Source organism: Demequina sp. NBRC 110057 (assembly GCF_002090175.1).
In the GTDB taxonomy this organism is placed as follows: domain Bacteria; phylum Actinomycetota; class Actinomycetes; order Actinomycetales; family Demequinaceae; genus Demequina.
Genome location: NZ_BBRN01000003.1, coordinates 397,696 through 628,381, shown reverse-complemented (window position 1 = coordinate 628,381; position 230,686 = coordinate 397,696). Strand labels below are relative to the sequence as shown.

201 protein-coding genes and 5 tRNA genes (2 of these 206 running past the window's edge) are annotated in these 230,686 nt (G+C 70.8%); 126 read left to right on the top strand and 80 right to left on the bottom strand.

Features of this window, described 5'->3' with window-relative positions:
* The 3 genes from B7K26_RS02850 to B7K26_RS02840 form a co-directional block, all read left to right on the top strand.
* Nucleotides 1-749 carry the 3' portion of a UPF0182 family protein gene (locus tag B7K26_RS02850; RefSeq protein ID WP_234998663.1) on the top strand. 2,278 nt of this gene lie to the left of the window's left edge, so the window shows 749 of its 3,027 coding nt (coding positions 2,279-3,027); the start codon falls outside the window, past its left edge; its stop codon occupies nt 747-749.
* Nucleotides 750-798: 49 nt separating this feature from the next.
* A tRNA-Met gene (locus B7K26_RS02845) sits at nt 799-872 on the top strand.
* Between the two features lie 91 nt (nt 873-963).
* A complete protein-coding gene (locus B7K26_RS02840) occupies nt 964-2,211 on the top strand; it encodes an APC family permease (protein WP_084077153.1) in 1,248 nt (415 codons plus the stop codon).
* Here B7K26_RS02840 and B7K26_RS02835 read toward each other — a convergent pair.
* From B7K26_RS02835 to B7K26_RS02825, 3 genes are read right to left on the bottom strand one after another with little or no spacing between them, the layout of a single operon-like run.
* Nucleotides 2,201-2,554 carry a CrcB family protein gene (locus B7K26_RS02835; protein WP_159449586.1) on the bottom strand — a complete coding sequence of 118 codons (354 nt, stop codon included), beginning with the start codon at nt 2,552-2,554 and terminating at the stop codon, nt 2,201-2,203. The genes B7K26_RS02840 and B7K26_RS02835 overlap by 11 nt on opposite strands.
* Nucleotides 2,551-2,922 carry a CrcB family protein gene (locus B7K26_RS02830; protein WP_084077151.1) on the bottom strand — a complete coding sequence of 124 codons (372 nt, stop codon included), beginning with the start codon at nt 2,920-2,922 and terminating at the stop codon, nt 2,551-2,553. The genes B7K26_RS02835 and B7K26_RS02830 overlap by 4 nt, the downstream gene beginning before the upstream one ends.
* 2 nt (nt 2,923-2,924) lie before the next feature.
* Nucleotides 2,925-3,419, bottom strand: a complete 495-nt coding sequence (locus tag B7K26_RS02825; protein ID WP_084077150.1) for a DUF2505 domain-containing protein — start codon at nt 3,417-3,419, stop codon at nt 2,925-2,927.
* A 61-nt stretch (nt 3,420-3,480) separates the two neighbouring features.
* Here B7K26_RS02825 and B7K26_RS02820 point away from each other — a divergent pair, with 61 nt between their 5' ends.
* Nucleotides 3,481-4,926, top strand: coding sequence for a sensor histidine kinase (locus B7K26_RS02820; protein WP_084077149.1), 1,446 nt, complete (start codon nt 3,481-3,483; stop codon nt 4,924-4,926).
* 84 nt (nt 4,927-5,010) lie between these two features.
* Here the strand turns inward: B7K26_RS02820 and B7K26_RS02815 are convergent, their stop codons facing one another.
* From B7K26_RS02815 to B7K26_RS02805, 3 genes are all read right to left on the bottom strand, one after another.
* On the bottom strand, nt 5,011-5,265 hold the full coding sequence (locus B7K26_RS02815) for a WhiB family transcriptional regulator (protein ID WP_084077148.1): 255 nt from the start codon (nt 5,263-5,265) through the stop codon (nt 5,011-5,013).
* Between the two features lie 402 nt (nt 5,266-5,667).
* Nucleotides 5,668-8,700, bottom strand: a complete 3,033-nt coding sequence (locus B7K26_RS12915; RefSeq protein ID WP_159449585.1) for an FHA domain-containing protein — start codon at nt 8,698-8,700, stop codon at nt 5,668-5,670.
* Nucleotides 8,701-8,765: 65 nt separating this feature from the next.
* Nucleotides 8,766-10,886, bottom strand: coding sequence for a hypothetical protein (locus B7K26_RS02805; protein WP_159449584.1), 2,121 nt, complete (start codon nt 10,884-10,886; stop codon nt 8,766-8,768).
* 106 nt (nt 10,887-10,992) lie between these two features.
* On the opposite strand from B7K26_RS02805, the gene B7K26_RS02800 reads away from it, so the two are divergent.
* From B7K26_RS02800 to B7K26_RS02790, 3 genes are all read left to right on the top strand, one after another.
* Nucleotides 10,993-11,670, top strand: coding sequence for a response regulator transcription factor (locus B7K26_RS02800; protein WP_084077147.1), 678 nt, complete (start codon nt 10,993-10,995; stop codon nt 11,668-11,670).
* Between the two features lie 6 nt (nt 11,671-11,676).
* Nucleotides 11,677-12,981, top strand: a complete 1,305-nt coding sequence (locus tag B7K26_RS02795; RefSeq protein ID WP_084077146.1) for a HAMP domain-containing sensor histidine kinase — start codon at nt 11,677-11,679, stop codon at nt 12,979-12,981.
* Between the two features lie 73 nt (nt 12,982-13,054).
* Nucleotides 13,055-14,575 (top strand): HNH endonuclease signature motif containing protein, encoded by a 1,521-nt coding sequence (locus B7K26_RS02790; RefSeq protein WP_159449583.1) that lies wholly within the window; start codon nt 13,055-13,057, stop codon nt 14,573-14,575.
* Between the two features lie 73 nt (nt 14,576-14,648).
* On the opposite strand, the gene B7K26_RS02785 is transcribed toward B7K26_RS02790, so the two are convergent.
* Nucleotides 14,649-15,209, bottom strand: coding sequence for a GtrA family protein (locus tag B7K26_RS02785; RefSeq protein WP_159449582.1), 561 nt, complete (start codon nt 15,207-15,209; stop codon nt 14,649-14,651).
* On the opposite strand from B7K26_RS02785, the gene B7K26_RS02780 reads away from it, so the two are divergent.
* Both B7K26_RS02780 and purE read left to right on the top strand, forming a co-directional pair.
* Nucleotides 15,208-16,353 carry a 5-(carboxyamino)imidazole ribonucleotide synthase gene (locus B7K26_RS02780; RefSeq protein ID WP_084077143.1) on the top strand — a complete coding sequence of 382 codons (1,146 nt, stop codon included), beginning with the start codon at nt 15,208-15,210 and terminating at the stop codon, nt 16,351-16,353. The two genes, B7K26_RS02785 and B7K26_RS02780, sit on opposite strands and share 2 nt — an antisense overlap.
* Nucleotides 16,350-16,853 carry a 5-(carboxyamino)imidazole ribonucleotide mutase gene (gene purE, locus B7K26_RS02775; protein ID WP_084077142.1) on the top strand — a complete coding sequence of 168 codons (504 nt, stop codon included), beginning with the start codon at nt 16,350-16,352 and terminating at the stop codon, nt 16,851-16,853. The genes B7K26_RS02780 and purE overlap by 4 nt, the downstream gene beginning before the upstream one ends.
* 76 nt (nt 16,854-16,929) lie before the next feature.
* Here the strand turns inward: purE and B7K26_RS02770 are convergent, their stop codons facing one another.
* Nucleotides 16,930-18,216 carry an LCP family protein gene (locus B7K26_RS02770; protein ID WP_143340428.1) on the bottom strand — a complete coding sequence of 429 codons (1,287 nt, stop codon included), beginning with the start codon at nt 18,214-18,216 and terminating at the stop codon, nt 16,930-16,932.
* Between the two features lie 166 nt (nt 18,217-18,382).
* On the bottom strand, nt 18,383-19,633 hold the full coding sequence (locus B7K26_RS02765; protein WP_084077140.1) for an LCP family protein: 1,251 nt from the start codon (nt 19,631-19,633) through the stop codon (nt 18,383-18,385).
* A 101-nt stretch (nt 19,634-19,734) separates the two neighbouring features.
* Here B7K26_RS02765 and B7K26_RS02760 point away from each other — a divergent pair, with 101 nt between their 5' ends.
* From B7K26_RS02760 to B7K26_RS02745, 4 genes are all read left to right on the top strand, one after another.
* The gene (locus B7K26_RS02760; protein WP_234998662.1) at nt 19,735-20,730 is read left to right on the top strand and encodes a glycosyltransferase family 2 protein; all 996 of its coding nucleotides are present in this window, start codon (nt 19,735-19,737) and stop codon (nt 20,728-20,730) included.
* Nucleotides 20,731-20,813: 83 nt separating this feature from the next.
* Nucleotides 20,814-21,134 (top strand): WhiB family transcriptional regulator, encoded by a 321-nt coding sequence (locus B7K26_RS02755; protein WP_084077138.1) that lies wholly within the window; start codon nt 20,814-20,816, stop codon nt 21,132-21,134.
* 26 nt (nt 21,135-21,160) lie between these two features.
* Nucleotides 21,161-24,283, top strand: coding sequence for a glycosyltransferase (locus B7K26_RS02750; RefSeq protein WP_084077137.1), 3,123 nt, complete (start codon nt 21,161-21,163; stop codon nt 24,281-24,283).
* Complete coding sequence (locus B7K26_RS02745; RefSeq protein WP_084077136.1) at nt 24,280-25,605, top strand: DUF5719 family protein; 1,326 nt, start codon at nt 24,280-24,282, stop codon at nt 25,603-25,605. Before B7K26_RS02750 ends, B7K26_RS02745 begins: the two co-directional genes overlap by 4 nt.
* Here the strand turns inward: B7K26_RS02745 and B7K26_RS02740 are convergent.
* The gene (locus B7K26_RS02740) at nt 25,587-25,991 is read right to left on the bottom strand and encodes a metallopeptidase family protein (RefSeq protein ID WP_084077543.1); all 405 of its coding nucleotides are present in this window, start codon (nt 25,989-25,991) and stop codon (nt 25,587-25,589) included. The two genes, B7K26_RS02745 and B7K26_RS02740, sit on opposite strands and share 19 nt — an antisense overlap.
* Nucleotides 25,992-26,062: 71 nt before the next feature.
* On the opposite strand from B7K26_RS02740, the gene B7K26_RS02735 reads away from it, so the two are divergent.
* Genes B7K26_RS02735 through ahcY form a run of 4 tightly spaced genes read left to right on the top strand, consistent with a single transcriptional unit; the run spans nt 26,063 to nt 30,243 of the window.
* Nucleotides 26,063-26,422, top strand: a complete 360-nt coding sequence (locus B7K26_RS02735; protein ID WP_084077135.1) for a DUF3499 domain-containing protein — start codon at nt 26,063-26,065, stop codon at nt 26,420-26,422.
* A gap of 18 nt (nt 26,423-26,440) precedes the next feature.
* Nucleotides 26,441-27,859, top strand: a complete 1,419-nt coding sequence (locus B7K26_RS02730; RefSeq protein ID WP_143340427.1) for a phosphomannomutase/phosphoglucomutase — start codon at nt 26,441-26,443, stop codon at nt 27,857-27,859.
* Nucleotides 27,860-28,798 carry a cation diffusion facilitator family transporter gene (locus tag B7K26_RS02725; protein WP_084077133.1) on the top strand — a complete coding sequence of 313 codons (939 nt, stop codon included), beginning with the start codon at nt 27,860-27,862 and terminating at the stop codon, nt 28,796-28,798.
* 2 nt (nt 28,799-28,800) lie between these two features.
* Nucleotides 28,801-30,243, top strand: a complete 1,443-nt coding sequence (gene ahcY, locus B7K26_RS02720) for an adenosylhomocysteinase (RefSeq protein ID WP_084077132.1) — start codon at nt 28,801-28,803, stop codon at nt 30,241-30,243.
* A 60-nt stretch (nt 30,244-30,303) separates the two neighbouring features.
* Here the strand turns inward: ahcY and B7K26_RS02715 are convergent, their stop codons facing one another.
* Nucleotides 30,304-31,128, bottom strand: coding sequence for an RDD family protein (locus tag B7K26_RS02715; RefSeq protein ID WP_084077131.1), 825 nt, complete (start codon nt 31,126-31,128; stop codon nt 30,304-30,306).
* A 43-nt stretch (nt 31,129-31,171) separates the two neighbouring features.
* On the opposite strand from B7K26_RS02715, the gene B7K26_RS02710 reads away from it, so the two are divergent.
* Entirely contained in the window at nt 31,172-32,167 is a 996-nt protein-coding gene (locus B7K26_RS02710; RefSeq protein WP_084077130.1) for a stage II sporulation protein M, read from the top strand.
* Nucleotides 32,168-32,185: 18 nt separating this feature from the next.
* Here B7K26_RS02710 and B7K26_RS02705 read toward each other — a convergent pair whose 3' ends face one another.
* The 5 genes from B7K26_RS02705 to B7K26_RS02685 are packed head-to-tail and all read right to left on the bottom strand — an operon-like array spanning nt 32,186 to nt 37,587.
* A complete protein-coding gene (locus B7K26_RS02705) occupies nt 32,186-33,478 on the bottom strand; it encodes a DUF58 domain-containing protein (protein ID WP_084077129.1) in 1,293 nt (430 codons plus the stop codon).
* 4 nt (nt 33,479-33,482) lie between these two features.
* Complete coding sequence (locus B7K26_RS02700; RefSeq protein ID WP_084077128.1) at nt 33,483-34,598, bottom strand: MoxR family ATPase; 1,116 nt, start codon at nt 34,596-34,598, stop codon at nt 33,483-33,485.
* A complete protein-coding gene (locus tag B7K26_RS02695; RefSeq protein ID WP_084077127.1) occupies nt 34,595-35,794 on the bottom strand; it encodes a DUF4350 domain-containing protein in 1,200 nt (399 codons plus the stop codon). Before B7K26_RS02695 ends, B7K26_RS02700 begins: the two co-directional genes overlap by 4 nt.
* Nucleotides 35,791-36,438 carry a DUF4129 domain-containing protein gene (locus tag B7K26_RS02690; protein ID WP_084077126.1) on the bottom strand — a complete coding sequence of 216 codons (648 nt, stop codon included), beginning with the start codon at nt 36,436-36,438 and terminating at the stop codon, nt 35,791-35,793. Before B7K26_RS02690 ends, B7K26_RS02695 begins: the two co-directional genes overlap by 4 nt.
* 3 nt (nt 36,439-36,441) lie before the next feature.
* Nucleotides 36,442-37,587, bottom strand: coding sequence for a hypothetical protein (locus tag B7K26_RS02685; protein ID WP_143340426.1), 1,146 nt, complete (start codon nt 37,585-37,587; stop codon nt 36,442-36,444).
* Between the two features lie 95 nt (nt 37,588-37,682).
* Between B7K26_RS02685 and mtrA the strand changes: the two genes are divergently transcribed.
* The 7 genes from mtrA to secA all read left to right on the top strand — a co-directional run bounded on the left by mtrA (nt 37,683) and on the right by secA (nt 47,223).
* Nucleotides 37,683-38,366 carry an MtrAB system response regulator MtrA gene (gene mtrA, locus B7K26_RS02680; RefSeq protein WP_084077124.1) on the top strand — a complete coding sequence of 228 codons (684 nt, stop codon included), beginning with the start codon at nt 37,683-37,685 and terminating at the stop codon, nt 38,364-38,366.
* Nucleotides 38,363-40,048, top strand: coding sequence for an MtrAB system histidine kinase MtrB (mtrB, locus tag B7K26_RS02675; protein WP_143340425.1), 1,686 nt, complete (start codon nt 38,363-38,365; stop codon nt 40,046-40,048). The genes mtrA and mtrB overlap by 4 nt, the downstream gene beginning before the upstream one ends.
* Nucleotides 40,048-41,769 (top strand): LpqB family beta-propeller domain-containing protein, encoded by a 1,722-nt coding sequence (locus tag B7K26_RS02670; protein ID WP_084077122.1) that lies wholly within the window; start codon nt 40,048-40,050, stop codon nt 41,767-41,769. The genes mtrB and B7K26_RS02670 overlap by 1 nt, the downstream gene beginning before the upstream one ends.
* A 92-nt stretch (nt 41,770-41,861) precedes the next feature.
* On the top strand, nt 41,862-42,593 hold the full coding sequence (locus B7K26_RS02665; RefSeq protein ID WP_143340424.1) for a ComF family protein: 732 nt from the start codon (nt 41,862-41,864) through the stop codon (nt 42,591-42,593).
* 128 nt (nt 42,594-42,721) lie between these two features.
* Entirely contained in the window at nt 42,722-43,399 is a 678-nt protein-coding gene (hpf, locus tag B7K26_RS02660; RefSeq protein ID WP_084077120.1) for a ribosome hibernation-promoting factor, HPF/YfiA family, read from the top strand.
* A gap of 39 nt (nt 43,400-43,438) precedes the next feature.
* The gene (locus B7K26_RS02655; protein WP_084077119.1) at nt 43,439-44,371 is read left to right on the top strand and encodes a DMT family transporter; all 933 of its coding nucleotides are present in this window, start codon (nt 43,439-43,441) and stop codon (nt 44,369-44,371) included.
* 32 nt (nt 44,372-44,403) lie between these two features.
* Nucleotides 44,404-47,223: a preprotein translocase subunit SecA gene (gene secA / locus B7K26_RS02650; RefSeq protein ID WP_234998697.1), complete on the top strand. Its 2,820-nt coding sequence runs from the start codon at nt 44,404-44,406 to the stop codon at nt 47,221-47,223.
* 3 nt (nt 47,224-47,226) lie between these two features.
* Here secA and B7K26_RS02645 read toward each other — a convergent pair whose 3' ends face one another.
* Both B7K26_RS02645 and B7K26_RS13000 read right to left on the bottom strand, forming a co-directional pair.
* Entirely contained in the window at nt 47,227-47,691 is a 465-nt protein-coding gene (locus tag B7K26_RS02645; protein ID WP_159449581.1) for an Rv3235 family protein, read from the bottom strand.
* Nucleotides 47,688-48,536 (bottom strand): LysM domain-containing protein, encoded by an 849-nt coding sequence (locus B7K26_RS13000; RefSeq protein WP_200810927.1) that lies wholly within the window; start codon nt 48,534-48,536, stop codon nt 47,688-47,690. The genes B7K26_RS02645 and B7K26_RS13000 overlap by 4 nt, the downstream gene beginning before the upstream one ends.
* A gap of 115 nt (nt 48,537-48,651) precedes the next feature.
* Between B7K26_RS13000 and B7K26_RS02635 the strand changes: the two genes are divergently transcribed.
* Nucleotides 48,652-49,170 (top strand): hypothetical protein, encoded by a 519-nt coding sequence (locus tag B7K26_RS02635; RefSeq protein WP_084077117.1) that lies wholly within the window; start codon nt 48,652-48,654, stop codon nt 49,168-49,170.
* Nucleotide 49,171: 1 nt separating this feature from the next.
* Here B7K26_RS02635 and B7K26_RS02630 read toward each other — a convergent pair whose 3' ends face one another.
* On the bottom strand, nt 49,172-49,378 hold the full coding sequence (locus B7K26_RS02630) for a helix-turn-helix domain-containing protein (RefSeq protein WP_084077116.1): 207 nt from the start codon (nt 49,376-49,378) through the stop codon (nt 49,172-49,174).
* 117 nt (nt 49,379-49,495) lie between these two features.
* Here B7K26_RS02630 and B7K26_RS02625 point away from each other — a divergent pair, with 117 nt between their 5' ends.
* The 3 genes from B7K26_RS02625 to B7K26_RS02615 are packed head-to-tail and all read left to right on the top strand — an operon-like array spanning nt 49,496 to nt 51,814.
* The gene (locus B7K26_RS02625; protein WP_084077115.1) at nt 49,496-50,122 is read left to right on the top strand and encodes an SAF domain-containing protein; all 627 of its coding nucleotides are present in this window, start codon (nt 49,496-49,498) and stop codon (nt 50,120-50,122) included.
* Nucleotides 50,123-50,133: 11 nt separating this feature from the next.
* Nucleotides 50,134-51,360, top strand: coding sequence for a hypothetical protein (locus B7K26_RS02620; RefSeq protein WP_084077114.1), 1,227 nt, complete (start codon nt 50,134-50,136; stop codon nt 51,358-51,360).
* A gap of 4 nt (nt 51,361-51,364) precedes the next feature.
* Nucleotides 51,365-51,814: a DUF6912 family protein gene (locus tag B7K26_RS02615; RefSeq protein WP_084077113.1), complete on the top strand. Its 450-nt coding sequence runs from the start codon at nt 51,365-51,367 to the stop codon at nt 51,812-51,814.
* A 3-nt stretch (nt 51,815-51,817) separates the two neighbouring features.
* Here B7K26_RS02615 and B7K26_RS02610 read toward each other — a convergent pair whose 3' ends face one another.
* Nucleotides 51,818-52,609, bottom strand: coding sequence for an inositol monophosphatase family protein (locus B7K26_RS02610; protein WP_084077112.1), 792 nt, complete (start codon nt 52,607-52,609; stop codon nt 51,818-51,820).
* Between the two features lie 236 nt (nt 52,610-52,845).
* Here B7K26_RS02610 and B7K26_RS02605 point away from each other — a divergent pair, with 236 nt between their 5' ends.
* A complete protein-coding gene (locus B7K26_RS02605; RefSeq protein ID WP_084077111.1) occupies nt 52,846-56,544 on the top strand; it encodes a carbohydrate-binding protein in 3,699 nt (1,232 codons plus the stop codon).
* A gap of 72 nt (nt 56,545-56,616) precedes the next feature.
* Here the strand turns inward: B7K26_RS02605 and rsgA are convergent, their stop codons facing one another.
* From rsgA to B7K26_RS02590, 3 genes are read right to left on the bottom strand one after another with little or no spacing between them, the layout of a single operon-like run.
* On the bottom strand, nt 56,617-57,639 hold the full coding sequence (gene rsgA / locus B7K26_RS02600; protein ID WP_084077110.1) for a ribosome small subunit-dependent GTPase A: 1,023 nt from the start codon (nt 57,637-57,639) through the stop codon (nt 56,617-56,619).
* Complete coding sequence (aroA, locus tag B7K26_RS02595; RefSeq protein WP_084077109.1) at nt 57,636-58,964, bottom strand: 3-phosphoshikimate 1-carboxyvinyltransferase; 1,329 nt, start codon at nt 58,962-58,964, stop codon at nt 57,636-57,638. Before aroA ends, rsgA begins: the two co-directional genes overlap by 4 nt.
* Nucleotides 58,961-59,464: a hypothetical protein gene (locus tag B7K26_RS02590; protein ID WP_084077108.1), complete on the bottom strand. Its 504-nt coding sequence runs from the start codon at nt 59,462-59,464 to the stop codon at nt 58,961-58,963. Before B7K26_RS02590 ends, aroA begins: the two co-directional genes overlap by 4 nt.
* Before the next feature lie 177 nt (nt 59,465-59,641).
* Between B7K26_RS02590 and B7K26_RS02585 the strand changes: the two genes are divergently transcribed.
* Nucleotides 59,642-60,244 carry a sigma-70 family RNA polymerase sigma factor gene (locus B7K26_RS02585; RefSeq protein WP_234998661.1) on the top strand — a complete coding sequence of 201 codons (603 nt, stop codon included), beginning with the start codon at nt 59,642-59,644 and terminating at the stop codon, nt 60,242-60,244.
* Nucleotides 60,244-60,480, top strand: coding sequence for a mycothiol system anti-sigma-R factor (gene rsrA, locus B7K26_RS02580; protein ID WP_084077106.1), 237 nt, complete (start codon nt 60,244-60,246; stop codon nt 60,478-60,480). The genes B7K26_RS02585 and rsrA overlap by 1 nt, the downstream gene beginning before the upstream one ends.
* Nucleotides 60,481-60,585: 105 nt before the next feature.
* Here the strand turns inward: rsrA and B7K26_RS13225 are convergent, their stop codons facing one another.
* Nucleotides 60,586-60,660, bottom strand: coding sequence for a 50S ribosomal protein bL37 (locus tag B7K26_RS13225; RefSeq protein ID WP_371327667.1), 75 nt, complete (start codon nt 60,658-60,660; stop codon nt 60,586-60,588).
* Between the two features lie 125 nt (nt 60,661-60,785).
* Here B7K26_RS13225 and B7K26_RS02575 point away from each other — a divergent pair, with 125 nt between their 5' ends.
* The gene (locus tag B7K26_RS02575; protein WP_234998660.1) at nt 60,786-61,877 is read left to right on the top strand and encodes a type IV pilus twitching motility protein PilT; all 1,092 of its coding nucleotides are present in this window, start codon (nt 60,786-60,788) and stop codon (nt 61,875-61,877) included.
* Here the strand turns inward: B7K26_RS02575 and B7K26_RS02570 are convergent.
* The 4 genes from B7K26_RS02570 to B7K26_RS02555 form a co-directional block, all read right to left on the bottom strand.
* Complete coding sequence (locus B7K26_RS02570) at nt 61,874-62,482, bottom strand: GDSL-type esterase/lipase family protein (RefSeq protein WP_084077104.1); 609 nt, start codon at nt 62,480-62,482, stop codon at nt 61,874-61,876. The two genes, B7K26_RS02575 and B7K26_RS02570, sit on opposite strands and share 4 nt — an antisense overlap.
* Nucleotides 62,479-66,378: a multifunctional oxoglutarate decarboxylase/oxoglutarate dehydrogenase thiamine pyrophosphate-binding subunit/dihydrolipoyllysine-residue succinyltransferase subunit gene (locus B7K26_RS02565; protein ID WP_234998659.1), complete on the bottom strand. Its 3,900-nt coding sequence runs from the start codon at nt 66,376-66,378 to the stop codon at nt 62,479-62,481. Before B7K26_RS02565 ends, B7K26_RS02570 begins: the two co-directional genes overlap by 4 nt.
* Nucleotides 66,379-66,482: 104 nt before the next feature.
* The gene (locus tag B7K26_RS02560; protein ID WP_084077103.1) at nt 66,483-67,289 is read right to left on the bottom strand and encodes a hypothetical protein; all 807 of its coding nucleotides are present in this window, start codon (nt 67,287-67,289) and stop codon (nt 66,483-66,485) included.
* Nucleotides 67,286-68,200 carry an ABC transporter ATP-binding protein gene (locus B7K26_RS02555; RefSeq protein WP_084077102.1) on the bottom strand — a complete coding sequence of 305 codons (915 nt, stop codon included), beginning with the start codon at nt 68,198-68,200 and terminating at the stop codon, nt 67,286-67,288. Before B7K26_RS02555 ends, B7K26_RS02560 begins: the two co-directional genes overlap by 4 nt.
* A gap of 93 nt (nt 68,201-68,293) precedes the next feature.
* Here B7K26_RS02555 and B7K26_RS02550 point away from each other — a divergent pair, with 93 nt between their 5' ends.
* From B7K26_RS02550 to B7K26_RS02540, 3 genes are all read left to right on the top strand, one after another.
* On the top strand, nt 68,294-69,583 hold the full coding sequence (locus tag B7K26_RS02550; protein ID WP_084077101.1) for a hemolysin family protein: 1,290 nt from the start codon (nt 68,294-68,296) through the stop codon (nt 69,581-69,583).
* On the top strand, nt 69,580-70,611 hold the full coding sequence (locus B7K26_RS02545) for a hemolysin family protein (protein WP_084077100.1): 1,032 nt from the start codon (nt 69,580-69,582) through the stop codon (nt 70,609-70,611). The genes B7K26_RS02550 and B7K26_RS02545 overlap by 4 nt, the downstream gene beginning before the upstream one ends.
* 166 nt (nt 70,612-70,777) lie before the next feature.
* Nucleotides 70,778-71,620 carry a M15 family metallopeptidase gene (locus tag B7K26_RS02540; RefSeq protein ID WP_234998658.1) on the top strand — a complete coding sequence of 281 codons (843 nt, stop codon included), beginning with the start codon at nt 70,778-70,780 and terminating at the stop codon, nt 71,618-71,620.
* A 10-nt stretch (nt 71,621-71,630) separates the two neighbouring features.
* Here B7K26_RS02540 and B7K26_RS02535 read toward each other — a convergent pair whose 3' ends face one another.
* Entirely contained in the window at nt 71,631-72,455 is an 825-nt protein-coding gene (locus B7K26_RS02535; RefSeq protein WP_084077099.1) for a class II aldolase/adducin family protein, read from the bottom strand.
* 348 nt (nt 72,456-72,803) lie between these two features.
* Here B7K26_RS02535 and ald point away from each other — a divergent pair, with 348 nt between their 5' ends.
* On the top strand, nt 72,804-73,916 hold the full coding sequence (gene ald, locus B7K26_RS02530) for an alanine dehydrogenase (protein WP_084077098.1): 1,113 nt from the start codon (nt 72,804-72,806) through the stop codon (nt 73,914-73,916).
* Here the strand turns inward: ald and B7K26_RS02525 are convergent.
* The gene (locus tag B7K26_RS02525) at nt 73,819-74,715 is read right to left on the bottom strand and encodes a patatin-like phospholipase family protein (RefSeq protein WP_084077097.1); all 897 of its coding nucleotides are present in this window, start codon (nt 74,713-74,715) and stop codon (nt 73,819-73,821) included. The genes ald and B7K26_RS02525 overlap by 98 nt on opposite strands.
* Nucleotides 74,716-74,775: 60 nt before the next feature.
* Between B7K26_RS02525 and B7K26_RS02520 the strand changes: the two genes are divergently transcribed.
* The 5 genes from B7K26_RS02520 (at nt 74,776) to B7K26_RS02500 (ending at nt 78,743) form a co-directional block, all read left to right on the top strand.
* Nucleotides 74,776-75,138 (top strand): hypothetical protein, encoded by a 363-nt coding sequence (locus B7K26_RS02520; protein WP_084077096.1) that lies wholly within the window; start codon nt 74,776-74,778, stop codon nt 75,136-75,138.
* 78 nt (nt 75,139-75,216) lie between these two features.
* Nucleotides 75,217-76,086, top strand: a complete 870-nt coding sequence (locus B7K26_RS02515) for an aldo/keto reductase (protein WP_084077095.1) — start codon at nt 75,217-75,219, stop codon at nt 76,084-76,086.
* Between the two features lie 4 nt (nt 76,087-76,090).
* A complete protein-coding gene (locus B7K26_RS02510; RefSeq protein WP_084077094.1) occupies nt 76,091-76,339 on the top strand; it encodes a hypothetical protein in 249 nt (82 codons plus the stop codon).
* 85 nt (nt 76,340-76,424) lie between these two features.
* Nucleotides 76,425-77,684, top strand: a complete 1,260-nt coding sequence (locus B7K26_RS02505; protein ID WP_159449580.1) for a Bcr/CflA family efflux MFS transporter — start codon at nt 76,425-76,427, stop codon at nt 77,682-77,684.
* Between the two features lie 9 nt (nt 77,685-77,693).
* Nucleotides 77,694-78,743 (top strand): NAD(P)-dependent alcohol dehydrogenase, encoded by a 1,050-nt coding sequence (locus B7K26_RS02500; protein ID WP_084077092.1) that lies wholly within the window; start codon nt 77,694-77,696, stop codon nt 78,741-78,743.
* Between the two features lie 7 nt (nt 78,744-78,750).
* On the opposite strand, the gene B7K26_RS02495 is transcribed toward B7K26_RS02500, so the two are convergent.
* The 3 genes from B7K26_RS02495 to B7K26_RS02485 all read right to left on the bottom strand — a co-directional run bounded on the left by B7K26_RS02495 (nt 78,751) and on the right by B7K26_RS02485 (nt 80,266).
* Complete coding sequence (locus B7K26_RS02495) at nt 78,751-79,068, bottom strand: DUF4190 domain-containing protein (protein ID WP_159449579.1); 318 nt, start codon at nt 79,066-79,068, stop codon at nt 78,751-78,753.
* Between the two features lie 99 nt (nt 79,069-79,167).
* Nucleotides 79,168-79,240, bottom strand: a tRNA-Arg gene (locus tag B7K26_RS02490).
* Nucleotides 79,241-79,267: 27 nt separating this feature from the next.
* On the bottom strand, nt 79,268-80,266 hold the full coding sequence (locus tag B7K26_RS02485; RefSeq protein ID WP_200810925.1) for a LacI family DNA-binding transcriptional regulator: 999 nt from the start codon (nt 80,264-80,266) through the stop codon (nt 79,268-79,270).
* 103 nt (nt 80,267-80,369) lie between these two features.
* Here B7K26_RS02485 and B7K26_RS13220 point away from each other — a divergent pair, with 103 nt between their 5' ends.
* The 6 genes from B7K26_RS13220 (at nt 80,370) to B7K26_RS02455 (ending at nt 88,948) form a co-directional block, all read left to right on the top strand.
* Entirely contained in the window at nt 80,370-82,001 is a 1,632-nt protein-coding gene (locus B7K26_RS13220; RefSeq protein WP_084077090.1) for an HAD-IA family hydrolase, read from the top strand.
* 41 nt (nt 82,002-82,042) lie between these two features.
* Nucleotides 82,043-82,948, top strand: coding sequence for a cell division protein FtsQ (locus tag B7K26_RS02475; RefSeq protein ID WP_084077089.1), 906 nt, complete (start codon nt 82,043-82,045; stop codon nt 82,946-82,948).
* Nucleotides 82,949-83,007: 59 nt separating this feature from the next.
* Nucleotides 83,008-84,765 (top strand): ABC transporter ATP-binding protein, encoded by a 1,758-nt coding sequence (locus tag B7K26_RS02470; protein ID WP_084077088.1) that lies wholly within the window; start codon nt 83,008-83,010, stop codon nt 84,763-84,765.
* Nucleotides 84,762-85,568: an energy-coupling factor transporter transmembrane protein EcfT gene (locus tag B7K26_RS02465; protein ID WP_084077087.1), complete on the top strand. Its 807-nt coding sequence runs from the start codon at nt 84,762-84,764 to the stop codon at nt 85,566-85,568. The genes B7K26_RS02470 and B7K26_RS02465 overlap by 4 nt, the downstream gene beginning before the upstream one ends.
* 75 nt (nt 85,569-85,643) lie before the next feature.
* On the top strand, nt 85,644-86,144 hold the full coding sequence (locus B7K26_RS02460; RefSeq protein WP_084077086.1) for an asparaginase domain-containing protein: 501 nt from the start codon (nt 85,644-85,646) through the stop codon (nt 86,142-86,144).
* A 236-nt stretch (nt 86,145-86,380) separates the two neighbouring features.
* Nucleotides 86,381-88,948, top strand: a complete 2,568-nt coding sequence (locus tag B7K26_RS02455; RefSeq protein ID WP_084077085.1) for a rhamnogalacturonan lyase — start codon at nt 86,381-86,383, stop codon at nt 88,946-88,948.
* Between the two features lie 75 nt (nt 88,949-89,023).
* Here the strand turns inward: B7K26_RS02455 and B7K26_RS02450 are convergent, their stop codons facing one another.
* The 3 genes from B7K26_RS02450 to B7K26_RS02440 are packed head-to-tail and all read right to left on the bottom strand — an operon-like array spanning nt 89,024 to nt 93,082.
* Nucleotides 89,024-90,580 carry a UxaA family hydrolase gene (locus B7K26_RS02450; protein WP_084077084.1) on the bottom strand — a complete coding sequence of 519 codons (1,557 nt, stop codon included), beginning with the start codon at nt 90,578-90,580 and terminating at the stop codon, nt 89,024-89,026.
* On the bottom strand, nt 90,577-92,100 hold the full coding sequence (locus B7K26_RS02445) for a mannitol dehydrogenase family protein (protein ID WP_084077083.1): 1,524 nt from the start codon (nt 92,098-92,100) through the stop codon (nt 90,577-90,579). The genes B7K26_RS02450 and B7K26_RS02445 overlap by 4 nt, the downstream gene beginning before the upstream one ends.
* A gap of 16 nt (nt 92,101-92,116) precedes the next feature.
* Nucleotides 92,117-93,082, bottom strand: a complete 966-nt coding sequence (locus B7K26_RS02440) for a LacI family DNA-binding transcriptional regulator (RefSeq protein WP_084077082.1) — start codon at nt 93,080-93,082, stop codon at nt 92,117-92,119.
* A 172-nt stretch (nt 93,083-93,254) separates the two neighbouring features.
* Here B7K26_RS02440 and uxaC point away from each other — a divergent pair, with 172 nt between their 5' ends.
* The 4 genes from uxaC (at nt 93,255) to B7K26_RS02420 (ending at nt 97,896) form a co-directional block, all read left to right on the top strand.
* On the top strand, nt 93,255-94,691 hold the full coding sequence (gene uxaC / locus B7K26_RS02435) for a glucuronate isomerase (RefSeq protein WP_084077081.1): 1,437 nt from the start codon (nt 93,255-93,257) through the stop codon (nt 94,689-94,691).
* A 96-nt stretch (nt 94,692-94,787) separates the two neighbouring features.
* A complete protein-coding gene (locus tag B7K26_RS02430; protein WP_084077537.1) occupies nt 94,788-96,161 on the top strand; it encodes a Gfo/Idh/MocA family protein in 1,374 nt (457 codons plus the stop codon).
* Nucleotides 96,158-96,796: a bifunctional 4-hydroxy-2-oxoglutarate aldolase/2-dehydro-3-deoxy-phosphogluconate aldolase gene (gene eda, locus B7K26_RS02425; RefSeq protein ID WP_084077080.1), complete on the top strand. Its 639-nt coding sequence runs from the start codon at nt 96,158-96,160 to the stop codon at nt 96,794-96,796. Before B7K26_RS02430 ends, eda begins: the two co-directional genes overlap by 4 nt.
* Nucleotides 96,793-97,896 (top strand): sugar kinase, encoded by a 1,104-nt coding sequence (locus B7K26_RS02420; protein ID WP_084077079.1) that lies wholly within the window; start codon nt 96,793-96,795, stop codon nt 97,894-97,896. The genes eda and B7K26_RS02420 overlap by 4 nt, the downstream gene beginning before the upstream one ends.
* A gap of 150 nt (nt 97,897-98,046) precedes the next feature.
* Here B7K26_RS02420 and B7K26_RS02415 read toward each other — a convergent pair whose 3' ends face one another.
* From B7K26_RS02415 to B7K26_RS02365, 11 genes are all read right to left on the bottom strand, one after another.
* Entirely contained in the window at nt 98,047-99,327 is a 1,281-nt protein-coding gene (locus B7K26_RS02415; protein WP_084077536.1) for an alpha-hydroxy acid oxidase, read from the bottom strand.
* 2 nt (nt 99,328-99,329) lie between these two features.
* Nucleotides 99,330-100,772, bottom strand: coding sequence for a rhamnulokinase family protein (locus tag B7K26_RS02410; protein WP_084077078.1), 1,443 nt, complete (start codon nt 100,770-100,772; stop codon nt 99,330-99,332).
* Entirely contained in the window at nt 100,769-102,805 is a 2,037-nt protein-coding gene (locus tag B7K26_RS02405; RefSeq protein WP_084077077.1) for a bifunctional rhamnulose-1-phosphate aldolase/short-chain dehydrogenase, read from the bottom strand. The genes B7K26_RS02410 and B7K26_RS02405 overlap by 4 nt, the downstream gene beginning before the upstream one ends.
* 24 nt (nt 102,806-102,829) lie before the next feature.
* Complete coding sequence (locus tag B7K26_RS02400) at nt 102,830-103,642, bottom strand: alpha/beta hydrolase (protein ID WP_084077076.1); 813 nt, start codon at nt 103,640-103,642, stop codon at nt 102,830-102,832.
* The gene (locus tag B7K26_RS02395) at nt 103,639-103,986 is read right to left on the bottom strand and encodes an L-rhamnose mutarotase (protein WP_084077075.1); all 348 of its coding nucleotides are present in this window, start codon (nt 103,984-103,986) and stop codon (nt 103,639-103,641) included. Before B7K26_RS02395 ends, B7K26_RS02400 begins: the two co-directional genes overlap by 4 nt.
* A 3-nt stretch (nt 103,987-103,989) precedes the next feature.
* Entirely contained in the window at nt 103,990-105,156 is a 1,167-nt protein-coding gene (rhaI, locus tag B7K26_RS02390; protein WP_084077074.1) for an L-rhamnose isomerase, read from the bottom strand.
* Between the two features lie 93 nt (nt 105,157-105,249).
* On the bottom strand, nt 105,250-110,127 hold the full coding sequence (locus B7K26_RS02385) for a family 78 glycoside hydrolase catalytic domain (protein WP_143340420.1): 4,878 nt from the start codon (nt 110,125-110,127) through the stop codon (nt 105,250-105,252).
* A gap of 193 nt (nt 110,128-110,320) precedes the next feature.
* Nucleotides 110,321-111,376 (bottom strand): rhamnose ABC transporter substrate-binding protein, encoded by a 1,056-nt coding sequence (rhaS, locus tag B7K26_RS02380; protein WP_084077072.1) that lies wholly within the window; start codon nt 111,374-111,376, stop codon nt 110,321-110,323.
* A gap of 80 nt (nt 111,377-111,456) precedes the next feature.
* On the bottom strand, nt 111,457-112,491 hold the full coding sequence (locus B7K26_RS02375) for an ABC transporter permease (protein ID WP_084077071.1): 1,035 nt from the start codon (nt 112,489-112,491) through the stop codon (nt 111,457-111,459).
* Entirely contained in the window at nt 112,484-113,515 is a 1,032-nt protein-coding gene (locus tag B7K26_RS02370; RefSeq protein WP_084077070.1) for an ABC transporter permease, read from the bottom strand. The genes B7K26_RS02375 and B7K26_RS02370 overlap by 8 nt, the downstream gene beginning before the upstream one ends.
* Nucleotides 113,512-115,038 (bottom strand): sugar ABC transporter ATP-binding protein, encoded by a 1,527-nt coding sequence (locus B7K26_RS02365; RefSeq protein WP_084077069.1) that lies wholly within the window; start codon nt 115,036-115,038, stop codon nt 113,512-113,514. The genes B7K26_RS02370 and B7K26_RS02365 overlap by 4 nt, the downstream gene beginning before the upstream one ends.
* Before the next feature lie 175 nt (nt 115,039-115,213).
* Between B7K26_RS02365 and B7K26_RS02360 the strand changes: the two genes are divergently transcribed.
* The 3 genes from B7K26_RS02360 (at nt 115,214) to B7K26_RS02350 (ending at nt 117,444) form a co-directional block, all read left to right on the top strand.
* Nucleotides 115,214-116,227, top strand: a complete 1,014-nt coding sequence (locus tag B7K26_RS02360) for a LacI family DNA-binding transcriptional regulator (RefSeq protein WP_084077068.1) — start codon at nt 115,214-115,216, stop codon at nt 116,225-116,227.
* A 103-nt stretch (nt 116,228-116,330) separates the two neighbouring features.
* Nucleotides 116,331-116,669, top strand: a complete 339-nt coding sequence (locus tag B7K26_RS02355; protein ID WP_084077067.1) for a DUF3221 domain-containing protein — start codon at nt 116,331-116,333, stop codon at nt 116,667-116,669.
* Nucleotides 116,670-116,673: 4 nt separating this feature from the next.
* Nucleotides 116,674-117,444, top strand: coding sequence for an MBL fold metallo-hydrolase (locus B7K26_RS02350; protein ID WP_084077066.1), 771 nt, complete (start codon nt 116,674-116,676; stop codon nt 117,442-117,444).
* Here B7K26_RS02350 and B7K26_RS02345 read toward each other — a convergent pair.
* Nucleotides 117,441-118,400, bottom strand: a complete 960-nt coding sequence (locus B7K26_RS02345; RefSeq protein WP_084077065.1) for a serine hydrolase — start codon at nt 118,398-118,400, stop codon at nt 117,441-117,443. The two genes, B7K26_RS02350 and B7K26_RS02345, sit on opposite strands and share 4 nt — an antisense overlap.
* Before the next feature lie 103 nt (nt 118,401-118,503).
* Here B7K26_RS02345 and argS point away from each other — a divergent pair, with 103 nt between their 5' ends.
* Together argS and lysA are read left to right on the top strand one after the other, a co-directional pair.
* Entirely contained in the window at nt 118,504-120,180 is a 1,677-nt protein-coding gene (gene argS / locus B7K26_RS02340; protein WP_084077064.1) for an arginine--tRNA ligase, read from the top strand.
* 6 nt (nt 120,181-120,186) lie between these two features.
* On the top strand, nt 120,187-121,521 hold the full coding sequence (lysA, locus tag B7K26_RS02335) for a diaminopimelate decarboxylase (protein WP_084077063.1): 1,335 nt from the start codon (nt 120,187-120,189) through the stop codon (nt 121,519-121,521).
* A 73-nt stretch (nt 121,522-121,594) separates the two neighbouring features.
* On the opposite strand, the gene B7K26_RS02330 is transcribed toward lysA, so the two are convergent.
* The gene (locus B7K26_RS02330) at nt 121,595-122,446 is read right to left on the bottom strand and encodes an SDR family oxidoreductase (RefSeq protein WP_084077062.1); all 852 of its coding nucleotides are present in this window, start codon (nt 122,444-122,446) and stop codon (nt 121,595-121,597) included.
* Between the two features lie 94 nt (nt 122,447-122,540).
* On the opposite strand from B7K26_RS02330, the gene B7K26_RS02325 reads away from it, so the two are divergent.
* The 4 genes from B7K26_RS02325 (at nt 122,541) to B7K26_RS02310 (ending at nt 123,825) form a co-directional block, all read left to right on the top strand.
* Nucleotides 122,541-122,921 (top strand): helix-turn-helix domain-containing protein, encoded by a 381-nt coding sequence (locus B7K26_RS02325; RefSeq protein WP_084077061.1) that lies wholly within the window; start codon nt 122,541-122,543, stop codon nt 122,919-122,921.
* Between the two features lie 86 nt (nt 122,922-123,007).
* Nucleotides 123,008-123,226 carry a hypothetical protein gene (locus B7K26_RS02320; protein WP_084077060.1) on the top strand — a complete coding sequence of 73 codons (219 nt, stop codon included), beginning with the start codon at nt 123,008-123,010 and terminating at the stop codon, nt 123,224-123,226.
* 73 nt (nt 123,227-123,299) lie between these two features.
* Nucleotides 123,300-123,518 (top strand): hypothetical protein, encoded by a 219-nt coding sequence (locus tag B7K26_RS02315; RefSeq protein ID WP_084077059.1) that lies wholly within the window; start codon nt 123,300-123,302, stop codon nt 123,516-123,518.
* Between the two features lie 121 nt (nt 123,519-123,639).
* A complete protein-coding gene (locus tag B7K26_RS02310) occupies nt 123,640-123,825 on the top strand; it encodes a hypothetical protein (protein ID WP_084077058.1) in 186 nt (61 codons plus the stop codon).
* On the opposite strand, the gene B7K26_RS02305 is transcribed toward B7K26_RS02310, so the two are convergent.
* Nucleotides 123,822-124,376, bottom strand: coding sequence for a low molecular weight phosphatase family protein (locus B7K26_RS02305; RefSeq protein WP_084077057.1), 555 nt, complete (start codon nt 124,374-124,376; stop codon nt 123,822-123,824). The two genes, B7K26_RS02310 and B7K26_RS02305, sit on opposite strands and share 4 nt — an antisense overlap.
* 45 nt (nt 124,377-124,421) lie before the next feature.
* Between B7K26_RS02305 and B7K26_RS02300 the strand changes: the two genes are divergently transcribed.
* The 8 genes from B7K26_RS02300 (at nt 124,422) to B7K26_RS02265 (ending at nt 133,594) form a co-directional block, all read left to right on the top strand.
* Nucleotides 124,422-125,708 carry a homoserine dehydrogenase gene (locus tag B7K26_RS02300; protein ID WP_084077535.1) on the top strand — a complete coding sequence of 429 codons (1,287 nt, stop codon included), beginning with the start codon at nt 124,422-124,424 and terminating at the stop codon, nt 125,706-125,708.
* The gene (gene thrC, locus B7K26_RS02295; RefSeq protein ID WP_084077056.1) at nt 125,709-126,767 is read left to right on the top strand and encodes a threonine synthase; all 1,059 of its coding nucleotides are present in this window, start codon (nt 125,709-125,711) and stop codon (nt 126,765-126,767) included.
* A 29-nt stretch (nt 126,768-126,796) separates the two neighbouring features.
* Nucleotides 126,797-127,696, top strand: coding sequence for a homoserine kinase (gene thrB, locus B7K26_RS02290; RefSeq protein WP_307188075.1), 900 nt, complete (start codon nt 126,797-126,799; stop codon nt 127,694-127,696).
* 68 nt (nt 127,697-127,764) lie between these two features.
* Complete coding sequence (locus B7K26_RS02285) at nt 127,765-128,454, top strand: ThuA domain-containing protein (protein WP_084077054.1); 690 nt, start codon at nt 127,765-127,767, stop codon at nt 128,452-128,454.
* Between the two features lie 43 nt (nt 128,455-128,497).
* Entirely contained in the window at nt 128,498-129,088 is a 591-nt protein-coding gene (locus B7K26_RS02280) for a GNAT family N-acetyltransferase (protein WP_084077534.1), read from the top strand.
* Nucleotides 129,089-129,114: 26 nt separating this feature from the next.
* Nucleotides 129,115-129,732, top strand: a complete 618-nt coding sequence (locus tag B7K26_RS02275) for a TetR/AcrR family transcriptional regulator (RefSeq protein ID WP_084077053.1) — start codon at nt 129,115-129,117, stop codon at nt 129,730-129,732.
* Entirely contained in the window at nt 129,729-131,516 is a 1,788-nt protein-coding gene (locus B7K26_RS02270) for an ABC transporter ATP-binding protein (protein WP_084077052.1), read from the top strand. The genes B7K26_RS02275 and B7K26_RS02270 overlap by 4 nt, the downstream gene beginning before the upstream one ends.
* The gene (locus tag B7K26_RS02265; protein WP_084077051.1) at nt 131,516-133,594 is read left to right on the top strand and encodes an ABC transporter ATP-binding protein; all 2,079 of its coding nucleotides are present in this window, start codon (nt 131,516-131,518) and stop codon (nt 133,592-133,594) included. The genes B7K26_RS02270 and B7K26_RS02265 overlap by 1 nt, the downstream gene beginning before the upstream one ends.
* A 66-nt stretch (nt 133,595-133,660) precedes the next feature.
* On the opposite strand, the gene B7K26_RS02260 is transcribed toward B7K26_RS02265, so the two are convergent.
* On the bottom strand, nt 133,661-134,725 hold the full coding sequence (locus tag B7K26_RS02260) for an ABC transporter permease (protein ID WP_084077050.1): 1,065 nt from the start codon (nt 134,723-134,725) through the stop codon (nt 133,661-133,663).
* Nucleotides 134,722-136,242 carry a sugar ABC transporter ATP-binding protein gene (locus tag B7K26_RS02255; RefSeq protein ID WP_234998657.1) on the bottom strand — a complete coding sequence of 507 codons (1,521 nt, stop codon included), beginning with the start codon at nt 136,240-136,242 and terminating at the stop codon, nt 134,722-134,724. Before B7K26_RS02255 ends, B7K26_RS02260 begins: the two co-directional genes overlap by 4 nt.
* A gap of 316 nt (nt 136,243-136,558) precedes the next feature.
* On the opposite strand from B7K26_RS02255, the gene B7K26_RS02250 reads away from it, so the two are divergent.
* The 3 genes from B7K26_RS02250 (at nt 136,559) to B7K26_RS02240 (ending at nt 139,914) form a co-directional block, all read left to right on the top strand.
* Nucleotides 136,559-137,620, top strand: a complete 1,062-nt coding sequence (locus tag B7K26_RS02250; RefSeq protein WP_084077049.1) for a substrate-binding domain-containing protein — start codon at nt 136,559-136,561, stop codon at nt 137,618-137,620.
* Between the two features lie 87 nt (nt 137,621-137,707).
* Nucleotides 137,708-138,877 carry a Gfo/Idh/MocA family protein gene (locus B7K26_RS02245; RefSeq protein ID WP_234998656.1) on the top strand — a complete coding sequence of 390 codons (1,170 nt, stop codon included), beginning with the start codon at nt 137,708-137,710 and terminating at the stop codon, nt 138,875-138,877.
* 35 nt (nt 138,878-138,912) lie between these two features.
* Nucleotides 138,913-139,914: a sugar phosphate isomerase/epimerase gene (locus tag B7K26_RS02240; RefSeq protein WP_084077048.1), complete on the top strand. Its 1,002-nt coding sequence runs from the start codon at nt 138,913-138,915 to the stop codon at nt 139,912-139,914.
* A 64-nt stretch (nt 139,915-139,978) separates the two neighbouring features.
* Here B7K26_RS02240 and B7K26_RS02235 read toward each other — a convergent pair whose 3' ends face one another.
* The 4 genes from B7K26_RS02235 to B7K26_RS02220 form a co-directional block, all read right to left on the bottom strand.
* Nucleotides 139,979-141,172, bottom strand: a complete 1,194-nt coding sequence (locus B7K26_RS02235) for an ROK family transcriptional regulator (RefSeq protein WP_084077047.1) — start codon at nt 141,170-141,172, stop codon at nt 139,979-139,981.
* 100 nt (nt 141,173-141,272) lie between these two features.
* A complete protein-coding gene (locus B7K26_RS02230; RefSeq protein ID WP_084077046.1) occupies nt 141,273-142,313 on the bottom strand; it encodes a DUF389 domain-containing protein in 1,041 nt (346 codons plus the stop codon).
* Entirely contained in the window at nt 142,310-142,675 is a 366-nt protein-coding gene (locus B7K26_RS02225) for an SHOCT domain-containing protein (RefSeq protein ID WP_084077045.1), read from the bottom strand. Before B7K26_RS02225 ends, B7K26_RS02230 begins: the two co-directional genes overlap by 4 nt.
* 1 nt (nt 142,676) lies before the next feature.
* Nucleotides 142,677-143,120 carry a DUF6325 family protein gene (locus tag B7K26_RS02220; protein ID WP_084077044.1) on the bottom strand — a complete coding sequence of 148 codons (444 nt, stop codon included), beginning with the start codon at nt 143,118-143,120 and terminating at the stop codon, nt 142,677-142,679.
* 321 nt (nt 143,121-143,441) lie between these two features.
* Between B7K26_RS02220 and rho the strand changes: the two genes are divergently transcribed.
* Nucleotides 143,442-145,277, top strand: a complete 1,836-nt coding sequence (gene rho, locus B7K26_RS02215) for a transcription termination factor Rho (protein WP_304441432.1) — start codon at nt 143,442-143,444, stop codon at nt 145,275-145,277.
* 119 nt (nt 145,278-145,396) lie between these two features.
* Here rho and B7K26_RS02210 read toward each other — a convergent pair whose 3' ends face one another.
* Nucleotides 145,397-146,338, bottom strand: a complete 942-nt coding sequence (locus tag B7K26_RS02210) for an endonuclease domain-containing protein (RefSeq protein WP_084077043.1) — start codon at nt 146,336-146,338, stop codon at nt 145,397-145,399.
* A 410-nt stretch (nt 146,339-146,748) separates the two neighbouring features.
* Between B7K26_RS02210 and B7K26_RS02205 the strand changes: the two genes are divergently transcribed.
* From B7K26_RS02205 to nucS, 17 genes are all read left to right on the top strand, one after another.
* Nucleotides 146,749-149,034: an immune inhibitor A domain-containing protein gene (locus tag B7K26_RS02205; RefSeq protein WP_234998655.1), complete on the top strand. Its 2,286-nt coding sequence runs from the start codon at nt 146,749-146,751 to the stop codon at nt 149,032-149,034.
* Between the two features lie 59 nt (nt 149,035-149,093).
* The gene (locus tag B7K26_RS12910) at nt 149,094-149,519 is read left to right on the top strand and encodes a hypothetical protein (protein ID WP_084077041.1); all 426 of its coding nucleotides are present in this window, start codon (nt 149,094-149,096) and stop codon (nt 149,517-149,519) included.
* 86 nt (nt 149,520-149,605) lie between these two features.
* Nucleotides 149,606-149,815, top strand: coding sequence for a 50S ribosomal protein L31 (gene rpmE / locus B7K26_RS02195; protein WP_084077040.1), 210 nt, complete (start codon nt 149,606-149,608; stop codon nt 149,813-149,815).
* A 23-nt stretch (nt 149,816-149,838) separates the two neighbouring features.
* Nucleotides 149,839-150,924 carry a peptide chain release factor 1 gene (gene prfA, locus B7K26_RS02190; protein WP_084077039.1) on the top strand — a complete coding sequence of 362 codons (1,086 nt, stop codon included), beginning with the start codon at nt 149,839-149,841 and terminating at the stop codon, nt 150,922-150,924.
* Nucleotides 150,925-151,821, top strand: coding sequence for a peptide chain release factor N(5)-glutamine methyltransferase (prmC, locus tag B7K26_RS02185; protein WP_159449578.1), 897 nt, complete (start codon nt 150,925-150,927; stop codon nt 151,819-151,821).
* A gap of 16 nt (nt 151,822-151,837) precedes the next feature.
* Entirely contained in the window at nt 151,838-152,506 is a 669-nt protein-coding gene (locus B7K26_RS02180) for an L-threonylcarbamoyladenylate synthase (protein WP_084077530.1), read from the top strand.
* A complete protein-coding gene (locus B7K26_RS02175; protein WP_084077038.1) occupies nt 152,503-153,774 on the top strand; it encodes an MraY family glycosyltransferase in 1,272 nt (423 codons plus the stop codon). Before B7K26_RS02180 ends, B7K26_RS02175 begins: the two co-directional genes overlap by 4 nt.
* The gene (locus B7K26_RS02170) at nt 153,771-154,178 is read left to right on the top strand and encodes a hypothetical protein (protein ID WP_084077037.1); all 408 of its coding nucleotides are present in this window, start codon (nt 153,771-153,773) and stop codon (nt 154,176-154,178) included. The genes B7K26_RS02175 and B7K26_RS02170 overlap by 4 nt, the downstream gene beginning before the upstream one ends.
* Nucleotides 154,179-154,301: 123 nt before the next feature.
* Nucleotides 154,302-155,141 carry a F0F1 ATP synthase subunit A gene (gene atpB, locus B7K26_RS02165; protein ID WP_084077528.1) on the top strand — a complete coding sequence of 280 codons (840 nt, stop codon included), beginning with the start codon at nt 154,302-154,304 and terminating at the stop codon, nt 155,139-155,141.
* Between the two features lie 63 nt (nt 155,142-155,204).
* On the top strand, nt 155,205-155,432 hold the full coding sequence (atpE, locus tag B7K26_RS02160) for an ATP synthase F0 subunit C (protein ID WP_084077036.1): 228 nt from the start codon (nt 155,205-155,207) through the stop codon (nt 155,430-155,432).
* Nucleotides 155,432-156,004, top strand: a complete 573-nt coding sequence (locus tag B7K26_RS02155; protein WP_084077035.1) for a F0F1 ATP synthase subunit B — start codon at nt 155,432-155,434, stop codon at nt 156,002-156,004. Before atpE ends, B7K26_RS02155 begins: the two co-directional genes overlap by 1 nt.
* A gap of 5 nt (nt 156,005-156,009) precedes the next feature.
* Nucleotides 156,010-156,822 (top strand): F0F1 ATP synthase subunit delta, encoded by an 813-nt coding sequence (locus tag B7K26_RS02150; RefSeq protein ID WP_084077034.1) that lies wholly within the window; start codon nt 156,010-156,012, stop codon nt 156,820-156,822.
* A gap of 42 nt (nt 156,823-156,864) precedes the next feature.
* Nucleotides 156,865-158,499 (top strand): F0F1 ATP synthase subunit alpha, encoded by a 1,635-nt coding sequence (gene atpA, locus B7K26_RS02145; protein ID WP_084077033.1) that lies wholly within the window; start codon nt 156,865-156,867, stop codon nt 158,497-158,499.
* Between the two features lie 3 nt (nt 158,500-158,502).
* Entirely contained in the window at nt 158,503-159,396 is an 894-nt protein-coding gene (locus tag B7K26_RS02140; protein WP_084077032.1) for a F0F1 ATP synthase subunit gamma, read from the top strand.
* A gap of 15 nt (nt 159,397-159,411) precedes the next feature.
* Nucleotides 159,412-160,899, top strand: a complete 1,488-nt coding sequence (gene atpD, locus B7K26_RS02135; protein WP_084077031.1) for a F0F1 ATP synthase subunit beta — start codon at nt 159,412-159,414, stop codon at nt 160,897-160,899.
* Between the two features lie 2 nt (nt 160,900-160,901).
* Entirely contained in the window at nt 160,902-161,168 is a 267-nt protein-coding gene (locus tag B7K26_RS02130; RefSeq protein ID WP_084077030.1) for a F0F1 ATP synthase subunit epsilon, read from the top strand.
* Nucleotides 161,169-161,171: 3 nt separating this feature from the next.
* Nucleotides 161,172-161,867 carry an endonuclease NucS gene (gene nucS, locus B7K26_RS02125; protein ID WP_084077029.1) on the top strand — a complete coding sequence of 232 codons (696 nt, stop codon included), beginning with the start codon at nt 161,172-161,174 and terminating at the stop codon, nt 161,865-161,867.
* Nucleotides 161,868-161,925: 58 nt separating this feature from the next.
* Here nucS and B7K26_RS02120 read toward each other — a convergent pair whose 3' ends face one another.
* Entirely contained in the window at nt 161,926-162,708 is a 783-nt protein-coding gene (locus B7K26_RS02120) for an alpha/beta hydrolase family protein (protein WP_084077028.1), read from the bottom strand.
* 49 nt (nt 162,709-162,757) lie between these two features.
* Here B7K26_RS02120 and B7K26_RS02115 point away from each other — a divergent pair, with 49 nt between their 5' ends.
* From B7K26_RS02115 to B7K26_RS02095, 5 genes are all read left to right on the top strand, one after another.
* Nucleotides 162,758-163,408, top strand: coding sequence for a CatA-like O-acetyltransferase (locus B7K26_RS02115; RefSeq protein WP_084077027.1), 651 nt, complete (start codon nt 162,758-162,760; stop codon nt 163,406-163,408).
* Nucleotides 163,409-163,481: 73 nt separating this feature from the next.
* On the top strand, nt 163,482-164,948 hold the full coding sequence (locus B7K26_RS02110) for a glycoside hydrolase family 1 protein (protein WP_084077026.1): 1,467 nt from the start codon (nt 163,482-163,484) through the stop codon (nt 164,946-164,948).
* Between the two features lie 147 nt (nt 164,949-165,095).
* On the top strand, nt 165,096-165,407 hold the full coding sequence (locus B7K26_RS02105; RefSeq protein WP_084077025.1) for a hypothetical protein: 312 nt from the start codon (nt 165,096-165,098) through the stop codon (nt 165,405-165,407).
* 22 nt (nt 165,408-165,429) lie between these two features.
* Nucleotides 165,430-166,158 (top strand): alpha/beta hydrolase, encoded by a 729-nt coding sequence (locus tag B7K26_RS02100; RefSeq protein ID WP_084077527.1) that lies wholly within the window; start codon nt 165,430-165,432, stop codon nt 166,156-166,158.
* On the top strand, nt 166,155-166,895 hold the full coding sequence (locus tag B7K26_RS02095) for an alpha/beta fold hydrolase (RefSeq protein WP_084077024.1): 741 nt from the start codon (nt 166,155-166,157) through the stop codon (nt 166,893-166,895). Before B7K26_RS02100 ends, B7K26_RS02095 begins: the two co-directional genes overlap by 4 nt.
* A 7-nt stretch (nt 166,896-166,902) precedes the next feature.
* Here the strand turns inward: B7K26_RS02095 and B7K26_RS02090 are convergent, their stop codons facing one another.
* Entirely contained in the window at nt 166,903-167,322 is a 420-nt protein-coding gene (locus B7K26_RS02090) for a hypothetical protein (protein ID WP_084077023.1), read from the bottom strand.
* 11 nt (nt 167,323-167,333) lie between these two features.
* The gene (locus B7K26_RS02085) at nt 167,334-170,210 is read right to left on the bottom strand and encodes a hypothetical protein (RefSeq protein WP_084077022.1); all 2,877 of its coding nucleotides are present in this window, start codon (nt 170,208-170,210) and stop codon (nt 167,334-167,336) included.
* A 142-nt stretch (nt 170,211-170,352) separates the two neighbouring features.
* On the opposite strand from B7K26_RS02085, the gene B7K26_RS02080 reads away from it, so the two are divergent.
* From B7K26_RS02080 to B7K26_RS02070, 3 genes are read left to right on the top strand one after another with little or no spacing between them, the layout of a single operon-like run.
* Nucleotides 170,353-171,330 carry a hypothetical protein gene (locus tag B7K26_RS02080; protein WP_084077021.1) on the top strand — a complete coding sequence of 326 codons (978 nt, stop codon included), beginning with the start codon at nt 170,353-170,355 and terminating at the stop codon, nt 171,328-171,330.
* On the top strand, nt 171,327-172,304 hold the full coding sequence (locus B7K26_RS02075; RefSeq protein ID WP_084077020.1) for a hypothetical protein: 978 nt from the start codon (nt 171,327-171,329) through the stop codon (nt 172,302-172,304). The genes B7K26_RS02080 and B7K26_RS02075 overlap by 4 nt, the downstream gene beginning before the upstream one ends.
* A gap of 8 nt (nt 172,305-172,312) precedes the next feature.
* Nucleotides 172,313-173,230 (top strand): tetratricopeptide repeat protein, encoded by a 918-nt coding sequence (locus tag B7K26_RS02070; RefSeq protein ID WP_084077019.1) that lies wholly within the window; start codon nt 172,313-172,315, stop codon nt 173,228-173,230.
* A gap of 73 nt (nt 173,231-173,303) precedes the next feature.
* Here B7K26_RS02070 and glgB read toward each other — a convergent pair whose 3' ends face one another.
* From glgB to B7K26_RS02055, 3 genes are all read right to left on the bottom strand, one after another.
* On the bottom strand, nt 173,304-175,475 hold the full coding sequence (glgB, locus tag B7K26_RS02065) for a 1,4-alpha-glucan branching protein GlgB (RefSeq protein WP_084077018.1): 2,172 nt from the start codon (nt 175,473-175,475) through the stop codon (nt 173,304-173,306).
* A 44-nt stretch (nt 175,476-175,519) separates the two neighbouring features.
* Entirely contained in the window at nt 175,520-177,520 is a 2,001-nt protein-coding gene (locus B7K26_RS02060; protein WP_084077017.1) for an alpha-1,4-glucan--maltose-1-phosphate maltosyltransferase, read from the bottom strand.
* Between the two features lie 134 nt (nt 177,521-177,654).
* Nucleotides 177,655-178,710 carry a LacI family DNA-binding transcriptional regulator gene (locus B7K26_RS02055; RefSeq protein ID WP_084077016.1) on the bottom strand — a complete coding sequence of 352 codons (1,056 nt, stop codon included), beginning with the start codon at nt 178,708-178,710 and terminating at the stop codon, nt 177,655-177,657.
* Between the two features lie 273 nt (nt 178,711-178,983).
* Here B7K26_RS02055 and B7K26_RS02050 point away from each other — a divergent pair, with 273 nt between their 5' ends.
* From B7K26_RS02050 to B7K26_RS02030, 5 genes are all read left to right on the top strand, one after another.
* Nucleotides 178,984-181,005 (top strand): beta-galactosidase, encoded by a 2,022-nt coding sequence (locus B7K26_RS02050; RefSeq protein ID WP_084077015.1) that lies wholly within the window; start codon nt 178,984-178,986, stop codon nt 181,003-181,005.
* 150 nt (nt 181,006-181,155) lie between these two features.
* Entirely contained in the window at nt 181,156-182,427 is a 1,272-nt protein-coding gene (locus tag B7K26_RS02045) for an extracellular solute-binding protein (protein WP_084077014.1), read from the top strand.
* A 93-nt stretch (nt 182,428-182,520) separates the two neighbouring features.
* Nucleotides 182,521-184,128: an ABC transporter permease subunit gene (locus tag B7K26_RS02040; RefSeq protein ID WP_084077013.1), complete on the top strand. Its 1,608-nt coding sequence runs from the start codon at nt 182,521-182,523 to the stop codon at nt 184,126-184,128.
* A 2-nt stretch (nt 184,129-184,130) separates the two neighbouring features.
* Nucleotides 184,131-185,021 (top strand): sugar ABC transporter permease, encoded by an 891-nt coding sequence (locus tag B7K26_RS02035; RefSeq protein WP_084077012.1) that lies wholly within the window; start codon nt 184,131-184,133, stop codon nt 185,019-185,021.
* Between the two features lie 269 nt (nt 185,022-185,290).
* Nucleotides 185,291-189,121, top strand: a complete 3,831-nt coding sequence (locus B7K26_RS02030) for a glycosyl hydrolase 53 family protein (protein WP_084077011.1) — start codon at nt 185,291-185,293, stop codon at nt 189,119-189,121.
* Between the two features lie 63 nt (nt 189,122-189,184).
* On the opposite strand, the gene glgX is transcribed toward B7K26_RS02030, so the two are convergent.
* Together glgX and B7K26_RS02020 are read right to left on the bottom strand one after the other, a co-directional pair.
* Nucleotides 189,185-191,323 (bottom strand): glycogen debranching protein GlgX, encoded by a 2,139-nt coding sequence (gene glgX / locus B7K26_RS02025; RefSeq protein WP_143340417.1) that lies wholly within the window; start codon nt 191,321-191,323, stop codon nt 189,185-189,187.
* 65 nt (nt 191,324-191,388) lie between these two features.
* Complete coding sequence (locus B7K26_RS02020) at nt 191,389-192,045, bottom strand: DUF5701 family protein (protein WP_234998654.1); 657 nt, start codon at nt 192,043-192,045, stop codon at nt 191,389-191,391.
* Nucleotides 192,046-192,159: 114 nt separating this feature from the next.
* Between B7K26_RS02020 and B7K26_RS02015 the strand changes: the two genes are divergently transcribed.
* Nucleotides 192,160-192,948, top strand: coding sequence for an electron transfer flavoprotein subunit beta/FixA family protein (locus B7K26_RS02015; RefSeq protein ID WP_084077008.1), 789 nt, complete (start codon nt 192,160-192,162; stop codon nt 192,946-192,948).
* Nucleotides 192,945-193,895 carry an electron transfer flavoprotein subunit alpha/FixB family protein gene (locus B7K26_RS02010; protein WP_084077007.1) on the top strand — a complete coding sequence of 317 codons (951 nt, stop codon included), beginning with the start codon at nt 192,945-192,947 and terminating at the stop codon, nt 193,893-193,895. The genes B7K26_RS02015 and B7K26_RS02010 overlap by 4 nt, the downstream gene beginning before the upstream one ends.
* Nucleotides 193,896-194,169: 274 nt before the next feature.
* Here the strand turns inward: B7K26_RS02010 and B7K26_RS02005 are convergent, their stop codons facing one another.
* The gene (locus B7K26_RS02005) at nt 194,170-194,994 is read right to left on the bottom strand and encodes an oxidoreductase (protein WP_084077006.1); all 825 of its coding nucleotides are present in this window, start codon (nt 194,992-194,994) and stop codon (nt 194,170-194,172) included.
* Nucleotides 194,995-195,142: 148 nt separating this feature from the next.
* Between B7K26_RS02005 and B7K26_RS02000 the strand changes: the two genes are divergently transcribed.
* Nucleotides 195,143-199,807, top strand: coding sequence for an ExeM/NucH family extracellular endonuclease (locus B7K26_RS02000; RefSeq protein WP_084077005.1), 4,665 nt, complete (start codon nt 195,143-195,145; stop codon nt 199,805-199,807).
* Nucleotides 199,808-199,865: 58 nt separating this feature from the next.
* On the opposite strand, the gene B7K26_RS01995 is transcribed toward B7K26_RS02000, so the two are convergent.
* Nucleotides 199,866-200,276, bottom strand: a complete 411-nt coding sequence (locus B7K26_RS01995; RefSeq protein WP_084077004.1) for a hypothetical protein — start codon at nt 200,274-200,276, stop codon at nt 199,866-199,868.
* A 38-nt stretch (nt 200,277-200,314) separates the two neighbouring features.
* Between B7K26_RS01995 and B7K26_RS01990 the strand changes: the two genes are divergently transcribed.
* Both B7K26_RS01990 and B7K26_RS01985 read left to right on the top strand, forming a co-directional pair.
* A complete protein-coding gene (locus B7K26_RS01990) occupies nt 200,315-201,475 on the top strand; it encodes a cysteine desulfurase family protein (protein WP_084077003.1) in 1,161 nt (386 codons plus the stop codon).
* Nucleotides 201,476-201,527: 52 nt separating this feature from the next.
* The gene (locus B7K26_RS01985; RefSeq protein WP_084077002.1) at nt 201,528-202,121 is read left to right on the top strand and encodes an NAD-dependent epimerase/dehydratase family protein; all 594 of its coding nucleotides are present in this window, start codon (nt 201,528-201,530) and stop codon (nt 202,119-202,121) included.
* Here B7K26_RS01985 and B7K26_RS01980 read toward each other — a convergent pair.
* A complete protein-coding gene (locus B7K26_RS01980) occupies nt 202,108-203,088 on the bottom strand; it encodes a S8 family serine peptidase (protein WP_200810922.1) in 981 nt (326 codons plus the stop codon). The two genes, B7K26_RS01985 and B7K26_RS01980, sit on opposite strands and share 14 nt — an antisense overlap.
* Nucleotides 203,089-203,246: 158 nt before the next feature.
* On the opposite strand from B7K26_RS01980, the gene B7K26_RS01975 reads away from it, so the two are divergent.
* Nucleotides 203,247-203,969: a tyrosine-protein phosphatase gene (locus tag B7K26_RS01975; protein WP_159449577.1), complete on the top strand. Its 723-nt coding sequence runs from the start codon at nt 203,247-203,249 to the stop codon at nt 203,967-203,969.
* A gap of 68 nt (nt 203,970-204,037) precedes the next feature.
* Here B7K26_RS01975 and B7K26_RS01970 read toward each other — a convergent pair whose 3' ends face one another.
* On the bottom strand, nt 204,038-204,511 hold the full coding sequence (locus tag B7K26_RS01970; protein WP_084076999.1) for a peroxiredoxin: 474 nt from the start codon (nt 204,509-204,511) through the stop codon (nt 204,038-204,040).
* 99 nt (nt 204,512-204,610) lie between these two features.
* On the opposite strand from B7K26_RS01970, the gene B7K26_RS01965 reads away from it, so the two are divergent.
* A tRNA-Lys gene (locus B7K26_RS01965) sits at nt 204,611-204,686 on the top strand.
* 332 nt (nt 204,687-205,018) lie between these two features.
* Here the strand turns inward: B7K26_RS01965 and B7K26_RS01960 are convergent.
* Nucleotides 205,019-205,804: a phosphotransferase gene (locus B7K26_RS01960; protein WP_084076998.1), complete on the bottom strand. Its 786-nt coding sequence runs from the start codon at nt 205,802-205,804 to the stop codon at nt 205,019-205,021.
* A 70-nt stretch (nt 205,805-205,874) separates the two neighbouring features.
* Nucleotides 205,875-206,738 (bottom strand): alpha/beta hydrolase, encoded by an 864-nt coding sequence (locus tag B7K26_RS01955; RefSeq protein WP_084076997.1) that lies wholly within the window; start codon nt 206,736-206,738, stop codon nt 205,875-205,877.
* A gap of 235 nt (nt 206,739-206,973) precedes the next feature.
* Between B7K26_RS01955 and B7K26_RS01950 the strand changes: the two genes are divergently transcribed.
* On the top strand, nt 206,974-207,552 hold the full coding sequence (locus tag B7K26_RS01950; protein ID WP_143340416.1) for a TetR/AcrR family transcriptional regulator: 579 nt from the start codon (nt 206,974-206,976) through the stop codon (nt 207,550-207,552).
* A 63-nt stretch (nt 207,553-207,615) separates the two neighbouring features.
* Here the strand turns inward: B7K26_RS01950 and B7K26_RS01945 are convergent, their stop codons facing one another.
* The 3 genes from B7K26_RS01945 to B7K26_RS01935 form a co-directional block, all read right to left on the bottom strand.
* Complete coding sequence (locus tag B7K26_RS01945; protein WP_084076995.1) at nt 207,616-208,626, bottom strand: glycine betaine ABC transporter substrate-binding protein; 1,011 nt, start codon at nt 208,624-208,626, stop codon at nt 207,616-207,618.
* Between the two features lie 125 nt (nt 208,627-208,751).
* Nucleotides 208,752-209,483, bottom strand: coding sequence for an ABC transporter permease (locus B7K26_RS01940; protein WP_084076994.1), 732 nt, complete (start codon nt 209,481-209,483; stop codon nt 208,752-208,754).
* Complete coding sequence (locus B7K26_RS01935; RefSeq protein ID WP_084076993.1) at nt 209,480-210,142, bottom strand: ABC transporter permease; 663 nt, start codon at nt 210,140-210,142, stop codon at nt 209,480-209,482. Before B7K26_RS01935 ends, B7K26_RS01940 begins: the two co-directional genes overlap by 4 nt.
* Before the next feature lie 88 nt (nt 210,143-210,230).
* Between B7K26_RS01935 and B7K26_RS01930 the strand changes: the two genes are divergently transcribed.
* Complete coding sequence (locus B7K26_RS01930; RefSeq protein ID WP_084076992.1) at nt 210,231-210,983, top strand: ABC transporter ATP-binding protein; 753 nt, start codon at nt 210,231-210,233, stop codon at nt 210,981-210,983.
* A gap of 6 nt (nt 210,984-210,989) precedes the next feature.
* Here the strand turns inward: B7K26_RS01930 and B7K26_RS01925 are convergent, their stop codons facing one another.
* The 3 genes from B7K26_RS01925 to orn all read right to left on the bottom strand — a co-directional run bounded on the left by B7K26_RS01925 (nt 210,990) and on the right by orn (nt 212,649).
* Nucleotides 210,990-211,775: a DUF4126 domain-containing protein gene (locus tag B7K26_RS01925; protein WP_084076991.1), complete on the bottom strand. Its 786-nt coding sequence runs from the start codon at nt 211,773-211,775 to the stop codon at nt 210,990-210,992.
* 97 nt (nt 211,776-211,872) lie between these two features.
* Nucleotides 211,873-211,948 (bottom strand) — tRNA-His (locus B7K26_RS01920).
* A gap of 77 nt (nt 211,949-212,025) precedes the next feature.
* On the bottom strand, nt 212,026-212,649 hold the full coding sequence (gene orn / locus B7K26_RS01915; protein ID WP_084076990.1) for an oligoribonuclease: 624 nt from the start codon (nt 212,647-212,649) through the stop codon (nt 212,026-212,028).
* Between the two features lie 169 nt (nt 212,650-212,818).
* On the opposite strand from orn, the gene B7K26_RS01910 reads away from it, so the two are divergent.
* From B7K26_RS01910 to B7K26_RS01900, 3 genes are read left to right on the top strand one after another with little or no spacing between them, the layout of a single operon-like run.
* A complete protein-coding gene (locus B7K26_RS01910) occupies nt 212,819-213,175 on the top strand; it encodes a GntR family transcriptional regulator (protein ID WP_084076989.1) in 357 nt (118 codons plus the stop codon).
* On the top strand, nt 213,172-214,059 hold the full coding sequence (locus B7K26_RS01905; RefSeq protein ID WP_084076988.1) for an ABC transporter ATP-binding protein: 888 nt from the start codon (nt 213,172-213,174) through the stop codon (nt 214,057-214,059). Before B7K26_RS01910 ends, B7K26_RS01905 begins: the two co-directional genes overlap by 4 nt.
* Nucleotides 214,056-214,817, top strand: coding sequence for a hypothetical protein (locus B7K26_RS01900; RefSeq protein WP_084076987.1), 762 nt, complete (start codon nt 214,056-214,058; stop codon nt 214,815-214,817). The genes B7K26_RS01905 and B7K26_RS01900 overlap by 4 nt, the downstream gene beginning before the upstream one ends.
* Before the next feature lie 73 nt (nt 214,818-214,890).
* Here the strand turns inward: B7K26_RS01900 and B7K26_RS01895 are convergent, their stop codons facing one another.
* Both B7K26_RS01895 and B7K26_RS01890 read right to left on the bottom strand, forming a co-directional pair.
* The gene (locus tag B7K26_RS01895) at nt 214,891-215,373 is read right to left on the bottom strand and encodes a hypothetical protein (RefSeq protein ID WP_143340415.1); all 483 of its coding nucleotides are present in this window, start codon (nt 215,371-215,373) and stop codon (nt 214,891-214,893) included.
* Nucleotides 215,374-215,469: 96 nt separating this feature from the next.
* Complete coding sequence (locus B7K26_RS01890) at nt 215,470-216,561, bottom strand: NADH:flavin oxidoreductase/NADH oxidase (RefSeq protein ID WP_084076985.1); 1,092 nt, start codon at nt 216,559-216,561, stop codon at nt 215,470-215,472.
* Nucleotides 216,562-216,972: 411 nt separating this feature from the next.
* Here B7K26_RS01890 and B7K26_RS01885 point away from each other — a divergent pair, with 411 nt between their 5' ends.
* The 6 genes from B7K26_RS01885 to B7K26_RS01860 all read left to right on the top strand — a co-directional run bounded on the left by B7K26_RS01885 (nt 216,973) and on the right by B7K26_RS01860 (nt 224,387).
* Nucleotides 216,973-217,995 carry an ABC transporter substrate-binding protein gene (locus B7K26_RS01885; RefSeq protein ID WP_084077526.1) on the top strand — a complete coding sequence of 341 codons (1,023 nt, stop codon included), beginning with the start codon at nt 216,973-216,975 and terminating at the stop codon, nt 217,993-217,995.
* A 123-nt stretch (nt 217,996-218,118) separates the two neighbouring features.
* Nucleotides 218,119-219,663 carry a sugar ABC transporter ATP-binding protein gene (locus B7K26_RS01880; RefSeq protein ID WP_084076984.1) on the top strand — a complete coding sequence of 515 codons (1,545 nt, stop codon included), beginning with the start codon at nt 218,119-218,121 and terminating at the stop codon, nt 219,661-219,663.
* Nucleotides 219,660-220,736 (top strand): ABC transporter permease, encoded by a 1,077-nt coding sequence (locus tag B7K26_RS01875; protein ID WP_143340414.1) that lies wholly within the window; start codon nt 219,660-219,662, stop codon nt 220,734-220,736. The genes B7K26_RS01880 and B7K26_RS01875 overlap by 4 nt, the downstream gene beginning before the upstream one ends.
* Nucleotides 220,733-221,749 carry a sugar ABC transporter permease YjfF gene (locus B7K26_RS01870; RefSeq protein ID WP_084076983.1) on the top strand — a complete coding sequence of 339 codons (1,017 nt, stop codon included), beginning with the start codon at nt 220,733-220,735 and terminating at the stop codon, nt 221,747-221,749. The genes B7K26_RS01875 and B7K26_RS01870 overlap by 4 nt, the downstream gene beginning before the upstream one ends.
* 68 nt (nt 221,750-221,817) lie before the next feature.
* Nucleotides 221,818-223,356 (top strand): sugar ABC transporter ATP-binding protein, encoded by a 1,539-nt coding sequence (locus B7K26_RS01865; protein ID WP_143340413.1) that lies wholly within the window; start codon nt 221,818-221,820, stop codon nt 223,354-223,356.
* Nucleotides 223,357-223,367: 11 nt separating this feature from the next.
* Nucleotides 223,368-224,387 (top strand): LacI family DNA-binding transcriptional regulator, encoded by a 1,020-nt coding sequence (locus B7K26_RS01860; RefSeq protein WP_084077525.1) that lies wholly within the window; start codon nt 223,368-223,370, stop codon nt 224,385-224,387.
* 61 nt (nt 224,388-224,448) lie between these two features.
* Here B7K26_RS01860 and B7K26_RS01855 read toward each other — a convergent pair.
* A tRNA-Arg gene (locus B7K26_RS01855) sits at nt 224,449-224,522 on the bottom strand.
* Nucleotides 224,523-224,705: 183 nt separating this feature from the next.
* On the opposite strand from B7K26_RS01855, the gene B7K26_RS01850 reads away from it, so the two are divergent.
* From B7K26_RS01850 to ettA, 5 genes are all read left to right on the top strand, one after another.
* The gene (locus B7K26_RS01850; protein WP_084076981.1) at nt 224,706-226,295 is read left to right on the top strand and encodes a dynamin family protein; all 1,590 of its coding nucleotides are present in this window, start codon (nt 224,706-224,708) and stop codon (nt 226,293-226,295) included.
* On the top strand, nt 226,292-227,644 hold the full coding sequence (locus B7K26_RS01845; RefSeq protein ID WP_084076980.1) for a GTPase: 1,353 nt from the start codon (nt 226,292-226,294) through the stop codon (nt 227,642-227,644). Before B7K26_RS01850 ends, B7K26_RS01845 begins: the two co-directional genes overlap by 4 nt.
* Nucleotides 227,641-228,453: a pyrroline-5-carboxylate reductase gene (proC, locus tag B7K26_RS01840; RefSeq protein ID WP_084076979.1), complete on the top strand. Its 813-nt coding sequence runs from the start codon at nt 227,641-227,643 to the stop codon at nt 228,451-228,453. The genes B7K26_RS01845 and proC overlap by 4 nt, the downstream gene beginning before the upstream one ends.
* Before the next feature lie 154 nt (nt 228,454-228,607).
* Nucleotides 228,608-229,117, top strand: a complete 510-nt coding sequence (locus B7K26_RS01835; RefSeq protein WP_084076978.1) for a single-stranded DNA-binding protein — start codon at nt 228,608-228,610, stop codon at nt 229,115-229,117.
* Between the two features lie 149 nt (nt 229,118-229,266).
* On the top strand, nt 229,267-230,686 hold the 5' portion of the coding sequence (gene ettA / locus B7K26_RS01830; RefSeq protein WP_084076977.1) for an energy-dependent translational throttle protein EttA. Its footprint extends 263 nt past the window's final position; only the first 1,420 of its 1,683 coding nucleotides appear in the window; its start codon is at nt 229,267-229,269; its stop codon lies off the right edge, out of view.

Here is a 230,686-nt window from a genome sequence, read left to right as displayed (position 1 = left end):
ACCTCGCGGTGGACTCGGAGACGGGCAACACGGACGGCGAGGTCGCGGAGGGGTACGGCACGCTGCGCCTGCTCGAACTTCCTCGCAACACGACCATTCCCGGTCCGGGCCAGGTCCAGAACTTCTTCAACACTGACTCCGAGGCGCAGACGACGCTGAACCTGCTGCGCCAGGGTGACTCCGACGTGGTGAACGGCAACTTGCTGACGCTCCCCGTCGGTGGCGGACTGCTCTACGTGCAGCCGGTCTACGTCCAGTCGTCGGAGGGCACCAGGGTGCCGCTGCTCCAGAAGGTCTTCGTGTCCTTCGGTGAGGAGATCGGGTTCGAGGACACGCTTCAGGAGGCGCTGGACGCCGTGTTCGGTGCCGGAGCGGCGCCGGAGTCGGAGGACACCGAGACCATCACTGACGACGGCGAGGTGACCGACGAGGCGCCCGTCGACGGCGAGGAGGGCGAGGGCTCAAGCACTCCCGAGCCGACCACGTCGGCGACCTCGGAGCCTGCCGAGACCGAGACCTCGGAGCCCAGCGAGTCCTCGACGGCGGGCACCGACGACCGCGACCTCGCCGCCGCGCAGGCCGACCTCGACACCGCGCTCGCGGATGCTCAGCAGGCGCTCGAGGACGGCCAGGCAGCGCTCTCGGACGGCGACTTCGCCGCCTACGGCGAGGCCCAGGACCGCCTGGCCGATGCCCTCGAGGACGCCGTCGCGGCCGACGACCGAGTGAACGAGCTCGGGGGTCAGTAAGAGGCGATTTGGAGGCTCGCCCCGCGTCGGGTACAGTTGTCATCACCGACGCGGGGTGGAGCAGTTCGGTAGCTCGCCGGGCTCATAACCCGGAGGTCGCAGGTTCAAATCCTGTCCCCGCTACGAGAGAACGAAGGCCCGGACCATATGGTGCGGGCCTTCGTCGTTTCCCCGGACCCTGGCGTGGTCCACCGCCAGCGGCTAGCCTCGCCCCGTGACCCGCCGCATCGGCCTCATCGCCGCGACCGGAATCGGTGTCGGTTCGATGATCGGCGCCGGCGTGTTTTCCGACATGTGGGTGGACGTGCTCGCGGCGGGGCAGTGGGCCCTTCCCGCGGTGGCGTGCGCCGCGGTCGTCGCGCTGTTGAACGCCCTGTCGACCGCTCAGCTCGCGGCTCGCTATCCGGTCGCGGGTGGCGCCTACGCCTATGGGCGGGCCGAACTCGGCCCCTTCGCCGGGCACTTTGCGGGCGCGGCGTTCGTGGTCGGCAAGACGGTGTCGGTGGCGGTGGCTGCGCTCGTCCTCGGTACCTACCTGATCCCCGGGCACGCCCCGGGCATCGCCAGCGCTGCCATCGTCGCCGCCTGGGCGCTCAACGCCCGCGGCATCACACGCACCGCGTGGGCCGCGTCGCTCATCGCCGTCATCACCGTGACGGCCCTGGGTGGAATCGTCGTCATGGCGCTCCTCGCCTCGCCGGCGCGGGAGGGCGCCGTCACCGGCCCTGTGGCCGACGACGCGGGCGGCCCCGTCTTCTTGGTGGCCGTCGCCGCCGCGTTCTTCGCTTTCGCGGGATACGCCCGGGTCGCCACGCTGGGCGAGGAGGTGACGCAGCCCGCCCGCACCATCCCGAGGGCGGTGATGGCGGCGCTCGCGATCGTGGTGGTCGTGTACCTGGCGGTCGGCTTTGCCCTCACGCGCACAGAGAGCGCGGCGTTGGCGCAGGCACCGCTCGAGGCGCTCGCCCGTGTGGGCCACGTCCCCGTCTGGACCGTCACGGCGGTCGCCGCGCTGAGCGTGGGCGGCGCGATGCTTGCCGTCATGGCGGGGGCGGGTCGCACCGCCATGGCGATGGCACGGGAGGGCGACTTGCCGCGCGCGCTCGCCACGCAGGGCGAGAGCGGCGCCCCGTGGCGCGCGGAGGCGGTCGTCGCCGCGGGCGCGCTCGCGCTGGTGTGGAGCACTGACGCGAGCCTCGTGCTCGTCTCCGCCGCGAGCATCCTCACGTACTACGCGGTCGCGAACGTCGCTGCCGCGCGCCAGCGCCGTGCGGGCAGGACCGCGGGGCTCCGGGTGCCCGCCGCGGTGCCGTGGGTGGGTCTCGCGGCCTCGGCGCTGCTCGCCGTCGTGGCCCTCACGCAGTCCGCCGACGGGTGGTGGACCACGGCGTGGGTGATGGCGGTCGTGGTCGGCTGGCCCGCGGCGGCCGCCGTCGTGCGGTCCCGGAGGCCTACGACGTGACGAGCCAGCCCGCCCACGCGGCGCCGACGCCGAGCGCAAACGTCACCGCAAGGTAGGCCGCGGCGCGGCGGCGCTCGCCCGCCTCCCACAGGCGCGCGCCGTCCACGGCGAGGGTGGAGAACGTCGACAGCCCGCCTCCCACGCCCGCGCCGAGCACGAGCATCCAGGCGGGGTGGGCATCGGCCACCCCCGCGACCGCGCCCACGAGCGCCGCCGCGAGCGTGTTGGCGACGATGGTCTGCCACGGCATGGCCGCGGCGACGATGCGTTGGGCGAGGAGGTGTCGGCCGACGGCGCCGATGCCGCAGCCCAGGATCGCCGCGGCGTAGGCCCAGGCGGTCACGCGGCGCCCCTCGCGATCGCGAGGCGGCGCGTGGCGACCGCCGTCGTCACGGTGACGACGAGCGTCGCCGCGAGGACGACGAGCGCGAGCCCTGCGCCGGCATCGGCCGTCCAGGTGAGCGCGGCGATGGAGGAGAACGTGGTGAAGCCGCCGAGCATCCCGGTGCCCACGAGCGGCTGCCACCAGACGGTGCCGCGCACCTCGATGCGGCCGTCGAGCCAGCCGAGCGCCGCCGAACCCGCGACGTTGATCGCGAGGAGGTCCCACGGCAGGCCGTGCGTGCCCGCGGGGATCAGCGCGTCGAGCCCGATCCGGGCGGCGCCCCCGATCATGCCGCCCACGAGGACGAGCAGCAGGGGCGAGCGCATCCTCAGCGGGCCGCCAGCCAGGCGTCGGCCTCCGCGAGCTCCGCCTCGAGGCCGCGCAGCACCGCCTTGGACACCGCCTGGGCGATCATGGCGCCGAACAGGGGCACCTTGACGTTCACGGTGCCATCCACGGCGAAGACCGAGCCGTCGCCCTCGGGCGTGACGGACAGGCGACCGGAGGCGTGGCCCGGGGCACCCATGATCTCGACGGCGAAGGTCGCGTGGCGGTGGTCGCCCGCCGGCTCCTGCCACGCCTCGGTGTACTTCACCGTGAGCGAGGAGCCCACGAAGGAGCGGAACTCCTGCGGAATCGTCGTAGACGGAATGGTGCGGCGGATCGCCACGGAGAACGCACCATCGGCCGTGCCGGTGACCGAGACGTCGCCGTCCTCGGCGTCGCCGGTGGCGCCGCGCGCGTGGGCAAACTCCTGGTCGGCGAGCATGGACATGACGTCCTCGACGCTCGCGTCGAAATGATGCGTGTGAGTGATCTGCATGGCTGCCCTCCGACGGTGGCACCAGGCTACCGTGCGCCCCAGAGCCGCCTAGGCTAGTGGCGTGGCCACGCTGAGAGAGACTGCCGAGAAGTACGCCCCGCTCACCGATGCGGAGGCGGAGTGGCTCGCGCTCCTCACCGCCGACTGGCAGATCATCGCCGACCTGTCGTTCGCCGACCTCGTGATGTGGCATGCCGTGGACGACGGGTTTGTCGCCATCGCGCAGTGCCGCCCCTCGACGGGCCCCACCGTGCATCAGGACGATGTGGTGGGCACCATGGCTGCGCCCGGTCGCGTCGCGCACCTGCAGCGCGCGCTCGACGAGGGCGGCATCACCGCGTCGCGTGAGCCTCGGTGGGACGAGACCTACGCCGTGCGCGAGGACGCCCTGCCCATCGTCATGGACGGCCGCAGGATTGCGGTCCTCACGCGCGAGGTGTCGCAGGCCGTGTCCCGCTCGTCGAGCCGCCTCGAACTGAACTACAAGGGCGCCGCTGACGACCTGCTGCACATGATCACGCGCGGCGAGTTCCCCACGCAGATGTCCGTCACGGGCTCGCGCCGCGGTGCTCCCCGCGTGGGCGACGGCGTGGTGCGCCTGGACGCCGCCGGCCACGTGACCTACGCGAGCCCCAACGCGCTGTCGTGCTTCCACCGCCTGGGCGTCACGGGCTCGCTGATGAACCGCTCCCTGCCGCGCGTGACGAGCGAGCTGGTCACGGATAAGGGGCACATCGACGAGACGCTGGCGATGGTCGTGATGGGCCGCGCCCCGTGGCGTGCCGACATCGAGGCCAACGGCGCGACGCTGTCCATGCGGGCCATCCCCGTGACGGAGCACGGCGAGCGCATCGGCGCCGTCCTGCTGTGCCGCGACGTGTCTGAGCTGCGTCGCCGCGAGCGCGAGCTCATCACCAAGGACGCGACCATCCGCGAGATCCATCACAGGGTGAAGAACAACCTGCAGACTGTCGCCGCGCTGCTGCGCCTGCAGTCGCGGCGCGTCGAGGCGCCCGAGGCGAAGGAGGCGCTCGCGGAGGCGATGCGCCGCGTGTCGACCATCGCTCTCGTGCACGAGACGCTGTCCGGCACGCTCGACGAACTGGTCAACTTTGATGACCTCGCCGCGCGATCCATGAGGATGGCGGCCGATGTCGCTTCCTCGGGGGTCCAGGTGAAGCTGCTGCGCGAGGGCGACTTCGGGTTGATCCCTGCCCAGTACGCGTCCTCGCTCGCGCTCGTGATGACCGAGCTCGTGACGAACGCTGTCGAGCACGGCTTCGAGGGAAGGGAGCTGGGCACCATCACGGTCACCGCGCGCCGCGACGACGAGTCGCACCTGCACGTGGTCATCGCGGACGACGGCGTGGGCCTCAGCGCCGAGCCGTCGGGGCTCGGCTCGCAGATTGTCCGCACGCTCGTCGAGAACGAGCTGGGCGGTGCCATCGAGTGGCGCAGGACCGAGACGGGCTCCGAGGTCGACGTGCGCGTGCAGGTGGGCGACTAACAGTTCACGCGGAAACGCGAAGGGGCGGGGCACCGGTGTGGTGCCCCGCCCCTTGGCGGTGGCCGCTTGAGGCGGCCGAAGGTCTTACTTCGCGGCGCGGCGCGCGCGGGCAGCGCGGCGCTTCAGCGAGCGGCGCTCGTCCTCGGACAGGCCGCCCCAGACGCCGGAGTCCTGGTTGTGCTCCATGGCCCACTGCAGGCACGTGTCGCGCACCTCGCAGGTGGTGCAGACGGTCTTGGCCTTCTCGATCTGTACGAGCGCGGGGCCGGTGTTACCGACCGGGAAGAACAGCTCCGGGTCATCGACGTCAAGACAGGCAGCGCGGTCACGCCAGTCCATGTGGACCTCCTAGGGTTTGGAGGCGCGGCGAAGCCCTGAAGGGGTGAGGGGGTTTCATGCCGCTGCCATCGCGAAATGTCACTCCCACTAGGTTCTCATTGTTAACAACAGATGACAAGACCCCTTTTGGTGTGGGATGGATCACGCTGGCGGTCGACTAGCGTGGTCGCCATGGAGTCCACGTCCCCCGTGTCGAATCGATGGGTGAGGCCCGCGGCCTCCCTGCTCGTGTGGGTGGAGGCGGTGGCGCTTGTCGTCGCCGCCGTGGCCTACGCGGTGCATGGGGTGATGGGAAGCGACGATACCCAATTGTCGTGGGCGCTGGCCATCATGATCGGCGTCCTCGCGGTCCCGCTGGTGGCCGCCGCGAGGGCTCTCGGCAAGGGGCGTCGCTGGGGTCGCTCATACGGGCTCATGTGGCAGGTGCTGCAGGTGGCCGCCGGGTGGTACCTCCTGGGCGAGTGGCCGATGCTGGGGGTCGCGGTGATGGCCGTCGCGCTCGCCGCGGCGGTGGCTATCGTCCTCGATACCAGGGCCGATCCACAGATCTGAGCGCAACTGGACGGCCATCGCCGTCCCGTCCGAGATCACCACGACCCGCCCGGGTACGGGCACCGGGTCCACCAGTCCGGCATGGTCGCGCGGCGCCGCCAGCCGCACCGCCCGTGCCGTGGGATGCGTGAGCACCACCACGGCGTCGTCCGGGGCGAGGGCGGGCGTCTCGGCCTGCGAGCAGCCCTCCCCGAGGGAGGCGGCGATGCGCCGTCGCCACTCGCCGGCCTGGCCGGCCACGACGACGCTGCCGCGCGGTGCGGGCACGTGGTGGGCGTCGTCGCCGCCGATGCCCCACGCGGGTCCCGCATAGGCGCGTGGGAGCGGGGCCACCAAAGAGTCGGCGACGTCCGCCGCTGGGGCGGCACACACGAGCTGGGCGGCGCACGCCCCACCGGGGGTCATGAGCCAGGCCCTTCCCTCGGTGCCGTCGAGCAGCGCGTCGCGGCCGGCGCCCCAGGTGGCGGCGGCCTGGGGTGAGACGGGCCCCAGGAGCGCGACCATCGCCGAGTTCCTGGCGAGTCTCGCGGGGGCCGATGCCGTGCAGCCGATCGCCGTGGGCAGGCCCCTGCCGAGGCGGTCGTTCCAGGCGTCGAGCGCGCCGCCGTCGTCGACGCCCGCGAGGGCGGTGAGAGTCGCGTCGGCATCGTCCATGACGAGGAGGGCGTCGCCGCGCGCGGCAAGCGCCAGGGTCCGGGCCGCCTCCCGCGGGTCGGCGGGCAGGACGACGGCCCGCCGGCCCGCGCTTCTTGCCTGGGACACGACCGCGGCGAGGGCCGCCGCGCGGTCGGCGCGGCGTGGCCCGACGACCACGAGGGGACCGTCCTGGGCGTTCCACCTGATGGGATCCTGCCTGCGCTGGCTCGGGAGGTCGGCGAGCGCGACCACCCACGCGGCGTCCTGCGTCCGGTCCGCATCCCCGCCCACGACCGCGGCGAGCGGGAGGGCAGTCGGGAGCGGTGGAAGCCACAGGGGAGAGGGACGAGGGGCGTCGGCCCAGCGCTGCCGCACTCGGTGTGAGAGCAGCCGCGGCCTCGCGGGCGCGGCCCCGACCGGTGACACCGCGGGGCTGGGCGTCGCCATGGGCGTCGCGGTCTGGAACGTCACGCGGCGCTCTCCCGCCACCAGAATCGCTCTGCCCGGGCAGTCGCGGGGGAGGGCGGCGGCATCGGGCACCCCGAGCAGGTCCCGGGACTCGCCCTCCGAGGCCACTCGCAGCGCGATCGTCGCCCCCACGTTCGCGCGCACGGCGGGAGTGACGGCACCGGCCGGACGCTGGGTGGCCATCACCAGGTGCATGCCGAGCGACCGGCCCTGGGCGGCAAGCCGCGACATCTGCGGCACGAAGTCGGGAAGCAGCGCGGTGATCTCCTGGTACTCGTCGATCACGACGAGCAGGCGTGGGGGAGCGTCGCCTGAGGCCTCCCACTCGTGCATCGAGGTCAGGCCGCGCGCCGCGAGCTCCTCCTTGCGTGTGAGCAGCTCCGCCGCGACCCCCTCGAGGGCCCGCGTGGCGAGGGCGCCGTCGAGGTCGGTGAGGATGCCGCATACGTGGGGAAGGTCGCGGCAGCCGGCGAGGCCTGCGCCGCCTTTGAAGTCGATGAGGGCCACCGCGAGATCCTGGGGGCCGGCCCCGTCGGCGAGCGCGACCACGAGCGTCTCCAGAGCGACCGACTTTCCCGCGCCGGTGGTGCCGGCGACCAGGACGTGTGGGCCGTCCTCGTCGAGGTCGAGGGTGACGGCGCCCTCCTGCCCCTGGCCGATGCAGGCGCGCAGCACCCGGCGTCCCCGGCCTCCAGTTCCGGCCGGAGGGGCAGCGGGGGCCGCACCGGGCACGGGCGCGAGATCCGCCCACGCGACGGCGCGTGGCAGGCCAGGTGTGTGCCTGGTGCCGGCCAGGCGCCGCGCTACGGTCTCGGCGGTAGCCGCGGTAATCCGCAGGGGTGGTGAGCTCCGGCTCGCGGCGGCGGTGACGGTGACGCCGGTCGCCGAGGCGTCGACGGTGGTGGAGCACCACGAGGGCACCGCGGCGTCTCGCCCCAGCAGCACCACCGTGTCCTCGGGGCCGGGTCCCTGGAGCCATCTCATCCACGGCTCGCGGGGTGCTCCCTCGAGCCGGCGGCCACGGTCGAGCGCGACCGCCCGCGCGTAGCCGCGCGCCCAGGTGCCGTCGCCCCGAATCGCGAGGGGCCCCGCCGGTGTGCGCGGCGCGGGGTTTCCCGGCGCCCGCACCGCGAGCCGTGAGCGGGCCCACGGGGCGAGCGCCACGGCGCCGGCGACGCCGATGATCACCGCGGCGATCCACCACCGGCCTGTGACCGCGGCGAGGGCGACGGCGCTGACCGCGGACCCCGCGATCATCGCGAGCCGCGGCCGCGCGCGCCCGCCGGCGGGCTCGTCCTCGTCGCCCCGCGTCGCGTCGTGCCAGGCGATTTCCGTGCGCCCAAGGCCGACAGTATGGTCGGCCCTCCAGCCGCGCCGGAACGGTCCGGGCCCGTTGGTCGAGCCGAGGTCCCTCACCCCTCGCCGCCGGCGTGGAAGGAGGCGCGCGTGGCGCGCGGACAGCGCGGGGTCGTCGATGGCGAGGTCGCAGTCGCCCGCCCGCCCGACCACCACCCCGGCGGCGCCGAAGGGAGTGGTGGCGCCAGCATCGGGCCCCCGGACTACCTCGAGGGAGGGCCCGCTCAGGGGAGTGCACCCCACGCCGGGACCCGTACCGAGCCTCGCGCCGTGCACGAGCGGCGCCACCCCCGCGGGATGGGCGCCGTCGAGGAGGACCTGCCCACACCACAGCACCGGCACCCCCAGCGCCTCGGCGATCACGGCTGCGGGCGTGCCCGGCCTGATCTCGAGGTCGGTGCCGGAGGGGTCGGTGACGATCACGCCGCCACCGTGGCACGCGGCGCACCGGGTGCGCTCGGAGCCGGCGATGCCCTGTGGACAGGCGCCTACGGGGCGGTGGCTGTGGGAACCGCGGACAGCGGCGCCACGCTCCCGTCCTCGTTCACCACGCCCGCGTACCAGGTGTAATCCCTGTTGATGAGGGTGCGAGGAAGCCGCCCCAGCGTGTACGACGAGTGCTTGACCTGCGCCGCCAGTACCGGCTCGGGCGTGTCCGTCCACGGCACGTCGTCCACCTGCCGGGTGACGACGAAGGGTTGCTCGCCCCACGCATCGGCCATCTCCACGAGCTGCTCCTCGGTGGGGGCGGACAGGGCGAGCACCACCGGCTCGTCGCACATCACCCGTAGGCCGCCGTACATCTCGGAGGTGCCGACCAGGACGATGGGGCGCCCGTCGTCGAGCGCGCACAGGCCGTCGATCATGTCGCGCGCGCCGTTCATCTCGCGCGTCGTGACGTTGACCGCGCTCGCGATCGGGTACTCGGCGCCGGCGTCTATCGACACCCAGGTGGTCAGCGGGAGGGCCACCATCCCCACTCCCGCCACCCTGCGGGCAACGTGTCGGGCCGACGCCCGCGGAAGGCGCGAGGCGAGCCACCACGCCGCGACGGCGGCCATCAGTAGCATGCCGGGAAGGGTGATGGGCTCGAACCTCCTGATGGCCCAGATCTGGTCGGGCACGATCGCGGGCTTGACCAGGTAGAGCAGCGTCGGGGCGAGCATCGAGCCGAGCAGCACCGCCCACGGCGCGTCGCGCCTCACCATCCGCATGGTGGCCCACCCCAGCCCGATGATCGCGAGAATGACCATCGGCCAGGTGAGGTAGTACGACAGCCACGACACCGTCGACTCGGCGTAGTTGCGGGTGCCGTCGACGGGGAGGCCCTGCGCGCTCTGGAAGCCCTCGACCACGCCGTTGGTGAACTCCTCGCGCGACGTCTCCGTGCCGCGGTGGCCCGTGGTCCACAGGGGTCGCGACGCTAGCCCCACCATGACGACCATGACGGCGCCGCCGATCCACCACGCGCCGCGCGTGCCGAGCCGTGCCGACAGCCCGGGAAGCCAGGCGTCGCCGCGCAGCGTGTCGGTCCACGTGGCCGCCCACCCGAGGATGACGGCGACCAGCACGCCGTAGGCGGCGAGCAGGAGGTAGGCCTCCGACTCCAGGCGCTCGAAGTACTCCGCGCTCCAGCGGTGCAGCGCCACGTAGCCGGCCACGAGGACGACTGCCTCGACGAGCGCGAACTTTGCCAGCGCCGCGCGCCGCCACGCGCGTGGGGCCTCGACGACGGCGAGCGCGACGGCGACGCCCACCAGGCTGCCGATGGCCCCGGACGCCCCGTCGATGCGGACGAACGTCGTCGCGCCCGTCGCGATGGCGCCCGCGACGATCAACGTTGTCGAGCGGCGCTCGATGCCGCGCCACACGTAGAGGATCCCGCCGACGGCGAGCAGCAGGGCGAGCGGCTCCGTGTAGGCGGGTCGGGACAGGCCGATGTGCGACACCGTCAGCGCGAGCGCGCCCGCGGGCGCGAGGGCGGCCAAGGGGGACAGGAACCGGCGCGCGAGGGCGAAGGTCGCGAGGATGCCGGCTGCGCCGATGACGACGTTGGCGGCGAGTACACCTGTGTCCCCGGCGAACCAGCCGCCGACGGCGATCGTGGCGGGAAGCATCTTCGCGCCCTGCGGCTGAATCACGTCGCCCGCGAGGTTCCACGCCTCCGAGGCGTCGGCAAGCATGCTGGCGCCGCTCGCGGCAGCCTCGACGGCGCCGTCGGCGGGGATGTCGGTCGACGGGTGGTCCACGAGCCACAGGCCGGACAGCGTGAGGAAGCCGGGGTCGCGCACCACCAGCAGGTACTCGGCCGCCATCGCGACGTTGACCACGGTCCAGACGGCGGTGCCCGCCACCGCGACGATGCCCGCGATCGCGCCGGCCCGCGCCTGCCCCGGCGTGGGGGCATCGGACGCGAGCGGGCGCCAGGCAAGGGCTACCAGCAGCGCGGCGAGAGGCAGCACCGTCCACCAGTAGTGGAGGCCCACGGACGCCATGGCGCCGCCGGCGAGCGCCACGGCGATCACGACGAGGACGATGCGCTCGGGGGCAGCCGCCGCGGCGGCGCCGAGGCGGCCGTCCAGGCGACGGGAGGCGACGGTCTTACTCACGGTCGCCCAGCGTATCCGCGTGTGCCGCGTGAGCCCTGGCAGGCGCATCGGCCGCCCCCGCGCCGTGCGTCGTTGCAAAGACCCGGCCCACGGGTATCGTTGCCCCATGACGCGAATTGTCTTGGTCGAAGATGACCCGACCATTTCAGAACCCTTGACCCGCGCTTTGGGTCGCGAGGGGTACGACGTGGAATGGCACGGGACGGGCATGGGAGGAGTAGGCGCGGCGGATGACGCCGATCTGGTGATTCTTGACCTCGGCCTGCCCGACATCGACGGCGTCGACGTGGCCCGCCGCATCCGCGACAAGGGCCTGCAGGTGCCCATCCTGATGCTGACCGCGCGCGCGGACGAGGTGGACCTGGTGGTCGGCCTCGACGCCGGCGCCGACGACTACGTCACCAAGCCCTTCCGCCTTGCCGAGCTCCTCGCGCGCGTGCGCGCGCTGCTGCGCCGCCGCCTCGTGGGCGACGCGAACGGCGAGCTGTCCGTCGCCGGCGTGCGCGTGGACGTCTCCGGCCACCGTGCGTTCCTCGACGACCGCGAGCTTCAGCTGTCGGGCAAGGAGTTCGACCTGCTTCACCTGCTGGTGGCGAACGCCGGCTCCGTCGTGTCGCGCGACACCCTCATGCGCGAGGTCTGGGACGCCGACTCGTCGGCCCCGTCCAAGACCCTCGACATGCACGTGTCGTGGCTGCGCCGCAAGCTCGGCGACGACGCCACCTCGCCGCGGTTCATCACCACCGTGCGAGGCATGGGCTTCCGCTTCGAGAACGACGAGTAGCGGCCGATGCGCCGCCGGGTGCTGCGCGCGACCATTTCCGCCCTTGCCGTCGCGGTGATCCTGCTGGGGATCCCGCTGGCCGTGCTGGCCTTCCAGTTCGTCAAGCAGGACGCCCTGCGCGACCTCGACCTCAGGACCACCACGGCGGCGCGTGCCCTCGAGGTGCGCTACCGCGCGGGCGAGACCATCACGGGCGACGTGCTCGGCTCATACGTGTCCGATGCGCAAAGCGCGCCGTCGTACATCTACGTCCAGCTGCCCGACGGCACCGAGCTGACGGAGGGCGTCGAGCCTCGGCCCGCCTTCTCCGACAGCCACGTGACGGACGACGGCCTGGTGGTCGTCATGTACGTCGACTGGTGGGACATCTTCTGGGTGGGCGCGCAGTTCGTGGCGCTCGTGTTGGGACTCGGCATCATCGCCGTCTCCGCGGGGCTCGCGATGGCGCGCTGGCAGGCCAACAGGCTCACCGCGCCCCTGGTCTACCTCGCGGCATCGGCCGAGCAACTGGGCACCGGGCAGGTGCGCCCCCGGCTCGAGAAGACGGGGATCGAGGAGATCGACCTCGTCGCGGACGAGCTGGCACGGTCGGCGGACCGCATGGCCGCCAGGCTCGCGACGGAACGACAGTTCGCGGCCGATGCCTCACACCAGCTCCGTACGCCCCTCACCGCCCTCACGATGCGCCTCGAGGAGATCGCGGCGCTGTCCACGCAGGACGACGTGCGCGAGGAGGCCGAGAAGTCGCTCGAGCAGGTGGAGCGGCTCGTGGGCGTGGTCGACGAGCTGCTGGGGCGCTCGCGGCGCGCGCTCGGGTCCGGCACCGAGCTCGTCATGTTGGCGGAGGTGTTCGAGCAGCAGGCCGAGGAGTGGACGCAGGCCTTCGCCGCCGCCGGCAGGCGCCTCGAGATTCACGACACCGACGCCACTGTCTTTGCCACCCCCGGCGGGCTCGCGCAGGTGCTCGCCACGCTGATCGAAAACTCGCTGCACCACGGCGGCGGCACTACGACGGTGTTGGCGCGTGAGTCGGGCACCAACCACGCCATCGTGATCGAGGTGCGCGACGAGGGTCCAGGCGTGCCCGAAGACCTCGCTCCGCGGATCTTCGAGCGCGAGGTGACCTCCGGGCGGGGGACCGGCCTGGGGCTCGCCCTGGCCCGCGACCTCGTGACGGCCGACGGTGGCCGCCTCGAGCTTGCCCAGCGCATTCCCGCGGCGTTCGCCGTGTTCCTCCAGGGTGTGCCGCGCATGGTGGACCTCGACACCCTCGTCCCCCACGGACGTTCCGGGGGCAAGCGCCGGCGCTGACTTCTCTTATCGATCCCGCGGCCGCGATGTCAGTGGTCGGTGATCTGATGGAGGCATGGTGAGGACGACGGCGATGTTTGAGCGGATTGGCTCCCTGATGGGGGAGTTGATGTCCGTGGATGTTGCCGCGCTGGGTCGGGATGAGTTATGGGATCAGTTGGAGGCTGCCGCGCGGTTGGAGAAGATCGCGGGGACGCTTGCTGCGCGGTATGCGGCCGAGGTGAAGCGGCGTAGTGCTCCGGAGGAGCCTGGTGGTGGTTTCGCCCGGCGTGAGGGGCATGGCAATGCGGGCAATCTGATCTCGTCGTTGACCGGTGGCAGTGTGCAGCGTGCGAAGCGGTCGATGGAGGCAGGTGACGCGTTCACACCGGTGCCGGTCGACGTGACGTCGCAGCCCGGTGGTGAGCCCGGCCCGCTGCCTTCCGGGGCGGTCCCACCGGGCTCCGATCGCCCGCCGGTGATGCGGCCGAAGTATCCGTGTGTGGCGCGGGCGCAGGCCGATGGTGACTTGTCGGTCGATGTGGCGGGCATCATCGTCGAGGGGCTCAACCTGGTGGCCGGTCGCGTCGATGACTCCTACCTGCACGACGTGGAGCGCAAGCTGGTGGACAAGGCTCACGGTCTGAGCGTGCACCGGATGCAGCGCGTGGTGGCCAATGTGATCTCGAAGCTCGACCATGAGCGGCTGGTGGAGCGCGAACGACGCCATCACGACGAGCGGTATGTGTGGTGGAAAGAAAAGCTCGGTGGTGTGGTGGTCTTCCACGGGCAGATGGACGCCGTGACCGCCGCCCCGGTGATCGAGGTCCTCGAACAGCTGGCCACGAGGGACATCCGCAACCAGTCACGACCCAATGACCCCAGCGCGAGCGGTGACGGTGTGACTGATACGCGTTCGGTGGGTCAGATGCGGGCGGATGCGCTTCACGAGTTGGCTCGTCACGCGTTGGGGTGCGGCAAGATGCATCGCTCGGGGATTCGCACCACGATGGTGGTGCGGGTGACCCAGCGCGATATCGAGCGTCGCACCGGTGTGGGCACGATCGACGGGATCGAGACGCCGGTCTCCCTCGAGTCTCTCGGGATGTGCTGTGGGGATGCTGCCTCCATCCACCAGTTCGTCGATGCTCATGGCAACGTGCTTCACCAAAGCCCCGAACATCGCGGGTTTAGCCGCACCCAAAGGATCGCGCTGCTGGACCGGGATGGGGGTTGTGCCAGGTGTGGTGCTCCTGCCTCCCACTGCGAGGCGCACCACATTCGCTGGTGGGAACACGGTGGAGCCACCACGATCGATAACGGCGTGATGCTGTGCACCCGCTGCCACCATGACGTGCACCGCTACGGGTGGGGCATCGATGTGATCGCCGGGCAGGTGTACTTCACACCCCCGGGCAGCGACGAACACCAACGGTTCGTCGGTGGTAGAGCGGCCTTCGAGATTGACCTCGACCCTCCACCCACACCAGACGACGACTGGAGAGGCGACGAGGCACTCATCGCCGCCTGGAACGCGAGCAACCCCCACCGCTTCGACGACCCCTATCCCACACCCGAACAAGACGCAGCCCTGAACCAACTGCTCCACGCCTGACCCACCTCCGGACCCACCGCTGGACCCGCGGCCTGCCCCACCGCCTGCCAGGGAGCGCGCGCCGCGCTGCCCCCTAGTCGTCGTCGAGGCGGTCGAGGGGCGCGGCGGGATCGGAGGCGACCTCGGCGGCGCTCACGTGAGGGGCATCGGCCTCCGACGAGAACACGAATAGCGAGAAGCCCACGTAGCGCGCAATGGTGCCGAGGCCGATGCCGAGCACCGACGCGACGTTGTCGGCCATGAGGGACGTGTACCCGAGCCCGTGGTGGCTCACGGCTACCACCGCCGCTTCGATGGCGAGCGCGACAGCATTGATGAGCCCGAACAGCGCGAGCTCCGCGATCGGGCGGTGACGGCTCGGGCCACGAAAGGTCCACCCGCGGTGGGCGACCCACGCGAACAGGATTGACGTGAGGGTCGCGATGATCTTCGCAGTGACCACCCGGTCGTCGTCGCCGGCCACCTCCGCGTGTGGCGCGAGCGGCCCCAACCGCAGGAGATTGAACACGCCGAGGTTCACGACGATCCCGGCGAGACCTACCGCGCCGAAGCGCAGCAACTCCGCCGCCCTGGCGCGTAGCCGGTCCATGATCGTCACGAGTGACGAGCGTAGTCGCGGGTAGGGTTCAGCCATGACTTCCCCCATCGTCGCCGTGATCGGCGGAGGCCAACTTGCCCGCATGATGGCGCCAGCCGCGACAGCGCTCGGTGTGACCCTGAGGATCCTCGTCGAGTCCGACACCGCCGCCGCGGCCGCTCCCGCCCACGAGGCGGTCGTGGGACTGCCGACGGACCCCGAGGCCATCCAGCGTCTCCTCGCCGCGCCGCGCCCCGCCGCCGTGACCTTTGAGCACGAGCACATCCCCGCCGAGGTCTTCGCGGCATGCGCGGAGGCCGGTGTCCCGGTCCGCCCGGGTCTCGCCGCGCTCACCTTCGCGCAGGACAAGATCGAGATGCGGGCGCGCATGGACGCGCTCGGGCTTCCCAACCCCGCCTGGGCCGAGGCTCGCACGGAGCAGGACGTCAGCGACTTCCTCGACGCCCACGGCGGCGAGGCGATCCTCAAGACCGCCCGCGGCGGGTACGACGGCAAGGGCGTGATGGTGATCCGCGACGCCGCCGATGCCCGCGGGTGGCTGGAGGCCGCCCAGGCGGGCGGCCCGCGCCTCCTGCTCGAGCGCAAGGTGCCGTTCGTGCGCGAGCTCGCCGTGCAGATCGCCCGACGCCCGTCGGGCGAGGCGCGCACCTGGCCCGTGGTGGAGTCGGTCCAGCGCGACGGAGTCTGCTCGGAGGTGACGGCGCCCGCGCCCGGACTGTCGGAGAACCTCGCCGCGCAGGCCGAGAGCATCGCACGCACCATCGCCGAGGAGCTCGACGTCACGGGCGCTCTCGCCGTCGAGCTGTTCGAGACCGAGGACGGCATCCTCATCAACGAGCTCGCGATGCGCCCCCACAACTCGGGCCACTGGAGCATGGACGGCGCGGTGACGGGCCAGTTCGAGCAGCACCTGCGCGCCGTGCTCGACCTCCCTTTGGGAGACACGGCGCCGACCGCGCCGTGGACTGTCATGGCGAACGTCCTCGGCGGTGCCCGGACGGACCTCGAGTCGGCGCTCGGCGACGTCACCGACGCCTCGGCCAAGATTCACCTCTACGGCAAGGACGTGCGCCCCGGGCGCAAGGTCGGCCACGTCAACCTCTCGGGCGCGGACCGCGCCGAGACCTACGCACGTGCGGTGGCCGCGGCCGCCGTCGTGAGGGATGGAGCACCCGCATGAGCGACGCCGTCGTCGGGATCGTCATGGGATCCGACTCTGACTGGCCCACGATGGCCGCCGCCGCCGAGGCGCTCGACGAGTTCGGCATCCCCTACGAGAAGGACGTCGTGTCGGCGCACCGCATGCCCGACGAGATGATCGCGTACGGTCGCGAGGCAGAGGCACGCGGAATCCGCGTCATCATCGCCGGCGCCGGCGGCGCCGCCCACCTGCCCGGGATGCTCGCATCCGTGACCACCCTTCCCGTGATCGGGGTCCCGGTGCCGCTGAAGCACCTCGACGGAATGGATTCGCTCCTGAGCATCGTCCAGATGCCTGCCGGGGTGCCGGTCGCGACGGTGTCAATCGGCGGGGCGCGTAACGCCGGCCTGCTCGCGGCGCGCATCCTCGGCGCATCCGAGGGTCCGAGCGGTGCCGCCGTGCGTGAGCGCATGCGGCACTTCCAGGCTCGCCTACGCGACGTCGCCTACGCCAAGGGTGAGGCGTTGCGCCGGCTCTGACAGTGCCAATCGCACTTCTCGACACCACGCACAAGGGCCGGTCCCCCGAGGGGGACCGGCCCTTGTGCGTCAACGACTATTCGGCGACCACGCAGCCAGCGAGGATCTCGTCCTGCGTCTCTCGCAGTGGCGAGGGGCTCGCGGAAGGCGTGGGCTCGGTGCTCGTCGCCGCGGACGGCTCCTCGCTCGGCTCGGCGGTGACGCTCGTGGACGGCTCGGCGGAGGGTGAGGCCTCGGGGGTCGGGTCGGCGACGTTCTCCGTGGCCGATTCGATCGGCACGTCGTCGATGATTGCCTGCCACATCGCCGTGGCGTCGGGTTCGGTCCACACTACGTCGCCGCTGCCGTCGCCGGCGTAGGCCCACGGCACGGTGTAGAAGTTCAGGTTGTCTGTGTCGAAGTTCCGCAGGCTGTAGGCGAGACCGACGATGTTGTTGAGGGAGCCGAGGTCGGAGTCCATCGTGAGCGACTCGGCACCGGCTCGCACAAAGTGGGTGAGTTCTGGCACATCCGTGAGGTAGTTGAGTCCCAGCACCTTGCGTGCGGTGTTCGTGAGCAGTTCCTGCTGGCGCTCGATGCGCGCAAGGTCGGTGCCGTCGCCGCCCAGGCCCGTTCCCGTACGGGCGCGGGCGAACGCCAACGCCGTCTCGCCGTCGAGCACCTGCGCGCCCGCCTCGAGGTCGAGGTTCGCCTTCTTGGAACGCATGTCCTGAGCGATACACATGGGCACACCATCGATCGCGTCGACCATGTCTTCAAAGCCAGAGAAGTCGACCATCACGAAGTGCCCGCCCAGATCGACACCGGTGAGGTCCTGGATCGTCTGCATGACGCACGCCGCTCCCTCGCCGCGGTCGCCATTCTTGCCGCCGTTCGCGAGGGCGACATTGAACTTGGCGGTCCATCCCTTGACGATCGAGCCGTCGTACATCTTGCAGTCGGACACGCGCACGCGAGAGTCACGGGGAATCGACACCACGTCGATGCGGGAGCGGTCCGCGCTGATGTGCATCACCATCGTGGTGTCGCCGCGCATTCCGGAGGCGACATCGCCGCCGATCTCGGCATTCTCGCCGTTGCGCTCGTCGGTGCCGATGAGCACGATGTTGAGGTCTTCGCCGGCGGCGAAGTCCGTAGGTGAGTTGTCGGTGGTCGCCACCGACGAGTCCGAGTCACCGCTGGCCAGCAGGCTTGAGACGTCGTGAGTCTCGAAGCTGTTCTGGAGGAGTAGCGCGTTGGTGGCGCCGTAGACCACGGCGAATCCCGCGAGGGCCGCGACGCCGCTGGCGATGCTCACCAGGATGCGCCGGTGCGCGGCGCGCGCTCCGTGACGGGCGCGGGGCCGCGTGGGGGCTGGGCTCACGGGTGGGTCCTCCTCCGGTGGGTGGGCGCGGTGGCGCTCGCGAGCCTAACGTGCGGCGTATGGGCCGTGTTCCCCTGGGGACCGCGGCCGCCGTGCGCTCACGATGCGCGTCCGTCCCCATTATCGGCACATTCGCCGCGGCGCTTGACCACCGCCGGATGTACGCCTAGGGGACCTCACACGTGTCAAGAATGTCCTGTTGGGTCTCGCGCTCGGGTGAGGGCGTCGTCGACGGGGTCGCCTCCGACGACGGAGAGATCGTTGGCGCGGCCTCCGGCGTCGCTGTGGCGGTCGCGGAGGGGGCGCTGGTGGAGCCATCCTCGATCGAGCCGACGGGAACGTCATCGACTATCGCTTTCCACATGAGGCTCGCGTCTGGCTCGGTCCACAGCACGTCAGTGCTGTCGTCCCCCGGGTAGTGCCAGGGGACCGTGTAGAAGGTCAGGTTGTCGGTGTCAAAGCTCCGCAGTGAGTAGGCGAGGCCGATGACATTGCGGGGATCGGCGAGCTCGGTGTCGAGCGTGAGCGAGTCAAGTGCTGCGCGCAGGAACGCGTTGAGCTGCGCCGTGTCGGTGAGGAGGTTCATGCCGAGGACCTTCCTGGCCATGTTGGTCAGCAGTTCCTGCTGGCGCTCGATGCGCGCCAGATCGGTACCGTCGCCGCCCAAGCCGGTGCCCTTTCGGGCACGTGCGAACGCGAGCGCGGTCTCGCCATCGAGGACCTGCGCCCCGGCCTCAATGTCAAGGTTTGCGTCCTTCGAGTACATGTCCTCGGTGATGCACATGGGGATGCCGTCGATCGCGTCGACCATGTCCTCAAAGCCCGCGAAGTCGACGAGAGCAAAGTGCCCGTCGAAGTCGACCCCGGTGAGCTCGGTGATCGTCTTCATGACGCACGCGGCGCCCTCGCCGCGGTCTCCGTAGCGGCCGCCACTCCACAGGGCCTCGTTGAACTTCCCTGTCCACCCCGGCTTCGTGGTGCCGTCGAAGTACTCGCATTCCGCGATCTGGACCCGGGAGTCGCGGGGGATCGACACGACATCGATGCGGGAACGGTCGGCGCTGATGTGCATGACCATGGTGGTGTCGCCGCGCATGCCCTCGACGTCGTCGGCGGCGATCTCCGCGTTGTCGCCCTCGCGGGAGTCGATGCCGATGAGAGCGATATTCAGCGGTTCCCCACCGGCGAAATTGGTGGGAGTGTCCGCGTCGTCCCCTCCCGTTCCATCGCCATCGGCGGCGGAGATGTCGCGTACATCCGCGGTGTCGGTGTTGCTCAACGCGAGCGCCGCGTACGAGAGCGGGCCGATCAGGACGAGCGCGATGAGCGCGGACGCCGCGGTCAGCGACCACGTGAGAGCGCCGCGGCGCTGGCCGTGCGTGCTGTGCTGAGGAACGGATGCCGAGCGGGATTCCACGAATGCTCCTTGTCTCGCGGCGACCCTGCCGCGGTCATGTCGCACTGTATCCCGCGGTGCGCCACGCGAGGGTAGATCCGGACACAGTTACTCTGGCACCCGTGATCTCTCTGCCTCCGTTGCCCGCACTGCCCGCGGTGAGCGTGGTGCTGCCGGTACGAGCTGAGGCGGCCCACCTGCACGCGAGTGTGCGGTCGGTACTCATGGCGGGGTATCGCGGGGAAGTGGAAGTGGTCATGGCCGTGGCACCGTCGACCGACGGCACGGAGCGCGTGGCCGCTGCCCTTGCCGATGACCCCCGGGTCACCCTCGTGGCGAATCCGTCGGGACTCACCGCGGAGGCGCTCAATGCCGCGATCTCCACTGCGCGCCATGACGTCATTGTCCGGATGGATGGGCACGCCCTCATGCCGCGTGGATACCTCGATCTGGCTGTCGACGCGCTGCGCACGACCGGCGCGGCGAATGTGGGCGGGCGCATGGTGCCCGAGGGGTCGTCGCCATTCCAGCGCGCTGTCGCCGTGGCGATGTCGTCGGTATGGGGACTCGGCGGCGCCGGTCACCGCCAGGGTGGTGTTGCGGGCAGAACGGAGTCGGTGTACCTCGGTGCGTTCCGCCGCGAGGCGCTTGAAGACGTCGGCATGTACGACCCTCATTTTGTGCGAGCGCAGGATTGGGAACTCAACAAGCGGCTTCGCGATGCCGGATACACGGTGTGGTTCGTCCCGCAGATGCAGGTGCCGTATTTTCCGCGCGCGACGTGGAAGGAGCTGTCGCGACAGTTTTTCAGCACGGGGCAGTGGCGGCGCGAGGTGATCGGGTATCACCCGGGCACGCGATCAGCGCGCTACCTTGCCGCGCCTATCGCGACGATCGCGGTGGCCGTCGGGCTCGTGCTCGGTGTGCTCGGGCTGGCCGTCGGCGCCGCGTGGCTCGCGTCGCTACTGGCGCTGCCCGTGGCCTACCTTCTCGGGGTGCTCGGCGCATCGGCGCTGCTGGCAGAACGCGCGGGGGGAGAGGCGGCCCTCAGGATGCCCCTCGTGCTGGCTACCATGCATTTGGCCTGGGGAGCGGGATTCTTGCGGGGCGTCCGCTGATCTCGACTTGACGCACGCGGATTACACGGGTGTAATTCCTACATCGCAGGTTCTCGTCCTGCGGTGAATCGGAGGGAAGGCCTATGTGGAATATCTACGAAGGCGCAGTGCCCTCGGACGCGGGCAGGCCATCACCCACATTGGCGTCGGTGGTGGACATCTTCGACGGCGTCGAGGATGACGGTCCCCTGGCATGGCAGGAGCGCGCGCTGTGCGCCCAGACCGACCCCGAGGCGTTTTTCCCTGAGAAGGGCGGATCCACGCGCGAGGCGAAGAAGGTGTGCGCCTCCTGCGATGTCCGGTCCGAGTGCCTCGAGTACGCGCTCGCGCACGATGAGCGTTTCGGTATCTGGGGCGGACTGTCGGAGCGTGAGCGGCGCAAGCTGAAGCGTCGCGCCGTCTAAGCCGGTCCGGTCCGCGTGGGAAGGGTATGAGTCCGGCGCGCCTCACGGTGCGTGCGGTGGTGGTCAGCGACGGTGGGTCGCCGCGGCTGGCCGCCGTTCTTGACGCGGTCGTGGGCCAGGACCCGGTCCCCGACAGCCTCGACCTCGTGCTCGTGGGCGGCGCCGAGCCGCCCGAGCCCCCCGACCACCCCGATGCGACGCTCATCCGCAGCGACGCCCCCCACCTTTCCGCGGCGATCGACGCCGCGCTTGCCGCCCACCCGGCGCAACCCGGCGAGCTCCTCTGGATCCTCCACGACGACTCGGCGCCCATGCCTGGAGCGCTCGCGGCGCTCACGGCGACGGCGCGCAAGCGCAGCCGGGCCGAGGTCATCGGCGCCGCCCAGGTGCGCTGGGATGACCCGACGAGGCTGGTCAGCCTCGGCACCACGACTACGCGTGCGGGGGCACGCCGCGTCACGCTCGTCGACGAGGACGACGTCAACCAGGGTCAGTACGACGCGAGAGACGACGTCCTCGCGGTCTCCCTCGCCGGCGCCCTCGTGCGACGCGAGACCTGGGAGCGGCTGCGCGGCCTTGACGCCGCCTACGACGGATGGGGCGACAGCCTCGACTTCTGCCGCCGCGTGTGGCGCTCGGGCGGCGACGTGGTCGCCGTCCCGCAGGCGCGCGTGCGCCATGCCCAGGAAAGCCTCTACGCCCGCCGCGGCGGCGAGGGTCAGGCTGGGTCGCGGCGTGACACCTACGGTGTACGCCGTGCCGCCGAGTGGTACCACGCCCTCGCCTACGCCCCCTGGTGGGCACTCCTTCCCCTGCTGATCGCGCCCGTCGCCTCCGCAGCGTGGCGTGGCGTGATCCGCGTGGTCCAGAACGACGTCAGGCTGTTGGGCGCCGACCTCGCCGTGCCGTTCCGCGTCGCCGCAAGGCTCCCTCGACTGTGGGAGTCGCGGCGCCTCGTCGCGTCCACGGCGGGACGGGGCAGGGCCGCACGCGAGGCCGAGCGCTCGCTGCTCGCGAGCGGGCGCCAGGTGCGCCACGACATCCGCGTGCGCGAGTGGGGCGACTACGAGACCTGGCGGGCAGCCTCCGCCCCGTCCGACGTCGCGCGGGCCGAGCTCGACCACGCGCGCCGCAGGCGCCGCCAGGTCCTTGCCGGCGTCACCGGCGCCATGGTCGCGGTCTCCGCCCTCCTCCACGGGTCGTGGCTGCTCGCGGTGGCCCGCGGCGACATGCTTGTGGGCGACGCGCTGGGCGTCACCGACACCTCCATCGGCGACCTCTGGGACCGCGGCCTCGGCGGATGGTCCGAGCAGGCGCTGGGCGCCCCCACCATCGATGGCGGGCTCGCGCCGCTGCTGCTGCCGCTCGCCCTCGTGCCGGGCGGACTCGCTGTCGGCGTCGGGCTTCTCCTGGCGCTCGCGCCGGTGGGTGCCGCGCTCGCGGCCTGGGGAGCGGCCGGCGCGTTCTCGCGGTCGCTGTGGATCCGGGCGCTCGCGGCCGCGGCCTACGGCCTCATGCCAGCCTTCCTCGTGTCGATCGACGACGGTCGCGTGGCCGCCGTCATCGCCCACCTCCTGCTTCCCGTCGTGGTGGTCGGGGTGGTGCGCGCGGGCGGTTGGCAGCGCGGCGAGCGGCTGGGCGGCGGCGAGGAGTTCCCCTCGCGCAGCGTGCCGTCGTCGTCGGCCGCCATGGTGGCCGCGCTCGCGCTCGGCGCGTGCGTCATCGCCGCGCCCGTCCTCCTGCTTCCCGCGGTCGTCGTCCTCGCCGCGCTCGCGGCGGCGACGCCCGGCTCCCGCTGGCGCCTGCTGTCGATCGCCCTCCCGGCCGTCGTGGTGGGGCTGCCGGGACTGCTCGCCGTGGTCCAGCAGGGGCTCGTGACCGATGCCGCGCTCGGGATCCTGGCGCGAGAGCCCGGCCCGTCGGCGGCGTCCGATGCTTCCGTCTTCGACCTCCTCCTCGACCCCATGAGTGGGGCGAGCGGCGTGCCCGGTGTGCTGGCCGCAGCGTCGAGCGTGGTCGTGCCCGTCGTCCTCGTCGCCGTCGCGGCCGCCGCGATCGGCGGCAGGCGCTGGCGCATCGTCACCACCGGGCTCGCCATTCTCGCGGTCGGCGTAGGGATCGCAGTGGTGTCCTCTAGCACAGTGGTGTCGCCCGATGCCGGCGCCGGCACCGCCGCGGCGAACGGCTGGGCGGGCCCCGGACTTTCCGTCGTGGCCGTGGGTGCTCTCATGGCCGCCGCCGCGGGGCTCGACGGCGTGTGTGCACTCGGCCGCGGCACGGTTCGCGGAGTCTTGCGCGCCCTCGCGGCCGTGGGCACCGCCGCGGTGGCGATGGCCGTGGTCGGCCATGCCGCCGCGGTCGCGTGGCCCCCGCGCGAGGACACGTCCAGGGTCGAGGCCTCCTCGCGCGACGTGATCCCCCTCGTCGCGGCGCTTGAACAGGATCAGTCGACCCGCGGCCGCGTCCTGCTGCTCGATAGCGAGGACGGCGTCGTGACCGCGACCCTGGTCGCCGGTGACGGTACCGAGGTGCTGTCGACGGCGGGCGAACTCGTTCCCGACGGGCGCTCGGCAGCGCGGACCTCGGGTGCCACGGTGCCCGGCATCGCCGTCCTCGGGGACGCGACGGCTCAGCTCCTCGGCGGCGCCGCCGGTGCCGGCGACGCGCTCGCCGCGTGGGGCGTCGCCGTCGTGGTCGCCGAGCCCGGGGCCGACGCCCTCGCCGACTCCCTTGCCCAGTCTCCCGACCTCACGCTCCTGGGGTCGTCCGACCGCGGGACCTCGTGGCGGGTGTCGTCGTCGCCCGTCGCACGGGCATGGGTCGAGTCCGGGGACGGCACCGTCACGGCGCTCGACATGGGTCGCTCCGCGGGAGTCGTCGACCTCACCGGCAACGAGGACGGCACCCTCATCGTCGCCGCGACCGACGACGAGGCGTGGGCGGCCTCGCTCGACGGCACCGCCCTCACCCGCGTCGAGGACGACCTCGGCCGTGTCGCGTTCGAGGTGCCCGGCGACGGCCACCTGGAGGTCGCCTTCGACGACACCTCCCACCGCGTGTGGTGGTGGCTCGCGGCCGCGGCCCTCGTCTGGGCCGCGCTCGGGGCGATTCCCCTGCGCACGAGGACCTTCAAGGAGGTGCGCTCGTGAACACGCGTGCGCTGATCCGGCTGACCCCCGTCGCCGTCGCCGCGGCGCTCGTCGCGGGCGCCTCCCTCATCGACCTGCCCGGCCCCGCCGCCGGCGTGACGCCCGAGACCCAGGAGGTCTCCGTCACGCCGCAGGCGCTCCCTCTCGCGTGCCCCGGCCCGCTCGAGGTGCCCGTCGGATCCATCGACGCGGGCGACTCCGACCTGGACGCGGGCTCGGACGACATCATGTTCACCGTGAGCCCCGAGGGCACACCCATGGGTGACGGAACGGCCGTCTCCGAGGCCGTCGCGAGCCAGGTGGAGCGCGTCGGCGGCGGCGACATCGGCGGCCTCGCCGGCCTCAGCTGCACCTCGCCCAGCCAGGACCAGTGGCTCGTGGCGGGCTCCACCTCGCTCGGGTCGAGCGCGCGCCTCGTGCTGTCGAACCCCTCCGAGGCGTCGGTGCGGGTGCAGGTCTCCCTGCACGGACCCGTGGGACAACTGGCCGACCCCACGTCGATCACCCTGGGCCCCGGCTCGCAGCAGTCGGTCCTGCTCGAGGGAGTTGAGGCCGAGGTGCCCGCCCTCGCCGTGCACGTCGTCTCGGGCGGCGTGGGAGTGAGCGCCGGCCTCCAGGATTCCCGCCTCGACGGCTTCGTCGCCGCCGGAACCGACTGGGCCTCACCCACCGCCACCTCGACCGATCAGGTGGTGCTTGTCCCGTCGGCCGTGACGGAGGACGCCCCCGGCACCTTGCGCGTGTCCGCCCCCGAGGGCGCGGACCTCACCCTGACGCTCCTCGGCGCCGACGGCACCGAGTCCTGGCTCGGCGGCACCGCCGTCAGCGTCGACGAGGGAGCGGTGACGGATATTGCGCTGCCGGCGGGTGACGTTGCAGCGGTGCGGGTCGAGTCCTCCACCCCCGTCGCGGCGGCCGCCATGGTCACTGTCGCCCGCGAGGCGCCGGCCGATGCAGGGGCCGAGCACGCGCTCGACCTCGCCTGGACGGAGGGCCAGTCGGGCACCGATGCTGAGCAAGGCGTGGTGGTCCCCGACGGCGCGCTGAGCGTCGTGGCCGCGAGCGCGACGGCGACGCACCTGACCCTGACCGACGAGTCGGGCGAGGCAGTGGTAGACGCCGACATCCCCGCGGGCCACACGGTCACGCTTCCGGTCGAGGCCCCAGCCGGAACCGTGCTCACCAGCACGGACGACGTCGCGTGGACCCTGCGGGTTACCGACGCCGATGCGGGCTTTGTGACGACCCTGTCGCCCGAGCCGACCACGGTGCCCGACAGGGTCGTGAGCCTCGTCCCCGGGCCCTACGTCGGCAGCCCGTAATCCGGGTCGACGTCCTCCGGGTCGCGGTTGACCAGGTGGGCGACGTGCTCGGCGACGAGGTCACGCACCAGCGCGGCGCGTTCCTGCCCGTCCGCCCTTAGCTCGACCGGGCGCCGGTACAGCACCACGCGCGCCGGCTGGCCGAGGTCGGCGGGGAAGAGCCGCCCGAGCGGCACCCCCTCCTCCCACGGCGTCGGGTCGGACGGCGGCACGTCCTCCGTGCCGAATTCGACGCGCCCCCAGTCCTTGGCCCACCGCTCCTCGAGGCGCTCGACGGCGTCACGCACCAGGTCATCGAACTGCTCCGCGCGGGAGGCCCACGCGGGCACGTCGTAGGGGAGTAGCGGCGCCCTCAGGCCCCGGTCGTGTCGATCGCGCCTGCCCATGGTGCCGAGGCTACTCGGCCCGGCGGCGTGGCAGTGGCGGACGGCGTCGTCGCGCGGGTACCGTCGCATCTGTGAAGTCGACCCGTCAGTGCACCCGCACCTCCTGTGACCGCGCCGCCGCGGCGACGCTCACCTACGTGTACATGGACTCGACCGTGGTCGTCGGGCAGCTCGCGGCGCAGGCGGAGCCCCACAGCTACGACTTGTGCGCTCACCACGCCGAGCGCTTCACCGCCCCGCGCGGGTGGGACGTCGTGCACATTCACCAGGACCTGGTGGATGCCGGCCCGACCCCCGACGACCTCGACGCGCTCGCCCGGGCCGTGCGCGAGGCGGGCCGCCCAGCGCCCGCGCCGCTCGCGCCCGTCGCGGCGCCCGTGGCATCGGAGCCTCGCCGGGGTCACCTCAGGGTCGTGTCCTCCGACGCCTGAGGCACTAGCCTGTGGGGCGTGACAGACGTTCTTGACCTCTCCGGCCTGATCAAGTCCTACGACGTCCGCGGCATCGTGGGGGAGGACCTCACCGAGGAGGTCGCGCGCGCCATCGGCGCCGCCTTCGCCGATGCTGTGGTGCTTCCCGAGGGAGGCTCCCGCGTGGTCATCGGCCACGACATGCGCGACTCGGGTCCCGCCCTTGTCGCCGCCGTCGGCGGCGGCCTGCGCGACCGCGGTGTCGACGTCACCGAGATCGGCCTGTGCTCGACCGACGGCCTCTATCACGCCTCCGGCGTCCTTGAGCTGCCCGGCATCATGGTCACCGCGTCGCACAACCCCGCCGCGTACAACGGCATGAAGATGTGCCGCCCCCTCGCCCGCGCCGTGGGCGAGACCACCGGGCTTGGCGCGGTGCGTGACCTCACGGGGCGCTACCTCGCGGACGGCATCCCGGTCGCGCAGCGGCGGGGTGACGCGGGCGGGCAGGACATGCTCGCCGAGTACGGGGCGTTCCTGCGCTCGCTCGTGGACCTCCGCGGAATCCGCCCGCTCAAGGTGGTGGTGGACGCCGCGAACGCGATGGCCGGCCACACCGTGCCTGCGGTGCTCGGCACCGCCGCCGGCCTCGCCGAGCTGCCCCTCGACATCGTCCCGCTGTACTTCGAGCTCGACGGCACCTTCCCGAACCACGAGGCGAACCCCCTCGACCCCGCCAACCTTGTGGACCTGCAGGCCGCCGTCCTCGAGCACGGCGCCGACCTCGGCCTCGCCTTCGACGGCGACGCCGACCGCTGCTTCGTCGTGGACGAGCGCGGCAAGGTGGTGCCAGCATCGGCCATCACTGCCCTCGTGGGGCTGCGCGAGGCCGCCAGGGAGGCCGCGACCGGCGCCCAGCCCACCGTGATCCACAACCTCATCTCCTCGCGCGCCGTGCCCGAGCAGCTCGCCGCGTCCGGCGCCACTCCCGTGCGCTCCAAGGTAGGCCACTCCAACATCAAGGCGATGATGGCCGACCTCAACGCGGTCTTCGGCGGGGAGCACTCGGCGCACTTCTACTTCCGCGACTTCTTCTACGCGGACACCGGCATGTTGGCCGCCATGCACGTGATGGCGGCGCTCGGCGAGCAGGACGGCCCCCTCAGCGAGATGATCGCGCCGCGCGACCCGTACGTCGCGTCGGGGGAGATCAACTCGACGGTGGCCGATGCCGACGCGGCCCGCGAGCGGGTGCGCGCTGCCTTCTCCGCCGAGGGCGCCGAGGAGGACGGCCTCGACGGCATGACGCTGTCGCACTGGAACGCCGAGCCGCGCTGGTGGCTCAACGTCCGCGCCTCCAACACCGAGCCGCTGCTGCGCCTCAACGTCGAGGCGGCCGACCACGCGGTCATGGAGGACATCCGCGACCGCGCCCTCGCCCTCATCAGGGAGGCCTAGATGTCCGAGGGGGAGGGCACCAAGGCGATCGTCGCTGCGCTGAGCGCCAACCTCGGCATCGGCGTCACGAAGTTCGGCGCGTGGGCGCTCACCGGAGCCTCGTCCATGCTGGCCGAGGCCATCCACTCGGTGGTGGACTCCGGCAACCAGATCCTCCTCCTTGTCGGCAAGCGCAAGGCGCGCCAGGCCGCCGACGACACCCACCCCTTCGGGTACGCGAGGAACCGGTACTACTACGCGTTCCTCGTCGCCATCATGCTGTTCTCCCTGGGAGGCCTGTTCTCTCTGTACGAGGCGTGGGAGAAGTGGCAGGAACCTGAGCCCATCGAGTCCTGGGCGTGGGTACCCCTCGTGGTCCTGCTGATCGCCATGGTGATGGAGGGACTGTCGCTGCGCACCGCGGTGCACGAGGCGAATCAGCATCGCGGCAACCTCGGCTGGTTCGCCTACATCCGCCGCTCGCGCTCGCCCGAGATCCCGGTCATCTTGCTCGAGGACTCGGCCGCTCTCGTGGGCCTCGTGTTCGCGTTCTTCGGCGTATCCATGACGCTCATCACGGGAGACGGCATCTGGGACGCCGTCGGCACCGCCCTGATCGGCGTGCTGCTCGTGACGAACGCCATCATCCTCGCCCGCGAGACGAAGTCCCTGCTCATGGGCGAGTCCGCGACGGCAGAGGACCTCGCCCTCATCCGCGGCGCCTTCGCCGCCTCGCCGATGACGGATATCATCCACCTGCGCACCATGCACCTGGGCCCCGACGACCTCATGATCGCCGCGAAGGTCGGGGTGCGGCCAGGCACCACCATCGAGGTGCTCGCGCGTGACACCGACGACGCCGAGCGGCGCATCCGCGAGGCGGTCCCCGTCGCCCGCCTGATCTTCATCGAACCCGACCTGCGGCACGTGCTCGCCGAGCCCGCGCCCGACAAGGAGTAGCAGTGACCCACGAGCACGTCGTCGCCGACCTGGCCCTCGCCGAGGCCGGTCGCCACCAGATCCGCCTTGCCGAGCAGGAGATGCCGGGCCTCACCAGCCTGCGCGAGCAGTACGGCGACTCGCGCCCCCTCGCCGGCGCCCGCATCGCCGGCTCGCTGCACATGACCACCCAGACCGCTGTGCTCATCGAGACCCTCACGGCGCTCGGCGCCGAGGTCAGGTGGGCCTCGTGCAACATCTACTCGACCCAGGACGACGCCGCCGCGGCCGTCGTGGTGGGGCCGGGCACCTTCTCCGCGCCCGCCGGCCCGCCAGTGTTCGCCGTTAAGGGCGAGACCCTCGACGAGTACTGGGAGTACACCGACCGTATCCTCACCTGGGACGGCGTCGATGGCCCCACGATGATCCTTGACGACGGTGGCGACGCCACCCTGCTGGTGCACGAGGGCGTCCGCTTCGAGGCCGCCGGGGCCGTCCCCGAGCCGCTCGAGGAGGAGGACCCGGCCTACAACGAGGAGATCGAGTCGATGCGCAAGGTGCTGCGCCGCTCGCTCGCCGCCGACCCCACCCGCTTCACGCGTATGGCGAAGGTGCTGCGCGGCACCTCGGAGGAGACCACGACCGGCGTGCACCGCCTCGACCAGATGCACGCGCGCGGCGAGCTGCTGTTCCCCGCGATCAACGTCAACGACTCGGTCACCAAGTCCAAGTTCGACAACCGCTACGGCATCCGCCACTCGCTTCCCGATGGCCTCATGCGCGCCACCGACGTCCTCATCGGCGGCAAGCTGGTCTTCGTCGCCGGCTATGGCGACGTGGGCAAGGGAGCGGCAGAGGCGCTGCGCGGCCAGGGAGCGCGCGTGGTCGTCGCCGAGGTGGACCCCATCTGCGCGCTGCAGGCGGCGATGGACGGCTACGAGGTGGCCCGTATCGAGGACGTCGTCGACCGCGCCGACTTCTTCATCACCACCACCGGCAACAAGGACATCATTCGCGTCGAGCACATGGCCGCGATGAAGGACAAGGCCATCGTCGGCAACGTCGGCCACTTCGACAACGAGATCGACATGGCCGGCCTTGCCCGCTCGGGCGCCAAGCACCAGCCCATCAAGCCGCAGGTCGACGAGTGGACCTTTGCGGACGGGCACTCGGTCATCATCCTGTCCGCCGGCCGCCTGCTGAACCTCGGCAACGCGACCGGTCACCCCAGCTTTGTGATGTCGACGTCGTTCGCCAACCAGGTGCTCGCGCAGCTCGAGCTGTGGGTCAACCTCGAGGCGTATCCCCTCGGCGTCCACCGCCTACCGAAGGTCCTCGACGAGAAGGTCGCGCGCGACCACCTCGACGCCCTCGGCGTGCGCCTGACGGAGCTGAGCGCCGACCAGGCCGACTACCTCGGCGTGCCGCAGCACGGCCCGTTCAAGCCCGACCACTACCGCTACTGACGCGTCAGCGTGCGGTGACCGCCGCATCGGCCGCCCTCACGGGAGGGCCGATGCGGCGTTTCAGTTCTCGGCGTCGGTGATGCCGTAGGGGAGGGCCCCCACGCGGGCCTCGTCCGCTGCCGCGCGCTCCTGGCGGCGCAGCTCGAGGCGGTACTCGCGCCCGGCGCGCTCGGCGAGGACGGCCGCGATCGCGTACTCGGGGTGGGTGCCATCCGGGGGCGGGGGAGACACGTGCTCGAGGACGCGGTTCGCGAGCTCCGTGCCCAGGCGGGCGCGAGAGTCGGGGCGCAGCGCCGCGGCCCGCGCGAGGAACATCCTGCTGGTGAGCGCGAGGCCGTCGGGCAGGCGGCGCATGTCGGCCTGCGCAGCCCACTGCGCCAGGTGCGGGGGCATGGTGAGCGGCGGCAGCGCCTTGGCCCCGCCTCGCACGCGCATCGCGTACGTGCCCGCGAGGATGTCTCCCAGGCGCTTGCCGCGCGCCGAGACCATCGAGGACGTCACGGCGATCATTCCCCACGTCATGTAGATCTCCGCGAGCCCCACGAAGGCGCGGATGAACGAGTGGCGGAAGGAGATGGGCCCGCCGTCGTCGCGCACCACCCTCAGCCCCACGGCGAGCCGGCCCATCGACAGCCCGCGGGTGAGCGTCTCGACGGTGGCGGGCAGCAGCACAAGCGTCGCGACGACCGTGAGGATGGCGACGGCACGCCAGGCCGCGCCGTTCAGCAGCGGTCCCAGGGTGTTCGCGATCGCGAGGAAGGAGAATAGCGCCGTCGCCCCGTAGACGATGAGGTCGATGAGCCCCGACAGCATCCGTAGGGTGACGGGCGCCGCGCCGGTGGACAGCGCCACGCCCTCGCCGATGAGGATCTCGTCGTCCTGCATGGTTCCTCCGCGCGTTGTCGGTGTTGTGTGGCATCGTAGCGGCGTGGATGTCGACGCCCTCACTCGCGCACGTGAGCCCCGCTGGGCGCGCCTGCGCGAGCTCACCCGCCGGCGCCGGCTGACCGGCGCTGAGGCCGACGAGATGACGCGGCTCTATCAGGCCACCGCGGGAGACCTGTCGGCCGTGAGGTCGGCGGCCCCCGAGCCAGCACTCGTCACTCGCCTGTCGATCCTCGTCGCCGGCGCGCGCGTGTGGCTCACTGGCGCCCACGAGACCTCGACGCATCCCGTGCGGCGCTTCCTCGTCTACGGCCTTGCTGCGGCGCTGTACCGCGTCCGCTGGTGGGCGGTCACGGTGTCCCTCGCCGTCGTCGCGCTTGCGGCGCTGTCCGCGTGGTGGACCGTCACGCATCCCGAGTCGCTCGCCCTCGTGGGCGACCCCGAGACGCGAGCGGCCTTCGCCCACCAGGAGTTCGCCAACTACTACGTCGAGTACGACTCGGGCTCGTTCGCCGCGTCGGTGTGGTCCAACAACTGGTTCATCGCCGCGCAATGCATCGCGCTCGGGATCACCGGGATCTACCCGCTGTTCCTGCTGTACAACACCGTCCTGCAGCTGGGTGTCGCCGGCGCCATCATGTCCGAGGCGGGGCTGCTGGACGTGTACTTCCAGCTGCTCGCCCCGCACGGGCTGCTCGAGCTGTCCGCCGTGTTCGTCGCCGCGGCGGCGGGGCTGAGGCTGTGCTGGACGATGCTCGTTCCCGGCCCCCGCACGCGCGGCGAGGCGCTCGCCCAGGAGGGCAGGACGGCGTTCGGTGTCGCGCTCGGCCTGGCGGGAGTCCTGCTCGTCTCGGGCCTCATCGAGGGCTTCATCACCGGCTCCGCCATCCCGTGGGCGATCAAGGACCTCATCGGGGTCGCCGCCTGCGCCGCTTTCTGGGTGTACGTCTTCGGCTTCGGCAGGGTTGCGGCACGTGCCCAGGTGAGCGGTGACGTCGAGGGTGACTTCCGCGTCGACACCGTCGCCGTCAGCGCGTGACCGACGGCGCCTGGGGGCCTACAGCCGCCCGGTGGCCTTGAGCGCGAGGTAGCGATCCGCCACGGCGGGCGCCAAGCCATCGGGTGAGGCCTGGACCACTTCCGCGCCCATCTGGCGCAGCCGCATCGCGATCCCCGAGCGCTCGAGGGAGGCGCGCGCCGCGGCGGCCGCGCCGTACACCTCGTGCACGTCCTCGCGGCCGGCGAGCATCGCCGCCTCGTCGGGGTCCTCGACGGCAGCGACCATGACCACGTGCGAGCGCGACAACGCACGCACCGTGTCGAGCAAACCCGAGTCGACGGCGGCGACATCGATGGCGGTCAGGATGACGACGAGCGCGCGCTGGCTGAGCCGCCCCTGGATGAGGCGCGCGAGCGCGGGCCAGTCGGGCTCGACGAGGGCAGGCTCGACGGTGGCGAGCGCGTCGGCGAGAGCGGGCATCATCGCGGGGCCCGTGGCGCCCGCGGCGCGAGCGCGCTCGACCCGGTCGAAGGCCGTCACCTGCACGCGGTCGCCCGCACGGGAGGCGAGGGCGGACAGCAGCAGCGTCGCCTCGATGGACGCGTCGAGCCGCGGCGCGTCGCCCACGCGCGCCGCTGAGGTGCGCGATGTGTCGACCACCGTCAGCACGCGACGGTCGCGCTCGGGGCGATAGGTGCGCACCTGCACGTCGGCCCGGCGAGCGGAGGCGCGCCAGTCGATGGTGCGCACGTCGTCGCCGATGACGTACTCGCGCAGCGAGTCGAACTCGCTTCCCGCGCCCTTCAGCTGCACCGCGGTCTGGCCGTCGATCTCGCGCAGGCGTGCGAGGCGGGAGGGAAGGTGGCGGCGCGAGGCGAACTCGGGGAGCACGCGCAGGTGGCCGACAGCGTCGATCGAGCGCTGACGTCCGGCGAGCCGCAGCGGTCCCTGCAGGCGCACGGTGACCTTGTCCGCGCGGCGGTCACCGCGCCTGGTCGGCGTGAGCTCCGTGGTGAGGCGCGCCGACTCGCCGGCGGCGAGGCGTATGCGGTGGCGCGACTGGCTCGCGCCCGCCGAGGGCTGCCACGCGTCGCGCACGGTCAGCCGCATGCGCCTCGTGCCCAGGTTGGCCACCTCGACGGTCGCGCTCGTGGACTCGGTGAGGCGGACGGCCCCCACCGGGGTACGCCGGATCCCGACCGCCGTCGCGCGCGGCGCGAGCCACGCGTCGACGGCGGCGAGAATCAGCACTCCGATGATCCACAGCCACGCGAAGGTGCGGCCGGACGACCAGAAGGCCGGCACGGCCCCGAGCGCCGCGAGCAGCGCCGTCCAGCCGGTGATGTACATGCGCTTAGCGGGGCACGGGGACGGACGCGAGCACCGACGCGAGGACGGCGCGGGTGGTCACGGCCTCGAGCTCGGCCTCGGCGCGCAGCTGGATGCGGTGGGACAGCGTCCACTCGACGAGCGTCTTCACGTCGTCGGGCGTCACGAACGTCGAACCGCGCATCCACGCCCACGCCCGCGCCGTCTTCATGAGGGCGGCGGCGCCTCGCGGCGAGACACCAAGCCCCACCGAGGCGGCCTCGCGGGTCGCCCGGCAGACGTCGACGATGTAGCCGGCAACCTCGTCGCTGAGCGTCACCGTGGCGGCCTCGGCGCGCGCCGCCTCGAGGTCGGCGATGGACGCGACGGTCTGGACGCCGGCCGCGTCGAGGTCGCGCGGGTCGAAGCCGGCCGCGTGCCTGCGCACCACCTCGACCTCGGCCTCGCGGGCGGGAAGCGGGACCGTGAGCTTGAGCAGGAAGCGGTCAAGCTGGGCCTCGGGCAGGGGGTAGGTGCCCTCGTACTCCACGGGGTTTTGGGTGGCGATCACCAGGAACGGGTCGGGCAGGGGGCGCGACTCGCCGTCGACGGTGACCTGGCGCTCCTCCATCGCCTCCAGCAGCGAGGCCTGGGTCTTGGGGGGAGTGCGGTTGATCTCGTCAGCGAGCAGGAGGTTGGTGAACACGGGGCCCTCGCGGAACGAGAAAGCGGCGGTGCGGGCGTCGTAGACCAGCGAGCCGGTCACGTCGCCCGGCATGAGGTCGGGGGTGAACTGCACACGCGACGACTCCACGCCGAGCGTGCGAGACAGGGCGCGCACGAGCAGCGTCTTGGCGGTACCCGGCACCCCCTCGAGGAGCACGTGCCCCCGGCACAGCAGCGCGATGACGAGACCGGTGACGACCTGGTCCTGGCCCACGACGGCCTTGCCCACCTCGGTGCGGATCCTACCGAGCGCCGCGCGCGCCTCCGACGTCGCGCCCGGCCCCGACGCGGCGGCCGGCGCCGCTGGGGTCGCCTGCTCGGCGGGGGCGGGCGCGGCGGCCGAGGGCGCCGGCGCGGGAACTGGCTCGGTGGCGACGGCGTCGCCGGCGACCGCGTCGTCCGCGGAGGGGGTGGGCTGCTGGGGGGTGTCGGTCACGGTCGGTGAACCTCGCTTTCCAGGGCGTCGAGCTGAGCGATCAGGGACATCAGGGCGGCGTCGCCGGCGGGCGGTGGGCCGTACAGCACGCGTGCGACGTCGTCGCGTCGGCGGCCCGTGGCACGCGCTACGGCGTCAACGAGCGCGTCGGGACTGGCGCTCCTCGGCACTCCAAGACGGGCGCCGATGCGTGTCGCGGCGTGCGCGCGCAACGCCGCTCCCGCGCGTCCCGCGGCCCCCGCACGGCGGTACAGGCGGGCCCTGCCTCGCGTCGCCTCGGAGGCGCGAACCACCACGGGCAGCGGCTCGCGTACGAGCGGGCCGAAGCGGCGCGCTCGCCACAGAGCGGCCACGAGCACCGCGAGCGCGAGCGCGAAGGCGGCCTGCAGGGTGCCGGGGGGAAGGTAGTCGGGCGCGAGGGTGACGTCGTCGGGAACCTCGACGGGCTGGCCACCCTCCCAGGTCGGGACGGACGCGTCGGCGAGGGAGGCGACGTACCACTCCACGGTCTGGTGCCGGCCGAGGGTGTGCAGCGTGAGCGATGCGTTGCCGGCGACGTCCAGCCTGTCGTTCGTCACGATCTGGGCCGAGGCGAGCATGGTCATCCGCCCCGCGTCGCGCTCCACGTCGAGGTAGCCCGCCGTCCCGTCGCCGGTGAGGAAGCATACGGTGGTGCCGGCCGAGGGTGACCCGGCGACCGCCTCGGGGCCCACCTCGATCTGCCCCGCCGCCAGGGCGTCGGGGTCCTCGCAGGCGGCCGGCACGGTGGTGGTCGAGCCCCACACTCCGGCGGTTGCCATGCCGGTCTGGGCGGCGGTGAGCACCCGGTCATCGGTGCCGAGGAAGACCAGGTCGCCCGGGTAGGCAAGCAGGGCGTCGATCTGGTGGTCCCGCAGGGAGTCGGGCGCGGCCACTACGAGCGTGGTGCTCGCGGGGTCGTCGACGCGGATCGAGCCCAGCGTCGTCGAGTAGCGCACCTCCACGCCCTGGTCGCGGAGGATCTGCGCCGCGGCGCGTGCCCCGTCCGTGCCGGGGTTGTCGGGGGACAGGGCGGTGGAGTCCTCCGGCCGTGCCGACCACACCAGGATCGCCACGAGGCCGACGAAGAGGATCGCTGCCACGATCGCGACCGGCCGCCTGCGTGCCTGCTGGGCGACCGAGGGCCGCTCCTCGGCTCGGGCGTACGTCACGCTCATGCGGTGGCCTCCGCCCGGTCGCTGGCGACCGCCGTGCGCCGCGCGGTCGCGGCGCGATCGTAGACGACGACGGCTCGTTCCCAGGCAGGCGAGGCGAGCCCGCCCGCGCCGTACCGTGCCACGTCGAAGTCGTGTGCCACCGCCGCGATCGCGCCCCCGACCACGGGGACGGCGGCGCCGATCGCGCGTGCCGCCTCGTCGGCCGTCATCCCGTCGGACACGTCCACGACGCCGCGACCGTCGAGCCTGCGCACCAGGGCGCGGTAGATCTCCGTGACGGCCAGGTCCCAGTCGCTGCGGCCGGCGGCGGCGCGTGCTGCCGCCTCCATCTCCTCGGCGCTGCGCGCATCGTCCTCGAGGACGGGCGCGGAGGAGCGCGCGACCCTGGAGCGGCGCATCGGCCCCACGACGAGCCACACCACGAGTCCCACCAGTGCGATCACGACGACGATCAGGACCAGGATGCCCGGCAGGCTCAGCCCCGATCCGAAGTCGCCGAATCCGCTGAAGATGTCGGCAAGCCACCGGCCGAAGCTGTCGAGCCAGGTGACCGGCTCGGACTGATACTCGGACTTCGCCAGTTCCTCCTCGGCCCACTTGCGGGCCTCATCGGCGCCGGGATCGACGGGGATGGTGAGCCGCACGCGTCAGGCCCGTCCCGCGGCCCGCGCCTCTGCGGCCCTGGCGAGGTCGATGTCGAAGCCCTCGTGGCGCATACGCAGGTCGATGTAGAGCAGCGCGTAGACGGAACCGAGGTACGAGTAGGTCACGAGCGCCGAGACCGCGTACGACAGGCCGATCGCGAGGAAGTAGGCGATGCCGACGACCACCTCCGCCTGGGGTGCGAGGAAGCTCGCGGCGAGGGCGCCAATCTGTCCCACCTGCTGCACCACGGCGGCCACGATGTTGATGAGGACGCCCGCGACGAAGACGATGAGGATCGTCCACCACAGGCGGCCCTTGACGAGCCCGAACGCACGCCGCAGGCCGGCGCCGATCCCCACGTCCTCGAGCACGATGAGCGCGCGGGCGATGCCCTGCAGGGCGACGATCGCGACGAAGACGGGAACGCTTGCCAGGCACGCGACGATGGTGAGCAGCACCGCGAGCGCCACCACGCCGCCATCGGCCCCGATGAGGAGAAGCAGCGGCGACAGCGCCACGGCCCCCACCACGCACACGACGGCGAAGGTGAGCAGGTAGAGGAGGACGAGCGAGCCCAGGCGGCGCCGCACCTGGCGCCACGCGACCGCGATGCCGATGCGCTCGCCCAGCACGGCGCGCGCCACGCCGGGGGCGATGATCGAGCTCGAGAACAGGTCGGCGAGCAGCAGGCTCGCGACCGCGATGACGATGAGGGCGATTGACTCGCCGCCGAGGGTGGACACCGTGGGTGTCGCCGACCATCCGAACAGGCCCGCGTCGTTGAACGCGACCCACATCGTGACGACGGTGAGCACCGCCGAGACCAGGGTGAAGAGCAGCGGGGCACCCAGCATGACGGCGCGGTTGAACCGGATCGCGCGGAAGGGGACGGCGAGGAAATCCCCGAAAGACAACGGCTTCAGCGGGAGGATCCCCGGCTGCCACGAGCGATACGTGGGGGCGCCCTGCGCGGGAACAGCGTGGCCGGACGGCGCCGCCGCTGCCGAGGGCGGCGCGGCCGCAGGTGAGGCGCCCTCCTGAGCAGGTGTGCCCGATGCTGGCGTTACCCATGCTGGCGGGGCGGCCTCGGGTGAGGCGCCGGGCCACTGCGGGGGCGCGGTGGGGTCCTGCGGTTCGCTGTTCGGCACGTGCATCCTCCCTGACCGGGCCTATCCTGCCATGCGACTCCCACGCGGCGAGGGCTCCTGGGGAAGGCGCCGTGTCGCATGGCAAGATGGCTGCTATGACGGCACGCATCCTGGTGGTCGACGACGATCCGGCTGTCGCGGAGATGATCGGCATCGTCCTGCGCGGCGACGGCTTCGACCCCATCTTCTGTGACCACGGCGACCGCGCGGTGGACATCTTCCGCGCGGAGCAGCCGGACGTGATCCTGCTGGACCTCATGCTTCCCGGCCGCTCCGGCATCGACATCTGCCGCGAGATCCGTGGGGAGTCGGGCGTCCCCATCATCATGCTGACCGCCAAGTCGGACACCGTGGACGTGGTGCTGGGGCTCGAATCGGGCGCCGACGACTACATCCCCAAGCCCTTCAAGCCCCGCGAGCTCATCGCCCGCGTGCGCGCCCGCCTGCGCCGCAACGACGCCGCCGTCGCTCCGGTGCTGCGCATCGGCGACCTCGAGATCGACGTCACGGGTCACCGTGTCACGCGCGCCGGGGACCTCATCCCGCTGACCCCGCTCGAGTTTGACGTCCTCACCACTCTCGCCCGCGCCCCCGGCCAGGTGTTCACGCGCGAGGTGCTGCTCGAGGACGTGTGGGGGTACCGTCACGCCGCCGATACGCGGCTCGTGAACGTCCACATCCAGCGCCTGCGCGCGAAGATCGAGCGCGACCCGGAGAGCCCGGAGATCATCCAGACCGTGCGCGGCGTCGGGTACAAGGCCGGCAGTCACACGCCGTGAGGGTGTCGGCGCGCGCCGTGGGCGCCGCGCTCATCGCTCCGGTGCGCACGGCGACCAGGCGGTGGTCGCGCTCGATGTCGGTGCGCATCGTCTCGACGACCCTCGTCATCGGCATCGGCACAGTGATGCTGCTGGGGGCCTACGCGACGACGCAGATCCGTGACGGGCTCGTGGACGACCGCGTGGACCGCGTGCTCGCCGAGTCGGCCCGCGACGCGGCGACGGCGCAGGAACGCGCCGCGTCGACCACCGCGGCCAACCCCGCCGACATGCAGCAGTTCGTCTACGACCTGTTCATCGAGCTGCGCTCGCTCGGCGGCGAGCAGCGCGGCATCGTGGTGCTGCGCTCGCCGGAGAACACCTCCCAGATCCCGCTGACGGTGGGCGAGCTGCCCACCGGCATCGGCCCGGCCGTGTCCACCGAGATGCGCCTCGCCGTCGCCGAGGGGGAGGCGCTGCCGTGGCAGTTCGTGTCGCTTCCCGAGACGGGAGTGCCGGGGGTCGTGGTCGGCTCGCCTCTCGACCTGGGGGTGGCAGGACCCTACGAGCTGTACTTCGTGTACTCGCTCGCGGACGAACAGGACACGCTCGCGCTCATTCAGCAGGTGCTCGCGATCGGCGCCGTCGTGCTCGTGGGCCTCGTCGTGGTGATGACGTGGTTCGTGACCAACCAGGCGGTGCGACCCGTGCGTCAGGCGGCGCGCGTCGCGTCGCGCCTTGCCGAGGGGCGGCTGTCCGAGCGGATGACGGTGCGCGGCCACGACGAGATGGCGACTCTCGCCCAGACCTTCAACGACATGGCCGAGTCGCTGCAGCGACAGATCACTCGCATGGAGCACCTCTCCCGCCTGCAGCGCCGCTTCGTGTCCGACGTGTCGCACGAGCTGCGCACGCCTCTGACCACCATCCGCATGGCCTCGGACGTGCTGCACGACGCACGCGACGAGTTCGACCCTGCGGCAGCACGTTCGGCCGAGCTCCTCAGCACTCAGCTCGACCGCTTCGAGGCGCTCCTCGCCGACCTCCTCGAGATCTCCAGGATCGACGCGGGCGCCGCCCAGCTGGAGTTCGAGTCGATGGACGTGGCCGACGTGGTCCGCGACGAGGTCGAGGCGATGATCCCCGTCGCCGGCGGACTCGGCATCGGCATCACGATGCGCATGGGCCCCGGCCCCCACACGGCGTCGATCGACAGGCCCCGCGTGGGCCGCATCGTCCGCAACCTCCTGTCCAACGCCGTCGAGCACGCCTCGCAGGCGGGCGTCGAGGTGGCCGTGGCCTCCAACCGGCGCGGCGTGGCCGTTCTGGTGCGCGACTACGGTGTGGGGCTCACCACCCAGCAGGTCGACCGCGTCTTCGATCGCTTCTGGCGGGCCGATGCGGCGCGCGCCCGCACGATGGGCGGCACCGGCCTCGGGCTCTCCATCGCTCGCGAGGACGCCGTCCTTCACGACGGGACCCTCGAGGTGTGGGGAGCGCCCGGCCAGGGCGCGAGCTTCCGCCTGCTGCTGCCGCGCACCGCCGAGGGGCTCGGGCAGAACGCCCCGCTGCCGCTCGTGCTGCGCCAGGGTGGGTTTGAGAATGTGGGGGACATGGTCGTGTTCTCGCCCGTCCTCACGGGCGACGCCGACGCGGCCGATGCTGCCTACCGGCCCGCCGTCGACTCCGAGGAGACCCCCTGATGCGTGCGTCCCGCCTTGCCGCGCTCGCCGGCGCCGCCGCGCTCGCGCTGACCGCGTGCTCGTCCATCCCCACCGAGGGCCCGGTCGAGTCCGGCGACGCCGACGTGGACCCGGTCGAGCCATTCGAGCCGATCGTGCAGGGCCCCGGTGCCACGGACGGGCCGGCGGCGATCGTCACGGGCTTCCTCACCGCCGCCGCCGGCGGTGTCGCCTCCGACTTCACCGTCGCCCGCGAGTTCCTTACCCCCGAGGCGGCGGCGACCTGGGACCCGTCCGCCCGCACCCTCGTGTATGACTCCGGCGCCGTCGCTCCCGAGTGGGATGAGGCGGACACCACCGTGACCTACGAGGTGCCGCTCGCCGCGTCGGTTGACGAGTCGGGGCGCCTCACCGATGCCGCCGACGAGACCGTTGAGCGCGTCGAGTTCGGCATGGAGCAGGACGAGGACGGCCAGTGGCGCATCGCCTCGCTGTCCGACGGCGTGGTCATCTCCGAGGCCAACTTCACTAGTTTCTTCCGTGCCGTCCAGCTCGTCTATGCGACGCCAGACCTCACGACCGCGACGCCCGAGCTGCGGTGGCTTCCTCGCGTCAACCCCGCGACCTCGGCGGCGCGCGAACTGATTGAGGGCCCCTCCCCATGGTTGGCCGATGCGGTCGTGACCGGCTTCCCCGCAACGGCGGCGCTCGCGGTCGAGTCCGTGGTGGTCGAGGGTGGCGTCGCCACGGTCGACCTCACGGCGCAGTCGGCCGGGACACCGCAGGAGCGGGCGCTCGCCGAGGAACAGCTCACCATGACCCTGGGATCGCTGCCGGACGTGACCGACGTCGACGTGCGCATCGGCGGCCTGCCCATCGCCGACGGTGCGGACATCACGCTGAGCCAGCCCCCCGTGCCGGACTCGACCGCCGCGGTCCTCGCAGGCGATCGTTTGGGATTGTGGGACGGCAATACTCTCGCCGTTCCCGATGGAGCGGGCGCCGTCCCGCAGGCGGCGCGTGGCCTGGCGCTGTCGTATGACGGCGGCGAGGCGGCATACGTGATCGACGGCGTGGGAGTGCAGTCCACCACCGTGCTGAGCGCCGGCTTCGCATCGATGACCCCGATCGAGGAGGCGAGCGAGGACGCCGCGCTCGCGGAGGCGACCACCGTCATCGGCGGATCGGGGCTGGTCGCGCCCAGTTACGACAGGTATGGCGCGTTGTGGACCGTGGAGCGGGCGGGCGGGCCCCTGCTGGTGGCCGCGACGGGCGACGAGCCGCTCAGCCTCGGAGACGGGTGGCTCACTGGCCGCACCGTCGTGGCCCTCGCGGTATCGCGGGACGGGAGCAGGATCGCCGTCCTGTCCAAGGCCGGCGGGCAGGCCTCCCTCGAGATCGCCGCCATCGTGCGCGACGCTGACGGCAACCCCACGGGCATCGGCGAACCCCTCGGCGTGGGGGCCGGCGTGGGGGCGGGCGTCGACATCGCATGGGTGGACAACCTGTCGGTCGCGGTGCTGGGCGAACCCCTCGACGGCACCGCGTCGCCCCTGTGGCTCGCGTCCGTGGGCGGCTTCACGACCGCCCTGGTGACCTTGCGCGACGCGAGCGCGGTGACCGCCAGGTCGGGGGAATCCTCCCTCGTCGTGGTCGGCGAGGACGGCACCGTGGAGGAGCGTGCCGGAACCTCGTGGGCCACCGTGCTCAAGGACACGGAGGACGTCGCCTACGCGGGCTGACCGTCGTCCCCAGGCCCTCGTCGGTCGGGAGGCGGACCGGCATCGGCCCGTCGAGGTCGACGCGGCCCGCCGGGCCCGGCCACGCTCGCGGCATGGATCCCCTCGCGGTTTTTGTGCGCGCCGCGACCGACCTCGCACGGGTCGCGATCCCCGTGGAGTGTCCCGGATGCGGGACCACGGACGTGCGCTGGTGCGAGGAGTGCGCGTGCGTGTGGTGGGAGGAGCCGCTCAGGTGTGAGTCGCTCGCGCCGCGCCTCGACATCGAGGGGCGAGAGCCGATGCCGGTGTGGGCGCCCGCGACGCTCGGTGGGCCCGCGCACGGCTTCCTCACGGCCTGGAAGGACGCGGGACGACGCGACCTCGACGCCCTGCTCGCAGACGCGATGCGTCGCGCCGCTCGGGGCGTCGAGGTCGCCCTCGCCGACGTGCCGGCGTCCCTCGCCGTGGTGGCCGTGCCCTCGCGCCCCGGGGCCGCGCGACGCAGGGGAAGGGACCTGTCCGCGCTGCTCGCCAGGTCGGCCACCGCGGGGCTCGCGGAGGCCGGGCTGGAGGTCACGCGCGCGAGGGGAGTGCTGCGACTCGGGCACGGCGAGCAGCGCGGCGGGTCCGCCCGCCGGCGCTGGGCGGGGATGGCCGGCGCGATCACCGCGGAGCCCCTGCGGGCCGGCGTCGCCGCCGTGCTCACCGACGACGTGATGACCACCGGGGCGACCCTCGCGGCGAGCGTGCGGGCGCTCGAGGGGGCGGGGACACCTGTCGTCGGGGCGATCGTGCTCGCCGTCGCCGATGCTGGTCGCGCGAGTGCCTCATCGGGGCTAGGGTGAGATTCCACCGGCCTCGTGGGCCGGCACCTTCGACACAGGGGAGGTGATGCCGCAGGCGCGAGAGGCGCCGCTGTCACCCAAGCCCCAGGCCGCCTGGCCGCATTCAGAACTGCGAAGGAGCTGCTCCCATGGACATCGCGATTGTCGGACGTCACACCAAGGTCTCCGAGGACGTGCGCGAGAAGATCTTCGAAAAGATGGACAAGATCGAATCTCTCGCCACCCGCGCGACCCGGGCCGAGGTCACCGTCGTCCACGAACGCAACCCCAAGCTCTCCGGCGACCGAGAGCGCGTCGAGATCACCCTCCACGGCAAGGGGGGAGTGATGCGTGCCGAGGCATCGGCCGACGACCGCCTCGTCGCCCTCGATAAGGCGTCGATGCGCATCACCGAGCAACTGCGCCGCCTCCACGAGCGCCGCGCCAAGCGGCACGTCGGCAAGCCGTCGCTGCACGAGGTGGTCCACGACCTCCAGGCCAAGGACGACCCCGCCGTGACCGCCGGTGAGGGCACCGCCGACCCCGTGGAGTCCGTGCAGTCGTGGGAGGGCGCGCCTCAGGACGCGACCCGCGAGGTCGCCATCGACGGCACCCCTATCGTCATCCGTTCCAAGACCCACGCCGCCGCGCCCATGACGGTCGCCGAGGCGATCGACCAGATGGAGCTCGTGGGACACGACTTCTTCCTGTTCCACGACGCCGACGCCGACCTGCCGTCGGCCGTGTACCGCCGCCGCGGCTGGACGTACGGCGTGCTCCACCTTGAGGCCGCGCCCGCGCACGAGGAGGCGCTCGAGACGGCCTAACCCATTCCCTGAAGGAGCGCACGCCGGTACTGTGCCGGCGTGCGCTCCTCCCATTTCGGCCTCGTCGTTCTCGCGGCGGTGTTGTGGGGCACGGGCGGCGTCCTCGGGGCGCTGCTGGCCGAGCATTCGGACGTGCCCGCCCCCTCGATCGCGATGTGGCGCATGCTCATCGCCGGCCTCGCCCTCATCGCTGTGCTCGCGGTGTCGCGCACGCTCGGTCTCGGCTCCCTCACGCCGGCGATGCGCCGGCGGATCCTCATCACCGGCGCGCTCACCGCGCTGTTCGAGGTGGCCTACTTCGGCGCGGTCGCGCTCGCGGGGGTCTCCCTCGCGACGCTCGTCACCATCGGCTCCGCGCCGCTGTGGGTGGCGGTGGCCGATGCCGCCGTGGGCCGGGTGCGCCCCGCTCCCCGCACCGTGGCCGCCCTGGCGCTCGCGCTCGCCGGGCTCGCCGCACTGCTGGGCACGTCGATCGATGCGGGGCAGGACGCCCTCACCGGCGTCGCCGTCGCGCTCGCGGCCGGCGCGGCCTTTGCGTCGCTCACGTTTGTGAACCGCAGGCCCGTGGCCGGGCTCACCGCGGTGCGCCTCACGGCGCTGTCGTTCACCGCGGGCGGGGTGATGCTGCTTCCCGTCGCCGGCCTCGGCGGCTGGGGCGTGCCGAGCGGGACGGAGGGCTGGGGGTACGCCCTCGCCCTCGGCGTGGTGTCGACGGCGTGCGCGTACGTGGCCTACCTCGCCGGGTTGGCGACAGTGCCCGCCTTCGTCGCGACCATCGTCTCCCTGCTGGAGCCGCTCGTCGCAGCCGTGCTCGGCGCGCTCGTCCTTGGCGAACGCATCGGCCCCTGGGGAGCGGTCGGAGGCGCGGCGCTTGCCGGGGCCGTGGTGCTGTTGCGCCCACAGCGAGACAGGGCGGGGAGCGACCTGGCGACGCCCTACGATGGTTCAGGATCCCCGAGTCGTCAGGAGTAGTGACTGTGTCCGTACTTGATCGCGTCATCCGCATGGGCGAGGGCCGCACGCTGCGCCGACTGCAGAAGATGGTCACCCTGACGAACGCCATGGAGAGCGTCTACGAGGAGCTCTCGGATGCCGAGATCCGCGCCCTGACCGACGAGTTCAAGGAGCGCTACGCCGACGGCGAGAGCCTCGACTCGATGCTTCCCGAGGCCTTCGCCGCGGTCCGCGAGGCCTCGCGCCGCACCCTGGGCCTGCGTCACTTCGACGTCCAGATCATGGGCGGCGCAGCGCTGCACGGCGGCGACGTCGCCGAGATGAAGACCGGTGAGGGAAAGACCCTCGTCGCGACGCTGCCGGCATACCTCAACGCCATCACCGGCAAGGGCGTCCACGTCGTCACGGTCAACGACTACCTCGCCTCCTACCAGTCCGACCTCATGGGTCGCGTGTTCCGTTTCCTGGGGATGGAGACGGGCTGCATCCTCTCGGGAATGTCCTCGGAGCAGCGCCGCGAGCAGTACGCCGCCGACGTCACCTACGGCACCAACAACGAGTTCGGCTTCGACCACCTGCGCGACAACATGGCGCTCGACGTCAAGGGCCTGGTCCACCGCGGCTACCACTTCGCGATCGTCGACGAGGTGGACTCGATCCTCATCGACGAGGCGCGCACGCCGCTCATCATCTCCGGCCCCGCCTCCGGTGACAACGGCCGCTGGTACACCGAGTTCGCCCGCATCGCCCGCGAGCTGGTCCTCGACGAGGACTACGAGGTCGAGGAGAAGAAGCGTGCCGTCGGCATGCTCGAGCCCGGCATCGAGAAGGTGGAGCGTGCCCTCGGCATCGAGAACCTCTACGAGCCCCAGAACACCCCCCTTATCGGCTTCCTCAACAATGCCGTGAAGGCCAAGGAGCTGTTCCGCCGCGACCGCGACTACGTGGTCCAGCAGGGCGAGGTCGACATCGTCGACGAGCACACCGGCCGCCTCCTCAAGGGCCGCCGCTACTCCGAGGGCCTTCACCAGGCGATCGAGGCGAAGGAGGGCGTGCCGATCAAGGCGGAGAACCAGACCTACGCCTCGATCACGCTCCAGAACTACTTCCGTCAGTACGACAAGCTGTCTGGCATGACCGGTACCGCCCAGACCGAGGCGGCAGAGCTGCACTCGACCTACGGCCTCGGTGTGGTGCAGATCCCCACCAACAAGCCCATGCAGCGAGTGGACCAGGCGGACCTGCTGTACAAGACCGAGGCCGCGAAGTTCGACGCGGTCATCGACGACATCACCGAGCGTCACCAGGCCGGCCAGCCCGTCCTCGTGGGCACCGTGTCCGTCGAGAAGTCGGAGAAGCTGTCGAAGGAGCTGCGTAAGCGCGGCATTCGCCACTCGGTCCTCAACGCCAAGCAGCACGAGCGTGAGGCGAACGTCGTCGCCGACGCCGGCCGCAAGGGCGCCGTCACCGTCGCCACCAACATGGCAGGTCGAGGCACCGACATCATGCTGGGCGGAAACCCCGAGTTCCGCGCCGTGCAGGAGATGGCCGAGCGCGGCCTCGACCCGAACGAGAACGCCGAGGAGTACGAGCGGGTGTGGGACGACGTCCTGGCCCAGGCTCAGGCGGACGTCGCGAGCGAGCACGACGAGGTCCTCGCCGCCGGAGGCCTGTACGTCCTGGGCACCGAGCGTCACGAGTCCCGCCGCATCGACAACCAGCTGCGCGGTCGTTCCGGTCGTCAGGGTGACCCGGGCGAGTCGAGGTTCTACCTCTCGCTCGAGGACGACCTCATGCGCATGTTCCAGTCGGGCATGGCGGCGACGATGATGAACTCGTCGGCCATCCCCGACGACATGCCGATCGAGTCCAAGGTGCTGACGCGCGGCGTGCGCTCGGCCCAGGCGCAGATCGAGGGCCGCAACGCCGAGATCCGTCGCAACATCCTCAAGTACGACGACGTGATGAGCTCGCAGCGCACGGTCCTTTATGGCCGCCGCCGCGAGGTGCTGTCGGGCGAGGACTTTTCGGAGGAGGTCAGCACCTTCATCGACGACGTCGTCACGGCCTACGTGAAGGGCACCACTGTCGTCGGCTCCGCCGAGGACTGGGACCTCGAGGCCCTGTGGAAGGACCTCCACACCATCTACCCCGTGTCCGTCACGATCGACGAGATCGTCGACGAGGCCGGCGGCGTCGAGCGCATGAACTCCGCGTTCCTGGAGCGCGAGTTGAAGGCCGACGCGCACGTCCAGTACGAGGCCGTTGAGGAGCGCATTGGCGCCGACCTGCTGCGGACCGTCGAGCGCCAGGTGGTGCTCCAGGTGCTGGACGCCAAGTGGCGCGAGCACCTGTACGAGATGGACTACCTCAAGGAGGGCATCGGCCTGCGCGCGATGGGTCAGCGCGACCCGCTGACCGAGTACCAGCGCGAGGGCTACCAGCTGTTCGAGGCGATGAGCGACGGCATCAAGGAGCAGTCGCTCAAGGTGCTGTACCGCGTCGAGAAGCGCGAGAAGCAGGCGGAGGAGGCACCCGTCACCGCGGCGTCGGCAGCCCAGACCGCCGCCGGCCAGTCGCGCGGCACGCAGGGCGCCGCGCAGCAGCGCTCGCAGTTCACGGCGTCGTCGACCACTCCCGGTGCGCTGATGCAGTCGACGATGGGTGCCCTCACCTACTCGGGTCCCTCCGAGGACGGCTCGGCGACCGTGCGTCGCGGCGACGGCGCTGCTACTGCTCCCGGCGGGTCAGGCGCGGCCGCCAAGCCCGAGGCTGACGGCTCGACCTTCCCCGGCACGGCCAAGAACTCGCCGTGCCCGTGCGGCTCGGGCAAGAAGTACAAGCTCTGCCACGGCAAGAACGAGGACTAAGCGTTACAGGACCTCGATGACGGTCGCGAGCCAGCGGCCGTGCTGGTCCTCGAACCTCATCGCGACAGCGCGCGTGCGCTGACCGTCGTGGACGACCGCCGAGACCTCGGCGGCGCCCGCGGCGGTGCGGCACACGCGTGCGCGCAGCACCGTGGCCGGCGCACTGGCGGTGTCATCGGGACCCTGCGACGCGGGCCCCGCCGCCGCGAGCACGGCCCGCCGCCTGGCGAGCGTGCGCTGGCGCGCCAGGCACGCGCGTACCACGGGGTCGATCCACCTGGCTAGCGTGGTGAGGTCGGCCCCGCCCGTGACGGCCTCGACCACCGCCTTGGCGAGGGTGCACGCGAGGGGAGCGGGGTCGCCCAACGGTCGGTGGTGGCGCGCGTAGACGCTCGCTCGTGGGGAGTGCGGCCCCGAGGCCAGGCCCGGCGCGTTCGGGGCGCCCACCGCCCCCGCCGTCGCGGTCACCGCGACCACTCCGGCGGCAGCGTGAGCGTGGTGCCCGGCCGGATGAGCGAGGGATCGTCGCCGATCGCCTCCCTGTTGTCCTCGTACAGAAGCGGCCACGAGGCGGCGATCACGGCGGCGTCTTGGGTGCCGAGCGCTGTCGCGGTGAGCTCCCACAGATTGTCGCCCGAGCGCACGGTCACGGTCTGCGGCGCGGCCGTCGTCGGTGGGGTGGCGTGCGGGGCGACGGCCTGGGGTGAGGCCGCGCGCGGTGCGCCGCCCGATTCGCTCGGGGTGGCCGACGTGCCGGCATCGCGCGTGCCGACGACTGCCCCCGCGAGCACCTGGGCACGGCGGGAGTCCGCGAAGGTGCCCGATGCCGCCGTGGTCCGCGGCACCCACCCGGCCGAGGCAACCGCCGGTCCCTGCGTGGAGGCGACATCGCTCGTGGCGGGCGGAGGGTCGACCCAGCCCGCCCCGGATCCGGCCGTCGCGGCGGCGGGCAGGGCCACCCCGGCGGCCGCCGACGCCCCGATCGCGATGGCGACGAGGCGTCGCAGGATGGCGGGCGAGTGCCGCTCGAGACGGCGACGCACGGGCGCCGGTGCGAGGGCGAGGGCCGCGGCCGACAGCGCGAGCCAGGCGCACGCGAGGGCGCCGATCGCGGCGACGGCGCGCACGACGAGCGCGTCGATCTCAAGGGGAGCCGCGCCATCGGCCCATGCCACCCAGACGAGCACTGCGGCGAGGGTGGGAAGCCCGACGAGGGCCGCCACGGCACCGAGCCGCGTCCCGAGGCTCGGTGCCGGTGAAGGTGACTGTGCCGGGTTCTTGGCGGAGGCTGAGGCGAGTCGTACGTGGCTCATGATGGCTCCTTTTGATGCCGTTTGATGCCTTTTAATGTTCTTAGGTCTACCTTGGTCGGCCGGGCCTGTCCACCGGAACCCGTCAACGGTGGACAGCGGTCGCTAGCGTGGGGCCATGCGATGGGATGCGCTCTTCGCCGACATGGCGGGACGGCTCGACGCCGACGAGGCGGCGCAGTGGCGTGCCGAGGTGTCGGCGCGCGAACGCTCCGAGCGTGCGAGTGTCACGCTCGCCGACCGTTGCGCCGCGGCGCTCGGCGCGACGGTCCGGCTGCGCACTGTCGACGGCGCCTGGTGCCAGGGCGACCTAAGGGATGTGGCGGACGAGTGGGTGTTGATGGGGGACGATCTCGGGCGCGAGCACGTCATCCCGCTGAGGGCCGTCGACGCCGTCGAGGGTCTGGGTGCCGCCGCCGCGCACCGGGGCGCGGTCGAGCGGCGTCTCACCCTCGCGCATGCGCTGCGCGCCCTCGCCCGCGATCGGGCGCGAGTGTCGGTTGTGACCAGGACTGGTCAGGCGGCGGGGCTCGTCGTCGCCGTCGGGGCCGACCACGCGGACGTCGCGGACAGGGCGGCGACCGTGACGGTGCCGTTGGTCGCGATCGTGCGCGTCAGCTCCCAGGACGCGCGCTGAGTCAGGCGTCCTTGGCGATGCGGGCGCGCGAGGCGGCGTACTGCCGCTCGATGTAGGCCTCGAGCTCGGTCTCCTCGACCCGCCACACGCCGCGGCCGCCCACCTGGATGGCCGCGAGTTCTCCGCTGCGCACCAGCGAGTACGCCTGCTGCGAGGAGATGTTGAGGACCTCCTGCACATCCTCGATCTTCAGGAAGCGCGGTGACATGCCGTCATTGTGTCACGGCGCCCCGGCGCCCCCGCGACTTGTCCACAGCGGTTGCCTGGCGCCGCCCGACGGGGCATTCTTACGAGGCATCGGGCGGAATCCACCGGGGGGTCAGTCATGAACGATGCCGGGCCGATCGTGGGGCGCCTGCGCCGCCCCACCTGGCGCGATCCTCGGCTGCTCATCGGCGTCGCCCTGATCGCGTTGTCGGTGGTGGCGGTGTCCCTCATCGTGCGGTCGTCCGATGCTACGGCTCCCTTCTACGCGGCACGCGACACCCTCCCTCCCGGCACCGTGGTGAGCGCCGACGACCTGGTGGTGGCGCATGTGCGCGTCTCGGCCGAGGACTACGTGGCGGCGGACGGCGAGCCGCCCGTCGGCGCGGTCGTCACCCGCACCGTGGGCGAGGGTGAGCTGGTGCCTGCCTCCGCCCTGACCGCGGAGGGCGATGCAGAGGTGCGCGCCGTGGCGGTGACGACCGCCCTCCCGCTCGACGGCGGCATCGGCACCGGATCCGTGGTCGACGTGTGGCTCACGACCCTCGACGACGCGGGCCAGGCCACCACCGTGGCGCTCGGCGAGCAACTCGTGGTGACCGCGGTGGAGGAGGCCGAGGGCGCCTTCGCGGTCGCCGGCGACCAGGTGGTCCACGTCGCCGTCCCCCGCGATGACGTGGCGGCGTTCCTGCAGGCGATCGCCTCGGGAGGGGACGTCACCGTGCTCGGATCGGGCGGCGCGTCGTGAGCGTCCCAGGCGTGATCCTCGCCATTTCCGGCGCGCGCGAGGCCGAGGTGGCGCAGGCGCTTGCCTCGCGACGCGACCTCGCGGTGGTGCGCCGGTGTGCCGACCTCGCCGAGGCGATCGGCGCCGCGCGTGCGGGGGTCGGCGCGCTCGTGGTCGTCTCCGACCACCCGCGCCTGACGCGTGAGGTGGTCGCCGATCTTCGCGGCCAGGCGGTCAGGGTCGTCGGCCTGCCCAGTACCCCCGAGGCGGGGGAGCAGCTGCGGCGGCTGGGTGTCACTGCCGTGGCCACCCACGACGCCGACGCCTCCACGGTGGCCGATGCCGTCGCATCGGCCCTGTGCGATGAGCCGCCTCCGCCGGTGGCGGCTGCCCCGCCCGCCCCGCCGGCCGCCGGCCGGATCGTCGCGGTGTGGGGGCCCACCGGCGCGCCCGGCCGCACCACTGTCGCCCTCACGGTGGGGGCCGAGCTCGCGTCGCGCGGGTACGAGGTGCTGGTCGCCGATGTCGACACCCACGGCGGTGCGATCGCCCAGGCGTGCGGACTGCTCGACGAGGCGCCCGGCATCGCGGCGCTGGCCAGGATCGCGCAGCACGGCGCGGTGTCCGCCGCCGACGTCGACGTCCACGCCTCCCGCATCGGCCCCGGGCTGCGGGTGGTCACGGGGATTTCGCGCCCGGCTCGGTGGGTGGAGCTTCCCGGCGCGGCGCTCGACGAGGTGTGGGCGGCCATGCGCGAATCCGCGGCGGTCACCGTCATCGACTGCGGCTTCGGCCTCGAGCGCGACGAGGAACTCTCGTATGACACGCGCGCTCCCCAGCGGCACGGAGCGACGCTGTCGGCGCTCGTGGCGGCCGATGCCGTGGTCGCGGTGGGGTCCGCTGAGCCGCTCGGGATTCAGCGCCTCATCCAGGGTTTGGGCGACCTCGCCGAGGCGGGGGTGGCGGCCCCCGTGGTCGCCGTCAACCGAGTGCGTGCCGAGGTCGCCGGCACGCGGCCGGAGGAGGCGGTGGCCGATGCCCTCGCGCGGTACGCGGGCATCGGTCACGTGTGGGCGCTCCCGTGGGACCCGAGGGCGGCCGATGCGGCGACGCTTGCCGGCCGCACGCTCGTGGAACGCGCGCCGCGCTCGCGGCTGAGGCGCGCCATCGCCGGCCTCGCCGGATCGCTCGTGGAGGACGAAACCACGGTGTCCCCGGCGCGGACGCCCGCGCAGGCCTCGCCAGCGCTGTCACACTGACGTCATGCGCGTGTACCTGCCGGCGACCTTCGCGGACCTCGAGCAGATCTCCCGGGGCCTGTTCACCCCGGAGCGGGGCTACGCCCTCACCCATCGGATGCTGGAGATCTCCTCGCTCGACGACGAGGAGGAGATCGCGGAGCAGGTGCGGGACGCCGCAGCGTGGGCGTCGGTCGCGGACCTCGGCTCGCCGCTGCGGGTCGTCATCGTGGCCGACCACCCCCGCGCCGACGTCGAGGAACTGCCGGGAGACCACCCCGCCGCCGTGGCGATCACGGGGCGCGTGGGGCTCGAGGAGATCGCCTGCGCGTTCATCGACGAGCCGGGTGCGGCCGCCGCGGTCGCCGCCGCGGTGACCGGTGACGAGGACGCGCGGGACTCCCTCGACGACCACGACCTGCTGTGGTGGGGCCCCGGCGAGCTCGCCGCGGTTCCCGGACCCGCCGCCGACTGAGCCCTAGGGGCGCAGCGAGTCCACCAACGCCTCGTGAAGCACGCCGTTCGACGCGACAGCGTCGCCGCCGTGCGGCCCGGGGACGCCGGCCAGTGAGGTGAACACGCCGCCGGCCTCCGTGACGATCGGGACGAGCGCCGCCATGTCGTGCAGCGCGAGTTCTGGCTCGAACGCGGCGTCGACCGCGCCCTCGGCGACAAGCATGTAGGACCAGAAGTCCCCGAACGCGCGCGTGCGCCACACGGTGCGTGAGAGCTCGAGGAAGGCGTCGAGGCGGCCCCGCTCCTCCCATCCGGTGAGCGAGGAGTACGAGACGCTCGCCTCCGCCAGGGTGGAGGTGGTCGAGACCCGCAGCGCCGTCGCATCGGCCGGACCCAGGCCGCGCCACGCGCCGTCGCCGACGGCCGCGAACCAGCGGCGCCCGAGCGCCGGGGCGCTCACCACTCCCACGACGGGCTCGCCGTCGACGAGCAGGGCGATCAGCGTCGCCCAGGCGGGCACGCCGCGGATGAAGTTCTTGGTGCCGTCGATGGGGTCCACCACCCACTGGCGCGGGCTGTCGCCGCTCGCGCCGAACTCCTCGCCCAGGATCGCGTCGTCCGGCCGGGCGGCGGCGAGGCGGTCGCGGACGATTCCCTCGGCGGCGCGATCGATGGCGGTCACCGGGGTCTCGTCGGCCTTGAGTTCGACCGCGAGCGAGCCGGGGTCGGCGTTAGCCATGGTGAGGTCGTCCACCTCGTCGGCGATGGCGAGGGCGAGCAGGAGGTCGTCGGCGTGGACTCCGGAGGGCTGCATGGCGTCAGGCTACCGGTGCCGCGTGTGCCGCCCGCCGCCCCCGCCCTCCGTCAAATGGATCCACTTGGTGCGTCTAAGCCGCTAGGCGAACCAAGTGGATCCATCTGACTCGTGAGGGAGGGGCAAAAACGACACTTGACGCCTACGTCGGAATGCGCTTACCGTATGAGAAACCGGTTTCCGACCGTCCTCAACGACGAGGGCGCGGCCGTTCGAGATTCTCAATGGGGAGATTCATGACACCGACCGTCGCACGATTCCGCACGCCGATCGCCGTCCTCACGGCCGCGGCACTGAGCCTCCTGGGCATGACCTCCGCCGCGGCGGCCGGGCCGGACGGGGCGCTCGACGCCTCCGACCTCGCCCCGGGCGCGTACGCCTCCGACACCGTGGTGGGGGACTTCACGCTCCGCGCCACCGCGGCCAAGGGCGTGACCGTCGACGCGAGTGACAGGCTCTCGGACCGCGGCGACGTGTACAGCCAGCGCGTCAAGCTCAACGGCTCGGGCGACTCCGTCCAGCGCTCCGTCGCCTTCAGCGCCGACGGCTCCACCGAGGTCATCGTTCACGCGCGCAGCTCGAGCGGCACCGCTGACCGCGCCCTCGCGTTGTTCGACGCGGCGGGCACGGAGGTGGACCGCGTCCCCGCGCTCGCCGACGACGACGGCGCCCCGATCGTGACCGAGACCCTCGACGTTCCCGCCGCGGGCGAGTACTGGATCGCCTCGCCCTCGTCAGGCGTCAACGTGTACTACCTGCAGCTCGGCGCCGATGCGCCGGTCGACCGTGCCGCGTGGGCCGACGTCGCCGCACCGGTCGTCGACTCCGTCGTGCTCGACCCCGACGACCCCTCCCGCCTGCTCGTCACCGCCACGGGCCTTGTCGGCACCGACGGAGCCGACCTCGCCCGCGCCACCCTGACGGACGCGGCGGGCACCGTCGTCGACCGTGCCCTCAGCGCGACCGACGGGGCATCGTCAAGCCTCGCCCTCACGCCCCCGGCCTCGGGCTCTTACACGGTGCAGGTGGCTCTCACCCGCGCGGGGGAGCCGGACGCACTCGTGTCCGATGCGGTGGCCGCGCCCGCGTTTTCCCTGCCCCTGGCGGGCCCCGAGGTCACCGGCTCCCTCACCACGGCGGTCGCCGCCGGCGCCGCCACCGTGACGCTCGACTGGGCTGCCGTGAAGGAGGCCGAAACCTACTCCGTCGAGGTCGACGGGGGAGACGGCTTCGTCGAGGCCATCGCCGGCGTGGCGGGCACCAGTGCCGACCTCACCGGCCTGACCCCCGGCGCGTCCTATCAGGCGCGCGTCGTCGCCCACCGCGGCGAGGACTCGGCGACGGGGCCGGCGGCTCAGGTCGACGTGGCCGCCGCGGTCGAGCGCTGGCTCAGCGCGGACATCGGCTCCAACGCCGGCACCGGCGGCTCGATCACCGACAACGGCGACGGCACCATCACGTTCGATGCGCGCGCCAGCTCCACCAAGCTCGCCTCCTCCGAGGACGGCTTCCAGTACTTCTACACCGCCGTCGACCCGACCACCGAGAACTTCACCCTGACCGCGACCTTCCACGTCGACGACGCCGCGGCCAAGGACAACCAGTCAGGGTTCGGCGTGATCGCCGTCGACGACCTCGTCGCCGGATCCTCGCCCGACCGCTACTTCAACTCTGCCGGAGCCCTCGTGACCCGCTACGGCGAGGGCACCGCGAGCGTCGTCGACGGCATGCCCGGCGCCCGCTTCGTCAACGGCTACACCGGCGCGACCGACGACAACACCGCCGGCACGCGCGACGCGAGCGGCTCCGAGGTCTTCGACCCTGCCTACCGGGCCGAGGCATCGGGCCCCAAGTTCGCCACGGGCGACACCTACACGCTCTCCCTGCGCCGCTCCAACACCGGCTTCCACGCCGTGTGGGACCGCAGCGCGGACGGGGGCGAGGTGCACGAGGTCATCGAGTACGACCCCAACGCGCTGCTGGTGCAGGACGGCGACACGTTCTACGTCGGCATGGCCGTGGCCCGCAAGATCGCCGTCACCGTCACCGACTGGGAGTTCACCACCATCGACCCCTCCGATGACGAGCCCGCCCAGCCGCGACCCATCGAGCAGGTGCCCACGTCGCTCACGGTCGACGTCACGTCGACCACCCCCGAGCGCGAGCTGGACATCCCGCTCGTGGCCGACTTCTACGGCACCGGCCAGATCCTCGATGCCGACGGCGACGTGGTGGTCGACGGACTCGCCCTCGTCCCCGGGGAGCGGGCGCTCGGCACCGTCGCACTCGAGCCGGGCGAGAACCGCTTCACGGCCCGCGCCATCCCCGACGTCGACCAGCCGCAACTGGGCGAGTTCGAGGACCTCGCGTCGATGGACCCCGTCGACGAGGAGGTCACGGTGACCGTGCGCTCCTACGGCGAGCCCGGCGAGTCCCTGTGGGTCGCCCCCGACGGCGCCGCCGACGGCGACGGCACCCGCACCCGGCCCCTCGACCTCCACACGGCCGTGGCCTTCGCACAGGCCGGGCAGCAGATCGTGCTGGAGGGCGGCACCTACACGCCCACGAGCGCGATCGTCGCCGACCGTGGCCACGACGGCACCGAGGCCGCCCCCATCGTGCTGATGTCCGAGCCCGGTGAGCGCGCCGTGCTCGACCTTTCGGGCTCGTCGGACGGCGGCATCAACCTGCGCGCCGACTGGTGGCACGTGTACAACCTCGAGATCACGGGCTCGCTGGACAAGGCGAAGCCGATGCTCGTGCAGGGCCACCACAACATCGTCGAGCGCGTGGAGTCCCACCACAACCACGACACCGGCATCCAGATCTCCGGGTTGTCGGCAGAGCCGCCGTCGATGTGGCCCTCGGACAACCTGGTGGTGTCCTCGATCGCCCACCACAACGCCGACGCCGGCGGCAACGACGCTGACGGCTTCGCCGCCAAGCTCACCGTGGGCGAGGGGAACGTGTTCCGCTACAACATCGCTCACCACAACATCGACGACGGCTGGGACCTCTACGCCAAGTCCACCACCGGGCCCATCGGCACCGTGGTGGTCGAGGAGTCGGTCGCCTACAACAACGGCTGGCTCACCGAGGACCCGAGCCGCACCGGCGAGGGCAACGGCTTCAAGCTCGGCGGCGAGTCGATGCCCGGAGACCACCTGCTGCGCAACGCCATCAGCTACGGCAATCTCGGCACCGGCGTGACCTCCAACTCCGGTCCCGACGTGCGGCTCGAGGACGTCACCTCCGCCGCCAACGACCGCGGCATCCGCCTCGAGACCAACGCCAAGGTCACGGACTACCGCGCGAGCGGCGTCATCTCCTGGGCCAACCCGCAGGCGGACGTGCTGGGCCTCATCCAGGACGACACGTCGCTGCTGACCGACCCCAGCAACCACTTCGACGGCGCGGGGGTGACCGAGGACTGGTTCGTGTCCAACGACGCCGACGCGCTGACGCCCGAGATCGCCGCCGACGGGTCGATTGAGATGCACGGGCTGTACGAGCTCACCGACGAGGCGGCTGCCGATGCCGGCGCACGCCTGACCGCGAATCCCTCACCCACCGTCATCGAGCTCCTTCCCGAGGTCGCCGGCGCGGAGCCCGGTCCCGATGCCTGGTACCCGTCGACGATCTACGTCGCCGGCGATACGGTGCAGCACGAGGGCACGGTGTACGAGGCGCGCTGGTGGACCAGGGCGCAGGAGCCGGGCGCGAGCCCGTGGGGCCCGTGGGTCGCCGTCGGGACGGCCGATGCCGCTCCCGCGGTGGGCGAGTGCGCCGCCGCGTGGGATGCGGACACCGTGTATCTCCCGGGGGACGCCGTCAGCATCGACGGAGTGACGTACGACGCCCAGTGGTGGACGCGGGGCCAGGAGCCCGGCGCGAGCCCGTGGGGCCCGTGGTCGGCGGTGGCCGCCTGCGCGTAAACCCGTCAGTTGGATCCACTTGGTTCTTTTATCGCCTTAGACGAGACAAATGGATCCATTTGACGGAAAGGGTTAGTAGGCGTCGGCCTCCGCGCGGGCCGTGAGGAGGCGGCGGATCGAGTCCACCCTCGCCTCGCGGTCGGCGTCGCCGGCGGCCCATTCGTCGAGCGCGCAGCCGGCCTCGGCCGACTCGTGCTGGCAGCCGCGCGGGCACCGCTCCGCGGCAGCCTCGGCCACGTCGGGGAACGCCTCCACGAAGTGCTGGGGCTCCACGTGGGCGAGCCCGAAGGTACGCACGCCGGGGGTGTCGATGATGCGCCCGCCGTCGGGGAGGTCGAGCGCCACCGCCGAGGTCGACGTGTGCCTGCCGCGCCCGGTGACGTCGTTGACGTGCCCGGTGGCGCGTCCCGCATCGGGCACGAGCGCGTTGACGAGCGTCGACTTGCCCACTCCCGAGTAACCCACGAGCACCGTGGAGCGGTCCGTGAGCCGCTCGCGCAGCTCCTCGATGCCAGCGATCCGGCGTTCGTCGTCGCCCTCGCGCGTGACGGTCGTGACCAGCACCGTGACCCCCAGCGGCTCGTACGCCGCGCGCAGCGCGTCGCCCGAGGCGAGGTCGCCCTTGGTGAGCACCAGCAGTGCGTCCATGCCGGCGTCCAGCGCGGCGACAAGGCAGCGGTCGATCATGCGCGGGTTGGGGTCCGGGTCCGCCAGCGCGGTGACGATGCCCAGCTGGTGCGCGTTCGCGACGATCACGCGCTCGGTGGGGTCGGTGTCGTCCGCCGTGCGGCGCAGCTCGGTCGCGCGCGGCTCGCGCTTGACGATGCGGCCCAGGGTCCCCGCGGCCCCCGAGATATCGCCGACGACGCCCACGCGGTCGCCGACGACGAGCCCGCGCCTGCCGAGCTCGCGTGCCTTGACGCAGGTCAGCGCCGTGTCGTCATCCAACTCGACCGAGAAGCGTCCGCGGTCGACCCCCACCACCGTGCCGGGGACGGCGTCGGCGTGTGCGGGCCGCTTCTTGGAACGCGGCCGCGAGCCCTTGCCCGGCCTGACCTTGGCGTCGGATTCGTCGTAGCGGCTCCAGTCGCTCACGCGCCGAGCATCTCCGTCCACATCGCCGGGAAGTCGGGCATCGTCTTGGCGGTGGTGCCCACGTGGACCACCTCGGTGCCCGCGACGGCGAGCCCGATGATCGCGGCAAACGTCGCCATGCGGTGGTCGTGGTAGCTCTCCATGGCGGCGGGGGCGAGGCCCGAGGCCGGCAGCCCGTCGAACGTCAGCGAGTCATCGTCCGCGACGCAGCGCCCGCCGATGCGCTCGACCTCGGCAGCGATGGCGGCGAGGCGGTCCGTCTCGTGGCCCCGCAGGTGGCCGATGCCGCTCAGGACCGACCGCGAGGAGGCCAGCGCGCACAGCGCAGCGATGGTCGGCGTGATCTCGCCGGCGGGGGACAGGTCGGCGTCGATGCCAGCGATCCCCGCCGCGCCCCCGGCGCCGAGGCCTGGCGCGCTGACGGACAGCACGTCGCCGTCGAGGGTGCAGGTGGCGCCCATGCGCTCCAGGATCTGCGGGAACAGCGCTCCCGGCTGGGTGGTCTGCGAGGGCCATCCGGGGATGCGCACCGTCCCGCCGGCCACGAGGGGTGCGGCGATGAAGGGCCCCGCGTTGGACAGGTCCGGCTCGACCCGCACGGCGCCAAGCTCCAGGGCGCCGGGGTGGACGATCCAGGTGCGCTCGTCGGGCTGGTCCACGCGCACGCCGGCGGCGCGCAGCGTCTCGCAGGTCATGTCGATGTGCGGAAGGCTCGGCAGCGTGGCGCCGGTGTGACGCACGGTGAGCCCCTGCGGCAGCCGCGCCGCGACCAGCAGCAGTCCGGTGACGAACTGCGAGGAGGCGGACGAGTCGACGTCCACCTCGGCGGGAATCGCCGCCGGGGGAGTGACGGTGAACGGCAGCGTGCCGCGCCCCTCGTCCTCCACGGTGGCGCCGAGCGCCCGCAGCGCGTCGAGCAGCGGACCCATCGGGCGCACGCGCGCCTCGGGGTCGCCGTCGAACGCGACGGGGCCGTCGGCGAGCAGCACCATCGGTGGCACGAAGCGCATGACGGTGCCGGCGAGGCCGCAGAACACGGAGGCGTTGCCGCGCACGGGTCCGGGGGTGACGGTCCACGCGTCGCCCGACGCGTCGACGTCCTGACCCAGCGCGGTCAGCGCGGCGATCATCAGCTCCGAGTCGCGCGACACCAGGCCGCCCCGGATGGTGACCGGGGCATCGGCCATCGCGGCGAGCACCAGGAAACGGTTGGTAAGCGACTTGGACCCCGGCACCTCGACGGTGGCATTCAGGGGTCCGCGCGCGGCAGGGGCGGGCCAGACCTGGCCCGGGCCGGTGCCGCGGGGCAGGTCCGCGGCCGTCACTTCGTCTTGGCGGTCAACTCGGCGCCCTTGCGGGTCTTCTTGGCCTCGACCTGGGCCTTCTTCGCCTTCGCCTTGGCCTTCTTGGCCTTGGCCTTCTCCTTGCGCTTGGGATTGTGCCCGGCGGTGGCGGCGAGCAGCGTGCCGCCCAGGAGGGAGACGTTCTTCAGGAACAGCTCCATCTGCTGCTCCTTCTTGACCTCGTCCGTCTCGAGCCAGAAGGGGCGGCCCACGGCGACGGTCGCCGCGGTGAGGCCCGCAAGCACGAGACCCGCGGTGCGCGGCGTCCGCGACAGCGCGAGCACCGAGGCGGCGGCGATCGTGGCGGCGCCGTGCACCTTGACGAGGTCGGTGGTCTTGACGTCCTCCACCCCCGCCTGCTCGAGCAGCGGCTCCACCACGGGGGCGGCGCGCTCGGCACGCTTCTCGGGCTCGAGGACGGACTGCACTCCTCCGTACACGAACCAGGTGGCCAGCAGCGGTCGGGCGAGATGACGCAACATGCCCCTACGCTACCAACCTGCCCCGACGTACGGGAGGGGGCGGGCGCATCGGGCGTCGTCACCGATCGCGGGAATGGTTCCCCCCGAGGCCGCGTTGGCATCGCCATGACAGCGACGATGACACCGGAGCGGAGCGCCGCCCACGGCGGACCTGCGTCTAGCGTAGGCTCGCGCATCATGAGCGACACCGTGCAGGACTTCGATTTCGAGACCGAGGCGCTGTCGTACATGGACCAGCTCTACGCGGCGGCCCTGCGCATGACGCGCAACGGTGCCGATGCCGAGGACCTGGTCCAGGAGACATACGCCAAGGCGTTTGCGGCGCAGGACAAGTTCACCCCGGGGACCAACCTCAAGGCGTGGCTGTACCGCATCCAGACCAACGCCTTCATCAACACGTATCGCAAGAAGCAGCGTGAGCCCAAGCGCTCCGACGCGGAGAACATCGAGGACTGGCAGCTCGCGGCAGCTGCCGAGCACACCAGCAGCGGGCTCGTGTCCGCCGAGCAGCAGGCCCTCGACATCATCGGCGATGACGACATCAAGCAGGCGCTCGATGCGCTGAGCGAGGACTTCCGCATGGCGGTCTATCTCTCGGACGTCGAGGGCTTCGCCTACAAGGAGATCGCGGAGATCATGGACACCCCGGTGGGTACCGTGATGTCGCGACTTCACCGCGGCAGGAAGCTGCTGCGCGAGAATCTCAAGGAATATGCGGCCGAGCGCGGGTTCACCGACAAGCGACCGGCCGCCCAGAAGGACAGCAAGGGAGGTGCGTGATGCCGGGTAGGGAGTGTGAAGAGGCGCTGGATCGTCTCTTCGAGTACATCGACGACGAGCTTCCCCAGGACGAGCTGCAGCGCATCGGCGCGCACTTGAAGACGTGCCCGCCGTGCGAGGCGGAGCACCAAATCAAGGAGCGCATCAAGAATCTGACGTCCCGCGCGGGCGGTCAGAAGGCACCCGAGGAGATGCGCGCGCGCATCCTCGAGTCCATTCGCTCAGCCAGCGCCTAACATCAGGGCCGATGCGGCCGCATCGGGCGGCCACATCGCCGCCTCAACACGACGAAGCCCGCATCGGATGACCGATGCGGGCTCGTGCGTGCGCGCTACCAGGACTTAGGCGTTGGGACGCTTGCCGTGGTTGGCTCCGCCCTTGGCGCGCGCCTTGCGCTTGCGGCCTCGCTTGCTCATCGGGTTCCCCCTTTCTCACACGGGCTGACGATTCGACCCCCCATCATCCCACACTCGTGTTCACGTGGGCACCGGCGGGTTTACGCTCGCTCAAGAAAGTGCCGTGTGATGCCGATGGAGAAGCCGTGAGCGACCAGCAGCCCGTATCCGTGATCCCGTTCCTGCACGCCCTTGCCTCGACCGGCGGATCGGACCTCCACTGCAAGGTGGGCTCCGCGCCCCGCATCCGCGTCGACGGGCGCCTGCGCAAGCTCCAGGTCCCGCCGCTCACGCCCGCGGACACCCGCAACATGGTCGCGCAGGTGCTTCCCGAGGACCTCGTCGCGCAGTTCCGCGACACCCACGAGGCCGACTTCGCCTTCTCGCTGTCGGGCGTGGGCCGCTTCCGTGTCAACACGTATGTGGCGCGCGGCACCGACTGCCTGGTGTTCCGTCGCGTCGCGGTGGGCGCGACGCCGTGGGAGGAGCTGGGGCTGCCGCAGGTCATCGCCGACCTCGCGCTCGAGCCGCGCGGACTTGTCCTTGTGACCGGCCCCACGGGCTCGGGAAAGACCACCACCCTCGCGTCCATGATCGACCTCGTCAACACGCTGCGCGAGGTCAACATCATCACCATCGAGGACCCGATCGAGGTGCTGCACAAGGACAAGAAGGCGATCATCTCGCAGCGCGAGGTGCGCTCGGACACCCTCGACTTCACGTCGGCGCTGCGCGGCGCCATGCGTCAGGACCCCGACGTCATCCTCATCGGCGAGATGCGTGACATCGAGACCGTGCGCGCCGCCCTGTCTGCCGCCGAGACCGGACACCTGGTGCTCGCGACGCTCCACACCGTCGACGCTCAGGACACCATCAACCGCATCGTCGACTTCTTCACCCCGCACGAGCAGGGGCAGGTGCGCACCGCGGTGGCGGAGACCCTGCGCGGCATCGTTTCCCAGCGCCTCATCCGCAAGGCAGACGGCTCCGGCCGCGCCCCCGCTGTCGAGGTGATGGTCAACCACGGGCGCATCGCCGAGGCCATCATCGACCCCGCGAGCCAGCCGCCCATCATGGACCTCATCGCCGAGGGCGAGTACTACAAGATGCAGACGTTCGACCAGCACCTGTTCCGCCTCGTGGAGGACGGAACCGTGACGCTCGACGACGCGCTGTCCATCGCGTCTCGCCCGCACGACCTCACGGTCGAGCTGCGCAACGCGGGAGTGATCGCCTAGGCCTCGGTGCGGGCGGGCTCGACGCCCAGCCACGAGTGCCACGTGGAGTGCAGCACCAGCCACGCCATGAGGCCGTAGCCGGCCTGCTGCGGAACGGTGCCACCCGAGGCGTCCATGTCCATGGCCCACTGCTCGTGGCGTGCGAGCGGCCCGTACATGTCGATGAACGGCACGTCGCGGCGCGCGGCAGCCTCCTCGGTGAGGGCGGCGTACTCCGCGATGGAGCGCTTGTCGGCCGCCGCGATGGGCGGCGGGCCGGCGATCATCGCACGGAAGCCCAGCCCGGAGGCGCGGTCGAGCGTGTTCGCGAGGTGCAGCCGCGTCATGGTGGGGGACACTCCCCGCTCCACGTCGTGGCGGCCGAGGGCGAACAGGACGAAGTTCTGCGAGCCGCCGACGCCGTCGGGGCCCACGCGCCTGAGCGCCTCCTCGTCCCAGCGGCTCGACAGCTCTGCCGTGGTCTCGCCGGGCACGGCGAGAGTGTGGAAGCGCAGGTCCTCCGCGAGCGGCTGGGTGCGCGCCGCGACGCGGCCGGTCCAGCCCAGCGCCTTGGGGTCGCCCTGGCCGGCGACCAGCTCGTCGCCCACGAAGAACACGTTTCTCATCGAGTGAGGGCCCTTTCCACGAGGTCGGCCTGCTCGGCCTGGTGGCGCGAGCTGAGGCCGGAGGCGGGGGAGGCCGATGCCGGGCGGGTGACACCTCGGACATCTCGGCCGATGACCTGCGGCAGCGCGTGCGCGAGGTATGTCCACGCACCCTGGTTGCGCGGCTCCTCCTGCACCCACAGCAGCTCGGCGTCGCCGTAGGGGGCGAGCGCCTCCTTGAGGCCGTCGTGGTCGAGCGGGTAGAGCTGCTCGAGGCGGACGATCGCGGTCGAGGTGTCGCCCTCCTTGTCGCGCTTGGCGGCGAGGTCGTAGTAGACCTTGCCCGCGCACAGCAGCACGCGCGTCACGCCCGCGGGGTCGACGGTGTCGCCGATGACGGGGCGGAACGTGCCGGTCGTGAAGTCCTCGACGTCCGACTGGGCAGCGCGCAGGCGCAGCATCGACTTCGGGGTGAAGACCACGAGCGGGCGGCGCGGGCGCTGGTAGGCCTGGCGGCGCAGCAGGTGGAAGTACGACGCGGGGGTCGACGGCATCGCCGCGATCATGTTGTCCTCGGCGCACAGCTGGAGGAAGCGCTCGGGGCGCGCCGACGAGTGATCGGGTCCCTGCCCCTCGTAGCCGTGCGGAAGGAGCAGGACGACGGAGGACGACTGTCCCCACTTCTGCTCGGCCGAGGAGATGAACTCGTCAATGATGGTCTGAGCGCCGTTGACGAAGTCGCCGAACTGCGCCTCCCACAGCGTCAGCGCGTCGGGGCGCTCCACCGAGTAGCCGTACTCGAAGCCGAGGCAGGCGTACTCGGACAGCGACGAGTCGTAGATGTGCAGGCGCGCCTGGTCCGAGGCGAGGTACTGCAGTGGCGTCCACTCGGCGCCGGTGGCGCGGTCGTGGAAGACGGCGTGACGCTGCACGAAGGTGCCGCGGCGCGCGTCCTGGCCCGCGAGGCGCACGGGGACGCCCTCCTGCAGCAGCGAGCCGAAGGCGAGGATCTCGCCGTAGCCCCAGTCGATGCCGCCCTCGCGGCTCATGCCCTCGCGGCGCTCGAGCAGCTTCGCGAGCTTGGGGTGCACAGCGAAGCCCTCGGGCGGACGCGTGTGGGCGCGGCCGATGCGCTCAACCTGGCCCTGCGAGACGGCGGTCTGCCATCCCACCATGACGCCGGCATCGGACGACTGCGAGCTGGGAAGCTCGAGGCCGGAGATGGACTCGGTGTCGGTGCCGGTAAAGCCCTCGCGGGTCTCCAGGAACACGCGCTCAAGCTGGGCGAGGTAGTCCTGCGAGACCGCCTCGGCCTCCTCCTCCGTGATATCGCCGCGACGGATCAGCGCCTCGGTGTAGAGGTGGCGCACAGAGCGCTTGCCCTCGATAAGGTCGTACATGCGCGGCTGCGTCATCGAGGGGTCGTCTCCCTCGTTGTGGCCGCGGCGGCGGTAGCAAACCATGTCGATGATGACGTCGCGCCCGAACGCCTCGCGGTACTCGAACGCGAGCTGCGCGGCGCGGACTACTGACTCGGGGTCGTCGCCATTCACGTGGAAGATGGGGATCTGGTAGCCCTTGGCGAGGTCAGTGCAGTAGCGCGTGGAGCGCGAGTCGCCGGGGCCGGTGGTGAAGCCCACCTGGTTGTTGATGATGACGTGGACAGTGCCGCCGGTCTTGTAGCCGCGCAGGCCCGACAGGTTGATGGTCTCCATGACGACGCCCTGGCCGGCGAACGCCGCGTCGCCGTGCACCAGCACGGGAAGCACGGGGTAGCCGTCGGTCGTCGGGTCGGCGCCCAGCTGGTCGAGCTTGGCGCGCACGATGCCCTCGAGGACCGGGTTGACGGCCTCCAGGTGCGACGGGTTCGCGGCGAGGTAGACGTTGGTGGTCGCGCCGGACTCGGCGGTGAAGGTGCCCTCGGTGCCGAGGTGGTACTTCACGTCGCCAGAGCCCTGGACCGAGCCGGGCACGGCGGTGCCGTCGAACTCGGAGAAGATCTGCGAGTAGGACTTGCCCGCGAGGTTGGCCAGCACGTTGAGGCGGCCGCGGTGGGCCATGCCGATGCAGACCTCCTGGATGCCGGCCTCGGCCGCCGAGGACATCACGGCGTCCAGCAGCGGGATGAGCGACTCTCCGCCCTCGAGCGAGAAGCGCTTCTGGCCCACGTACTTGGTCTGCAGGAACGCCTCGAAGGCCTCGGCGGCGTTCAGGCGGCGCAGGATGCGCAGGTGCTCCTCGGGGGCGGGCTTGGTGTAGCTCACCTCGAGGCGCTCCTGCAGCCACGCGCGCTGCGTGCGGTCAGCGATGTGCATGTACTCGACGCCGATGGTGCGGCAGTACGCGTCGCGAAGACGCCCCAGGACCTCGCGCATCTTCCAGCGGTCCTTGCCGCCAAAGTCGCCGGTGGCGTAGGTGCGGTCGAGGTCCCACAGGGTGAGGCCGTGGGTCTGCACGTCGAGGTCGGGGTGCTTGCGGATGCGCGTCGACAGGGGGTCGACGTCGGCCATGAGGTGTCCGCGCGAGCGGTAGGCGTGGATGAGCTCCGCGATGCGCGCCGGCTTGGCGGCCTCCGCGGTCTCGTCGGTCGCGGCGTCCTGCACCCAGCGCACGGGCTCGTAGGGCACGCGCAGCGCCGTGAAGACGCGGTCGAAGAAGCCGTCGAGGCCCAGCAGCTTCTTGTGCACGGCGGCGAGGAACTCGCCCGACTGCGCGCCCTGGATGACGCGGTGGTCGTACGTCGAGGTGAGCGTCATGACCTTGGACACGCCAAGGCGAGTGACAGTGTCGAAGGAGGCGCCCTGGAACTCGGCGGAGTAGTCCATGGCGCCGACGCCGATGATGGTGCCCTGGCCCTGCATGAGGCGCGGCACCGAGTGGACGGTGCCGATGGTGCCGGGGTTGGTCAGCGTGATGGTGGTGCCCTGGAAATCTGCCGCCTGCAGCGAGCCGGCCCTGGCGCGCTTGACGACGTCCTCGTAGGCGGCCCAGAACTCGGCGAAGTCCATCGCGTCGGCGTCCTTGACGTTCGGCACCAGCAGCTGGCGCGAGCCGTCGGGCTTGGCGAGGTCGATCGCGAGGCCAAAGTTCACGTGCTCGGGAGTGACGACGGCGGGCTTGCCGTCCTCGACCGCGTACGCGGCGTTCATCGCGGGAAGCTCGGCCAGGGCCTCGACGATCGCGAAGCCGATGAGGTGCGTGAACGACACCTTGCCGCCGCGCGTACGCGACAGGTGGTTGTTGATCACGATGCGGTTGTCCATGATCAGCTTCGCCGGCACCGAGCGCACGGACGTCGCGGTCGGGACCTGGAGCGAGGCCTCCATGTTGGTGACGACCTTGGCGGCGGGGCCGCGCAGGCGCTCGACGCCGCTCTTGACGTCCTTGGCGCTCAGCAGCTGGTGCTCGTCGCGCTGCAGGTAGGCGGCGAAGGGCGCCTGGGCCGTGGCGATGGGCTGCGTCGGCGGGTTATCGCCGTCCTCAGCGGCAGGCGACGCTGCGGGGCTCGGGGCCGATGCCGGGGTCGCGCCGGAGGCGGCGGCGGGGGACGGCGTCGCGGGCTCCGCCTGCGGGGCGGGTGCGGACGGCGAGGCCGCAGCCGACGGCGCGGCGGCCGGCTGCGCCGGGGTCGCCGCGGAGCGCGCTGCCGACGCGTCGGTCGAGGCGGGGGCGATGGTGAAGGTGCGGGCCGACTCGTGGCTCGCGGGCGACGGGGCGGAGGCCTCGGCGCGGGCCGGCGGTTCGTCGCCCGCGGTCACGCGCTCGCCTGCGTCGGCGGCGGGGACCTGCGAAGGCTTGGGGGGTGCGACGCTCGGCTCACTCGAGCCGCCCACGATCAACGACGCGACCGAGGGCGCGTCGGCGGGGCGGGAGACGGTGGTGCGTTCGATGTCAGGCGAGGAGGTGTCGGTGGACACGTCGGGACCGCTCGCTTTCTTGGCGCTGTAGCGTCAGATACGTCAGTGTGATCGTGCCCCAGCCTAGTCGCACCGCGGGGGTGGTCGACACCTGACGCGCGTCGTCAGGACAGGTCGCGGCGGAACGTGACGAGCCACCCGACGAGCGCGGCGATCGCCCCGTACGCCACGAGCACCGCGAACCCTGCCCACGGCGCGAGGAGGTCGGCGCTGCCGGTGCTCGAATAGAACGACGCGCCGACCATGGCGTCGCCGGCCGCGCCGGGCAGGTAGGCGGCGACCCCGGCGAGCGGCTCGATGAGGCTCAGCACGAGGCGCAGGATGGGCTCCACCAGCTGGGTCCAGCCGATGAGCGCGACGATGACCACCACCTGGTGCGGCACCGCGGCGCCGAGCCCGACGCCGACGACGCCCCACGCCGTGAGCGCGACCACTCCCATGCCGAGCGAGCCCCACATGGCGGGGTCGTCGAGGTAGGTGGGGGAGTCGGCGAGAGCGAGCCCCGCCGCGCCCGTCGCCACGGCGGCCGCCATCCCTGCCAGCCCGAACAGCGCCGCGAACGGCAGAACCGCCACGAGCTTGGCGCCGATGATGCGCCCGCGGTGCGGGTCGGCGAGCACGGTGGTGTCGATGGTGCGGTGACGCATCTCGCCGGTCACGGCGAGCGCGCCGAGGATCGCGGGGAACACGTAGCCGAACGACACCGCGAGGCCGTAGATGGTGGTGGCCATGGCGCGCGGGTCCATGCCGGCGGAGACGTCGGACGAGCTCCCGAGCTCGTCGGCGAAGGCGAAGGAGAAGGCCACCACGCCGGCCATGAAGCCCGAGCCGACGACCATGCAGGCGAGCAGCACCCACCACAGCCGGGTGGTCGAGATCTTGCGGACCTCGGACAGCAGCGCGGCGGTCATCGGGCCACCCCCGCGGGCTCGAGCGGCGCGGTGAGTCTGAGGAACAGGTCCTCGAGGCTCTCGCCCTCCTCGCTCAGGCCGTGCACCTCGAGGCCGTCCGCGAAGGCCGCGGCGCCCACCTCGGCAGCGGTGACCCCCGCGACGCGGGCGCGGTTGGCGGTCTCGACGGTGGCCGCCTCGTCGTAGCGGCCGCGCACGAAAGCCGCGAGCCGCTCCGCGTCCGGCGAGCGTAGCGTCACGCCGGGGCGCGTCATGGCCCGCAGCTCGTCAAGCGACGACTCGTGACGCAGGCGGCCGCCCGCGATGATGACCACGTCGTCGACCGTCTGCTCCACCTCGCTCAGGAGGTGAGAACTGAGCAGGACGGTGCCCCCGGCATCGGCGAAGTCCCTGAGGAAGGTGCGCAGCCACCGGATGCCGGCGGGGTCGAGGCCGTTGGCCGATTCGTCCAGCACCAACACGCTCGGGTCGCCAAGCAGCGCTGTCGCGAGCCCCAGACGCTGGCGCATGCCCAGCGAGTAGCCGCCCACCCTGCGGCGTGCGGCATCGGTCATCCCCACCATGGCGAGCACCTCGTCGCAGCGCGCGTCGTCGACCCCGACCACCGGCGCGTACACGCGCAGGTGGTCCCGCGCCGTGCGGCCGGGATGGAAGGCGCCCTCGAAGTGCGCCCCGATGGTCGCCGCCGGCCGCGCGATCGCCGCGTACGGGCGGCCGCCGATGCTGGCCTCGCCCGCCGTCGCCGTCGCGAGTCCCACGAGGATGCGCAGGGTCGTGGACTTGCCGGCGCCGTTGGGTCCCAGGAAGCCGGTCACGCGGCCCGGCCGCGCGGTAAAGGTCAGGTCGTCGACAGCGGTCACGTCGCCGTAGCTCTTGGTGAGTCCGCGGACCTCGATGGGGTGGGCGTGCACGGCGGTCCTTCCTGGTGGGCGACGGACCCTGCCGATGCTAGCGGGGGCTCGCTATGCTGACGGGATCATGGACATACCGAGGCGTCGCCTGAGATGACCGCATGGCTCCTCGTGGGGGTCGGCATCCTCCTCACTCTCGGCACCGCCGTGTTCGTGGCCGCCGAATTCTCCCTGGTTGCGCTGGATCCCGCCCACGTCCAGGAATCCGGCAAGGACCGCCGCGTCAAGCGCGCGCTCAGGAGCCTGTCAACTCAGCTCTCCGGCGCACAGGTGGGCATCACCCTCACCACGATCCTCCTGGGATACACGGCGCAACCCGCCCTCGTCGAGCTGCTGAGCCTGCCGCTCGAGTCGACCCCGCTGGGGCGCGGCGCCGTGGCCGGCCTCGCGGGCGCCCTGTCTCTCATCATCGTCAACGCCTTCTCGATGGTGTTCGGCGAGCTGGTGCCCAAGAATGCCGCGCTCGCGGACCCGGCCAGGACGGCACGGCTCGTGTCGCCGTGGATGATGGCCTTCACCACCGCTCTGAAGCCCCTCATCGCGCTGCTGAACCGCAGCGCCAACGCGATCCTGCGGGTGATGGGCATCGAGCCGCGCGAGGAACTGTCCGGCGGCCGCTCGCCGCAGGAACTCGCCGCGCTGGTGCGGCGGTCCGCCGAGGCCGGCACCCTCGCGCCGTCGACGGCGCTGCTGCTGAAGAACACCATCGACCTCGACCAGCTGGCGGCCATCGACGTCATGACCGACCGCACGAGGCTCGCGACGCTCGCCAGGGACGCCACGGCATCGGACGTCCTGTCGCTCGCCCGGGCCAGCGGCCACAGCCGCTTCCCGGTGCTGGGGGAGGGGCTCGACGACGTCATCGGCCTCGTCCACCTGCGCGCCGCGGTGGGGGTGGCCTTCCACGAGCGCGACGACACAGCGGTGACCGACCTCATGGTCGACGCCCCCCGGGTCCCCGAGACCATGCGGATGCGGCCCCTGCTGCTGGAGCTGCGCGGGCTGGGGCACCAGGCGGCCATCGTCGAGGACGAGTACGGCGGCACCGCCGGCCTCGTCACCCTCGAGGACGTGGTCGAGGAACTGGTGGGTGACGTCGCCGACGAGCACGACAGGCGCCGCAGCGCCGCGCACCGCATGCCCTCGGGCGACTGGGTGATCCCCGGCGTGCTGCGCCCCGACGAGGTGATCGAGGCCGTCGGAGTGCGCCTGCCGGAATCTCCCGCCTACGAGACAGTGGGCGGCTACATCATGGCGAGCCTCGGCCGCGTCGCACGGGTGGGCGACGAGGTCGCCGCCGACGAGGCAGTGCTGCGCGTCGAACGCATGGTGGGCCGCCGCATCGACCGCGTGCGCCTGCGTCCCACGGGGGGTGGGCGATGAGCGTGCAGATGGTGCTGCTGGTCGTCGGCCTGCTGCTGGTCAACGCGTTCTTTGTGGGCGCCGAGTTCGCGGTCATCTCGGTGCGCCGCTCGTCGATCGAGCCGCTCGCGGAGGAGGGCTCGCGCGCCGCGCGCACCGTCCTGTGGGCGCTCGAGCACGTCTCCCTCATGCTCGCCGCGGCGCAGCTGGGAGTGACCGTCTGCTCGGTCTCGCTCGGTGTGGTCGCCGAGCCGGCCGTCGCCCACGCGCTCGAGGGCCCGCTGCACTGGATGGGCATCCCGTCGGAGGCTTCGCACGTGGTCGCCGTCATCATCGCGCTCGTGATCGTGGTGGGCCTGCACGTGGTGGTGGGCGAGATGGTGCCCAAGAACTCCGCGGTGTCCAACCCCGAGCGAGCCGCCCTGCTGCTGGGCCCGCCGCTCGTGGTCGTCGCGCGCGTGCTCGGGCCCATCATCGCCGCGCTCAACTGGCTCGCCAACGGCGTGCTGAGGCTCGTCGGGATCGAGCCGCGCGACGAGGTGACGAGCGCGTTCACGGCGGACGAGGTCCACTCGATCGTCGAGCGCTCGAGCGAGGAGGGCACTCTCCAGGATGCGGAGGGCCTGCTTGCCGGCGCCATCGAGTTCTCGGACCGCACCGCTGCCGAGGTGATGGTGCCGCTCGCGCAGGTGCAGTCGGTGGACGCCGGCGTCTCCGTCGAGGGATTCGAGGCCGTCGTGGCCCGCACCGGGTTCTCGCGCCTGCCCGTGCGCGATGAGGACCGCCTGGTGGGATACCTCCACATCAAGGACACCCTGTACGCCCGTCCCGGCGACCGCGAGGAGCCCATCCAGGACTGGCGCGTGCGCGCTCTTCCCGAGGTGCAGGCCGATGCCGGGGTGGAGTCGGTGCTCGCCCTCATGCGGGCGTCGGCCGCGCACCTCGCGCAGGTAGTAAGCGACGGCGAGACCGTGGGCCTGGTGCACCTCGAGGACATCATCGAGGAGCTCGTGGGCGAGGTGCGCGACGAGATGTCGCGCGAGGCGTGACGCTGCCGGGAGCACGAGCGGTTGCTTAAGCGTTGGGGCCGGGGTGCCGATGACCTTCTCAACACCCGGGGTGGCGAGCATCGTTACCATTTGGTTACACTCGACGGAATCTTGGGCCAGGGGACGGCCCGGATGACGATGGCAATCGACTTGTGTGGAGGCTTGTGTGAGCAAGCGTGAGGACGCGCCCGAGGCGCACCCCCGCTCGCGTCGCCTGCGACGCCTCCAGGAGACGCAGGAGCTCCAGGTCAGAACCACCCACCGCCGCCGTCGCCTGCTGACGCGCTCGGGAGTGCTCGCGGGCTTCGCGCTCGCCATGGTGGTCTACCCCATGGTCGGCACCCTCACCCCCTACGCCGAGGCCGACGACACTGCCCAGGCGATCGCGACGGGAACCGTCTCCACTGCATCGGCCGCCTCCACGCTGCTCAGCGGCGGAGCCTCGCTCGAGTCGTCGGAGTTGCCACTGCCGAGCGTCGACGAGTCGGCAAGCGCGCTCGCGGCCTCCGCGGAGTACATCGTCGCCACCAATCTTCCCGGATGCGACCCGTCACAGGGCTGGGCCGGCCGCAACGGTCGCCTCGAGGAGGGCTCGCTGTGTGAGCTGTGGAACGGTGTGCAGGTCCGCAACGACGCCGCCGTCGCGCTCGCCGAGCTCAACGACCAGTTCCGCTCCGTCTTCGGGCGCAATCTGTGCGTCGGCAACGGCTATCGCACCATCGCTGCCCAGTACGCGACGAAGCAGAGCAGGGGCTACCTCGCCGCCACCCCCGGCACCTCGGTGCACGGCTGGGGCCTCGCGATCGACCTGTGCGGCTCGGACGACACCGGCACCGCCAAGCGCTGGCTCGAGGCCAACGGACCCATCTATGGCTGGGAGAACCCCTCGTGGGCGAAGTCCAGCAAGTGGGAGCCCTGGCACTGGGAGTACGTGCCGGGCACCGACGACCTCGGCGTGTACGAGAGCGCGTACTGGTCCGGTGCCGACACGTACCGCTCGTCGGACTAGGCGCTCGCTCCTACAGCCACCGCGACCGAATCGCGAACGTGGTGGCGACTGAGGAGATCTCCTCGCGCGTCAGCCCTTCGGCGCGGCCGCCCGCGACGATGTCCATGTACTCGTACTTCGCGGCGGTCTCGGCGTATTCGACCCTGTCCACGGCCCGGTAGACGGACACGTCGGAGCGCGACATGGTGCCGTGCTTGGACCACAGCACGATCTCGTGCTCGGCGAGGCCGGCGACGTTCGCGGCGCCCATCTGCTGTGACCCGGGGATGAAGAACGGCAGGACGCCGATGCCGTCGGACAGCGACACGATCGTCTCCGGCTCCCAGCGCAGGAGGGCGGCGTTCATCGCCTCGGAGCTCCGGTAGGCGGGAATGTGAGAGAGGTAGGTCAGGTGCGGAGGCTGCGCGTGGACCACGGCCTGGAAGTCGATGCCGCGTCGGTCGACCTGATCCTGGTGGACGGCGAGGTGCGAGTTGAACTCGCTCGTGAGGCGCGCGAAGCGGCGCGTGCTCGCCGTGTACAGCGTGCCGGTCACCCCGTCCTCGTGGATGCGGACGGCACCCATGGCGGACAGCGGATCGGCCGCGAGCTGGCGCAGGCGCCTGCCTGAGCCGGTGGCCAGCACCGTGCCCCCGGCGAGTGCCGGCGCGGGGTCGGGCAGGGTGATGTCCTCGGCATGGGGGAAGTGGCGGCGCACTTCGACCTCCCAGCCCATGAAGACGGAGATGTTGCCCGCGCCCGCCTCCGAGGCGTCAATGTCGCAGATGCGGGCTCCTCCCTCTCCGATCTGCTCGATGAGCTCGTCGAGGGTGGGGCGGGGCTGGTCGGGAAGCATGGGTTCTCCTGGGGGTGAGGCGCGATGGCGTGAAACGATTCAAATCTAAACCGACGTCGCCGTTCCCGCGCGGGACGAAAGTCCGCCGCCGCCCTTCCCTGCCTCCTCCCTGCCTCCTCCCCGCCGCCGCAAATGGCCACATTCGCGGCGCGTCGCGGCGTTTCGAGCCGCAAATGAGGCCATGTGCGACAGGTGGGGGGTGGGGGGCGGGACGTCCGACAGGTGCTCGACATGCGCGCCGGACCCGCATGGACCAGGCTGGGCCGTGAGGCGGGCCGCCACCCTTGGCCCGCCCGAGTGCGCGTCCACCCGGCCACCAGCCGGGTGGACGCCGGACCAGGAGGACACATGCGCATCGGCGTGCCGGCAGAGGTGAAGAACCGGGAGACAAGGGTCGCGTTGACCCCCGGAGGGGCCGGGCGGCTCGTCGCCGCCGGGCACGAGGTGGTGATCCAGGCCGGCGCCGGCGGGGGCTCCTTCCTCGGGGACGATGCGTATGTCGCCGCGGGCGCGCGGCTCGGCTCGCGCGAGGACGCGTGGGCGGCCGACCTGGTCCTGAAGGTCAAGGAGCCGGTGCCCGAGGAGTACCCGCTGCTGAGCGACAACCTGCTCTTCACGTTCCTGCACCTTGCCGCCAACGAGCCGCTCGCGCGGGCCCTGCTCGCTGCCGGCACCACGGCCGTCTCGTACGACACCGTCCAGCGCGACGACGGCTCCCTCCCCATCCTCGCCCCCATGAGTGCCATCGCCGGCGCGCTCGGCGTCCTTGAGGGTGGCCACCACCTGCTGTCGCCCTACGGCGGCCGCGGCGTGCTGCTGGGCGGCGCTCCCGGCGTGGCCGGGGCGCGGGTGGTCGTCATCGGCGCCGGCGTCGCCGGGTCGGCAGCCCTCGACCAGGCCGTCGCGCAGGGGGCCGATGCGGTGGTGCTCGACCTCGACCCCTCACGCCTCGAGGCGGCTCGCTCCCGTCACGGCGACCGCGTGCGCGCCGTCGCCTCGACCCCGGAGGCGGTCGAGGAGGAGCTGCTCGAGGCAGACCTCGTCATCGGCGCGGTGCTGGTTCCCGGCCGTCCGGCCCCGACGGTGGTCCCGCACTCCCTGGTGGCGCGCATGCGGCCGGGGTCGGTGCTGGTCGACATCGCGATCGACCAGGGCGGCTGCTTCGAGGACTCGCGTCCCACGACCCACGACGACCCCGTCCTCGAGGTCGAGGGGTCGCTGGTCTACTGCGTGGCCAACATGCCCGGAGCGGTCGGGGCGACGGCCACGGCGGCGCTCGTCCACGCGACCGGCGGCTACGTGGAGGCGCTCGCCGCGCACGGGCGCGACGAGCTCTACGAGGACGCGTCGCTCGCGCGCGGACTCAACGTCGATGCAGGAAGCCTGCGATGCCGTGCGGTCGCTGAGGCTCTCCCTCGGCTTCCGTTCCTGGCGCCGCCGGTGGAGGCTCCGGCGCGATGATGCGGCCGATGTGGTGGTCCTCCGCCGTCGGGTGGGCCGGCGGCTCGTTGATGATCGGGTAGTCCTCGAACTCCGCCTCGGCGGCCTCCCGTCCCAGTTGGACGAGGGTCGACAGGTCGCGCACGTCCCAGGCGGTGTGGCCCACGAGGCGAGGCTCGATGACGGTGACGTCCGAGCGGATCTCCCACTCGTGGACGCTGACCGACGACTCAAAACCGCGGAAATCCCACTCGGGCTGGATGCGCACGCCGATGACGTGCTCCGCTCCCAGCCCGAAGCACGCCTCAAGCGGCAGGTTTTGCACGAGCCCGCCGTCGAGGAGGTGGCGGCCCTGATGCTGCACGGGCCGAAACACTCCCGGCACCGCGATCGAGGCGGCGACCGCGAGCGAGAGTGAGCCGTGGTCGAGGACCACCGCCGCACGCGTATTGACGTCCGTGGCGACCGCGGCGAAGCGGGTGGGAAGGTCCTCGATCTGGGGGTCGCCCCCGGTGACCTTCTCGAGGCCCTCGATGAGGGCATCGGCCGTCAGGACGCCGAGGCCGGGACGCGGCGTCCAGCGGCCAAACGTCGTCCAGGACCAGTGCAGCACGCGGTCGGCGAGGTCGTAGGGGTCGATCCCGAGCGCGTACGCGCCGCCGGCGATCGACCCTGCCGACGTGCCGGTGATGATGGAGGGGACGATGCCGCGCTCGTGAAGTACCTGGAGCACGCCCACGTGCGCGGCGCCCAGCGCGCCGCCCCCGCCCAGCGCGAGCCCGAGCCGCGGCATGTAGCGCAGGTCGTCGGTCTCGGCCATGGGGACATCGTAGGGACGCGTGCGCTGGCCCGCTCGTTGGCGCGCCTATCCTTGGTGGCCATGAGCGAGACCCCGTCCGAGGCCCCCCGCAGTTGGGCGCCCGTGGCCGCGGCAGGAGCCGTCGCCCTCATCGTCATCGTCGGCGCCGTGATCTGGTGGATCGCCGGCGCGGGCGTCTCCGACGAGCAGAAGGCCGGCATCGAGGCGTGCGAGCGTCTCGCCATCGACGAGGACCTCCCCGCGATCTCGCGCGGCGACGTCGAGGGGCCCGATGCCGACGGTGTGGTGTCCGTCTCGTGGGAGTTCGAGGACGCCACGTACGGCGGCTGCGAGGTCGCCGTCGTGGACGGCACCGCGGGCGAGCCCGCCCTCGTGGGGGACGTCGCGCCGTCGCCGAGCCCCTCCGCGTCGCCCTCCGCCTGAGGCCACGCGGGGCCGGTATTTGAGGCCTCGCGCCGTGCCCGCTACGTTCGAGGGGACACCCCGGACGTGAGGAGAGGCATGGACCAGCGCAGGATCGGCACCGCGAGCGTGAGCGCGATCGGGCTGGGCGGCATGCCCATGTCGATCGAGGGCAGGCCCGACGAGGCCCGCTCGATCGCCACGATCCACGCGGCGCTCGACGCGGGAGTGACGCTCATCGACACCGCCGACGCCTACCTCCTGAACCCGGGCGAGACCGGGCACAACGAGCAGCTGATCTCGCGCGCCGTCGCCGCGTACCCCGGCGACACCGACGACGTCCTCGTCGCCACCAAGGCAGGCACCCTGCGCCCGGGCGACGGCACCTGGTACCAGAACGGCGACCCCGCGTACCTCAAGCAGGCGGCCAAGGCGTCGGCCCTGCGCATGGGCGTCGACAGCATCGGCCTGCTGCAGTTCCACCGCCCCGACCCGCGCGTGCCGTACGCGGACTCCGTCGGCGCCTTCGCGGAGCTGCTCGACGAGGGCGTGATCCGCCAGGCAGGCATCTCGAACGCGAACCCCGACCAGATTCGGGAGGCCAACGACGTGCTCGGCGGCCGGCTCGCGAGCGTGCAGAACCAGTTCTCGCCCGCCTTCGTCAGCTCGTACCCCGAGCTCGAGGTATGCGTTGAGATGGGGATCGCGTTCCTGCCCTGGAGCCCCCTGGGCGGGATTGGCCGCGCGGGCGACGTGGGCACCCGCTTCGCCCCGTTCCAGCAGGTGGCCGATGCCAGGGGCGTCTCCGCGCAGCAGGTGGTCCTCGCGTGGGAGCTCGCGCTCGCGGACGTGGTGATCCCGATCCCCGGCGCCTCGCGTCCCAGTTCCATCCTCGACTCGGCCGCCGCCGCGGAGTTCGCGCTGACCGAAGATGACCTGGCGCTCCTGGCGCCAGTGCTGGGAGACTGACCGCATGGCCCGACAGCGTCTGATCACGAGCGCCTCGCGCACCGCAGGCCTCGCCCTCCTGACCGATGGCGTGGTGGGCCTCGCCGTGCCCGGTCAGCGCGAGAAGGAGTGGGGAGCGCCCCGCGCCCTGTGGCGGCGCTCGGTGAGACGCGTGGTCGGGGACGCGGCGGGCACCCAGGCCTTCGCCGTCGCGGAGGTCGCGGTGGGGCTTGCCCTCGTGGCGATCGTGCCGCGGCTCCTCGCGCGCCGCTGACCCCCCTAGCGGGAAAGGCCTTTCCGTTCTAGCGTGAGAGGCGGCCGCACCCTCGCCCACCGGCGGCCGGATGGAGCGGCACCCCGTGCCCACCGACAGACCCGCGGCCGTCGCCGCGCCCGTGCGCCTGACGGCGCTGACCTTCCTCGTCCTGGGGCTCGTGCAGGCCATCTGGCCGCTCACGATGGACCTCTACCTTCCCGCGTTCCCCACCATCGTTGCCGACCTGGACACCTCGGCATCGGCCATCCAGGCCACGCTCACCGCCGCCTTCGTCGGCATGGCGCTCGGCCAGCTCCTCACCGGCCCCTGGTCAGACAGAGTGGGGCGGTTCCGGCCGATGCTCGTGGCGCTCGCCGTGTACCTCGCCGCCTCGGTCGCGTGTGCCGTCGCTCCCACCGCCGGCGTGCTGATCGGCGCACGGTTCGCCCAGGGCCTCGGCGCCGCCTCCGCGGCGGTGCTCACCATCGCTATGGTGCGTGACGCGACCGAGGGCCCGCGCATGGTCAGGGCCCTCGCCCACCTTCAACTTGTCAACGGCACCTTCGTGGTGCTCGCGCCGTCCCTCGGGGCGTGGCTCCTGGCGGTCATGCCGTGGCGCGGAATGTTCTGGATCCTTGCGGGCGTGGGGGTCGGGCTGCTCGCGCTCACCGCGTGGGCGCTGAGCCCCCGTCGGCTGCGTGGCGCCGCTGCGGCGGCTCCGGGACCCGCGGACCGCCCGCGGCTGTACGCGCCGCTGCTCGCCGACCGTCGCTACCTGCTCGCGGTCGCCGGCGGCGCCCTCGTCTTCGCCGCGATGATGTCCTACATGGCGAGCTCGGCCTTCCTCTTTCTCGAGCACTTCGGGCTCAGTGAGGCGACCTACGCCGTCATCTTCGGAGGGCACGGGCTGTTCATGATCGCTGGCGCCCAGGTGAGCGCGCGGGTCGCGGGTCGCGTGGCCCCCGTGCGCGTGGTGGTGATCGGCGCGAGCGCCCTCCTCGGCGCGGCGGCCGTCGCGACCGCGCTGGGGCCGTTCGCCGGCGACGGGCGGGTGTGGCTGTTCATCGTGCCCCTGTTCGTCTTCACGACGGCGTTCGGGTTCGTCAACCCCGCGCTCCAGGAGGTCGCGCTTCACGACCACCGCGACCGGGCGGGTTCAGCAGCGTCGCTCATGGGCGCCACGCGCATGGTGGCGGGGTCCGCCGCGGCGCCCCTCGTGGGCGCCGTCGGCGCGGCGACCCCCACCGTCGTGGGCGGCGCCATGCTCGTGTGTTGCGCGCTCGCCGCCGTGGTGCTGATCGCGCTGGGGCGCACGGCGCGCGCGACGGGTACGGGGGCCGCCGCGGCATCGGCCGCCTCCTAGGATGGCGCCATGACCAGCACCGTCGCCGCCATCGTTGCCCGCACCCCCGACGGCCCCCTGGAGGCCGGCACCGTCGAGCGCCGCGAGGTGGGGCCGCGCGACGTCCGGATCGACATCGTGTGGGCGGGCATCTGCCACTCCGACATCCACACCGTCCGCGGAGACTGGGGTGCCCAGACGTACCCGCTCGCCGTGGGACACGAGATCGCCGGCGTGGTGGCCGAGGTGGGCGCCGAGGTCGACCGCTTCGAGGTGGGCCAGCGCGTGGGCGTCGGATGCATGGTGGGGTCGTGCCGCGAGTGCGCGAACTGCCGCGCCGGCCGCGAGCAGTACTGCGACAAGGGCTTCACCGACACCTACGGCGCCCGCGACGCCGACGGCACCGTCACGCAGGGTGGCTACACCTCCGCGATCGTGGTCGACGAGCACTTCGTGCTGTCGCTTCCCGACGCGCTCCCGTTCGAGAAGGTCGCGCCCCTGCTGTGCGCAGGCATCACCACCTACTCGCCGCTGCGCCGCTGGGGAGCGGGTCCCGGCACCCGCGTCGCGGTGGTCGGCATGGGCGGGCTGGGGCACATGGCGGTGAAGCTCGCCGTCGCGATGGGTGCCGAGGTCACAGTGTTGTCCCAGACGTCCTCCAAGCGGGCCGATGCGCTGGCCTTCGGCGCCGTCGCTCACCACGCGACGAGCGACCCGGCCGTCTTCGATGAGCTGGCGCGGTCCTTCGACCTCATCATCAACACCGTCTCGGCGCCGCTCGACGTCGACGCCTACCTTGGCCTGCTCGACTTCGCGGGAACAATGGCGAACGTGGGCGCCCCGCCCGAGCCCGCCGCGATGTCCGTGTTCACGCTGTTCACCAACCAGCGCTCCTTCTCCGGGTCCACCATCGGCGGCATCGCCGAGACCCAGCAGATGCTCGAGTTCTGCGCCGAGCACGGGATCGTCCCCGAGGTCGAAGTCATCCGCGCCGACCAGGTCAACGACGCGTGGGAGCGGGTGTTGAAGTCCGACGTGCGCTACCGGTTCGTGATCGACACGGCGACGCTGAAGGGCTGAGCCGCGCTCAGAACTGCATGAGCACCAGGAGCCACGCGACCCCGAAGGCGAGCGCCGCGTAGCCCAGCACCGTGCCCGTGAGCGCCATGCCGCGCCCGGGCAAGGTGTGAGGGTGGCGGTCGATGAGGCGCAACGCGCCGTGGCCGAGCACGGCGGCGACGGCCCCCAGCAGGATGCCGAGGTAGGGGACGAACCCCAGGGCGATGCCGAGGATGCCGACGATGAGGGACACGAGCGCCCACCGCGGCCGCCGCAGCTCGTCTCGCGGGGGCATCACGGGGGCGGGCCCGTCGAGGTCGTCCATCGGGTCGCGCAGGGTATCCATGAGGCGATCCTCCCAGGTGGTCGTCGCGGAGACGACAAAGCCGCAGGAGTCCAGGCCTTTCAGCCTGCCCTGCGGCTCTTGTGTCGCGAGCATACGACGCGCCCCCGACAGGAATCGAACCTGCGACCTTCGGTACCGGAAACCGGCGCTCTATCCGCTGAGCTACGGGGGCATGCGGGCGGACCCGCGAGGGTCAAGACTAGCAGGGGGCGGCGGTGGTGCCCCGCACCGCGAGGCTGGGCTCGAGCGTGACCTCGACGGTGTCGCTATCGCCGTCGATGCGCGCGAGCAGGAGCCGCGCCGCCTCGCGCCCGATGGCCTCGCGGGGCTGGGCGACGGTCGTGAGTCCCGGGCGCACCTGCCGTGCGATCTGGGCGTCGTCGTAGCCGACGATGCTGAGCTCGGTGGGCACCGCTAGCTCGGCGTCGAGCGCGTCGTGGAGGAGCGTTGCCGCGGTGCGGTCGTTGCCGGCGAAGCATGCCGTGGGGCCGGCCGGCGTGCCCGCGGCGGCCAACAGCGCGGCGACGCCGCCCTCGTCGACCCACAGGGTGGTGGAGGGAAGGTCGGCGCGCGTCATCGCCTCGCCGTAGGCGTGCCGCCTGGCCGATGCCGCCGCGCGTCGGGAGGAGGCGAGGTGGACGATGCGGCGGTGGCCAAGGCCGTGAAGGTGGTCGAGGGCCAGGCTCGCCCCGCGCTCGTCGTGGTTGCGCACCACGCTCACGTGGCGCGGCTGCTCGAAGGGCCGACCGACCATGACCACGGGGCGCCGTGCCGCGGCGGCGTCGAGGGCCGCAGCGTCGAGCATCGCCGACACGACGATGACGCCGTCGACGCCCAGGTCGAGCATCTGATCCAGCCGCGCCGCGAGGATGCGCGCGTCCGACTGGCCGTGGCCGATGACGGTACCGAGCCCCGCGGCGTCGGCGCGTGACTCGATGCCCGCGACGACGTCGGCGTGGTACGGGTTGGACAGGTCCGAGACCAGCACGCCGATCACCTGGGTGCGCCCGCGCGCGAGGCCGCGGGCTAGCACGTTGGAGCGGTAACCGAGGTCGTCTGCCACGGCCAGGATCCTTGTCCTCGTTGCCTCGGAGACCCCGGCATCGCCCCTGATGGCGAGGGAGACGAGCGACTTGGACACTCCCGCGGCGCGCGCGACGTCCACGATGGTGGGGGCGGCGCGATCGGCGGTGGGCACGAGCCGATTCAATCAGAGTCCCAGGTGAACATCGGGCGAACGCAGGCGAACATCAGGCAACGCTACTGGAACGCTCCAGAACTCTCTGGCTACCGTCGCCGACGTGACCGAGAACCTCCCCCTGGCCCCGCTGCCCACCCCGGGCGCCCTCCTGCTCGACTTCGGCGGCGTGATCATCACGACCGCCAAGCGCCCCACGGGGCTCGACGTCGCCGCCGCGCACGTGACGGCGCTGCTCGAGCGCGGCCTCATCACGCTTCCCGTCGAGCGCGTCCGCGCCTCGCTCGAGGCCGGCCTCGCGGCGCTCACCCATTGGAAGCACGCCTCGAGCCGCCGGCCCGAGCCGCGCGAGCTCAGTCACCGCGAGATCGTGGGCGACTTCCTCGCCGCCGATCTCCCCGCCGACGCCCGCGCGCTCCTCGTCGCCGAGGCTGGGGAGCTGCTCGACGCCCTGCAGACGCTCATCACCGACCACCACCTGCGTCCCGGCGTGCGCCGCCTTCTCGACACCGCGGCGAGCCACGGCATCCCCGTCGGCATCGTCTCGAACGCCCACTCCGGACGCTCGCACCGGCGCATCCTCGCGGGGCTCGGACTGTACGACGCCTTCGCCGTCCAGGTCTATTCGGACGAGGTGGGCATGCGCAAGCCGCACCCCGGCATCCTCACGCTTGCCGCGGCGGGCGTGGGTGTCGCCCCCGCGGACTGCTGGTACGTGGGAGACACGCTCGACCGCGATGTGGTCGCCGGGCGCCGCGCGGGCATCGGCACGGTCCTGATCACCCGCGACAAGCACACCGACCACCCCCCGTTCGCCGTGGCTCACACGGCCGATGCCACGTACGACACCCCCGAGGGGCTCGCCGACGCGCTCGCCGCGTCGCTCGCCGCATGGCCCGCCGCGGGTGAGACGGCCGATGCGGGGGCGAGCGCCGTACGAGGCGCGGCGCCCGCATCGGCCCCCCGTCCGTCGCCGCGTGGCGCCCTGCTGGTGGACCACGGCGGCGTCATCTCGCTGTCGCACAAGAACCCCGAGGAGATGATGCGCCTGGGGGAGCGGTTGTCGTTCCTGCTGTCGACCCCCGCCTCGCCGCTCGACCCTGGCGACGCGTGTCTCGCCATCGCGACCGCCCGCGAGCGCCGCGCCGCCGCCAAGGGTGACTCGCTCGCCGAGACCAGCCCCCACGAGTTCTGGGTCGAGCACTTCGGGCGTGACCTCGACGAGCGCTCCCGCGCGGTCCTCGCCGCCGAGGCGACCGACCTCATGCACCGCTACGGGCGCGCCAAGAGCCGGCGCGTGCTGCGCGACGGGGTCCGCGAGGCGTTCGAGGAGTGCCGCGCCCAGGGAATGCCGGTGGTCGTGGTGTCCAACACCCTGTCCGGCCGGGCGGTGCGCGACGCGTGCCGGGACCACGGCCTTGCCGACCTCATCGGCGCCTACGTGTGCTCGGACGAGGTCGGCGTGCGCAAGCCCGATGCCGCGATCGTCCGTGAGGCCCTCGCCATCGCCGGGGCCGACCCCGCCGCCACCTGGTTCTACGGCGACAAGCCGCATGCCGACGCCGCGGGGGCGCTCGCGGCAGGCATCGGCCGCCGTGTCATCGTCCGCGGCGGCGCCGTCGCCGACGCCCCCATCGACGAGGCGCTCCGTTCGGGCCTCGCCACCGACGTCGTCGACGACGCGACCGGGCTGACCGCCCTCCTGCGCGACGCCGTCAGCCTGTCCATCCCGTAACCACCCACCCCATCCAGCAGCATCCACGTCAAGGAGCAGACATGTCCCAGACCACCGTTCCCGAGGAGAGGGCCGGCCGTCTTCGAGGCACCGCCGCCGGAATCCGCCGCGACCTGAGCGGGTCGCAGAAGCTCATGATCTTCGTCCTCTCGATGGCGCTGTCCGGCGTCGCCAACACCGTCATCGAGGTCATCCCCGAGGTCTCCATCGGACCCGTCGACGTGTCCGTCAGCTACTTCGTCTTCGTGCCGCTGACGCTCGTGGCGCTGCTGAACCCGTTCTGGGCGGCGCTCGGCGCCCCCGTGGGCGAGGTCATCTTCGTCGACCTGCTGATGGGCGACTTCTCCGGCCTCGCCGAGGTCGAGGGCATCATCCAGATGTTCCTCGCGCTGTTCATCGCGGGCTCGATGATTCGCAACCCCAGGAGCAAGATCCAGATCGCGCTCGCGGCCGTCACCGTCGTGGTGATCGACAAGGCGCTGTCGGCCATCGTCGACCTCTCGAAGGTGTGGATCGGCGTCGAGGACGCCGAGTACGTCGAGGGCCTTCCCGAGTCGATCCTGGTCCTCGAGGGCATCGGCTTCGCCGTCGACATCCTCATCACGGGAGTCCTGTTCGGCGTCATCCCCGCGATCTGGCTCATTCCCGCCCTTCACGGCCGCATCGAGCCGCTGCTGGGCATGCGCCCCCGCGTGCCGGGAGAGCCCATCCAGGGTTCCGCGCCCCGCACCGGGCTGTTCGTGGGCGTCGCCCTCGCGCTCGGCATCGCGTCCTTCTTCTTCGCCTTCCTCGAGGCGTGGGACGTGGCGATCGGCGTGTTCGAACCCGACTTTATCGACACGTACGGGTCCGGCTTCCTGTGGGTGGGCATCGGCGCGGCCGCCATCGCCTTCCTCGTGGGCGTCGCGCTCGTCAAGCTCAGCCGCAACACGTCCACCGAGGACTGAACCACCCGCCGCGGGCGCCTCACGGGGCGCCCGCGGCCCACGTCACGGAGTACTGACTGATGTCACCCATCATCGAGATCGACCGCCTGAGCTTCCGCTACCCGGGCGCCGAGCGCGACAGCCTGCGCAACGTCTGCCTCACCATCGAAGAGGGTGACTTCGTCGCCGTCATCGGCGGCAACGGATCGGGCAAGACCACCCTGTGCAAGACCCTCAACGGGCTGGTGCCGCACTACTGGGAGGGCGAGTTCGCTGGCGAGGTGCGCGTGGACGGGGTCGACACGTACGACTCCACCGTCGCCACCCTGTCCTCGACGGTGGGATACGTCTACCAGGACTTCCAGAACCAGTTGGTGCGCCCTCGCGTGCGCGATGAGGTCGAGTTCGGACCCACCAACTTCGGCATGGCCGACTACGCCGAGCGTGCCACCGAGGCGATGCAGATGCTGGGCATCTCCCACCTCGCCGACAGGTTCGTGTGGCAGCTCTCCGGCGGCCAGGCCCACCTCACGGCGCTGGCCTCCGTGCTCGCGATGCGGCCGCGCATCATCGTGGTCGACGAGCCCGTGGCGGAGGTCGACCCCGCCGGCGCCCACGCGCTGTACGAGCGCCTCACCGAGCTCAACCAGATCCACGGCATCACGGTGATCGTCATCGAGCACCACGCCGAGTTCATCGCGCAGTACGCCAAGTCGGTGGTGCTCATGGACGACGGCGCGCCCGTGTGGCACCTGCCCGCGCCGCAGGCGGCGGCCCGCGCGGCCGAGCTCGCCTCGCACGGCATCCCCGCGCCGCAGATCGTCGCCGCCTGCGAGGGGCTCGAACTCGCGGCGGCGCCCCGCACCGTCGACGAGGCCGCAGCCGTGCTGCGCACTGCCGGCGCCCGCCAGCGTCCCTCCTGGACGGCCGAAGCGGTGGCCGGCTCGGCGGGTCAGGCCACCAGGGAGGGCCAGCCCACCACGGAAGGCGAGGAGCGCCGCCCGGTCGCGGTGGCATCGGCCGTCTCCCACGGCTATCGCTCGGTCGCGGGTGACCTGATGCCCGTCCTCACCGACGTCGACCTCACCATCCGCGCCGGCGACCGCGTGGCGCTCGTGGGCGGCAACGGCGCAGGCAAGTCGACGCTCATGCGCCTGCTGTGCGGCCTGCAGGTGCCCCGCGGCGGGTCGGTGACGCTCGACGGCATCGACACCAAGAAGTCGTCGGCCACCAAGCTCGCCGAGCACGCCGCCTACCTGTTCCAGCGCCCGGAACAGATGTTCCTCAAGGACTCGATCCGCGCGGACGTGCGGCTGTTCCCCGCCGGGCGCAAGAGGGCCGACGCCGACGCGCTCGTGGACCGCGTGCTCGACCGCGTGCGCCTGAGCGACTTCGCCGACCGCGACGGCCGCACGCTGTCCGGCGGCCAGCAACGCAGGGCAACCCTGGCCATCGGCCTCGCGATGACGCCCTCGCTGCTGCTCGCGGACGAGCCCACCGCCTCGCTCGACGTGGCGAGCCGCGACTCCGTCATCTCGATGCTCGACGAGCTCTCGGGGGCGATCGCGGCGGCTGTGGTCGCGACGCACGACATGCACCTTGTCGCGGAGTGGGCCACGCGAGTGATCGTGCTGGGAGGCGGGGGAGTGCTGGCCGATGTGACGCCGTCGGAGCTCTTCGCGTCCGATGCGCTGCTGGAGGGCGCGCACGTGGTGCCCCCGCAGATCACGGCGCTGGGGCGCGCCCTGGGAATCGACCCGGCGCCGCTGTCGGTGGCTCAGTGGCGCGAGGCCGTGGCGCTCGCCGATGCGTCGGAGACTGTGGAGGTGACGGCATGAGCCGCAAGACCAGGGACGTCCTATCCGTCGAATGGGTGAAGCTCGAGCTCATCCGCACCGCGTATGCGACCCGCGGTGGGCTGTTCGCCAAGATGGACCCGCGCATGGTGATCAGCTGGTACTTGATCCTCGCCGTGGTGCCGTGGCTCACCCACGACCTGGTGACGATCATCGCGCTGTTCGCCCTGACCGCCGTCTCCGCGGCGCTGGCCCGCGTGGGGCCGCTGGTGCTGGGGCTGTTCCTCATCGGGTTCGTGACCGACTTCGGGTACGCCTTCGGCGCCGCCTGGGTGTTCGGCGGCGACCACGAGACGGCGCTCGCGCTCGTCGAGATCACGCTGAAGCTTGCGACCGTGTCGCTGGCCTCGATCGCGGCATTCGTGTCGCTCGACCCCGAGGAGCTCAGCACGGGCCTGCTCGCGTGGAAGGCTCCCGAGCTGCTCGCGTTCGGCGTCTCCTACGGCTACCGGATGATGCCCATCCTGTTCGAGGAGTTTGGCACCGTCTTCACGGGGCTGCGGCTGCGCAGCCCGCAGGGCAAGAAGGGGTTCCTGGGCCTGCGTGCGTTGTGGCGCTGGGGGACCTGGGCCGTCCAAGCGTTCTACCCGATCTTCCTCAACACCGCGAAGTCGGTGCGCACCACTGTCGAGTCGCTCGAGACCCGCGGCTTCACCGCCGCGCAGGGGCGGGACCTGCGGATCGCGCAGCTGAGCATCGGTGCGCTCGACGTTGCCGTAGTGGCGGTGACGGCGGTGGCCGTGGTGGGGGCGTTCGAGTTGGATGCGCTGTTCACCATCGCGTGAGCCTGGTGCACGCGGAGACCGGCCGCTCGCGGCTTATCCTGGTCCGTCGGTAGTCGACGGCACAGGAGGAGACGCATGAGCCACGCAGCGGACGTCACGGTGATCGCCACGGGCGGCACCATCGACAAGGAGTACCTGCTCGCTGGCGACCTCGCCGTGGGCGAGCCCGCGGCGACGCGGATCCTTCACACGCTGGTGCCGTCTGTGACCGTGCGGGTGGTGGGAGTGCTCGCCATCGATAGCCGCGACATGACCGATGCGGACCGCGACGTGCTCGCGCGCGAGATCGGCGCGGCCGAGACGCGCGCGATCGTCGTCACCCACGGCACGGACACGATGGCGGACACGGCCGAGTACCTGGCCTCCCGCGTGGCCGATGGCGTCACCGTGGTACTCACCGGCGCCCTGCGTCCCGAGACCGTCGCCGGGACCGATGCCCACGTGAACCTGGGCTTCGCGCTCGCGGCCGCCCAGCTCGCGGGACCGGGCGTCTATGTGGCGATGGGCGCGCGGCTGTTCGCTGCAGGGACCGTGCGCAAGGACCTCGCCACGGGGGCGTTTGTCGACGTCTCGTAGTCCCAGGTCCCCCGCGAGCCACTGAGCGTCGGGAATTCCGGAGATCCCAGCATTCAGCGGCTCCCAGAGCGCCATAGCGCCCCCGCGTCGGCGGAGTGAAACGTTTCCGGTTTCTGAGAATTCTGAGTTGCGGGTGCCCGATTTGCCCGTTACGGTCGCAGTCGCACGGAAAGCGCTTCCCTAGAGGGTGAAACCTCTGCCGACGAAGGGCTCGATGCCCAGAGAAGGATTCAACGATGAATCTTCCTAGACCACATGTTCGCGCGCTCGGAGCGGCCGTCACGTCCGGCCTTCTCCTGCTCGGGATGGCAGGGACGGCGGCCGCCGGCGGTGCGCACGACTCGCACGGCGGCGGCCACGGCCACCACCGCGATAATTCTCCCCAACTCGAGGACCTCGACCGAGGACTGGTCGCCGTGTCGACGTCGGAGGGGGTGTTCCTCTCGTGGCGTCTTCTCGGGACCGAGGCTGGTTCGGCTACCGAATCCGGCGTCTCGGGTCCCGCGTTCGCGGTCTTCCGCGACGGCAAGCGCGTGGCCACCGTCGACGGAGCCACGTCTTACGTTGATCGTGATGGCGACAACGATGCCGTCTACAGTGTCGCGCCCGCATGGAACGACGTCGTTGGTGAGCGAAGCGCAGAGGCGTCACCGTGGACGGAGGGGTACCTCGACGTAGAGCTCACCAAGCCCGCGGATGGCGTCACCCCGCCGTCCACGATGTTCCCCGAGGGTGAGCAGTACACCTACAGTGCGAACGATGCTTCCGTGGGTGACGTCGATGGTGACGGCGCCCTCGAGCTGGTCGTGAAGTGGGACCCGTCGAACTCCAAGGACGTTTCGCAGAAGGGCTACACGGGTACCGTTTACGTCGACACCTACGAGCTCGACGGCACCCTGCTCAACCGTATTGACCTAGGGGTCAATATTCGCGCCGGTGCCCATTACGCGCAGGTCGTCACCTACGACTTCGACGGCGACGGACGCGCCGAGACCATGCTGAAGACCGCGCCCGGAACGAAGTCCATCACGTATGGCGCCGACGGCGAGGTGGTCGACGAGAACTTCATCTCGATGCCGCGGTCTGATGTCCGTGCCGGGTACTCGCACGACGATGACTATCGCATGAGCGCTGCGGACTATCGCGAGCACCTCATTGGCATGTTTCAGGACTGGACGGACCGTCCCGAGGTGAGGTCGGGCCAGTGGCCGGCAACGCTGGAAGAGGCGTGGGGTATCCCCACCGAGCACGCCTATCCGCTCTCGCAGGAGGACGCGGGCGAACTCGCCGACTACTTCATTGACACCTGGGCGCCCGCTCGCAGCAGCCGCAACGACCTCACGACCTTCGACGGCTTCATCGTGGACGGCCCCGAGTACCTGACGGTGTTCGACGGCGCGACTGGGGAGGAACTGGACACGGTGCGGTACGAGCCGGGCCGCGGCGACGACGGCCTGTTGTGGGGCGACTACGCCTATTCGAGGATCGAGCCGGGTAACCGCGTCGACCGTTTCCTTGCCGGCGTGGCGTATCTCGATGGGGACGAGCCGACGGCGATTTTTGCGCGCGGCTATTACACGCGTGCCACGGTCGCCGCCTACGACTGGGACGGGAAGAAGATTCGTCAACGGTGGATGGCGGACAGCGGCCACGTTCCGATGTCCAACCCGTTCAACGACTCGCCCCACGGGAGGGAGGGGACCGACTCGGAATACGCGACCCTCACGACGCAGGGCTTCCATTCGCTCAGCGCGGCCGACGTTGACGGCGATGGTCGCCAAGAGATTGTGTACGGATCGGCCACTTTGGATGACGACGGCAGCCTCCTGTACTCCTCGTACGACACCCTTCCCGAGGGCAGTGCCGACCCCGGAGCAGAGGCAAAGCTCGGTCACGGCGACGCGATGCACGTCACGGATATCGACCCCTCGCGCGACGGCTTGGAAATCTGGTCCGTTCATGAGGGCGGCGCCGGCGCGCCCTACGGCTCTGTCCTGCGGGACGCGGCGACCGGCGAGGTCCTCCACGGCGCGTACTCGGGTCGCGACACCGGGCGCGGAATGATCGGCGATGTCCGGGCGGACGTGCCGGGCATCGAGCTGTGGGCAAGCATGCCAGGCGGCTCGGACGGCTCGGGACTGCTCGATGTCGCGGGCAACCAGATCGATGCGTCGACTCCCGGCACCAACCAGTCGATCCGCTGGGCCGGCGACCTGACCACACAGTTGGTGAACGGTGCGCAGACGGACACCTACACGGTGCCCACGATCGATGACTGGACGCGAGGGACGCTGCTGACGGCCGACGGCACGTCCGTCAATAACTGGACCAAGGGCAATCCAGCGCTCGTCGCGGACATCCTTGGGGACTGGCGTGAGGAACTGGTGACGCGCACGCTCGATTCCTCTGCCATGAGGATCTACGTCAGCACCGAGGAGACGGAGCACCAGCTCCCCACACTCCTGCACGATCTCCAGTACCGGGTGGAAGTGGCGCGTCAGAACACGTCCTACAACCAGCCCTCGTACACCTCCTATTACCTCGCGAGCGATATGGACTTCTCCGACGTCCCCGTGGCGACCGAGGACCATGCCCCGCGCGAGCCGCGTCTGGCGAAGCGCCACGATCGCGTGACGATTCCGGCGGATCGCCACTTCACGTACTACGTGAACGGCGACCAGGCGAGGGCTGGCAGCCACCGCGTCACGGGCTCCGCGGTGACGGTCACCGCGGAGCCGAAGCAGGGCGTCGCGATCTCCGCAGGCGCCGACTGGACGTGGGAGTTCGACCTCGGCTCGAAGTAACTCGGGCCGACAGCACGCCGCCCCGGACGCCACGCTTTCCGTGCAGGCGTCCGGGGCGGTGGTGTGTGGGGTGGTTTACGTCACCGTCCCAAGTTGCCAGGGCACGAACTCGTCGGAACCAAGGTCGAGTTCCTCGGACACCGTCTGCTCGCCCGAGGCGACGGCGAGGATCTTCTCGAAGATCTCCCGGCCCACGTCTTCGAGCGACGCGGTGCCGTCGACGATCCGTCCGGCGTTGAGGTCCATGTCTTCGCGCATGCGCTCGTAGGTTTCGGTGTTGGTCGCGATCTTGATCGAGGGTGACGGCTTGCACCCGAGCACCGAGCCGCGGCCCGTCGTGAACACCACCACCGTCGCGCCGCCGGCGACGAGGCCCGTCACCGACACCGGGTCGTAGCCGGGGGTGTCCATGAACGTCAGCCCCGGCAGGTCGATCTTCTCGGCGTACTCGCGCACAGCGACAAGCTCCGACGACCCCGACTTCGCCACGGCTCCGAGCGACTTCTCCAGGATCGTCGTCAGCCCGCCCGCCTTGTTGCCGGGGGAGGGGTTGTTGTCCAGGGTGCCGCCGCCGGCCTCCGCGTATTTCTCCCACCAGCGCAGCCGGGCGACCAAAGCATCGGCCACCTCCTGGGACACCGCGCGGCGCAGCAGCAGGTGCTCGGCACCGTAGACCTCGGGGGTCTCGGCCAGCGCCGAGCGCCCTCCCTGCGCGATCAGCAGGTCGCTCGCGAAGCCCAGCGCCGGGTTGGCGGTGATGCCGCTGTATCCGTCGGACCCGCCGCAGTTCGTGCCCAGCACCAGGGCCGATGCCGGGGCCGTCTCCCGTCGCAGCGCCTCGACGCGGGGGAGCATCGACTCGATGGCGGCCACGCCGGCGCGCACGGTGGCGCGGATGCCGCCCGTGTCCTGGATGGTGAGCGTCGTCACCGGCAGGTCGTCGCGCAGGGTCACCCCGTCGAGGATGGTCGCCGCCGGCAGCATCTCGCAGCCGAGGCCCAGCACCAGCAGCCCGGCCATGTTGGGGTGGGACGCGTAGCCCTGCAGCGTGCGCCGGGTGACCTGCGCCCCCTCGCTCGTGGGGACCAGTCCGCAGCCGGTGTCGTGCGTCAGGGCCACGACCCCGTCCACGTGCGGATACGCGTCGAGGACCGGGCCGCGGAACTGGTCGGCGATCATGCGCGCGGTCGACGCCGAGCAGTTCACCGACGTGACGATGCCGATGTAGTTGCGCGTCCCCCACGTCCCATCGGAGCGGCGGTAGCCCTCGAAGGTGCGGCGCTCGGTCGCCGGCACCGTGGGGCGGCGGTCGACCCCCACCTCGATCTCGCGCTCGCCGTCGTCCATGCCCAGGTTGTGGGCGTGGACGTGGGCGCCGGCGCGGATGGGCGCGGTGGCGCGGCCGATGACCTGGCCGTACTTGCGTACAGGGTCGCCGTCGGCGATGGCTCGGAGCGCCACCTTGTGCCCGCGCGCGACGTTCGAGCCGACGGTGACATCGCCGGCGGGCGCGCCGCGCAGGACCGTGCCCCCGGTGAGGTCCCGCGTAGCGACGGCGACGTCGTCGCCCTCAGCCAGCAGGATGGTGACGTCGGCAAAGTCCAGGGCCGATGCCGTGGCGGGGGAGGTCATACGGTCGCCCCCTGGAGGTCGTCGACGGCCGAGCGCACCGCGTCGCGGAAGCGGTCGTCGCCGGCCAGCGCGGCAGGGAAGATGCCGCTGCCGGACACGAGTCGATCGGCGAGCCCCTCCATCGGCCCGACGGCGAGGCCACCCAGGCGCGCCGCGAGCGGGTCGTCCAGCTCGACGCGCCGCCCCGCGACCTCGAGCTCGCCCGCGGTGGTCGCCCGCACGTACAGCATCCAGGCCGCGACGGCGCGCGCCATCGCGTGGGGAACTGCGCCGGCGGCGAGGCGATCCTGGGCCGTCGCGAGGAAGCGGATGGGGAGCTTCTGCGACCCGTCCATCGCGATCTGCACCGTGGTGTGGCCGATGGCCGCGTTGGCGAAGCGCTCGAGCACCGACTCCCGGTACGCGGCAAGGTCGATCTCCTCGACGCTCCCGAGTGACGGGATGGCGTCCTCGTCGATGAGCGCGCGAGCGAAGGCGTGAAGGTCGGGGTCGGCGACGGCATCGGCAATGAGCGCGTGCCCCCGCAGCGCGCCCAGGTACGCGAGTGCCGAGTGTGTGCCGTTGAGAATGCGCAGCTTGGTGTGCTCGTATGCGCTCACGTCCTCGGTCAGCTGCGCCCCGGCCTCCTCCCAGGCGGGCCGCGGCCCGGCGAAGCGGTCCTGGATCACCCACTGCATGAACGGCTCGGCGACGACGAGTCCCGCGTCGCTCGCCCCCAGGAGGGCCGATGCGGTAGCCCGGTGGGCGTCGGTCGTGGCGGGCACGATGCGGTCCACCATCGTGGCCGGGAAGGCGACCGAGGCGCGCAGCCAGTCGCCCAGGCTCGCCGCCCCGGCCGCGGGGGACGCGTCGACGATGGCGTGGACGAGCGCCTCCACCTGGGGGCCGTTGTCCATGAGGTTGTCGCACACGACGACGGACACCGGCTGCCCGCCGCCGTGCCAGCGGTGCGCGAGGCCGCGCAGCAGGAGCCCGACGGCGCTACGGGAGGTGACGGCGGCATCGGCCGCCCCGTCGATCTCGCGGGACAGGACCTCGAGGTCGAACGCGAGTGCGGCGTCGGCGAGGTCGGGGCCGCCGCCCGCCGCACGCCGGTAGCCCTTCTCGGTGACGGTGAGGGACACGACGTGCGTGGTGGGGGCGGCGATGGCGGCGAGGACGTCCGCGGTCTGCTCGGCGGGGAAGAGGACGTCGCGCACCTGGCCCACGAGGTCGAGCCGGGTCTCGCCGTCGGACAGGCCCAGCACGCCGTACAGGCCGTCCTGCGGCGCGAGTTGGCCGCGCACCCCAGCGCTGCGCTGAGTGACGCCGACGATTCCCCAGCGGTCGTCGCCGGTCGCGGCCGCGGCGGCCTCCGTGAAGACGGCCTGGTGCGCCCGGTGGAAGGCGCCGATGCCGAGGTGAACGATGCCGGGGGCGGCGGTGCGGTCCAACGGCGCCGGGGCGCGCACGGCGTCGGGGAGCCCCGCGGCCGTCAGCGAGGCGAGGGTGGAGGTGTTCAGGCGGCGCAGTGACGTCATTGTCATCCTTCCTGGTTTAGGGGCGGGCCGGCCCTGTCGAGTCGCGGACCACGAGCTCGACGGGCAGGCGAAGGGTGGGAGGGTCGACGGCGTCGTCGAGCCCGTCGAGCAGGGTGGTGGCCTCGTGCCCGGCGCGCGTGAGCGGAAGCGCGACGGTGGTGAGGGCGGGGGAGACGTAGGACGCGGCGGGGATGTCGTCGAAGCCCACCACCGAGACGTCCTCGGGGACGCTCAGGCCCCGCGCCCGCAGGCGGCTCATGACGCCCAGCGCGACAAGGTCGTTGTAGGCGAGGACGGCGGTGGCCCGCGCGGCGATGACGAGGTCGGCGGCCGCGACGCCGCCCTGGTGAACCGGGCGCTGGCCGCCGATGTCCACGATGTCGAGCCCGGCGACCTCGCCCAGCGCCGCGCGGCGGCGGGCGTCGGACCAGGAGGTCGCGGGCCCGCCCACGTACGCGATCCTGGTGTGGCCCAGGGCCCGCAGGTGCTCGAGCGCCGCGCGCACGCCGCTGGCAACGTCGAAGCTCACGGAGGCGAGGCCCTCGACCTCGCGGTTGACGATGACGACGGGGCCACTCGCGGCGATCTCACGGATCTCGTCTTCGCCGATGCGCGGCGAGCACAGCAGCATTCCGTCGACGCCTGGCTGCAGGTCCTCGATGACCTCCCGCTCGGCGCGCACGTCCTCGTCGGTGTCGGCGACGAGCACCGCTCGCCGCGTGCCGCGCGCCTGCGCCTGCACTCCCTTGGCGACGGTGGCGAAGAACGGGTTGGCCAGGTCGGGAAGGATGAGGCCCAGGTGGCGGCTGCGGCCAGAGGCGAGCGCCTGCGCCGAGCGATTGGGACGGTAGCCCAGTCGGTCGGCCGCCTCGAGTACCCGGTGGCGGCGCTCCATTGAGACTGAATCGGGGGCGCTCAGGGCGCGCGAGGCAGTGGCGGGGGAGACGCCGGCGGCGACGGCGACGTCCTGCAGCGTGGCCATGGCGCACTCCCTTCCGTCGGTGGCGAGAACCGCTCCATCATGACACATCGCCTTTCATTTTGGTAAGCGCTTGCCGTTTTGGTTTGTGCGTGAGACAGTGGGATTCGTGCCGTGAAAGCGCATTCAAAGTTTTCACGCGACGCGCCGCCGCAACCAGGACGAGGAGGTCCAGGTGACCGCCACCACCACGCCGCTCAGCACCCTTCACGAGGACCGGCTGCTGCCCGCCCAGCCCGAGGAGCGCGCGATCGCCCGCGAGCTCTTCGCCGCGACGCGGTCGCTTCCGCTCGTGTCGATGCACGGGCACGTCGACGCGGCCCTGCTGGCCGACAACGCGCCCTTCGGTGATCCCGCCTCGCTGCTCGTCATCCCGGACCACTACCTGGTGCGCATGCTCATTTCCCAGGGCGTCTCCCACGACTCGCTCGGCGTCCCGCGCCGGGACGGCGAGCCGGTCGAGGCCGATGCCCGCGAGATCTGGCGTGCCTTCGCCTCCCGCTGGAAGCTGTTCCGCGGCACCCCGACCCGCATCTGGATGGAACACGTGCTGGAGGAGGTGCTCGGCGTCACCTCACGGCTCAGCGCCGACAACGCAGACGAGACCTTCGACGCCATCGCCGAGCGCCTCGCCGAGCCCGGCTTCCGCCCCCTCGCTCTGCTCGACAGCCTGAACATCGAGATCCTCGCCACCACGGACGCCGCCGACGACCCGCTCGCGTCGCACGCAAGGCTCGCGGCCGACGGCTACGGCGATCGCGTGGTGCCCACCTTCCGGCCCGATGCCGTGGTCAACCTCGACCGCCCCGACTGGCTCGCACAGGTGCGCGCCATGGGGGAGCGCGCGGGCATCGACGTCGTCAACTACGCGTCCTACATCGAGGCCATCGAGTCCCGCCGTGCAGCGTTCGTTGCGGCGGGAGCTCGTGCCACCGACCACGGCCACCTCTACGCCGAGACCACCCCGCTCAGCCCCACCCAGGCCGATCGCATCCTCCAGTCCGCGCTCGCGGGGAAGGTGGATGCCGCATCGGCCAGGATCTTCGCCGGCCACATGCTCACCGAGATGGCGCGCATGTCCTGCGAGGACGGGCTCGTGATGCAGCTCCACCCGGGGGTGCTGCGTGACTACGACGCGCGCGTGTTCGCCGAGCGCGGCCCGGACGTCGGCTACGACATCCCCATCCCCATCGACCACGCCAAGGCGCTGCGGCCCTTGCTGAATCTCTACGGCCACGACCCGCGCCTCACCCTCGTGCTGTTCACCGTCGACGAGGACGTGTTCGGCCGCGAGCTGGCGCCGCTCGCCGGCGTCTACCCCGCGGTCCGCCTGGGCGCGCCGTGGTGGTTCCTCGATACGCCCGATGCGATGCGGCGTTTCCGCGACACGGTCACCGACACGGCCGGCTTCTACAACACTGCCGGGTTCGTCGACGACACCCGGGCATTCCTCTCCATCCCGGCACGCCACGACGTGGCGCGGCGCATCGACGCCGGCCACCTCGCGCGGCTGGTCGCCGAGCATCGGCTGTCCCTCGAGGAGGCGGCCGAGACGGCCGTCGACCTCGCCTACGAGATTCCCCGCGCCGTCTACCCGGCCCTCTCCCGCTGACCCCGATTGGATTCGTGACCCGTGACTCAGGTTGCCGACCAGAACCCCACCGCCCCGCCGCGCTACGAGAGCGCCGACGGCCCCAGCCCCCTGGTGATGCCCGTCTTTGACGAGCCCGCCGCCGACCGGACCCGCACCCGCTACGCCGTCATCGGCACTGGCCACCGCGCCGGCATGTACGTGGACGCCATCACGGGTGACCACGCCGACGTCGCCGAGATCGTCGCCTGGCTGGACCGCAACCCGGGGCGCATCGAGTACTACGACGGGGTCGCCGGTGCGCGCACCGGCGACGGGCCCGCAGGGCTGCCCCGCTACGACTCCGACGGCCTCGAGGCGATGATCGCCGAGCAGGCCGTGGACACCGTCATCGTCACCACCATCGACGCGACGCACGCCGAGATGGTGGACCGCGCCATGCGCGCCGGCGCCAACGTTGTCGTAGAGAAGCCGCTCACCACCACGGCCGAGGGTTGCCGCACCATCACCCGCGCCGTCGCGGAGACCGGCCGCGACCTCGTGATGACGTTCAACTACCGTTACGCGCCGCGCAACTCCACGCTGCGCGAGGTGATCGCTTCGGGCCGCATCGGCCGCGTCACGTCCGTGCACTTCGAATGGGCTCTCGACACCGTCCATGGCGCCGACTACTTCCGCCGCTGGCACCGTCACAAGGAGAACTCGGGCGGCCTGCTGATCCACAAGTCCTCGCACCACTTCGACCTCGTGAACTGGTGGCTGGGTGACGTCCCCGAGCGCGTCTACGCGCGCGGCGGGCTCAAGTTCTATGGCGGCGAGAACGCCCGCGCCCGCGGCATGGGCGAGCGACCGTCGCGTGGCACGGGCGCCGAGGGCGACCCGTTCGCTCTTGATTTGCGCGACGACCCGCGCCTCGAGGAGCTGTACCTCAAGTCGGAGCACCACGACGGCTACATCCGCGACCGCGACGTGTTCGACGACGGCATCGACATCGAGGACAACCTCGCGCTGGTGGTCGACTACCGCTCGGGTGCCGTGATGACCTATTCGCTCAACGCCCACGCCCCGTGGGAGGGCTACCGCGTCACCGTCAACGGGACCGAGGGCCGGGCCGAGCTTGAGGTCGTCGAGCGCGGCGCCGTCATTGCCGACGCCGAGGGTCGTGTCACGCTCGACCCGTCCGCCACCCCCGAGGGGGTCGCCGCCGACGCCCTGCGCCCGCACGGCGAGAGGCTCGTCGTGCAGCGCCACTGGGAGGCCCCCGTCGAGGTGGACATCCCCGCGGGCATCGGTGGACACGGAGGCGGCGACGCGATCCTGCTGATGGAGGTGTTCCGCCGCGACCTGCTGGTGGGCGAGGACCCGCTCAAGCGCGCCGCCGGCTACCGCGACGGCCTGCGCGCGGTGTCCGTCGGCATCGCGGGCAACGGCTCGCTCGCCACGGGTCAGCCCGTCGACATCTCCGCCCTCGACCTGGGGGAGGAGCTGTGAGCGACGTCCTGGCTCGCCTGGGCGAGCATCGGTTGGTGCCGGTGGTGGTGCTGGATTCCGCGGCCGATGCCTCGGGTCTGGCCGATGCGTTGGTGGCCGGCGGGCTGCCGGTGGCGGAGGTGACGTTCCGCACCGCTGCGGCGGCGGAGTCGATCCGGGTGATGGCCTCCCGGGGAGACATGCTGGTGGGTGCCGGGACGGTGCTCACCGCGGCTCAGGTGGATGAGGCTGCCGATGCCGGCGCGTCCTACGTGGTCTCGCCCGGGCTGAGCCGTTCGGTGGTGGAGCGGTGCGGCGAGCGTGGCGTGCTGGCGCTGCCCGGTGCCGTGACCGCGTCGGAGGTCATGGCGGCTCTCGAGCTGGGGGTGACGACGGTGAAGTTCTTCCCCGCGAGCACCTCGGGTGGTGCCGCGGCGGTGAAGGCTTTGGCGGCGCCGTTTGGTGGGGTCTCGTTCGTGCCCACGGGTGGGATTGGGCCAACGAATCTTCACGAGTATCTGTCGATCCCTGCCGTGCATGCGGTCGGGGGTTCGTGGATGGTGCCGCGCGATCTGATCGCCTCGGGTGACTTTGATGGAGTGGAGCGTCTGACGGCCCAGGCCGTGGCGCTGGCGGGCAGGGAGGCCCTCGTATGACCGTGCTGAGTGTGAAGCCCGCATCCGAGTGCCGTTTCGATGCGGTGTCTCTTGGCGAGGTGATGCTGCGCCTGGATCCCGGTGAGGGGCGCATCCGCACCGCCAGGTCCTTTACCGCCTGGGAGGGCGGGGGCGAATACAACGTCTCTCGCGGCCTGGCTCGAGCGTTCGGCTACCGCACCGGGATCGTCACGGCGTTGGCGGATAACGAGGTGGGGCATCTGGTGGAGAACCTGATCCTTGCCGGCGGAGTCGACGTATCCCACCTCGTGTGGAAGTCGTACGACGGCATCGGCCGCCAGGTCAGGAATGGCCTGAACTTCACCGAGCGAGGCTTCGGAGTCAGGGGAGCGGTCGGCGTCTCGGATCGTGGCCACACGGCCGCCAGTCAACTCACGGCGGAGGACGTCGACTTCGATCGCCTCTTCGGTGAGCTGGGCGTGCGGTGGCTTCACACCGGCGGCATCTACGCGGCCCTGTCGGACACGGCCGCCGAGACCGTCGTCGCTGCGGTCGAGGCCGCCCACCGTCACGGCACCGTCGTCTCCTACGACCTGAACTATCGCCCGTCGCTGTGGAAGGCCATCGGCGGTAAGGAGCGTGCCCAGGAGGTCAACCGGGCCATCGCCCCGCACGTGGACGTCATGATCGGCAACGAGGAGGACTTCACCGCGAGCCTTGGGTTCGAGGTCCCCGGCGTCGACGAGGACCTCGCCGAGCTCGACGTTGCCGGCTTCGAATCGATGATCGGCGCCGCTGCTGAGGCGTTCCCGAACTTCCAGGTCATCGCCACCACGATGCGTGGCGTGAAGAGCGCGACAGTGAACGACTGGGGAGCCCTGGCCTGGTCCAAGGACACCGGGGTCGTGCGTGCCACGCAGAGGGATGGCCTCGAGATCCTCGACCGTGTGGGAGGCGGCGACTCCTTCGCGTCCGGCCTCATCCACGGCCTGCTCGAGGGCGAAACGCTCCAGCGCAGCGTCGACCTCGGCGCCGCCCACGGCGCCCTGGCCATGACGACGCCGGGCGACACGACCATGGCCACCAAGGCCGAGGTCCACAAGCTCGCCGCCGGCGGCGGCGCCCGCGTCGACCGCTAGACCTCAGCATCGGCCGCAAACCCTGGAAGGAGGTTGGTGCCGGGATCGGCCGTGATCCCAGCACCAGCCTCCTTGGGAAGCGCGGCGCCGAGCCCGTCAACGCGACAAGGACGGGGCCAGCCGTCGCTGGCCCCGCCCTTCTTCCTCCCCCTAGGACGCGGCGCGCTTCGCCGACGCCTTCGTGGACCGAGGAGGAGAGGCTGGGGCCCACGGGGCGAGCGAGCGCAACTGAGTGACGTGGCCGGGGTCGAGCTCGGCCACGGATGCCACTCCCAGGAGCTTCATGGTGCGCACAATCTCGGTGCGCAGGATCTCGATGGTGCGGTCGACGCCCTCGCGCCCTCCCGCCATCAAGCCGTACAGGTAGGCGCGGCCCACCAGTGTGAAGTCGGCGCCCATCGCCAACGCCGCCACGACATCGGCCCCGGACATGATGCCGGTGTCCAGGATGATGGTGGCGTCTTTGCCCAGGGCGGCACGCACCGTCGGCAGCAGGTGGAACGGCACGGGGGCCCGGTCCAGCTGGCGGCCGCCGTGGTTGGACAGCACAATGCCGTCCACGCCGAGGTCCCACACGCGCCTCGCGTCGTCGACGGTCTGGATGCCCTTGACCACCACCTTGCCGGGCCACTGGTCGCGGATCCATGCGAGGTCGTCGAAGTCGACGGTGGGGTCGAACAGCGCGTCCAGCAGCTCGCCGATGGTCCCGTTCCACTCCGACAGCGACGCAAACGCGAGCGGCTCGGTAGTGAGGAAGTTCCACCACCACTCGGGGCGGGGGATCGCGTTGAGCACGGTCTTGGGGGTGAGCTGCGGCGGGATGGTGAAGCCGTTGTACGAGTCCCGCAGCCGCGCGCCGGCGACCGGCACGTCGACGGTGACGAGCAGGGTGTCGAAGCCCGCATCGGCCGCGCGGGAGACGAGCCCCATCGACTTGTCGCGGTCCTTCTGCATGTACAGCTGGAACCAGTTGCGGCCGTCGGGGTTGGCGTCGCGCACCCCCTCGGGGGAGGTGGTGCCCACGGTCGACAGCGAGAAGGGGATCCCGGCCGCGCCGGCCGCGGACGCTCCCGCCCGCTCACCCTCGGCGTGCATCATGCGCGTAAACCCGGTGGGGGCGATGCCGAAGGGCAGCGCCGACGGCCCGCCCAGGATGTCCACGGACGTGTCCACGGCGGACACGTCGCGCAGGATCGCCGGGTGGAACTCGATGTCCCGGAACGCCTGGCGCGCGCGCCCGAGCGACAGCTCGAACTCCGCGGCGCCGTCCGTGTAGTCGAAGGCTCCCTTGGGTGTGCGGCGCTTCGCGATGGCGCGCAGGTCCTCGATGCGGTGAGCCTTCGCGAGCCTGCGCTTGCGGCCGTCGGGCTCGAAGCCCTTGAAACGCATGAGCGGGGCAAGGTCGGCGGGACGCGGGACGCGTCGCTCCATCTTCATCGGGTGCCTCCTCGAGGCTCGTACGTACGGACGTTCTGGGTGCGGGCCACCAGGTCCCGCAGCGACTCGATGCTCTCACCCGTCGCGCCGAGCGCGCGCGCCTGCACCAGGACGTTGCCCAGCGCGGTGGCCTCGACGGGTCCCGCGACGACGGGGAGACCGGCGCGGTCGGCAGTGCGCTGACACAGCAGTGTGTTCAGCGACCCGCCGCCAGTCAGGTGGATCGTGTCGACAGCCTGGCCGGACAGGCGCGAGGCCTCGGCGACAGCATCGGCGAACGCCACGGCGAGGGACTCGATGATGCACCGCGCCATCTCGGCGCGCGAGGCGGGAACGGGAAGGCCGTGCGCCGCGAGCCAGGACGAAATCCGGGCGGGCATGTCCCCGGGCGCCATAAAAGCGTCGTCGTTCGCGTCGAAGACAGCGACGTCGCCGCCCACGGCATCGGCCTCGGCGAGCAGCCGCTCGAGGTCGATCGTCTCGCCGGAGCGCTCCCACGTGCGAATCGTCTCGCTCAGCAGCCACAGGCCCATGACGTTGTGAAGGAACCGGGTGCGGCCGTCGACGCCTCCCTCGTTGGTGAAGTTCGCCTCGCGCGCGGCGTCGGTCAGCACCGGCGCCTCCGTCTCGACTCCCACGAGGCCCCAGGTGCCGCAGGAGATGTAGGCGCCGCCGGTTTCGCGCATCGGCGTCGCGAGGACGGCCGATGCGGTGTCGTGGCTTCCCACTGCCGTCACCGGGGTGGTGGCCGCCAGGCCCGTCGCCTCGGCGACGGAGGGAAGCAGGTGGCCGATGCGGTCGCCGGGGGAGACGAGACCTGGCAGCAGGCGGGCGGGGAGGCCGAGCGCCTCGACGAGGGACAGGTCCCACTCGCGCGTGGCGACGTCGAGCAGCCCCGTGGTCGAGGCGTTGGTGCGTTCCGCGACCTTTGCGCCCGTCATGAGGAAGGCGAGGAGGTCGGGAACCAGCAGCATCCGGTCCGCGACGTCCAGTACCGCGGGGTCCTCCGCGGCGAGTTGGTACGCGGTGTTGAACGGCAGGAACTGCAGGCCGTTGCGGGCGTACAGGCCGGGGAAGCCCACGCGCGCATGCACCGCCTCGACCCCCGCGTCGCAGCGGGCGTCGCGGTAGTGGAACGGCTCGCTCAGCATCCGGTCGCCGCGCAGCAGCGCGTAGTCCACCGCCCACGAATCGATGCCCACCGAGGCGATTCGTGGCTCCCACGCCTGCGCGTCCCGCAGTCCCGCCAGGGCGGCGCGGAAGAGCGCCTGGGTGTCCCAGTGGAGCCCGTCCGGCAGGGCCACGGGGCCGTTGGGGAACCGCGCCAGCTGACGCAGGCGCAGCTCCCCGGGGCCCACGTGGCCCACCATGACGCGGCCGCTCGTCGCGCCAAGGTCGACGGCGGCGACGGCGAGCGGCCCCGAGGCGGAGGTGGTCATCGCAGGAATGCCGCCGCCACGCCCGCGTCCACCGGCACGTGAAGGCCGGTCGTGTGGGTCATGTCGGGGCCCGTGAGGACGGCCGCGGCGTTGGCGACGTGCTCGGGGAGCACCTCGCGCTTCAGAATCGTGCGCTGCGCGTAGAACTCGCCCAGGTTCTCTTCGTCGATCCCATAGGTCTTGGCGCGGTTGGCGCCCCAGCCGCCGGCGAAGATGCCGGAGCCGCGCACCACGCCGTCGGGGTTGATGCCGTTGACCTTGATGCCGAACTGCCCCAGCTCCACCGCGAGGAGGCGCACCTGGTGGGCCTGGTCCGCCTTGGTGGCGGAGTACGCGATGTTGTTGGGGCCCGCGAACACCGAGTTCTTGGAGGCGATGTAGAGGACGTCGCCGCCCATCTCCTGATCGATCATCACGCGCGCGGCGGCCTGGGAGACCAGGAACGATCCCTTCGCCATGACGTCGTGCTGCAGGTCCCAGTCCCGCTCGGTGGTCTCGAGCAGCGGCTTGGACAGCGACAGCCCGGCGTTGTTGACAATGAGGTCCACGCCGCCGAACGCGAGGACCGCCTCGTCGATCGCCGCGGCCACGGCATCGGCCTTGCTCACGTCGATCTGCACGCCCACGGCGACATCGGTGGAGCCGAGCTCCGCGGCGGCCTCCTGGGCCTTGGCGAGGTCCAGGTCGGCGATGACGACGCACGCACCCTCGGCCGCGAGGCGGGCAGCGATGGCCTTGCCGATGCCCGAGGCGGCGCCCGTCACGAAGGCGACGCGGGTGGCGTGGCTCTTGGGCTTGGGCATGCGCTGGAGCTTGGCCTCCTCGAGCGCCCAGTACTCGATGCGGAACTTCTCCGCGTCGGAGATGGGCGTGTAGGTGGACAGCGACTCCGCGCCGCGCATGACGTTGATCGCGTTGATGTAGAACTCGCCGGCCACGCGCGCGGTTTGCTTGTTGGCGCCGAAGGAGAACATGCCGACGCCGGGCACCAGCACGATGAGGGGGTCAGCGCCGCGAATCGCGGGCGACTCGGAGGTGGCGTGAGCCTCGTAGTAGGCCTGGTAGTCCGCCCTATATGCGCCGTGGAGCTCCTTCAGCCTGGCCTTGGCTTCCTCGACGGAGGCGTCGGCGGGAAGGTCGAGCACCATGGGCTTGACCTTGGTGCGCAGGAAGTGGTCGGGGCAGCTCGTGCCAAGCGAGGCCAGGCGCGGGTGCTCGGCGCAGCTAAGGAAGTCGAGCACCACGTCGGCGTCGGTGAAGTGGCCCACCATGGGGCGGTCCGTCGACGCGATCCCGCGGATCGTCGGGGCGAGCGCGGCGGCCTTCGCGCGGCGCTCGTCGGCGGGCAGGGCGCCGTAGCCGTCCAGCGCGGGGCCGAAGGGCTGGGGCTTGCCGTGCTGCTCGAGGTAGGCGGCGGCGGTGTCGATGATGTGCTGCGAGCGCTTCTCGCACTCGGCCGAGGTGTCGCCCCACGCGGTGATGCCGTGGCCGCCGAGGATGCAGCCGATCGCCTGCGGGTTCGCCTCCTTGATCGCCGCGATGTCGAGGCCCAGCTGGAAGCCGGGGCGGCGCCACGGCACCCACACCACGGCGTCGCCGAAGATCGTGCGCGTGAGCTCCTCGCCGTCGGCGGCGGTCGCGATGGCGATGCCGGAGTCGGGGTGGAGGTGGTCCACGTGGTTCGCGTCCACCAGGCCGTGCATCGCGGTGTCGATGGACGGCGCGGCGCCGCCCTTGCCGTGCAGGCAGTAGTCGAACGCCGCGACCATCTCATCCTCGCGGTCGATGCCCGGGTAGACGTCGACGAGGGCGCGCATGCGGTCAAGGCGCAGCACGGCGAGGCCGGACTCCTTCAGGGTGCCCAGGTCGCCGCCCGAGCCCTTGACCCACAGCAGTTCCGTGGTGTCGCCCGTGACGGGGTCGGTCTCGGCTCCCTTGGCGGAGGTGTTGCCGCCGGCGTAGTTGGTGTTCTTGGGGTTGGAGCCCAGGCGGTTCGAGCGCTCGATGAGGTCGGTGACGGCGGGGTTCGTCATGATGTTCCTTCTCTTCGGGAGGTGTCAGCGGCCGCGCGCGGCGAGCCAGGTGAGGACGGTGGTGAGGGTGCGCTCCGCGTGAGGGAGCTCGGGCTTGTTGAGGTGGCCATGGGTCGTGCCTGGCTCGACCGCGTAGGTGACGTCGACGCCTGCCGCGTCGAGTTCGGCGGCGAAGGCCTCGCCCATGGCGCGCAGGTCGTCGGCGTCGCCGTCGACGATGAGCGTGCGCGGCATGCCGGTGAGGTCGTGCCCGCCGGGGAACGCGTAGGGCTCGGCGAGCAGGCGGGAGTCGCCCACGTAGTGCAGGTTCATCGCCGCCACCTTGGCGGGGCGGAAGCGCCGCCCCTCGGGCGCCTTACTCACGGCCGATGCCGCTTCAGGGCTGGCAGCGGGAAGGCTCGCGTGGGTGACGGGGTAGGCGAGGTAGAGGTCGGTGGGGGCGGTGGCAGCGCCCTCGCGGGCGAGGCGCAGGGCGACGCCCGCGGCGATGTTGCCGCCCGCGCTCGCGCCGCCGAGGACGAGGGTGCCGGGGTCGACGCCGAGTTCCTCGGCGCTTGCGGCTATCCAGGTCAGCGCCGCGCGGACGTCGTCGTGTGCGGCGGGGAAGCGGTGCTCGCCGCCGTCGGTGACGAGGCGGTAATCGACCGAGAGGACCACGTGGCCCGCGCCGGCGAATCGCCTGGCCACCGCATCGGCCTCCGGCATGTCGAGGTCGCCGTGGACAAAGCCTCCACCGTGGCACCAGACGATGCCGCGAGAGCCAGCCGTGGCATCGGCCGGGCGATAGAGACGGGCGGGAACCGTCCCGTCGATGAGGACGTCGGCCACCTCGGTCATGCGAGGCCCGCCCGGCTCAGCTGCGTCTCGAGGTGGAAGACCTCGGGGAGCTGCGGTGCGCCCTGGTCGGGGCGGTCGCCGTCGAGCGAGACGAAGAACGGTGCCATCGTCTCCTCCCACCGTGCGGTGCGCGGGTCCGCGGCGAGGGCGGCCGCGGAGGCAGCGTCGTCATCGGTCTCGTAGACGCCCACCAGCAAGCCGGTGGGGGACAGGAACAGCGAGTAGTCGCGCCTGCCGGCGTCGCGGATGGCCTCCAGCATCTCCGGCCAGACGGCCCGGTGCGCCTCCACATACTCGTCGAGCCGCGCCGGGTCCACCTGAAGCGTGAAGCAGATCCGGGGCATGGGTCAAGCGCCCCAGCCGGCCTGGGTGCCTCCCACGCGCTCTTCGGCGGTGCGGGCGAGGTAGCCGGAGTCTGCGAAGGCCTGCATGGGGTCGGCGGGGAGGCCGCGGGACTCGCGCCAGGCCGCGAGGTCGGGGCGCACGTCGGTGTAGAAGGCGTCCATGAGGATGCCGTTGGCCTTCAGGACGTCGCCCTCGACCTGGGCGGCGGTGAGCGCGTCGCGGTCGACCAGCAGGGCGCGGGCCGTCATCTCCTGGACGTTCAGCACCGAGCGGATCTGGCCGGGGATCTTGTCCTCGATGTTGTGGCACTGGTCGAGCATGAAGGCCGTGTCGCCATCGTTGCCGTAGCCGCCGCCGCGGATCACCTCGACGATGATCCGGAACAACTGGAAGGGATCGGCGGCGCCCACGATGAGGTCGTCGTCGGCGTAGTTGCGCGAGTTGAAGTCGAACGAGCCGAGCTTGCCTAGGCGCAGCAGCTGCATGACGATGAACTCGATGTTGGTGCTGGGGGCGTGGTGGCCGGTGTCGAGGCACACCGTGGCGCGCTCGCCCAGGGCAGCCACCTGCGCGTAACTGGTTCCCCAGTCCGGCACGTCCATGTGATAGAACGCCGGCTCAAAGATCTTGTACTCGAGCACCAGGCGCTGGTGCTCGCCGATCCGCGCGTAGATCTCCTGGAGCGACTCGTGCATGCGGTCCTGGCGGCCGCGCATGTCGTCCTGTCCCGCGTAATTGGTGCCGTCGGCGAGCCAGATCTTCAGGTCGCGCGAGCCGGTGGCGCCCATGATGTCGATGCACTCGAGGTGGTGGTCGATGGCCTTGCGGCGAATGCGGTCGTCACGGTGGGCGAGGGAGCCGAGCTTGTAGTCGGCATCCTGGAAGGTGTTCGAGTTGATGGTGCCGAGCGCGACGCCGTGGTCTTTGGCGTGCTGCGCGAGCTGGCCGTAGTCGTCGACCTTGTCCCACGGGATGTGCAGGGCGACGGTCGGTGCGAGGCCGGTGAACTTGTGCACCTGGGCGGCGTCGGCGACCTTCTCAAAGGGGTCGCGCGGGGTGCCGGGCGTGGTGAACACCCTGAACCGCGTGCCGGAGTTGCCGAAGGCCCACGAGGGCAACTCGATGGCCTGCTCCTCGAGGCGGGGTGCGATGGTCGCGAAGTCCGTCATGACGTCGTTGTCCTTCCAGAATGAAACGATTCATGAAGGACTCTACGGCCGCCATCTCCGGCTTGTCAACCGATGGCGCTGGGGGTGGTGCCGCTATCTCACCGCCACCGTCAGGGGAGCGCTGGTGGTGGTCCCGGCGTGGTTGGTGAACTCGACGACGTATCGGTAGGTGCCGGGGGTGCGCTGTGCCGCCGTGAACGTGGCGTGCTGAGCGGACGGGCTCGCGGCCTCGAGGGTTCCCTCGTCCACGACGGAGCCGTTTTCGAGGAAGCGGTAGGACGTCGCGTTGGTTCCCCACCACAGGTGGGCCGTGACGGAGTAGTTCCCATCCCGGTCGTAGTTATCGTGGGCGAGCACGGGAGTTCCGGGCGACGCGTTCGCGACCGTGACCACGAGCGGAGCCGTGGCAGACGTCCCACTTGCATTGCGCAGGACCGCCGAGAACTCGTAGGTGCCGTTGGGCAATCCCTCGACGCGATGCGCGCCCGTCTGTGTGGCGCGCCCGGACCAGGTGAGCGGCACGGTCGCGACGAGTTCGCCGTCCCGGTACAGGTCGTACTCGGTGGCGTTCTCGCCCCACCACAGGCTCATGGTGACGGTGAACGTGCCGTCTGACAGGCCCGTGTCCCAGCCCTCGTTCGAGGTGAGGGTGCCGACGGCCGGGGCAGTCGCGGAGGCATCGACCATCACGGAGGCCTGGCGCTCCTCCTCACGGTTGCCCACGGCATCGGTAGACCAGTAGGTCACCGTGTGCACCCCGGCGCCCGCGACGGTGAACGGTCCGTCGTACGCCACGGTGTCGCCGTCGTCGACTCGGTACGACGTGGCCGCCACGCCGCTTCCCGCATCCGTGGCGCTGAGCGTCACGGTGACCGGGCGCAGGCCCGATGCCGCGGCGTCGCCGCGCTGGGTGGCCGCCGTGGTCGCGGGGGACGAGGAGTCGAGCCCGAGCTCGCGTGACGCGACCCGCGAGACGTTGCCGGCGGCGTCGGTGGCGCGAGCCTCGACGCGCTGCATTCCCTCTGCGAGCGCGACCCGCTCGCTATACGGGGCCCACTCGCCGCCGTCGATCCTGACGTCGACCGCGGCTACGCCGGATCCCGCGTCGTCGGCCCCGATGGTGACGACCGCATCGGGCCCCACCCATCCGTCGGTCACGTCGCCGTCCACGTCAATCGTGACCGTGGGGGCCTCCGCATCGACGTCGAACCCGTCGGGGCAGGACGCGCTGGCGGCACCTGCGTCGGCGTCGGCGGTGGCCGAGACGAGGTGACAGCCAGGACCGACCTGCTCGATGACCGCGTACCCGTCCGCGTAGGCCGCGGGGACCGCAACGCGATCGACGTAGAGGGTGTCCACGTCGGGATCGTTGACCGGCACCGCCACCTGAGCGGCACTGCCGGCCGGCACGTGCAGGCCGACGCTCATCTCGCCATCGCCGCGATCAAACGCGGCCCGGATGAGCCCCTTCACCGTCGGCACCGAGACCTGGGCCGTGTCGAGCGCTCCCGGCTGGATCTTCACGGAGAACTGGGCGTAGCCGGCCTCGGTGCTGCGGATGCCGAACATCCCGCGCGGGATCACGAACGCCGGTGACGAGGCCCACGGGTGCGAGAAGGTCGTGTTGGACTTGAGCGCAGGGTCCCACGCCTCCATCGTCGCTCCGGCCCCGAGCGCGATCATGTTGAGCCAGCTGCGTTGGCCGTCGGAGGTCAGCAGGTCGTAGGCTGCATCGCCCTGGTTGCCGTCGTACAGCGCCTGGAGGAGGAAGGGAGCGCAGTACACGGAGCACTGCATCCCGCGCTGGGCAAGGTAACCTCCCACGCGCTCGCGCTCCTCGGGGGGAGTGACGCCGAAGGCCTGGGCGAAGACGCTCGCGTGGATGGCGTGGTGGCCGGTGCGGGTGCGCGCGGCGTCCATGCCGTCGTCGTAGGCGCCGGCCTCTGCGTCGTACAGGTAGGTGTTGATCGCCTCGCGGAGGCGGTCGGCGATCGCCGTGAACTCGGCGGCGTCCGCCTCACGGCCAGTGGCCTCCGCCATGTCCGCCATGTCCCGGTAGCTGCGGTAGGCGAGGGCGTTCACCACGGTGTTGTACTGACGGAAAACGTAACCGTCGCGTTCGGACGCGGGCCAGTCGACGATGTCGCAATCGGTGACGCTGTTGCAGCCGTTCGAGCCGGAGGTCTTGCGGATGAGCCCGGTGGAGGATTCCAGATAGGCGCTAGGGAGCCGGCTCACCAACTGGTCGTAGTTGTCCTCGATGAAGGCGGCGCTCCCGGTGGACTGCCACAGTTCGTGCGCGCCGAGGATGAGGTACATCGGCCATTCGGTGGGCCACGTGCGCCGGCTCAAGAGATAGTCCATCGAATACTCGGCGAGAGTGGGATCGTCGTCGAGGTAGATGTGCGACTGCAACTGAATGAACGCGTCGGCCTCGTAGGGGGCGCGTTCCCTGGTCCACGAGTCAGCGTAGGCATTGAGGTTTTGCGAGTCGATCGTGTGGCGGGAGAGTTCCCACACCTGTTCGAGGTCGCTGCCGGCGGCCGCGAAGGTGGCGTCGTCGCCCATCGGGTAGACCAGGGCGGTCGCGGCGATGGTGTCGGCCGTGATGGCCTCCGGGGCGCCGATGATCTCGACGTAGCGGAACACCCTGAAGCCCCAGTTCTGCAGGCTCTCCCCGCCCCCGGCGAGCGTGTAGCGGTCGCGGTAGGTGTTGCCCGTGCGCAGCTGCCACCGGACCGTGTTGGCCGTCGTGGTCCTGTCGGTGAGTTCCTCGCCGTAGCGGACCTCGACCATGGAACCGGCGGGGCCGTCGAGGTCGAGGCGCACGCCTCCCACCCAGCTGCGGCCGAAGTCGATGAAGTAGTGGCCGGGCGCCTTCTCGACGATGCGCTCGGGCGCGTGAGTCTCCTCCTCGACGGTGCCGGTGGTCGACCCCACGAGCGACGTGAGCGACGGCCGCAGCGTGGACGTCACCCAGGCCTCGTCGTCGAAGCCGGGCTCGGAGAAGCCGAACGGGTACTCGGGGCCCTGGAGGTTCTCGATGGGTGCCGAGAAGTATGAGGTTCCCACGGAGCCGGCGGCCGGGTAGACGGCGCCGGCGTCGGGGAGGCTGCGCCACGCCGGCGAGCTGGTGACGACGGTGCGAGTCCCATCCTCGTACTCGACCACGAGGGTGGCGAGGAACTGCCGTCCCGCGGTGGTGTAGGCGATGGCCCCGAGCGCGTTCTGCTCGCCCTGACGCACGAGCGAGGTGACGTCCCAGCCGTCGAACCGAGTTTCGTCGTCGACAGGGAAGGATGGTCCGACGCCGACGAATTCTCCGTTCATGAGCACCCGGTGGACGTACTGCCGCGCGGGGCTCGTCGAACTCGACGTGGCGAAGAGCGTCGCGGAGGCAACCGCCTTGTCGTCGACGGCAAACTCCGTGCGCAGGAAGGCCCAGTCGGGGGTGGCGGCCACCGTTCCCGCACGCAGGCAGTCGGCCGCCTTCGGCACGGCGATGACGCCGTTGCTCGCCGGTGCGCAGGGGAACTCGTTCGGGTGGGCGCTGGGATCGCTGCGGTAGATCACCTCGCCTCGAGGAGTGGTGACGGTGAGGTTGGAGATGGTGCCCGACTCCTGTGACCCGGTCCTGACGCCGATACCTCCCACCCGCGGCGCCACGACGGTGCGCTTGTCGACCTGTGATCCGTTAATGAACGTCGTGAACTCGTTGCCGCGCGCCGAGATCTTGACCCGCGTGAGGTTGCCGATGCCGATGGCGGGCGACACCGGGGCGGCCGCGAGGGCGGCGAAGGTGCCGTTCACTCGCGTGTGGGGGACGATGCGCGAGGTATCGCCGCGCACCTGCCACATGAGGTTGTTGCGGGCGTCGGCGGCACGCAGCATGACGCCCACCGCAGCCGTCGTGACCGACAGGTCGAATTCCATGTCGTAGTCGCTCCACGGCCCGTAATAGACGCATCCGGCACGCTGGGCGCGCGGGATGCTGAGTGCCGTCCCGGTGAGCGTGCCGCATCCGAAGTCGTTGTACGCGGTGCCGGTGAAGTCGTTCTCGTACAGCACGTCGCCGCCGAGGTCCTTCATGACGACGTCGTCGACAAGGTAGGACTCCGTGCCGCCGCTGTAGAAGCCGAACCCGCCGCTGGCGAAGGTGGCGTCGACGGTCGTGTCAACGAGGCGGCCGTCCAGGTAGGTGCTGATCTTGTTGCCCTCGGCCACGAGCCGAATGTCATAGAAACGCGCCGACGGGCCGTTCTCAATCGCGACCCCGAGCGGCGCGGTCTTGAGGACGGCAGGCGCGCTGTCCCCGGCGACCTTCTTGTGAACGGCGAGCTCGTTCACGCCGTCGCCGCGGAATTGCCAGAGGTAGAAGTTGTCGCCGTTCGCGGCGCGGAACGCGAGGGTGACGTGCTTCTCGACAAACTGGGCGCGGAAGGTCAGGTCGAAGTCGCCGCCCCATACCTCCGGACCCGATGCCCAGATGGTACGGGCGTCGTCCCATGCCGTGGTGGGTCCCGTGCCAAACTCCGCGGGCTTGGACCAGGGGGATGCTGCGCCGTCGGTATCCCAGGCACGCACCGTCCAGGAGTACCGCGTGGCCTGGGTCAGCGTGGTGCCGGCATAGGTCGCGCGGGCGCTCGTCGACTCGATCTCTCCCGAATCCCACACCGCGTCTCCCGAGGCGCTCTCGGTGACGACAATCTGGAACCGTGACTGGGAGGTGCCGTCGGGAAGTTGCCAGCGAAGTGTCGGCGCGCTTGCGGGGTCGACCGTCATCGGCGCGTCGAGGAAGTCGGTGGTGAGCGCGTGAGGGGTGCCGCCCGATGCCGACGCGGCCTCGCTCGCGCCGCCTCGTGGAGCGGCCACGGCGGGTGAGGCCCACACAAATCCGGCGACCGCGGTGGCAAGAGCGGCGAGGCCGGCGACAAGCCGAGAGGGCAGGGGCAGGGTGCGCTGGACGCTCATCACGGTTCTCCTCAGCGAGAGTGTGGTGAAACACGGCCGCGACGCCAACGGTGGCGTCGCGAGGTGAAGCCGATGCCGTTGCGTACGAACGTAGCGGCATCGGGCACTCCTGTCGCGGGGAGCGAGGGGGCCTCCACGCGCCACGGCGCCCGGACTCTGGTGAGCCCGGGCGCCGTGGCGCGTGCGTGGCGACTTAGAAGTCGAAGTCGCCGATATTGTCCGCGTCGAAGACGTACGGGTCGCCCAGCAGGACGGTGCCGTCGGCATCGACCGTGTACTCACCGAGCTTGCCGGCCTCGAAGGAGTCGCCCTCGGCGCCGGTGATGTCGCCGTCGATGAGGGCCTTGGCTGCGTAGGCGGCCAGGTAGCCGAGGTCGGCGGGGTTCCACAGCGCGAAGGCCGTGACGGTGCCGTCCTCGACGTACTCGCGCATCTGGTTGGGGGTTCCCAGCCCGGTGACCGCGACCTGTCCCTTGGCGTCCGAGGTCGAGATGTAGCGGGCGGCGGCGGCGATACCCACCGTGGTGGGGGAGACGATGCCCTTGAGGTCGGGGTAGGTCTGCAGCAGTGCGGCGGTCTTGTCGAACGAGGTCTGGTCGTCGTCGTCGCCGTACACCACGTCGACGAGCTCGATGTCCGGGTGCTCGTCGGCGAGCAGCTGCTCCATCGTCTCGATCCACGCGTTCTGGTTCGTGGCGTTCGCGCTCGCGGACAGGATGGCGATCTGACCCGCGTCGCCGATCTGCTCGGCGATCATGTCAACCTGCACCTTGGCGATGCCGTCGGCGGTCGCCTGGTTGATGAAGAGGTCGCGGCACTCGGGGTTGGTGTCGGAGTCGAAGGTGACGACCTTCGTGCCTGCGTCACGCGCCTCGTTGAGGGCGTCGCAGATAGCCTCGGGGTCGTTCGCCGACACGGCGACGGCGCCGACGCCCTGCTGTGCGAGCGTGTTGATGTACGACACCTGGGCATCGGGCGCCGCCTCCGCGGGCCCCACCTCGGCATACGTGCCGCCGAACTCCTCGATGGCCTCCTCGCCGCCGGCGTCCGACGTGTCGAAGTAGGCATTGCCCAGGTTCTTGGGCAGGAAGGTGATCGAGTAGTCGCCGGACTCGGCACCCGCGGCGCCGGCAGAGCCGGACGGGTCGGAGCTCTCGCCATCGCTCGACGAGCAGGCGGTGAGGGCGAGCGCCATTCCCGCCAAGGCCGCGACGGCCATGCCGCCGCGCTTCATGAGTGGGGACTTCATTGTCTTCCCTTTCGTCGTGTGTGGTGCGTGCCACGGATGTGGCGTGGGCGGCGGGCGGATGCCGAGCCGCGGGTCATGCGTCAGGGCTGTGACACTGCCGCGGAGCGGCCGCGCCTGGCCCACCGGTTCCGCACCCAGGCGGTGACGCTCGGTGACACCACCGAGGCGATCAGAAGGGTGCCGGTGATGATGTTGATGACATCGGAGGTGACGTTTGCGAGCCGAAGCGCGCTCGACAGGGTGCCGATGAGGAGCACTCCCGCGATGACGCCGTGCAGCGCACCGCGCCCCCCGAAGATCGAGACTCCGCCCAGGAGGACTGCGGCGATGACAGCCAGCTCGAGCCCTGTGGCGTTGTCGCCGCGGGCGGAGCCGTACCGCAGCGTGAAGTAGATGCCGGCGAACGCCGACACGGTGCCCGTGAGGACGAAGAGAATCAGCTTCGTCCGGCCCACCCGGATTCCCGAGAAGGCCGCGGCCGAGTCCGACAGGCCGATGGCGAACACCCCTCTGCCGAACGGCGTGAAGTGAAGCAGGAGCCCGAAAGCGACGGCGAGCACGCCGAAGACCACGATCACCCACGGGATGGGGGTGCCGGGGATGGTCCCCGTGGCGGCGTCCCGCCACCCGTCCGGAAAGTCGGTCACCGCGGTGGTCCCCAACAGCCCGACCGCGAGGCCGCGGTACAGCGCGAGCGTGCCGATCGTGACCGCGAGCGAGGGAAGGCCGACCACGGTGACGAGGAAGCCGTTGAAGGCGCCTGCGACGGCGCCAGCCGCGACCGCGATGAGCGCGGCAAGGGCCATGGGAACGCCGCCTTGGTACAAGACTCCGACGAGCACGCTGGACAGGCCCACGACGGATGCCACCGACAGGTCGATCTCGCCCGTCACGATCACCATGGTCATGGGCAGGGCAATGAGGAGGATCGCCGCGGTGTCGAGCAGCAGGTACTGAAGAGTCAGCTCGGACGCGAAGTTGGGCACGGAGGCGGCGGAGACCGCGAACACCGCGGCCAGGGCGGCAATGATCCCCGTCTCGCGAGTCAGCAGGATGCGGCGCCAGAGGGGCTGTCCGTAGTCGCGATAGGTGCGAACCGTGGTGGCGTCAGTCATGGCTGGCCTCCCTCATGCGTGCGAAGCGTTTGACCTGGCGTGCGGCGGCGATGCGGTCGAGGACGATCGCGCCAAGAATCAGCGCGCCCACCACCGCTCGCTGCCAGAAGTCGTCCACGCCGAGCACCGGCAGGGCGCGGTTGATGGTCATCAACAGGTAGGCGCCAATCGCCGCCCCGAACACTGACCCGGAGCCGCCGAAGATCGCGACGCCGCCGATGACGGCCGCGCCCACGGCCTCGAGCTCGAAGCCGGACCCCACCTGAGAGTTCACGGTGCCGTAGCGCGCCGCGTAGAGGACGCCGGCAAGTCCCGCGAGGGCGCCGGAGACGACGAACGCGACGAGGACGCGGCGGGTCACGCGCAGCCCGTAGAGGCGGGCGGCATCCGGATCCGATCCGATCGCGTAGAGCTCACGCCCACCCCGCTGAGTGTGCATGTACCAGGCTGCACAGCCCAACACCAGGAGCGCTATCAGCGTAAGGACCGGGATGTTCGCGACGGAGTCCGTGCCAAGTGCCAGGAATCCATCGGGCATGTCGGAGGCGTTGATGCGGTCCGAGCCCGTCCACCACACGTTGATCCCGCGGTAGGCGTACAACGTGCCGAGTGTGATGACGAGGCTCGGCACCTTAGCGAAGGCGACGAGCGCGCCGTTGACGAGGCCGAGACAGGCGCCGAACGCGATGCCGATGACGAAGACGAGAGGCCACGGAAGCGAGGGGAAGTCGACGAAGATGCGGCCCGTGAGGTACGCGGAGAGTCCGAGGACCGAGCCGACCGAGAGGTCGACGTTGCGTGTGATGATGACGACGGCCTGGCCCACGGCGACGAGCATCAGGATCGAGGGGGTAAGGAGCAGGTCGCGGAAGCCGTCGGGCGAGAACAGGAAGTTCGGGTTCTTCGCGGTGGTGACGGCGACCACCAGCACGAACGCGGCGAGGATTCCCACCTCCCTGATGCGCGCGAAGGACCCGAGCCTGCTGAGCATGGTCTGCGAGGCGTTCCAGGTGCGGGCGCTCATGCGGCCTCCTCCGCCGCGTGGGTCGCGGCGAACATGATGTTCTCGGCGGTCGCGGTCTCGCGGGGGAGGTGCGCGGTGATGCGGCCCTCGTGGACCACCAGGATGCGATCGGCCATGCCGAGGACCTCGGGGAGCTCGGAGGAGATCATGAGCACGGCGAGCCCCTGGGACGCGAGCGTGGAGAGCAGTCGATGGACCTCGGCCTTGGTTCCCACGTCGATGCCTCGCGTGGGCTCGTCGATGATGAGCACACGGGGGTGCGTCGCGAGCCACTTGGCGAGCACCACCTTCTGCTGGTTTCCGCCCGACAGCGTGCCCGACTCAGCATCGAGGGCCGCCGTCTTCACCTCGAGGCGCGCCGCCCACTCCCGCGCGGCGGTGTTCTCGATACCGCCCCACAGCAGACCGCCGCGCGCGAGGGTGCGGCGGATGGCCATGGTCACGTTGCGGGCGACCGAGCTCTCCAGCACGACGCCCTGGTGGCGCCGGTCCTCGGGGACGAGGGCGATGCCCTTGCGCATCGCATCGGCCGGATCCTTGCGCCTCACGGTGTTCCCGCCGACCGACACGGTGCCACCTTCGTAGGGGTCGACCCCAAAGATGGCGCGCGCGATCTCGGAGCGCCCGGCGCCCACGAGCCCCGCGAGGGCCACGATCTCGCCGGCGCGGACGTCGAAGGACACGTCGGTGAACTCACCCGTCTGATGGAGGCCGTCGACGCGCAGGACCACGTCGCCAATCTCGGATTCGACCTTGGGGAAGAGCGCCTCGACGTCGCGTCCCACCATCTGGCGGACCATCGCCTCCACGGTGGTGTCCGCAATGGGCGAGGTGGCGATGTACTCGCCGTCGCGCATGACCGTGACGGTGTCGCACAGCGCGAAGACCTCGTCGAAGCGGTGCGAGATGAACATGATGGCGCAGCCCTGGTCGCGCAGCGACCGCGCGACGGTGAAGAGCCGCTCGACCTCCACCCCGCTGAGCGCGGCGGTGGGCTCATCCATGATGAGCACCTTCGCGTCGAGCGAGATGGCCTTCGCAATCTCGATGAGCTGCTGGTCGGCGATGGACAGGCCGCGCGTGGGGCGGTCGGGATCGATGTCGACTCCCAACTCGGAGAAGATTGCCGCGACCTGCTCACGCATGGCGCGCGTATCGATGCGACCGAGCGACCTCAGTGGTTGACGGCCCATGAACACGTTCTCCGCGACCGAGAGGTCGGGAAAGAGGGTGGGTTCCTGGTAGATCACGGCGATGCCCGCCGCCTTAGAGTCGGCGGTCGACGCGAAGTCGACGGGCTCCCCGTCGTATTCGAGCGTGCCGGCGTCGCGCTGGTACACGCCAGCGATGATCTTGACCAGCGTGGATTTTCCCGCGCCGTTCTCGCCGATCAGCGCATGAATGGAGCCGTGGGCGAGAGTGAGGTCCGCGCGCTTGAGGGCCACAACGCTGCCAAAGGCCTTGGCCACGTCCTTGAGTTTCAGGGCCGGCGTGGAGTGCCCCTGCGTGGGTGGAGTCGTCATTGACTACCGCCTTCTCATCGACAATGATGAAACGATTCACGGTTACGCTAGGGCGGCAGGCGTGGAGTCGTCAAGCCTGAGAACGTCACGGAATCGCATCGTTTTGTGGCGCGGTGCGGCCGTCAGTGCGCGGGCGTCATGACACGATGTGCCTGCTCGAGGAGAGGATGACGGGATGGCGGTCAGTGTGCGCGAGGTCGCGCAGCGAGCGGGAGTGTCCGTGGGGACCGTGTCCAACGTCCTCAACCGTCCCGAGCAGGTGAAGGCCGCCACGGTGGAGCGCGTGCGAGAGGCCATCGCCGAGTTGGGCTACGTCCCCAACGCCGCGGCGCGCCAGCTGCGCGCGGGCCAGTCGACCACCCTCGCGCTCGTGGTGCTCGACGTCTCGAATCCCTTCTTTACCGACGTGGCGCGAGGCGCCGAGGCGCGCGCGGAGGAGGCCGGCCTCACCGTCACGCTCGCCAACTCCGACGAGTCGTCCGACCGCGAACGCAAGCACCTCGAGCAGTTCGAGACCCAGCGCGTGGCCGGGGTGCTGCTGGTCCCCACCGCCGATGCTGGCGACGCCGTGGCGCGGATGCGCGAGCACGGCATCCCCGTGGTCCTCGTGGACCGCGGCACCCCCGACGCCACGGTCGCCTCCGTCGCGGTCGACGATGTCGCAGGCGGGCGCATGGCCGCCGCGCACCTGCTCGAGTCCGGACGTCGCAGACTTGCCTTCGTGGGCGGTCCGCGCGGCATTCATCAGGTCGCCGACCGCTTCGAGGGCGCCGCCCAGGCCGTCGAGGCCGTTGACGGCGCCAGCCTGACGCGCGTGGAGACCGATGCGCTCACCCTCGAGGAGGGGATGCGCGTGGGAGCGGCCGTCCTGAAGATGGTGCGCGCGGGGGAGGTGGACGCGGTCTTTGCCGCCAACGACCTGCTCGCGATCGGCGTGCAGCAGGCCCTCTTGTCCGGCGCGGATCCCGTCGCCATTCCCTGCGACGTCGCATTGGTGGGCTACGACGACATCTCCTTCGCCGCGGCGGCGGTTGTCCCGATCTCCTCGGTGCGTCAGCCCCGCCGCCAGATCGGTTCCACCGCGGTGGACCTCCTGCTCGCCGAGCGGGACAAGGCCGACGGCGCTGCGCGCGAGCACGTGCTCTTCCAGCCCGAACTAGTGGTCCGCGCCTCCACCCGGACCCCCTAGTCCTGGACAGGGTGAACCGGATCGGGGCTCGACACGCCGGCGCCATTGCCGAAACGGCGCGACACGCCGGGTCTCGGGCTCGGAAACGGTTCAAACTGTGGGGATGAAGCGCTTGCTCGCCGTCGCCGGCCTCGCCCTCGTCGTCACTCTCGCGGGCTGCACCGGCGCCGCAAGCCTGCCCGACCGAGACCCCGAGGCCGTCGGCACGGCCGACGCGGTCGTCACGGAGGGCGCCGAGACGCGCGTGAGCTTCGTCCCCGACGCGGGCTACGAGTACTTCGAGGGCACCACGTTCGTGCTGACCGACGACATCACGGTGACGGGCGCGGTGGACACCGCCGCCGACATCACCGACGGCGACCGGATCCAGGTCTGGTCGACCATCTGCGCCGAGTCGTTCCCGGTGCGATGCCAGGTAGAAGCGGTCGAGGTGCTTGACTAACGGCATGACGGCGCAGGCGACGCTCACGCTCATCGGCGGCCCCACCGTGCTCATCGAGTACGCCGGGCTGCGCTTCCTCACGGACCCGACCTTCGATGCCCCCGGTCCCGTGGGCAACCTCACCAAGCTGGCGGGGCCCGCCCTCACCCGCGACGAGGTGGGGCACATCGACGTCGTGCTGCTCAGCCACGACGAGCATGAAGACAATCTCGACGTCTCCGGCCGCGCGATGCTCGACGAGGTGCGCCACATCCTCACCACCCCCGAGGGTGGCGAACGGCTCGCCCGCGCCCAGGGGCTGCGCCGCTGGGACCAGGCCATCATTCCCGGAGGCGCGTCGACGGTGACCGTGACCGCCGTTCCCGCGCGCCACGGCCCGTCGGTAGTGAAGCACCTCGCGGGCCAGGTCACGGGGTTTGTGCTCGAGGCCGAGGGATGGCCCACGGTGTACATCTCGGGAGACAACTCGTCCGTGCGCAAGGCGGGCAAGGTCGCCGACAAGTTCCCCGACGTCGACGTGGCCGTGATCTTCGCCGGCGCCGCGCGCTCGCCGCGCCTGAACGACATGATGCTGACGGCGGACGCCGAGCGCACCCTCGAGATCGCCTCCCGCTGGCCCAACGCGACCGTGGTGCCGGCCCACATCGACGACTGGGCTCACTTCTCGCAGCCCCGCGCAGCCTTCGTCTCCGCGGTGGCCGACGCCGGCGCAACGGGCCGCATCACCCTCATCGAGCGCGGGGAGACCAGGCAGCTCCCCTCAAGGCATACCTAGGCGAGCACGGCGTTCGCCAAGGCGATCGGGTCCATCCCCTCGCCCTCGGCCCCCGCGACGTTGGTGAGCCACACGAACGCGACGCCGCACTCGGGGTGCACCCAGAACTCGGTACCCGCCCAGCCTGCGTGCCCGAACCCGTCGCGCGCGTCAAGGCCCGCAACGTCCCGCCGAAGGCAGAAGGTCACGCCCCACGCGCAGCCGCGCTCGGGCGGGTACGGGTCGAGCAGTCGCGCGTCGTCGACGAGAGACGTGCGCATCAGCGCAAGGGTCTGCGGCGCCACCAGCGCGCCGTCGTCCGCGAGGAGCGACCGCCCCACGGCAAGCAGGTCCTCCGCGGTCCCCACCGCGCCCGCACCGGGGTGTCGCAGCGACGCAAAGGCCTCCCAGTCGAGCGTCGCGTCGCCGCGCAGCACGGGCCGATGCTCGGTCGCGGCCGTGTCGAGCGTCACCCCCGTGGCGCCCACGGCGGCGAGGTCGGACGCGAGCACGTCCTCCCACGCGCGCCCTGTCGCGTGCTCGACCATGCGGACGATTCCCTGGTAGCCGATCGACGAGTAGCGCGACGCGGTTCCCGCCACGAAGTCCCTCCCGGGAGACAGGAGCGCCTCGTCGAGGTCGCCCGCGAAGTCCAGCGCGGGCTCGGGGATCCCCGCCGAGTGCGACACGAGGTGACGCAGAAGCACCTCGTCGGGGCGGTCGGCGCCGAAGCCCGGCACCGCATCGGCCAGGCGCGCGTCGAGCGACAACTCGCCGGACGCCAGCAGGCGGCCCACCGAGACACCCACGAGCGCCTTGGTGATGGAGAACAGGGGATAGGCGTCGCCGGGGCGCGCGTCGCCCACCGCGTCGAGCTCGACGGCGCCGTCGGCCGTCACCACCCCGAGGACGCCTCCCGGCACCATCCCTGTCTCGACCTGCGTGCGCGCCCAGCCGAGCGCCTCCTCGAACCCCATCGTCACTCCCTCGTCGCAGCGAAACCGGGCCACGGCATCGGCCCTCCGCACGCGACCCTACCCAGGAGGGACAGCACCGTGCGCGCGCCGATAGACTCGCGGGGTGACTCCCGAGGAACTTGCCGCACAGATCCGCGCCGCCCTGCTCCAGGGCATCGATGACAGCGACTTCCAGCTGTCCCCGTTCGATGTCCCCGAGGACATCCGCGTGGAACGCCCGCGCCAGCGCGAGCACGGCGACTGGTCGACAAACATCGCGATGCAGCTGGCCAAAAAGGCCGGCACCAACCCGCGCGAGTTCGCCGACACCCTTGTCGAGCGCCTGGCCGAGATCGACGGCATCGACGCCGCCGAGGTCGCAGGCCCCGGCTTCATCAACATCCGCCTCGCGGCGGGCGCGGCGGGCGAGCTCGCCCGCGGCATCGTCGAGTACGGCGAGGACTACGGCCGCGGCGAGTCGCTGACGGGCAAGACCGTCAACGTCGAGTTCGTCTCCGCTAACCCCACCGGCCCCATCCACCTGGGTGGCACCCGCTGGGCCGCGGTGGGCGACTCGCTCGCACGCCTGCTCGAGTTCCACGGCGCGATGGTCACGCGTGAGTACTACTTCAACGACCACGGCAGCCAGATCGACAACTTCGCGGCGTCGCTCTACGCGGTGGTCGCGGGCGAGGACGCCCCCGAGAACGGTTACGGCGGCCAGTACATCCAGGACATCGCCAACGAGGTGATGGTCGAGGCGATGGAGAACGGCGACCCCGACCCCCTCGAGCTTCCCCGCGACGAGGCCATCGAGTTCTTCCGTCAGCGCGGCGTGCGCCTCATGTTCAACGAGATCAAGCAGTCGCTCAAGGACTTCGGCGTCGAGTTCGACGTGTACTTCCACGAGGACTCGCTTCACGAGTCGGGCAAGGTCGAGACGGCGCTCGAGGAGCTGAAGGGCTCCGGCGCGCTGTACGAGACCGAGGGCGCCTGGTGGCTGCGGAGCACCGACCACGGCGACGAGAAGGACCGCGTGGTCATCAAGTCCGACGGCAACGCCGCGTACATCGCCGGCGACATCGCGTACATCCGCGACAAGGCCGAGCGCGGCGCCGACCTCTGCATCTACCTGCTGGGCGCCGACCACCACGGCTACATCGCGCGCCTCAAGGCCGCCGCCGCCGCGCTGGGCTACTCGCCCGAGATCATCGAGGTCATCATCGGCCAGATGGTGAACCTGGTGAAGGATGGCCAGCCCGTGCGCATGTCCAAGCGCGCCGGCACCGTCGTCACCATGGAGGACCTGGTGGACGCCGTGGGCGTGGACGCCGCGCGCTACTCGCTGGCGCGCTCGAGCGCCGACTCGTCGATCGACATCGACCTCGACCTGCTCGCGTCGAAGACCAACGCCAACCCCGTCTTCTACGTCCAGTACGCGCACGCCCGCACGTGCGGTGTTCAGCGCAACGCCGCCGAGTACGGCATCGCCCGCGAAGACGGCTTCGACGCCGCGCTGCTGGAGCACGAGTGGGACGCGAAGCTGCTGGGCGTGCTCGGCGAGTTCCCGCGCGTGGTGACGCAGGCCGTGGAGTTCCGCGAGCAGCACCGCGTGGCGCGCTACCTCGAGGAGGTCGCGTCGACGTTCCACGGTTGGTACGACCGCACGCGCGTGACCCCCCAGGGCGACGAGGAGATCACCGACCTCCACCGCACCCGCCTGTGGCTGAACGACGCCGCGCAGCAGGTGCTGCGCAACGGCCTCCACCTCATCGGCGTCTCCGCGCCCGAAAGGATGTAGGGGCCGATGCCGGTGTGGTCCAGCTCCGTCACGCGGGGCGATGACGGCGTGCTCGCCGTCGGTGGCATGGACGTCCGTACTCTCGCGGCCGAGCACGGCACCCCGCTGTACGTGGTCGATGAGGCCGACTTCCGTGTCCGCGCGGCCGCCTTCCGCGACCACTTCACCGCGGCCTTTGGGCGCCACCGCGCCAAGGTCGACGTGTTCTACGCGGGCAAGGCCTTCCTCGCGTCGCAGGTCGCCGGCTGGATGCGCGAGGAGGACCTGTGCCTCGACGTCGCCTCGCGCGGCGAGCTCGAGATCGCTCTGCGTGGCGGCATGCCCCCCGAGCGCATCGGCCTGCACGGCAACAACAAGGCCGAGGACGAGCTGCGCCGGGCGCTATCAGTGGGCGTGGGACGCATCATCGTCGACTCGTTCACCGAGATCGAGGTGCTGGACGCCCTCGCGCGCGAGATGGGCGTCACCGCCCCCGTGCTGGTGCGCGTGACCACGGGAGTGCACGCCGGCGGCCACGAGTACATCGCCACGAGCCACGAGGACCAGAAGTTCGGCCTCTCGCTCGCCTCGGGCGCCGCCTACGACGCGATGCTCGCGTGCCACGACGCGGTGGGGCTGAACCTGCTGGGCATCCACACCCACATCGGCAGCCAGATCCTGTCGATCGACGCCTTCCGCGAGTCCGCCGACCGCATGCTGCGCCTGCGCGCCGCGTTCATGGCCGACACGGGTGCCGCGCTTCCCGAGGTGGACCTGGGCGGCGGATACGCGATCGCCTACACCGAGGACGCCGAGGCGCTCGAGCCGTCCGTCGCCGCCTACGAGATCGCCGACGCCGTGGCCTCCGTCATGGACCCCATCGGCGGCGAGTGGCCGCGCTTCTCGATCGAGCCCGGCCGCGCCATCGCCGGTCCCGCCGGCCTGACGGTGTACACGGTCGGCGTGACCAAGGACGTCAAGCTCGACGAGGGCGGCTCCCGCCAATACGTCGCTGTCGACGGCGGCATGAGCGACAACCCGCGCACCATCATGTACGGCGCCGAGTACCACGCCGAGGTCGCCTCGCGCGTGTCCGATGCCCCCCTCACACTGTCGCGCGTGGTGGGCAAGCACTGCGAGAGCGGCGACATCATCGTGCGCGACGTGCAGCTGCCCGAGGACACGCGGCGCGGCGACCTTCTCGCCGTGGCCGCCACCGGCGCCTACGGACGCTCGATGGCGTCGACCTACAACGCCGCGCTGCGCCCCGCCGTGGTCGCCGTGCGCGACGGCGCCTCCAAGGTGCTGGTGCGTCGCGACACCCTGGAGGACCTGCTCAGCTGGGACGTCGCGGGAGACTAAGCCACCGCATCGGCCAGACGCGCTGCGGCCCGGCACTCCACGAGGAGTGCCGGGCCGCGTGCGTGGACGAGCGCTACAGCGCCGCGAGCACCGCGTCCTTCATGCGGGTGGGCTCGTGGCCGATGAGGTCGGCGAGGTCCGTGGACTCCGTCACCAGGTCGCCCTTGGCGATCGAGGCGTCGACGCCGGCCCAGAAGCGGGCGGTGCCCTCGTCGAGGCCCGCCTGGACCATGCCGCCCACCAGCTCGTCGACCGAGACGGCGTGGTGGCGCACGTCGGTGTCGGTGGCGGTGGTGAGGGTCTCGGCGAGGTTGGTCATGGTGAAGGGCTCGGCGCCCAGCTCGTAGACCTTGCCCTCGGCGTCCTGGAGCGCGGCGGCCGCCGCCGCCTCCGCGTAGTCCGAGCGGGTGGCGGCGGAGATGCGGGCGTTGTTGGTCGCGGTGGTGATCGCGCCGTTGGCCAGGTACTGGGGGATCTGCGCCGTGTAGTTCTCGTAGTACCAGGAGTTTCGCAGGATCGTGGCGGGGATGGCCGATGCCGCGAGGGCCTCCTCGGTGGCGACGTGTTCGCCCGCGAGCGGGTTGGTGGTCGTGTCGGCGCCAAGGATGGACGTGTAGAGGATGCGGCTCACGCCGGCCTTCTCCGCGGCGGCAATGACGGCCTGGTGCTGGGGCAGCCGCTTGCCGGGCTCGGACGCGGAGACGAGGACAAGGCGGTCCACGCCGGCGAGCGCGGCGTCGAGCGAGGCGGGCTCGTCGTAGTCGCCGTGGCGGACGGTGACTCCCTTGTCGGCGAGGTCGGCCACCTTGGACTCCGTGCGGGCGATCGCGACGATGTCCGACGGGGCCACGTCGCGGGCGAGGAGGTGCTCGACGATGAGGCGGCCCAGGCGTCCGCTGGTTCCGGTGACGGCGTAGGTAGTCATGGTGTGTCCTTTCGGAGGAGTGATGTCCTGACGTCCATGCTAACGATTCGTAAGTCGCTATCTATTCCGCAGTTTCGAGAGTAATCTAGGGGGCGTGAAGGAGAGCGTCGCGCCCAGTCAGGCCCTGGTGGCCGACGTCTTCGCGCGCGCCTGCACCTCTCGCTCCACCTTCGAGGACATCGCCGGAAAGTGGCCCTCCCTCATCCTTATCGCGCTCGGCGAGGGTTCGCAACGGTTCGGCGAGCTGCGCGCACGAGTCGACGGCGTGAGTGAGCGCATGCTCGCGCAGTCGCTGCGCACCCTCGAGCGCGACGGCATGATCACGCGCACCGCACACGCCGAGGTGCCGCCGCGGGTCGACTACGCGCTGACCGAGCTCGGCGCGCAGGTCGCCACCCGCCTGCGTGACCTCGCGGACGTCCTGGAGGCTGCTGTGCCCGTCGTGACGGAGGCGCGCGCCCGCTACGACGCGTGAGCCGGAATCGGCCGGAAGGTCTTGGCCCCACCCCTCGTTGACGTCACTACGGCGGCACCGCGCCGCTCGCGACGAAGGGAGAGGTCATGGACGACCCCACCGAGAAGGACATCCACGAGGGCACCGAGGCCCTGCAGGAGATCGCCGCCGAGGTCGAGGCCGAGCGGGCCAGCGGGCACGGTGCCACGCTTCCGGACGACCACACCCCGGAGGATGACGGCGAGACGCGCGAGGACCACGAGGGCGAGGGCTCCCCGGCCCCCGCCGTGCCGCCTGGCGCGATCTACCCCGACGGCCGCACCTGAGAAGTATCTGAGAGGCCCCCAGGCGTTCCCTTGACGTAGCCGGATTCCCGGCCGCGAGTGGAAGGAGCAGGTCATGAGCCTCACGGACCACGAGGGCACCGATGCCCTGACCCGCCTCGCCCAGGAGGTCGAGGAGGAGCGTCGCACCAAGGGCCACACGGCCTTCGATGCGCAGGACGAGTCAGATGACCGTCAGACCGGCGAGACGCGAGGTGAGCGGGCCGAGGTCGACGAGAGCAGCGTCGACCCCAGCGGCGACAAGTTGCCGCCGCTGCAGGCCTTCGGTCACTAACGCGCCGCCTGGCGGCGACCCGGGAAGTCCCCCCTCAACGTCCCGGGTCGCCGCCGCTGGCATGTTTGGGGCACGATGGTCCCGCGGGCGACGAGGCCCGCATGGCAGTCAGGGGGACACCATGCAAGACGACGACGACGCCGACCGCGAGGACCTGGAGTCCATCGCGGCCACCTTCACCCTTCCCGATCCCGAGGCGCACGGCGACGAGGCCAGCGAGGACGAGGGCGCAGTGGAGAAGATCTCCCGATTGCCCATGAGCCACACCTTCCCGCCCGGGATGAGCGGCAACGGGCCCTCTCTCTAGGTGCGCCGGAGGCCCGCCCACGAGGTGAGCACCTCGAGGTCGTCGGCGATCTCGTCCATCACCCTGTTGTACGTGGCCTGGTCGAGCGACCACGGGTCGTCGAGGCTGCGCAGCGGCGCCGGATCGGCGGCGCGAGCCGCGTCCAGCGCGACGGCGGCATTCGCGAGGCGTTCTGCGGAGGTGTCGCCTGCGGGGCGCGCGGCCCTCGTCGCGAGCTCCGCCGCCTCCTTGATGCCGAAGACGTGCGGCGCGGTTCCGCCCCACTCCGCCTCGATCCAGCGGGCGTGCTGTTGCGTGGCGACCAGCACCAGGTCGGCCTGGCTGAGGATCCGCTTGTCCAACTGGGTGGGCCGATGCCGGGGAATGGCGAGGTCGTGTCGTGCGGCCGCGCGGCGCATCGGCTGCGGCACGTCGAGCCCGATCTCCGCGTAGATCCCGGCACTCGTGACCTCGGCGGCGTCGCCCCACTCGCGGCGAGCGAGGTAGTGCATCGCGGGGGAGCGGCAGATGTTGCCGGTGCAGACCATGGTCACGCGGGCGGGTCGAGTCATGGAGCCGACCCTAAGGGACGATGCCTACCCGATAGAGTGGGCGCCGTGTCCACCGCCGTAGCCCCCGTCAAGATCGCCATCCTCGGATGCGGGACCGTCGGCACCCAGGTGGTGCGACTCCTCACCGAGCAGCGCGATGACCTCTCCGCGCGCGTCGGCGCGCCCGTCGACATTGCGGGCATCTACGTCCGCGACACGTCCGTGCCGCGCGACGACGTGGTGCCAGTCGACCTCCTCACGTCGGACGCCGAGACCCTCGTGGATGCGGCCGATGTGGTGGTCGAGGTCATGGGTGGTGACGAGCCCGCGCGCACGCTGATCCTGCGCGCGCTCGCGGCCGGCACCGGTGTCGTGACGGCCAACAAGGCGCTGCTCGCCACCCGCGGAGCCGAGCTGTACGAGGCGGCCGACGAGGCCGGCGCCGACCTGTACTTTGAGGCCGCCGTCGCCGGTGCGATCCCGCTGGTGCGTCCGGTGCGCGAGTCGCTCGCGGGGGACCACGTCACCCGCATCCTCGGCATCGTGAACGGCACCACCAACTACGTGCTCGACGAGATGACGACGAAGGGCCTCGACTACGCCGACGTGGTCGCGGAGGCGCAGCGCCTCGGCTACGCGGAGGCGGACCCGACCGCCGACGTGGGCGGCCACGACGCCGCAGCGAAGGCCGCGATCCTCGCCTCGCTCGCGTTCCACCAGCGCGTGCACCTCGACGACGTGTACTGCGAGGGAATTACCGAGGTCTCGGCGGACGACATCGCCGCGGCCAAGGAGACCGACAGGGTCATCAAGCTGCTCGCCATCGCGGAGCGCGCCGAGGACGGCGTGAGTGTCCGCGTTCACCCCACGCTGCTGCCGTCGTCCCACCCGCTCGCGGGCGTGCGCGGCGCGTTCAACGCCGTCTTCGTCGAGGCCGAGGCCGCGGGCGAGCTCATGTTCTACGGGCAGGGCGCCGGCGGCGCCCCCACGGCATCGGCCGTCCTGGGAGACGTCGTGTCCGTCGCGCGCCACGTCGCAGGAGGCGGCCGCGGCCCGCGCGAGTCGAACTACGCGCGCCACGATGTGCTGCCGATGGACGCCGCGCAGACCCGTTACGCCGTGCGCATGAGCGTGCAGGACCGCCCGGGCGTGCTGTCCGCGGTCGCGCAGATGTTCGCCAACCACGGCGTGGGCATCGAGTCCGTGCGCCAGATGGCGGGCAAGGGCCACGCCGGCCTCATCCTGTCCTCGCACCGCGCATCCGAGGCCGCGCTCGCCGCGACCGTCGAGGACCTGCGCGCGTCCGATTCCGTCAATGATGTTTGGTCCGTCCTGAGGATCGAGGGAGAGTAAGTGGCACACGTGTGGCGCGGAGCCATCCGCGAATACCTGGAGCACATGCCGTTCGACGAGAGCGACCGGCTCATCTCGCTGGGCGAGGGCGGCACGCCGCTGGTCCACGCGCCCTCCATCTCCGCGGAGGTGGGGGCCGAGGTCTTCGTCAAGGTCGAGGGCATGAACCCGACCGGGTCCTTCAAGGACCGCGGCATGACGAGCGCCATGACCCAGGTGGTGAAGGACGGCGACCACACTGTCGTGTGCGCCTCGACCGGCAACACGTCGGCATCGGCCGCCGCTTACGCCGCCCACGCCGGGCTCAACTGTGTGGTGATGATCCCGCAGGGCAAGATCGCGGCCGGCAAGATGGCCCAGGCCATCGTCCACGGCGCCAAACTGGTCCAGGTGGACGGCAACTTCGACGAGTGCCTCGACATCGTCCGCTCCCTGTCCGAGGAGTACCCTGTCGCGCTCGTGAACTCGGTCAACCCGTACCGTCTGCAGGGACAGAAGACCGCGGCGTTCGAGATCATCGACCAGCTGGGCGACGCCCCCGACATCCACATGCTGCCCGTGGGAAACGCCGGCAACATCTCCGCGTACTGGATGGGCTTCACCGAGTTTGCCGATGCCGGCCGCGCCACCAAGCGCCCAAAGATCTGGGGAGTGCAGGCCGCCGGCGCCGCGCCGTTCGTCGCCGGACACCCCATCAAGGACCCCGAGACGGTGGCCACCGCGATCCGCATCGGCAAGCCGGCCTCGTGGGACCTCGCGGTCGCCGCGCGCGACGAGTCGGGCGGGTGGATCCGCGCCGTCTCCGACACGCAGATCCTCAACGCCCAGGCACGCCTTGCCGCCGACGTCGGCGTCTTCGTGGAGCCCGCCTCCGCCGCGCCGATCGCCGGACTCCTGGCGGCCGCCGCGCTCGGGGAGGTGCCGAAGGGTGCCACCATCACCTGCACGGTGACGGGTAACGGTCTGAAGGACACCGCGACCGCGCTCGAGGGCCGCGAGGTCGACCCGACCGTCATCCCCGTCGACGTCGCCGCAGCGGCGCAGGTCCTGGGGCTGTAACCATGCGTCTGGGCGCCGATCATGTGGTGGTGACCGTCCCGGCCACCGCGGGAAACCTCGGGTCGGGATTCGACTCGCTGGGCCTCGCGCTGGGCCTGGCGGACGAGATCGAGGTGCGGGCCGTCGCGTCGTCGCAGATCGAGCTCGAGATCGAGGGTGAGGGGGCGGAGACGCTTCCTCGCGACGAATCTCACCTCGTCGTGCGTGCCCTGCGCGCGGCGCTCGACCACGTGAACGCGTCCCAGACGGGGCTCGCGATCCGCGCCGTGAACCGTATCCCGCACGGGCGGGGCCTGGGATCGTCCGCCGCCGCCGTGGTGGCGGGTATCTCCGCCGCGCGCGGGCTGATCGCCGAACCCGAGGCGTTGTCCGCCGAGGTGGCGCTCGAGATCGCTACCCAGTTCGAGGGGCACCCCGACAACGCGGCTCCCGCCATCTACGGCGGCGCGACCGTCGCGTGGATGGGGGAGTCCGGCGCCAAGGCCGCGACCCTGCCGATGGCGGAGGGAATCGAGGCCGCTGTGCTGATCCCCGGCTCGGTGCTCCCCACCGAACAGGCGCGCTCCGTCCTTCCCGCGATGGTGCCGCACCGCGACGCCGCCTTCAATCTCGGCCGAGCCGCGCTCCTTGTCGCGGCGCTCGGCGGCCAGCCGGAGCTGCTCTTCGAGGGCACCGAGGACCGCCTCCACCAGACCTACCGCGCCGAGGTCATGCCCGCCGCCATGGCGATGCTGACGCATCTTCGCGCACAGGGCCTGGCCGCCGTCGTCTCGGGGGCCGGGCCCTCTGTCTTGGTGCTCGGCTCCGACCTCGCGTCTCACGGCCTCGCCTCCGGCATGCCCCAGTGGGCGCGCGGCATCGGCGGCGAGAACTGGCGTGCCGTTCACACCGTCGAGCGCGTACCAGGAGCCACGGCCCACCGTCTGTAGGGCGCATCCTGGCCCACCCGCATGCCCCGTCCTAGGATGGCGGCACGCAAGGGAGCGAGGGGAGACGCATGACCAGGCAGTGCTTGATTGTTCGCGGAGGGTGGCCCGGCCACGACCCGGTGGGTTCCACCGACTTGTTCGTCCCCTGGCTGGAGGGGCAGGGCTTCGTCGTCGACATCGAGGACACGCCCGAGGTCTACGCCGATGCGCATGCGATGGCTCGGTACGACCTCATCGTCCAGTCGGTCACGATGGGAAGCGCGACGGTCGACGAGGTGGCGGGCCTGCGCGCGGCCGTGGCCGCCGGGGCCGGATTCGCGGGATGGCACGGCGGGATCATCGATTCCTTCCGCAGCGCCACGGACTTCCTGCAGCTCACGGGCGCCCAGTTCGCCGCGCACCCTCACGCGCCTGAGGACCGCGGGCGCGGCGACGTCGAGGCTTACCGACGCTACACGGTGCGATTCACCGATGCCGCTGCGAGCCATCCCATCACCCAAGGCTTGACGGACTTTGAGGTCCACACCGAGCAGTACTGGGTGCTCGACGACGGACTGAACGACGTGCTCGCGGACTGCGAGCTGATCCCGGGCCGCGGGGACGAGTGGGCGCGCACCGTCACCATGCCTGTCGCCTGGACGCGGCAGTGGGGTCAGGGGCGGATCTTCGCCACCACCCTCGGCCACACTCTTGATGTTCTTCGCCTGCCTCAGACGACGACGCTCATCGAGCGAGGGATGGCCTGGGCAGCGCGCTGATCGGATCAGCGTGCCTGCGCGCACCCTGCGTAGGCTCTCCGTCATGACCATCCGGCCAGCCACGCCCGCCGACCATGACGCGATCGCGCGGATCTGCCTCCTCACCGGGGACGCAGGGGGCGACGACACGGGCAGGCATGGCGACGACGCGTTGCTTGCCGACGTCTACGCGACGCCGTACCTCCACGGGCCGGCGACCTTCGCGCTGGCGTGGGACGAGGGGGACGGACCTGTCGGCTACGTCATCGGCACCGCGGATACTCGCGCCTTCCAGGCGTGGTTCAGCGACACGTGGTGGCCCTCCGTGGCTGATCGCCACCCGCTGCGCGTCGAGGCAGACGAGAGCGTTCTCCGCGGCGCCGCGGACCCGGAGCGCCTCCTCGTCGACGTGGTCGCGGACTATCCCGCGCATCTTCACATCGACCTGCTTCCTCAGGCCCAGGGCAGGGGAGCGGGCCGCGCCCTCATCGAGGCGGCGTGCGCCCTCCTGGCCTCTCAGGGCGTCGCTGGCGTCCACCTCGATATCGATCCGCGTAACGACGGGGCGCGGCGGTTCTACCCGCGCGTCGGGTTCGCGAACCTCCCTGGGCACTCCGCGGAACTGTTCGTCCGCCGCCTTCAAGTTGCGGAGTGAGTGCTCACTCACTTACTCTCGAGCGCATGGCAACTTCCACCCGGGCGGCCCGGCTCTCCCCCGAGGAGCGGCGCGAGTCGATCCTCGATGCGGTCACGCCGCTCTTGCTCGATGTGGGCGCCGACGTCACCACCCGCCAGATCGCGGAGGCCGCAGGCGTTGCCGAGGGCACCATCTTCCGCGTCTTCGAGGACAAGGATGCGTTGCTCGCGGCCGCCGCCGCCCGCGTGATCGACGCCCGGCCGGCGGCGGGCCTCATCGCTGACGCCTCGCCCCGCACGGTCGAGGACGCCGCGCTCCACATCGTGGCGATCCAGGTGTCACGGATGCGCCGCATCGGAGCCGTGCTCATGCGGCTCTCGTTCAGGCCCGATCCGACCGATCACCAGCCCTCCGAGGCGCTTGATGCGGCGAGCGCCGCCCTTCTCGAGCCCTTCCGCGACAGGCTTGCCGTCGAGCCGCGCGCCGCGGCCGAGCATCTGCGGGTCCTCGCCTCGGGAGTCGTCCTCATCGACCGCGATGACCCCCACGCCCAGGTACGTCACGTCCGCACCGCGCTGGCGGGCCTCGCTCCGCCGGGCCGCGCCGCGGTTCCTCATCCCCTGTCCCCCGCATCACCCCCATTCACCGAGGAGGCCCCATGACGGCCGTCGCGACGCGCACCGACGAGGCGCGTACTCAGGACAAGACCAAGGGCGCGCTGTGGCCGCTGCTCGTTGAGTCCGTCAAGCCCTATTGGAAGCTCCTCCTCGGAGTGATCGTCTTCCAGGGCGCTCAGGCGGTGTGCAACCTGTACCTGCCGAGCCTCAACGCCGACATCATCGACAACGGCGTGGCCACCGGCGACATCCCCTACATCTGGCAGGTGGGCGGCATCATGCTTGCCCTGTCGCTGCTGCAGATCGTGTGCGCCATCGTCGCCGTCTACTTCGGCGCCAAGGTGGCGATGGCGGTGGGCCGCGACCTGCGCGGACGCATCTTTACGCGCGTGGGCTCGTTCAGCGAGAACGAGGTTCAGAAGTTCGGCGCGCCCAGCCTCATCACGCGCTCCACCAATGACGTGCAGCAGGTTCAGATGCTTGTCCTCATGGCCTGCACACTGCTGGTCACGGCGCCGTTCATGGCGATCGGCGGCGTGTTCATGGCGCTTCACCAGGACGTGGCGCTGTCGTGGATCTTCGTCATCGCCATCCCGCTGCTGCTGATCGCCGTGATCGCGATCATCTCGCGCATGGTGCCGCATTTCCAGCGCATGCAGAAGCGCATCGACGTGGTGAACAGGGTCATGCGCGAGCAGCTCACGGGCATCCGTGTGGTGCGCGCGTTCGTGCGCGAGCGCGAGGAGGTGGGCCGCTTCGCCGACGCGAACGAGAAGGTCACCGAGTCGGCCTACAAGGCAGGCCGCCTCATGGCCGCGATGTTCCCCATCGTGATGCTGGTCATGAACCTCTCGTCCGTCGCGGTGCTGTGGTTCGGCGCCGACCGCGTCGAGAGCGGCCAGATGGAGGTGGGCGCGCTCACGGCGTTCCTGACCTACCTCATCCAGATCCTCATGTCCGTGATGATGGCGACCTTCCTGTTCGTCCTGCTGCCGCGCGCCTCGGTGTCCGCGGATCGCATCGGCGAGGTGCTCGGCACCTCCAGCACCGTCGTGGAGGCGGCCGATGCCTCGGCTGGCTTCACGGAGAAGGGCACCGTGGTCTTTGACGACGTCACCTTCGCCTACCCGGGCGCCGAGGAGCCGGTGCTGAAGAACATCAGCTTCACGGCGCGCCCCGGCACCACCACCGCGATCATCGGCTCGACGGGTGCGGGCAAGTCGACCCTGGTGGGCCTGGTGCCCCGCCTGTACGACGCGACGAGCGGCACCGTCCGCATCGACGGCCTCGACGTGCGCGACGCCGGGCTCGAGGACCTGTGGAAGCGCATCGGCCTCGTGCCCCAGCGCCCCTACCTGTTCTCCGGCACCGTGGGCTCCAACCTGCGCTACGGGAACGAGAGCGCGACCGACGAGGAGATCTGGGAGGCGCTGACCGTCGCCCAGGGCGCCGACTTCGTCGAGGCCATGCCCGAGGGCCTCGACACCCCGATGGCCCAGGGCGGCACCACCGTTTCGGGAGGCCAGCGCCAGCGCCTGTCCATCGCCCGCGCCCTCGTGAGGAAGCCCGAGATCCTGCTGTTCGACGACTCGTTCAGCGCTCTCGACACCGCCACCGACGCCCGCCTCCGTGCGGCGCTGAAGGAGGGTGCGGCCGATGCGACGGTCATCGTCGTCGCGCAGCGCGTCAGCTCCATCGTGGACGCTGACCAGATCCTCGTCATCGAGGACGGCGTGATCGTGGACCGGGGCACGCACCGCGAGCTCCTCGATACGTCGCCCACGTACCAAGAGATCGTCAGTACCCAGCTGCGGGCGGAGGAGGCGTGATGGCCGAGCAGACCGACACCAAGCCCGTCCAGGACGCCGACACCAAGGCGGCGGCGCGCAGCCGGCGCCCCGGCGGCGGCCCCGGCCCCATGGGTGGCGCGGGGATGCCCACCGAGAAGGCGATGAACTTCGGTGCGTCGCTGAAGCGCCTGTTCGGCCAGTTGCGGCCCGAGCGCACGCTCGTGGGACTCGTCATCCTCCTCGGCGCCGCCTCGGTGGCGCTCGCGGTCATCGGCCCCAAGATCCTGGGCAACGCCACGACCGTCATCTTCGAGGGCCTGATCAGCGGCACCGGCATCGACTTCGGTCACCTTCACGTGATCCTGTGGTGGGTCGCCGCGATCTACGTCGCGTCCTCGATCCTGTCCCTGATCCAGGGCTGGATCCTCAACGGGGTGACGCAGCGCACCGTCTACCGGCTGCGCGAGCGCGTCGAGCACAAGGTGCACCGCCTGCCGCTAAGCTACTTCGACAAGCACCAGCGCGGCGAGCTGCTGAGCCGCGTGACCAACGACATCGACAACGTGTCGCAGACGCTGCAGCAGACGCTGAGCCAACTGTTCACGTCGGTCCTCACTGTCATCGGCGTACTCGTGATGATGGTGGTGATCTCGCCGCTGCTTGCCTTGATCGCCGTCATCTCGATCCCGCTGACCCTCGTCATCGTGACGCAGGTGGCCAAGCGCTCGCAGACCAAGTTCGTCGCCCAGTGGAAGCACACGGGCGAGCTCAACGGCCAGATCGAGGAGACCTACACCGGCCACTCGCTCGTCAAGGTCTTCGGACGCCAGGCCCGCACGCAGGAGGAGTTCGACGCGAAGAACGAGGAGCTGTACCAGGCCTCATTTGGCGCCCAGTTCATCTCCGGCATCATCATGCCCGCCACGATGTTCATCGGGAACCTCGTGTACGTCGCGGTCGCCGTCGTGGGTGGAGTCATGGTCGCCAACGGCGCGCTGCCGCTGGGTGACATCCAGGCGTTCATCCAGTACTCGCGCCAGTTCCAGCAGCCGCTGAGCCAGCTGGGCTCGATGTTCAACCTGCTGCAGTCGGGCGTCGCCTCCGCGGAGCGCGTGTTCGAGTTCCTCGACGCCGACGACCAGAGCGACGACCCCGACCCCGCCGACACCCCCGGACAGTTCCGCGGGAGGCTCGAGTTCGAGGACGTGAAATTCTCCTACGACGCCGACAAGCCGCTCATCACGGGCCTGTCGATGGTGGCGGAGCCGGGCAAGACTGTCGCGATCGTGGGGCCTACGGGGGCGGGCAAGACGACGCTCGTGAACCTGATCATGCGCTTCTACGAACTCGACGGCGGGCGCATCACGCTTGACGGCACGGACATCGCCCACATGACCCGGGATGACCTGCGCAGCCGCACCGGCATGGTGCTGCAGGACGCCTGGCTGTTCGGCGGCACCATCCGGGAGAACATCGCCTACGGCCGCCCCGACGCGACCGAGGAGGAGATCCTCGACGCGGCCAGGGCGGCCTACGTCGACAGGTTCGTCCACTCGCTGCCGGACGGCTACGACACGGTCCTGGACGACGATGCGACCAACGTCTCGGTGGGTGAGCGCCAGCTCATCACGATCGCCCGTGCGTTCGTGGCGCGTCCCAGCGTGCTGATCCTCGACGAGGCCACCAGCTCGGTGGACACCCGCACCGAGCTGCTCGTGCAGCAGGCGATGGCGGACCTGCGCAAGGACCGCACCAGCTTCGTCATCGCCCACCGCCTGTCGACCATCCGCGACGCAGACGTCATCCTCGTCATGCAGCACGGCGACATCGTCGAGCAGGGAAACCACGACGAGCTCATCGCCGCCGGCGGGGCCTATGCGGCGCTGTACGAGGCGCAGTTCTCGGCGCCCGTCGACGCCGTCGACGACCCGCTCTCCGGGGGTGCCGTCACCGAAGAGCAGCTCGCCGTCCACGAGGCCGATGCGACGGTCGCCCCAATCCCTCCCTCGCCCGTCGAGGAGGGAGTGGTGCCCGAGACGCTACTGCCGCACGAGGCCGACGCGGCCACGGCATCGGCCACGGACGAGGACCCCACGGAGGGCGACGCCAAGGCATAACCGCCGACGCACGAAGGCCGCCGGACCCGAGAGGGGCCGGCGGCCTTCGTCATGGAAGCGAGGGCGTCAAGGAGAGGGAGAACCGCCCTCGCGGTTGGCGAAGCGCTGCTGAAGCATCACGGCGCCCACGATGATGACGCCCTTCGCGACCAGCTGCACCGAGGTGGAAAGGTTGTTTTGGGTGAACACGTTGGTGAGGGTCGAAAACAGCAGCACGCCGAGGACGGTGCCGCCGATGGTGCCGCGTCCTCCCACCAGCAAGGTTCCGCCGACGACGACGGCCGCGATGGCGTCAAGCTCGTACAGCTGTCCGTGCGTCGAGGTGCCGGCGGTAGTGCGTGACAGCAGCATCGTGGCGGCGATGCCTGCGCAGGCGCCGGCGAGCATGTACAGGTAGACGGTGTGCCGGCGAACGTTGACTCCCGCCAGGCGTGCGGCGGTGGCGTTGCCGCCGATGGCGACGGTGCGGCGCCCGAACGTGGTGCGGTTGAGAAGGAACCAGCCGCCCACCGCGACAAGCGCGAAGATCCACACCACCCAGGAGACGCCGAGCAGGTCGCCCCGGAAAAAGTCGAGGAAGCCGTCGTTGTTGACGACCTGGGTCTGACGCTGCGAGATGAGCTCGGCGAGTCCGCGCGCCGCGACAAGCATCGCGAGCGTCGCCATGAACGCCACGACCTTGCCGTAGGCGATGATGAAGCCATTGGTGAGTCCGGCGAGCACGCCCACCGCGATCGCGACGAACACCATGAGCGGCCAGAAGCCGTCGGCCGCCGTCTGAATCGCTCCCAGGCTCGCCACCACCGACGACAGGCCCAGCACCGATCCGACAGATAGGTCGATTCCTCCGGCGGTAATGACGAACGTGACGCCCACGGCCACCACACCGATCACCGAGGCGAGGCGTGCGATGACGAGGAAGTTGTCGTAGTTCATGAAGTTCTCGCCGGCGGTGACGGCGCCCACGACGACCAGCAGCGCGAGGGCGATGACGAGGCCGATGTTGCGGCCGGCGGTGGACGAGAACAGCCGCTTGAGGGTGGAACGGTCGTCGGCGGGCGGCGCCGCCGTCGGAGGCCCGTCGGGGGTGGCCGATGCCGGCGCGGACGGGGTGGTGGTCGGCTCGCTCACGCGGCACTTCCCTTCATGACGAGGTCGAGCACGCCGTGCTCGTCGATCTCGGTGGCGGGGCGGACGTCGAGGATGCGTCCGTCGGCGATGACGTGGACGCGGTCGGCGAGGCCGAGCACCTCCTCGATCTCGCTCGACACGACGAGGATCGCCGTGCCGGCCGCCGCGAGGCGGCGGATGAGGCTGTAGATCTCCACGCGCGCTCCCACGTCGACGCCGCGCGTGGGCTCGTCGAGCAGGAGCACTCGCGTGCCATGGATGAGCCAGCGGGCAAGCATGATCTTCTGCTGGTTGCCGCCCGACAGCGTGCGGGTGATGCGGTCCGGCTCGGCGGGGCGCAGGTCGAGGTCGCGCATCTGCTCCGCCGTGGCGCGACGCTCCGCCGCCTCGTCGAGGAGCCCGGCCTTAGCGAAGCGTGCAAACGTGGACAGGGTCGCGTTGCGGTAGATCGGCTCTTCGAGGATGAGGCCTTGGCTCTTGCGTTCCTCCGGAGCGAGGCCCATGTCGGCCGCGACGGCGTCGCGGACCGATCCCGGGCGCAGCGTCGTGCCGGCGACGGCGACGGTGCCGGCGGAGGCCTTGCGGTGCCCGGCAATGGTCTCCAGGATCTCGGAGCGGCCCGAGCCCACCAGCCCCGCGAGGCCCACAATCTCCCCGGCGCGGATGGTGAGGGAGACGTCCTCGAAACTGCCAGCGAGCGCGAGCGAGTCGACCTCAAGGACGACGGGCGCGTCCTCGGGCACGGCGACGCGGGGAGGGAAGACGTTCTCGACGTCGCGCCCGGTCATCAGCGAGATCAACTCACGGGTGGGGGTGGAGGCGACGGGGAGGTTGGAGGCCTCCGAGCGGCCGTCTTTGAGGACGGTGATCCGGTCCCCGATGCGCTCGATCTCCTCGAGCCGGTGGGAGATGTAGATGACGGCGATGCCCTGGTGGGTCAGTTCCTCGACGACGCGGAAGAGGTTGTCCACCTCCTCCGAGTCGAGCACCGCGGAGGGCTCGTCCATGATCATGAGCCTGATGTCGTGGGATAAGGCCCTCGCCATCGACACGATCTGCTGGTTGGCGGGGGAGAGGGTTCCCACCTCGCGCGTGGGGGACAGGTGGGCGTGGCCGAGCCGCGTCATGATCTCGCGCGTACGGCGATTTGCCTCGCGCCGGCGCAGCACTCCGCCCTTGTCGATCTCGTGGCCCAGGAAGATGTTCTCCGCGATGGTGAGGCCATCGACCACGTCAAGTTCCTGGTACATGGTCGCGATGCCGAGCTCGAGCGCCGCCACGGGATTGTCGATCGTGACGGGCTCGCCGTTCCAGATGATCTCGCCCTCGTCGGGCTGGTGCGCACCGGACAGGGTCTTGATGAGGGTCGACTTGCCGGCGCCGTTCTGGCCGAGCACGCAGTGGACCTCGCCCGGGCGCACCTGGAGGTCCACTCCTTTGAGCGCGCGGGCGTTGCCGAAGGTCTTCACGAGGCCCCGGACCTCGAGTAATGACACGGGGTGGTCGTCTTCGATCACGCGACGAACATAACATGCACGTCCGCGGTCGTCGCAAGAGGTGTGATGGCGGGCGTCCCGTGGCCGTGCTCGGTCACAGACGAACCGGATTGGCCATCTGCCTGGGAATTTACTCGTGAGAGCGCCGAAGTTCCGCGGCTGACCGTTGCCAAACCGTTATGACGAGAAACAAACAAAAGTTGCGCGCGGGCCGCAAAACGCTGCTAGCGTGACGATCGTCAGTGTGGACATCGACCGCCCGAACCCGTGAGGGGAGGGGCCCTGGGTGCACCGCATCACTGGCAAAGACGACAGTGATCCACATCAGGAGGAATCCATGTACGCATCCCGCTCGACGCGCAGGCGGATGCTCGCGGCCGGCACCATGGCGATCGCCACGGTTGCCCTGCTGGCGGGCTGCAGCTCCGACGACACCGACGGCTCTACCGACGACGCCTCATCCGACACCACCTCCGAGGCCGCGGCCGGGGACGGCGGTTCGGGCGAGACCGTCGTCATCGGCTTCTCCGGACCCGCCGCCGACCACGGCTGGCTCGGCGCCATCAACTCCGCGGCCATCGCCGAGGGCGAAAGCTACGACGACGTCGAGCTGAGGGTCGCCGAGGGCACCAACGACGCCAACCTGCAGATCAGCCAGGTGGAGACGTTCGTGAACGACGGCGTCGACGCCATCGTCCTGCTGCCCACCGACGGCGCGGCGCTGACCGAGGCCGCGATCAACGCGATGAACGCCGGCGTGCCGGTCGTCAACGTCGACCGCGAGTTCTCCTCGACGGAGGCCGCGCGCGTCACGATTCTCGGCGACAACTACGGCATGGGCGTCAGCGCCGGCGAGTACATCTGCGGCAAGCTCGGTGACCAGCCCGATGCTGTGGTCGCCGAGATCGCCGGCATCGACTCGCTGCCGCTGACGCAGGACCGCACCGCAGGCTTCAACGACGCGCTCGCCGAGTGCGGCCTGTCCGTGACGGCTCGCGTCGCCGCCGACTTCACCATCGCGGGCGGCCAGGAGTCGACCGCGCAGCTGTTGTCTGCCAACCCCCAGATCGACGCGATTTGGAATCACGACGACGACCAGGGCATCGGTGTCCTCGCCGCGATCGACGAGGCCGGACGTGACGAGTTCTTCATGGTGGGTGGCGCGGGTTCCGCCATCGCGATGAACGCCATCAAGGACGGCGACACCGTCCTCGAGGCCACCGTCATCTACCCCTCGACCCAGGCGGCAGACGGCATCGCGCTCGCCCGCCTTCTCGCCCAGGGTGCTTCCATGGGTGACCTCGTGTCGCCCGGAGTCCCGCACCGCATCGTGCTCGACGCCCCGGTCGTCACCGCGGAGAACGTCGACGAGTACCTCGAGTACGGGTTCGAGTCCTGACCACCCGGCCGGGGCCGGGGGAGCCATCGCCCCCGCCCCGGCCGGTGTCACCGCCCGTACGTCACCTGACAGGAAGAGACTCACACGATGACCGACACCCTTCGCGTCGCCATGATCGGCAACGGCTTCATGGGGGCAGCGCACTCCCAGGGCTGGCGCGTGGCCCCTCGCTTCTTCGACCTTCCGGCACGGCCAGAGATGGCGGTCCTCGTGGGGCGCGATCCCGGCAAGAACGCTCGGCTCGCGCGCCAGTGGGGGTGGCAGGAGGCCTCCGAGGACTTCGCCGCCGTGATCGCCCGGGACGACATCGACGTGGTCGACGTCGTGACGCCCGGCAACCTCCACTGCGACATGGCGATCGCGGCGCTCGAGGCGGGCAAGCACGTGCTGTGTGAGAAGCCGCTGGCTAACACCGTCGACGAGGCGCGGCGCATGGCCGATGCCGCCGCGGACGCGGCGGAGCGTGGGGTGTTCGCGATGGTCGGTTTCACCTACCGCCGTGTGCCGGCCGCGGCGTTCGCACGCGAGCTGGTGGCGACAGGAACCGTCGGCACGGTGCGCCAGGTGCGCGCCCAGTACCTGCAGGATTGGCTCGCCGACCCCCAGGCGCCGCTCACCTGGCGCATGGACAAGGCGAAGGCCGGCTCGGGCGCGCTGGGCGACATCGGCGCCCATGCCGTCGACCTCGCCCAGTTCATCACGGGCGATGTGGTCACCGACGTGTCCGGCGTCATGGAGACCTTCGTGAAGGAGCGGCCGATGCTCGGCGAAGGCCAGGGCCTGTCCGGTTCCGCCGGCGCGGGGACGGGGCCGGTCACGGTCGACGACTACGCCTCCTTCTCGGGGCGCTTCGCCTCCGGCGCACTCGGGGTGTTCGAGGCGACGCGCTTCGCGACGGGTCACAAGAACGGCCTCAGGATCGAGATCGCTGGGGACAAGGGGGCGATCCTGTTCGACCTCGAGGACCTCAACGCCTTGCAGGTGTACGACGCGACTGCGCCCGCGGGACGCCAGGGCTTCACCCGGATGCTCGTCACCGAACCCGAGCACCCCTATGTGGACGCGTGGTGGCCGGCGGGCCACATGCTGGGGTACGAGCACGGCTTCGTGCACCAGGCCAAGGACCTCGTCGAGGCGCTCGCGGCAGGCGAGCAGCCACGGCCCTCCTTTGCGGACGGCTACCAGGTGCAACGAGTGCTCGACGCGGTCGAGAGATCCGCCGGCGCGGGCTCCGCGTGGCGCGCCACCGCGGCCTGAGACTACTCACAAGAACTCAAGGAAGAGGACTGACGATGACCCGACCGATCTCCCTGTTCACCGGCCAGTGGGCGGACCTGCCCCTCGAGGAGGTGGCGACCCTCGCTGCGGGGTGGGGCTTCGATGGGCTTGAGCTGGCGTGCTGGGGGGACCACCTCGACGTGTCTCGCTGGGACGACTCCGAGTACGTCCAGGGCCGGCTCGACCTCATGCGGCGCCATGGCCTGGAGATCGTCGCGATCTCGAACCATCTCACGGGGCAGGCGGTGTGCGACGACCCCATCGATCGGCGCCATCAGGAGATCCTGCCTCCCGTGGTGTGGGGCGATGGCGATCCGGAAGGCGTGCGTCAGCGTGCCGCCGACGCCATGAAGGACACCGCGAGGATGGCCGCGCGCCTCGGCGTGCGTACCGTCGTCGGCTTCTCGGGGTCAAAGATCTGGAAGACCGTCGCGATGTTCCCGCCGGTGCCCGCCGACATGGTCGACGAGGGGTACCAGGACTTTGCCGACCGCTGGAACCCGATCATGGACGTGTTCGAGGCCGAGGGGGTGCGCTTCGCGCTCGAGGTCCACCCCAGCGAGATCGCCTACGACTACTGGACCGCCAAGCGCACCCTCGAGGCCATCGGCCACCGCGAGTCGTTCGGGCTCAACTGGGACCCCAGCCACATGGTGTGGCAGGACGTCGACCCGGTGGGCTTCCTGTGGGACTTCCAGGACCGCATCTATCACGTGCATTGCAAGGACACGCGGCGTCGCCTGAACGGGCGCAACGGCAGGCTGTCGTCGCACCTTGCGTGGGCCGACCCCCGCCGCGGCTGGGACTTCATCTCGACGGGCCACGGGGACGTGCCCTGGGAGGACGCCTTCCGCATGCTCAACGCGATCGGCTACGACGGGCCGCTGTCCATCGAGTGGGAGGACGCCGGGATGGACCGGCTGAAGGGCGCGCCGGAGGGGCTCGCGTTCGTGCGCGAGCACGCCTTCGACGCTCCCGACGCAGCCTTCGACTCCGCTTTCAGTTCCACCGACTAGGCACCCGCGCCTCGGCCCCCGCCTCTACCGCCACGGGGGTAGGGGGCGGGGGGAGCGGGGCGGCTTAGGCGGTGACGTCGCGGACGAGTGCCTCGACGCTTTCGGCCGACAGCGCCAGCTGGATCGCCATCGACGAGGCTCCCGAGACGGCCGCCTTGTCGGACCCGCGTGAGCGGACAATCTGGAGGTTGCCCGACGCCAACGGAGTCGACCTCGCGTACACGGCCTCGCGCGCGCCCGCGAGGAGGTGGTCGCCGGCGTTGGCGACGGCCCCCCCGAGCACGATGACGGCGGGGTTGATGAGGCTCACACAGGTGGTGAGGACGCGGCCGATGATCCTGCCGGCCTCGCGCACGGCACGAATGGCGTCGATGTCTCCCTGATTCACCGCCGCCGCAACGTCCTGCGGGCCGTGCACGTCGAGCCCTCCCGCGCGGAGCTGGGCGGCGATTGCGGGGCCAGCGGCGATCGCCTCGAGGCAGCCGGTCGATCCGCATCGGCACGGCACCTCGTCGGCCTCGGGAACCCAGACGTGGCCGATGTCTCCGGCGATTCCCATGGCGCCCCGGTGGACGCGGCCACCGGCGATGACACCAGCGCCGATGCCCGTGGACACCTTGATGAAGAGCAGGTCATCGACCTCGGGCCAGTGGTCGTTGTGCTCGCCGAGCGCCATCACATTGACGTCGTTGTCGACGAGGGTGGGAACGCCGAAGGCGCCGGTGAGTGTCTCGGGCACATCAAAACGGTCCCAGCCGGGCATGATCGGCGGGTCGACGGGGCGTCCTGTCGTGTGTTCCACCGGGCCGGGAAGGCCGACGCCGACCGCCCTGAGGAAACCTGGTCGGTCGAGGTTGGCGAGCAGCCTCTGGCCCTGCTCGATCACCCAGGCGAGCACCACATCGGGGCCCTCCGCGACGGCGAGGGACTCCTTGACGTCGACGAGCAGTGTGCCTTCGAGGTCACTGACTCCGATGTGGACGTGGGTGGCACCGATGTCGACGCCGAGGACGCCGTACGCGGTCCCATCGAAGGCGAACTGGCGCGAGGGGCGGCCGCCGGTGGAGGCGGCATCGGCCACGGAACGGATGAGGCCCGTGCGCAACAGGGCGTCGACGCGGGCCGCGACGGTCGAGCGTGCGAGCCCTGTGAGGGTGGCGAGCTCAGAACGGGTGCGGGGCTGCCCGTCACGCAGAAGTTGGAAGATTTCCGACTGCGCGGAGCCGCTCAGTGTCTCCTGTCCGCGCGGGTCGAGCATGCGTGAATGCTACCGGACTAAGGGACGTAAAGGTGCCTCGTAAACGCCGCCCTCGCCGACTTATGAACTGCGATCGTCATAAGTCGACGAGGGAGGAGAGTCAGAAATTGTCGCGTTCGCCGTTCACGTCGAAGGTGTATGACGGGATGAACTCGATGACGATGTCATCCGCATCGAGCCCCGCGTCCTCCATGCCGGCGTAAATGGCGTCCGTATCCGGCAGCGGGGGAGTGCCCTTGACCACCACGTAGATGACGTCATCCTCGCGAGGCGTGACGGACACCACCGCCCACCGCGTGTCGGCGGTGAGGTCGTCGAGGTACGCCTGGACTGAGCCGATGCGCCCACGGTCCTCGATGGCTTGCGCCGTCGACCACGCGAGCGGGCCGGAGACGAGCAGCACGAGCGCAGCCGTGGTGAGGTACACCCGCACGCGACGTCGCCGCTCCGCCTCGCGGTCCTCGACCTCGAGGAGCCTGAGTTTCGAGTACCCGTAGATCGCCATGACGATCGCACCGGTCGCGAGGATGGCCGCGACGTTCGTGACGAACAGCAGCAGCGCCCCGAGCGCCTGGGTCCACGCGCCGGACTCGAGCGTGAGTCCGACCACGCATAGCGGCGGTACCAATGAGATGGCGATGGCGACGCCCGGCAGGGTGTCGGAGATGTCCGAGCGCACCAGCGCGATGGAGCCCACCACACCGGTGGCGAGTGCCGCGAACAGGTCGATCAGACCCGGCGTGACGCGGCCGGCGACCTGGGCGTTGGTGGACGCGAGCATCGGCTGGACGATGAGCATGCCCAGCAGGTAGCCCACGGCCACCGCCGCGGCGGCGCCGGCGCACATGATGAGGATCGACCGCACCAACTGGCGACGGTCACCGAGGACCGTCGCCAGCATCGTGCCCTGGATGGGACGCATAAGCGGCGCCACGATCATCGCGCCGATGACCGTGGCGGTGGAATCCGCCGCGATGCCAGCGGTGGCAATCGCCGCCGCGAGCGTGAGCAGCAGCCAGAACCTGGTGTGCTGCGAACGCACGGTGGGGCCCTCGAAGAAGACCGCATCGCGCATGTAGTCGACGCTGTTGAGCTTTCCCGACCAGCGAGTCTCCCTGACACGGGAGGCCCAGGTCGTCATCCGAGGAGCTTCGCCTTCGCCGCGGCGAACTCGGCGTCGGACAGGATGCCCGCGTTCTTCATGTCGGCCAGCTTGGTCAGCTGCGCCATGAGGTCGTCGCCGGCCGATGCCGCGGGGGCGGCCTGGACGGCGGGCGCCGACTGCTGTGCCGCGAGCTGCGCCTGCATTGACGCGAGCTGCGCCTGGTTGCTCTGCACCTGCTGAGCCTGCTCCTGCTCCAGGTACTGCTGCTGCTGGCGGGCCTGCGCGCGGCCGGCCTGGCGGCGCGCGACGTTTCCGGACACCGCGGTCGCGGTGCCGGAGATCACGGCCGTGCGGGCCATGGTGCCAATGAGGCCGGGGCGGCCAATCCTGCGGGGCATGTCAGTTCTCCTCGTTTTCGAGGGCCTCGATCTCGGCGAGAACCTCGCTGACGACCGGGCCGGGGACACGGATGGATTCGGCGAGCTCGCCACCGGCGGCGGCGATGGCGTCGCGCAGGGGCTTCACCCAGGTGTGCTCGAACACGAGGATGGCGGCGGCGCCACCCACGGGCAGCTCGGCGGCGAGCTCCTCGACGTCCTCCTCGGACACGAGGCCGTCGATGCGGTCGGCAACCTCGGCAAGGCGCGACACCTCGGAGTCGTCACCCACCTGGTCAAGTTCCACGTAGTCGAGCTCGTCCTCGCCCGTGCGGCGCACGAACAGGCCGTCGACGATGCTGATGGTGCCGGCGTCGACAAGCGCGCTCAGCTCCTGGACGATCTCGCCCTTGAAGGTGCCGGATTCGAATCCGATCACCACGATCTCGATGGGTCCCAAGGTCATGGGAGGGTCCTTCCGTCGGGTCCGCGGGGACGGCATCGGCCCCCGTCAGGGTGAGGCTATTCCCGTGGGTGAGGCGCGGCAACACGGACACGCGCGCGAGGGGCGCCACGCCGTGGGCGAACGTTGGTTGAGGCCGTACGGACGCGGGTGCTAACCTGCAGGTGTTCCTCCCGGCAGACACAAGGTCGCGGGTGAGGGGCAATCCCCAGACTTCCAGGCGTCAGCGGACGACGGCGTACGCGCATACCCGGACGCCTCACGGGGATACTCGCATTCACATTTCTCCAGAGCCGCCCCGGCTCGTGCGAGGGAAGGATCAGTGTGACCGACACCACCGTGGCCAGCGCGGATAACAGCGCGGCCCTCAGCGCCATGAAGCTGCCCCAGCTCCAGGCTCTCGCCTCCGAGCTCGGCGTCTCCGGCGTCAAGAAGATGCGTAAGGGTGACCTCATCGAGGCCATCAAGAACGGCGGGGTCGTGCCCGCCAAGGCCGCGCCCAAGAAGGAGCAGCCGGCCGATGCCCCTGCGGCTCCGGCGCAGCAGGCCGCCGAGGCCGAGGCTCCCGCCAAGCAGGACCCTCCCGCCGAGGCCGGGCCCCAGCGCTCGCGCCGCAGCCAGTCCCAGGGCGGCCAGCCCCAGCAGGGCGGCCAGGCCGAGAAGTCCGAGTCCAAGGCCGAGGGTCAGCGCCGCGCCGGCGACGACGACCGTTCCGAGCGCGCGCGCCGCGCCGCCGAGGCGCTGCAGCTCCCCGGGTCGGACTCCGCCGACAAGGGCGAGCGTGCGGACAAGGATGGCCAGAACGACCGTCAGGGCGGCAACCGCAACGACGAGCGCGGCAACCAGAACCGTAACAACAACGACGACGATGACGAGCGCGGCGGCCGCCGTCGCCGCGGGCGCGGTCGTGGGCGCGGGCGCGGTCGTGACCGCGACGAGAACGTCTCCGGCGGCGGGCAGCAGGTCCGTCAGGACGAGGACGACCTCCACGACGACGAGGAGCTGACCCCGGTTGGCGGCATCGTCGACATCCTCGACAACTACGCCTTCGTGCGCACCACGGGCTACCTCTCCGGCAAGTCGGACGTGTACGTGTCGATGAACCAGATCAAGAAGTACGGCCTGCGCAAGGGTGACGCCATCACCGGCACGGTCCGTCCTCCCCGCCCGGGTGAGCGCGGCCAGCGCCAGAAGTTCAACGCGCTCGCCACCGTCGAGACCGTCAACGGCGTCTCGCCCGAGGAGGCCAGCCAGCGCAAGGAGTTCGGCGACCTCACGCCGCTGTACCCCCAGGAGCGCCTGCACCTCGAGACCGAGTCGCGCGGCCTGTCCACGCGTGTCATCGACATCGTCGCCCCCATCGGTAAGGGCCAGCGCGGCCTGATCGTCTCGCCGCCCAAGGCGGGCAAGACGCTCATCATGCAGAACATCGCCAACGCGATCTCGGCAAACAACCCCGAGGTTCACCTCATGGTGGTGCTCGTGGACGAGCGTCCCGAGGAGGTCACCGACTTCCAGCGCTCCGTCAAGGGTGAGGTCATCGCCTCGACCTTCGACCGCCCGGCCGGCGACCACACCCAGGTCGCCGAGCTCGCCATCGAGCGCGCCAAGCGCCTCGTGGAGCTGGGCCAGGACGTCGTGGTGCTGCTCGACGGCATCACCCGCCTGGGCCGCGCGTACAACCTCGCCGCCCCCGCATCGGGCCGCATCCTCTCCGGTGGTGTGGACTCCGCGGCGCTGTACCCGCCCAAGAAGTTCTTTGGCGCGGCGCGCAACATCGAGAACGGTGGCTCGCTGACCATCCTCGCCACCGCGCTGGTCGACACCGGCTCGAAGATGGACGAGGTGATCTTCGAGGAGTTCAAGGGCACCGGCAACATGGAACTGCGCCTGTCGCGTCAGCTCGCCGACCGCCGCATCTTCCCGGCCGTGGACGTCAACGCGTCCGGCACGCGCCGCGAGGAGATCCTGGTGTCGACCGAGGAGCTCAAGGTCATGTGGAAGCTGCGTCGCGTGCTCACGGCACTCGAGCCGCAGGCCGCGACCGAGCTGCTGCTGGGCAAGCTGCGCGAGAACAAGACGAACGCCGAGTTCCTCATGCAGGTCGCCAAGACCACGCCGAGCAAGGACGACGTCGACAACGAGCTGACCTCCAAGTAATCCGTACGCCGCAGGGCCCCGCACCGACCGCAAGGTGGGCGCGGGGCCCTTCTGCATGCCGGCGCCTGTGGCTGCGCGCCGGCGGGACTTGAGGGTCACCTATCGCTCATTTTCGCCCCTCATGTCCCGCTAGGACGCGCGAGGCGGCCCGCCACCGTCGCGAGCGTGACGTCGCGGCACCACTCTGGTCGCCGCGTGATGTCGTGCCATCCGAAGCGCAGAACTGCGTAACCGCCAGTGGTCAGCTCGGTTTGGCGTTCGCGGTCGGCGTCGCGGGCCTCGCGTGTGGAGTGATACCGGTCTCCGTCGAGTTCCACGGCCACCATGGCGCGCCGGTGGAGCATGTCGACGACTGCACGCCGGTTCGGAAGCAGTACCGGCGCCTGCCACTCGAACTCGCGGAAGCGTGCGTCACGAAACGTCTCGTGCTTCGCGCGAACCTCAAGAGGCGATGTCGCGCCTTCTTCGAACCAGCCGAGCACTCGCGCAAGGTCACGACGCGCGACGACTCGGGGCGCTCGCGCGAGTGCCGAGTCGAGTGCCTGGGCGGTACAGACCCTCGCCCACAGAGCGCGCCACAGGACATCAAGCCTGCTCGCGGGCGCCGCGACTTTCCACGCGTCGAGGACCGCGATATCGCCGGTCACGCATGCGACTCCCGACGCGTAGGTCCGGGCGCGCACGGGCGCGCCCTGGAGAACGCGGACCCACGTGGGGGAACGCGGGCGGTGGCCGTTGGCGACGCGGATGTGGGCGGCCCCAGGCATCGGCAAAGTCGGCGACATCAGACGCAGCGCGAGGGGGCCGGTGACCAGTGCCGTCGGCTGCCAAAGGTTAAGCGCTTCGCCTCGCACGACCGGCACATTGCGATGCGGCGCCCCCGCATAGACCCCGGGGAGGATGCGCGCCACCGCCTGTCCGTCGAGTGCCATCTCGAGTGCGTGCCGCGTCCACCCGGAAACAAGCTCGCCCCGGGTGAAGGCATGGGCGTTCGCGGCGAGGAACTCCGCGAGCGATCCGTCGAGCGCGACGAGGCCGGGGATGGGACGCATGGCGGCCATCTGACCATTGGGGCCGTCTCGGTTCTCGCCGGCCGGGATATCTGTGGATAGCCGGTGCCTCCCCGCGGGACATAGGGGTCGTAGATCGCCCGATTTCACCCCTCATGTCCCGCGAGGACGCAACCGTCCGACGCGAGCAATCTGAGAGCGCAAGTCAGATGTCTATAACTCCACAAACCAGGACAAACACCCCCTGGCGGTGCTAACCCTGTTCCTCAGGTCGTGACGACGCGACCTCATCTGCCCGGCCCACGCGCCGGGTGCGAGGCGTCACGTACCGGGAGGGCCAGACCGGCCCGCCCAGCAAGACGTCGCGGCCGTCGCACGCGGCCGGGCGTCCGACACGCATGGAGGAATGGATGCGCAAGACGATGCTGGCAACCGCCACAGCAGCGCTTCTTGGGGGGAGCATGATCGCGGGTCCGGCCGCGACCGCCGCGCCGCCCGAGGAGGAGGACCTGGCGCAGGCGCCGCCGTCAGACAACATGCCCAACCCCCTCGACGAGAAGCGCAGCGCCCTGCGCGAGGCGGCCATCACCGGCGTCCTCGACGGCGAGCTCGAGACCGAGGAGCGAGACGGCAGCACGGTCGTCAAGGTGGGTGAGGCCACCGAGTCCGGCGCCGCCAAGAACGCCCGCGGCGGCAAGGGCAAGGGCTGGAACTGGCACCAGAAGGACCAGTACGTGGAGCTCTCGCGCGAGGCGACGGACCGCATCTTTGTGGTGCTTGCCGAGTTCGGCGACACCCCGTCGCCCACGGGCACCGCCGATGACGCCCAGCGTTCCGAGGGCCCGCTTCACAACGAGATCCCCGAGCCGAACCGCAAGGTCGACAACTCGACCGTGTGGCAGGAGGACTACAACCAGGAGCACTACCAGGACCTGTACTTCGACGGCGACGAGTCGCTGCGGGACTACTACGAAACGCAGTCGTCCGGCCGCTACAGCGTGGACGGCGAGGTGACTGACTGGGTCAAGGTGGACTACACGCAGGCCGCCTACGGCAACGACCAGTGCGGCTCCAACGTGTGCTCGGACGTGTGGGACCTCGTGAAGGACGCGGCGAACGTCTGGTACCAGGACCAGCTCGACCAGGGTCGTTCCGTGGACGAGGTCAACGCGGACCTGGCGTCGTTCGACGTGTGGGACCGCTACGACTACGACGGAGACGGCGACTTCAACGAGCCCGACGGCTACATCGACCACTTCCAGATCGTCCACGCCGGCGGCGACCAGGCCGACGGCGACCCCATCTACGGCTCCGACGCGATTTGGTCGCACCGCTGGTACGCCTACTACAACGCGGCCGGCCAGACCGGTCCCGACACCAACAAGCTTGGCGGCACCGAGATCGGCGACTCCGGCGTGTGGATCGGTGACTACACGATGCAGCCGGAGAACGGCGGCCGCAGCGTCTTCTATCACGAGTACGGCCACGACCTGGGCCTGCCCGATGACTACAACGTGCAGTCGGGAGGCGACAACAACAACGAGCACTGGACCCTCATGGCCCAGAGCCGCCTGAACTCCAAGAGGGACGACGGGCTCGGCGAGCGCGGCGGCGACCTGGGGGCATGGAACAAGCTCCAGCTGGGCTGGCTCGACTATGAGTACGTCGAGTCGGGGACCAAGAAGATCGTGAACCTCGGCCCCTCGGAGTACAACACCAAGAAGCCGCAGGCGGTCATCGTGGGTCTGCCGGAGAAGACGGTCACCACGGATCTCGGCGCCCCCGCCGAGGGTGACCTGCAGTGGTACAGCGGCACCGGTGACGACCTCACCAGCACGCTGACCAGGGACGTCTCCGTCCCCGCCGACGGCGCTGACCTCACCTTCCAGGCCCGCTACGACATCGAGTCCGGTTACGACTACTTCTATGTGGAGGTCGACTCGGGTGCCGGCTACGTCCCGATTCAGGGAAGCCTCACGACGACGGACGAGATCTTCGCGACCGACGGCACCCAGGCCGACTGGGTGGACGCCACCTACGACCTCAGCGCCTTCGCCGGCCAGGACATCTCGCTGCGCCTGCGCTACACGACGGACGGCGGCGTCGCGGGCAATGACCCCGACGTGGTGGACGGCATCTTCCTCGACGACATCGCGATCGACGGCGTCTTCGCGGACGGCGCCGAGGACGGCGACAACGGCTGGACGGTCGACGGCTTCACCGCCGTGGGCACGGAGAGCACCGAGTCGTACCCGAACTACTACATCGCGGCCAACCGCTCCTACACCTCGTACGACAAGTACCTCGAGACCGGCCCGTACTTCTTCGGGTACGCCAGCACCAAGCCGGACTTCGTGGACCACTACTCGTACCAGGAGGGACTGCTCATCTCGTACTGGGACCTGTCCTACTCGGACAACGACACGTTCGCCCATCCCGGCAGCGGCAGGAACCTGTACATCGACGCGCACCCCAAGCCACTCAAGGACGTCAACGGCAACTACTGGCGCGCACGCGTCCAGGTCTACGACGCCCCGTTCGGCATCCAGCGCACCGACACCGTCAAGCTGCACGTGGACGGCAAGAAGAGCACCATCAAGGGCACCTGGGGTAACCCCGTCTTCGATGACACCGACAAGTACTGGTACGAGGAGCTGCCGAACCACGGCGTGAAGCTCCCCGCGACCGGCACCAAGATCCAGGTGCTGTGGCAGCACGGCACCTCGATGACGGTCAGGGTCGCCTGACCGCAGGGGTGGTGGCCCGGGGCTCCGGGCCACCACCCCGATTCACTTGAGGAGGGCCGATGCGCCGGCTGGCTTCCGTGGCGCTCGCGGCGGTGGCCGCGGCGCTTCTCGCCGCGTGCGGCGGGGGAGGGGACGATAGCGTGAGTGAGACGCCAGGGCCGACGTCAGCATCGGCCACCCCCGCATCGGTCACCCCCACGCCGAGCCCGAGTGACCTTCCCACCCTGGCGACCCCGACGGCCCCTCCCACGTCGCCGACTGACGTCACGCCGGCCTCCGTCGTCGCCGGCAGGGTCACGGCCGTCACGGATGGCTGCGTGGAGGTGACGACGGACGATGCGGCGGTGTGGTCGCTCACCGGAGACGCCCAGGTAGCGCTCGGCGACACGGTGCGCGCCACGGTCGCCGACCTCGCCGCCGATGCCGCGCCGTGCGGCAAGGGCCGCGGCGCCCGGCTCGAGAAGATCGAGGTGGCCGGGCCTTGACGCGCGTGGCACAATAGAGGGCTGGCCGTCCGGTTCACCGACCGCGAAGTACGCGCAAGGACCCGGAGGCACTCTTAAGGGAGATCATGAAGAAGGACATTCACCCCGAGTACGTGGCCACCACTGTCACGTGCACCTGCGGCAACACGTTCGAGACCAACTCGACCGTCAAGAGCGGCGAGATCTCGGTCGAGGTCTGCTCGGCTTGCCACCCGTTCTACACGGGCAAGCAGAAGATCATGGACACCGGTGGCCGCGTCGCGCGCTTCCAGAAGCGCTACGGCAACCAGAAGTAACCCGAAGCCTTACCGACGACGACGTGGCCGAAGCCTTCGCAGCAGTCCAGCCCCTGCTGGACGAGTACACCGACATTGAGCGTCAGCTCGCCGACCCCGCCATCCATGCGGATGCCGGGCGCTCGCGCACGCTGGGGCGTCGGTTCGCGGAGCTCGGCCGCGTCGTCGCCGCGCATCGGGCATGGGAGTCCGCCCAGGACGACCTCGCCGCCGCCCGGGAGATGGCCGATGCCGACCCCGAGTTCGCGGCCGAGGTGCCTGCCCTCGAGCAGGCGGCCGAGGACGCGACCGAGACCCTGCGTCGCATCCTCATCCCTCGCGACCCGGACGACTCGCGTGACGTGATCCTCGAGATCAAGTCGGGCGAGGGTGGTGAGGAGTCCGCGCTGTTCGCTGGCGACCTGCTGAAGATGTACCTCAAGTTCGCCGAGTCCAAGGGCTGGAAGGCCGAGGTCCTCGAGGCGACCGAGACGGACATGGGCGGCTACAAGGACCTCTCCGTTGCCGTCAAGGCCAGGGGCTCCGTGGAGCCCGAGGACGGCGTGTGGGCCCACCTCAAGTACGAGGGTGGCGTGCACCGCGTCCAGCGCGTGCCGGCGACCGAGTCGCAGGGCCGCATCCACACCTCCGCCGCGGGAGTGCTCGTCTATCCCGAGGCCGAGGAGGTCGAGGACGTCGAGCTCGACATGAACGACGTCCGCGTCGACGTCTACCGCTCGTCGGGCCCCGGCGGCCAGTCGGTCAACACGACCGACTCGGCAGTCCGCCTCACCCACCTGCCCACGGGCATCGTGGTGAGCTGCCAGAACGAGAAGAGCCAGCTCCAGAACAAGGAGTCGGCCATGCGCATCCTGCGTGCCCGCCTGCTCGCCGCCCAGAAGGAGGCGGCGGAGGCCGAGGCCCAGGACATGCGCAAGTCGCAGGTGCGCACCGTGGACCGCTCGGAGCGCATCCGCACCTACAACTTCCCCGAGAACCGCATTGCCGACCACCGCACCGGGTACAAGGCCTACAACCTTGACCACGTCCTGGCAGGAGATCTGCAGCCCGTGATTCAGTCAGCCATCGACGCCGACGAGGCCGCCCGCCTCGCCGCCCACGAGGCGTAATTGCCTACCGTCGGAGCACGACTCAAGGAAATCTCCCGTCGCCTGGCCGATGCCGGCGTGCCGTCCCCCGAGGCCGACGCGATCGCCCTCATGGCGCATACGTTCAAGTGGGAGCCCGGCCAGGTCCGCACCGCCGCCGCGCGCGACGACCACTGGCCTCTCGACCCGCTGGACCACGACCTTCTCGAGGCGCGCGTCGCGCGCCGCGTGATGCGCGAGCCGCTGCAGCACATCACGGGCAAGGCCTACTTCCGCAACCTTGACCTGCAGGTGGGCGCCGGCGTGTTCGTGCCGCGCCCCGAGACCGAGCTGGTGGCGCAGGCAGCCATCGACGCCGCGAGGGCGGCCAAGCCCGGCCGCGACGGCAAGGTGCGCGTCACCGACCTGTGCGCGGGCTCCGGCGCGATCGGCCTGTCCGTGGCTGACGAGGTCCCGCACGCCGAGGTGTCGATGGTCGAGGCCTCCGAGGGGGCCCTCGTCTACCTGCGCCTCAACGCCCGCGGCCAGCGCGCCGACGTGCGCGAGCGCACCCGCACGATGCTGGGCGACGCCAAGCGCTGCCTGCACCTGTTCGAGGGCTGCGCGGACGTGGTCGTGTCGAACCCGCCCTACATCCCGCCGGACGGCGTCCCGCGCGACCCCGAGGTGCGCGACTACGACCCGCCGGAGGCGCTGTACGGCCTGGGCGAGGACGGCCTCGACCTGCCGCGCGCGATCATCGACGAGGCCGCGCGCCTGCTGCGCGTCGGCGGCACTCTCGTGATGGAGCACGCCGACAACCAGGGCCCCGCGCTGCGCGCCCACTGCGAGCGCTCGGAGTTCTGGTCTGGCGCCCGCACGGAGCAGGACCTGACGGGACGCGACCGCATGCTCATCGTGACGCGCGTGGGAGTCTGAGACACTACTTGTCGTGATCTACCCCTGCTCTGACCCTGCCACGTGGGGTCCCAGCCTCGACGCCGCCGTCGACGCGGTGAGCCGTGGCGCCGTCATCGTCCTTCCCACCGACACCGTGTACGGCGTCGGTGCCGACGCGTTCAACGCCGATGCCGTGGCCGCGGTCCTCGCGGCGAAGGGTCGCGGACGCCAGATGCCGCCGCCGGTCCTCATGCCGGACGCGCGCACCGTTGACGGACTGGGATACGACATCCCGGCGGCGGCCCGCGCGCTGATGGACGCGTGCTGGCCGGGCGCGCTGACCGTCATCGTGCACGCGCAGCCCTCGCTCGCGTGGGACCTCGGCGACACCCATGGCACCGTCGCGCTGCGCGTCCCCGACCACCCGGCTGCCCTCGCGCTGCTGAAGCGCACCGGCCCCCTGGCCGTGACGAGCGCCAACCGCACCGGCGAACCCGCGGCGACTACCGCATCGGCCGCCAAGGAGCAGCTGGGCGACTCCGTCGCGGTCTACCTCGACGGCGGCGACAGCCCGCTGGGGACGGCATCGACCATCGTCGACGCGACCGACCCTGCCGGGCTGCGCGTCATCCGCGACGGCGGGATCACGCGCGAGCGGCTCGTCGAGATCGCCGGAGCCGACGCGTTCGCCCCGGAGGCGACCGCCGCGGAGGCCGACGGGTGAAGGTCTACCTCACGCTCCTGGTGATCGCGGCGCTCGTGACGTACGCCGCGACCCCGGCGATGAGGCATCTCGCGTTCAAGGTCGGCGCCGTCACGGCGGTCCGCGACCGCGACGTGCACAAGGTCGCCACCGCGAGGCTCGGCGGTGTCGCGATCTTCCTCGGGCTCGCCGCCGCGGTCGCGGTAGCGAGCAACGTCCCGTTCCTTCAGCCGGTATTCGAGACCAGCTCCGCGGCGTGGAGCGTCGTCGCCGGGGCGGGCCTGGTGTGCCTGCTGGGGCTCGCGGACGACATCTGGGACCTCGACTGGATGGCCAAGCTCGCGGGCCAGGTGCTCGCGGCGCTCGTGATGGCCTGGGGCGGGGTCCAGCTCGTCTCCGTCCCCATCTTCGGCCTCACCATCGGCAGCTCGTACCTGTCGCTCGCCGCCACGGTCATCGTGGTGGTGGTCGCGATGAACGCGGTGAATTTCGTGGACGGGCTCGATGGCCTGGCGGCCGGAGTGATCGCCATCGGCGGCGCCGCCTTCTTCACGTACACGTATGTGCTTGCCCGCTCCGCCTCGCCCGGCGACTACTCGTCGCTCGCGTCGCTGGTGCTTGCCGTCCTCGTGGGCGCGTGCCTGGGCTTCCTTCCCCACAACCTGCACCCCGCACGCATCTTCATGGGCGACTCCGGGTCCATGGTGCTCGGTCTCGCGATCGCTGGCGCCGCCATCATCGTCACGGGGCAGATCGACCCCGAGGTGGTCTCCCAGCGCGAGCGCATCCCGGCCTTCATCCCGATCGTGCTGCCGCTGATGGTGGTCGCGGTGCCACTCATCGACATGACGGCGGCGGTGATCCGGCGCACGCTCAAGGGTCAAAGCCCCTTCATGCCCGACGCGCACCACCTTCACCACGTGCTGCTGCGCGCCGGCCACTCGCACCGGTGGGCGGTCTCGATCCTCTACATGTGGACGGCGGTGCTGTCGTTCGGCACCGTGTCGCTCGTCTTCCTGCCGCTCGGCGCCGCACTCGTGCTCGCGTGCACGGGGTTGGCCGTCGCCGCGCTGTTCACCTTCTCGCCGCCGCTCCGGCGGCGCCTCTCGAGCGGCTGGCGTGCCGCTGGCCGGGGAGTGAAGCCGCTGCAGCGGATCACCCCCGAGGGCCGCGCCGAGACGCACGAGAGCCCCGAATCAGGCGACGCCTCACCCGAGGCGAGCGCCGATGCCGAGGCCGCCACCGCATCGGCCGCCGCCACCAGCCCCTCACCCAAGGAGCAGCCGTGACCGAGGAGTCCCGCACCTACCGACGCGCCCTGCGCGTCACCGTCATCGTCATCGTCGCGCTGGCGGTGATCGCCGTCCCCGTCGGGCTGCTCGTGGCGGGCGGCGCGGGGCTGCTCGCGGCCGAGGTGGGCGTCGCCGTCGCGGCGCTGGCGGGCCTCACGACGCAGATCGCGATGCTCGTGGCGCACCAGAAGCCGCCCCACATCATGGCCGCCTACATCGGTGGCTCGTGGCTGGGCAAGATGCTCATCATCATCGTCGCGCTCCTGGTGTTGCAGGGGATCGAGGGGTTCCACAAGGAGCTCTTCGCCGCCTTCGCGGTCACCGGGATCATCGCGACGCTCGCCATCGACTTCTGGGTCATCCGGAATGCCCGGATCCCGTACGTCGATAGCGGTTCCTAGGACGCCCGGGAATACGTTAGGATTCCTGAGCATCACGGCCCCCGGCGTGCTCGGCAGCCCCGTCCGCGCGTGCTCACAACACCAGGAGAAAATTCTGTGGCGAATCTGGCCCTGGTTTCGGCGATGACCGCCGCGACCGAGACCTCGTCCGATGCCGAGTCCTCGACCGGCTTCTTCGGATGGCTCTTCGGATCCGACGGCTTCCATGCCCCGACTGTCGACGAGTTCTTCCCTCCGGCGCTGCTCTTCGAGGGCACCATCTTCGAGTTCAACCGCATCGAGCTCGCCCGGGTCATCGCGGCCGTCGTGCTCATGCTTCTTGTGTGGCTCGTCGTGCGTAACGCGAAGCTCGTCCCCGGCCGCGGCCAGGGCGCCTTCGAGTTCCTCCTCGACTTCGTGCGCTTCCAGATCGTCGAGCAGGTGATGAGCCCGGAGAACGCCAAGCGCTTCCTGCCGTTCCTCACCACCGTGTTCCTCGCGATCCTCGCGTTCAACATCACCGGTGTGATCCCGTTCATCAACATGGCGGGCACCTCCCTGATCGGCCTGCCGATCGTGATGGCGGTGTGGATCTACGTCCTGTACCTGGGCGTCGGCGTCAAGCAGCACGGACTCGGCGGCTACCTCAAGCTGTCGCTGTTCCCCGCGGGAGTGCCCAAGGGCATCTACGTGCTGCTCACCCCCATCGAGTTCCTGCAGGTCTTCATCCTGCGCCCGGCCACCCTCGCGCTGCGACTGTGCGCGAACATGATGGCCGGTCACCTGCTGCTGGTGCTGTGCTTCGCCGCCACGCAGTACTTCTTCTTCGAGGCTGCCGGGTTCATGAAGTCCATGGGCGCCGTCACCTTCGCTGCAGGCTTCGCCTTCACGCTCTTCGAAATCTTCGTGGCGGCGCTGCAGGCCTACGTGTTCGTCATGCTGTCGTCCGTGTACATCAACATGGCGATCGAGGAAGAGCACTAAACCCTCACCCCCAAAGACGTGCGGCGCCGCGGTGGCGCTCGCATCCAACGGAAGGAACCCCACGTGGACACCACCACTCTCGCCGAGGTCTCCGGCAACGTCGCGACCATCGGTTACGGCCTCGCCGCCATTGGCCCCGGTATCGGTCTTGGAATCCTGATCGGTAAGACCGTCGAGGGCATGTCGCGTCAGCCCGAGGTCGCCGGCCAGCTCCGCGCCACCATGTTCATCGGTGTGGCATTCGTCGAGGTGCTCGCGCTCCTCGGTCTGGTCACCGGCTTCCTCTTCTGATGACCGCACTCAGCCTGGTCGTCGCGGCCGAGGAGCACGGGGAGTCGTCCGCGAACCCCCTGATCCCGGCCCCGTACGACATCCTGTGGTCTTTGATCATCTTCACGATCATCGTGGTCGTGTTCATGAAGGTGCTCCTGCCCAAGATGCAGGCGATCCTTGATGAGCGCGCCGAGAAGATCGAGGGTGGTCTCAAGAAGGCTGAGGAGGCGCAGTCCGAGGCGGCGGCGGCACTCGAGGAGTACACCGCGCAGCTGACCGAGGCCCGTGCCGAGGCGGCGCGCATCCGCGAGGACGCGCGCTCCGAGGCCACGGCAATCGTCTCCGACAGCCGTACGACGGCCTCCGACGACGCCCAGCGCATCGTCGAGACCGCTCACAAGCAGATCGAGGCGGAGCGTCAGCAGGCGATCGTGTCGCTGCGTGCCGAGGTCGGCACGCTCGCGACCGAGCTCGCCTCGCGCATCGTGGGCGAGTCGCTCGCGGACGACGCGCGTCAGCAGCGCATCATCGACAGCTTCCTGGATGACCTCGAGGCGTCGGTGAACGACAAGCAGAAGGCGGAGGGATAGGCCCGATGCGCGGAACCAGTCAGGCCTCGCACGACGCGGTGATTCGGGAATTCGACCCGATCGTCACCGCGGCGGGCAAGGACGGCATCACGATCGCTGAGCACCTCTTCGTGGTGGTGGACGCCCTCGATTCGTCGGGCTCGCTTCGCCGTGCGCTCACCGATCCGGCCCGTCCCGGCAAGGACAAGGCCTCGCTGGTGAAGCAGCTCTTCGGAGCCCTCGACTCGCGTGCGGTGGACATCGTCGCCGCGTTTGCGCAGTCGCGCTGGTCCGGCGAGGCCGATCTGTCGGAGTCCATCGAGGACGCCGGCGAGATGGCGATCTTCGCGTATGCGGAGAGCCAGGGCACGCTGCCCGCGGTGGAGGAGGAGCTGTTCCGCGTCGAGCGGCTGCTCGTCGCCAACCGCGAGCTCCTCATCGCCGGTTCTAACCGGTCGGCGACCAAGGAGCAGCGCCTTCAGCTTCTCGAGGACACCCTCGGCGGCAAGCTGTACCCCACGACCCACGCGCTGCTGCAGCGCGTGGTCGGGGTGCCGCGCGGACGGCGCCTCATCCCCGCGATCAACGCGCTCCTCGACCAGGCTGCGGCCCGTCGCGAGCGCCTTGTCGCATCGGTGACGGCGGCCGTCGAGCTGTCCGCAGCGCAGCGGGAGCGCCTCGCCGGGATCCTCAAGGACGCCTACGGCCGTGAGATCCAGATCAACGTTGCCGTGGACCCCGAGGTCCTCGGCGGCATCCGAGTTCAGGTCGGCTCTGAAGTGGTGGACGGCACCATCCTCAGCAAGCTCGACGACGCACGACGACGACTCGTCGGCTAGCTAAGACGACAACCGCTCACGCGGTAGTGACAGGAGAGAAACATGGCTGAGTTGACGATCAGTCCGGACGAGATCCGGAGTGCGCTCGACAGCTACGTGAAGTCGTACGAGCCGTCCGGCGTCGTGCGCGAGGAGGTGGGCCGCGTCACGCTGGCCGCCGACGGCATCGCCAACGTCGAGGGCCTTCCCGGCTGCATGGCGAACGAGCTGCTGCGCTTCGAGGACGGCACCCTGGGCCTGGCCCTGAACCTCGACGTGCGCGAGATCGGCGTCGTGGTGCTCGGTGAGTTCACCGGCATCGAGGAGGGCCAGGAGGTCCACCGCACCGGAGAGGTTCTCTCCGTCGCCGTGGGTGACGGCTACCTCGGCCGCGTCGTGGACCCGCTGGGTAACCCCATCGACGGCCTCGGCGAGATCGAGACCACCGGCCGCCGCGCCCTCGAGCTGCAGGCCCCCGGCGTCATGGACCGCAAGTCGGTCCACGAGCCGCTGCAGACCGGCCTCAAGTCGATCGACGCGATGATCCCGATCGGCCGCGGCCAGCGCCAGCTGATCATCGGTGACCGCCAGACCGGTAAGACCGCGATCGCGATCGACACGATCATCAACCAGAAGGCCAACTGGGACTCCGGCGACCCGACCAAGCAGGTGCGCTGCATCTACGTGGCCATCGGTCAGAAGGGCTCGACCATCGCCTCCGTGCGTGGCGCCCTTGAGGAGGCCGGCGCGCTCGAGTACACGACGATCGTCGCCGCCCCCGCCTCGGACCCTGCGGGCTTCAAGTACCTCGCCCCCTACACCGGTTCGGCCATCGGCCAGCACTGGATGTACGACGGCAAGCACGTCCTCATCGTCTTCGATGACCTGTCGAAGCAGGCCGAGGCCTACCGTGCCGTGTCGCTGCTGCTGCGCCGCCCGCCGGGCCGCGAGGCATACCCCGGCGACGTGTTCTACCTGCACTCCCGCCTGCTCGAGCGTTGCGCGAAGCTGTCGGACGCCATGGGCGCCGGTTCGATGACCGGTCTGCCGGTCATCGAGACCAAGGCGAACGACGTGTCGGCGTACATTCCGACCAACGTCATCTCCATCACGGACGGCCAGATCTTCCTGCAGTCCGACCTGTTCAACGCCAACCAGCGCCCCGCGATCGACGTCGGTATCTCCGTGTCCCGCGTCGGTGGTTCGGCGCAGGTCAAGGCGATGAAGAAGGTCTCCGGAACGCTGAAGATCGACCTCGCCCAGTACCGCTCGCTCGAGGCGTTCGCGATGTTCGCGTCCGACCTTGACGCCGCGTCGCGTCAGCAGCTGACCCGTGGTGCGCGCCTGATGGAGCTGCTCAAGCAGGCCCAGTACACCCCGTACCCGGTGGAGGAGCAGGTCGTCTCGATCTGGGCCGGCACCAAGGGCAAGCTCGACAAGATCCCCGTCGCCGACGTCCTGCGCTTCGAGCGCGAGATGATCGACCACCTGCGCCGTGGCACCTCGGTGCTGTCGGACATCGCGTCGACCGGCCAGCTCTCCGACGAGAACGAGGAGACCCTCCACTCGGAGGTTGACTCGTTCGTGTCGACGTTCCTCGAGTCCGAGGGCACCGAGCTGACCACCTCCGCCTCCATCGAGGGTGGCGGCGAGGCCCAGGTCGAGCAGGAGCAGATCGTCGCGAAGAAGAAGAAGTAGCCGATGGGTGGACAGCAGCGCGTCTACCGGCAGCGGATCCGGTCGACACAGTCGCTGAAGAAGATCTTCCGTGCGATGGAGCTCATTGCGGCTTCTCGCATCGGTAAGGCTCGCGACCGTGTCACCGCCGCCGCCCCGTACTCGCGCGCCATCACGCGCGCCATTAGCGCCGTGGCGACCCACTCGTCGGTCGATCACCCGCTCACCACCGAGCGCACGGACACCAACCGCGTGGCCGTGCTCGTCATCACCGCTGACCGCGGTATGGCGGGCGCGTACTCCGCGAACGTCCTGCGCGAGGGTGAGCGCCTTGCCGAGCGTCTGCGCGGCGAGGGCAAGGAGGTCGTTCCGTTCGCGTTCGGTCGCCGTGGCGTGGGCTACTTCAAGTTCCGCAAGCGCGAGCTCGCGGGTGAATGGCAGGGGGAGTCGGACGCACCGACCCTCGCCACCGCCCAGGAGATCGCGCGGGCTCTGTACGGCGCCTTCACGGCATCGGCAGAGGAGGGCGGCGTGAGCGAGCTTCACATCGTTTACACGCACTTTTCGTCGATGGTCTCGCAGGAGCCACGCGTCATCCGTCTGCTGCCGATCGAGCTCGTCTCGGGCGTCGCGGAGCCGGGTGAGGACGTGGAGCCCCTGTACGAGTTCGAGCCCAGCGCCGAGCAGGTGCTGGACGCGCTCCTGCCGCGCTACATCGAGTCCCGCATCCACGCGTGCATGCTTCAGGGCGCCGCATCCGAGCTGGCCAACCGCCAGCGCGCGATGCACACCGCCGTGGAGAACGCGGAGGACATCATTCGCCAGTACACCAGGCTCGCCAACTCGGCGCGTCAGGCCGAGATTACCCAGGAAATCAGCGAGATCGTCTCGGGCGCCGATGCGCTCGCGGCCTCGTGACCGGAAGGCACATCCATGACCCCCACCGCTAAGACCGACGCCCCGGCGTCGCAGGAGGCCGCGAACACGCCCGTCATCGGTCGCGTCGCGCGCGTCATCGGTCCTGTCGTCGACATCGAGTTCCCCGCGGACGCGATCCCCGACGTCTACAACGCCCTCACCGTCGACATCGACCTGTCGGCCCAGGGTGAGGACGAGGGCGTCCTGCACATGACCCTCGAGGTTGCTCAGCACCTCGGCGACAACATGATCCGCGCCATCGCGCTGAAGCCCACGGACGGCCTCGTCCGCGGCGCCGAGGTGACCGACACCGGTGCCCCCATCTCCGTCCCCGTGGGTGACGTCACCAAGGGCCACGTGTTCAACGTGACCGGTGAGGTCCTCAACGCGAAGGAGGGCGAGACGGTCGAGGTCACCGAGCGCTGGCCCATCCACCGCAAGCCCCCGGCCTTCGACCAGCTCGAGTCCAAGACTCAGATGTTCGAGACCGGCATCAAGTCGATCGACCTCCTCACGCCGTACGTGCAGGGTGGAAAGATCGGTCTGTTCGGTGGTGCTGGTGTCGGTAAGACCGTCCTCATCCAGGAGATGATCTACCGCGTGGCCAACAACCACGACGGTGTGTCGGTGTTCGCCGGTGTCGGTGAGCGCACCCGTGAGGGCAACGACCTCATCGACGAGATGACCGAGTCGGGCGTCATCAACCAGACCGCCCTCGTCTTCGGCCAGATGGACGAGCCGCCGGGCACGCGTCTGCGCGTCGCCCTGTCGGCCCTGACGATGGCCGAGTACTTCCGCGACGTGCAGTCGCAGGACGTGCTGCTGTTCATCGACAACATCTTCCGCTTCACCCAGGCCGGTTCCGAGGTCTCGACCCTGCTGGGTCGCATGCCCTCGGCCGTGGGCTACCAGCCCAACCTGGCTGACGAGATGGGTCAGCTGCAGGAGCGCATCACCTCGACGCGTGGCCACTCGATCACGTCGCTGCAGGCGATCTACGTTCCCGCGGATGACTACACCGACCCGGCCCCCGCGACCACGTTCGCGCACCTCGACGCCACGACCGAGCTGTCGCGTGAGATCGCGTCGCGCGGTCTGTACCCGGCCATCGACCCGCTGACGTCGTCCTCGCGCATCCTGGACCCGCGTTACGTGGGCGCCGACCACTACTCGGTCGCGTCGGACGTCAAGGCGATCCTCCAGCGCAACAAGGAGCTGCAGGACATCATCGCGATCCTCGGTGTCGACGAGCTGTCCGAGGAGGACAAGATCATCGTCGCCCGTGCGCGTAAGATCCAGCAGTTCCTGTCGCAGAACACCTACATGGCGACGCAGTTCACCGGTGTGGCCGGTTCGACCGTTCCGCTGACCGAGACCATCGAGGCCTTCGGCGGCATCGTGAACGGTAAGTACGACCACATCTCGGAGCAGGCGTTCTTCAACATCGGTGGTCTCGAGGACCTCGACAAGGCCTGGAACCGCATCCAGAAGGAGATCGGCTGATCATGGCCGATGCCCTGACCGTCGACATCGTCGCGCCGGACCACGTCATGTGGTCCGGCTCGGCGAGCCGCGTCATCGCGCCGTCCGTCGAGGGTGAGATCGGGCTGCTCGCGAACCACGAGCCGGTCCTGTCGATCCTCAAGGCCGGCACGATCCGCGTGACCGCCGAGAACGTCAAGCACGAGTTCCCCGTCACGGGTGGCTTCGTGTCCTTCGACCACAACACCATCACCATCGTCGCGGACCCCGTCGTTACCGACGAGGACTAGTCCGTGCGCGTGGTTATCGCGCGCTGCGCCGCCCGGTACTCCGGGCGGCTCAGCGCGCATCTTCCTTTAGCGACCAGGGCGATCATGCTCAAGGCCGACGGGTCGGTGCTGCTGCACTCGGACGGCGGGTCGTACAAGCCGCTCAACTGGATGAGCCCCCCGTGCACGACGCGCGAGGTGGAGCCCACCGAGGCGCAGGCCGAGGCCGGCGTCACCCAGGTGTGGACCGTCCAGCATGACAAGACGGACGACCGCCTTGAGATCGAGGTGCACGAGGTCCTGGCGGACACGTCCCACGACCTCGGCACCGATCCCGGGCTCATCAAGGACGGCGTCGAGGCACACCTGCAGGAGCTGCTCGCCGAGCAGATCGCGCTGCTGGGCGAGGGCCACACGCTGGTGCGTCGCGAGTACATGACGGCCATCGGCCCCGTGGACATCCTCGCCAAGTCGCCCACGGGCGGCTCCGTGGCGGTGGAGATCAAGCGCCGCGGCGAGATCGACGGCGTCGAGCAGCTCACGCGCTACCTCGAGCTCATGAACCGCGACCCGCTGCTGTCTCCCGTCGAGGGCGTGTTCGCCGCCCAGGAGATCAAGCCGCAGGCACGCGTGCTGGCGCAGGATCGCGGGATCCGCTGCGTGATTCTCGACTACGACGCTATGCGCGGGGCCGACGACCCCACCACGCGCCTGTTCTGACGCGCGCCGGGCGCGAGTGCCGGTCGCCCCGCCGTCGCGTGCGAGTCACCTGAGGGGATCAGGCGCCGCGGACCTCGTCGATCCAGTCGAGGACCCGGGGGATCTGCTCGTCCCACGCCGGCCAGTTGTGCGAGCCGGGGGACTCGGAGTACTCGAGCCCTAGGCCGGCCTCGTCGCACGCCCGTGCGAACGTGCGGCTCTCCTCGAGCAGGAAGTCCTCGGTGCCGCACCACGCCCACAGCCGCGGCGCCTCGGAAGGGTCCGCCGCCCGCGCGAGGGCCACGACGTCCTCGCCCGCCGCGCGCGCCGTCTCGGGGGAGCCAAACGTGCGGCGCCACTCCTCGGGAGCAAGGTTGGGCTTAGCCGTCACGTCGAGGCCCCCGGACAGGCTCGCGGCGGCCGCGTAGCGGTCGGGACGCGTGAGGGCGGCCTTCATGGCGCCGTAGCCGCCCATCGAGAGCCCCGCGATGAAGGTGTCTTCGCGATTGCGGGACAGGGGGAAGAACCCCGCCATGACGCGGGGAAGCTCGTCGACCAGGTGGTCGCGATAGCGGTAGCCGTCGTCCTGGTTGGCGTAGTACGACCGATGCACGGCGGGCATGACCACGGCGATGCGCCGATGCGCCACGTAGCGCTCGAGCGACGTGTAGCGGGTCCATGACGCGTCGTCCTGCGACAGCCCGTGCAGCAGGTAGAGCACCGGCAGTCCCGTCGCGTCGCTGTCGGGGACCGGGGGAGCGGCGGACACCCCGGCTTCGGTCGCGGCCTCCGGGAGGAGGACCGTCGCCGTCGTCGACAGCCCGAGGGTCGCGGAGAAGTATCGGCAGGTAAGCAGCGCCATGGGTGACCTCCTGGCCGGAAGTCTGCCAGAGGTCGGCCATGATGAGGGGATGGACAGCCTGGTGCCCATCGACCGCTCCACGTGGGCCCGGTCGGAGACCTACGATCACTTCCGCGACGCGGTGCCGTGCACGGTCGCTCTGACGTTTGAGATCGACGTCACGGAGGCGCAGGCGCGGCGCAGGGCCGCGCGTCGGAAGGCTTACCTTGCCCAGATCTGGGCCATCGCGCACGCCGTGAACGGCCGCTCGGAGTTCAGGATGGCGCTCGGCGGGGAGGGTGAGCCCGCCGTGTGGTCCACGGTGCATCCGTCCTTCACGGTGTTCAACGCCGAGCGCGAGACCTTCTCCAACCTGTGGTGCCCGTACAGCCCCGACTTCGCCACGTTCCACGCGCAAGCCTCGGAGCTGATGGAGGAGCACTCCGCCCCCACGGCGCTGTTCCCCCAGGCCGAGCGCCCGGCCAACCTTTTCGACGTCTCGAGCCTGCCGTGGCGCCGCTTCACGGGGATGGTGCTCGACGTCGAGGGGGGCAGGGATCACCTGCTTCCCATCTTCACGATCGGCCGATGCGAGGAGCGCGAGGGTCGCCTCGTCGCGCCGCTCGCGATCCAGGTGAGCCACGCCGCGGCCGACGGCTTCCACCTGTGCCGCCTCGCCGACGACATCCAGGCCCTCGCCGCCGACCCCGGCTGGATGTGAACGAGGGCCGGCACGCGCATCGGCCCTACCGACTGGTAGAAAATCACGAAACGTTTCGCGTATACTGGCGCGCATGACAACGACGCCTGCGACGTTCCCCGACGGCTTCCTGCTGGGAGCCGCCACCGCCTCCTATCAGATCGAGGGCGGTGCCCACGAGGGCGGCCGCGGCGTCTCGATCTGGGACACCTTCTGCGCCACGCCGGACAAGGTCGTCGCCGGCGACAACGGCGACGTGGCGTGCGACCACTTCCATCGCTGGGAGGAGGACATCGACATGATGTCCGAGCTCGGCCTGGAGGCCTACCGCTTCTCCATCGCGTGGCCGCGCGTGCAGCCGGGCGGCACCGGCGAGTTCAACCCGGAGGGCATCGCCTTCTACCGCGGCATCGTCGACCGCCTGAAGTCCAAGGGGATCACGCCCCTCATCACGCTCTATCACTGGGACCTTCCCCAGGAGCTCGAGGACAAGGGCGGCTGGCTCAGCCGTGACACCGTCGACGCCTTCGTGCCGTACGCCGTGCGCATGGTCGAGGAGTTCGGCGCCGACGTCGAGATGTGGACCACGTTCAACGAGCCGTGGGTGAGCTCGTTCGTGGGCTACGGCGCCGGCGCGCACGCCCCGGGCCACGCCGACGACGTCGAGGCGCTCATCGCCGCCCACCACCTGAACCTCGCCCACGCGCGTGCCTACGACGCGATGAAGGCCGTGAATGCCGACATCAAGATCGGCCTCGTCAACAACTGCCACACGCCGCGTCCCTGGGACCCGTCGAACCCCAAGGACCTGTGGGCCTCCGAGCACATCGATGCGCTCGCCAACCGGTTCTTCCACGAGCCTTTCATCGAGGGAACGTACCCGGCGAACCTCAAGCCCAACACTGCGCACCTCACCGACTGGTCGTTCGTCCACGAGGGCGACCTCGCGGAGATGAAGGGCCGTGTCGACTGGTTCGGCGTCAACTACTACGCCTCGCACCTGGTGCGTCACAACGCGCATAAGGCTGCCGCCCAGTCCGAGCTCGCGACCCTCGCCGACGGCCACAAGGCCGGCGCCAACTCGCCGTGGCCCGGTGACGAGGAGATCGAGTTCATGCCGCTCACGGGCAAGCACACCGCGATGGGCTGGAACGTCGACCCCTCGGCGCTCACCGCGCACCTGCTGAAGATCCACCGCGAGACCGGCAAGCCACTGTACGTCACCGAGAACGGCTCTGCCTGGGACGACGTGGTGGACGCCGACGGTCGCGTGCGCGACACCGACCGCGTCGAGTACCTGCGTGACCACCTTGTCGCCGTCCTCGACGCCGTCGCCGAGGGCGCCGACGTGCGCGGCTACATGGCGTGGTCGCTCATGGACAACTTCGAGTGGGCGCAGGGCTACGCCAAGCGCTTCGGCATCGTGCGGGTCGACTACGACACCCTCGAGCGCCGCTGGAAGGACTCGGCGTACTTCTACCGCGAGGTGCTGCGCGGCCGCGCGGTGCCGGCGTCCGCGGACGTCGACGCCTACGCCGACACGCCGCCGCGTCACTTCTGACGCCTCACGCCCGGTGAGCCGGGCGACGTACCCCGCCACCGCATCGGCCGTCCGTGTGGCCGATGCCGTGGCGGGGTTTCGCGCCCCGTGAGGGGCGAAGCGTGGGGCGCGAGAGCCGCGCGAGTGGGCCGCCCGTAGACTGGCGCCATGCCGTCCTCTCGTCGCTCGCGCAAGCGCCCGTACGGGCAGCCGCACGAGGAGCTGGACGTCGAGCGGCTCTCGGGCAGCATGGGCGGCCGCCGCGAGAGCGGGCCGGGGGGCGAGGAGTACCTCGTCGCCACCCCGCGCCCCAGTGAGAAGACCTACACGTGCCCCGGCTGCTCGCAGGAGATCGACGGCCAGACCGTCCACCTGGTCGCCTGGCCCGCCGACGGGCTGTTCGGTCCCGAGGCCGCCGCCGCGCAGCGCCGCCACTGGCACACCCACTGCTGGAACACCTTCGGGAGGACCCGTGGCTGACGCCGCAAGCGACACCCCCGGCATGGAGGAGATCCGTGCCATGACAGTGCTGCCCGCCCAGCGCGAGGACATCACGCTGACCACGGAGGACGGCCTCACCCTGGTGGGCGAGCTGGCCATGCCGCCGGACGGCCGCCCGCCCGTCGCAACCCTCATCACGCTTCACCCGCTGCCCACTCACGGCGGCTTCATGGACTCGCACGTCTACCGCAAGGCCGCCTGGCGCCTGCCGTACCTGGCGGACATCGCCGTGCTGCGCTTCAACACGCGCGGCACCTCGTCGCCGCGCGGCACGTCCGAAGGGGAGTTCGGCGAGGGGGTCACGGAGGCGGCCGATGTCAGGGCCGCGGTCGCGTTCGCAGTCGAGCGGGGGCTTCCTCGCCGCTGGTTCGTGGGCTGGTCGTTCGGCACCGAGCTCACGCTCATGCACGGAGCCGACCAGGACGTCGAGGGCGCCATCCTGCTGTCGCCGCCGCTCCATCGCGCCAAGGACGCCGACCTCGAGCGCTGGGCCGCCACTGGCCGTCCCGTCACGGCGCTCGTGCCCGAGCTCGACGACTTCCTGCAGCCCGACGAGGCGCGCGAGCGATTCGCGCCCCTCACGCAGCTCGATCTCGTGCCCGTCGAGGGCGCCAAACACCTGTGGGTGGGGGAGAAGTACGTCAGACTGGTGCTCGACGCCATCGTCGACCGTGTCGCCCCCGGCGTCGGACCGTTGCCCACCGCCGTCCCGAACGAGGTGCTCGCATGACCGGAACGCCCATCGTCCTCCTCAACGCCTTCCCCGTCGATCGCGCGCAGTGGGAGGGGCTCCTGTCGGTGCTCGGCTCCGACGTGCGCGGCGACGTCATCACGTTCGACATGCCCGGCATCGGCGAGATGCCCCTGCCCGACGAGGAGCCCGGCCTCGAGCTCATCGCCGACGCCGCCGTGCTCGCCATGCGTGAGGCGACCGGCGAGGACGCCGCGCACTGGATCGGCTGCTCCATGGGCGGCTACGTCGCGATGGCTGTCGCGGAGCGCCACCCCGACGCGGTGGCCGGGCTCGGTCTCATCGCCACCAAGGCGGTCGCGGACACGGAGGAGGCCGCCGCCAAGCGCCTCGCGACGGCCGATGCCGTGGAGCACCGCGACGCCGTCGAGGACCCCGCGGCGATGGCCGAGGGCCTCATCGGCACCGAGGGGCCGCGCCGCGAGGAGCTCGTCGAGTGGGTGGCCCGCAACATCGGCCGGCATCGCGGCGACGGCATCGCCTGGGGCCAGCGCGCGATGGCTGCCCGCCCCGACCGGCTCGAGGTGCTGCGCGCCATCGACGGCCCCGCCGTGGTGATCGCGGGGGAGAGCGACGCTGTCACGCCCCGCGAGGATGTCGACGCCATGGCCGATGCTCTCGGCGTCGCGACCACCGTCATCCCCGGCGTGGGTCACCTGGCGGCGTTCGAGGACCCCGCCGCGGTGGCGGCCGCGCTCGCGCCGCTGCTGAGGTAGTGCCCGCTCAGGACCAGTCGTCTCCGGCCGCGAGGCGCTGCTCGAGCGCCTGACGCATGGGCATCGACTCGCCGTCGCGCCCGCCCTTGCCCAGCTCGATCGGGGGCTCGGCGGGCGGTACGGAGACCCCGGCGAGCCGCCCTCGCAGGCTTGCCGGCACCGACAGCACGTAGAACTGGCCGTCCGTGCCCACCGCCACCGACCGGTCGTGGCGCAGGTACCAGCCGCTCACATCGGTCTTGTAGCGGGAGCGCCCGTCGTAGGTGCGCGCCGTGAGCCGCGCTGTCGCAAGACCGGCGGCCACCGCGTCGTCACGGAACTGGCGCACCAGGTCGGCCGCGTGGGCGACCTCCGCGAGGCGACGCCGCTCGAGCGCGTCGGCCTGGGCCAGGCGCCGTGCGGTGTCGTCGTCGCGGTTGCCGTCCACGCGTGTCCTCGTCAGTCCTGGGATCCGGCGGTCGCCTCGGCAGCCTCCACCTCGGCACGCAGCGCGCTCGCCTTGGCCAGGCCCGCGACCGGGTCCGCGCCCAGGAGGTTGCGCAGCTCGTCGAGGTAGCCGGTGATGGACTCGCGCTGGCGGTTGAGCTCGTCGACCTCGCGCGCGGCCATCGTGCGCTCGCGCTCGGCGTCGCTCACCGCCTCCGAGATGATCGCCTCGGCGTGCTCGCGCGCATCCGAGACGATCTCGTCGGCGTTGTTGCGCGCGTTGGTGAGCAGCGTCTGCGCGTGCACCTCCGCGTCGCGGCGGGTGACCTCGGCACGCTCCAGGGCGCCGGAGAGGCGCTCCTCGGCCTCGTCGGCGCGGACCCTGGCGTCCTCGACCATGGCGGCCGTCTCGGCCTTGGCCTCCTCGTGGCGGGCCGTCAGCTCCTTCTCGGCGTTCTCGCGGCGCTGCGCGATCTCGATCTGCAGGTCCTCGCGGGCACGCCGCGCCTCCTCGCGAGCGGCGTCGGCGTCCGCGGTGCCCTCCGCGCGAGCCTGATCGGCGTCGCGCTGCGCGATGCCCATCATGTGCTTCGCCTCCTGCTGCGCGGCGGTGAGGCGCTCCTCGGCCTCGTCCGCGGCGTCCTGCAGGGCCTTCGCAGCGTCGCGGTCGGCGCCCTCGCGGGTGGACTGCGCGTAGGCGTCCGCCTCGCGGCGCGTCACCTCGTCGTAGGTGCGCGTGGCGCTGCGGGTCTCGGCGTCGTAGTCGTCCGCCTCGCGGCGCACCGCTGCGGCGTCGTCGTCGGCGGCAGTCCTGGTCTCGGCGTCGTAGTCGTCGGCGGCCTTGCGGGTCGCCTGGTCGTACAGGTCGGCGTCCTTGCGCAGCTGGCGGCTCGCGGTCTCCGCGGCGGCCCTTGTTGCGTCGGCGTAGGCATCGGAGCCCGAGCGGGTGGCGGCGTCGTACTCGTCGGCCGCGCCGCGCGTGTCGGCAGCGTAGGTGTCGGCCTCGGCGCGCGTGACGCCGTCATAGTCGTCGGCCGATGCCCGGGTCGCCTCGCCGTACTGGTCAGCCTCCGTGCGGGTCGCCTCGCTGTACTGGTCGGCGTCGGAGCGGGTGGCGGCGTCGTACTCGTCGGCCGCGCCGCGCGTGTCGGCAGCGTAGGTGTCGGCCTCGGCGCGCGTGGCGTCACGGTACTGGTCGGCGTCGGTGCGGGTCTCGGCGTCGTACGTGTCGGCGCCCGAGCGGGTCGCGTCCGAGTAGCGGTCCGCGTCGGCCCTGGTCAGACGCGAGTAGGCGTCGGCCTCGCTGCGCGCGGTGGCGTCGTAACCGTCGGCGTCCGCACGCGTGGCTCGCGAGTAGTCGTCGGCGTCGGTACGGGTCGCGGAGGAGTAGCCGTCCGCCTCGGAGCGGGTGGAACGGGAGTACTCGTCGGCCTCGTCCGTGAGGGTCGCGAGGTAGTCCACCGCCTCGGCGCGAGTGACGTTGCTGTACTCGTCGGCGTCGGAGCGCACGCGCTCGAGGTGCGCAGCCGCATCGGCCCTGACCTCGGCGCCGTAGGCGTCAGCGGCCTCGCGAGCGTCGGCGGCGTCGTCGTCCGCTTCGGCGCGGGTCTGCTGGGCGTAGTCGTCCGCTCCCTCGCGCGTCTCGCGGTCGTATTCGGAGGCCGCGGCCTCCACCTGGGCACGGTGAGCGGCGGCGGCCGCCGCGACCTCGTCGTGGTGGGTCTGGGCGGCGGCGCGGGTCTGCGCGGCGTCCTCGTCCGCCTTGGCACGAGTGTCATCACCGTAGGTGTCGGCCTCGGCGCGCGCGGTGCGCGCGTACTCGTCGGCCTCCTGGCGGGTGTCGCGGTCGTAGCCGTCGGCCTCGTCCCTGGTGCCCGTTGCGTAGGACTCCGCGTCGGCGCGCATCGCCTCGTCGTACTCGTCGGTATCGGCACGCAGCGATGCCACCTCGGCTGCGACGGCGGCACGCAGGTCGCGCGCATCCGTCTCGGCCGCAGCGCGGGTCGAGTCTGCCTCGCGATTCGCCTGGGTGAGGAACGAGTGAGCCTCGTTGCGCAGGTTGGCGGCGTCGGCCTCCGCGGTGGCGCGGATGTCCGATGCCTCGGCATCGGCGGCGCTGCGGGTGTCGCGCGCTTCGCCCTCAAGACGCTTAGCCTCGGCGCGCGCCTCGGCCAGGGCCTGCTCGGCCTCCGCGGCGACGCGCTCGGCCTCCGCGACGGCCTCGGCGCTCAGGCGCTCGGCCTCGGCGCGGGCGTTCTCCTGCAGCTCCTGGGCCTCGCGCTGGGCGGTGACGCGGATCTCGGTGGCCTCGCGCTCCGCGGTCGCGCGCAGCGCGTGCGCCTCGCGATCCGCGCCCGCCTTGAGTTCGGCGACCTCGGCGTCGATGCCGGCCTTGACTCGCTCGGCGTCGCGCCTGGCCTTCTCGACGGTCTCGGCGGCGGCGCGCTGCGCTGCCTCCTTGACGCCCGTGGCCTCGTGCTCGCTGGCGGTGCGGATCTCCTCGGCCTCGCGGCGGCTCTGCGCGAGGATCTCAGCAACCTCGTTGTCCGCGCGGGCGCGTAGCTGCTGCGCCGCGACCTGGGCGCGCGCGACGGTGTCCTGCGCGTGCGTGTTCGCGCGCGCGACGACGTCGGACGACTGCTCCTCGGCCGAGCGCAGGAGCTGCTCGACGCGGGCGCCGAGGCCCTTGTAGGTGGGCTGCTCGGACTCGCGCAGCGTGCGCTGCGCCTCGTCGAGCGACGACCGGGTGGAATCGGCGTCCTTCCTTGCCTGCTCCGCGGCGTCCTGCGCCTCCTTCAGCGAGTCCTCGAGGCGCGCCACGTGTGCGGCCACGGCTTCTCGGTCGTATCCGCGCATGGCGACGGGGAAGGGCAGGTTGTCCTCTGGCATCACTCAACTCCTCGGGCGCAGCGCCTTGATGGCGTGCGCAATCCGCTCCAGGGTAATGGCCGCTCACAGGTGGCACAAAGCCGCGAACTGGGACGTTGGGCGGTGTGTCTCCTAGAGTGGACGGGAATGAAGGAGGTCCGACGTGACTGTGAGGACGACCGCGCTGATCGCCGGCGTGATCGGAGTGCTGCTGTTGGCGGCCGGCCTGATCGCCGACGCACAGCGGCCGCCGACCGAGGTCAGCGCCGTGGCAGAGCTCACCACCGCCGTGGTGGTCTATGAGCCCGAGATGATTGCCTTTGCCGAGGACAGCACCATCGGTGTCGAGGGCAAGGGTGACCTGGTCGCCGTGACCGCGCGCCCCGCCGACGCCGATGCCTGGCTGGCCGAGCACGAGGCCATCCAGGTGACCGGCCTACCCGAGTGGGAGGTGCTCGCCACCGCACCCTACGGAGTCGATGCCGCGACCAGCGCAAGCCCCAGCCCCTCGGCATCGCCGAGCGCCGAGGCATCCGCGGCCAGCAGCGACGAGCCGTCGGCGAGCGCAAGCCCTGACGCCTCCGCAAGCCCCGAGCCAGAGGTGGATCTCCTCGCCGACACCTCCGAGGACCACTGGCGCGACCAATGGGACGGCACCGACCGCCTCGAGATCACGGCGTCGGACGTCGCCGAGGGCGAGACCCTCGTCGTCATGTCGCGCGACGGCTCCGCGCTCGCGAGCACCGACGTGGGCTTCGAGCGCGAGGTCAACGACGGCTGGATCACGCCGCTCATCTGGTGGGGCGCCGTCCTCACCGTGATCGGCCTCATCGCGCTGATTTTGCGCTTCATCGACCTGCGGCCCGCCCAGGCCAAGTACGAGGAGTGGACGGCTAAGCGCCAGCGCACGGGCGACGTCGACGCCGAGCTCGGCACGCGCCGCGCACGCCGCGCTGCGGGCGAGCACCTGCCCGAGGCGTCGCTGGACGAGCCCGACGAGCCCGCATCGGCCCCGACCCCCGACACGGGTGCAACGCCTGCAACGGGTTCCACGCCCGCGACCCCGTCGAGCCCGACGGAGCCCGGGTCGGCGACCACGCCGGATCCCGATACCGACACCCACGAGGAGGGACGCTCATGAACCGCCTGATCGCCGCCTCCGGGGTGGCCGTGGCATCGGCCCTTGTCCTCACCGGCTGCGTCGCCGAGGTCCCCGCCCCCGTCACCTCGGCCCCGCCGATGACGGAATCCGCCGCTCTCCTGGAGGCGCAATCGACGCGAATCGTCGACGCGACCATGAAGGAGCTCGCGGCCGCCGACGAGAATCAGGACGCCGGCCTCCTCACGGATCGTGTGGGCGGCGACGCCGTCACGATCCGCAAGGCGCAATACACCAAGGCCACCGGTGACGAGACGCCGGTCGCCCTTCCCGCCGATCAGCAGGCGGTCTACGCGTCGGCGGCCGACACATGGCCTCGCACCCTTGCGACGGTGTCCGCTCAGGCGTCGGAGGACGAGACTCCGGTGATCTACCTGTGGGTCCAGGACTCGATCGACGCCGACTACCAAATGCGCGGCTGGGCTCACATGATCCCGGGTGCGACGGTGCCGGCCATGCCCGGCACCACCACCGGTTCCGAGCAGCTGAGCCTCGACGATGACTCGCTCGACCCCACGGCGCACGCGGTGCTCGGCGACTACCTGTCGCTGCTGCGTGAGGGACCCGGGGCAGAGCTGAACGACGCGTTCGTGGAGGACTCCTACCGCGACCAGCTGTTCACCGCCCGCGACACGTTGACGGACGCGGCCGAGGAGCAGGATGGCGAGTACATGGACACGGTCGAATCACGCACAGACTCGACCTACGTCATGGGCACCGCCGACGGGGGTGCGCTCGTGTTCGCGCCGATCGCGATCACCTCGTCGTTCACCGTCGAGGACGCCACGGTGTCCATCCCCAAGGCCGACGAGCCGCTGCTCGACGGTGAGCTCGACGACAAGGTCACTCACCACTATCTCGACATGATCGTGATGTCCATCCCCGGCCCCGACTCGGACGCGAAGCCCGCCGTCGTGGCCGCCGATCACAACCTGATCAAGGTCTCCGGAGAGTAAAGGAAACGATGACTCAGAACCCCGACGTGCCGCTGCGCGGTGCGCCCGACCTGTCCCAGTTCGCCCAGGCGGCCCCGGTGGCCGCCCCCGCCGCGGCCCCAGGATCGGCGGCACTTCCCGCCGTCGTGGACGTCACCGAGGCGAACCTCAACGAGCTCGCCCAGCAGTCGACGCAGGTACCGGTCGTCATCGTGTTCCTGTCCTCGGCATCGCCCGCGTCGCGCGAGCTGGTGGAGACCGTGCGCACGGTGGCGGCGGGCTACGACGGCCGCTTTGTGGTGGGCCGCTGCGATATCGATACCCAGGGCGGCATCGCCCAGGCATTGCAGATCAACGCGGTGCCGACGGCGGTGGCGCTGATCGCCGGACGCCCCGCCCCGCTGTTCCAGGGCAGCGCGGAGCAGGCCCAGATCAAGGAGATCCTCGACCAGGTGCTCGAGGTGGCGGGCCAGCACGGCGTGACGGGGCGCGTGGACGCCTCCGCGCCCGCCGCGGAGCCCGAGCCCGAACCGCTGCCGCCCCTGCACCAGGAGGCCTACGACGCCATCGAGCGCGAGGACTACGACGCCGCCATCGCCGCGTACGACCAGGCGCTGCGCGAGAACCCCAAGGATCACGACGCAAAGGCCGGGCGCGCGCAGGTGGCGCTCATGAGTCGCACCAGGGAGGCCGACCTCGCCGCGGTGCGCAAGGCCGCGGCCGATGCCCCTGGCGACCTCGAGGCACAGATGGCCGTCGCCGACCTCGACGTGATGGGCGGACAGGTCGAGGACGCGTTCGCGCGCCTCATCGACGCCGTGCGCGCTAGCGCCGGTGACGACCGCGAGAAGGTGCGCCTGCGCCTCGTCGAGCTCTTCGACGTGGTGGGACCCACGGACCCGCGCGTGGGCGAGGCGCGTCGCTCGCTGTCGGCCGCGCTGTTCTAAACCTCCGCACCACTGTCAAGGGCCCGGCTCCCCGCGAGGGGAGCCGGGCCCTTGGCCGTAGGCGTGCGGGCCGCTAGCCGCGGTGGGGGCGGAGGAACACGGCGCCCAGCGGGGGCACCCGCATGAGGGCGCTGTGGTCCCACGAGCCGTGGGCGACGTCCTCGGCCTGCACCCTGCCGAGGTTGCCCACGCCGGAGCCGCCGTACAGCTCGGAGTCGGTGTTCAGCACCTCGTCCCACGCGCCACCGGCGGGCAGGCCCAGCCGGTAGCCCTCGTGGGGAGTGCCGGCGAAGTTCACGACGACGGCGACGGGTTCGCCGCGCGAGTCCCACCGCAGGAACGCGAGAGTGTTGTGCTCGGAGTCGTCCGCGTCGATCCAGGTGAATCCCTGTGGGTCGGTGTCGCGCTCCCACAGTGCCGGGGTGGCCTTGTACAGCGCGTTGAGGTCACGTACCAGATCCTGCACACCCTGGTGGAGCGGGTCGTCGAGGTGCCACCAGTCGAGCGAGCGGCCCTCGGACCACTCGGCCTCCTGGCCCAGCTCCGCACCCATGAACACCAGCTGCTTCCCGGGGTGAGACCACTGGTACGCCAGCAGCGCACGCACCCCGGCGAGCTTCTGCCAGTGGTCGCCGGGCATGCGCGTCACGAGGGATCCCTTGCCGTGGACCACCTCGTCGTGGCTGAGCGGCAGCATGAACTGCTCGGAGAAGGCGTACATCAGCGAGAAGGTCGCGGTGTGGTGGTGATAGTGGCGGTTGACGGGCGACTCCGCGAGGTAGCGGAGGGTGTCGTTCATCCAGCCCATGTTCCACTTAAGCCCGAAGCCCAGGCCGCCGCCGTTCGTGGGGGCCGTGACGCCGGGCCACGCGGTGGACTCCTCGGCGATCATCACGATGCCGGCATTCGTGCGGTATGCCGTGGCGTTGGCCTCCTGAAGGAAAGCGATGGCGTCGAGGTTCTCGCGGCCGCCGTGGATGTTGGGGCGCCACTGCCCGGCCTGGCGGGAGTAGTCCAGGTACAGCATCGAGGCCACGGCGTCGACTCGCAGGCCGTCCGCGTGGAACTCGCTGAGCCAGTAGACGGCGTTCGCCACCAGGAAGTTGCGCACCTCGGGGCGACCGAAGTCGAAAATGAAGGTTCCCCAGTCGGGCTGCTCGCCGCGCAGTGGGTCCGGGTGCTCGTACAGCGGAGTGCCGTCGAAGCGCCCCAGCGCCCACTCGTCCTTGGGGAAGTGGCCCGGCACCCAGTCGAGGATGACGCCGATTCCCGCGCGGTGCAGCGTGTCCACCAGGTGGCGGAACTCGTCGGGGGAGCCGAAGCGTGACGTGGGGGCATAGTAGGACGTCACCTGGTAGCCCCAGGACCCGCCAAAGGGGTGCTCCATGACGGGCATCAGCTCGACGTGCGTGAAGCCCAGGCGCGTCACGTACTCGACAAGCTGGTCAGCGAGGTCGCGGTAGTTCAGCCCCTGGCGCCACGAGCCGAGGTGGACCTCGTAGACGCTCATGGGGGCGCGGTGGGCCTCGGCCTGGCCGCGCTTGGTCATCCACTCGTCGTCGCCCCACGCGTAGTCGGAGGCGGCCACCACGGAGGCGGTCTGCGGCGGGACCTCGGTGGACCGCGCCATGGGGTCGGCCTTCTGGCGCCAGGTACCGTCCTTGCCGAGGATCTCGTACTTGTAGATGGTGCCGGCGCCGATGCCGGGGATGAACAGCTCCCACACGCCGGACGAACCCAGCGAGCGCATGGCGTGGCCGGTGCCGTCCCAGGAGTTGAAGTCGCCGACGACGCGCACTGCCCGCGCGTTCGGGGCCCACACAGCGAACGACACGCCGTGGACGTCGCCGAGCACCGACGGGAAGTGGTGAACGTTGGCGCCGAGCGCCTCCCACAGCCGTTCGTGACGGCCCTCGCGGATGAGGTGGAGGTCGAGCTCGCCGATGGTGGGAAGGAAGCGGTAGGGGTCGTCCTGACGCGTGGGAGCGCCGTCGTAGGCGACGTGGACGCGGTAGTCGGGAGCCTCCTCGCCGGGCAGTTCGGCTCGCCAGATGCCTGCGTCCTCGTGAATCGCGTCGAAGGTGCCCTCGAGGGTCTCGATGGACACGGTGCTCGCGAGCGGACGCAGCACCCGCACCGAGACGCCGACCTCGTGCACGTGCGGGCCGAGGACGGCATGGGGCTCGTGGTGGGTACCCGAGGCGATCTCTCGCAGCACCGAGGGGTCGATGGCCTTGTCAGCCATGCGTCACCGCCTTCCGTTCGTGGTCTGAGGGGCCGATGCCGGGGTCACGGGGTGCGGACCTCCGCAACGTGGGCCATGGTCACCGCGGGGTCGAGCCTCACGTAGAACTCCTTGCCCCACGCGTAGGTCGCATCCGTGAGGGCGTCGTCGACGACGACCCTCGCGTCGTCGCTGAGCCCGATCGCGTCCATGTCGAGGCGGATGATCGCGTCGTGAGTGATCTGCGGCTCGAAACTCACGACGACGATGACGGTGTCCGCCTTACCCGTGGGGGACTGGTCGGCGGGAACGTGGCGCGAGTAGCACAGGATGTGCGGGTTCGAGCTCTCGTGCACCGTGAGGCCGCGCAGGCGGCGCAGCGCGACGTGGCGCTTGCGGGCGGCGTTGACGCGCGTGATGACGTCCCGCACGCCGTACTGGTCGGCCTTGGACCAGTCGCGGTGCTTGAACTCGTACTTCTCGTTGTCGATCTGTTCCTCGACGCCCGGCCGGGGCACGTTTTCGACGAGCTCGTAGCCCGTGTAGATCCCGTACGACGGGGACCCGGTGCCGGCGAGGACAGCGCGCGCCCGGTACAGCGGGGCGCCGCCGGTCTGCATGTCGGGCGTGAGGATGTCGTGCGTGGTGGGCCAGAAGTTGGGGCGCATGTAGAAACTCGAGTCGCCGGAGACCTCCTCGAGGTACTCGCCCATCTCCTCCGGCGTGGGCCGCCAGGTGAAGTACGTGTACGACTGGTGGAAGCCGATCTTGGCGAGTGTGTGCATCATCGCGGGCCGCGTGAACGCCTCGGCAAGGAAGATGACGTCGGGGTGCGTGCGCGCGACGTCGGCCATGAGCCGCTCCCAGAACGTCAGCGGCTTGGTATGAGGGTTGTCGACGCGGAACAGCGTGACGCCCGCGTCGATCCACACCTGGAGCACGTCGCGCACGGCGCGGTAGATGCCCTCGGGGTCGTTGTCGAAGTTCAGGGGGTAAATGTCCTGGTACTTCTTCGGGGGGTTCTCGGCGTACGCGATGGTGCCGTCGAGGCGCTGCGTGAACCACTCGGGGTGCTCGGTGACCCAGGGGTGGTCGGGGGAGCACTGCAGCGCCAGGTCGAGCGCCACCTCCAGCCCGTTGTCCGCCGCAGCCTTGACGAAGTTCTTGAACTGACGCATCGTGCCCAGCTCGGGGTGGATGGCATCGTGTCCGCCCTCGGCGGCGCCGATGGCGTACGGGCTTCCGGGGTCGCCCGGCTCGGCGGTCAGCGAATTATTTCGGCCCTTGCGGTGGGTGGAGCCGATGGGGTGGATCGGCGTCAGATAGACGACGTCGAAGCCCATCTCGGCGATGGCGGGAAGGCGCTTCGCCGCGGTCGCGAACGTGCCCGAGCGCCACTCGTCCGTGCGGGCGTTGTACCGCGCGCCCTCGGAGCGCGGGAAGATCTCGTACCAGGCGGACACGAGGGCCTTCTCGCGCTGCACCAGTAGGGGGTACTCACGCGACGGGCTGACCCACTCGCGCAGGGGCCGCTCCGTCAGCTCCTCGCGCACAGCATCGGCCAGCGCGGGCGCCAGGCGCAGCCCGGGGGACAGCGACTTGTCCTGCAGCGACGCGATGGCGGCGGCCAGGAGGTCCTTGCGGGCGGCCTTGCGGCGCACCTCCTTAAGCGCCCTGGTGAGGACCTGGACGCCCTCGTCGAGCATGAGCTGGACGTCCACTCCTGCCGCGACCTTGACCTCGGCGGCGTGGGCCCAGGTCGAGTACGGGTCCGACCAGCCCTCGACGCGGAACGTGTGCATGCCCTCAAGGTGGGGAATGTAGATGCCCTCGTACAGAGAGATGCCCCACTCCTTGACGGGCATCGGGCGCACGTCGCGCTTGCCGTCCGGGCGGGTCACGACGATGGTCGCGCCCTCGGCGTCGTGGCCCTCGCGGAAGATCGTGGCCTGGATGGGGACCGCCTCGCCCACCACGGCACGGACCGGCCACCGGCCCTCCTCAAGCGTGGGCTCGACGCCCACAACCGGGATTCGTCCAACAGACAGCTCACCAGGGAAGGCCATAGAGCGAACCTACCGGGAACTCGCGCCGGGCAACACCCACGCGCGGTGGGCGACAACCAGGCCGAATAGGCGCGTCATAGGCAGGGCGGCGGCGGCCCGAGGGGCGCGCCGCGTTGGCCGGCTGGCGGGCGTCGTCACGCGCTGGCGCGAGTCACGAGGGAGGCGGGCAGGGTGACCGATGCGGGCTCCTTGCCCTCGATGGCCTCGAGCAGGAGGCGCACCATCTCCGCGGAGATCTCGTCGAAGGGCTGGTGCATGGTCGTCAGCGGCGGGTCCACCTGCGCGGCGAGGCCGGAGTCGTCGAAGCCGACGACCGCGACGTCCTGAGGGACGTTCTTGCCCGCGGCTCGCAGCGTCGCGATAGCGCCGGCGGCCATGCGGTCCGAGGCGGCGAACACGGCGTCGATCGCGGGGTCGCGGGCAAGCAGCGCCGCCATCGCCGCGGCACCGGACTCGTGCGAGTAGTCGCCCCGCTCGACGAGGCCCTCGACGAAACGGTCGCCGAGCTCCTCCCGGAAGCCGACCACGCGGAAGCGGCCGCCGGGGGTGTCCTCCGGGCCGGCAATCATCGCGATGCGCTCGCGGCCAAGGCCCACGAGATGCCTCGCGGCCGTGTGCGCGGAGCCCACCTCGTCGATCGACACGGTGATGACGTCGTCCTGGTGACCCAGGGGGATGCCGCACGCGACGGTGGGTACGCCGGCGGCGATGAGGCCGTCCAGGAGCGGGTCCTTCTCGTGAGAGGAGATGAGGAGGACCCCGTCGACGTGGCCGGCGCCTACGAAGTGCGAGACGTTCTCCCGCTCTTCGGGCGTTCCCGCCACCAGCAGCACGAGCGTCTTGCGACGCGCGGCGAGGGCCTCGGCAGCGCCGCGCAGCAGGAGCGCGAAGGTCGGGTCGGCGAACAGGAGGTGCTGGGGCTCGGTCAGCAGGAAGGCCACGGAGTCGGAGCGGCCGGTCGCGAGCGACCGGGCGTGCGTGTTGGCGTAGTAGCCAGTGGTCTCGATGGCCTGCTCCACCTTGGCGCGCGCCTCGGGGGAGACCCAGTGACCTCCGTTGATCACGCGCGACACGGTGCCGCGCGACACCCCGGCGGCCGCCGCGACGTCGCGGATAGTCGGCTTGCGCCGGGTCGGGCGCGCCGCGGGTGCATCGATGGGTTCCACGAGCACAGAGCCTAGCGGGGCCATGAACGACGGTGACCGGTCAGGAATGCAAGCGGTTACAGTTAGGTCACGAACCGGCATCGGGAAGGGCACGGCGCCCACGGGGAAGGCACAATGTAAACGATTCCAATCGGCGTCCATCACGACAGATCACGGGAAAGTCACGGTTCAGTCACGATGGCACCGGCGGTTTGCCAACCGCTTCTGCGGTAGGTCAGACTGGGACCGGTCACAGTCCCCCGACAGGGTGACCGAAGCTTGTCGCGGCCCTCGGGCCGCCCGATCCAATGGAGTGTCATGTCGATCAATTCCTGGCCCGCTCTCGACGGGATGGCCTACGGCGGGGATTACAACCCCGAGCAGTGGTCTCGCGAGGTGTGGGACGAGGATGTCGCCCTGATGCGCGAGGCCGGGGTGAACCTCGTGTCCGTCGGCATCTTCTCGTGGGCGATGCTCGAGCCCAAGGAGGGGCTGTACGACTTCTCCTGGATGGACGAGCTGCTCGACCTCCTTCACGCCAACGGCATCGCCGTCGATCTCGGCACGCCCTCCGTGTCGCCCCCCGCCTGGTTCTTCCACGCGTACCCCGAGTCGCGGGTCATCACCAAGGACGGCACCGTCATGGGCTTCGGCTCGCGCGGCATGGCGTCTCACGCCTCGACCGAGTACCGCGAGGCGATCGCGCGCATGGCCACCGAGCTGGCGCGCCACTACGCCGACCACCCCGCCGTCGTCATGTGGCACGTCCACAACGAGTACGGCGTGCCCGTCGGCGAGGACTTCGGCCCCCGCTCGGTCGCCAACTGGCGCCTGTGGCTGCAGGGCCGCTACAGCACCCTCGAGGCCCTCAACGAGGCCTGGGGCACCGCCTTCTGGGGTCAGCGCTACGGCGACTGGGAGCACGTTGTCGCCCCCGCCGCGACCCCGACCATCGCGAACCCCGCGATGAAGCTCGACTGGGCACGCTTCACCGACGACCAGCTGCGCGAGTGCTTCCGCATCGAGCGCGACGCGATCCGCCAGCACTCGGACAAGCCCGTCACCACCAACTTCATGGCGCACCAGTCGTGGAACACCGACCTGTGGAAGTGGGCGCAGGAGGTGGACGTCGTCTCCGACGACCACTACCTGTGGGCCCCCGACCCCGATGGCCACGTGGGCCTCGCGCTGTCGGCCGACCTCACCCGCTCCGTGGGCGGTAACGACCCGTGGATCCTCATGGAGCACTCCAGCTCCGCGGTGAACTGGCAGGGCCGCAACGTCGCGAAGCGCCCCGGCGAGGAGCGCCGCAACGCCCTCACGCACGTGGGTCGCGGCGCCGACGGCATCCTGTTCTTCCAGTGGCGCGCCTCGCGTTCCGGCGCGGAGAAGTTCCACTCGGCGATGCTCCCTCACGCTGGCAAGGACTCGCGCGTGTTCCGTGAGGTGGTCCAGTTGGGGCAGCACCTCAAGGACATCGCCGAGGTGCGTGGCTCGCGCGTCGTCGCCGACGTCGCCGTGCTGTACGACTGGGAGTCACTGTGGGCGCACGACCTCGAGTGGCGTCCCAGCGACGACATGCAGTTCCGTGAGCGCATGCGCGCCTACTACGAGCGCCTGTGGCGTGACGACGTCACCGTCGACTTCGCCCACCCCGAGGCGGACCTGTCCGGCTACCGCCTCGTCGTGGCCCCCTCGTCGTACCTCTTGACGGCTGCCGCGGGCGAGAACCTCTGCGCGTACGTCGCCGGCGGCGGCACGCTGCTCGTCGGGGCCTTCTCCGGCATCGTCGACGAGCACGACGCGGTCCACGCGGGCGGCTTCGGCGCCCCGCTGAAGGACGCGCTCGGTCTCACCGTCGAGGAGTTCCTGCCGCTGCGCGAGGGCGAGACCTGCGACGTCGTCTTCGACGGCGCCGCCATGACGGCCGATGCGTGGGCCGAGGACATCGCCCTGGCCGGCGCCGAGGTGCGCGGCACCTTCGCCGGTGGCCCCGGCGATGCGCTTCCGGCCATCACCCGCCACCAGCACGGCCAGGGTGCCGGCTGGTACGTGGGCGCACGCCTCACCCACGAGACCCTCGCCCCGGTCTTCGCGCAGGTCTATGCCGACGCCGGCATCGTCCCGGCGGGCGGGCCCGAGGGCCTCGAGACCATTACGCGCCACGGCGCGGATCACGACTTCGTCATCGCGGTCAACCACCGCGAGGACGCCGTAAGCCTGTCGATCACCGGCACCGAGCTGCTGAGTGGTGCCCAGATCGACGGAACGCTCGACCTCAAGGGCGGGGACGCAGCAGTCGTCCGCATCGCGAGGGCGCAGCAGGGGGGTGGTGCTTGAATCGACCACCCGTGAAGCGGTGACGCAGACGCACCGCACCGACCCGAACCCGCATCACCGAGCGGGAGCCGACCGGCTCCCGTGAGCACCACGGTCGCCGGCAGAGCTCAAGGCAGAGAAGCCGTCGACCTGACTTCGGAAGGAAACACCATGCGTAAGCAGATCGGAATGGGAGCCGCGGTTCTCGCGACCGCCTCGCTCCTCGCCGCGTGCAGCTCGGACCCCGAGCCCGCGGAGACCGCCAGCACCGAGCCCACCGCCTCCACCTCCGAGGCGCCCGCGATTGACGCCTCGGGCCAGACCCTCACCATCTGGACCGACGCCGAGCGCGAGGGCGCCATCCAGACCGTGGCCGACACGTTCCAGGAGGAGACCGGCGCCACCGTCGAGATCGTCCAGAAGAACTTCGAGGACCTCCGCAACGACTTCATCGCCCAGGTCCCCACCGGCGAGGGCCCCGACATCACCGTCGGCGCGCACGACTGGGCTGGCGCGCTCGTCGAGGCCGGCGTCGTCAACACCGTCGACCTCGGCGAGACCGCGGACGACTTCGAGCAGGTTGCGGTGGACGCGTTCACCTACGACGGCCAGCTCTACGGCCTTCCGTACGCCACCGAGGCGATCGCCCTCATCCAGAACGCCGACCTCGTCGGCGACACGGCCCCCACCACGTGGGACGAGATGATCTCGATGGCCGAGGAGGCGGGCTTCGAGGACCGTCCGTTCCTGCTGTACACCAACGGCACCACGGGTGACGGCTACAGCTCCTACCCCGTCCAGACGTCCTTCGGTGCTCCCGTGTTCGTGCAGGACGAGTCCGGCTCGTACACCACCGAGGTCGGCATGGGCGGCGAGGCCGGACAGGCCTACGCGCAGTTCCTGTACGACAACGGCCAGGCCGGCACCGGCTACTTCTCGGACACCATCGACTACGACACGTCGAACCAGCTCTTCGCCGATGGCGAGGTGCCGTTCCTGCTCCAGGGTCCGTGGATGCCGTTCTTCGACGATGACTCGATGAACATCGTCGTCTCGCCGATGGTCTCCGCCGGTGGCGAGGACGCGGCCCCGTTCGTGGGTGTCCAGGGCTTCTACGTGTCCTCGCAGTCCGAGAACACGCTGCTGGCCAACCAGTTCCTCACCAACTACATGGCCACCGAGGACGCCCAGCGCGCCCTGTACGAGGCTGACCCCCGCCTTCCCGCGCTGACCTCGCTCGCCGAGGAGTTCTCCGCCGACCCCATCACCGCCGGCTTCGTCGCCTCGGCCGCCCAGGGCGTGCCGATGCCGTCGATCCCCGAGATGGGCAACGTGTGGGACCTGTGGAACGCCGCCGAGATCCAGATCATCACCGGCGCCACGGATGACCCCACGGGCACCTGGGACGCGATGGTCGCCGAGCTCGAGGCCTCGATCGGCTAATGTCAAAAGTGAGGCGGGCCGGCTCGCCGGCCCGCCTCACTCTCCACCCGGGCGTAGGTCCGGCCAGTGATCAAAGACGAAGCAGGAGAGATGATGGCGAACGATGACGCGATCGCGGTGAAGGAGCCTCGGGCTCCGCGGGAGTCGCACGCGCGGCGTTGGAGCGGACTCGGATGGGGCTTCATCGCGAAGCTACTGATGATGGCGCTGGTGAATGCTCTCGGCCTCACCATCATCTTGTCGGCCTGGAATGCCGAGGCGTGGAGCATCCTCGCGGTCTCCGTGATCCTGCTGGTCGCCGCCGACATCATCTACTTCGCCAAGCGGACCCTGCCGTTGAAGTACCTGTACCCGGGCCTGATCTTCCTCGCGATCTTCCAGCTCTTCACGCTCGCCTACACGGGCTATGTGGCGTTCACCAACTACGGCACCGGCCACGCCGGTTCGCAGGAACAGGCGGTCGAGGCGACGCTCATTCAGAACGAGCGCCGCGTCGAGGGCACTCCCACCGTGCCGCTCGCCATCGTCCGCGACGGCGACACGCTCGGCTTCGCCGTCACCCAGGACGGCATCGTCTCGGTGGGAACCGAGGAAGACGTCCTTGAGCCCGTCAGCGGCGCCGTGGTCGACGACAGCGGCCGTGCGACCGAAGTCCCCGGCTGGGAGATCGTCACTCAGAACGACCTCTTTGCGGACCAGGCGCTTCAGCAGGACGTGATCGACCTCCGCGTGCCGGTCTCGGACGACGCCGAGGAGGGGTCGATGCGCACGCGCGACGGCTCGTCCGGTGCCATCTACCAGTCGTCCCTCGAGTGGGACGACGAGGCCCAGACCTTCACCGACAAGGAGACCGGTACGGTCTACGTCGCCGACCAGGAGACCGGTAACTTCGTCGCGGATGACGGTTCGAGGCTCCCGACCGGATGGTCCGTCACCGTCGGCTTCGACAACTTCGTCAAGGCGGTGACCGACCAGAACCTTGCCGGGCCGCTCCTGAAGGTCACGCTATGGACCTTCGCCTTCGCGATCCTCACGGTGCTGACGAGCTTCGGTCTCGGCTTGCTCTTCGCGCTGATCTACAACGACGACCGCATTCGCGGCCGCAAGTGGATGCGCACCATCTTCATTCTCCCGTACGCCTTCCCCGCGTTCATGTCCGCCCTGCTGTGGCGAGGCATGCTCAACCGCGAGTTCGGCATCATTAATGACTGGTTCTTCTTCGGCGCCGACATCAACTGGCTCGGAGATCCCTGGCTCGCAAAGTTCGCGATCCTGTGGGTCAACCTGTGGCTGAGCTACCCGTACTGGTTCCTGGTGTGCACCGGAGCGCTCCAGGCGCTTCCGAGCGAGACCATGGAGGCCTCGCGCATGGACGGCGCTGGCCGTTGGCGCCAGTTCCGCTCCATCACGCTGCCGTTGCTGATGGTCTCGACCGCGCCGCTCGCGATCTCGTCGTTCGCGTTCAACTTCAACAACTTCACGATCATCTACATGTTGACCGAAGGCGGACCGCCGTTCCCCGGCACGTCGGGCCTGGGCTCCACCGACATCCTGATCTCCGCGATCTACAACATCTCTGGAGTCTCGGGAGGATCGGCCGACTACGGTCTCGCATCGGCCCTGTCGATCATCGTGTTCATCGTCGTCGGAATCATCTCCGCGATTGCCTTCCGTCAGACCCGCAAGCTTGAGGAGATCTAGCCATGACTGAGGTCACCGCCCAGGCTCCCGCCCGCCGCACCCCCAGCCGCCGCGGGCGCTGGTGGGCCGAGATCGGCTGGAAGTACCCCGTCGCCGCCATCATCATCTTCTATGCGGCCTTCCCGCTGGTGTACGTCCTGTCGGCATCCCTGTCCTCGTCGGGGACGCTGTCGAGCACGTCGTCCCTCTTCTCTGACATCTCGTTCAGCAATTATGCGGCGCTGTCCGACACCTCGTACTGGACCTGGGTGGTCAACACCCTGATCGTCGGCGGCGCGTCGGCGCTCGGCGCTGTGTTCATGGGCGCGTGCGCGGCCTACGCGTTCTCGCGTTTCCGCTTCAAGGGGCGCCGCGGCGGACTCACCACGCTGCTGATCGTCCAGATGTTCCCGCAGACCGTCGCCTTCGTGTCCGTGTTCCTGCTGCTGACGGCGCTCGGCAACGTGGTTCCCGCTCTCGGCATCAACTCGAAGATCGCGCTGATCTGCGTCTATCTTGGCGGCGCGCTCGGCGCGAACACTTTCCTCATGTACGGCTTCTTCAACACGATCCCCAACGACATCGACGAGTCCGCGAAGGTCGACGGCGCCACGCACGCGCAGATCTTCTGGAAGCTCATCATGCCGCTCGTCACCCCCATCCTCGCGGTGGTGGGTCTGCTGGCCTTCATCTCGGCCTTCGGAGACTTCATCCTCGCCAAGATCGTGCTGGTGTCGCAGGACGAGTGGACCCTCGCGGTCGGCATGTACCAGTGGGTGTCGAACCAGCTCAGCGCCAACTGGGGCCTGTTCGCGGCGGGCGCGGTGATCGCGTCGCTGCCCGTCCTGGCCATCTTCCTGTCGCTCCAGAAGTACATCGTCGGCGGACTCACCGCCGGGTCGGTCAAGGGATAGCCCGGGGCCGATGCACCTTCACCCTCGACGCAGCGCGGCGTTCTCACCGTTGGGACCGGTCCCAACGGTGAGAACGCCGTCGCGCGCCGGGGGCTTTGTCGTCGCGGGCGCGCGCTACGGCACCGCCCGTGAATCCCGCCACCGACGGCGGCAACCGCGGGCCTGAACCCGCTCATCCCAGCACCGCCCGAGGCGCGCCGCGCCTCACTCCGCAGTAAAACCCCGTCACCAGCAGTACCCCGGATCAAGGACGATCGAAAGGAAGATCGATGGCACAGTTGCGATCAAGACTGGGAGCGGTCACAGCCACGGCTGCGATCAGCGCCCTCGCGGTGGGAGGGTTGTCAGGAGCGGCAGTCGCCGCCGACGATGAGGCGGTCGATGCGGGCATCACGGTGCCCAAGGTCGAGGGCCTCGCCGATGACTTCATGAACGGCGTCGACGCCTCGTCGATCCTGTCGCTTGAGGAGTCCGGCGTCACCTTCAAGGACTTCGAGGGTCACGAGGCCGACGTGTTCGACGTCATGGCCGAGGCGGGAGTGAACTACTCACGCATCCGCGTGTGGAACGACCCGTACGACTCGGAGGGCAAGGGCTACGGCGGCGGCACCGTCGACGCCGAGCGCGCCACGGAGATCGGGCTGCGCTCCACCGAGGCCGGGATGAAGGTCTTCCTCGACTTCCACTACTCCGACTTCTGGGCGCACCCTGGCCAGCAGCAGGAGCCCAAGGCCTGGAAGGACATGTCCGTCGACGAGAAGGCGGAGGCGCTGTACGACTACACCGTCGACACGCTCGAGTCGATGGACGCGGCCGGCGTGGACATCGGCATGGTCCAGATTGGCAACGAGACCACCAACCTCGAGCTCGCGGGCGAGGCATGGCCCACCTCCGGCGCCCTGTTCAAGGCGGGGGCCGATGCGGTGCGCGACACCCTGGGTGACGACGTCAAGGTGGCCATTCACTTCACCAACCCCGAGCGCGGCACCTACATGGGCTACGCCGAGAAGCTCGACAAGGGCGCCGACGGCATTGCCGACACCGGCGACGAGATCGAGTACGACGTGTTCGCCTCGTCGTACTACGCGTACTGGCACGGGACGCTGACGAACCTCACCTCGCAGCTGTCGAATGTGGCGTCCACCTACGACAAGGACGTCATCGTCGCCGAAACCTCGTGGAACTACACGCTCGAGGACGGCGACGGCCACGAGAACACGATCCGGTCGTCGACCGCGAGCGACAAGTACTCGTCAACGGTCCAGGGCCAGGCCCTCGCGATCCGCGACGTGATCGACGCCGTGGCGCAGGTGGGTGACGCCGGACTTGGCGTCTTCTACTGGGAGCCCGCGTGGATCCCCGTCGGCACCCCGGCTGAGCTGGAATCCAACATGGCGCTGTGGGAGGAGTTCGGCTCCGGCTGGGCCGCCTCGTACGCGGGGGAGTACGACCCCGATGACGCCGGCAAGTGGTACGGCGGCTCCGCCTGGGACAACCAGGCAATGTTCGACTTCGACGGCAACCCGCTCGAGTCGCTACGCGTGTTCGACTACGCGAAGACCGGCTCGGTTGCCCCGCGCGAGGTCGACTCGATCCAGCGTCCCTCCATCACCGTGACCGACGGTGACGCCATCACCCTGCCGTCCACCGTCACGGTGTCCTTCACCGACGGCACCACCGAGACCGAGATGGTCACCTGGGCCGCCAAGGCGTCCTGGATCACTGGTCGCGGCGTCTACGAGATCGCGGGCACCACGGCGAGCGGCTACGAGACCACCGCGACGGTGACCGTCCGTGACGCCAGCGGCGCCGGCGAAAACATCCTGGTGAACCCCGGCTTCGAGGACGGCAAGTCCCCGTGGGAGACCACGGGCACCGGCATCACCATCCCGTCGACCTCGGACGTGATCTCTGGCGCCTCCGCGGCACACTTCTACAGCGGCGGCGACTTCACCTTCACGGTCACGCAGACGCTCGAGGACGTGCCCGCGGGCGACTACGTGCTCAGCGCGAGCGTGCACGGCGAAGCCCTGGGTGACGACGACACGGCCACCCTGACGCTCGCCTCCGGCATCGCGTCGCAAAGCGCGGACCTGTCCCTCAACGGCTGGCAGAATTACGACACCCCGTCGACCTCGGTCGTGAGCGTCGTCGAGGGCGCCCGCGTTACCGTGTCCGCGCAGTTCGACCTCTCCGCGGGCTCGTGGGGAGCGCTCGACGACTTCCAGCTGGTGGCGGAGAACCCGATGCCGGTGGCGGACACCGCCGCCCTCGAGTCCCTCGTCGATGAGGCCGCGACGTACAGCGCCGACGACTACTCGGTGGCGTCCTACGCGGCCCTCACCAGGGCTGTCGCTCGCGGCCAGTGGGCCCTGGGCGTGTCCGCCCCGAGCCAGGCCACGGTCGACGGCGCCGCGACGGCGCTGCAGTCCGCCATCGACGGGCTCGTGCCAGGCGACGGCACCATCCCGGATCCGACGGTGGACCCCGTCGCGATCACTGTGGTCGACGGCGAGGACATCGTCCTGCCCTCGACTGTCACGGTGACGTCGTACGACGAGACGACCACGACCGAGACGGTGACGTGGAACGACTCGGTCGAGTGGATCGACGGTCCCGGTGTCTACACCGTGACCGGCACCACCGCGAACGGCTGGATCGCGACCGCGACCATCACCGTGACCGAGTCCGCGCTGCTGCTCAACGGCGGCTTCGAGAACGGCTTCGAGGACGTGGCCCCCTGGGACATCACCGCGTCGCCGTGGCCGGATGCCGAGGTCGGGACCTTCTGGGTCTCGGGCGACGACAAGCGCTCGGGCGACTACTCGCTCAACTTCTGGAACGGCACGGGGGCGGAGTTCTCCGGCACCGCCACCCAGGAGGTCACGGGCCTTGAGCCTGGCACCTACACGCTGAGCGCGTGGCTCACGGGCGGCGAGACCGCGGAAGTGTCGCTCACCGCGACCACGTCCGAGGGCTCCGAGGCGACCGCCATGGTGCTGCCCGGCTGGGGCAACTGGGCCGAGTACACCACCACCGCGGTGGTCGGCGAGGACGGCGTGCTCACTGCCGAGATCGGCGGCACCTACCAGGCCGGCGCGTGGGGCTACGTCGACGACGTCACCCTGACCGCCGTCGACGAGCCGGTCGCGGCCGACACCGCGGCGCTCGAGGGTGCCCTCGCGGACGCCGCGGCGACCGACCGCGGCACCTACACTCCCGCGTCGCTCAAGGCGCTCGACCTCGCGGTCGAGAAGGGCAACGTGGTGCTGGGCGCCGCCGCTCCCAAGCAGGAGAGGGTGGACGCGGCGACCGCCGCCATCGAGTCCGCACTCGACGCGCTCGTGGAGAAGGCCGACACCTCGGCCCTCGCCGCGGCCATCGACGAGGCGCTCGCGATCGACACCGCGGGCTACACCGATGCGTCCGTCGCGGAGCTCGAGGCCGCGATCGCCGCCGGCGACGTGGTTCTTGCCGACGCGAATGCCACGCAGTCCGCGGTGGACGGTGCCACGGCGTCGATCGCCGACGCGATCGCCGGGCTGGTCGAGGTCACCGACCCGGTGACGCCGACGCCGGAGCCCACCGTCGATCCCACCACGGACCCGGAGCCGACCACGGACCCGGAGCCCACGGAGGAGCCGACGACGGAGCCCACCACGGGCCCGACCGAGACGCCGGAGACCGGCGGCGACCCGACGATCCAGATCGGCGGCTTCGAGGACGGCGAGGTGCCCACCCTCAACCCCGGCGACTCGATCACGATGCGCCTCACGGGCATGCCGGGAGACGAGGTCGAGGTGGGCATCGCGTCCACCTACCAGCGCCTCGCCACCGCCGCGCTTGTCGACGGTGCGGCGACGGTCACGGTGACCATCCCGCTCGACATGGAGGCCGGCACACACCACCTCCAGGTGCGTGACGCGGACGGCAACATCCTCGCGCAGTACGAGGTGACGGTGGTGGCGGAAGCCGGGACGGACGGCTCGCTGTCCACGACCGGTGTTGATGGTGCCGCCTCCGCCGCGCTCCTCGCACTGGCGCTCGGCCTCATGACGGCCGGTGGCGTGATCCTCACGCGCCGCCGCGCCGAGGCCTAGGCAGGGAAGGACGAGGGGGCGGCACCCACACGGGTGCCGCCCCCTCGTCCCGTTCTCGGGCGCCTACTCGGAGGACAGCAGGAGGCGCATCGTCCTCGCCTCGAGCACCTGCTCCTCGCCGGGCTCCACCGTCTCCAGGGGGACCCCCACGGGCGACTCCCACGCCGAGTCCCACACGATCTGCCAGGCCGCTCCGGCATCGGCCGGGGTGACGACGCTCGCGGCGTCGTTGGAGCCGTTGACGATGAGGAGGGCGTCGCGCTCGCCCTCGTCGGACAGCGACCGCATGAACTGCAGGACGCGCGTGCGGGGGTCCTCCCACCAGTCCTCGTTTTCCGGCTGGCCGTCGGCCATGAACCACGCGGAGTCGGCGCGCGGGTTGTCGTCGCCGGGATGCGGGTCGCGGCCCTCGTAGAACTCCGCCGGCCGCAGCACGCGGTTCTCGCGGCGCAGCGCGATGACGTGCTGCACTGTCGCGCGCAGGTCCGCCTGCCAGGGGTGCCACGCCCAGTCCAGCCACGAGATCTCGTTGTCCTGGCAGTAGGCGTTGTTGTTGCCGCCCTGGGTGTTGCCCATCTCGTCGCCCGCGAGAAGCATCGGCGTGCCGGCGCTGAGCAGAGTGGTGCCCAGCATGTTGCGGACCGCTCGCCGGCGCATCGCGTTGATGTCGGCGTCGCTGGTCTCGCCCTCGAAGCCGTGGTTCCAGGAGCGGTTGTTGTCAGTGCCGTCCCTGTTGTCCTCGCCATTGGCCTCGTTGTGCTTGCCGTTGTAGGCGGTGAGGTCGTACGTGGTGAAGCCGTCGTGACAGGCAACGAAGTTGACCGAGGCCATCGGCCCGCGCATGAGCGGCGGGTCCGTGTGGCCGAACAGGTCGGAGGATCCGGCGAGGCGCGTCGCGAGCTCGGGCGCCGTGGGGTGGTGGCGGCCGCCGCGCGCCATGTCCTGCAGCCAGAACGAGCGGATCTTGTCGCGGAAGCGGTCGTTCCACTCGGCCATCGGGGCGGGGAAGTTGCCCACCTGCCAGCCGCCCATGCCGGTGTCCCACGGCTCGGCGATCAGCTTGGTGCCGCCGATGACCGAGTCCATGGTGATGCCGACGAGGAACGGGTGGCGCGTGGAGAAGCCGTGGCCCGTGCGACCCAGGGTGGCGGCGAGGTCGAAGCGGAACCCGTCGACGCCCACCTCCTCCGTCCAGTAGCGCAGCGAGTCCATCGCCATCTGCACCACGCGCGGGTGGGCGAAGTCGAGGGTGTTGCCCGTGCCGGTGGTGTCGTCGTAGTGGCCGGGGGAGTGCGGCTGGTGCCGGTAGTAGGCGTGATTGTCGAGCCCCCGCCACGACAGGGTCCTGTCTCCCCAGCCCGCCTCGGCGGTGTGGTTGTAGACGACGTCGAGGATGACCTCGAGCCCCGCCTGGTGCAGCAGGTCCACCATTCCCACGAACTCGTCGAGCACTCCCTGGGCGCCCTTGGCGCGCGCCTCCTGGGTCGCGTACGCGGCGTGGGGGGCGAAGAATCCCATCGTCGAGTACCCCCAGTAGTTGGTGAGGTCCATGTTCTCGAGGTGGGGCTCGGAAGCGAACGCGTGGACCGGCAGCAGCTCGACAGTGGTGATGCCGAGCGACGTCAGGTACTCGATCGATGCGGGGTGAGCCAGGCCCGCGTAGGTGCCGCGCAGGTGCTCGGGGACGTCCCGCATCTGCTGCGTGAAGCCCTTCACGTGGAGCTCGTACACCACCGTGTCCTCCCACGGGATGTAGGGACGCGGCGTCTGCCACGAGCCGCCGGGCTCGGCCGTCACCACCGAGCGGGGAACGAGCGGCGCGGTGTCCGTGTCGTCCTTATTCGACAGCAGCGCCTGCGCGCGCGGGTCGTTCATGGGGGTGAGGCCGCCCTCGATGCCGCGGCCGTAGGGGTCGAGGAGAAGCTTGGCCGGGTTGTAGCGGTGTCCCTTCTTGGGAGCCCAGGGGCCGTGCGCCCTGAAGCCGTAGCGCTGGCCCTCGCCGATGCCGGGGACGAACGCGTGCCACACGCCAGCGGTGGGGCCGAACAGCTCGAGGCGGGTCTCCGCATCGGCCTCGTCGAAGAGAGCTAACTCGACCTTGGTGGCGTGCCCGGCGTAGACGCCGACCACGGCGCCGCCGTCCACGAGGTGAACCCCCAGCCGGTGAGGCGTGGGGGACGGGGTCGCGCCATCGATGCTCATGGCCTCATTGTGCCTGGCAGGGGTCGTCATGGGGAGGTCCTCCGCGTGTCGTTCCGTGACCGGTCTCAGTGGCGCCCGGCTGCGGACGCGATGCCCAGCCACGTGTGAGGCACCTTGTCGAAGCACCAGCCGAGCTTGGGGGAGCGCTCGGAGATCCACAGTGCGGGGACGCGCTTGTCGCCCCGCGTGGAGCCATCGAGCATGAAGCAGTGGTTCTTGACGAGCATTTCGGGGTGGGCCGCGACGAGGGAGAGGCCCTCGGCGATCGTCAGGGGAGAACGGCGACGCTCGGCGAGCACGGGCCGCGTCTGCGCTGGCGCCACGCCCCTGAACTCGTCGCCGCGATCGATACCCGTGAGGAGGTACACGGGCGCATCCGGTACCCCCAGCTCCTCGCGCACCCGGTACGGGGCGAGCCCCTCGCCGCCGTGATTGCGGTCGAGGATTCCCTCGCGTGCCGAGCCCGCCAACCGCAGCCGCGGCACCCTCACCGCCGGGTCGACGAGGGCGTCCGTCACCACCGCAAGAAAGGGAAGGGTACCCGCCGCCGCATCGGCCTCCTGCCCCAGTCCGAGGGCCGATGCCTGGGCCGCCACGGGCGCGAACAGCGCGCGAAAGTCGGCCAGCTCCATCCCGGCCAGTGCCGGGTAGCCTGCGGCGACGTAGGCGTCGACCTGGCGGTCGAGCTCGGGCAGTGTCGGGGCGGACGTGGCGGCGTTCACGGGCATCTCCTTGGAGCGTCGGCGGTGGCGTCACGCCAGAACGCCCGGAGGGCCCGCGCTGTTCCCGTCGCGCACGCGCGTGCGGGGCGCGGACGCACCGCTAGGCTGAGCCTCATGCGCATCCTGGTCACGGTCAAGCACGTCCCCGACCTTCAGTCGCAGCGGTCCTTCACCGAGGGCCGCGTGACCCGCAGCGGGGACGACGGCACGATGAACGAGCTGGACGAGAACGCCGTCGAGGCTGCACTGCAGCTCGTCGAGGCGGCGGGCGAGGGAGAGGTCTACGCCCTCACGGTGGGCGGGCCCGATGCCGTCGCCGCCGTCCGCAAGGCTCTCCAGCTGGGCGTCCACCACGCCATCCACGTCTCGGACGAGGCCATCGCCGACTCGGACGTCTTCGGGACCGCCACGGTCATCGCCGCCGCCGTCCGCAAGGTCCACGAGGAGGCCCCGCTCGACCTCGTCATCACCGGCATGGCGGCCCTCGACGGCCTCACGTCGATGCTGCCCACCGCGCTCGCGGCCGAGCTCGACTGGTCCCAGGCGACCCTCGCATCGGCCCTGTCCGTGGCCGACGGCGAGGTGACGATCGAGCGCCACCTGCCCGACGCTCACGAGACCCTCGTGGCCCCGCTGCCCGCCGTAGTGTCCGTCACCGACGAGGCGAACAAGCCGCGCTACCCCAACTTCAAACTCATCATGGCCGCCCGCAAGGCCCCGGTCGCGCAGTGGTCGCTCGCCGACCTCGGCGTGGACGCCTCCGCCGTGGGCAAGGCCGGCGCGCGCACCGTCGTCGTGGACGCCTCGCCGCGTCCGGCGAAGGAGAACCGCGTGAAGATCACCGACACGGGAGACGCGGGCACGCAGCTCGCCGACTTCCTCATCGAGAAGGGACTCGCATGACCACCGTCGCCGTCCTCGTCGACCACCGCGACGGCGCCGTCACGCGCCCGTCGCTCGAGGCCCTCACCCTCGCCCGCACGCTCGGCACCCCCGTGGCAGTGTGGCTCGGTTCCGCTCCCGCGGCCGATGCCGCCGCGCTCCTTGGCGAGTACGGCGCCACCGAGGTGCGCGTCGTCGACGCGGCCGATGCCAGGGTCGCCTCGCGTGCCGCGGCGGCCCTGGGCGCAGCATCGGCCGACGCCGATGTGGTGCTCGTCATCTCGACCTTCGTCACCAAGGAGATCGCCACCCGGCTCGCGCTCGCGACCGGCGCCGGCGTCGTGGTGGACGCCGCCGGGGCGGAACTCGTGGACGGCAAGGTCGAGACCTTCCAGACCGTCTTCGCCGCCACGTGGGACGTGCGCACCCGCATCGAGTCCGACAAGGCGATCGTGGGCATCCGCCCCAACACGACCATCGCCGCCCCCGCCGAGGCCGCTGGCGCGGCGACCGTCGTGGACGTGGAAGTCGAGCTTCCCGCCACGCGCGAGCGCATCACCCACGTCGAGGCAGTCGAGCAGGGCGAGGGAGTCCCGCTAGCCGAGGCTCCCGTGGTGGTGTCCGGCGGCCGCGGCACGGGCGGCGACTACGCGCTCGTGACGGAGCTGGCAGAGCTGCTGGGCGGCGCCGTGGGCGCGTCCCGCGACGCGACCGACGAGGGCTGGATCAGCCACGAGCACATGGTGGGCCAGACCGGCACCACCGTGACCCCCGCGCTGTACGTCGCGGCGGGCATCTCGGGCGCGGTGCACCACCGCGGCGGCATGCAGGCGTCCGGCACCATCGTGTGCATCAACATGGACCCCGAGGCGCCCATCTTCGAGATCTCCGACTTCGGCGTCGTCGGATCGCTGTTCGACGTGATCCCTCAGGCCGTCGCACGCATCAAGGAGCACCGCGGGGCCTGACCCCGCTCGGCACTCGGCCCCGGCCGCCCGTGAGGGTGGCCGGGGCCGAGTCGCGTGTGTGGGCTGGCGTGGCCCAGAGGCCCGTGTCCCGGCGCGCCCGCCCGGAGCCGCGTCCCTGGCCGCGTGACGACGTGACGGTTCCTCGCCGCGACACGCCGTCCCGAGCCGGCGTGTCGCGGCGTGTCGGGCAGCCCTACCGTCGCTTCGTCACGGCGGAGGCCGGCGGGACCGGGTGGTGATGGGGTGGCGTGGGCAGGAGCGTGCGGCGGGCGGCTCAGCCGCGGGTGTCGATCGACAGCCCCAGCTCCTCCCAGCGCTCCACCTCGTCGGCGAGGGCCGCGGCCTTGGCCGCGCCCTGCGTGAGGGCGTGGCGGCCCGCCAGGAGGTGCAGCGGGGGAGTGTCGAGCTCGGCGATCTGGAGCATCACTCGCGCCAGGGCGTGCGGGTCGCCCGGCTGATTGCCGGGCAGGTGGTCGATGCGCTCCCAGTAGGGCTCCATGACGTCGGCGTAGTCGGGATGAATGTCGCGCACCTTGGCGCCGGACGGGATCCACTGCGACAGCACCGGGCCCGGCTCCAGGATGGACACCCTGATTCCCAGGTGTGCGACCTCCTTGGCGAGCGACTCCATGAAACCCGAGACCGCCCACTTGGATGCGCAGTAGTAGCCCATGCCCGCCGAGCCGCGCACTCCCGCGATCGAGGACACCGTGATGACGTGGCCAGCGCGGCGCTCGCGCAGGTGCGGCAGCAGCGCCGTGGTGAGGTCGGCGGCGCCCCAGAAGTTGGTGTCCATCACGCGCCGGGCCTCGACGGGGTCCGACTCCTCGATGGTCGAGAAGTAGCCGATGCCCGCGTTGTTGACGAGCACATCGATGGGCCCCACGGCGGTCGCGGCCGCCACGGCATCGGCGATCGAGGCGGGGTCGGTCACGTCGAGCGCGAGGGCCGTCACCGTGTCGGGATGGTCGGCGACGAGGTCCTCGAGGGTCTCGGTGCGCCTGGCGGTCGCGATCACCGCGTGGCCCGCGTCGGCGGCGGCCTGGGCGGTCGCGCGCCCGATGCCGGTGGAGCAGCCGGAGATGAACCAGGTGGCCATGATGTCCTTCCGTCGGTGGATGCGTTCCACCCTACGGCGTGCGCAACATGCCCGACACGGAGTGTTCACGGAGATTTATCCGCTTTGTCAGGCATCTGAGAACGAACCTGGCTAGCGTGAGCAACACGCCTACTGCCAGGGAGTTTTCATGCGCCTCCGCATTCCCGCCGTCACAGCACTGTCGCTGATGGGGGTGAGCGCCCTCGTGGCCGCCCCCGCTCAGGCGGCCGACGGCACCACCTTCGCCGACGACCTCTTCATCTCCGAATACGTGGAGGGAGGTGGCTTCAACAAGGCCCTCGAGATCTACAACGGCACCGACGCCGACGTGGACCTGAGCGACTACGCCGTCGAGCCGTATCAGAACGGCGCGACCACCCGATCGTCCAGCATCGGGCTCGAGGGAACGCTCGCCGCGGGCGAGACCTACGTGCTGGCCAGCAACAACACCAGCGGCACCAACGACGTGGCCGCCCTCGCCAACCAGGTCTCGGGCTCCGTCCAGTGGAACGGCGACGACGCCGTAACGCTGGTGAAGGACGGCGAGATCATCGACGTCATGGGCACCGTGGGGGAGCGGCCCACCTGGGGAACGGACGTCACGCTCGTGCGCGACGCCTCCGTCTGCGCGGGCGTCACCACGTATGACGCCTCGCAGTGGGAGAGCCTCGCCAAGGACACGGTGACGGGCCTGGGCGCGCACGAGTCGGTGTGCGGTCCCGACGGCTCGACCGACCCCGGCGAGGGTGACGGCGACGGCGGCGAGGACCCCGTCGAGGGTGAGCTCATGCCCATCGGTGCCGTCCAGGGCAACGCCGTGGCCTCGCCCGTCGCCGGCAGCGTCGTGACGGTCGAGGGCATTGTGGTCGGTGACTACGAGGGCCCCAACTCCGAGGGCAACCTGCGCGGGTTCTACGTCCAGAGCCGCGACGGCGAGCACGACGACGACCCGGCCACGTCGGAGGCCGTCTTCGTGTTCAACAACGGCGCCGACGAGGTGGACCTGGGCGACGAGGTGTCGGTGACCGGCACCGTCTCGGAGTACCAGGATCAGACCCAGATCTCGTCGACCTCCGTCGAGACGCTGTCCACCGGCGGCGAGGCGACCCCCGTCGAGGTGTCGCTGCCCTTCGCCGATGCCGTCGAGGCCGAGCGCTACGAGGGAATGCTCGTGACGTTCCCCGACGAGCTGACCGTCACCGAGGTGTACCTGCTGGGCCGCTTCAACGAGGTGACCCTGTCAGGCATCGGCAAACTCGACCAGCCCACCGCCGTGGTGGAGCCCGGTGCCGAGGCGACCGCGCTCCAGGCCAGCAATGACCTCGCCACCATCAAGGTCGACGACGCGATCAACCTGCAGAACGTCGACCCGATGGGCCGCGGCGGGGAGCCGCTGAGCGCCGAGAACACCCTGCGCGGCGGTGACACCGTCACCGGCCTCACCGGCGTGATGACCTACACGTGGTCGGGCAACTCGGCCTCCGGCAACGACTGGCGCGTCCGCCCCGTGAGCGCGGATGCCGCCACGCCTGACTTCCAGGCGACCAACGCGCGGCCCACCGAGGCCCCCGAGGTGGGTGGCGACGTGAAGGTAGCCGCCTTCAACGTCCTGAACTACTTCCTCTCCACTGGCTCGGGCAATATCTGCGGCCCGGACGGCTACCAGCAGGAGTGCCGCGGCGCCGACAGCGCCGAGGAGCTCGATCGTCAGACCACCAAGCTCGTCGAGGCCCTCGTGGCGCTCGACGCGGATGTCATCGGCATGGCCGAGCTGGAGAACACCACCGGCGTCGAGCCCCTTGCCGAGCTCGCCGAGGCGATGAACGCCGCGACCGACACGGACACCTGGTCCTACGTCGACACCGGGACCGTCGGCACCGACACCATCCGGGTGGGCTTCCTGTACGACTCCGGCGCCGTGAGCGAGGTCGGCGACTACGCGGTGCTCGACAACTCTGTCGACCCGAGCTTCGACGACGACAACAACCGCCCGTCGGTGGCCCAGACGTTCGAGGACGGCGAGGGCGAGACCTTCACCGTCGTCGCGAACCACTGGAAGTCGAAGGGCTCGTGCCCCAGCTCCGGCGTGAACGCCGACGCCGGTGACGGCGCCAGCTGCTGGAACGGGGCCCGCACCGCGGCCGCCGAGTCGCTCGTGTCCTGGCTCGACACCCACCCCACGGGCGTCGAGGACGACGACTACATCGTCATGGGCGACCTGAACTCGTACGGCCAGGAGGACCCCATCCAGGTCCTGCGCGACGCCGGCTACGTGGAGCTCGGCGACGACTACTCCTACGTGTACGACGGCCAGTGGGGCTCGCTCGACTACGCCTTCGCGTCCTCCTCGATGGCAGAGCAGGTGACCGGCGCCGAGCACGTCCACATCAACTCGGACGAGCCCGGGGTGCTGGACTACAACACCGAGTTCAAGTCGGCCTCGCAGATCGAGTCCCTGTACGCCCCGGACATGTACCGCACCTCGGACCATGACCCGGCGCTCATCGGCCTCGACCTCGGCGACGGCGCGCAGCCCGCGGAGACCACCACAGTCCAGGTGCTGGGCACCAACGACTTCCACGGCCGCATCCTCCCCAACTTCGCCTCCGGCGAGGCGGGCGCCGCGGTCATGGCGGGCGCCGTCGACCAGCTCCAGTCGGAGCACACCAACTCGGTGTTCGCCGCCGCGGGCGACCTCATCGGCGCCTCGTCGTTCGCGAGTTCCGTGGCGCAGGACAAGCCCACCATCGATGTCCTGAATGCCATGGGCCTCGACGTCTCGGCGGTGGGTAACCACGAGTTCGACCAGGGCTACGACGACCTCACCGAGCGGGTCATGAACCCCGACGCGGAGATGGGCGGCGCCACCTGGGAGTACCTGGGTGCCAACGTCCGCCACGCTGACGGCTCGGCGGCGCTCCCCGAGACCTGGATGGCGACCTTCGACAACGGCACCGTGGACGAGTCGGACGACGTCCGCATCGGCTTCACCGGCGTCGTGACCGACGAGACGCCCACCCTGGTCTCGCCCGCCGGCATCGAGGGCCTCACGTTTGAGTCCGAGGCGGTCGCTGCCAACCGTTCCGCCGCGGTGCTCGAGGACGAGGGTGCCGACGCGATCATCCTCCTGGTTCACGAGGGCGCGCCCTCGTCGGACTACGCTGACGCGGTCGACACGAGCAACGACTTCGGCGCGATGCTCGCGGACCTCGATGACTCCATCGACGCCGTCATCTCCGGCCACACCCACATGCTGTACGACCACGAGGTCCCCGTGGGCGGCTGGACGGACCGCGACTTCGGCCGCCCCGTCGTCTCCGCCGGCCAGTACGGCATGAACCTCAACGAGCTGGTCTTCGAGTTCGACAACGCGACCGGCGAGCTCGCCGGCATCGAGTCGGACGTGGTCAACCTCACCGAGACCCGCCAGGTCGACCCGGACTGCGTGGCGACGGACACCGAGCCGTGCGCGACGGAGCCGGTCTTCGCCGCCGACCCCGAGGTCCAGGCCATCGTGGACGCCGCCGACGAGGCCTCCGAGGAGCTCGGGGCCCGCGAGATCGGCGAGGTGAGCGAGCCGCTGTACCGGGCCCGCACCGCCACCGGCACCTCCGGCTCCAGCCGCGGCGCCGAGTCCACCCTCGGCAACGCTGTCGCCGACGTCCAGCTGTGGGCGACGCGCGACAACGGAGCCCAGATCGCGTTCATGAACCCCGGCGGCCTGCGTGCCGACCTTCTGGGTGCCGCGGGTGGCACTGGCGAGTACCCCTCGCCGGTGACGTACCGCCAGGCCTACGACGTCCAGCCGTTCGGCAACACGCTGACGACCATGACGCTCACCGGTCAGCAGATCGCCAGCGTGCTCGAGGAGCAGTGGCAGCCGGGCGAGACCCGGCCGTTCCTGAAGCTCGGCGTGTCCGAGGGCTTCGAGTACACCTACGACCCCGATGCAGCCGAGGGTGAGCACATCCTCCAGATGTGGCTCGACGGCGAGCGGGTCGACCTCGACGCTGAGTACACCATCGTCACCAACTCGTTCCTCGCGAGCGGCGGCGACGGCTTCACCACCTTCGCCGAAGGGGCCGACGCCACCGACACCGCCCGCGTGGACTCCGACATCATGGTGGGCTACCTTGCCGAGAACGGTTCGCTCGGCACCGAGTACGACCAGCGTGCCATCGGTGTCGACACCGAGTCGCTGACCGTAGGCGCGGGCGACGAGGTGACGTTCGACCTGTCCTCGCTCATGTTCACCGGCGCCCCCGACAAGGTGGACCAGAACGTGGTGGTGAGCCTTGACGGCGAGGAGCTGGGCACGTTCCCGGTGACCAACACCCTGCCCACCGACCTGTTCGACGAGCAGGGCACGGCGACCGCCACGGTCACCATCCCGGCCGATGCCGAGGGCGAGACCGTCCTCACGGTCGAGGGTGACGTGACGGGAACCTCGTTCCCGATCGCGCTGACGGTCGAGGGTGGCGAGCCCGTGGTGCCCACGTGCGACGTGTCGTACGACATCCACGGCCAATGGCCCGGCGGCTTCATCTCGCAGCTGTGGATTACCAACACCGGCGACGAGACCATCAACGGCTGGGAGCTCGGTTGGGAGTTCGCGGCGGGCGAGAAGGTCGGCAACGGCTGGTCGGGCATGTGGAGCCAGGACGGCGCGGCCGTGACGGTCGACTCGATGTCCTGGAACGGCACGCTGCGCCCGGGTCAGTCCGTGACGATCGGCTTCGTGGGGCAGTCCGCGAAGGCAGCCCAGGACGTCACGGAGTTCACCCTCAACGGTGAGGCCTGCACGGCCTCCTAACCGCTGCACCACGGAGGGCCGATGCGGATGGCGACATCCGCATCGGCCCTCCGTGCGTTCAGGGCTTGTACAGCGGGTCGGACGGGCCCCCATAGCCGGCGTTGCCGAGCGACGCGAATCCCTCCGCGTGGTCCGCGGGGCGGTAGCGCTGGAAGAACGACTGGGAGTGCTCCATGCCTCGCTCCTGGGCCATCACCCACACCGCGTCGAAGCGGCCCTCCTCGAGCGTGACGAACCCGTCGAAGCACACGGCGATGAGGTGGGCCTCCGACTCGCGCAGGTGAGCACGGGCGTGGATCAGGCCCTCCTCGAGCGTCTCGGACGGGAAACGGCCGAGCGTGCGGCGTCCCTCGGCGTCCTCCTCGACGGCGAACGCGAGGACGGGGCCGTCCTCGGCGGAGGCGATGCCGTGGTCGAGCGCGAGGAGCGCGAGCTGGTGGAGGCGCTGGCTGCCGGGAATCTCGGTCATGCCGCCACCGTAGCGCGGCGCTTCCTACACTGGTCGCCGTGACCTACCTCGACCACGCCGCCACCTCGCCCATGACGGACGCGGCGCGCCTGGCCTGGCTCGAGGCCTCCCGCCAGGTGGGCAACGCCTCGGCCCTGCACGGAGCCGGCCGGCGTGCGCGGGCCGTCGTCGAGGAGGCCCGCGAGCGACTCGCTGCCGCGCTCGGCGCCCACCCCACGGAGGTGGTCTGGACCTCGGGCGGCACCGAGGCGGACAACCTCGCGATCAAGGGCCTGTATTGGGCGCGGCACGCAGCGGACCCGTCTCTCGCGCGCGTGGTCACGAGTGCGATCGAGCACCACGCGGGGCTGGACCCCGTGCGCTGGCTCGCCTCCCACGAGGGCGCCGATGCGGTGGAGGTGGGCGTCGACGGCGAGGGCGTCGTGGACCTCGCCGCGCTCGAGGAGGCGCTCGCGGGGCCCACGGCCCTCGCGTCGGTGATGTGGGCAAATAACGAGGTGGGCACGGTGCAGCCGGTGGCTTGGGTCGTCGAGCTCGCGACGGCACGCGGCGTTCCCGTGCACTCCGACGCCGTCCAGGCAGTCGGCCACCTGCCGGTGCACTTTGGCGACAGCGGGCTCACCACCCTCGCGTTGTCGGCCCACAAGGTGGGCGGCCCGGTGGGGGTGGGCGCGTTGCTGGTGCGGCGCGACGCGCGCCTGACCCCCGTGTCGCACGGCGGCGGGCAGGAGCGGTCGATCCGCTCGGGGACGCTCGACCCCGCGGGCGCGGCGGCGGCCGCGGTCGCAGTGGAAGAGGCGGTGGCCTCCGCCGCCGGCGAGGCGACGAGGCTGCGGGCGCTGCAGCGCGACCTCGAGGAGCGCGTGCGCGCGGCGATTCCCGAGGTGACGGTCTCCGGACCGCCGCCCGGCGACGGGCGCCTGCCCGGCATCGTGCACCTGGTGGTGCCAGGGGCGCCGGGCGAGGCGATGCTCTACGTGCTCGACAGCCACGGCGTCGAGGTGTCCAACGGATCGGCCTGCGTGGCGGGCGTCGTGCAGGCGAGCCACGTGGTGCAGGCCATGGGCAGGTCGGACGCGGACGCGGCCTCGACGCTGCGCGTCTCCCTGGGCCCCGGCACCACGGCCGCCGAAATCGACGCTCTCATGGCGGTCCTCCCGGACGCCGTCGCGCGCGCCCGCCGCGTCTCGAGTCGGTAACGCCCCTGGTGCTCGCCGCGCGCCGCGACGGCGGCGGGCCTACGTTGAGAGCATGAGGATCCTGCTGGCGGGAGCGACGGGGGTCATCGGGGCGCGCCTGGTGCCGCTCATGGTGGACGCGGGGCACGACGTGGTGGGAATCACGCGCACGCCGTCCAAGGCGGCGCTGCTCGCCGCCGCCGGCGCGACGCCCATCGTCGCGGACGTCATGGACAGGGCAGCAATGCTCACCCTCGCCCACGAGCACCACCCCGACGTCGTGATGCATCAGGCGACCAACCTCCCCGACCGCAAGTCGGCCCTGCTGCTCAAGGCGCGCGGGCTGGGGCGGGTGCGGACGGTGGGGACCGATGCCCTGATCGCCGCGGCATCGGCCGTCGACGCCAGGGTGATCGCCCAGTCCGTGGCGTTTCCCCTGCCGGGGCTCGCGCAGCGCGCGGTGGACTACCTCGAGGCGGCGGTGGCCGCCGTCGACGGCCTTGCCATCCGCTACGGGCTGTTCTACGGGCCCGGCACGTGGACCGAGCAGGCACCGCGCAGCGAGTTCCGCGTCCACATCGACACGGCCGCAGCCGAGACCATGGGTCTGCTGGACGCGCCTGCCGGCGTGGTCCAGGTGACGGACGCGGGGACTACTCGGCGGTGATGAGTCCGCGCGCGACGGCCTCGACCAGCGCTGCCTTCGCGTCGACGATGCCGTTGCCGAGGCCCGCGAGCCCGTCCGGGTTGGAGGCGGTGTCGGTGATGAGGTCGATGACCTCCTCGCTCGGCACGCCGGCGGAGATGAGCTGCGCGGCGACCCCCGCGACCAGCGGCGACGCCATTGACGTGCCCGCCATGGTCTCGTAGCCGTCGGTGCCGTCGGGGAACATGGTGGTCGCATACGTGGGCACCGTCGACAGGATGTCCACGCCGGGCGCCGCCACGGCACGCGCGTCGCCCACATTCGAGAAGTAGGTGGCGGTTCCCGCCTTGTTCGACGCGTTGACCACGAGCACGTGGACGCCGAACCGGTACTGCTGGCCCACCTCGCCTGCGTTGCCGGAGGCGGCCACCACGACCACCCCCGCCTCGTCCGCACGCGTGATCGCGTCGTTGACGGGCCCGCCCTTCTCGATGCGCCCCAGCAGGCCGGTCTCGTCGAGCGAGAGGTTGATGACGTCGGCGCCGTGGTCCACCGCCCAGTCGATGCCCTCGGCGATGGTCGAGTTGGAGCCCGCGCCGTTCTCGTCGAGCGCGCGGATGGGCATGATCTTCGCGTCGGGCGCGGCGCCGATGATGCCGTAGTCGTTGGCGGCGGCGGCGGCGATGCCTGCCACGTGGGTGCCGTGACCGTTCTCGTCCTTGGGGTTGCGGTCGTCGTCCACCAGGTCGATTCCGCGCACCATCTGACGGCGCAGGTCGCGGTGGCCGTCGTCCACGCCGGTGTCGACGATCGCGATCACCACGCCGTCGCCTGTCGCGTACTCCCAGGACTCGCGCGAGCTCACCGCGTCGAGCCCCCACTGCTCATCCACGCGCGGGTCCTGGGCGGTGGTGGGGTCGGCCGAGGCGCAGGAGGACAGGGTGAGGGCCGCGACGATGGCGGCGGCAGCAGGGACGATGCGACGCATGGCCGTCATTCTTCCACGCCCGCACCCTCCTTAATGGGGTAGGCCTCGACCACCTTTCGGGCCTCGACGCGTCCCAGGGGCAGATGCGGGTCATTCCCTCCCGTCCGGCCCGGCTCTGGCAGGGTGGGACCATCCCGCCGCGTGCCCAGGAGGCCCCCATGCTCGACGCCCTACCCGACCCCCAACCCAGGCTCGCCAACGCCCGGGACCTCGCCGCGGCATCGGCCATCGTGGCGCCGGGAATCCTGTTCCGGTCGGACGCCCCCGCGGCCGGAGACGAGGCGCCGGAGGGACTCCGTCCGTGGCCGCCGGCCACCGTGATCGACATGCGCGGACTGGCCGAGAAGGCACACCCGCACGCGCTCGCGGACGCGTCCCGCGTGGTGGACCTGCCGGTGCTCGACGAGGCCGACCTCACCGGTGAGCGCGCCCGCCAGACCGCGATGTCGCTCGAGGCGCTCTACGCGCGCATGACCGAGGGAGCCTCGGCCGCGGCGCTCACCCGCGGCGTGGCAGAGGTGGCCAACGCCGAGGCGCCGGTGCTCATGCACTGCTCCGCGGGCAAGGATCGCACGGGGGTGCTCGCGGCCCTCGTGCTCGCGCTGCTGGGCGCGGAGCGGCAGGACATCGTCGACGACTACACCACCACGGCCACCCACATGGGTGGCGTGCTGGCCCGCATGATGCGCGGCATGCGGCCCGAGTTCGCGGCCGCGGCCGTCTCTCAGAGCGCGAGCGAGCTGCTCGACGCGCCTCGCCACGCCATCCAGTTCGTGCTTGACCGCTGGGATGCCGAGGGCGGCGTCGAGGCCTGGTACCTCGCGCACGGGGGAGACGACGAGACCCTCGCGAGGCTCAGGGCGAGGCTGCTGGCCGGCTGAGCCGTCGCATCGGCCGGACAGACGAAAGGCCCGGACCCCACGGGGTCCGGGCCTTGTCGCGCGGGTCGTTACGCGTCGACGCCTAGCTCGCGGCGCACGCGCGCCACGTGGCCGGTGGCCTTAACGTTGTACAGCGCGAGCTCGACCGTGCCCTCGGGGTCCACGACGATGGTGGAGCGGATGGAGCCGACGATGGTCTTGCCGTAGTTCATCTTCTCGCCCCACGCGCCGTAGGTCTCCTGGATGGAGGTCTCGGGGTCGGACACGAGGGTGAAGGTAAGACCCTCGGCCTCGCGGAACTGCGCGAGCTTCTCGGGGGTGTCCTTGGAGATGCCCACCACCTCGTAGCCCTTGGCCTGCAGAGCGTCGAGGGAGTCGCGGAAGTCGCACGCCTCGGTGGTGCAGCCGGGGGTCATGGCGGCGGGGTAGAAGTACAGGATGACGTGCTTGCCGCGCTGCTCGGACAGGGTGAAGGTGCCCTGGTCGGTGGTCGCGGTGAAGTCGGGGGCGGTGTCGCCGATGCTCAGACGGGTGTCGCTCATGGGTCAACGGTATCGTCGTCGATGCGGGGCCGGGGGCCGATTTCACAGTCACCGAAACTGGTGCTACAGTTGACTCTCGCACCGCACGGAAGCGGTCAAGCACCTCTAGCTCAATTGGCAGAGCAACTGACTCTTAATCAGTGGGTTCTGGGTTCAAGTCCCAGGGGGTGTACCAGTGAAAGCCCGGCTCCAGATGGAGCCGGGCTTTCGTCGTTTCTGGGTGGCCGATGCGGGGCTCGCCTCCACTACGCTGACCTCACCGTGCCGGAGCGGGCGCGGGTCGGGTGCCGCGGGGGAGTGGCCCGAATGGGGTGGGGGTGGACGCGATGGCGAGACGTTTAAGGCGACCGGAGGCGTGGCAGGTGGCCTGGGTGACCTTGGGGGTCGCCGCGGCGGCCCTCTTTCTTCGCGGCTGGACGGTCATGACGCCCGAACATGTGGCCTATATCGAGGCCGGCGGCTCGGTCGACAACGTGCCCAGCCCCTGGCCGTGGGTGGGAGCCGCGCTCATCGCCGGCGGGGCCTCGGCAGTGGTCCGTTGGCGGGGACGCCGAGCGCGCGCGGCATAGCGCCGCCCTGCAGGGTTGCGGCGTCGCGCCGGTACAGGGCCGCGTGGTTGGCCAGCTCCGGCCGCCCCTGCGCGATCGCCTGGTCGTCGGAAAACGTGGCCAGGGCCGCCAGGCGGTCGGCCGCGACCGCGAGCACCTCGGCGACCGACGTCTCCGCTCCGTAGGCGTCGACCAGGCGCTGAAGGCGGGCCTCGCGGTCGCGTGGGCCGAAGCCGTCGCCGACGTCCTCGGTGGTGAGCGGCACGATCCGATACGCGAGGTAGGCGAGGTCCCAGACTCGCGGCCCTGGGGCGGCGAAGTCCCAGTCGATCGCGCCCACCGCGGCGCCGTCGTGGAAGACGAGGTTGTACGGAGCGAAGTCGTGGTGGCATATCACCTCCGCGGGCTCTCGCGTCGGAGAGCGCCACGGTCCCTCGCGCACCGCCTCGACGGTGGCGTCGTGGAGCCGTCGCAGCAGCCTGGCCGACGAGTCCAAGGCCTGCTCGCTCCAGACCCACGCCGGCATCGGGTAGGCGGGGACGTCGCCCTCGACGAAGGTGAGGGTCTCGCGCGTCCCGTCGGCGCTCACGGCCACCGGTGCGGGAACGTCGCCGACTTCCGCCGCGGCCAGGTGGTGCAAGAGGCGATGCACGGCGGGCGTCCAGGGTCCGGCGGGACGGGTTACCTTGTCGCCCGCGCGGCGCACGTTGCCCATGTTTCCGCCGGTGAGCGCCTCGTCTTCCATGGCGCCACCCTAAGACGCGCCGGGGCCCGGCCGCCGAGGCGTCGGCGGCCGGGCCCCGGGGGCTCGCGGGTCAGGCGACGGCGGGGACTCCCGCGTGACGCGCCGCGAAGGCGAGCGCGGTGTCGGCCACCTCGACCCACCCCGAGTCGATGGTGAGGGAGTGTCCGCGTCCGTCGAGCTCCACGAACTCCGTGGGTGCCGCGTTGCGCGACTGGAGACGATAGGCGGCGTGGGCGATGGCGCGGGGGACGATGGTGTCCTTCTCGCCGGAGATCACCAGCAGCGGACCGCGCTCGGGGTTGGTGACGTCGAGGGCAGTCGCGGCCTTCGGGTTGACGTTCGCCGTGGCGGCCTGGAACAGCGGGCGACCGGGGGCCGCGATGTGGTGCGCCTCGTACAGGGCCGTGGCCTCGTCCTCGCTGACGGCGTTCGCGAAGCCGTACCGGAACTGGTTGAAGGTGAGGGTCACCGTGCGCTTGCGGTTGGCCGGGTTGCCCAGGACGGGGAACGACGCCTTGAGCGTGGACGCCGGCAGGGGAAGGACGCCCTTGAACGGTGCGGGGTCGATGGCGACCGTGGCGCTCGCCAGGCCGCGGTCGGCGACGCGCTGGACCAGCAGTCCGCCGAACGAGTGGCCGATGAGCAGCGGCTTGCGGGTGAGCGCCGCCGCGACCTCGGCGACGTGGTCGGTGACCTCGCCGACTCCGACGCCGGCGAAGAATGACGGGTCGCGGCGAGCCGTGGCGACATCCTCGACCTCGTGAGGCCACTCAGCGACGACGACGGCGTAGCCGGCGTCCTCGAGGCGGGTCTTCCAGGCGTCCCAGCTCTCGGCGAGCAGCCACAGCCCGTGTACGAGCAGGGCGGTGGGGCGGCCGGAGGCGTTGGCGGCGGCGATCTGATGGGCTTCGCGGGTGGTGATCGTGGTGGTCATGATGCTGTCCTTTGTGCGAGGGACTTCCGGTCCCGGGTGGGCCTGGTGGCCCCTGGCATCCGGGTCGGTTGGCTCGGACATGAGGGAGAACGTTCGTTCTTGTTTGAATCATTCCGCGATTCCTCGAATCTGCTCTTCAGGTTTCGATAAAGGCGTTTTACCTGGGTCAACACTTCCCGGCTCGATAGCGCAGGCATACGCAAGCGAGAATGAGCGTTCCCGTACCATGACTGACATGGCCATCTCCCACGCCGCATCCGCGCCCGACGGTCCTCGCGAGCGGCTCCTCGCCACCGCATCGGCCCTCTTCTATGAGGAGGGCATCCACGCGGTCGGGATCGACCGCATCGTGAACGAGGCGGGCGTGCCCCGCGCCACCCTGTACCGCCACTTCGCGGGTAAGGAGGGGCTCGTGCTCGCGTACCTCAGGGGAGAGGACGCCGCGATCCGCGGGCAGGCGGCAGCGGCGGCCGCTGCCGCGCCGGAGCGCCAGCTGGGGCTCGCCATCGCCGCCATCGCCGCGGACATCGCTCAGCGGCACACCCGCGGATGCCCCTTCATCAACGCGGCGGCCGAGTATCCGGACGCCGACTCCGAGGTGCGAGGACTCATCGACGCCCACCGCGCGTGGTTCCGTCAGACGCTCGCTGCGGCGGCGGAGGCCGCGGGGGTGGAGGACCCGGACGCGGCGGCGGCGCAGCTCGTGATGCTGCGCGACGCTGCGCTCGTGGGCGGCTACCTCGACGGGTCCGCCACGGTGGCCGCGACCTTCGTGAGCGCTGCCACGGCGGTGACGGGCTTAGACCTGGCCTAAACGCGACGGAGCCCCGACCACCTCTCAGCGGTGGTCGGGGCTCCGACGCGTGTGCGTGGCGCGTCAGCTGGTCGCGAGCGCCCCGTCGGAGGAGAACACCAGGCCGAGGGCGATCTCGCCGGTGGTGATGGCGTTCTTGGTCAGCGGGCCGCCGGCGTCGAGCGAGCGGAACTCGGCGACCTCGATGCCGTACTCACCCTCCAGTCCGGGCTGGCAGAACGGGCGCTCGGGGCACTCCGGCGGGCCGCCCAGGACGATGCCGCCGCAGGTCTCGGCCAGCTCCGACAGCGTGGTGACGCCGTACTGGTCGACGAAGCCCTGGGTGACGGCGAAGGCGTTCTGGTCCTGCGCATCGGCCGGCTCGCCGACGACGAGCCCGAACTCCTCGGCGAGCGGCGTGAGGGCGGCCACGGTCTCGGCGATGTCGCCGGACGCCACCGTGTTCTCGACGTCGCCGTCCAGGAACTCGGCGAACGTCGCCGCGTACTCGGGGACGATGTCGATCTCGCCGCTCTCGAGCGCGGGCAGGTACGTCTCGCGGTTGCCGATCTCGCGCACCTCGGTCTCGTAGCCGGCCTCGTCGAGGGCGTCGGCGTAGATCTCGGCGAGCGTGATGTTCTCGGAGAAGTTGGCGGCGCCGACCACGATGGTGCTGTCGTCGCCGGTCTCGGAGATGGACAGCGCGGCCTGGTCGAGCCACGCCTCCGCGACCTCCTCGGAGGTCTGGCGGTCGATGTCCACGGACTTGTTGAGCTCGATCAGCGTGGGGGTGTCGAGCGCCCCGGACACCGCGGCCAGCACGTCGAGCACGTCCTGCGAGGCGACCTCCTGGTTCAGTGCCGGGATGATGTTGTCGCTGTTCTGCAGCTCGAGGTCGTCCTCGAGCACCACGAGCTGGTCGCCGGGGACGGGGAGGCACTCCTGGGTGCCGCTCGCCGAGGCGCTCTCGCTTGCGGCCGGAGCGTCGGAGCCGCTCGCGGCGGGGGTGGAGTCGTCGTCGCCGCCGGAACTACAGGCGGTCAGGGCGAGCGACGCGACGGCAGTTGCCGCCAGCAGGTACGAACGGGTGTGCATCGGTGCTCCTCGTGTCGGGGTCGGACACCCTGGCAACCAGGACGCCACGGAATCTGTTCCCACCAGGACCTTTTCACCTTAGGCGCGTCCGAGGGTCGGCGCGCGGCGAGGGCCGATGCGGCGGCTCAGACAGCGGTCGCCGCCGCCTCGCGCAGGGGAGCGGGGGTGGCGAGCCGCTGCAGGCGCGACATGACGAGATCGATGGTGAGCGCGAGCACGGCGATGATGACGGCTCCGGCGAGGACCTGCCCGTAGCGCTGAGTGGCGAGGCCGGTGTTGACGATGACCCCGAGCCCACCGCCGGCCACGAGAGCTGCCAGCGGCACGGTGGCGACGGTCTGCACTGTCGAGGTCCTGAGGCCAGCGGCGACGAGCGGGATCGCGAGCGGCAGCTCGACCCTGAGGGCCACCTGGCGCGCCGTGAGCCCCTGGCCGACGGCCGCCTCGCGGATGTCCGCGTCCACATCGGCCATGCCCGTGTACGCGTTGGTGAGGATGGGAGGGAAGGCGAAGATGGCGGCGGCGAGGATCACGGCGGTGTTGCCGTACCCGATGGCCGATGCCGCAAACAGGGTGAGCAGGGCGAGGGTGGGCATTGCGCGGGTGACGTTGGACACCACCACGGTGGTGCCGCCGCCGCGGCGCACGTGGCCGAGGAACAACCCCAGGGGGAGCGCGACGACGACAGCGATGGTCACCGCCGCAAACGACAGCCACAGGTGCTCGATGCCGAGCGCGAGGATCGAGTCCTGGGAGAACCGCCAGCCGCCGTCGTAGGTGGGGGTGGTGAGGCCGTTTGCGCCGGTCCAATTCTCCCACGTGGTGAGGTACGTCCAGGCGTCGCCGAGCGTGCTCATGATGCCCTCCTGCGCAGCCACGGCGTGGCGAGCCGTCCCGCCAGCGCGAGGATCAGGTCCAGGATCAGCGCGAGCGCGAGGCACAGGAGCGTGGCGGTCATGATCTGCGCACGGTAGTCCGACTGCAGGCCGCGGAACATCAGCTGTCCCAGCCCTCCGTATCCCACGACGACGCCCACGGTGACGAGCGCGACTGTCGACACCGTGGCGATCCTCAGCCCGGCGACGATCGACGGCAGCGCATTGGGCAGTTCGACGGCGAACAGCATGCGGGTGGGGGAGTAGCCCACGCCGCGCGCCGCATCGACCACGTCCCTGTCGACGCCCTGCAGGCCCACCAAGATGTTGCGCACCAGGACCAGCAGTGCGTACGCCACCAGCCCGATCAGCACCGTGGTGCGGCCGATGCCCGTGAACGGCGCGAGCAGTCCGAATAGCGCGAACGAGGGAATCGTGTAGAGCACGCCCGAGACGCCCATGATCGGCCCGGCGAGCCGGGGGATGCGGCGGGCGAGCACCGCGAGCGGGAAGGCGATCACGAGCGCGATCGCCACCGCCTGCAGCGTGAGGGTGGTGTGGATGACCAGCTGGTCCGACACCTCGCCCCAGTTGCGCTCGACGTAGTCCCACGAGAACCACGGGTTGGGCACGGCGTCCATGCCACGACCGTACAGGGTGTGCGGAACCCGGCCCCCGCATCGGCCGCGCGCCGTGACCGCGCGTGTGGCGGCACGGTAGCGTGACGGGATGGATCACGCCGGCATCGTCTTCGACCACGTGCGCAAGGAATATCCGGATGGCACCGTCGCTGTCGGCGACCTCAGCCTCGCGGTCACACCGGGCGAGGTGCTGTGCCTCGTCGGGCCGTCGGGCTGCGGAAAGTCCACCACGCTGCGCATGGTGAATCGCCTGGTGGAGCCCACTGGCGGCACCATCACCGTCGACGGGGCCGATGTCCTGAGCCAGGACCCCGTGAGGCTGCGCCGCTCCATCGGCTACGTCATCCAGCACGTGGGCCTGTTCCCGCACCGCACTGTCGCGCAGAACGTCGCCACCGTGCCGGGCCTCCTGAAGTGGGACAAGGCGCGTACGCGCGAGCGGGTGGAGCAGTTGCTCGACCTCGTGGGGCTCCCGCACGCCACCTACGGCAAGCGGTACCCGCACGAGCTCTCGGGCGGCGAGCGTCAGCGCGTCGGTGTGGCGCGCGCCCTCGCGGTGGAGCCTCCCGTGATGCTCATGGACGAGCCGTTCGGCGCCGTCGACCCACAGGGCAGGCGCCGCCTCCAGCAGGAGTTCCTCGAGCTGCAGCGCTCGCTGGGGCTCACCGTGATGATGGTGACGCACGACATGCGCGAGGCGGTCATCCTCGCGGACCGGATCGCTGTGCTGTCCAAGGGCGGCGTGCTCGAGCAGCTGGGGACCCCCGACGAGGTCACGGATGCGCCCGCCAACGCCTTTGTCGCCGACTTCCTTGCCGACTTCGGCACCGTCGCCGGCTAACGGCGGCTAGGCGCGGGTGGCGTCCTCGTCCGGGCTCGCCGCGCTCGCGGGAGTGCCGGCGCTCGGGGCCGATGCGGGGGAGACGTCGGAGTCGAGGGGCTCGGGGCGGCGCGACAGCAGGCGCGGCTCGCGCCACTTGGAGCGCCACCACGCGACCATGCCGCCCTCGGCCTCCTGCGCCTCGCGCTCGATGCGCTCCTGGGCCTGACGCATCTCGCGGTGGCGGCGGCGCCGCCGTCCCGTGGTGACGATGCGGTAGATCGCGACAGCGATGACGATGAACACCACGATGACGAGGATGGGCACGAAGATCGCGACCATGCACAGGGTGAGCGAGATCGCGTCCTCGGCGAAGGAGGCGAGCGGGGCGCCCGTGCCGCCGGTCGTGGCGTTGACGGCGGGGCGCGACGCTGCCTTACCGACGTGCACCGCGAGCGTCAGCACCGCGCCGACGAGGCCTGCGACCAGCGGGTTGTCCTGCCAGAACGTGGACGAGTCGACCGCCGTCGCGGCGGCGGTGGCCGCGAAGATCACGCCTCCCACGAGGGGCCGGATGGCGGTCTGGATGAGGTCGTTGACGTGATCGACCCCGGGGATCTTGTCCACGACAAGTTCGAGCGCGAGCAGGGCGGCCGAGATGATGATCATGGGCCACGACTCGAGCCACAGCAGGTGGTCGGGGAGCACGATGTAGTCGGTGAAGCGCGCGAACAGCCCCACGACGAGCAGGGGGATGAAGGCGTTCAGGCCGGCGGCCGCCGACAGTCCGGCACCCGTAAGCGCTGCGAGCATCCTGGTCCTCCACATCCGTCCGGGACTCGACGGTCAAGGGTACCCGCGCCGTCGGGGAATGACGAAGGCCCCCGGGAAATCCCGGGGGCCTTCGCTGTGGGGTGGCTAACGGGACTTGAACCCGCGGCCCCCGCGACCACAACGCGGTGCTCTACCAGCTGAGCTATAGCCACCATGCGGCCCTGAATCAGGACCGACGACGATCATACCGTGTCCGCGCGGGTGCTCGCGACGCGCCCGCGCGATGCCGCTATGCCTGGGCCGATTCGGCGCTGTGCCGCTCGGTGACCTTAGCCGCCGCGGCGGCGGCCGTGTCCGAGTCGGGGCCGGGCAGGGGGGTGAGGATGACCTCGCGGTAGTAGCGCAGCTCGGTGATGGAGTCGCGGATGTCTCCCAGCGCGCGGTGGCCGCCCGTCTTTGCGGGGGCGTTGAAGAACACTCGCGGATACCAGCGGCGCACCAGCTCCTTGAAGGAGGACACGTCGACCACGCGGTAGTGCAGGTGGCCCATGACCTCGGGCATGTCGCGGTCGAGGAACATCTTGTCCATGCCGACGGTGTTTCCCGCCAGCGGCGACTTTCCGGCCGTCGGGACGTGCTCGCGGATGTACGCCAGCACCTGAGCCTGGGCATCCTCCATCGTGGTGCCGTGCTCGAGCTCGGGCAGGAGCCCCGAGCTGGTGTGCATGTCCCGCACAAAGTCGTTCATCCCGTCCAGCGCCTCCTGCGACGGTTTGATGACGACCTGCACCCCCTCACCGAGGATGTTGAGGTCGGAGTCGGTGACCAGGCAGGCCACCTCCACGAGGGCGTCGTTGACCGTGTCGAGGCCGGTCATCTCGCAGTCGATCCACACGAGGGGGGTGTCAGGCATGTCACCCACTGTAGGGCCAGGGGCCGACGCCGTCCCCCCGCGCGATAGCGGGGCGACGCAACGCTCCTGGTAAAGGGTGCATCGGCCGCGAGCCGTTGACAGGCCTCCCGGTGCATGGTTGGTTAGTTACAGAAGTAACTAACCAACGAACCGGAAGGGGTGTGAGGACGTGGACGATGGTCGGCCGATCTTCCTGCAGGTCGCTCAGCAGCTCGAGGGCCAGATCCTCGAGGGCGCGCTGGGCGAGGAGTCGCAGGTGCCGTCCATCAACGACCTCGCCGCCTTTCACCGGATCAATCCCGCCACCGCCCTGAAGGGGGTGAACCTCCTGGTCGACGCCGGCGTGCTGTACAAGCGCCGCGGCATCGGGATGTTCGTCGCCGAGGGGGCCAGGGCCCGGCTGCTCGACGAGCGCCGGGCCGAGTTCAGGGACGCCCACGTGCGCCCCCTCGCCGACCGCGCCCGCGGGCTCGGCCTCACCACCGCACAGCTTCAGGACATGATCGCGAAGGAGATGAACCGATGACCGCCATCGTCGAGGCCGCCGGCCTCACCAAGCGCTTCGGCAAGGTCACCGCCGTCGACGACGTGTCGTTCTCCCTTGAGGAGGGCGGCATCCACGGCCTGCTCGGCCGCAACGGCGCCGGCAAGACCACCCTCATGCAGCTTCTCACCGGGCAGGACTTCGCCACCTCTGGCGACGTGCGCCTGTTCGGCCACGGCCCGGTCGAGAACGCCGCCGTGGTGGGCCGCACCTGCTTCATCAAGGAGTCGCAGGTCTATCCCGACGACTTCCAGGGCAAGCACGTCCTGAAGATCGCCCCGCGCTTCTTCCCCCACTGGGACGCGGCTCTCGCGCAGCGGCTCGTCGACGCCTTCCAGGCGCCGCTCGACCGCAAGATGAAGAAGCTCTCGCGCGGCCAGCGCAGCGCCATCGGCGTCATCGTCGGCATCGCCTCGCGCGCCGACTTCACCCTGCTGGACGAGCCCTACGCGGGGCTCGACGCCGTGGCTCGCCGCCGCTTCTACGACCTGCTTCTCGAGGACTACGCGGAGCACCCGCGCACCATCCTCCTGTCCACCCACCTCATCGACGAGGCTGCGGCACTCCTGCAACGCGTCCTCGTGATCGACAAGGGGCGCCTGGTGATGAACGCCGACGCGGACGACCTGCGGGGCTCGGCCACCACCCTCGTGGGGCGCGCCGCGGACGTCGAGGCGTTCTCGGCGCGACACGAGGTGCTCGACCGCACCACGATCGGCGGCATCGCGTCCGTCACCCTCGCCGGGCTGAGCGCCGAGGACAAGCGAGCCGCGGCATCGGCCGGACTCGAGGCGACCCCCGTGTCGCTCCAGGAACTCATCGTCCGCCGCACAGGCGGGCTCGAGACCGAGGAGGTCTCCGCATGACCGCCATCACCCCCGAGCGCGCCGTGCCCTCCGCGCCCAGGCGCCTGTCCAACGTGGTGCACCTGCACCTCGCGAACCCGGTCCCCACGCTCGTGCTGCCGTGGCTCATCACGCTCGCGATCTTCGCGATCAACCTTGCCATCTGGCTCATGGTCGCGAACGCGGCCGGGGGAGTGGAGAACCTCGAACCGGATGCCTTCATCTACAACGGCGGCATCTCCTGGATCGTGGTGTTCATGATGGTCGTGGCAGTGCAGTCCATGAACCTGACGTTCCCCTTCGCGCTGGGCTTCGCCGTCACCCGCCGGGACTTCTACCTGGGCAGCAGCATCTACTTCGTGCAGCTCTCGCTGCTGTACTCGACGGGCCTGACCGCGATCGCGGCGGTCGAGCGCGCCACCGACGGGTGGGGCCTCGGCGCAGCCTTCTTCGCCCCGTACGGGCTGAACGACGACCCCCTGCTGGTGCTGTGGACCGTCTTCTTCGGGCTGATGCTGCTGTTCTTCTTCCTTGGCGCCGCCGTCGCGACGGTGTGGGTGCGGTGGAAGGCGTACGGCCTGTACGCGTTCTTCATCGGCCTCGCGGTGCTGCTCGTGGGCGCCGCGTGGATCATCACGGCGACCGGCAGCTGGGGCGACGTGGGCCGGTGGTTCGTCGACACCTCTCCGGCCGTGATGGTCGCCTGGACGCTGCCCGTCACCGTGGCGTGTGGAGTGGTGGGCTTCCTGTTCCTGCGCCGGGCGACGCCCAAGTCCTGACGCGGATAGACGGAGGGCCGATGCGGTGGCCGGGCGGCCACCGCATCGGCCCTTGGTCTGTGCTTTCCGGCGGCTATTGGGTGGACCCGGAGCCCGCGGGGGCGACCACGACGGTGATGAGGCCGGAGTCGCCGCCGGGTTCGGACGCCCAGGCGGCGGTGACCGCGTGCTCGCCGTCGCTCATGTGGTGGGCGGTCGCCGCGTCGCCCGCGGAGCCCGAGCCCGCGTCGCTGAAGCCCGCGTCCTCGAGCTGCTCGACGTAGTCGGTGAGCGCGAGCGACGGTCCCGTGGTCGCGATGGTCCAGCCCTCGCCAGTGGTGGCGGCAGCGGCGAGTTCGCCGTCGGGGACGGGAATGCTCTCGGGCCAGTCGGTGGGAAGGGTGGCGCCGTCGCCAAAGTTCAGGGACACGTCGCCTCCCGTGGCGTCCTCGACGGCCTGCTGGGCGGCGTCGCGGGCGTAGGTGGCGACCGTGGACCCTAGGTCGTCGGCGCTGCATCCGGCCAGGAATCCGGCGGACAGGGTGGTCACTGTTGCTGCTGTGGCGGCCAGGCGCATGTTGGCTCCTCGCTGAGTCGGGCGTCGTCTACGGGGCCAACGTCCGACCCGGCGAGGAGGTTCCTGTGAGCGGTCCCAGTCGGGACGGCGTCGCCGCTACGGGCGCGCCGCGAAGGTGCCGCGACGGTACTGGGCGGGCCAGTAGTCGACGTCGACGCCCAGCTCGTGGGCGGCACGCAGGGCGAAGTGGGGGTCGCGCAGGAACTCACGGCCGGCCATGACGGCATCGGCCTCGCCGCTGGCCACGATCTCCTCCGCGTGCGCGGGCTCCACGATGAGGCCCACGGCGCTCACCGGCACGCCCGCGCGCTCGCGGACCTCGCGCGCAAACGGCACCTGGTAGCCGGGGCCCACGGTGATGCGGGCATCGGCCACGTTGCCGCCGCTCGAGACGTCGACGAGGTCGGCGCCCTCGTCGCGCACCCAGCCCGACACGGTGACGGTGTCGTCCACGGTCCACCCCTCGGGCTCCTTCCAGTCGGTGGCGGACAGGCGTACGAACACGGGCACCTCCTCGCCCGCGACGCGGCGCACCTCGCGCACCACCTCGAGGAGGAACCGGGCGCGGTTCTCGAGCGAGCCGCCGTAGTCGTCGGTGCGGTCGTTGCTGAGGGGGGAGAGGAACTCGTGGAGCAGGTAGCCGTGCGCGGCGTGGACCTCGAGCACATCGAAGCCGGCGTCGAGCGAACGGCGGGCTGCGGTGCCAAAGGCCGCCACCGCATCGGCGATCTGGTCCTGGCTCATGGGCGTGGGGTCGGCGAGCCCCTCGAACGCGAGGGTGGAGGGGGCAAGCGGCGTCCAGCCGCCGTCCCGGTGGTCCACGACGCCGCGGCCCGACCAGTCCCGGTACGTCGACGCCTTGCGGCCCGCGTGCGCCAGCTGGATGCCGGCCTTGGAGCCCTGCGAGTGGATGAACGAGGTGACGCGTGCCCAGGCGTCGCGCTGCTCGTCGTTCCAGATGCCGGTGTCCCACGGCGAGATGCGACCCTCGGGGGTCACGGCCGTCGCCTCGGCCATGACGAGTCCCGCGCCTCCGCGGGCGATGCCGCCCAGGTGCACCAGGTGCCAGTCGGTGGGCACGCCGTCGCGCTCCTCGACCGAGTACTGGCACATGGGAGCTGTCCACAGGCGGTTGCGGAAGGTGGTGCCGCGCAGGGTCAGCGGCTGGAAGAGGGCGGGGGTCGTCATGGGGCAAGCCTTTCGTAGTGGTGCCGAAACGCCAACACTCGCCACGTGGGAGGTGATTCCCCGCCAGTGGTGAGGCCCGAGCGTGACGAAGTGACGGTTGATGTGGGCGACTCGCCGTTCAGGGCGGCCGATGCCTCGGCGTGTCGGCCGGAGGACCGTCACTTTGTTACGGCGCCTGAGGGGGGAGCGGCGTGCGAGCCAGGTGAACCCTCACATTTCGGTGGCCGATGCCGGCTCACCGCGCGTGCGCTCCCTGGCCCCGCGCACGGTTCCGTTACGTAATCGTGATGTGAAACCCCTTGTGAACGCTCACAATGTGAGCGCTATCATCCAAGTGCGGCACACAGGGGTGCCCGTAGGAATGACAAGCCTCCCGGCAAGGAAGCCGGGGTGAACGAGGAGGTTCACGGCATGAACAAGCGTTTCCTGTCCACCATCGCCTTCGCGGGGGCCGCGGCCTTCGCCCTGGCCGGTTGCTCCACCGAGACCGGCAGCACCGGCTCGTCGTCGTCGACGGCGGAGGCCGAGTCCACCGGCGGCTCCGACGCCGCCGCGTCGGACGTCATCACCGTCGGCTTCGCCCAGACCGGTGCGGAGTCCGGCTGGCGCTCGGCCAACACCGACTCCATGAAGGCCGCGTTCTCTGAGGACAACGGCTTCGAGCTGATCTTCAACGCCGCGGACAACGACCCTGCGGCGCAGATCTCCGCGGTCCGCAACTTCATCAACCAGGGCGTCGACGCCATCGTCATCGCCCCGGTGGTGGAGGACGGCTGGGACGACGTCCTCCAGGAGGCCGCCGACGCAGGCATCCCCGTGGTCCTCGAGGACCGCACCGTGTCCGCCTCCGAGGACCTCTACGCCAGCTGGGTGGGCCTCGACTTCCACGCCGAGGGCGTGAAGGCCGGCGAGTGGGCCGCCGCCGAGTTCGGCGACACCGAGACCAACATGGTGGTGCTCGAGGGCACCACCGGTTCCGCCCCCGCCAACGAGCGCGCGGCGGGCTTCGACGAGGCGATCGCCGGCACCGGCATCACCACCATCGACTCGCAGACCGGCGACTTCACCCGTGACGGCGGCAAGTCCGTCATGGAGGGCTACATCGCCAACTACGGCCTCGACGGCATCGACCTCGTGTATGCGCACAACGACGACATGGGCCTGGGCGCCATCGAGGCGATCGAGTCCGCCGGTGGCGTCCCCGGTGAGGACATCAAGATCGTCACCATCGACGCGGTCAAGGACGGAATGCAGGCGCTCGTCGACGGCAAGATCAACTACATCGTCGAGTGCAACCCGCTGCTCGGCGAGCAGGCCGCCCAGATCGTCAAGGACGTCTTGGCCGGCACCGCCGTCGAGAAGGCCTACTACGTTGAGGACCAGGCCTTCACCCAGGAGCAGGCCGCCGAGGTCATCGACACCCGCCCCTACTGATCCGCGGATCACGAGGAGCACAGGTGTGACCGCGTCCGCCGGGAGGCCCACCTCCCGGCGGACGCGCCACCCAGCACCACCACCCAGCACCACCACGAGGCACGACAACGAGGTCACTCACTCATGACTGTGGACACTGACGTCCCGCCGCTCGTCTCGATGCGCGGCATCACCATCGCCTTCCCCGGCGTGCTCGCGCTCGACGGCGTCGACTTTTTCCTGCGCCCCGGCGAGGTGCACTCGCTGATGGGGGAGAACGGCGCCGGCAAGTCGACGCTCATCAAGGCCCTCACGGGCGTCTACGCGATCGACTCGGGCACCATCGCCGTCGCCGGCGAGGAGCGCCGCTTCGACAGCACGGCCGATGCGCAGGCCGCCGGCATCTCGACGGTCTACCAGGAGGTCAACCTCTGCGCGAACCTCTCCGTGGGGGAGAACGTGATGCTCGGCCACGAGCCGCGCGGGCGACTGGGGATCGACTGGTCGGCGGTGCACCGCGAGGCGGCCGAGTACCTGGCGAGCCTGGGCCTTCACCTCGACACCCGGTCGCCGCTCGCGCAGCACTCGATCGCCATCCAGCAGCTCGTCGCGATCAGCCGGGCGATGGTGCTCGAGGCCAAGGTGCTGATCCTGGATGAGCCCACCTCGAGCCTCGACCGTGGCGAGGTGGAGCAGCTGTTTACCGTGATGCGCGCCCTGCGGGAGCGCGGCGTCGCGATCCTCTTCGTCAGCCACTTCCTTGACCAGGTCTACGAGATCTCCGACCGCATCACAGTGCTGCGCAACGGGCGCCTGATCGGCGAGCACCTGGTCGCCGAGCTCCCGCGCGAGGCGCTCGTGACGGAGATGATCGGCCGCGAGCTCGACGAGCTGTCCGCGATCTCGGACGCCGCCGACCGCGACATCGACCGGACCGGAACTCCCGTGCTGCGCGCCGCCGGCGTGGGCAAGAAGGGCGTCCTCGAGCCCGCCGACCTCGAGGTGTTCGAGGGCGAGGTCGTGGGCCTCGCGGGGCTGCTCGGCTCCGGGCGGACCGAGCTGGTGCGCCTCCTGTACGGGGCGGATAAGGCCGATGCCGGCAGCATCGAGATGCACGGCGAGCCGGCCAAGGTCCACGCCCCGCGCCACGCCATCGACCGTCGCATCGCCTTCTCCTCCGAGAATCGCCGCTCCGAGGGAGTGGTGGCCGACCTCACCGTCGCGGAGAACATGGTGCTCGGGGTCCAGGCCCAGCGAGGCTGGGTCCGCCGCCTGTCCAAGGCGGAGCAGGACGCCATCGTCACCGAATACATGGAGGCGCTCGGCGTGCGCCCCGCGGACCCGCACGTGCCCATCGGCACCCTGTCGGGAGGCAACCAGCAGAAGGTGCTGCTGGCCCGCTGGCTCGCCATGCAGCCCGAGCTGCTCATCCTCGACGAGCCCACCCGCGGCATCGACGTGGGTGCGAAGGCCGACATCCAGCGCAAGGTCGCCGAGCTCGCAGCGAAGGGGCTCTCAGTGGTCTTCATCTCCTCCGAGCTCGAGGAGGTGCTGCGCATCACGCAGCGCGTCGCTGTCCTGCGCGACCGGCGCAAGATCGGCGAGCTCGATCCCACCAGCGTGGACCTCGACGGCCTCGTCGACTTCATCGCCCACGCCGACCACGACGAGAGGAGCGTGTCCCGATGACTCTGCTCAAGCACCACCTGTTCTGGCCCTCGGCGGCGCTCGCCACGCTCGTCGTCGTCAACGTCATCGCCAACCCCAACTTCGCAAAGATCACCATGCGCGACGGCGACCTTTACGGCAACCCGGTGACGATCCTGCGCGAGAGCGCCCCGCTCATGCTCGTCGCCCTCGGCATGACCCTCGTCATCGCGACCCGCGGCATCGACCTGTCCGTGGGAGCCGTCATGGCGGTCTCGGGCGCCGTGTCGCTCACGATCATCGCCGACGCCCCCGACCCCGGCAGCCTCGGCATCGTCGTCACGGCGATCGCCACCGCCGTCCTGGTGGCCCTGGTGCTCGGCGCGTGGAACGGCTTCCTGGTCTCGGTGCTCGGGATCCAGCCCATCATCGCGACGCTGGTCCTGATGCTCGCCGGCCGCGGCGTCGCGCTGCTCATCACGGGCGGCGCCATCACCACCGTGACGAGCGCGCCGTACAAGTTCATCTCCAACGGCTACCTGATCCTGCTTCCCGTCGCGTTCTTCATCTGGGTCGCTGTCGTGGCTGTCGTCGCCCTCATCGAGCGCCGCACGGCGCTGGGCATGCTCACCGAGGCGGTCGGCATCAACCCCGAGGCCTCGCGCCTGGCGGGCGTGCGCTCGCGCGGCATCATCTGGGGCGCGTACATCGCGTCCGGTGTGCTGGCCGGCGTCGCGGGCATCATCAACGCCTCCAACACGATGGCCGCCGACTCGAACAACGCCGGCTACCTCATCGAGCTGTACGCCATCCTCGCGGTGGTGCTGGGCGGCACGTCCCTCATGGGCGGCAAGTTCTCGATCGCCGGCACCGTCATCGGGGTGCTCACCGTCACCACGCTCGACAAGACCATCCAGTTCTTCGGCGTCCCGCCGGCCCAGAGCCCCGTGTTCTTCGCCGTCGTCGTCGTGATCGTCGTCCTGGTGCAGTCGCCGCGCGTCCACCAGTGGGGACGCTCGCTGTCCAGGCGCCGCTCCGGCCACGGCCCCGGCGACGCTGGCGGCGAGCCCGCCGCCGCATCGGCCACCCCTACCCGCCAGGAGGTCTCCGCATGAGTGCCACCGTCGTCGACGCCCCCGCCCCCACCGCCATGGATCGGGTGCGCACCTTCTCCGCTCGCCGCGCGTCCGTGCTTCCCACGCTGGCCGCCATCGTGATCCTCGTGATTCTGCTGATCGGCGCCCAGGCGGAGTTCGGCAACTTCCTGAGCCCCAGGAATCTGTCCGCGCTGCTGCTCGACCACGCGTACCTGATGGTGCTCGCCGTCGGCATGACGTTCGTCATCGTCACGGGAGGCATCGACCTCTCGGTCGGCTCGGTGATGGCGTTCACCGGCATCCTCGGGTCCTCGATGCTCGCGTCAGGCACCCCGGTGTGGATCGTCATCCCCGTGATGCTCGCGGGCGGCGCTGCCATCGGCACGCTCATCGGCGTCCTGGTCCAGTACTTCAACGTCCAGCCCTTCATCGCCTCGCTCGCGGGCCTGTTCCTGGGGCGCGGCCTCGCGTACGTGGTGAGCCTGTCCTCGATCAGGGTCGAGAACGAGCCGATCCTGTGGCTCCAGCAGACGCGCTTCCTCATCGGCGACTGGTACATCACCCCCACCGGCATCATCGCGCTCGCGGTGGTCGCCGCCGGCGCCGTCATCATGGCGCTCACCCGGTTCGGCCGCACCGTGTATGCGATCGGCGGCTCGGAGCAGTCGGCTCGCCTCATGGGACTGTCGGTGGCCCGCACCAAGGTGCTGGTCTACGTCATCTCCGGCCTGTGCGGCGGCCTCGCGGGACTGCTACTGACCGCCTACTCGGGCGCCGGCTACCCGCGCAACGGCATCGGCACTGAACTGGACGTCATCGCCTGTGTCGTCATCGGCGGCACGCTGCTGACGGGAGGCCGCGGCTACGTGCTGGGCTCCATGATCGGCGTGTTCGTGTTCGCCACCATCAACACGATCATCTCCTTCATGGGCGCCGAGCAGTCGTGGACGCACATCATCATCGGCGCCCTGCTGCTGCTGTTCATCGTGGTGCAGCGGGCCATCGTCGCCCGGTCCGACCGGCGCACGTGACCTCCCGCACCTCTCCTCCGCGGGCGGGCGACGCGCCTCGTCCACCTGGCTCCTCTGGGATGCGGCCGATGCCGTGCCAAGATGACCCGGTGGACGAGGCGCAGGCGCTGGTGCAGCTCGACGGGGCGACGGTGCGCTTCGGCGCGTTCACCGCCCTCGACGCGGTGGACTTCCGCATGTTTCCCGGCGAGGTGCACTCGCTCATGGGGGAGAACGGCGCGGGCAAGTCCACGCTGATCAAGGCCATCACCGGCGCCCTCGCCCTCGACGCAGGCGTGCTGCGCATCGGCGGTGTCGAGCGCCACTTCGCGGGCCCGCGCGACGCGCAGGACGCTGGCGTGTCCACGGTGTACCAGGAGGTGGACCTCCTCGAGAACCTCTCCGTCGCGGAGAACGTGTTCCTGGGGCGCGAGCCTCGCCGCCTTGGCCTGATCGACCACGGTGCCATGCGCCGCGACGCCGCCGCGGTGCTCGAGGGCCTGGGCCTCGACATCGACCCCGCATCCATGCTGGGCCGCCACTCGCTCGCGGTCCAACAGCTGGTGGCGATCGCGCGCGCCATCTCGACGGACGTCAGGGTGCTGGTGCTGGACGAACCCACCTCGAGCCTCGACCTCGACGAGGTCGCCGAGCTGTTCAGGGTGATCCGCGAGCTCAAGGAGCGCGGGGTGGCGATCCTGTTCGTCAGCCACTTCCTCGACCAGGTCTACGAGATGAGCGATCGCATCACGGTGCTGCGCGACGGCCGCCTGGTGGGCGAGTACCTCACCACGGAGCTGCTGCGCATCGACCTCGTCAAGAAGATGCTGGGGCGCGACGTGGCGGACATCGCCCCGCGCGAGCACCTTGTGGAGCCCGAGAGCGCCGTCGAGCCGGTCATCTCGGCGCGCGGACTCACGCGCGCGCCGGGCATTCGCGGGGCCGATGTGGACGTCGCCGAGGGCGAGGTCCTCGGCGTGGCGGGCCTGCTGGGCTCCGGAAGGACCGAGCTGGCGAGGCTCCTCACCGGCGTGGACCGCGCGCAGGCGGGCATCATCCGCATCGAGGAGCGCGAGCATCGGCTCGACTCCCCGCGCCGGGCCATGCAGCTGGGCGTCGTCTACTCGTCCGAAAACCGCCGCACCGAGGGGCTCATCGGCGACCTGTCCATCGAGGACAACATCGTGCTCGCCCTCCAGGCGCAGCAGGGGGCGCTGAAGCCGCTCAGCACCGCCCGCCGGCGCGAGCTCGCCGTGTCCTGGATCGAGGCGCTCAACATCAAGCCCGCGGACCCCGACCGTCCCGTGCGCACCCTGTCGGGAGGCAACCAGCAGAAGGTGCTGCTGGCCCGCCTGCTCGCGCTCAGCCCCCGCGTGATCGTGCTCGACGAGCCCACCCGCGGCATCGACGTGGGGGCCAAGGTCGAGATCCAGCGGCTCGTGGGCGAGCTCGCCGACAACGGCCTGTCCGTGGTGTTCATCTCCGCCGAACTGGAAGAAGTGCTGCGCGTGGGGGACCGGGTCGCGATCCTCCGGGAGGGGGAGGTCGCCGAGACCGTCGCCGCCGCTAGCCTGAACCCGGACACCTTGATGGCGCTGGTCGCGCAACCCGACCTCCCGGAAGCGTGAGGAAGGACGACGTGGCGAAGGATCAGCCCGCGCGGGCGGCGAACATCTTCGATGTCGCGCGCCTGGCCGGCGTCTCCCACCAGACCGTCTCCCGCGTGATCAACGGCATGCCCAACGTGCGGCCCGCGACCAAGGAGCGGGTCGAGAAGGCGATGAAGCAGCTGCGCTACTCGCCGTCTCCCGCGGCCCGCGCGCTCGTGACGCGCCGCACCCGCACCATCGGCCTGGTCACCCCCGCGGTCGCCGACTTTGGCCCCACGTCGATCGCCATGCACTTCGCCATCGCCGCGCGCGGCGCCCGTTACAGCGTGGACGCCGCCCAGACGGCCGATGCCGGGGCCGCCACCGTGCGCACCACCGTCGAGGGGCTGCTGAGGCAGCGCGTGGACGCCGTGGTGCTGATCCTCACCGACTCGTCGGCGCTCGAGGCGGTGCAGGCGTTGGACCTGACCGTCCCGCTCGTCGCGGTGGCCGCGGGCGCCCGCCGGTCGCCGCAGGTGGTGTGCATCGACCAGTACCGCGGGGCGCGCGCGGCGGTGCGCCACCTGGCCGAGCTGGGCCACGAGCGCATCCTTCACGTGGCCGGCCCGGCCCACGCCTCCGACGCGACCGAGCGCGAGCGCGGCTGGCGCGACGAGCTCGCCGAGCGGCGCCTCGAGGTCGCGGAGCCGCCGCGGGGCGACTGGTCCGCGCGGTCGGGCTACGAGGTGGGGGAGCGGCTCGACGTCGCGGCGGGCGACGCCGTGTTTGTGGCGAACGACCAGATGGCGATCGGCCTGATGTCGGCCCTGCGCCACCGCGGGCTCGAGGTGCCGCGCGACGTGTCACTCGTCGGCTTCGATGACATCCCCGAGGCCGCCTACCTCTATCCGCCGCTCACCACCGTCCGCCAGGACTTCGCCGCGCTGGGCACGATGATGATGCAGAAGGTGCTGGTGGCGCTCGAGGAGGGCGGGGAGCCGACGGTGGACACGCCGATGCCCGCGCAGCTCGTCGAGAGGGAGTCGGCAGCGCGCGCAGCGAGCCACTGAGTGCGCACATTCGCGCGAATCCCGACACTGGGTGGCTCGCGGGAGGCGGTGATGCGTGAGGCGCCCCCGGCAGGATTCGAACCTGCGACCGTCGGATTAGAAGTCCGGTGCTCTATCCAGCTGAGCTACGAGGGCAGCGCGGCGGGGATACGGGCCCGGCCACACGCCCAGGGTAGTGGCCGCGGAACCCCGCCCCGGCATCGGCCGTTGTCAGGTGGCCACCTCCCCGGGCATGCGCACCCCCGCGCGGCCGGGATAATGGTGGGAAATTCCAGGCACGGTAGCCTGTTCGGAGCCTGAGGACGGAGGGAACGCGGGATGTCGATCCGCCCCATCAAGACGTGGTCGTACCCTGGCGCCCTCCTGGACGCGCTCGTCGACACACGTCGCGTCGTCGGGGGCGTCGAGCTGCCGATCCCGCTGGGAGACGCCGAGGCCACGCGCGAGCTCGTGGCCCACATGGTCGACCAGCTGGACCACCACCTGATCCCGCGCGTGCGCGAGGAGGCCTCGCCGGCCGTGGTGGTCGTCGCCGGCTCCACCGGCGCGGGAAAGTCCACTGTCGTCAACGCGCTCCTGGGGGAGCCGCTCACTCCCGCCGGCGTGCTGCGCCCCACGACGCGCGTCCCGCACGTCTTCCACCACCCCCTCGACGCCGAGGTGCTCACCTCGGTGGCGGACGGCTCCGAGGTGATCGCCACGGACGCGGTCCCGCGCGGCCTCGCGATCGTCGACTCGCCGGACCTCGACTCGGTGCGCGGCGAGAACCGTGACGTTGCCGAGAAGCTGCTCGAGGCCGCCGACCTGTGGATCTTCGTGACCACCGCTGCCCGCTACGGCGACGCCGTGCCGTGGGAGGCGCTGCGCAGGGGAGCCGAGCGCGGCGCCTCGATCGCGATGGTCCTCAACCGCGTGACGGCCGATGTCGCGGCCCAGGTGCGCTCGGAACTTGTCGAGCGCCTTGCCGCCGAGCAGCTCGAGTCGCTGCCGCTGTTCGTCATCCCCGAGGACGAGGTGGGAGGAGCCGAGCTCCCACGCGACGTCGTCGACGGACTGGGACGCTGGCTCGAGGGCGTCGCCGCCGCCTCCGCCGCGACCATCGTCGAGCGCACGATGCACGGCGCTACCGAGTCGCTCAAGGAGTGGCTCGAGACGCTCGCCGAGCGCATGGACGACCAGACCGCCGCTGCCCGCGAGGTGCGCGCCGAGGTGCGCCGCTGCGCCGCCCATGCCGAGGCCAAGGGAGGCACCGACTGGTACCTCCAGATCCCCACCGGCTCGCTCGCCGCTCGCTGGGAGGCCGCCTCCGCTGAGGGCGGGCCCCTGCACAAGCTGCGTCACTCCGCGTGGGCCAAGCGCCGCTCCGCCCGCGAGAAGCGTGACGCCGTGGTGCGCGAGATTCACAAGGACCTGCTCGACTCGGTGGAGGCGGTGCTCGCGCTCGCGGCCGCCGACGCCGCGCAGTCGATGGTGGACACCCTCACCGACGGCGAGGAGTCGCCCGGCGTGTGGCTCGCCACCCGGCAGGACGCCCGCGACTCGCGCGTCATCAGGGAACGACGGGCGGCCGATGCCGCACGCGCCTGGGTGACCAAGTGCGGCGAGCAGGTGATGAGGCTCCCCGGCGCCGCGCGCGGCGCCGAGATCGTGGGCGAGGACGGTCTCGCCGTCGCCATGGCCTGCGCCGCGCTGGGCGTCGAGCAGGCGCGGACCGTGCTAGGAGTCCTGGTGGCCCCCAGCCTGTCCGAGCCCATTCACCTCGCCCGCGCCGAGCTCACGGGCGCCAGGCGCTACTGCATCAACCGCGAGGCGCTGGACATGATGAAGCCCACCGACGTCCCGAGCCTCACCGCCGAGGCGTCGTCGACCGTCCGCCTGCGCCGCGCCGAGCTGCGAGGCCTGCTGTGAACCTTCAGTTCGTCTCCCAGGAGGAGCCCAGCGAGGCCGCCGCCCTTGCCCAGCGCGTGGCGCGCCTGCGCTCGTCCATGGAGTGGGCATCGGACGCCATCCCTGTCGCCGTGCGCGAGGAGGTGTCCGCCACCATCCAGCGCTGCGACGAGCGCCTGTCGCTGGGCGTGGAGCACACCGTCGTCGCGCTCGCGGGCGGCACGGGATCGGGCAAGTCGAGCCTGTTCAACGCGATCCTTGGCCGCGAGTTCGCCGTCGCCGGCGTTGCCCGGCCCACCACCTCGCAGGTGAGCGCGGCGGTGTGGGGCGGTCGCGGCCAGGCGCTGCTCGACTGGATCGGCGTCGACCGTCAGCGCAGGCTCGCGCGCGGCATCGACTCGCTGGATGACCCCGACGAGGGTCAGCTGCGCGGCATGGTGCTGCTCGACCTTCCCGACCACGACTCCATCAACGCGGAGAACCGCGCCGTGGTGGACCGCGTGGTGCCGATGGCCGACCTGCTGCTGTGGGTCGTGGATCCGCAGAAGTACGCCGACCACGCGCTGCACTCCGCCTACCTCGAGGCGGCCTCGCGACACGGCAGCCCGTCTCTCGTGGTGCTCAACCACGTCGATCGCCTCACCACCAAGGACGCGTGGGCCGTCGCGCGCGACCTTCAGCGCCTGCTCGCCGTCGACGGCATGACGCAGGTGCCGGTCATGCCCGTCAGCGCCAAGACCGGCCAGGGGCTCGACATCCTGCGCGCCGAGCTGGCCGGCGCCGTGGCGGCGCGCTCCGTCGCCGCGGAGGCAGTGCGCGCCGACCTGGTCTCCGCCGGCCGCGCCCTCGCCGGCGCGCTCACGAAGGGAGCCGAGCCCCACCTTCCCGACGTCGAGGAGCTCGTCCAGGCGCTTGCCCGTGCCGCCGGCGTCGATTCGCGCGCCGAGCGTGCCGCCGCCATCGCGCGCGGCGCGCATCCCGGGGAGCGCAAGCCCCTGCGGCTGTCCGTCGCCACCGTCGAGCGCGAGCGGCTCGACTGGGTCGACGCCGCGACCGACGGTCTGCCGCCGCGGTGGCGCCAGGTGGTCGCCGACACCATCCAGGACGCCGAGGGGCTCGGGAGCGAGATCGAGGCGGCGCTCGAGGCTGCCGCCTGGCCGTCCGTCGACCCTCCCCAAGGGTGGCGCGCGCTGTTCGCCAAGGCGACCCTCGCATCGTCCGCCCGCAAGAAGACGCTCGAGGCGGGCCGCACCGCGGTGCGCGCCGTGGTGCTGCCGCACGTCGTCGAGCCCACCGAGACCATTCACCAGGCATACCGCGCGATGGACGAGCTGACCGAGCTCGACGCCTCCGCGAAGGAGGACACGTGACCGAGACCATCCGCACCGTCGCCGTACTGGGCGCGGGAAACATGGCCGGCGCGATCGCGCAGTCGCTCGCATCCGCAGGTGACGTCGCGTCGATCCGCCTCACCACGCGCACCCGCCAGCCCGAGTGGGCGCAGGCCTTCGACCACGTCGAGCACCGCGCGCTGTCCGTTGACGAGGGCGCCACCGCGTGGGCCCTCGACGGCGCCGACGCCGTCATCCTTGGCGTGAAGCCCTACGACATCGTCGAGCGATGCCGGGAGATCGGGCCGATGCTCGCGCCCGGCGCGCTCGTCATTTCCGTCGCCGCCGGAGTGACCCTTGGCGCCATGCGCGAGGCGCTCGGCGACGGCATCCGGGTGGTCAGGACGATGCCGAACACCCCGACCGCGATCGGCAGGGGAGTGACCGCCCTTGCCGGCGAGGGCGCCGACTGCGAGGCCGCGGCGGCCCTGCTGGCCCCGACGGGCATGCTGGAAATCGTCGACGAGTCGCTCGTGAACGCGTTCTCCTCGGTCGCCGGCTCCGGGCCCGCCTACGCCTACGCGTTCGTGGAGGCGCTCGAGGCGGCGGCGGTGGGCCTCGGCATCCCCGCCGATCAGGCGGCGCGCATCGTTCCCGCGATGATGCTCGGCTCGCTCGCGTACCTGGACTCGTCCGAGCACGACGCCGCCGAACTGCGCCGCCAGGTGACGAGCCCCGGCGGATCGACCGCCGAGGCGCTGCGCGTGTTCGGTGAACGGGACCTCAACGGCCTCGTCGCTGATGCGCTCGCCGCCGCGCTCGCGCGCAACGCCGAGATGGGCAAGTAGGGGCCGCCTCCCTACCCGTGACGGGGGCTCGCGTCGTCCCCAGGCCGGCCCGCCATCGGCCGCGTCCACTTCTTTCCCGTGACCCCCGACGGCGTGGTGTGGCCCGCCCCAGTCTGAACGGGAGGCCGCAGGGTGCGGCCCATGGGAGGACACGATGAGCGATCTCGACGTAACGGTGACCGGATGGGTCGCCACCAAGCCGGTCGTCAGGGAACTGGCGGACAACAAGTCCATGTGCGCATTCCGCATGGCGCACTCGTCCCGCTACCGCGATGCCGCGGGTGAGTGGAAGGACGGCGCCACCGAGTGGATCAGCGTGCGGATGTTCCGCACAGGAGCACAGCGCGTAGGGCAGTCGATCCACGTCGGCGAGCCGGTGATCGTGAGCGGCCGGCTGAAGACCAACACCTGGATCGACAAGGACAACGCCGAACGCCACGAGCTGCAGATCGACGCGAGGGCCGTGGGGCACGACCTGGTGTGGGGAACCGCGTCATTCGTGCGACACGTCGAGGCGAAGGCGAGCGATGCGGACGAGGACGCAGGCGAGGACGCCGGTGCACCGCGCGAGGAGCCGGCCGGCATTCCGGACTCGTTCGAGCAGCGCGACGACGAGACCCCCGATGGGGTGGAGGAGGACGACGCCGCCCGCGTCGCGGTGTGAGGACCCGGCCCCGCGCGTCCGTCCCCTCAGGCGCGCGGGGCCGCTCGCGCCGTGCCCCGCATCGGCCATCCGCCCCGTGACCGCGTAGGCTGGTACGCGGTTCATTCGGGCGCCCCCGCGGCGCCACCCCACGAGTTCACGGAGCAGCAGTGGCAGAGTTCATCTACACGATGCACAAGGCGCGCAAGGCGCACGGCGACAAGGTCATCCTCGACGACGTCACCATGGCGTTCTACCCTGGCGCGAAGATCGGCGTCGTCGGCCCCAACGGCGCAGGTAAGTCGACCATTCTGAAGATCATGGCCGGCCTCGAGGAGCCCTCGAACGGTGAGGCGCGACTCAGCCCCGGCTACACGGTCGGCATCCTCCTCCAGGAGCCTCCGCTCAACGAGGAGAAGACCGTCCTGGGCAACGTCGAGGAGGGCGTTGCCGAAATCAAGGGCAAGCTCGACCGGTTCAACCAGATCTCCGAGGAGATGGCCAACCCGGACGCGGACTACGACGCGCTGTTGGCGGAGATGGGCACGCTCCAGGAGGAGCTCGACCACGCCGACGCGTGGGACCTCGACGCCCAGCTCGAGCAGGCCATGGAGGCGCTGCGCTGCCCGCCCGCCGACGCCGACGTCTCGGTTCTGTCCGGCGGTGAGCGCCGCCGCGTCGCGCTGTGCAAGCTGCTCCTCGAGAAGCCCGACCTGCTGCTGCTCGACGAGCCCACCAACCACCTCGACGCCGAGTCCGTGCTGTGGCTCGAGCAGCACCTGTCGAAGTACGCGGGCGCCGTCATGGCCGTCACTCACGACCGCTACTTCCTCGACCACGTCGCGGAGTGGATCTGTGAGGTCGACCGCGGCCGCCTGTACCCCTACGAGGGCAACTACTCGACATACCTCGAGAAGAAGCAGGAGCGCCTGCAGGTCCAGGGCAAGAAGGACGCCAAGCTCGCCAAGCGCCTCAAGGAGGAGCTGGAGTGGGTGCGCTCGAACGCCAAGGGTCGCCAGACCAAGTCCAAGGCCCGCCTCGCACGCTACGAGGAGATGGCTGCGGAGGCGGAGAAGACCAGGAAGCTCGATTTCGAGGAGATCCAGATCCCGCCGGGCCCGCGTCTGGGCAACGTCGTGATCGAGGCCAAGGATCTCAAGAAGGGCTTCGACGACCGCGTCCTCATCGACGGCCTGTCGTTCTCTCTGCCGCGCAACGGCATCGTCGGCGTCATCGGCCCCAACGGTGTGGGTAAGACCACGCTGTTCAAGACCATCGTGGGCCTCGAGAACCTCGACGACGGCGACCTCAAGGTCGGCGAGACCGTCCAGGTGTCCTACGTGGACCAGTCCCGTGGAGGCATCGACCCGAACAAGTCGCTGTGGGAGGTCGTCTCCGACGGCCTCGACTACATCAACGTCGGCAAGGTCGAGATGCCCTCGCGCGCGTACATCTCCGCGTTCGGCTTCAAGGGCCCGGACCAGCAGAAGCCCGCTGGCGTGCTGTCCGGCGGTGAGCGCAACCGCCTCAACCTGGCGCTGACGCTCAAGGAGGGCGGCAACGTCCTGCTTCTCGACGAGCCGACCAACG

Coding starts and splice junctions, on each gene's coding strand:
- B7K26_RS02830 (WP_084077151.1), bottom strand. CDS start 2,922: ATGCGCTCGCCCCTGCTGCTCGTCCTCGTGGGCGGCATGATCGGGGGC.
- B7K26_RS02825 (WP_084077150.1), bottom strand. CDS start 3,419: ATGCAGATCACTCACACGCATCATTTCGACGCGAGCGTCGAGGACGTC.
- B7K26_RS02815 (WP_084077148.1), bottom strand. CDS start 5,265: ATGGACTGGCGTGACCGCGCTGCCTGTCTTGACGTCGATGACCCGGAG.
- B7K26_RS02800 (WP_084077147.1), top strand. CDS start 10,993: ATGACGCGAATTGTCTTGGTCGAAGATGACCCGACCATTTCAGAACCC.
- B7K26_RS02795 (WP_084077146.1), top strand. CDS start 11,677: ATGCGCCGCCGGGTGCTGCGCGCGACCATTTCCGCCCTTGCCGTCGCG.
- B7K26_RS02790 (WP_159449583.1), top strand. CDS start 13,055: ATGTTTGAGCGGATTGGCTCCCTGATGGGGGAGTTGATGTCCGTGGAT.
- B7K26_RS02780 (WP_084077143.1), top strand. CDS start 15,208: ATGACTTCCCCCATCGTCGCCGTGATCGGCGGAGGCCAACTTGCCCGC.
- B7K26_RS02785 (WP_159449582.1), bottom strand. CDS start 15,209: ATGGCTGAACCCTACCCGCGACTACGCTCGTCACTCGTGACGATCATG.
- purE (WP_084077142.1), top strand. CDS start 16,350: ATGAGCGACGCCGTCGTCGGGATCGTCATGGGATCCGACTCTGACTGG.
- B7K26_RS02755 (WP_084077138.1), top strand. CDS start 20,814: ATGTGGAATATCTACGAAGGCGCAGTGCCCTCGGACGCGGGCAGGCCA.
- B7K26_RS02750 (WP_084077137.1), top strand. CDS start 21,161: ATGAGTCCGGCGCGCCTCACGGTGCGTGCGGTGGTGGTCAGCGACGGT.
- B7K26_RS02740 (WP_084077543.1), bottom strand. CDS start 25,991: ATGGGCAGGCGCGATCGACACGACCGGGGCCTGAGGGCGCCGCTACTC.
- B7K26_RS02725 (WP_084077133.1), top strand. CDS start 27,860: ATGTCCGAGGGGGAGGGCACCAAGGCGATCGTCGCTGCGCTGAGCGCC.
- B7K26_RS02715 (WP_084077131.1), bottom strand. CDS start 31,128: ATGCAGGACGACGAGATCCTCATCGGCGAGGGCGTGGCGCTGTCCACC.
- B7K26_RS02705 (WP_084077129.1), bottom strand. CDS start 33,478: ATGTACATCACCGGCTGGACGGCGCTGCTCGCGGCGCTCGGGGCCGTG.
- B7K26_RS02695 (WP_084077127.1), bottom strand. CDS start 35,794: ATGAGCGTGACGTACGCCCGAGCCGAGGAGCGGCCCTCGGTCGCCCAG.
- mtrA (WP_084077124.1), top strand. CDS start 37,683: ATGACGGCACGCATCCTGGTGGTCGACGACGATCCGGCTGTCGCGGAG.
- B7K26_RS02670 (WP_084077122.1), top strand. CDS start 40,048: ATGCGTGCGTCCCGCCTTGCCGCGCTCGCCGGCGCCGCCGCGCTCGCG.
- B7K26_RS02665 (WP_143340424.1), top strand. CDS start 41,862: ATGGATCCCCTCGCGGTTTTTGTGCGCGCCGCGACCGACCTCGCACGG.
- hpf (WP_084077120.1), top strand. CDS start 42,722: ATGGACATCGCGATTGTCGGACGTCACACCAAGGTCTCCGAGGACGTG.
- secA (WP_234998697.1), top strand. CDS start 44,404: ATGGGCGAGGGCCGCACGCTGCGCCGACTGCAGAAGATGGTCACCCTG.
- B7K26_RS13000 (WP_200810927.1), bottom strand. CDS start 48,536: ATGAGCCACGTACGACTCGCCTCAGCCTCCGCCAAGAACCCGGCACAG.
- B7K26_RS02635 (WP_084077117.1), top strand. CDS start 48,652: ATGCGATGGGATGCGCTCTTCGCCGACATGGCGGGACGGCTCGACGCC.
- B7K26_RS02630 (WP_084077116.1), bottom strand. CDS start 49,378: ATGTCACCGCGCTTCCTGAAGATCGAGGATGTGCAGGAGGTCCTCAAC.
- B7K26_RS02625 (WP_084077115.1), top strand. CDS start 49,496: ATGAACGATGCCGGGCCGATCGTGGGGCGCCTGCGCCGCCCCACCTGG.
- B7K26_RS02615 (WP_084077113.1), top strand. CDS start 51,365: ATGCGCGTGTACCTGCCGGCGACCTTCGCGGACCTCGAGCAGATCTCC.
- B7K26_RS02610 (WP_084077112.1), bottom strand. CDS start 52,609: ATGCAGCCCTCCGGAGTCCACGCCGACGACCTCCTGCTCGCCCTCGCC.
- B7K26_RS02605 (WP_084077111.1), top strand. CDS start 52,846: ATGACACCGACCGTCGCACGATTCCGCACGCCGATCGCCGTCCTCACG.
- B7K26_RS02590 (WP_084077108.1), bottom strand. CDS start 59,464: ATGTTGCGTCATCTCGCCCGACCGCTGCTGGCCACCTGGTTCGTGTAC.
- B7K26_RS02585 (WP_234998661.1), top strand. CDS start 59,642: ATGAGCGACACCGTGCAGGACTTCGATTTCGAGACCGAGGCGCTGTCG.
- rsrA (WP_084077106.1), top strand. CDS start 60,244: ATGCCGGGTAGGGAGTGTGAAGAGGCGCTGGATCGTCTCTTCGAGTAC.
- B7K26_RS02570 (WP_084077104.1), bottom strand. CDS start 62,482: ATGAGAAACGTGTTCTTCGTGGGCGACGAGCTGGTCGCCGGCCAGGGC.
- B7K26_RS02560 (WP_084077103.1), bottom strand. CDS start 67,289: ATGACCGCCGCGCTGCTGTCCGAGGTCCGCAAGATCTCGACCACCCGG.
- B7K26_RS02550 (WP_084077101.1), top strand. CDS start 68,294: ATGACCGCATGGCTCCTCGTGGGGGTCGGCATCCTCCTCACTCTCGGC.
- B7K26_RS02545 (WP_084077100.1), top strand. CDS start 69,580: ATGAGCGTGCAGATGGTGCTGCTGGTCGTCGGCCTGCTGCTGGTCAAC.
- B7K26_RS02535 (WP_084077099.1), bottom strand. CDS start 72,455: ATGCTTCCCGACCAGCCCCGCCCCACCCTCGACGAGCTCATCGAGCAG.
- ald (WP_084077098.1), top strand. CDS start 72,804: ATGCGCATCGGCGTGCCGGCAGAGGTGAAGAACCGGGAGACAAGGGTC.
- B7K26_RS02525 (WP_084077097.1), bottom strand. CDS start 74,715: ATGGCCGAGACCGACGACCTGCGCTACATGCCGCGGCTCGGGCTCGCG.
- B7K26_RS02520 (WP_084077096.1), top strand. CDS start 74,776: ATGAGCGAGACCCCGTCCGAGGCCCCCCGCAGTTGGGCGCCCGTGGCC.
- B7K26_RS02515 (WP_084077095.1), top strand. CDS start 75,217: ATGGACCAGCGCAGGATCGGCACCGCGAGCGTGAGCGCGATCGGGCTG.
- B7K26_RS02510 (WP_084077094.1), top strand. CDS start 76,091: ATGGCCCGACAGCGTCTGATCACGAGCGCCTCGCGCACCGCAGGCCTC.
- B7K26_RS02500 (WP_084077092.1), top strand. CDS start 77,694: ATGACCAGCACCGTCGCCGCCATCGTTGCCCGCACCCCCGACGGCCCC.
- B7K26_RS02495 (WP_159449579.1), bottom strand. CDS start 79,068: ATGGATACCCTGCGCGACCCGATGGACGACCTCGACGGGCCCGCCCCC.
- B7K26_RS02475 (WP_084077089.1), top strand. CDS start 82,043: ATGTCCCAGACCACCGTTCCCGAGGAGAGGGCCGGCCGTCTTCGAGGC.
- B7K26_RS02470 (WP_084077088.1), top strand. CDS start 83,008: ATGTCACCCATCATCGAGATCGACCGCCTGAGCTTCCGCTACCCGGGC.
- B7K26_RS02465 (WP_084077087.1), top strand. CDS start 84,762: ATGAGCCGCAAGACCAGGGACGTCCTATCCGTCGAATGGGTGAAGCTC.
- B7K26_RS02460 (WP_084077086.1), top strand. CDS start 85,644: ATGAGCCACGCAGCGGACGTCACGGTGATCGCCACGGGCGGCACCATC.
- B7K26_RS02455 (WP_084077085.1), top strand. CDS start 86,381: ATGAATCTTCCTAGACCACATGTTCGCGCGCTCGGAGCGGCCGTCACG.
- B7K26_RS02450 (WP_084077084.1), bottom strand. CDS start 90,580: ATGACCTCCCCCGCCACGGCATCGGCCCTGGACTTTGCCGACGTCACC.
- B7K26_RS02445 (WP_084077083.1), bottom strand. CDS start 92,100: ATGACGTCACTGCGCCGCCTGAACACCTCCACCCTCGCCTCGCTGACG.
- B7K26_RS02440 (WP_084077082.1), bottom strand. CDS start 93,082: ATGGCCACGCTGCAGGACGTCGCCGTCGCCGCCGGCGTCTCCCCCGCC.
- B7K26_RS02430 (WP_084077537.1), top strand. CDS start 94,788: ATGCCCGTCTTTGACGAGCCCGCCGCCGACCGGACCCGCACCCGCTAC.
- B7K26_RS02420 (WP_084077079.1), top strand. CDS start 96,793: ATGACCGTGCTGAGTGTGAAGCCCGCATCCGAGTGCCGTTTCGATGCG.
- B7K26_RS02415 (WP_084077536.1), bottom strand. CDS start 99,327: ATGGAGCGACGCGTCCCGCGTCCCGCCGACCTTGCCCCGCTCATGCGT.
- B7K26_RS02410 (WP_084077078.1), bottom strand. CDS start 100,772: ATGACCACCTCCGCCTCGGGGCCGCTCGCCGTCGCCGCCGTCGACCTT.
- B7K26_RS02405 (WP_084077077.1), bottom strand. CDS start 102,805: ATGACGAACCCCGCCGTCACCGACCTCATCGAGCGCTCGAACCGCCTG.
- B7K26_RS02400 (WP_084077076.1), bottom strand. CDS start 103,642: ATGACCGAGGTGGCCGACGTCCTCATCGACGGGACGGTTCCCGCCCGT.
- B7K26_RS02395 (WP_084077075.1), bottom strand. CDS start 103,986: ATGCCCCGGATCTGCTTCACGCTTCAGGTGGACCCGGCGCGGCTCGAC.
- rhaI (WP_084077074.1), bottom strand. CDS start 105,156: ATGACGGACTTCGCGACCATCGCACCCCGCCTCGAGGAGCAGGCCATC.
- B7K26_RS02385 (WP_143340420.1), bottom strand. CDS start 110,127: ATGAGCGTCCAGCGCACCCTGCCCCTGCCCTCTCGGCTTGTCGCCGGC.
- rhaS (WP_084077072.1), bottom strand. CDS start 111,376: ATGAAGTCCCCACTCATGAAGCGCGGCGGCATGGCCGTCGCGGCCTTG.
- B7K26_RS02375 (WP_084077071.1), bottom strand. CDS start 112,491: ATGACTGACGCCACCACGGTTCGCACCTATCGCGACTACGGACAGCCC.
- B7K26_RS02370 (WP_084077070.1), bottom strand. CDS start 113,515: ATGAGCGCCCGCACCTGGAACGCCTCGCAGACCATGCTCAGCAGGCTC.
- B7K26_RS02365 (WP_084077069.1), bottom strand. CDS start 115,038: ATGACGACTCCACCCACGCAGGGGCACTCCACGCCGGCCCTGAAACTC.
- B7K26_RS02360 (WP_084077068.1), top strand. CDS start 115,214: ATGGCGGTCAGTGTGCGCGAGGTCGCGCAGCGAGCGGGAGTGTCCGTG.
- B7K26_RS02355 (WP_084077067.1), top strand. CDS start 116,331: ATGAAGCGCTTGCTCGCCGTCGCCGGCCTCGCCCTCGTCGTCACTCTC.
- B7K26_RS02350 (WP_084077066.1), top strand. CDS start 116,674: ATGACGGCGCAGGCGACGCTCACGCTCATCGGCGGCCCCACCGTGCTC.
- B7K26_RS02345 (WP_084077065.1), bottom strand. CDS start 118,400: ATGGGGTTCGAGGAGGCGCTCGGCTGGGCGCGCACGCAGGTCGAGACA.
- lysA (WP_084077063.1), top strand. CDS start 120,187: ATGCCGGTGTGGTCCAGCTCCGTCACGCGGGGCGATGACGGCGTGCTC.
- B7K26_RS02330 (WP_084077062.1), bottom strand. CDS start 122,446: ATGACTACCTACGCCGTCACCGGAACCAGCGGACGCCTGGGCCGCCTC.
- B7K26_RS02320 (WP_084077060.1), top strand. CDS start 123,008: ATGGACGACCCCACCGAGAAGGACATCCACGAGGGCACCGAGGCCCTG.
- B7K26_RS02315 (WP_084077059.1), top strand. CDS start 123,300: ATGAGCCTCACGGACCACGAGGGCACCGATGCCCTGACCCGCCTCGCC.
- B7K26_RS02310 (WP_084077058.1), top strand. CDS start 123,640: ATGCAAGACGACGACGACGCCGACCGCGAGGACCTGGAGTCCATCGCG.
- B7K26_RS02305 (WP_084077057.1), bottom strand. CDS start 124,376: ATGACTCGACCCGCCCGCGTGACCATGGTCTGCACCGGCAACATCTGC.
- B7K26_RS02285 (WP_084077054.1), top strand. CDS start 127,765: ATGACCAGGCAGTGCTTGATTGTTCGCGGAGGGTGGCCCGGCCACGAC.
- B7K26_RS02280 (WP_084077534.1), top strand. CDS start 128,498: ATGACCATCCGGCCAGCCACGCCCGCCGACCATGACGCGATCGCGCGG.
- B7K26_RS02275 (WP_084077053.1), top strand. CDS start 129,115: ATGGCAACTTCCACCCGGGCGGCCCGGCTCTCCCCCGAGGAGCGGCGC.
- B7K26_RS02270 (WP_084077052.1), top strand. CDS start 129,729: ATGACGGCCGTCGCGACGCGCACCGACGAGGCGCGTACTCAGGACAAG.
- B7K26_RS02265 (WP_084077051.1), top strand. CDS start 131,516: ATGGCCGAGCAGACCGACACCAAGCCCGTCCAGGACGCCGACACCAAG.
- B7K26_RS02250 (WP_084077049.1), top strand. CDS start 136,559: ATGTACGCATCCCGCTCGACGCGCAGGCGGATGCTCGCGGCCGGCACC.
- B7K26_RS02245 (WP_234998656.1), top strand. CDS start 137,708: ATGACCGACACCCTTCGCGTCGCCATGATCGGCAACGGCTTCATGGGG.
- B7K26_RS02240 (WP_084077048.1), top strand. CDS start 138,913: ATGACCCGACCGATCTCCCTGTTCACCGGCCAGTGGGCGGACCTGCCC.
- B7K26_RS02235 (WP_084077047.1), bottom strand. CDS start 141,172: ATGCTCGACCCGCGCGGACAGGAGACACTGAGCGGCTCCGCGCAGTCG.
- B7K26_RS02230 (WP_084077046.1), bottom strand. CDS start 142,313: ATGACGACCTGGGCCTCCCGTGTCAGGGAGACTCGCTGGTCGGGAAAG.
- B7K26_RS02225 (WP_084077045.1), bottom strand. CDS start 142,675: ATGCCCCGCAGGATTGGCCGCCCCGGCCTCATTGGCACCATGGCCCGC.
- B7K26_RS02220 (WP_084077044.1), bottom strand. CDS start 143,120: ATGACCTTGGGACCCATCGAGATCGTGGTGATCGGATTCGAATCCGGC.
- B7K26_RS02210 (WP_084077043.1), bottom strand. CDS start 146,338: ATGGCCGCCATGCGTCCCATCCCCGGCCTCGTCGCGCTCGACGGATCG.
- B7K26_RS02205 (WP_234998655.1), top strand. CDS start 146,749: ATGATCGCGGGTCCGGCCGCGACCGCCGCGCCGCCCGAGGAGGAGGAC.
- B7K26_RS12910 (WP_084077041.1), top strand. CDS start 149,094: ATGCGCCGGCTGGCTTCCGTGGCGCTCGCGGCGGTGGCCGCGGCGCTT.
- rpmE (WP_084077040.1), top strand. CDS start 149,606: ATGAAGAAGGACATTCACCCCGAGTACGTGGCCACCACTGTCACGTGC.
- atpB (WP_084077528.1), top strand. CDS start 154,302: ATGACCGCCGCGACCGAGACCTCGTCCGATGCCGAGTCCTCGACCGGC.
- B7K26_RS02155 (WP_084077035.1), top strand. CDS start 155,432: ATGACCGCACTCAGCCTGGTCGTCGCGGCCGAGGAGCACGGGGAGTCG.
- B7K26_RS02150 (WP_084077034.1), top strand. CDS start 156,010: ATGCGCGGAACCAGTCAGGCCTCGCACGACGCGGTGATTCGGGAATTC.
- atpA (WP_084077033.1), top strand. CDS start 156,865: ATGGCTGAGTTGACGATCAGTCCGGACGAGATCCGGAGTGCGCTCGAC.
- B7K26_RS02140 (WP_084077032.1), top strand. CDS start 158,503: ATGGGTGGACAGCAGCGCGTCTACCGGCAGCGGATCCGGTCGACACAG.
- atpD (WP_084077031.1), top strand. CDS start 159,412: ATGACCCCCACCGCTAAGACCGACGCCCCGGCGTCGCAGGAGGCCGCG.
- B7K26_RS02130 (WP_084077030.1), top strand. CDS start 160,902: ATGGCCGATGCCCTGACCGTCGACATCGTCGCGCCGGACCACGTCATG.
- B7K26_RS02120 (WP_084077028.1), bottom strand. CDS start 162,708: ATGGCGCTGCTTACCTGCCGATACTTCTCCGCGACCCTCGGGCTGTCG.
- B7K26_RS02115 (WP_084077027.1), top strand. CDS start 162,758: ATGGACAGCCTGGTGCCCATCGACCGCTCCACGTGGGCCCGGTCGGAG.
- B7K26_RS02110 (WP_084077026.1), top strand. CDS start 163,482: ATGACAACGACGCCTGCGACGTTCCCCGACGGCTTCCTGCTGGGAGCC.
- B7K26_RS02105 (WP_084077025.1), top strand. CDS start 165,096: ATGCCGTCCTCTCGTCGCTCGCGCAAGCGCCCGTACGGGCAGCCGCAC.
- B7K26_RS02100 (WP_084077527.1), top strand. CDS start 165,430: ATGGAGGAGATCCGTGCCATGACAGTGCTGCCCGCCCAGCGCGAGGAC.
- B7K26_RS02095 (WP_084077024.1), top strand. CDS start 166,155: ATGACCGGAACGCCCATCGTCCTCCTCAACGCCTTCCCCGTCGATCGC.
- B7K26_RS02085 (WP_084077022.1), bottom strand. CDS start 170,210: ATGCCAGAGGACAACCTGCCCTTCCCCGTCGCCATGCGCGGATACGAC.
- B7K26_RS02075 (WP_084077020.1), top strand. CDS start 171,327: ATGAACCGCCTGATCGCCGCCTCCGGGGTGGCCGTGGCATCGGCCCTT.
- B7K26_RS02070 (WP_084077019.1), top strand. CDS start 172,313: ATGACTCAGAACCCCGACGTGCCGCTGCGCGGTGCGCCCGACCTGTCC.
- glgB (WP_084077018.1), bottom strand. CDS start 175,475: ATGGCTGACAAGGCCATCGACCCCTCGGTGCTGCGAGAGATCGCCTCG.
- B7K26_RS02060 (WP_084077017.1), bottom strand. CDS start 177,520: ATGGCCTTCCCTGGTGAGCTGTCTGTTGGACGAATCCCGGTTGTGGGC.
- B7K26_RS02055 (WP_084077016.1), bottom strand. CDS start 178,710: ATGGCCCCGCTAGGCTCTGTGCTCGTGGAACCCATCGATGCACCCGCG.
- B7K26_RS02050 (WP_084077015.1), top strand. CDS start 178,984: ATGTCGATCAATTCCTGGCCCGCTCTCGACGGGATGGCCTACGGCGGG.
- B7K26_RS02045 (WP_084077014.1), top strand. CDS start 181,156: ATGCGTAAGCAGATCGGAATGGGAGCCGCGGTTCTCGCGACCGCCTCG.
- B7K26_RS02040 (WP_084077013.1), top strand. CDS start 182,521: ATGGCGAACGATGACGCGATCGCGGTGAAGGAGCCTCGGGCTCCGCGG.
- B7K26_RS02035 (WP_084077012.1), top strand. CDS start 184,131: ATGACTGAGGTCACCGCCCAGGCTCCCGCCCGCCGCACCCCCAGCCGC.
- B7K26_RS02030 (WP_084077011.1), top strand. CDS start 185,291: ATGGCACAGTTGCGATCAAGACTGGGAGCGGTCACAGCCACGGCTGCG.
- glgX (WP_143340417.1), bottom strand. CDS start 191,323: ATGAGCATCGATGGCGCGACCCCGTCCCCCACGCCTCACCGGCTGGGG.
- B7K26_RS02015 (WP_084077008.1), top strand. CDS start 192,160: ATGCGCATCCTGGTCACGGTCAAGCACGTCCCCGACCTTCAGTCGCAG.
- B7K26_RS02010 (WP_084077007.1), top strand. CDS start 192,945: ATGACCACCGTCGCCGTCCTCGTCGACCACCGCGACGGCGCCGTCACG.
- B7K26_RS02005 (WP_084077006.1), bottom strand. CDS start 194,994: ATGGCCACCTGGTTCATCTCCGGCTGCTCCACCGGCATCGGGCGCGCG.
- B7K26_RS02000 (WP_084077005.1), top strand. CDS start 195,143: ATGCGCCTCCGCATTCCCGCCGTCACAGCACTGTCGCTGATGGGGGTG.
- B7K26_RS01995 (WP_084077004.1), bottom strand. CDS start 200,276: ATGACCGAGATTCCCGGCAGCCAGCGCCTCCACCAGCTCGCGCTCCTC.
- B7K26_RS01985 (WP_084077002.1), top strand. CDS start 201,528: ATGAGGATCCTGCTGGCGGGAGCGACGGGGGTCATCGGGGCGCGCCTG.
- B7K26_RS01980 (WP_200810922.1), bottom strand. CDS start 203,088: ATGCGTCGCATCGTCCCTGCTGCCGCCGCCATCGTCGCGGCCCTCACC.
- B7K26_RS01975 (WP_159449577.1), top strand. CDS start 203,247: ATGCTCGACGCCCTACCCGACCCCCAACCCAGGCTCGCCAACGCCCGG.
- B7K26_RS01970 (WP_084076999.1), bottom strand. CDS start 204,511: ATGAGCGACACCCGTCTGAGCATCGGCGACACCGCCCCCGACTTCACC.
- B7K26_RS01960 (WP_084076998.1), bottom strand. CDS start 205,804: ATGGAAGACGAGGCGCTCACCGGCGGAAACATGGGCAACGTGCGCCGC.
- B7K26_RS01955 (WP_084076997.1), bottom strand. CDS start 206,738: ATGACCACCACGATCACCACCCGCGAAGCCCATCAGATCGCCGCCGCC.
- B7K26_RS01950 (WP_143340416.1), top strand. CDS start 206,974: ATGGCCATCTCCCACGCCGCATCCGCGCCCGACGGTCCTCGCGAGCGG.
- B7K26_RS01945 (WP_084076995.1), bottom strand. CDS start 208,626: ATGCACACCCGTTCGTACCTGCTGGCGGCAACTGCCGTCGCGTCGCTC.
- B7K26_RS01940 (WP_084076994.1), bottom strand. CDS start 209,483: ATGAGCACGCTCGGCGACGCCTGGACGTACCTCACCACGTGGGAGAAT.
- B7K26_RS01935 (WP_084076993.1), bottom strand. CDS start 210,142: ATGGACGCCGTGCCCAACCCGTGGTTCTCGTGGGACTACGTCGAGCGC.
- B7K26_RS01930 (WP_084076992.1), top strand. CDS start 210,231: ATGGATCACGCCGGCATCGTCTTCGACCACGTGCGCAAGGAATATCCG.
- B7K26_RS01925 (WP_084076991.1), bottom strand. CDS start 211,775: ATGCTCGCAGCGCTTACGGGTGCCGGACTGTCGGCGGCCGCCGGCCTG.
- orn (WP_084076990.1), bottom strand. CDS start 212,649: ATGCCTGACACCCCCCTCGTGTGGATCGACTGCGAGATGACCGGCCTC.
- B7K26_RS01905 (WP_084076988.1), top strand. CDS start 213,172: ATGACCGCCATCGTCGAGGCCGCCGGCCTCACCAAGCGCTTCGGCAAG.
- B7K26_RS01900 (WP_084076987.1), top strand. CDS start 214,056: ATGACCGCCATCACCCCCGAGCGCGCCGTGCCCTCCGCGCCCAGGCGC.
- B7K26_RS01895 (WP_143340415.1), bottom strand. CDS start 215,373: ATGCGCCTGGCCGCCACAGCAGCAACAGTGACCACCCTGTCCGCCGGA.
- B7K26_RS01890 (WP_084076985.1), bottom strand. CDS start 216,561: ATGACGACCCCCGCCCTCTTCCAGCCGCTGACCCTGCGCGGCACCACC.
- B7K26_RS01885 (WP_084077526.1), top strand. CDS start 216,973: ATGAACAAGCGTTTCCTGTCCACCATCGCCTTCGCGGGGGCCGCGGCC.
- B7K26_RS01880 (WP_084076984.1), top strand. CDS start 218,119: ATGACTGTGGACACTGACGTCCCGCCGCTCGTCTCGATGCGCGGCATC.
- B7K26_RS01875 (WP_143340414.1), top strand. CDS start 219,660: ATGACTCTGCTCAAGCACCACCTGTTCTGGCCCTCGGCGGCGCTCGCC.
- B7K26_RS01870 (WP_084076983.1), top strand. CDS start 220,733: ATGAGTGCCACCGTCGTCGACGCCCCCGCCCCCACCGCCATGGATCGG.
- B7K26_RS01865 (WP_143340413.1), top strand. CDS start 221,818: ATGCCGTGCCAAGATGACCCGGTGGACGAGGCGCAGGCGCTGGTGCAG.
- B7K26_RS01850 (WP_084076981.1), top strand. CDS start 224,706: ATGTCGATCCGCCCCATCAAGACGTGGTCGTACCCTGGCGCCCTCCTG.
- B7K26_RS01835 (WP_084076978.1), top strand. CDS start 228,608: ATGAGCGATCTCGACGTAACGGTGACCGGATGGGTCGCCACCAAGCCG.